Annotated in this window: 226 protein-coding genes, 9 pseudogenes and 1 riboswitch (1 of these 236 only partly in view); of the genes and pseudogenes, 90 read left to right on the top strand and 145 right to left on the bottom strand. The window is 53.7% G+C overall.

The annotated features are described in order from the left end of the window. From dgcJ to ABLV78_RS10195, 3 genes are all read left to right on the top strand, one after another. Positions 1-396: the end of a diguanylate cyclase DgcJ gene (dgcJ, locus tag ABLV78_RS10205; protein ID WP_047045124.1), read on the top strand. 1,095 nt of this gene lie to the left of the window's left edge; 396 of the gene's 1,491 nt are visible here — the last part of the coding sequence; the start codon falls outside the window, past its left edge; the stop codon is at positions 394-396. Positions 397-456: 60 nt separating this feature from the next. Beyond that, positions 457-957 carry a YbaK/prolyl-tRNA synthetase associated domain-containing protein gene (locus ABLV78_RS10200; protein ID WP_045393294.1) on the top strand — a complete coding sequence of 167 codons (501 nt, stop codon included), beginning with the start codon at positions 457-459 and terminating at the stop codon, positions 955-957. Between the two features lie 140 nt (positions 958-1,097). After that, entirely contained in the window at positions 1,098-1,544 is a 447-nt protein-coding gene (locus ABLV78_RS10195) for a DUF441 domain-containing protein (RefSeq protein ID WP_045393296.1), read from the top strand. On the opposite strand, the gene ABLV78_RS10190 is transcribed toward ABLV78_RS10195, so the two are convergent. Further along, on the bottom strand, positions 1,528-2,322 hold the full coding sequence (locus ABLV78_RS10190) for an AraC family transcriptional regulator (RefSeq protein ID WP_163351358.1): 795 nt from the start codon (positions 2,320-2,322) through the stop codon (positions 1,528-1,530). The genes ABLV78_RS10195 and ABLV78_RS10190 overlap by 17 nt on opposite strands. 97 nt (positions 2,323-2,419) lie before the next feature. Between ABLV78_RS10190 and ABLV78_RS10185 the strand changes: the two genes are divergently transcribed. Beyond that, positions 2,420-3,601 carry a CynX/NimT family MFS transporter gene (locus tag ABLV78_RS10185; protein WP_047045131.1) on the top strand — a complete coding sequence of 394 codons (1,182 nt, stop codon included), beginning with the start codon at positions 2,420-2,422 and terminating at the stop codon, positions 3,599-3,601. Between the two features lie 33 nt (positions 3,602-3,634). Here the strand turns inward: ABLV78_RS10185 and ABLV78_RS10180 are convergent, their stop codons facing one another. Continuing rightward, positions 3,635-4,327 carry a CTP synthase C-terminal region-related (seleno)protein gene (locus ABLV78_RS10180; protein WP_047045134.1) on the bottom strand — a complete coding sequence of 231 codons (693 nt, stop codon included), beginning with the start codon at positions 4,325-4,327 and terminating at the stop codon, positions 3,635-3,637. A 140-nt stretch (positions 4,328-4,467) separates the two neighbouring features. Between ABLV78_RS10180 and ABLV78_RS10175 the strand changes: the two genes are divergently transcribed. Beyond that, positions 4,468-4,815: a DUF488 domain-containing protein gene (locus ABLV78_RS10175; RefSeq protein ID WP_047045364.1), complete on the top strand. Its 348-nt coding sequence runs from the start codon at positions 4,468-4,470 to the stop codon at positions 4,813-4,815. Positions 4,816-4,825: 10 nt separating this feature from the next. Here the strand turns inward: ABLV78_RS10175 and ABLV78_RS10170 are convergent, their stop codons facing one another. Then, positions 4,826-5,074, bottom strand: coding sequence for a putative hemolysin (locus ABLV78_RS10170; protein ID WP_045374851.1), 249 nt, complete (start codon positions 5,072-5,074; stop codon positions 4,826-4,828). Positions 5,075-5,366: 292 nt separating this feature from the next. On the opposite strand from ABLV78_RS10170, the gene ABLV78_RS10165 reads away from it, so the two are divergent. The 4 genes from ABLV78_RS10165 (at position 5,367) to ABLV78_RS10150 (ending at position 6,864) form a co-directional block, all read left to right on the top strand. After that, positions 5,367-6,389, top strand: coding sequence for a sensor domain-containing diguanylate cyclase (locus ABLV78_RS10165; protein WP_047045139.1), 1,023 nt, complete (start codon positions 5,367-5,369; stop codon positions 6,387-6,389). Positions 6,390-6,436: 47 nt separating this feature from the next. Continuing rightward, positions 6,437-6,541: a YoaK family small membrane protein gene (locus ABLV78_RS10160; RefSeq protein ID WP_045374857.1), complete on the top strand. Its 105-nt coding sequence runs from the start codon at positions 6,437-6,439 to the stop codon at positions 6,539-6,541. Next, positions 6,538-6,612, top strand: a complete 75-nt coding sequence (gene yoaJ / locus ABLV78_RS10155; RefSeq protein WP_100279139.1) for a protein YoaJ — start codon at positions 6,538-6,540, stop codon at positions 6,610-6,612. Before ABLV78_RS10160 ends, yoaJ begins: the two co-directional genes overlap by 4 nt. Before the next feature lie 132 nt (positions 6,613-6,744). Further along, on the top strand, positions 6,745-6,864 hold the full coding sequence (locus tag ABLV78_RS10150) for a hypothetical protein (protein ID WP_072201265.1): 120 nt from the start codon (positions 6,745-6,747) through the stop codon (positions 6,862-6,864). Between the two features lie 47 nt (positions 6,865-6,911). Here the strand turns inward: ABLV78_RS10150 and ABLV78_RS10145 are convergent, their stop codons facing one another. The 3 genes from ABLV78_RS10145 to lpxP (ABLV78_RS10135) all read right to left on the bottom strand — a co-directional run bounded on the left by ABLV78_RS10145 (position 6,912) and on the right by lpxP (ABLV78_RS10135) (position 8,934). Further along, complete coding sequence (locus ABLV78_RS10145) at positions 6,912-7,175, bottom strand: DUF2534 family protein (protein ID WP_015366132.1); 264 nt, start codon at positions 7,173-7,175, stop codon at positions 6,912-6,914. A 114-nt stretch (positions 7,176-7,289) separates the two neighbouring features. Then, complete coding sequence (leuE, locus tag ABLV78_RS10140) at positions 7,290-7,928, bottom strand: leucine efflux protein LeuE (RefSeq protein ID WP_047045141.1); 639 nt, start codon at positions 7,926-7,928, stop codon at positions 7,290-7,292. A 91-nt stretch (positions 7,929-8,019) separates the two neighbouring features. Beyond that, positions 8,020-8,934, bottom strand: a complete 915-nt coding sequence (gene lpxP / locus ABLV78_RS10135) for a kdo(2)-lipid IV(A) palmitoleoyltransferase (RefSeq protein ID WP_047045144.1) — start codon at positions 8,932-8,934, stop codon at positions 8,020-8,022. Positions 8,935-9,858: 924 nt separating this feature from the next. Between lpxP (ABLV78_RS10135) and ABLV78_RS10130 the strand changes: the two genes are divergently transcribed. Next, on the top strand, positions 9,859-11,046 hold the full coding sequence (locus ABLV78_RS10130) for an HD-GYP domain-containing protein (protein WP_047045147.1): 1,188 nt from the start codon (positions 9,859-9,861) through the stop codon (positions 11,044-11,046). Positions 11,047-11,120: 74 nt separating this feature from the next. Then, positions 11,121-12,905, top strand: coding sequence for a diguanylate cyclase (locus ABLV78_RS10125; protein WP_047045149.1), 1,785 nt, complete (start codon positions 11,121-11,123; stop codon positions 12,903-12,905). A 43-nt stretch (positions 12,906-12,948) separates the two neighbouring features. Here the strand turns inward: ABLV78_RS10125 and ABLV78_RS10120 are convergent, their stop codons facing one another. Both ABLV78_RS10120 and ABLV78_RS10115 read right to left on the bottom strand, forming a co-directional pair. Further along, complete coding sequence (locus ABLV78_RS10120) at positions 12,949-13,377, bottom strand: glycine zipper 2TM domain-containing protein (protein WP_047045152.1); 429 nt, start codon at positions 13,375-13,377, stop codon at positions 12,949-12,951. 75 nt (positions 13,378-13,452) lie between these two features. Then, a complete protein-coding gene (locus tag ABLV78_RS10115) occupies positions 13,453-13,863 on the bottom strand; it encodes a Spy/CpxP family protein refolding chaperone (protein ID WP_072251527.1) in 411 nt (136 codons plus the stop codon). 215 nt (positions 13,864-14,078) lie between these two features. On the opposite strand from ABLV78_RS10115, the gene ABLV78_RS10110 reads away from it, so the two are divergent. Then, positions 14,079-15,107 carry a diguanylate cyclase domain-containing protein gene (locus ABLV78_RS10110; protein WP_059355860.1) on the top strand — a complete coding sequence of 343 codons (1,029 nt, stop codon included), beginning with the start codon at positions 14,079-14,081 and terminating at the stop codon, positions 15,105-15,107. Between the two features lie 16 nt (positions 15,108-15,123). On the opposite strand, the pseudogene ABLV78_RS10105 reads toward ABLV78_RS10110, so the two are convergent. The 9 genes and pseudogenes from ABLV78_RS10105 to ABLV78_RS10065 all read right to left on the bottom strand — a co-directional run. After that, positions 15,124-15,262: pseudogene (locus ABLV78_RS10105) on the bottom strand (sugar-binding protein); the annotation flags it as partial. 626 nt (positions 15,263-15,888) lie between these two features. Continuing rightward, positions 15,889-16,410: an SMI1/KNR4 family protein gene (locus ABLV78_RS10100; protein ID WP_047045162.1), complete on the bottom strand. Its 522-nt coding sequence runs from the start codon at positions 16,408-16,410 to the stop codon at positions 15,889-15,891. Positions 16,411-16,426: 16 nt separating this feature from the next. Further along, positions 16,427-16,507: an HNH endonuclease gene (locus tag ABLV78_RS10095; RefSeq protein WP_080687169.1), complete on the bottom strand. Its 81-nt coding sequence runs from the start codon at positions 16,505-16,507 to the stop codon at positions 16,427-16,429. Positions 16,508-16,810: 303 nt separating this feature from the next. Continuing rightward, positions 16,811-16,894: pseudogene (locus ABLV78_RS10090) on the bottom strand (RHS repeat-associated core domain-containing protein); the annotation flags it as partial. Between the two features lie 127 nt (positions 16,895-17,021). Continuing rightward, positions 17,022-17,489, bottom strand: coding sequence for a hypothetical protein (locus ABLV78_RS10085; RefSeq protein ID WP_047045164.1), 468 nt, complete (start codon positions 17,487-17,489; stop codon positions 17,022-17,024). 1 nt (position 17,490) lies between these two features. Further along, positions 17,491-21,597: an RHS repeat-associated core domain-containing protein gene (locus ABLV78_RS10080; RefSeq protein WP_227505604.1), complete on the bottom strand. Its 4,107-nt coding sequence runs from the start codon at positions 21,595-21,597 to the stop codon at positions 17,491-17,493. A gap of 10 nt (positions 21,598-21,607) precedes the next feature. Next, positions 21,608-21,736 carry a hypothetical protein gene (locus ABLV78_RS10075; protein WP_015366119.1) on the bottom strand — a complete coding sequence of 43 codons (129 nt, stop codon included), beginning with the start codon at positions 21,734-21,736 and terminating at the stop codon, positions 21,608-21,610. Continuing rightward, on the bottom strand, positions 21,733-23,286 hold the full coding sequence (locus tag ABLV78_RS10070) for a hypothetical protein (RefSeq protein WP_047045167.1): 1,554 nt from the start codon (positions 23,284-23,286) through the stop codon (positions 21,733-21,735). Before ABLV78_RS10070 ends, ABLV78_RS10075 begins: the two co-directional genes overlap by 4 nt. Before the next feature lie 12 nt (positions 23,287-23,298). After that, entirely contained in the window at positions 23,299-25,515 is a 2,217-nt protein-coding gene (locus tag ABLV78_RS10065) for a type VI secretion system Vgr family protein (protein ID WP_047045170.1), read from the bottom strand. 652 nt (positions 25,516-26,167) lie between these two features. Between ABLV78_RS10065 and ABLV78_RS10060 the strand changes: the two genes are divergently transcribed. Both ABLV78_RS10060 and ABLV78_RS10055 read left to right on the top strand, forming a co-directional pair. Further along, positions 26,168-26,587: a translesion error-prone DNA polymerase V autoproteolytic subunit gene (locus tag ABLV78_RS10060; RefSeq protein WP_015705808.1), complete on the top strand. Its 420-nt coding sequence runs from the start codon at positions 26,168-26,170 to the stop codon at positions 26,585-26,587. A 2-nt stretch (positions 26,588-26,589) separates the two neighbouring features. Next, positions 26,590-27,855: a Y-family DNA polymerase gene (locus ABLV78_RS10055; RefSeq protein WP_047045172.1), complete on the top strand. Its 1,266-nt coding sequence runs from the start codon at positions 26,590-26,592 to the stop codon at positions 27,853-27,855. A 94-nt stretch (positions 27,856-27,949) separates the two neighbouring features. Here ABLV78_RS10055 and tssJ read toward each other — a convergent pair whose 3' ends face one another. The 17 genes from tssJ to ABLV78_RS09970 all read right to left on the bottom strand — a co-directional run bounded on the left by tssJ (position 27,950) and on the right by ABLV78_RS09970 (position 49,881). Next, positions 27,950-28,489 carry a type VI secretion system lipoprotein TssJ gene (tssJ, locus tag ABLV78_RS10050; RefSeq protein WP_047045175.1) on the bottom strand — a complete coding sequence of 180 codons (540 nt, stop codon included), beginning with the start codon at positions 28,487-28,489 and terminating at the stop codon, positions 27,950-27,952. Next, positions 28,467-29,552 (bottom strand): type VI secretion system baseplate subunit TssG, encoded by a 1,086-nt coding sequence (gene tssG / locus ABLV78_RS10045; RefSeq protein ID WP_047045178.1) that lies wholly within the window; start codon positions 29,550-29,552, stop codon positions 28,467-28,469. The genes tssJ and tssG overlap by 23 nt, the downstream gene beginning before the upstream one ends. Then, complete coding sequence (tssF, locus tag ABLV78_RS10040; protein ID WP_047045181.1) at positions 29,516-31,276, bottom strand: type VI secretion system baseplate subunit TssF; 1,761 nt, start codon at positions 31,274-31,276, stop codon at positions 29,516-29,518. The genes tssG and tssF overlap by 37 nt, the downstream gene beginning before the upstream one ends. A 72-nt stretch (positions 31,277-31,348) precedes the next feature. Continuing rightward, positions 31,349-34,732: an ImcF-related family protein gene (locus ABLV78_RS10035; protein WP_088389872.1), complete on the bottom strand. Its 3,384-nt coding sequence runs from the start codon at positions 34,730-34,732 to the stop codon at positions 31,349-31,351. Between the two features lie 97 nt (positions 34,733-34,829). After that, complete coding sequence (locus ABLV78_RS10030) at positions 34,830-37,274, bottom strand: Tle1 family T6SS lipase effector (protein WP_088389871.1); 2,445 nt, start codon at positions 37,272-37,274, stop codon at positions 34,830-34,832. After that, complete coding sequence (gene tli1a, locus ABLV78_RS10025; RefSeq protein ID WP_047045190.1) at positions 37,247-37,816, bottom strand: Tli1a family immunity protein; 570 nt, start codon at positions 37,814-37,816, stop codon at positions 37,247-37,249. Before tli1a ends, ABLV78_RS10030 begins: the two co-directional genes overlap by 28 nt. 56 nt (positions 37,817-37,872) lie before the next feature. Beyond that, positions 37,873-38,631 carry a toxin Tle1 chaperone Tla1 gene (gene tla1, locus ABLV78_RS10020; RefSeq protein ID WP_047045193.1) on the bottom strand — a complete coding sequence of 253 codons (759 nt, stop codon included), beginning with the start codon at positions 38,629-38,631 and terminating at the stop codon, positions 37,873-37,875. Positions 38,632-38,633: 2 nt separating this feature from the next. Next, positions 38,634-39,794 (bottom strand): KPHS_23130 family T6SS system protein, encoded by a 1,161-nt coding sequence (locus tag ABLV78_RS10015; protein ID WP_047045196.1) that lies wholly within the window; start codon positions 39,792-39,794, stop codon positions 38,634-38,636. Then, positions 39,791-40,048 (bottom strand): PAAR domain-containing protein, encoded by a 258-nt coding sequence (locus ABLV78_RS10010; RefSeq protein ID WP_047045199.1) that lies wholly within the window; start codon positions 40,046-40,048, stop codon positions 39,791-39,793. Before ABLV78_RS10010 ends, ABLV78_RS10015 begins: the two co-directional genes overlap by 4 nt. Before the next feature lie 39 nt (positions 40,049-40,087). Then, positions 40,088-42,466, bottom strand: coding sequence for a type VI secretion system Vgr family protein (locus tag ABLV78_RS10005; protein WP_047045202.1), 2,379 nt, complete (start codon positions 42,464-42,466; stop codon positions 40,088-40,090). A 200-nt stretch (positions 42,467-42,666) separates the two neighbouring features. Next, complete coding sequence (locus ABLV78_RS10000) at positions 42,667-44,346, bottom strand: OmpA family protein (protein ID WP_047045205.1); 1,680 nt, start codon at positions 44,344-44,346, stop codon at positions 42,667-42,669. Continuing rightward, entirely contained in the window at positions 44,343-45,008 is a 666-nt protein-coding gene (tssL, locus tag ABLV78_RS09995) for a type VI secretion system protein TssL, short form (protein ID WP_047045208.1), read from the bottom strand. The genes ABLV78_RS10000 and tssL overlap by 4 nt, the downstream gene beginning before the upstream one ends. Beyond that, positions 45,005-46,348, bottom strand: coding sequence for a type VI secretion system baseplate subunit TssK (gene tssK, locus ABLV78_RS09990; RefSeq protein ID WP_047045212.1), 1,344 nt, complete (start codon positions 46,346-46,348; stop codon positions 45,005-45,007). Before tssK ends, tssL begins: the two co-directional genes overlap by 4 nt. A gap of 70 nt (positions 46,349-46,418) precedes the next feature. Continuing rightward, a complete protein-coding gene (locus ABLV78_RS09985) occupies positions 46,419-46,643 on the bottom strand; it encodes a hypothetical protein (protein ID WP_227505020.1) in 225 nt (74 codons plus the stop codon). Positions 46,644-47,116: 473 nt separating this feature from the next. Continuing rightward, on the bottom strand, positions 47,117-48,124 hold the full coding sequence (locus ABLV78_RS09980; RefSeq protein WP_047045215.1) for a FecCD family ABC transporter permease: 1,008 nt from the start codon (positions 48,122-48,124) through the stop codon (positions 47,117-47,119). Next, on the bottom strand, positions 48,121-49,077 hold the full coding sequence (locus ABLV78_RS09975) for an ABC transporter substrate-binding protein (RefSeq protein ID WP_047045218.1): 957 nt from the start codon (positions 49,075-49,077) through the stop codon (positions 48,121-48,123). Before ABLV78_RS09975 ends, ABLV78_RS09980 begins: the two co-directional genes overlap by 4 nt. 15 nt (positions 49,078-49,092) lie before the next feature. After that, the gene (locus tag ABLV78_RS09970) at positions 49,093-49,881 is read right to left on the bottom strand and encodes an ABC transporter ATP-binding protein (protein ID WP_226473747.1); all 789 of its coding nucleotides are present in this window, start codon (positions 49,879-49,881) and stop codon (positions 49,093-49,095) included. 186 nt (positions 49,882-50,067) lie between these two features. Between ABLV78_RS09970 and ABLV78_RS09965 the strand changes: the two genes are divergently transcribed. Further along, positions 50,068-50,754 carry an RluA family pseudouridine synthase gene (locus tag ABLV78_RS09965; RefSeq protein ID WP_047045221.1) on the top strand — a complete coding sequence of 229 codons (687 nt, stop codon included), beginning with the start codon at positions 50,068-50,070 and terminating at the stop codon, positions 50,752-50,754. A gap of 4 nt (positions 50,755-50,758) precedes the next feature. On the opposite strand, the gene tdcG is transcribed toward ABLV78_RS09965, so the two are convergent. The 7 genes from tdcG to ABLV78_RS09930 all read right to left on the bottom strand — a co-directional run bounded on the left by tdcG (position 50,759) and on the right by ABLV78_RS09930 (position 60,880). Further along, positions 50,759-52,123, bottom strand: coding sequence for an L-serine ammonia-lyase (gene tdcG, locus ABLV78_RS09960; RefSeq protein WP_047045224.1), 1,365 nt, complete (start codon positions 52,121-52,123; stop codon positions 50,759-50,761). Positions 52,124-52,209: 86 nt separating this feature from the next. After that, complete coding sequence (gene pflB, locus ABLV78_RS09955) at positions 52,210-54,504, bottom strand: formate C-acetyltransferase (protein WP_047045227.1); 2,295 nt, start codon at positions 54,502-54,504, stop codon at positions 52,210-52,212. Between the two features lie 32 nt (positions 54,505-54,536). Then, positions 54,537-55,745: a propionate kinase gene (gene tdcD, locus ABLV78_RS09950; RefSeq protein WP_047045230.1), complete on the bottom strand. Its 1,209-nt coding sequence runs from the start codon at positions 55,743-55,745 to the stop codon at positions 54,537-54,539. A 28-nt stretch (positions 55,746-55,773) separates the two neighbouring features. Then, on the bottom strand, positions 55,774-57,105 hold the full coding sequence (gene tdcC, locus ABLV78_RS09945; RefSeq protein WP_045390456.1) for a threonine/serine transporter TdcC: 1,332 nt from the start codon (positions 57,103-57,105) through the stop codon (positions 55,774-55,776). Between the two features lie 21 nt (positions 57,106-57,126). Next, positions 57,127-58,116: a bifunctional threonine ammonia-lyase/L-serine ammonia-lyase TdcB gene (gene tdcB / locus ABLV78_RS09940; RefSeq protein WP_045376007.1), complete on the bottom strand. Its 990-nt coding sequence runs from the start codon at positions 58,114-58,116 to the stop codon at positions 57,127-57,129. Between the two features lie 95 nt (positions 58,117-58,211). Next, positions 58,212-59,150 carry a transcriptional regulator TdcA gene (gene tdcA / locus ABLV78_RS09935; RefSeq protein WP_045390453.1) on the bottom strand — a complete coding sequence of 313 codons (939 nt, stop codon included), beginning with the start codon at positions 59,148-59,150 and terminating at the stop codon, positions 58,212-58,214. A 584-nt stretch (positions 59,151-59,734) separates the two neighbouring features. After that, entirely contained in the window at positions 59,735-60,880 is a 1,146-nt protein-coding gene (locus tag ABLV78_RS09930) for an MFS transporter (protein ID WP_047045238.1), read from the bottom strand. A gap of 91 nt (positions 60,881-60,971) precedes the next feature. Between ABLV78_RS09930 and ABLV78_RS09925 the strand changes: the two genes are divergently transcribed. The 5 genes from ABLV78_RS09925 to ABLV78_RS09905 all read left to right on the top strand — a co-directional run bounded on the left by ABLV78_RS09925 (position 60,972) and on the right by ABLV78_RS09905 (position 67,827). Further along, a complete protein-coding gene (locus ABLV78_RS09925) occupies positions 60,972-61,742 on the top strand; it encodes an AraC family transcriptional regulator (protein WP_045390448.1) in 771 nt (256 codons plus the stop codon). 122 nt (positions 61,743-61,864) lie between these two features. Further along, a complete protein-coding gene (locus ABLV78_RS09920; RefSeq protein WP_045390445.1) occupies positions 61,865-63,598 on the top strand; it encodes an alpha,alpha-trehalase in 1,734 nt (577 codons plus the stop codon). 221 nt (positions 63,599-63,819) lie between these two features. Then, positions 63,820-65,940 carry a TonB-dependent siderophore receptor gene (locus tag ABLV78_RS09915; RefSeq protein WP_059355871.1) on the top strand — a complete coding sequence of 707 codons (2,121 nt, stop codon included), beginning with the start codon at positions 63,820-63,822 and terminating at the stop codon, positions 65,938-65,940. A gap of 198 nt (positions 65,941-66,138) precedes the next feature. Then, positions 66,139-66,990, top strand: coding sequence for a hypothetical protein (locus ABLV78_RS09910; protein ID WP_047045244.1), 852 nt, complete (start codon positions 66,139-66,141; stop codon positions 66,988-66,990). A 15-nt stretch (positions 66,991-67,005) separates the two neighbouring features. Further along, positions 67,006-67,827, top strand: a complete 822-nt coding sequence (locus tag ABLV78_RS09905) for a DUF2207 domain-containing protein (RefSeq protein WP_047045247.1) — start codon at positions 67,006-67,008, stop codon at positions 67,825-67,827. 57 nt (positions 67,828-67,884) lie between these two features. Here the strand turns inward: ABLV78_RS09905 and emtA are convergent, their stop codons facing one another. Next, a complete protein-coding gene (gene emtA / locus ABLV78_RS09900) occupies positions 67,885-68,496 on the bottom strand; it encodes a membrane-bound lytic murein transglycosylase EmtA (RefSeq protein WP_015366071.1) in 612 nt (203 codons plus the stop codon). Between the two features lie 95 nt (positions 68,497-68,591). On the opposite strand from emtA, the gene ldcA reads away from it, so the two are divergent. Beyond that, positions 68,592-69,506 (top strand): muramoyltetrapeptide carboxypeptidase, encoded by a 915-nt coding sequence (gene ldcA, locus ABLV78_RS09895; protein WP_047045250.1) that lies wholly within the window; start codon positions 68,592-68,594, stop codon positions 69,504-69,506. Positions 69,507-69,596: 90 nt separating this feature from the next. Continuing rightward, positions 69,597-71,264: pseudogene (locus ABLV78_RS09890) on the top strand (potassium/proton antiporter); the annotation flags it as partial. A gap of 82 nt (positions 71,265-71,346) precedes the next feature. Here the strand turns inward: ABLV78_RS09890 and dadX are convergent. Further along, on the bottom strand, positions 71,347-72,417 hold the full coding sequence (gene dadX / locus ABLV78_RS09885) for a catabolic alanine racemase DadX (protein ID WP_047045256.1): 1,071 nt from the start codon (positions 72,415-72,417) through the stop codon (positions 71,347-71,349). Between the two features lie 9 nt (positions 72,418-72,426). Continuing rightward, a complete protein-coding gene (locus tag ABLV78_RS09880; protein WP_047045257.1) occupies positions 72,427-73,725 on the bottom strand; it encodes a D-amino acid dehydrogenase in 1,299 nt (432 codons plus the stop codon). Positions 73,726-74,046: 321 nt separating this feature from the next. Here ABLV78_RS09880 and ABLV78_RS09875 point away from each other — a divergent pair, with 321 nt between their 5' ends. Then, entirely contained in the window at positions 74,047-75,579 is a 1,533-nt protein-coding gene (locus tag ABLV78_RS09875; RefSeq protein WP_015705842.1) for a SpoVR family protein, read from the top strand. A gap of 67 nt (positions 75,580-75,646) precedes the next feature. On the opposite strand, the gene fadR is transcribed toward ABLV78_RS09875, so the two are convergent. Then, positions 75,647-76,366 (bottom strand): fatty acid metabolism transcriptional regulator FadR, encoded by a 720-nt coding sequence (gene fadR / locus ABLV78_RS09870; protein ID WP_045390428.1) that lies wholly within the window; start codon positions 76,364-76,366, stop codon positions 75,647-75,649. 235 nt (positions 76,367-76,601) lie between these two features. Here fadR and nhaB point away from each other — a divergent pair, with 235 nt between their 5' ends. From nhaB to ABLV78_RS09850, 4 genes and pseudogenes are all read left to right on the top strand, one after another. Next, the gene (gene nhaB / locus ABLV78_RS09865) at positions 76,602-78,152 is read left to right on the top strand and encodes a sodium/proton antiporter NhaB (RefSeq protein ID WP_045390425.1); all 1,551 of its coding nucleotides are present in this window, start codon (positions 76,602-76,604) and stop codon (positions 78,150-78,152) included. Positions 78,153-78,284: 132 nt separating this feature from the next. Then, complete coding sequence (dsbB, locus tag ABLV78_RS09860) at positions 78,285-78,815, top strand: disulfide bond formation protein DsbB (RefSeq protein ID WP_015705844.1); 531 nt, start codon at positions 78,285-78,287, stop codon at positions 78,813-78,815. 119 nt (positions 78,816-78,934) lie between these two features. Further along, positions 78,935-79,279: a TehB family protein gene (locus tag ABLV78_RS09855; RefSeq protein WP_047045263.1), complete on the top strand. Its 345-nt coding sequence runs from the start codon at positions 78,935-78,937 to the stop codon at positions 79,277-79,279. Positions 79,280-80,166: 887 nt separating this feature from the next. Beyond that, a pseudogene (locus tag ABLV78_RS09850) lies at positions 80,167-80,824 on the top strand (SOS response-associated peptidase). Positions 80,825-81,256: 432 nt separating this feature from the next. On the opposite strand, the gene ABLV78_RS09845 reads toward ABLV78_RS09850, so the two are convergent. Together ABLV78_RS09845 and ABLV78_RS09840 are read right to left on the bottom strand one after the other, a co-directional pair. Next, on the bottom strand, positions 81,257-81,484 hold the full coding sequence (locus ABLV78_RS09845) for a hypothetical protein (protein ID WP_072051401.1): 228 nt from the start codon (positions 81,482-81,484) through the stop codon (positions 81,257-81,259). A gap of 378 nt (positions 81,485-81,862) precedes the next feature. Then, positions 81,863-82,081: a cold shock domain-containing protein gene (locus ABLV78_RS09840; protein ID WP_023279058.1), complete on the bottom strand. Its 219-nt coding sequence runs from the start codon at positions 82,079-82,081 to the stop codon at positions 81,863-81,865. A 280-nt stretch (positions 82,082-82,361) separates the two neighbouring features. Here ABLV78_RS09840 and cspF point away from each other — a divergent pair, with 280 nt between their 5' ends. The 3 genes from cspF (at position 82,362) to ABLV78_RS09825 (ending at position 91,559) form a co-directional block, all read left to right on the top strand. Beyond that, the gene (gene cspF / locus ABLV78_RS09835; protein WP_165430654.1) at positions 82,362-82,574 is read left to right on the top strand and encodes a cold shock-like protein CspF; all 213 of its coding nucleotides are present in this window, start codon (positions 82,362-82,364) and stop codon (positions 82,572-82,574) included. Between the two features lie 75 nt (positions 82,575-82,649). Next, positions 82,650-82,820, top strand: a complete 171-nt coding sequence (locus ABLV78_RS09830) for a YnfU family zinc-binding protein (protein ID WP_306305617.1) — start codon at positions 82,650-82,652, stop codon at positions 82,818-82,820. Between the two features lie 156 nt (positions 82,821-82,976). After that, positions 82,977-91,559, top strand: a complete 8,583-nt coding sequence (locus tag ABLV78_RS09825) for a GH36-type glycosyl hydrolase domain-containing protein (RefSeq protein WP_165430655.1) — start codon at positions 82,977-82,979, stop codon at positions 91,557-91,559. 19 nt (positions 91,560-91,578) lie between these two features. On the opposite strand, the gene ABLV78_RS09820 is transcribed toward ABLV78_RS09825, so the two are convergent. Beyond that, positions 91,579-91,812 carry a YnaE/YdfK family cold shock protein gene (locus ABLV78_RS09820; RefSeq protein ID WP_004132711.1) on the bottom strand — a complete coding sequence of 78 codons (234 nt, stop codon included), beginning with the start codon at positions 91,810-91,812 and terminating at the stop codon, positions 91,579-91,581. 93 nt (positions 91,813-91,905) lie between these two features. On the opposite strand from ABLV78_RS09820, the gene ABLV78_RS09815 reads away from it, so the two are divergent. After that, positions 91,906-92,142, top strand: a complete 237-nt coding sequence (locus ABLV78_RS09815; RefSeq protein WP_413772008.1) for a YnfU family zinc-binding protein — start codon at positions 91,906-91,908, stop codon at positions 92,140-92,142. Between the two features lie 551 nt (positions 92,143-92,693). After that, positions 92,694-93,602: a kdo(2)-lipid IV(A) palmitoleoyltransferase gene (gene lpxP, locus ABLV78_RS09810; protein ID WP_047046413.1), complete on the top strand. Its 909-nt coding sequence runs from the start codon at positions 92,694-92,696 to the stop codon at positions 93,600-93,602. Positions 93,603-94,033: 431 nt separating this feature from the next. Here the strand turns inward: lpxP (ABLV78_RS09810) and ABLV78_RS09805 are convergent. Beyond that, positions 94,034-94,333 (bottom strand): annotated as a pseudogene (locus ABLV78_RS09805) (recombinase family protein); the annotation flags it as partial. Between ABLV78_RS09805 and ABLV78_RS09800 the strand changes: the two are divergent. Beyond that, complete coding sequence (locus tag ABLV78_RS09800; protein WP_165430656.1) at positions 94,320-95,303, top strand: phage head spike fiber domain-containing protein; 984 nt, start codon at positions 94,320-94,322, stop codon at positions 95,301-95,303. The pseudogene ABLV78_RS09805 and the gene ABLV78_RS09800 overlap by 14 nt on opposite strands. A 39-nt stretch (positions 95,304-95,342) precedes the next feature. Here ABLV78_RS09800 and ABLV78_RS09795 read toward each other — a convergent pair whose 3' ends face one another. The 22 genes from ABLV78_RS09795 to ABLV78_RS09690 all read right to left on the bottom strand — a co-directional run bounded on the left by ABLV78_RS09795 (position 95,343) and on the right by ABLV78_RS09690 (position 116,667). Next, positions 95,343-96,041 carry a LamG-like jellyroll fold domain-containing protein gene (locus tag ABLV78_RS09795; protein ID WP_047046423.1) on the bottom strand — a complete coding sequence of 233 codons (699 nt, stop codon included), beginning with the start codon at positions 96,039-96,041 and terminating at the stop codon, positions 95,343-95,345. Beyond that, a complete protein-coding gene (locus tag ABLV78_RS09790) occupies positions 96,038-97,804 on the bottom strand; it encodes an SGNH/GDSL hydrolase family protein (RefSeq protein WP_047046425.1) in 1,767 nt (588 codons plus the stop codon). The genes ABLV78_RS09795 and ABLV78_RS09790 overlap by 4 nt, the downstream gene beginning before the upstream one ends. A gap of 76 nt (positions 97,805-97,880) precedes the next feature. After that, a complete protein-coding gene (locus tag ABLV78_RS09785) occupies positions 97,881-100,916 on the bottom strand; it encodes a host specificity factor TipJ family phage tail protein (protein ID WP_059355791.1) in 3,036 nt (1,011 codons plus the stop codon). Then, complete coding sequence (locus tag ABLV78_RS09780) at positions 100,913-101,293, bottom strand: hypothetical protein (RefSeq protein ID WP_047047189.1); 381 nt, start codon at positions 101,291-101,293, stop codon at positions 100,913-100,915. The genes ABLV78_RS09785 and ABLV78_RS09780 overlap by 4 nt, the downstream gene beginning before the upstream one ends. Before the next feature lie 9 nt (positions 101,294-101,302). Beyond that, positions 101,303-101,785 carry a DUF1833 family protein gene (locus ABLV78_RS09775; RefSeq protein WP_015705684.1) on the bottom strand — a complete coding sequence of 161 codons (483 nt, stop codon included), beginning with the start codon at positions 101,783-101,785 and terminating at the stop codon, positions 101,303-101,305. Continuing rightward, entirely contained in the window at positions 101,772-102,245 is a 474-nt protein-coding gene (locus ABLV78_RS09770; RefSeq protein ID WP_015705685.1) for a membrane protein, read from the bottom strand. The genes ABLV78_RS09775 and ABLV78_RS09770 overlap by 14 nt, the downstream gene beginning before the upstream one ends. Further along, the gene (locus ABLV78_RS09765) at positions 102,245-105,193 is read right to left on the bottom strand and encodes a phage tail length tape measure family protein (protein ID WP_047047186.1); all 2,949 of its coding nucleotides are present in this window, start codon (positions 105,191-105,193) and stop codon (positions 102,245-102,247) included. Before ABLV78_RS09765 ends, ABLV78_RS09770 begins: the two co-directional genes overlap by 1 nt. Positions 105,194-105,312: 119 nt before the next feature. Continuing rightward, positions 105,313-105,645, bottom strand: coding sequence for a lipoprotein (locus tag ABLV78_RS09760; RefSeq protein ID WP_015705687.1), 333 nt, complete (start codon positions 105,643-105,645; stop codon positions 105,313-105,315). A gap of 66 nt (positions 105,646-105,711) precedes the next feature. Next, positions 105,712-105,978, bottom strand: a complete 267-nt coding sequence (locus tag ABLV78_RS09755) for a hypothetical protein (RefSeq protein WP_223848501.1) — start codon at positions 105,976-105,978, stop codon at positions 105,712-105,714. Positions 105,979-106,046: 68 nt separating this feature from the next. Beyond that, on the bottom strand, positions 106,047-106,529 hold the full coding sequence (locus ABLV78_RS09750) for a phage-derived protein YdaY family protein (RefSeq protein WP_015705689.1): 483 nt from the start codon (positions 106,527-106,529) through the stop codon (positions 106,047-106,049). A 54-nt stretch (positions 106,530-106,583) separates the two neighbouring features. Beyond that, positions 106,584-107,756: a phage tail tube protein gene (locus ABLV78_RS09745; RefSeq protein WP_087877415.1), complete on the bottom strand. Its 1,173-nt coding sequence runs from the start codon at positions 107,754-107,756 to the stop codon at positions 106,584-106,586. Positions 107,757-107,779: 23 nt separating this feature from the next. Beyond that, entirely contained in the window at positions 107,780-108,172 is a 393-nt protein-coding gene (locus ABLV78_RS09740; RefSeq protein ID WP_015705691.1) for a phage tail terminator-like protein, read from the bottom strand. Next, entirely contained in the window at positions 108,169-108,720 is a 552-nt protein-coding gene (locus tag ABLV78_RS09735; protein WP_015705692.1) for a hypothetical protein, read from the bottom strand. The genes ABLV78_RS09740 and ABLV78_RS09735 overlap by 4 nt, the downstream gene beginning before the upstream one ends. Before the next feature lies 1 nt (position 108,721). After that, complete coding sequence (locus tag ABLV78_RS09730; protein WP_015705693.1) at positions 108,722-109,105, bottom strand: hypothetical protein; 384 nt, start codon at positions 109,103-109,105, stop codon at positions 108,722-108,724. 1 nt (position 109,106) lies between these two features. After that, positions 109,107-109,517, bottom strand: a complete 411-nt coding sequence (locus tag ABLV78_RS09725) for a hypothetical protein (protein WP_015705694.1) — start codon at positions 109,515-109,517, stop codon at positions 109,107-109,109. A gap of 3 nt (positions 109,518-109,520) precedes the next feature. Further along, positions 109,521-109,733, bottom strand: a complete 213-nt coding sequence (locus ABLV78_RS09720; RefSeq protein WP_015705695.1) for a hypothetical protein — start codon at positions 109,731-109,733, stop codon at positions 109,521-109,523. Positions 109,734-109,772: 39 nt separating this feature from the next. After that, on the bottom strand, positions 109,773-110,909 hold the full coding sequence (locus tag ABLV78_RS09715; protein ID WP_015705696.1) for a major capsid protein: 1,137 nt from the start codon (positions 110,907-110,909) through the stop codon (positions 109,773-109,775). Positions 110,910-110,996: 87 nt separating this feature from the next. Then, a complete protein-coding gene (locus ABLV78_RS09710) occupies positions 110,997-111,761 on the bottom strand; it encodes a DUF6651 domain-containing protein (protein ID WP_047041399.1) in 765 nt (254 codons plus the stop codon). Positions 111,762-111,867: 106 nt separating this feature from the next. Then, on the bottom strand, positions 111,868-112,980 hold the full coding sequence (locus ABLV78_RS09705) for a phage minor head protein (protein WP_165430657.1): 1,113 nt from the start codon (positions 112,978-112,980) through the stop codon (positions 111,868-111,870). Further along, entirely contained in the window at positions 112,964-114,388 is a 1,425-nt protein-coding gene (locus ABLV78_RS09700; protein WP_165430658.1) for a DUF4055 domain-containing protein, read from the bottom strand. Before ABLV78_RS09700 ends, ABLV78_RS09705 begins: the two co-directional genes overlap by 17 nt. A 4-nt stretch (positions 114,389-114,392) precedes the next feature. After that, entirely contained in the window at positions 114,393-115,697 is a 1,305-nt protein-coding gene (locus ABLV78_RS09695) for a terminase large subunit domain-containing protein (RefSeq protein ID WP_165430659.1), read from the bottom strand. After that, positions 115,675-116,667, bottom strand: coding sequence for a terminase small subunit (locus ABLV78_RS09690; protein WP_165430660.1), 993 nt, complete (start codon positions 116,665-116,667; stop codon positions 115,675-115,677). The genes ABLV78_RS09695 and ABLV78_RS09690 overlap by 23 nt, the downstream gene beginning before the upstream one ends. A gap of 339 nt (positions 116,668-117,006) precedes the next feature. Between ABLV78_RS09690 and ABLV78_RS09685 the strand changes: the two genes are divergently transcribed. Then, on the top strand, positions 117,007-117,234 hold the full coding sequence (locus ABLV78_RS09685; RefSeq protein WP_165430661.1) for a hypothetical protein: 228 nt from the start codon (positions 117,007-117,009) through the stop codon (positions 117,232-117,234). 843 nt (positions 117,235-118,077) lie between these two features. On the opposite strand, the gene ABLV78_RS09680 is transcribed toward ABLV78_RS09685, so the two are convergent. The 23 genes and pseudogenes from ABLV78_RS09680 to ABLV78_RS09570 all read right to left on the bottom strand — a co-directional run bounded on the left by ABLV78_RS09680 (position 118,078) and on the right by ABLV78_RS09570 (position 129,184). Next, positions 118,078-118,308 (bottom strand): hypothetical protein, encoded by a 231-nt coding sequence (locus ABLV78_RS09680; protein ID WP_228279837.1) that lies wholly within the window; start codon positions 118,306-118,308, stop codon positions 118,078-118,080. Continuing rightward, positions 118,259-118,534 (bottom strand): hypothetical protein, encoded by a 276-nt coding sequence (locus ABLV78_RS09675; RefSeq protein WP_165430662.1) that lies wholly within the window; start codon positions 118,532-118,534, stop codon positions 118,259-118,261. The genes ABLV78_RS09680 and ABLV78_RS09675 overlap by 50 nt, the downstream gene beginning before the upstream one ends. A 7-nt stretch (positions 118,535-118,541) precedes the next feature. Further along, positions 118,542-119,171, bottom strand: a complete 630-nt coding sequence (locus tag ABLV78_RS09670; RefSeq protein WP_165430663.1) for a glycoside hydrolase family 19 protein — start codon at positions 119,169-119,171, stop codon at positions 118,542-118,544. Continuing rightward, positions 119,171-119,452, bottom strand: coding sequence for a phage holin family protein (locus ABLV78_RS09665; RefSeq protein ID WP_047047338.1), 282 nt, complete (start codon positions 119,450-119,452; stop codon positions 119,171-119,173). Before ABLV78_RS09665 ends, ABLV78_RS09670 begins: the two co-directional genes overlap by 1 nt. Next, positions 119,439-119,834, bottom strand: coding sequence for a phage holin family protein (locus ABLV78_RS09660; RefSeq protein ID WP_023282495.1), 396 nt, complete (start codon positions 119,832-119,834; stop codon positions 119,439-119,441). The genes ABLV78_RS09665 and ABLV78_RS09660 overlap by 14 nt, the downstream gene beginning before the upstream one ends. Positions 119,835-121,122: 1,288 nt before the next feature. After that, the gene (locus tag ABLV78_RS09655; RefSeq protein WP_165430664.1) at positions 121,123-121,287 is read right to left on the bottom strand and encodes a hypothetical protein; all 165 of its coding nucleotides are present in this window, start codon (positions 121,285-121,287) and stop codon (positions 121,123-121,125) included. 52 nt (positions 121,288-121,339) lie between these two features. Continuing rightward, positions 121,340-122,161 carry an antitermination protein gene (locus tag ABLV78_RS09650; RefSeq protein WP_165430665.1) on the bottom strand — a complete coding sequence of 274 codons (822 nt, stop codon included), beginning with the start codon at positions 122,159-122,161 and terminating at the stop codon, positions 121,340-121,342. Further along, positions 122,158-122,298 (bottom strand): YlcG family protein, encoded by a 141-nt coding sequence (locus ABLV78_RS09645; protein WP_047063145.1) that lies wholly within the window; start codon positions 122,296-122,298, stop codon positions 122,158-122,160. The genes ABLV78_RS09650 and ABLV78_RS09645 overlap by 4 nt, the downstream gene beginning before the upstream one ends. Continuing rightward, a complete protein-coding gene (locus ABLV78_RS09640; protein ID WP_165430666.1) occupies positions 122,295-122,876 on the bottom strand; it encodes a recombination protein NinG in 582 nt (193 codons plus the stop codon). Before ABLV78_RS09640 ends, ABLV78_RS09645 begins: the two co-directional genes overlap by 4 nt. Then, positions 122,869-123,039, bottom strand: a complete 171-nt coding sequence (locus ABLV78_RS09635; protein ID WP_165430667.1) for a NinE family protein — start codon at positions 123,037-123,039, stop codon at positions 122,869-122,871. The genes ABLV78_RS09640 and ABLV78_RS09635 overlap by 8 nt, the downstream gene beginning before the upstream one ends. Continuing rightward, on the bottom strand, positions 123,032-123,481 hold the full coding sequence (locus ABLV78_RS09630; RefSeq protein WP_058674576.1) for a recombination protein NinB: 450 nt from the start codon (positions 123,479-123,481) through the stop codon (positions 123,032-123,034). Before ABLV78_RS09630 ends, ABLV78_RS09635 begins: the two co-directional genes overlap by 8 nt. Positions 123,482-123,669: 188 nt before the next feature. Further along, positions 123,670-123,912: an HTH-like domain-containing protein gene (locus tag ABLV78_RS09625; protein WP_228279838.1), complete on the bottom strand. Its 243-nt coding sequence runs from the start codon at positions 123,910-123,912 to the stop codon at positions 123,670-123,672. Between the two features lie 131 nt (positions 123,913-124,043). Next, positions 124,044-124,226 (bottom strand): hypothetical protein, encoded by a 183-nt coding sequence (locus tag ABLV78_RS09620; RefSeq protein WP_165430668.1) that lies wholly within the window; start codon positions 124,224-124,226, stop codon positions 124,044-124,046. A gap of 13 nt (positions 124,227-124,239) precedes the next feature. Beyond that, entirely contained in the window at positions 124,240-124,554 is a 315-nt protein-coding gene (locus ABLV78_RS09615) for a TonB family protein (protein WP_165430669.1), read from the bottom strand. A gap of 130 nt (positions 124,555-124,684) precedes the next feature. Then, positions 124,685-124,879 (bottom strand): hypothetical protein, encoded by a 195-nt coding sequence (locus tag ABLV78_RS09610; protein WP_165430670.1) that lies wholly within the window; start codon positions 124,877-124,879, stop codon positions 124,685-124,687. A 291-nt stretch (positions 124,880-125,170) separates the two neighbouring features. Next, complete coding sequence (locus ABLV78_RS09605; protein ID WP_165430671.1) at positions 125,171-125,428, bottom strand: DNA polymerase III subunit theta; 258 nt, start codon at positions 125,426-125,428, stop codon at positions 125,171-125,173. Positions 125,429-125,463: 35 nt separating this feature from the next. Then, positions 125,464-125,730 (bottom strand): hypothetical protein, encoded by a 267-nt coding sequence (locus ABLV78_RS09600; RefSeq protein WP_165430672.1) that lies wholly within the window; start codon positions 125,728-125,730, stop codon positions 125,464-125,466. 51 nt (positions 125,731-125,781) lie between these two features. Continuing rightward, positions 125,782-126,078 (bottom strand): hypothetical protein, encoded by a 297-nt coding sequence (locus ABLV78_RS09595; RefSeq protein ID WP_226473659.1) that lies wholly within the window; start codon positions 126,076-126,078, stop codon positions 125,782-125,784. A 134-nt stretch (positions 126,079-126,212) separates the two neighbouring features. Next, a pseudogene (locus ABLV78_RS09590) lies at positions 126,213-126,485 on the bottom strand (protein ren). After that, positions 126,482-127,183 carry a replication protein P gene (locus ABLV78_RS09585; RefSeq protein WP_165430674.1) on the bottom strand — a complete coding sequence of 234 codons (702 nt, stop codon included), beginning with the start codon at positions 127,181-127,183 and terminating at the stop codon, positions 126,482-126,484. The pseudogene ABLV78_RS09590 and the gene ABLV78_RS09585 overlap by 4 nt, the downstream one beginning before the upstream one ends. After that, positions 127,180-128,112 (bottom strand): phage replication protein O, encoded by a 933-nt coding sequence (locus tag ABLV78_RS09580; protein ID WP_165430675.1) that lies wholly within the window; start codon positions 128,110-128,112, stop codon positions 127,180-127,182. Before ABLV78_RS09580 ends, ABLV78_RS09585 begins: the two co-directional genes overlap by 4 nt. Before the next feature lie 184 nt (positions 128,113-128,296). Next, positions 128,297-128,839: a toxin YdaT domain-containing protein gene (locus tag ABLV78_RS09575; protein ID WP_165430676.1), complete on the bottom strand. Its 543-nt coding sequence runs from the start codon at positions 128,837-128,839 to the stop codon at positions 128,297-128,299. Positions 128,840-128,935: 96 nt separating this feature from the next. After that, complete coding sequence (locus tag ABLV78_RS09570) at positions 128,936-129,184, bottom strand: transcriptional regulator (RefSeq protein ID WP_165430677.1); 249 nt, start codon at positions 129,182-129,184, stop codon at positions 128,936-128,938. A 127-nt stretch (positions 129,185-129,311) separates the two neighbouring features. Between ABLV78_RS09570 and ABLV78_RS09565 the strand changes: the two genes are divergently transcribed. The 3 genes from ABLV78_RS09565 to ABLV78_RS09555 all read left to right on the top strand — a co-directional run bounded on the left by ABLV78_RS09565 (position 129,312) and on the right by ABLV78_RS09555 (position 131,617). Next, entirely contained in the window at positions 129,312-130,004 is a 693-nt protein-coding gene (locus tag ABLV78_RS09565; RefSeq protein ID WP_165430702.1) for an XRE family transcriptional regulator, read from the top strand. A gap of 742 nt (positions 130,005-130,746) precedes the next feature. Then, positions 130,747-131,127: a hypothetical protein gene (locus ABLV78_RS09560; protein ID WP_165430678.1), complete on the top strand. Its 381-nt coding sequence runs from the start codon at positions 130,747-130,749 to the stop codon at positions 131,125-131,127. A gap of 283 nt (positions 131,128-131,410) precedes the next feature. Further along, positions 131,411-131,617 (top strand): phage encoded cell division inhibitor protein, encoded by a 207-nt coding sequence (locus ABLV78_RS09555; protein ID WP_015705909.1) that lies wholly within the window; start codon positions 131,411-131,413, stop codon positions 131,615-131,617. 4 nt (positions 131,618-131,621) lie between these two features. On the opposite strand, the gene ABLV78_RS09550 is transcribed toward ABLV78_RS09555, so the two are convergent. Next, positions 131,622-131,936 carry a hypothetical protein gene (locus ABLV78_RS09550; protein ID WP_015705910.1) on the bottom strand — a complete coding sequence of 105 codons (315 nt, stop codon included), beginning with the start codon at positions 131,934-131,936 and terminating at the stop codon, positions 131,622-131,624. Between the two features lie 134 nt (positions 131,937-132,070). On the opposite strand from ABLV78_RS09550, the gene gamL reads away from it, so the two are divergent. From gamL to ABLV78_RS09495, 11 genes are all read left to right on the top strand, one after another. Then, complete coding sequence (gamL, locus tag ABLV78_RS09545) at positions 132,071-132,355, top strand: host nuclease inhibitor GamL (RefSeq protein ID WP_015705911.1); 285 nt, start codon at positions 132,071-132,073, stop codon at positions 132,353-132,355. 18 nt (positions 132,356-132,373) lie between these two features. Next, complete coding sequence (bet, locus tag ABLV78_RS09540; RefSeq protein ID WP_165430679.1) at positions 132,374-133,219, top strand: phage recombination protein Bet; 846 nt, start codon at positions 132,374-132,376, stop codon at positions 133,217-133,219. After that, positions 133,216-133,896, top strand: coding sequence for a lambda exonuclease family protein (locus tag ABLV78_RS09535; protein WP_165430680.1), 681 nt, complete (start codon positions 133,216-133,218; stop codon positions 133,894-133,896). Before bet ends, ABLV78_RS09535 begins: the two co-directional genes overlap by 4 nt. Next, a complete protein-coding gene (locus ABLV78_RS09530; protein WP_015705914.1) occupies positions 133,893-134,321 on the top strand; it encodes a hypothetical protein in 429 nt (142 codons plus the stop codon). The genes ABLV78_RS09535 and ABLV78_RS09530 overlap by 4 nt, the downstream gene beginning before the upstream one ends. Beyond that, on the top strand, positions 134,318-134,974 hold the full coding sequence (locus ABLV78_RS09525) for an MT-A70 family methyltransferase (protein ID WP_165430681.1): 657 nt from the start codon (positions 134,318-134,320) through the stop codon (positions 134,972-134,974). Before ABLV78_RS09530 ends, ABLV78_RS09525 begins: the two co-directional genes overlap by 4 nt. Next, positions 134,971-136,140 (top strand): DNA cytosine methyltransferase, encoded by a 1,170-nt coding sequence (locus tag ABLV78_RS09520; protein WP_049061482.1) that lies wholly within the window; start codon positions 134,971-134,973, stop codon positions 136,138-136,140. Before ABLV78_RS09525 ends, ABLV78_RS09520 begins: the two co-directional genes overlap by 4 nt. Then, on the top strand, positions 136,137-136,355 hold the full coding sequence (locus ABLV78_RS09515) for a hypothetical protein (protein ID WP_049061483.1): 219 nt from the start codon (positions 136,137-136,139) through the stop codon (positions 136,353-136,355). Before ABLV78_RS09520 ends, ABLV78_RS09515 begins: the two co-directional genes overlap by 4 nt. 1 nt (position 136,356) lies before the next feature. Next, positions 136,357-136,575 (top strand): TraR/DksA family transcriptional regulator, encoded by a 219-nt coding sequence (locus ABLV78_RS09510; protein ID WP_049061484.1) that lies wholly within the window; start codon positions 136,357-136,359, stop codon positions 136,573-136,575. Positions 136,576-136,577: 2 nt separating this feature from the next. After that, positions 136,578-136,919 (top strand): DUF7694 domain-containing protein, encoded by a 342-nt coding sequence (locus ABLV78_RS09505; protein WP_165430682.1) that lies wholly within the window; start codon positions 136,578-136,580, stop codon positions 136,917-136,919. 375 nt (positions 136,920-137,294) lie between these two features. Further along, positions 137,295-137,543 carry an excisionase family protein gene (locus ABLV78_RS09500; protein WP_165430683.1) on the top strand — a complete coding sequence of 83 codons (249 nt, stop codon included), beginning with the start codon at positions 137,295-137,297 and terminating at the stop codon, positions 137,541-137,543. Positions 137,544-137,574: 31 nt separating this feature from the next. Next, positions 137,575-138,855 (top strand): tyrosine-type recombinase/integrase, encoded by a 1,281-nt coding sequence (locus ABLV78_RS09495; protein WP_165430684.1) that lies wholly within the window; start codon positions 137,575-137,577, stop codon positions 138,853-138,855. A 26-nt stretch (positions 138,856-138,881) separates the two neighbouring features. Here the strand turns inward: ABLV78_RS09495 and ycgN are convergent, their stop codons facing one another. The 3 genes from ycgN to ABLV78_RS09480 all read right to left on the bottom strand — a co-directional run bounded on the left by ycgN (position 138,882) and on the right by ABLV78_RS09480 (position 140,380). Then, entirely contained in the window at positions 138,882-139,328 is a 447-nt protein-coding gene (gene ycgN / locus ABLV78_RS09490) for a cysteine cluster protein YcgN (protein WP_045390420.1), read from the bottom strand. Positions 139,329-139,421: 93 nt separating this feature from the next. After that, positions 139,422-140,081: a fumarylacetoacetate hydrolase family protein gene (locus ABLV78_RS09485; RefSeq protein ID WP_045390418.1), complete on the bottom strand. Its 660-nt coding sequence runs from the start codon at positions 140,079-140,081 to the stop codon at positions 139,422-139,424. A gap of 17 nt (positions 140,082-140,098) precedes the next feature. Beyond that, positions 140,099-140,380, bottom strand: coding sequence for a YcgL domain-containing protein (locus ABLV78_RS09480; protein ID WP_026612271.1), 282 nt, complete (start codon positions 140,378-140,380; stop codon positions 140,099-140,101). 126 nt (positions 140,381-140,506) lie between these two features. Here ABLV78_RS09480 and minC point away from each other — a divergent pair, with 126 nt between their 5' ends. The 3 genes from minC to minE are packed head-to-tail and all read left to right on the top strand — an operon-like array spanning position 140,507 to position 142,317. After that, positions 140,507-141,208 (top strand): septum site-determining protein MinC, encoded by a 702-nt coding sequence (gene minC, locus ABLV78_RS09475; RefSeq protein WP_047045268.1) that lies wholly within the window; start codon positions 140,507-140,509, stop codon positions 141,206-141,208. A 23-nt stretch (positions 141,209-141,231) separates the two neighbouring features. Continuing rightward, the gene (gene minD / locus ABLV78_RS09470) at positions 141,232-142,044 is read left to right on the top strand and encodes a septum site-determining protein MinD (protein WP_015366054.1); all 813 of its coding nucleotides are present in this window, start codon (positions 141,232-141,234) and stop codon (positions 142,042-142,044) included. Between the two features lie 3 nt (positions 142,045-142,047). Continuing rightward, positions 142,048-142,317 carry a cell division topological specificity factor MinE gene (minE, locus tag ABLV78_RS09465; protein WP_015366053.1) on the top strand — a complete coding sequence of 90 codons (270 nt, stop codon included), beginning with the start codon at positions 142,048-142,050 and terminating at the stop codon, positions 142,315-142,317. A gap of 95 nt (positions 142,318-142,412) precedes the next feature. On the opposite strand, the gene rnd is transcribed toward minE, so the two are convergent. The 5 genes from rnd to yoaA all read right to left on the bottom strand — a co-directional run bounded on the left by rnd (position 142,413) and on the right by yoaA (position 149,035). After that, positions 142,413-143,528 carry a ribonuclease D gene (gene rnd, locus ABLV78_RS09460; RefSeq protein WP_161801895.1) on the bottom strand — a complete coding sequence of 372 codons (1,116 nt, stop codon included), beginning with the start codon at positions 143,526-143,528 and terminating at the stop codon, positions 142,413-142,415. A gap of 241 nt (positions 143,529-143,769) precedes the next feature. Continuing rightward, on the bottom strand, positions 143,770-145,455 hold the full coding sequence (gene fadD, locus ABLV78_RS09455; protein WP_015705923.1) for a long-chain-fatty-acid--CoA ligase FadD: 1,686 nt from the start codon (positions 145,453-145,455) through the stop codon (positions 143,770-143,772). Positions 145,456-145,663: 208 nt separating this feature from the next. Continuing rightward, complete coding sequence (locus tag ABLV78_RS09450) at positions 145,664-146,245, bottom strand: Slp family lipoprotein (RefSeq protein ID WP_045390409.1); 582 nt, start codon at positions 146,243-146,245, stop codon at positions 145,664-145,666. A 38-nt stretch (positions 146,246-146,283) separates the two neighbouring features. Continuing rightward, positions 146,284-146,979: a tRNA (adenosine(37)-N6)-threonylcarbamoyltransferase complex dimerization subunit type 1 TsaB gene (gene tsaB, locus ABLV78_RS09445; protein ID WP_045390407.1), complete on the bottom strand. Its 696-nt coding sequence runs from the start codon at positions 146,977-146,979 to the stop codon at positions 146,284-146,286. 145 nt (positions 146,980-147,124) lie between these two features. Then, positions 147,125-149,035 (bottom strand): DNA repair helicase YoaA, encoded by a 1,911-nt coding sequence (gene yoaA / locus ABLV78_RS09440; protein WP_047045273.1) that lies wholly within the window; start codon positions 149,033-149,035, stop codon positions 147,125-147,127. Positions 149,036-149,166: 131 nt separating this feature from the next. Between yoaA and ABLV78_RS09435 the strand changes: the two genes are divergently transcribed. Further along, positions 149,167-149,511 carry a RidA family protein gene (locus tag ABLV78_RS09435; RefSeq protein ID WP_015366047.1) on the top strand — a complete coding sequence of 115 codons (345 nt, stop codon included), beginning with the start codon at positions 149,167-149,169 and terminating at the stop codon, positions 149,509-149,511. Here the strand turns inward: ABLV78_RS09435 and ABLV78_RS09430 are convergent, their stop codons facing one another. Further along, positions 149,512-149,697, bottom strand: a complete 186-nt coding sequence (locus ABLV78_RS09430; RefSeq protein WP_015366046.1) for a YoaH family protein — start codon at positions 149,695-149,697, stop codon at positions 149,512-149,514. A gap of 85 nt (positions 149,698-149,782) precedes the next feature. Between ABLV78_RS09430 and pabB the strand changes: the two genes are divergently transcribed. The 4 genes from pabB (at position 149,783) to pdeD (ending at position 154,974) form a co-directional block, all read left to right on the top strand. After that, positions 149,783-151,138: an aminodeoxychorismate synthase component 1 gene (gene pabB / locus ABLV78_RS09425; RefSeq protein WP_047045276.1), complete on the top strand. Its 1,356-nt coding sequence runs from the start codon at positions 149,783-149,785 to the stop codon at positions 151,136-151,138. A 3-nt stretch (positions 151,139-151,141) separates the two neighbouring features. Continuing rightward, the gene (locus ABLV78_RS09420; protein WP_015705928.1) at positions 151,142-151,720 is read left to right on the top strand and encodes a CoA pyrophosphatase; all 579 of its coding nucleotides are present in this window, start codon (positions 151,142-151,144) and stop codon (positions 151,718-151,720) included. Between the two features lie 163 nt (positions 151,721-151,883). Beyond that, positions 151,884-153,248, top strand: coding sequence for an L-serine ammonia-lyase (gene sdaA / locus ABLV78_RS09415; RefSeq protein ID WP_015705929.1), 1,365 nt, complete (start codon positions 151,884-151,886; stop codon positions 153,246-153,248). 130 nt (positions 153,249-153,378) lie between these two features. Next, a complete protein-coding gene (gene pdeD, locus ABLV78_RS09410) occupies positions 153,379-154,974 on the top strand; it encodes a cyclic di-3',5'-guanosine monophosphate phosphodiesterase PdeD (protein ID WP_165430685.1) in 1,596 nt (531 codons plus the stop codon). Positions 154,975-154,990: 16 nt separating this feature from the next. Here pdeD and yoaE read toward each other — a convergent pair whose 3' ends face one another. After that, on the bottom strand, positions 154,991-156,550 hold the full coding sequence (gene yoaE, locus ABLV78_RS09405; protein WP_045390395.1) for a CNNM family cation transport protein YoaE: 1,560 nt from the start codon (positions 156,548-156,550) through the stop codon (positions 154,991-154,993). A gap of 445 nt (positions 156,551-156,995) precedes the next feature. Between yoaE and manX the strand changes: the two genes are divergently transcribed. The 5 genes from manX (at position 156,996) to mntP (ending at position 161,212) form a co-directional block, all read left to right on the top strand. Beyond that, positions 156,996-157,961: a PTS mannose transporter subunit IIAB gene (gene manX / locus ABLV78_RS09400; RefSeq protein ID WP_045390392.1), complete on the top strand. Its 966-nt coding sequence runs from the start codon at positions 156,996-156,998 to the stop codon at positions 157,959-157,961. Positions 157,962-158,016: 55 nt separating this feature from the next. Beyond that, positions 158,017-158,817, top strand: a complete 801-nt coding sequence (locus ABLV78_RS09395) for a PTS mannose/fructose/sorbose transporter subunit IIC (RefSeq protein ID WP_015366039.1) — start codon at positions 158,017-158,019, stop codon at positions 158,815-158,817. 12 nt (positions 158,818-158,829) lie between these two features. After that, a complete protein-coding gene (locus ABLV78_RS09390) occupies positions 158,830-159,681 on the top strand; it encodes a PTS mannose transporter subunit IID (protein ID WP_015366038.1) in 852 nt (283 codons plus the stop codon). A gap of 95 nt (positions 159,682-159,776) precedes the next feature. Further along, positions 159,777-160,235, top strand: coding sequence for a DUF986 family protein (locus ABLV78_RS09385; RefSeq protein WP_047045286.1), 459 nt, complete (start codon positions 159,777-159,779; stop codon positions 160,233-160,235). A 199-nt stretch (positions 160,236-160,434) separates the two neighbouring features. Then, a riboswitch (yybP-ykoY riboswitch) is annotated at positions 160,435-160,584 on the top strand. Between the two features lie 61 nt (positions 160,585-160,645). Beyond that, positions 160,646-161,212: a manganese efflux pump MntP gene (gene mntP / locus ABLV78_RS09380; RefSeq protein WP_045390386.1), complete on the top strand. Its 567-nt coding sequence runs from the start codon at positions 160,646-160,648 to the stop codon at positions 161,210-161,212. Positions 161,213-161,215: 3 nt separating this feature from the next. Here mntP and rlmA read toward each other — a convergent pair whose 3' ends face one another. From rlmA to mgrB, 6 genes and pseudogenes are all read right to left on the bottom strand, one after another. Continuing rightward, positions 161,216-162,010 (bottom strand): 23S rRNA (guanine(745)-N(1))-methyltransferase, encoded by a 795-nt coding sequence (gene rlmA / locus ABLV78_RS09375; RefSeq protein WP_045390384.1) that lies wholly within the window; start codon positions 162,008-162,010, stop codon positions 161,216-161,218. Positions 162,011-162,071: 61 nt separating this feature from the next. After that, positions 162,072-163,817: a peptidoglycan DD-transpeptidase FtsI2/PBP3(PARA) gene (gene ftsI2 / locus ABLV78_RS09370; protein WP_045390382.1), complete on the bottom strand. Its 1,746-nt coding sequence runs from the start codon at positions 163,815-163,817 to the stop codon at positions 162,072-162,074. Between the two features lie 190 nt (positions 163,818-164,007). Continuing rightward, positions 164,008-164,217: a transcription antiterminator/RNA stability regulator CspE gene (gene cspE / locus ABLV78_RS09365; protein ID WP_001062678.1), complete on the bottom strand. Its 210-nt coding sequence runs from the start codon at positions 164,215-164,217 to the stop codon at positions 164,008-164,010. Positions 164,218-164,229: 12 nt separating this feature from the next. Continuing rightward, positions 164,230-164,374: pseudogene (locus tag ABLV78_RS09360) on the bottom strand (DUF2627 domain-containing protein). 640 nt (positions 164,375-165,014) lie between these two features. Next, positions 165,015-165,305: a YebO family protein gene (locus ABLV78_RS09355; RefSeq protein WP_045390380.1), complete on the bottom strand. Its 291-nt coding sequence runs from the start codon at positions 165,303-165,305 to the stop codon at positions 165,015-165,017. A gap of 74 nt (positions 165,306-165,379) precedes the next feature. Then, a complete protein-coding gene (gene mgrB, locus ABLV78_RS09350) occupies positions 165,380-165,523 on the bottom strand; it encodes a PhoP/PhoQ regulatory lipoprotein MgrB (RefSeq protein WP_015366032.1) in 144 nt (47 codons plus the stop codon). Between the two features lie 159 nt (positions 165,524-165,682). On the opposite strand from mgrB, the gene ABLV78_RS09345 reads away from it, so the two are divergent. Further along, positions 165,683-165,922, top strand: a complete 240-nt coding sequence (locus ABLV78_RS09345; RefSeq protein WP_015705933.1) for a YobH family protein — start codon at positions 165,683-165,685, stop codon at positions 165,920-165,922. Positions 165,923-165,965: 43 nt separating this feature from the next. Here ABLV78_RS09345 and kdgR read toward each other — a convergent pair whose 3' ends face one another. After that, entirely contained in the window at positions 165,966-166,757 is a 792-nt protein-coding gene (gene kdgR / locus ABLV78_RS09340; RefSeq protein ID WP_045390378.1) for a DNA-binding transcriptional regulator KdgR, read from the bottom strand. Between the two features lie 177 nt (positions 166,758-166,934). Here kdgR and ABLV78_RS09335 point away from each other — a divergent pair, with 177 nt between their 5' ends. Then, entirely contained in the window at positions 166,935-168,305 is a 1,371-nt protein-coding gene (locus ABLV78_RS09335) for an MFS transporter (RefSeq protein WP_047045290.1), read from the top strand. Positions 168,306-168,375: 70 nt separating this feature from the next. On the opposite strand, the gene htpX is transcribed toward ABLV78_RS09335, so the two are convergent. The 4 genes and pseudogenes from htpX to msrC form a co-directional block, all read right to left on the bottom strand. Continuing rightward, positions 168,376-169,260, bottom strand: coding sequence for a protease HtpX (htpX, locus tag ABLV78_RS09330; protein ID WP_045390374.1), 885 nt, complete (start codon positions 169,258-169,260; stop codon positions 168,376-168,378). A gap of 234 nt (positions 169,261-169,494) precedes the next feature. After that, positions 169,495-171,543, bottom strand: coding sequence for a carboxy terminal-processing peptidase (gene prc, locus ABLV78_RS09325; RefSeq protein WP_047045293.1), 2,049 nt, complete (start codon positions 171,541-171,543; stop codon positions 169,495-169,497). A 19-nt stretch (positions 171,544-171,562) separates the two neighbouring features. Then, on the bottom strand, positions 171,563-172,246 hold the full coding sequence (proQ, locus tag ABLV78_RS09320; RefSeq protein ID WP_015366026.1) for an RNA chaperone ProQ: 684 nt from the start codon (positions 172,244-172,246) through the stop codon (positions 171,563-171,565). Positions 172,247-172,327: 81 nt separating this feature from the next. After that, positions 172,328-172,841: pseudogene (msrC, locus tag ABLV78_RS09315) on the bottom strand (free L-methionine (R)-S-oxide reductase MsrC). Positions 172,842-172,974: 133 nt separating this feature from the next. On the opposite strand from msrC, the gene yebS reads away from it, so the two are divergent. The 5 genes from yebS (at position 172,975) to ABLV78_RS09290 (ending at position 179,027) form a co-directional block, all read left to right on the top strand. Further along, positions 172,975-174,258 (top strand): membrane integrity lipid transport subunit YebS, encoded by a 1,284-nt coding sequence (gene yebS, locus ABLV78_RS09310; protein ID WP_047045296.1) that lies wholly within the window; start codon positions 172,975-172,977, stop codon positions 174,256-174,258. Continuing rightward, on the top strand, positions 174,227-176,860 hold the full coding sequence (locus ABLV78_RS09305) for a PqiB family protein (RefSeq protein ID WP_047045299.1): 2,634 nt from the start codon (positions 174,227-174,229) through the stop codon (positions 176,858-176,860). The genes yebS and ABLV78_RS09305 overlap by 32 nt, the downstream gene beginning before the upstream one ends. Before the next feature lie 88 nt (positions 176,861-176,948). After that, entirely contained in the window at positions 176,949-178,382 is a 1,434-nt protein-coding gene (gene rsmF / locus ABLV78_RS09300; RefSeq protein WP_072058217.1) for a 16S rRNA (cytosine(1407)-C(5))-methyltransferase RsmF, read from the top strand. A 112-nt stretch (positions 178,383-178,494) separates the two neighbouring features. Beyond that, the gene (locus ABLV78_RS09295) at positions 178,495-178,734 is read left to right on the top strand and encodes a YebV family protein (protein ID WP_015705939.1); all 240 of its coding nucleotides are present in this window, start codon (positions 178,495-178,497) and stop codon (positions 178,732-178,734) included. Between the two features lie 101 nt (positions 178,735-178,835). Continuing rightward, a complete protein-coding gene (locus tag ABLV78_RS09290; protein ID WP_047045307.1) occupies positions 178,836-179,027 on the top strand; it encodes a YdfD/YebW family protein in 192 nt (63 codons plus the stop codon). A gap of 5 nt (positions 179,028-179,032) precedes the next feature. Here the strand turns inward: ABLV78_RS09290 and pphA are convergent, their stop codons facing one another. Beyond that, positions 179,033-179,677, bottom strand: a complete 645-nt coding sequence (gene pphA / locus ABLV78_RS09285) for a protein-serine/threonine phosphatase (protein ID WP_047045310.1) — start codon at positions 179,675-179,677, stop codon at positions 179,033-179,035. Between the two features lie 145 nt (positions 179,678-179,822). On the opposite strand from pphA, the gene ABLV78_RS09280 reads away from it, so the two are divergent. The 7 genes from ABLV78_RS09280 (at position 179,823) to ABLV78_RS09250 (ending at position 186,771) form a co-directional block, all read left to right on the top strand. After that, a complete protein-coding gene (locus ABLV78_RS09280) occupies positions 179,823-180,791 on the top strand; it encodes a VirK/YbjX family protein (protein WP_047045312.1) in 969 nt (322 codons plus the stop codon). Between the two features lie 117 nt (positions 180,792-180,908). Next, positions 180,909-181,052, top strand: a complete 144-nt coding sequence (locus ABLV78_RS09275) for an Ecr family regulatory small membrane protein (RefSeq protein ID WP_141097069.1) — start codon at positions 180,909-180,911, stop codon at positions 181,050-181,052. Between the two features lie 544 nt (positions 181,053-181,596). Next, positions 181,597-182,169 (top strand): Csu type fimbrial protein, encoded by a 573-nt coding sequence (locus ABLV78_RS09270; RefSeq protein WP_047045315.1) that lies wholly within the window; start codon positions 181,597-181,599, stop codon positions 182,167-182,169. 21 nt (positions 182,170-182,190) lie between these two features. Further along, positions 182,191-182,709, top strand: coding sequence for a Csu type fimbrial protein (locus ABLV78_RS09265; protein WP_047045373.1), 519 nt, complete (start codon positions 182,191-182,193; stop codon positions 182,707-182,709). Between the two features lie 17 nt (positions 182,710-182,726). Then, entirely contained in the window at positions 182,727-183,476 is a 750-nt protein-coding gene (locus tag ABLV78_RS09260; RefSeq protein WP_047045318.1) for a fimbrial biogenesis chaperone, read from the top strand. Between the two features lie 2 nt (positions 183,477-183,478). Continuing rightward, the gene (locus ABLV78_RS09255) at positions 183,479-185,803 is read left to right on the top strand and encodes a fimbria/pilus outer membrane usher protein (RefSeq protein ID WP_047045321.1); all 2,325 of its coding nucleotides are present in this window, start codon (positions 183,479-183,481) and stop codon (positions 185,801-185,803) included. 17 nt (positions 185,804-185,820) lie between these two features. After that, positions 185,821-186,771 carry a Csu type fimbrial protein gene (locus ABLV78_RS09250; protein WP_047045323.1) on the top strand — a complete coding sequence of 317 codons (951 nt, stop codon included), beginning with the start codon at positions 185,821-185,823 and terminating at the stop codon, positions 186,769-186,771. Between the two features lie 428 nt (positions 186,772-187,199). Here ABLV78_RS09250 and ABLV78_RS09245 read toward each other — a convergent pair whose 3' ends face one another. From ABLV78_RS09245 to yobA, 3 genes are read right to left on the bottom strand one after another with little or no spacing between them, the layout of a single operon-like run. After that, positions 187,200-187,541, bottom strand: a complete 342-nt coding sequence (locus ABLV78_RS09245) for a YebY family protein (RefSeq protein WP_072251410.1) — start codon at positions 187,539-187,541, stop codon at positions 187,200-187,202. A 13-nt stretch (positions 187,542-187,554) separates the two neighbouring features. Further along, on the bottom strand, positions 187,555-188,424 hold the full coding sequence (gene copD / locus ABLV78_RS09240; protein ID WP_045390338.1) for a copper homeostasis membrane protein CopD: 870 nt from the start codon (positions 188,422-188,424) through the stop codon (positions 187,555-187,557). Positions 188,425-188,427: 3 nt separating this feature from the next. After that, positions 188,428-188,802, bottom strand: a complete 375-nt coding sequence (gene yobA / locus ABLV78_RS09235; RefSeq protein WP_045390336.1) for a CopC domain-containing protein YobA — start codon at positions 188,800-188,802, stop codon at positions 188,428-188,430. A gap of 134 nt (positions 188,803-188,936) precedes the next feature. Here yobA and ABLV78_RS09230 point away from each other — a divergent pair, with 134 nt between their 5' ends. Further along, a complete protein-coding gene (locus ABLV78_RS09230) occupies positions 188,937-189,167 on the top strand; it encodes a DNA polymerase III subunit theta (RefSeq protein ID WP_015366007.1) in 231 nt (76 codons plus the stop codon). A gap of 79 nt (positions 189,168-189,246) precedes the next feature. Next, positions 189,247-189,906 (top strand): exodeoxyribonuclease X, encoded by a 660-nt coding sequence (exoX, locus tag ABLV78_RS09225; RefSeq protein WP_047045331.1) that lies wholly within the window; start codon positions 189,247-189,249, stop codon positions 189,904-189,906. A 2-nt stretch (positions 189,907-189,908) separates the two neighbouring features. Here exoX and ptrB read toward each other — a convergent pair whose 3' ends face one another. From ptrB to ABLV78_RS09210, 3 genes are all read right to left on the bottom strand, one after another. Next, positions 189,909-191,969 (bottom strand): oligopeptidase B, encoded by a 2,061-nt coding sequence (gene ptrB / locus ABLV78_RS09220; RefSeq protein ID WP_047045334.1) that lies wholly within the window; start codon positions 191,967-191,969, stop codon positions 189,909-189,911. A 122-nt stretch (positions 191,970-192,091) separates the two neighbouring features. Continuing rightward, positions 192,092-192,763: a tellurite resistance TerB family protein gene (locus ABLV78_RS09215; protein ID WP_047045336.1), complete on the bottom strand. Its 672-nt coding sequence runs from the start codon at positions 192,761-192,763 to the stop codon at positions 192,092-192,094. A gap of 104 nt (positions 192,764-192,867) precedes the next feature. Next, on the bottom strand, positions 192,868-193,227 hold the full coding sequence (locus tag ABLV78_RS09210) for a YebG family protein (protein WP_045390327.1): 360 nt from the start codon (positions 193,225-193,227) through the stop codon (positions 192,868-192,870). A 136-nt stretch (positions 193,228-193,363) separates the two neighbouring features. Between ABLV78_RS09210 and purT the strand changes: the two genes are divergently transcribed. After that, a complete protein-coding gene (gene purT, locus ABLV78_RS09205) occupies positions 193,364-194,542 on the top strand; it encodes a formate-dependent phosphoribosylglycinamide formyltransferase (protein ID WP_045390325.1) in 1,179 nt (392 codons plus the stop codon). Between the two features lie 54 nt (positions 194,543-194,596). Here the strand turns inward: purT and ABLV78_RS09200 are convergent, their stop codons facing one another. From ABLV78_RS09200 to zwf, 3 genes are all read right to left on the bottom strand, one after another. After that, the gene (locus tag ABLV78_RS09200; protein WP_047045340.1) at positions 194,597-195,238 is read right to left on the bottom strand and encodes a bifunctional 4-hydroxy-2-oxoglutarate aldolase/2-dehydro-3-deoxy-phosphogluconate aldolase; all 642 of its coding nucleotides are present in this window, start codon (positions 195,236-195,238) and stop codon (positions 194,597-194,599) included. Between the two features lie 38 nt (positions 195,239-195,276). Then, positions 195,277-197,088, bottom strand: coding sequence for a phosphogluconate dehydratase (gene edd, locus ABLV78_RS09195; protein ID WP_047045342.1), 1,812 nt, complete (start codon positions 197,086-197,088; stop codon positions 195,277-195,279). A gap of 222 nt (positions 197,089-197,310) precedes the next feature. Beyond that, entirely contained in the window at positions 197,311-198,786 is a 1,476-nt protein-coding gene (zwf, locus tag ABLV78_RS09190; protein ID WP_045390321.1) for a glucose-6-phosphate dehydrogenase, read from the bottom strand. 319 nt (positions 198,787-199,105) lie between these two features. Here zwf and ABLV78_RS09185 point away from each other — a divergent pair. Both ABLV78_RS09185 and pyk read left to right on the top strand, forming a co-directional pair. Further along, a pseudogene (locus tag ABLV78_RS09185) lies at positions 199,106-200,010 on the top strand (MurR/RpiR family transcriptional regulator). Between the two features lie 125 nt (positions 200,011-200,135). After that, positions 200,136-201,578 (top strand): pyruvate kinase, encoded by a 1,443-nt coding sequence (gene pyk / locus ABLV78_RS09180; RefSeq protein ID WP_015365996.1) that lies wholly within the window; start codon positions 200,136-200,138, stop codon positions 201,576-201,578. A gap of 249 nt (positions 201,579-201,827) precedes the next feature. Here the strand turns inward: pyk and lpxM are convergent, their stop codons facing one another. From lpxM to znuA, 3 genes are all read right to left on the bottom strand, one after another. Further along, complete coding sequence (lpxM, locus tag ABLV78_RS09175) at positions 201,828-202,799, bottom strand: lauroyl-Kdo(2)-lipid IV(A) myristoyltransferase (protein WP_045390317.1); 972 nt, start codon at positions 202,797-202,799, stop codon at positions 201,828-201,830. Positions 202,800-202,925: 126 nt separating this feature from the next. Continuing rightward, a complete protein-coding gene (gene mepM / locus ABLV78_RS09170; protein ID WP_045376156.1) occupies positions 202,926-204,245 on the bottom strand; it encodes a murein DD-endopeptidase MepM in 1,320 nt (439 codons plus the stop codon). A gap of 15 nt (positions 204,246-204,260) precedes the next feature. After that, positions 204,261-205,205: a zinc ABC transporter substrate-binding protein ZnuA gene (gene znuA, locus ABLV78_RS09165; RefSeq protein WP_045390494.1), complete on the bottom strand. Its 945-nt coding sequence runs from the start codon at positions 205,203-205,205 to the stop codon at positions 204,261-204,263. A 78-nt stretch (positions 205,206-205,283) separates the two neighbouring features. Between znuA and znuC the strand changes: the two genes are divergently transcribed. Both znuC and znuB read left to right on the top strand, forming a co-directional pair. Continuing rightward, positions 205,284-206,036: a zinc ABC transporter ATP-binding protein ZnuC gene (gene znuC, locus ABLV78_RS09160; RefSeq protein WP_015705955.1), complete on the top strand. Its 753-nt coding sequence runs from the start codon at positions 205,284-205,286 to the stop codon at positions 206,034-206,036. Beyond that, complete coding sequence (gene znuB / locus ABLV78_RS09155; RefSeq protein WP_045390315.1) at positions 206,036-206,821, top strand: zinc ABC transporter permease subunit ZnuB; 786 nt, start codon at positions 206,036-206,038, stop codon at positions 206,819-206,821. Before znuC ends, znuB begins: the two co-directional genes overlap by 1 nt. A 39-nt stretch (positions 206,822-206,860) precedes the next feature. Here the strand turns inward: znuB and ruvB are convergent, their stop codons facing one another. The 6 genes from ruvB to aspS all read right to left on the bottom strand — a co-directional run bounded on the left by ruvB (position 206,861) and on the right by aspS (position 212,162). Further along, the gene (gene ruvB / locus ABLV78_RS09150; RefSeq protein ID WP_015365990.1) at positions 206,861-207,871 is read right to left on the bottom strand and encodes a Holliday junction branch migration DNA helicase RuvB; all 1,011 of its coding nucleotides are present in this window, start codon (positions 207,869-207,871) and stop codon (positions 206,861-206,863) included. An 8-nt stretch (positions 207,872-207,879) separates the two neighbouring features. After that, a complete protein-coding gene (gene ruvA, locus ABLV78_RS09145; protein WP_015365989.1) occupies positions 207,880-208,491 on the bottom strand; it encodes a Holliday junction branch migration protein RuvA in 612 nt (203 codons plus the stop codon). 81 nt (positions 208,492-208,572) lie between these two features. Continuing rightward, a complete protein-coding gene (ruvC, locus tag ABLV78_RS09140; protein WP_015365988.1) occupies positions 208,573-209,094 on the bottom strand; it encodes a crossover junction endodeoxyribonuclease RuvC in 522 nt (173 codons plus the stop codon). A 45-nt stretch (positions 209,095-209,139) separates the two neighbouring features. Continuing rightward, on the bottom strand, positions 209,140-209,880 hold the full coding sequence (locus tag ABLV78_RS09135; protein ID WP_015365987.1) for a YebC/PmpR family DNA-binding transcriptional regulator: 741 nt from the start codon (positions 209,878-209,880) through the stop codon (positions 209,140-209,142). 49 nt (positions 209,881-209,929) lie between these two features. Next, complete coding sequence (gene nudB / locus ABLV78_RS09130) at positions 209,930-210,373, bottom strand: dihydroneopterin triphosphate diphosphatase (protein ID WP_015365986.1); 444 nt, start codon at positions 210,371-210,373, stop codon at positions 209,930-209,932. Position 210,374: 1 nt separating this feature from the next. Then, a complete protein-coding gene (gene aspS / locus ABLV78_RS09125; RefSeq protein ID WP_047045571.1) occupies positions 210,375-212,162 on the bottom strand; it encodes an aspartate--tRNA ligase in 1,788 nt (595 codons plus the stop codon). 266 nt (positions 212,163-212,428) lie between these two features. On the opposite strand from aspS, the gene ABLV78_RS09120 reads away from it, so the two are divergent. The 5 genes from ABLV78_RS09120 to cmoB are packed head-to-tail and all read left to right on the top strand — an operon-like array spanning position 212,429 to position 216,055. Then, a complete protein-coding gene (locus ABLV78_RS09120; protein ID WP_047045567.1) occupies positions 212,429-212,995 on the top strand; it encodes a hydrolase in 567 nt (188 codons plus the stop codon). Then, positions 212,992-213,810: a DUF72 domain-containing protein gene (locus ABLV78_RS09115; protein WP_047045564.1), complete on the top strand. Its 819-nt coding sequence runs from the start codon at positions 212,992-212,994 to the stop codon at positions 213,808-213,810. Before ABLV78_RS09120 ends, ABLV78_RS09115 begins: the two co-directional genes overlap by 4 nt. A 53-nt stretch (positions 213,811-213,863) precedes the next feature. Further along, positions 213,864-214,259, top strand: coding sequence for an MAPEG family protein (locus tag ABLV78_RS09110; protein WP_015365982.1), 396 nt, complete (start codon positions 213,864-213,866; stop codon positions 214,257-214,259). A gap of 39 nt (positions 214,260-214,298) precedes the next feature. Then, positions 214,299-215,042: a carboxy-S-adenosyl-L-methionine synthase CmoA gene (gene cmoA, locus ABLV78_RS09105; protein WP_015365981.1), complete on the top strand. Its 744-nt coding sequence runs from the start codon at positions 214,299-214,301 to the stop codon at positions 215,040-215,042. Next, the gene (gene cmoB, locus ABLV78_RS09100) at positions 215,039-216,055 is read left to right on the top strand and encodes a tRNA 5-methoxyuridine(34)/uridine 5-oxyacetic acid(34) synthase CmoB (RefSeq protein WP_045390306.1); all 1,017 of its coding nucleotides are present in this window, start codon (positions 215,039-215,041) and stop codon (positions 216,053-216,055) included. The genes cmoA and cmoB overlap by 4 nt, the downstream gene beginning before the upstream one ends. 128 nt (positions 216,056-216,183) lie before the next feature. Here the strand turns inward: cmoB and cutC are convergent, their stop codons facing one another. Both cutC and ABLV78_RS09090 read right to left on the bottom strand, forming a co-directional pair. Beyond that, positions 216,184-216,924: a copper homeostasis protein CutC gene (gene cutC / locus ABLV78_RS09095; RefSeq protein WP_047045561.1), complete on the bottom strand. Its 741-nt coding sequence runs from the start codon at positions 216,922-216,924 to the stop codon at positions 216,184-216,186. 79 nt (positions 216,925-217,003) lie between these two features. Beyond that, positions 217,004-217,573, bottom strand: coding sequence for a VOC family protein (locus ABLV78_RS09090; protein WP_047045558.1), 570 nt, complete (start codon positions 217,571-217,573; stop codon positions 217,004-217,006). Between the two features lie 229 nt (positions 217,574-217,802). Here ABLV78_RS09090 and argS point away from each other — a divergent pair, with 229 nt between their 5' ends. Continuing rightward, complete coding sequence (gene argS, locus ABLV78_RS09085) at positions 217,803-219,536, top strand: arginine--tRNA ligase (RefSeq protein WP_047045556.1); 1,734 nt, start codon at positions 217,803-217,805, stop codon at positions 219,534-219,536. Between the two features lie 79 nt (positions 219,537-219,615). Here the strand turns inward: argS and bglB are convergent, their stop codons facing one another. Further along, positions 219,616-220,755, bottom strand: coding sequence for a beta-galactosidase BglB (gene bglB, locus ABLV78_RS09080; protein WP_047045553.1), 1,140 nt, complete (start codon positions 220,753-220,755; stop codon positions 219,616-219,618). A 4-nt stretch (positions 220,756-220,759) separates the two neighbouring features. Next, positions 220,760-222,343, bottom strand: coding sequence for an MFS transporter (locus ABLV78_RS09075; RefSeq protein WP_045390297.1), 1,584 nt, complete (start codon positions 222,341-222,343; stop codon positions 220,760-220,762). A gap of 356 nt (positions 222,344-222,699) precedes the next feature. Here ABLV78_RS09075 and uspC point away from each other — a divergent pair, with 356 nt between their 5' ends. Beyond that, a complete protein-coding gene (gene uspC / locus ABLV78_RS09070; protein ID WP_045376202.1) occupies positions 222,700-223,122 on the top strand; it encodes a universal stress protein UspC in 423 nt (140 codons plus the stop codon). A 28-nt stretch (positions 223,123-223,150) separates the two neighbouring features. Here the strand turns inward: uspC and otsA are convergent, their stop codons facing one another. The 5 genes from otsA to ABLV78_RS09045 form a co-directional block, all read right to left on the bottom strand. After that, the gene (gene otsA / locus ABLV78_RS09065) at positions 223,151-224,566 is read right to left on the bottom strand and encodes an alpha,alpha-trehalose-phosphate synthase (protein WP_045390293.1); all 1,416 of its coding nucleotides are present in this window, start codon (positions 224,564-224,566) and stop codon (positions 223,151-223,153) included. Then, positions 224,541-225,344: a trehalose-phosphatase gene (gene otsB, locus ABLV78_RS09060; protein ID WP_045390291.1), complete on the bottom strand. Its 804-nt coding sequence runs from the start codon at positions 225,342-225,344 to the stop codon at positions 224,541-224,543. Before otsB ends, otsA begins: the two co-directional genes overlap by 26 nt. Positions 225,345-225,505: 161 nt before the next feature. Then, positions 225,506-226,486 carry an L-arabinose ABC transporter permease AraH gene (gene araH, locus ABLV78_RS09055; protein WP_045390289.1) on the bottom strand — a complete coding sequence of 327 codons (981 nt, stop codon included), beginning with the start codon at positions 226,484-226,486 and terminating at the stop codon, positions 225,506-225,508. Positions 226,487-226,500: 14 nt separating this feature from the next. After that, positions 226,501-228,015 carry an L-arabinose ABC transporter ATP-binding protein AraG gene (gene araG, locus ABLV78_RS09050; RefSeq protein ID WP_047045549.1) on the bottom strand — a complete coding sequence of 505 codons (1,515 nt, stop codon included), beginning with the start codon at positions 228,013-228,015 and terminating at the stop codon, positions 226,501-226,503. A gap of 61 nt (positions 228,016-228,076) precedes the next feature. Then, on the bottom strand, positions 228,077-229,057 hold the full coding sequence (locus ABLV78_RS09045; protein WP_045390492.1) for an arabinose ABC transporter substrate-binding protein: 981 nt from the start codon (positions 229,055-229,057) through the stop codon (positions 228,077-228,079). Positions 229,058-229,834: 777 nt separating this feature from the next. Here ABLV78_RS09045 and ABLV78_RS09040 point away from each other — a divergent pair. After that, positions 229,835-230,338, top strand: coding sequence for a non-heme ferritin-like protein (locus ABLV78_RS09040; RefSeq protein WP_047045546.1), 504 nt, complete (start codon positions 229,835-229,837; stop codon positions 230,336-230,338). A gap of 57 nt (positions 230,339-230,395) precedes the next feature. On the opposite strand, the gene ABLV78_RS09035 is transcribed toward ABLV78_RS09040, so the two are convergent. Continuing rightward, positions 230,396-230,647 carry a DUF2766 family protein gene (locus tag ABLV78_RS09035; RefSeq protein ID WP_045390283.1) on the bottom strand — a complete coding sequence of 84 codons (252 nt, stop codon included), beginning with the start codon at positions 230,645-230,647 and terminating at the stop codon, positions 230,396-230,398. Positions 230,648-230,686 lie beyond the last annotated feature (39 nt).

Below are 230,686 nucleotides of genomic sequence, written 5' to 3'. Positions count from 1 at the left end.
CTTACCGCGCAAGGGGTTAATGTGGTAACGGTGGCGCTTGACTGCGATGGACTGAAAAAGATCAACGATACCTGGGGGCATAACGCCGGCGACGAAGCGATTATTCTTCTGGCACGGGCTATTTCCGCTTCCATTCGTAGCAGCGATTATGGCGTGCGCTTAGGAGGCGATGAGTTTTTTCTAATTCTGATCGATTATCCGCACGATGAAGCGGAAAATATCCCGGCGAAGATCCGGCAATATCTGGCGATTCATGACCATCAACAGCGCGTCGATTTTTCCTGGGGCGGGGAACATCTCGCGCCAGAACAATCACTCAGCGACGCAATGAAAGCTGCCGATACGCGCCTGTATATGAACAAAAAGCAGAAAAAAAGCCCCAACTTTCGCAGATAAGTTTTCATTGCCATCGCGCGGGGTTAAGCTTTGCCTTTTCTGTAGAGGAACTATCGCAACATGCAATCGCCAGAGACCGCAGACATACACCAGCGGTTATGTCGTCTCCTTGATCGGCAACAGGCTCGCTACCGGGTTATGGAACATGAGGCCGTGGGTAAATGTGAAGCCGTATCTGCAATCCGCGGTACCGCGCTGGGACAGGGCGCCAAAGCACTGGTCTGTAAAGTGAAAGGTAATGGGATAAACCAGCACGTGCTGGCTATCCTTGCCGCCGATCAGCAGGCTGATTTATCCCGCCTGGCGCAGCATATTGGCGGCAGTAAAGCGTCACTCGCCAGCCCGGCAGAAGTCGATGCCCTTACCGCCTGCGTATTCGGCGCTATTCCGCCGTTTAGCTTCCACCCTAAGCTAAAACTGGTCGCCGACCCGTTGCTGTTCGAACGTTTTACAGAAATAGCCTTTAATGCCGGACTGCTGGAAAAATCGATCATTATGAATACCGACGATTATCTGCGTATCGCCCGTCCTGAGCTGGTAGCGTTCCGTCGCGTCATTTAACGCATCGCCGGTATGCGACAAGGTTCACGGGCAGCGCTGGTAGTCTTATTTGCAGCAAATAAATTAAAAGCCTGTTTATTCACGCGATTATGCGTAGAGTAAGCAGGTTTTCTTTTTTTATTTTGGCAAGGATCTCTGGCATGTTCGATACAACCCTGTTTATTTTGCTGGGGCTGGCGGCGCTCGGCTTCATCAGCCATAACACCACTGTCGCTATCTCAATACTGGTGCTCATCATCGTGCGGGTGACGCCGCTTAATGTTTTCTTCCCCTGGATTGAAAAGCAGGGGCTGACCATTGGTATCATCATTCTGACCATCGGCGTGATGGCTCCCATCGCCAGCGGAACGTTACCGCCCTCGACGCTTATCCACTCTTTTGTGAACTGGAAGTCACTGCTGGCGATTGCCGTGGGCGTGTTCGTCTCGTGGCTTGGCGGACGCGGAGTCGCTCTCATGGGTTCGCAGCCTCAACTGGTCGCCGGGCTGCTGGTGGGTACCGTGTTGGGCGTGGCGCTGTTTCGCGGCGTCCCGGTCGGGCCGCTTATCGCCGCCGGCATTATTTCACTTTTTATCGGAAAGGCTTAGATAAACTGGCGTGGTAGCGGCCAGGCGTTTGCCCTAATCCTTTTTTAAACATGGTGATAAAGGCGGTTGTTGAATCATAACCGAGCGTCTGGGCGGTTTGCTGTACCGTCTGTCCGCGCACCAGCATCTGCAGCGCCAGAATCAACTGCAGCTGATGCCGCCAGCGGCGAAAGCTAAGCCCGGTCTCCCGCACCACCAGCCGCGCCAGGTTGCGTTCGCTCATGGCGAACGCCGCCGCCCACTGCGACAGCGTCTGCCAGTGCGCCGGATCGCGGGCCATAGTGTCGGCCATCCGGCGGATCTTCGGATGTCCTGAAACCGGCAACTGCAGGTGCTCCTGCGGTTGTTGAGGTAGCTCATCAAATAATACCTGCACCAGGCGCTGCGTAGGCGGCGCGTCAAGCGCCTCCCTGCCGCGTTCGGCAAGGGTCATAATCAACTCTCGCACCAGGGGTGAGATTTTTAACGTGCAGCAATGCTCAGGCATCGGCGCCGCCCCCGGTTCGATGAACAAAAAGCACACCTGCGCCCCTGGCGTTGCACGATTGCTGTGTGGAAGCTGACCCGGTACCCACACCGCATACAGCGGCGGCACCATCCACATAGCGTTATCCACTTCGCAGGTTAAAGCGCCGTGCAGCGCGAGGATCAGTTGACCTTTGCGGTGCTGATGGCGCGGAATAAACTGCTCGTCGTCCACCACCTGGATGCGAAACGCCAGCGCCGCTTCATGGCCGCTGTCTGGTTCATAACCGTCTAAACCCAGTCCAATCATCAAATTGTCCGATATTAGCGATAATCTGTCATTTTAGCTTGATTCAAACAGAGGTTAAACAGGCTATTGTTACGACCCTGTTTATTAGTCTGAGAATGTTATGAGTCCTGTTTTTTCCTCTGCCAACGGCAACAAACTGCTGCTGATTGTCGGAATTTTATTTATCGCCACCACGCTACGGGTAACTTTCACCGGTATCGCCCCACTGCTGGATGCGATACGCGCTGAATACCAACTGACGACGGCGCAAACCGGGCTGCTCACGACCTTGCCGCTGCTGGCCTTCGGGCTGGTCTCTCCGCTGGCGGCCGGCGTCGCCCGCCGTTTCGGCATTGAGCGTAGCCTGCTGCTGGCGATGGTGATTATTTGCCTCGGGATCGGATTACGTTCCCTCCCCTCAACAGCCTGGCTATATCTCGGTACAGCGCTCATTGGCTGCGGAATCGCGCTGGGTAACGTGCTGCTGCCTGGGTTAATTAAGCGTGATTTTTCCGGCCATGTCGCCCGTATGACCGGCGCCTACTCCATTACCATGGGCGCGGCGGCGGCGGCAGGTTCCGCAATGGTGGTGCCGCTGGCGCTAGTGGGTTTTGGCTGGCGCGGCGCGCTGCTGCTGCTGATGATTTTCCCCCTATTTGCGCTCTTTCTCTGGCTGCCGCAGGCCCGCCGCCAGGCTTCCACGCCGATGACCGGTTCGGGCGCCGCGCACAATCGGGGGATCTGGCGTTCGGCGCTGGCCTGGCAGGTAACGCTGTTCCTCGGCATTAATTCACTGGTCTATTACGTGATCGTCGGTTGGCTGCCCGCAATCCTGCAGAGTATGGGCTACAGCGAAGCGCAGGCTGGCTCTCTGCATGGTCTGTTGCAGCTGGCGACCGCTGCGCCTGGCCTGGCCATCCCGCTAGTACTCCATCGCCTGAAAGATCAGCGTGGCATCGCCGTTCTGGTAGCCTTAATGTGCGTGTTCAGCACGCTCGGTCTGTGGTTACTGCCCGGTCAGGCGGCGATCTGGACATTGATTTTTGGTTTCGGATCCGGCGCTACCATGATCCTTGGCCTGACGTTTATTGGTCTACGCGCCAGTTCAGCGCATCAGGCCGCGGCGCTCTCCGGCATGGCGCAGACTATTGGTTATCTGCTGGCCGCCTGCGGGCCGCCGCTCATCGGTAAAATCCATGATGCTTACGGCGACTGGCATATACCGTTAATCATCGTCGCACTCATCGCAGTGGTCATGGCGCTGTTCGGCGCCCTTGCCGGAAGGGCGCGGGAAATTCATTAATAACAAGGGTCGGCAGCCGGGGCTGCCGATTTTTTATTGTCGGGCTGCGTGCAGGAAAGCCTGTACCAGCGGCGCCGGACGCCCTTCCAGCGAGTTGCGCTCGTGCTGGAACAACGTGGCGACGAAGAACGGATGGGTGGTTAACTCCACGGCGCGGATCTCGCCGTTCTCATCCCAACCGGTCACCCGCAGCGCGCCCTGCTCCAGCTCATGGGCAAAGCTTTCGGCAATGCCGTAGTTACAATGATATCCCTCTTCAATGCTGTCCCGGCCATAAGCGCGAGCAATCAGCGTGTTCGCGCGCAGCTCGATAGCGTCTGATTTCTCCACCAGCGAACAGCTTAACGGCGCAATGACCATTCGCCCTTCGCTATCGGTTTCGGCGTGCGCCGCATCCTGCCATCCCATTACATTACGGGCGTATTCGATAATCGCGTGCTGGAAACCGCCGCAGGTGCCGAGGAACGGAATACCATTTTCACGGGCGTAACGAATGGCGATAAATGCGCCTTCGGCGTTTTTATACGGGCTGGCGGGAACCACCCAGATAGCGTCATAATCGGTGAGCCGGTCAGCGCTGGTAATCTCGCTGGTGGCTATCCAGTCATAACTCACCGGTTGTTCCAGAACCGCGGCAGCGTCATCGATAGCCAGCGGAATCGCCTTATGGGCAATCACGTCAGGGTTGTAATCGCCAACAAGGGCAATGCGCAAAGGGGTGTTCATAGCAGGATCCTTATGTCTGTGGATTATCGGGCAACACAAGGAACCTCAGATTAGCGTTATCATTCGCGGAACACAATGGTTATTTATCGGTGTGCTGCAAGGGCTTGCCGCCAGATTGACATAACGACGGGAGAATAATGATGATTCAATGTAAACGCGTTTATGACCCTACAGAGGCCAGCGACGGTTACCGCGTGCTGGTCGATCGCCTGTGGCCACGGGGGATAAAAAAAGAGGATTTGCATTATGACGAGTGGTGTAAAACCCTGACGCCTTCCAGCGATTTACGCAAGGCTCTGCATGGAGAAGCGATTGACTTCCCTCACTTCCGCCAGCAGTACCACAAAGAACTGGAAAACCATCGCGATGAAGGGCTACGGCTCGCCAAATTGGCCAACCAGCAACCATTAACCCTGCTCTATGCGGCAAAAGATACGCAACAAAACCATGCGCTGGTGCTGGCGGAGTGGCTAAAAAGCTTAATCTAGCGGCGGCGAATTATTTTTTCGCCGGATGATCGCGCCGCCACAGTTCCCATTCATCGAGCGTTTCGCCACTGGGAAGTTTACAGTCGGTGCGCACGCCCTGAGGTGTCTGGACCGGAACCTGCTTACCGCCCTTCTGGTCGCAATAGACGGCGGCCGGATTGGCCATCCCGATCGAGTTTGGCGGCGGCGGCGCATCAGGCTGTTGTGACTGAGCGCAGCCCGCTAACGCCAGCGGCAACATCATTACTATCCACTTCATAATTGCTCCTGTTTTATTCAAAGCGACCTTTCGCCCTGAATCTCCACGGTTTCTCCATTTTAACTACACTTTTGCCCTTTAGAGTAGCGCTCGTTCTCGAATTGACCAGAGAACAGATCATTCCATAATCAATGAGTTTTGCCCCATCGCCCCCGATGGGGCTTTTTTTTACCGTCGCGATAGCAGATATCCCCCTGCTAAATGTGATACATTCGTTATAAATATGTTTGTTATTAGCTGTTCGCTGCGCCAGCTCGCAGTACTGCGCTAACGTCCGGGGGCCGTTTCATTCATGTCAGACTTCATTCTTGCCCGCGTCTCACAGACGCTTGCTACCGAACGAACGCTCGAAACGTTGGTGCGACAATTGCTGGAAATGCTGGAGCTGGTGACCCGTATGGAGTCAACTTATCTCACCCGCATTGACTTCGAAGCCCAGCGCCAGCTCGTCATGTATGCCCACAACAGTAGCGAAATGCAGATCCCCGAAGGGTTCTCCGTTCCCTGGGACGAGTCGCTTTGCAAACGCGCGATCGATGATAACTGTATATTTTGCAACGACGTTGGCCAACGTTGGCGCTCCTGTATTGCCGCGCAGGAGCTCGGTATCGCTACGTTCTTCAGTATCCCGGTCCATCTTGCCGATGGTTCCTTATATGGCACGTTGTGCGCCACCAGCCGCGTCAAGCAGCCCTTTAACCTGGAAGGCGAGCAGGTCATGATCCTGTTCGCCAGCCTGATCTCTCATTACGTGGAGAAAGAGACGCTGGTTCAGCAACTGCGCAGCGCGAATGCGGCGCTGGAGATGCACTCCTATACCGATGAGTTGACAGGTTTAGCTAATCGTCGCGCATTGTTTAAACATCTTAAGACGCTGTTTATCACTGCTGGCGCCCAACAACGCCGACTTCTGCTTATCTTCATCGACCTCGATGATTTTAAAGCGATTAACGATAAACTGGGCCACCCCTGCGGCGACAGTTTTCTCATCCAGATAGGCGAACGATTAAGTGCCAGCGTGCGTGACGAAGATACCGTTGGCCGCCTCGGCGGCGATGAGTTTTTAATCATCGGCCCGGCGCTTGAATCATCCGCGCAGGAGGCGTTTATTGCCCAGTTACGCCAGCAGCTTACCGGACGTTACCGCCTGGCCGGACACGGTATAGAATATCCTGGCGCCAGCTTTGGTGTGATCGAAGTCGATCCGCGAAATATGGATGTTGAGCAGGCGCTACGCGCGGCGGATGAGGCTATGTACCACGACAAAAACGCACGCCGCATGCTGACTCGGTTCGATATTGACCAAAAAGCATAACTTTCCAGTATGATAGATAACATAACGTTAATAGACAGGAACTGAGCATGAAATTGGGTATTCTTTTTCCGGTGGTGATTTTCATCGTCGCCGTGGTCTTTCTGGGCTGGTTTTTTGTTGGCGGCTATGCGGCGCCAGGGGGGGCATCATGAAAAAGACGACCATTATTATGATTATCGTCGCCATCGTGGTGGTTGCCGGTACCGAATTGGGCTGGTGGTAATCTCATTTCTCCCCTCCGCCCGGTATTGCAGAGTTGTCTTATCTACTCAATAAGTTAAGACGATACACTCACTTCATCAGCCGCTTCGCTGTATTTATTTGCTAAAGCGGGCATTAACTGGAGAAGTGAGTAATGAAAAAACCGATGGTGTTACCGTTGATTATTGCGCTGTGCACGCTGTTATCGGGATGTATCGTAGATGATGGTTATCATCATCGACACCACCACCATCATCATGACCGTGGCTGGTGACAGATAGGATCATTCAAAAAGGCGAACAAGAGTTCGCCTTGTTGCATTTAGTCCTGACGATCAGAACCTAAAAACAGAAAGCCCAGCGGGATAGCAAATAACACGGTGAACACGGTACTGTAAACCATCACCATCGCGCCTTGCAGGAAGAACATTGAAGTTGTCCACTCCGAGTACGGCATGTTGTACTCGCTCACCACGCCACCGAACGTTGCGCGGCCCACGACGGCAAGCGCAATAGCAAATACCGTCGCCATCGACAACAGAAACTTCTTGCCGTTTTTATTACTGAGGATTTTTTGCAGAATCATCCGGGTTCCCTTCTCTGTGAGCGATAATCGGCTGTATATGTAACACCAATGCAATAAAAATTGAAGGGTTTTTGTTACAACACAGCGATTATCGCTGGCAGATAGTTTCCGGGATCAGGACTGCAGCGTCGCCAGGCGTGCGGCAAAGCCGACAAAGACCAGGCCGATCAAGCTGTTGCCCAATTTCGCCAGTTTCTTTTTGGTTTTCACATAGCGCGTAACAAACGAACCAGACAGGATAAGGAAGCTCATGTAGATAAAACTAATGATCTCCAGCGTCAGCGCCAGGATAAAGAACGCGACGCCCGGCGATGTCGCATTAACGTCAATGAACTGGACGAAAAAAGAGACATAAAAAAGGATCGCTTTCGGGTTGGTCAGGCTCAGGGTTAACGAACGTTTGAGGATCGCGCTCCCCGGCTCAGCATCGGCGGCATCATGCCCCTCGCGCTGTTTAAATACCGAGTAGAGCATTTTGGCGCCCAACCAAAGCAGATAAATCGCGCCGAGATAGCGCACAATATTAAACAGCACCGGGGTCGTTTTGATAAGCGTCGCAACGCCAGCAAAAGCCAGGAACATCAGAACCGCATCGCCGATAAATACGCCAGCGGCGGCAAGGTATCCTTTCTTAACGCCGTGCGCGATACCGGTTTTCAGTACAAAAAAAGTATTGGGACCTGGTACGAGAATGATAAAAATAGCCCCGACCAGGTAGGTCAGATAATTCAAAACACCAAACTCAGCGAACACGCTGCACTCCTTCGCTTTCAACAAAAAGTATGATCCGGCTCACGTTAACGCAACTGCGGTCATTTTGAAAGCGTGGAGCGCAACTGTGGTACTAATATACCGAAGTTTCGCCAAGCGGGCGGGTTTTGAACCGGCGATGCACCCACAGGTACTGCTCCGGCGCACGCAGAATTTCGCGTTCAATGACCTTGTTGATATAACTGGCGGCAATCTGTTTATCTTCGCCGGGATAATCATTCATGACTTCACTGATATGCAGGCTGTAGCCTTTACGATCCAGCTTGCGCACCATACTGATACTCAGCATTTTTGAACCGGAGAGGCGCGACAGCACCCAGGTACCATTAGTCGTCGCCGCCTGTGGAACCGAGAAGAACGGCGCAAATACGCTGCCCTTCGGGCCGTAATCCTGATCCGGCGCAAACCACACCGCCTCACCGGATTTCAGCGCATGTACCAGCCCGGAGAGATTACGACGGTCGATCATCGCTTTATTCGAGCGCAGACGAGCGCGAGTCTGCACCCACTCCATAAGCGGGCTATTGTGCGGGCGATACGTCGCCATCATCGGACGACACAAGCCCATTGCGCGGCCACCCAGCTCCAGTGACATAAAGTGAATGCCAACAACCATCACGCCTTTATCGGCGCTGAGCGCGTTGTTCAGATTGGCGATGCCTTCGACGTCAAACCATTTTTTAACGCGTTCATCGCTCCAGAACCACGCCATACCCGTTTCGATAAGCCCCATGCCGAGAGACATAAAGTTCTCTTCCAGCAGCTTTTCGCGGGCAGCGCATGACATCTCCGGAAAGCACAGCTCAATGTTACGCCGGGCAATGTGTTCCCGACGTTTCAGAAAACGACGTGATAACCGCCCTGCGCTAGTACCGAGCGTATGTAACACGGGATAAGGGAGTTGGACGATTAACCAAAGAATGGCCAGGCCAAACCAGGTCACCCAATAGCGGGGAAGCAATAGATGTTTTTTAAAGGCGCAAGACATGGTTTTTCCTGTAAACATTAAAATATAGGGTAACGCTTAAGGAAAAAACGAGTCCCTTCATCCGTCATTAGGCGATACAGCAAGTCAGACAATAGTAATCCTTGTAAATTCACGGCAGCAAGAAAAAATTACACTTAATGCCAAAATACATAATAGATTCACAGATGTTACAAATTGTAAAGCGAAAATGAAGTCCGTTCATTCATATTCACGCTGATAATCATTTTCGCGCTAATGATTTTTTCTGATATAGGAATGGACTTAAACTGCTATCTGGCGATTTTACAGGCATGACATCACGCAGGCCGCTGTTGACGCCGCCTTCCGGCACATTAGGCCCTGAACGCGCACGGGCAAAAACATACATACATCAAATATAGTCAGTGCAAACAATCACTGTGGATAATAATATTTGCGACCGTGCTAGCCGATTAAAAATGTTAGCTATTAATAAATATAAATAAGAACAGGATTATTTATGCTTACTGATAAATACTGACAAAAGTATAACATTGCAATTAACTAATAGTCGCGTTCGCAGGACTCTCAACTATTCCCTGGTTGTTACTCTTTGCTGCACTCGTGGCAATTAAACCGCATTGCCGATGCCATCTCGCAAAATTGAGACTGACAACACATTATCGCTGATTTGGGTTTGTCAGTCCGCGCCTATCGCCTCCTGAAAGGTGATGTAAAAGCAATCACTCCTCATCGCAACTAGATATGAATCAAACTGTGAAAGGATTCATCAAGTGATTAGCAGAATGAAAGCGACTATGTGAGCTAAAATGAATTGTTTACGGAGCGTGGATGAAGCCTCAGATATACATCTCTTCACTCATGCAGCGTCCGGGAGGCATTTGAGCATGCTTTCGGATGTCACAGGATTAACGGCAACAGCGGTTTACATGGACGGAGAGAAAAATGCGTATTGCCTTAAAGTCGGCTTTAATGCTGGTCACGCGCGTCATTAACGCCATCAACCCAAGGTTGGATCTGCATTTACTGCGCACGGCGCTGATAAGCTACAAATTATCGCTGGCGTTGGAGCTTCCAGCACTCCAGCAAAAAACCATCTTTCTGGCCGCGCTGCTGCATGATATCGGCGTACTGGGTGATAAGCGGCGCATTGACTCACTGAATGCGATAGATAACCTTTATGACCCACACCAAATCCGCGGCGTACAGATGCTTGCCGGCCTGGACACTTTTACCCTTATTCGCCCTATTATTGGCGATCACCACTTTGATCCAACCCGCAAAGGCACTCTGGAGCAGCATATCGTCTATTTTGCGGACTGCTTTGAGCGTCTCCTTCCTACGCAAGGCGTCGTTGCCCCGGACCAACAAAAGGCGCTCGTCGCCCGCTTTGTCGATGACTATCGCGATATCGATCCACCACTTTGCGATACTCTGCGTGAACTAGCGCAACACCCTACCTTCTGGCGCCATATGCAAGCAGAGCATATTCAGCGGTTGCTGGAAATTGTGGGGCCGATTAACGACGTATATATTGACATCGATGGTCTGAAAGATATTTGTTTGCTGATCGCGAAAATTGTTGATACCTACAGTAGTTTCACCGCCAGCCACAGCATCATGGTTGGCGAAATTTCTTATGCCCTCGCCGTCTATATGAATTTACCGCCGCTGGTGTGCCGTAAAATTGAAATTGCCGGCTATTTGCATGATATCGGCAAAATATATATTCCACTGGCGATCCTCGAAAAACAGGCTGAACTTAGCGATGACGAAGCCGAATTGATTCGCGAACACAGCTATATGACCGGTGAAATATTACGAGATTTCACCGATCTGGCGGAAATCATCGATTGGGCCGCTAATCACCATGAAAAACTCGATGGCAGCGGCTATCCACTTCATTTGAATCATCGTTATTTGCACCTTCCAGACAGAATTATCGCCGTTGCGGATATCTTTACCGCGCTCGTTGAGGATCGCCCTTATCGGCTCGGTATGCCGTATCAAGAGGCGTTACATCTTATCGAAACTGATGTTATAAATGGCGCTCTGGATAACGATGTGTATCTTGTTTTGCGCCAGCATGCCGAGGAGTTACACCACCTCGTCACCCGCATACCGCGCCTCTGAATCTTCCGGTTGGCTGCGGGGTTCTATAATAAAAAGACGAATGCCTCATTCATCTGCCTGCAAGGAAATATTCGGTGAGAATCGCCACCATGACTAACTGGGCCTACGGGATCACCGTAGGCCTGACCATTGCATCCGGTATGGCGATGCTAATGGCTTCCGGCGCCGATCGCGCTGAACGCCAGGCAGTACAACAACGGGATGCGTTCGTTCGTCTTGCCGATGAGATAGAAAGCGACGCATGGGAGCTTTCGGACCTCACGCGACTGTACGTCATCGAAAAACAACCAGAGACCCTGCAACAGTATCGTCAGCAGCTCCAAACTCTCAAATCAATTGAAGATCGGTTGCTTAAACTAAAAGACATTGGCGCCAGCCAGCAGGAGTTGGCGCTGTTGCGCGACGGCCTGCGTATTGTCGATGAATTACAAGATGAACAGCAGGCCGCCATCGATCGCGTCGCTCGCGGCGAAGAGAAAGAGGCAATTTTGCAGGTTTACGGCAAGCCTTATGAGCAGGAGTTGGATCGGGTGCAAACGCAGATCGATCATTTCCGCCTGCTGCTGGAAGGCCGAACGAACAACGCCATGCAGCAAGCTACTGAAAAATCGCGCCTCTGGCGGACGCTTTCGGAAGCGATGGTCGGCCTGACCGCCTTAATGTTTTTATTTGTTCTCGGTTTTATTCTCAAACGCCGGGTACTCACCCCAGTGGTACGACTCAGCGATGTGGTACAACGTCTGGCATCACAGGATTATGCCGTCGAACCACCGCACTTCAAACAGATCGATGAAATCGGCGATATGGCGCAGGCAATCCGCATCTTTCGCGAAAATGGCCTTGCCCGCCAGCGCCTTGAACAACAACGCGATGCCGACTGGGCGGTTCGTGAACTGCTGGCGCGAATGACTCAACGCTTGCAGGGATGTGAGTCATTCGAGGATGTGGTGAAGGTCGCTGAACTTTTCGCGCCCAACATCGCGCCGGACGTTCCTGGCCGACTGTATATTCTGGATACCGATCCCTGGCAAATGCGCTGCGTCGCGCAGTGGCTTTCGCCACCTGACGAGCCCGCAGTCTTTTATCCTGATAACTGCTGGGCAGTACGCCGCGGTCTGAGCCATCCGCCGGTTAACGGCGAGCCGGACATCGCCTGCTATCATCTGCCGCAAGAATGTAACGAGCAATCATTGTGCGTCCCACTGATCGCCCAGGGTGAAGCCATTGGCCTGCTCTCTTTTCGTAATGTCACCAGTGAGACAGCCCCTTCCCGCGCCTATCTCGAACTCATGGCGGAAGCGCTGGGCCTGGCGCTGTCCAATCAGCGTCTGCGCAACGCGCTGCTGGAAAAAGCGTTGTTTGATTCTCTGACCGGGTTGCGAAACCGCCACCATCTTGAGGAAGCGCTGCATACGCAGATGAATCTGGCGGTGCGCAACAACAGTCCGCTGAGCTGCCTGATGATTGATATCGATCACTTTAAGGCGGTTAACGATAATTACGGCCATGAAGCGGGCGATCTGGTGATTAAAAACGTCGCAGCGATCATCCAGCGCGCGGTTCGCGATATTGGCATGGCATTCCGCTATGGCGGCGAAGAGTTTTTGGTGCTGCTTTCCGGCAGCGATGAGGCCAGAGCGGAAGCCTGCGCGACTGAAATCTACAACAACGTGAGAAATATGACTTTACGCTGCGGGCTGACGGACATAGGCCAGGTGAATGTCTCTATCGGTATCGCCAGCTATCCGCAACACGCGCAAAGCGACAGCCTGCTACGTGCTGCAGATGCCGCGCTGTATCGGGCGAAAGAGCTGGGACGTTCGCGGATTATCCGCTTTGATATGCTGAAATCAGCATAACGTGTCACGCCAACCGGGAGTATATTGGCTCCCGCTTGGCGCATTACACCGATTTATCCACCCGGGTATCATTTCCCGACGTCAGGATACGCACCTTATCTCCCTTGTTGAAGATAAGCCGACCGTCGTAACCCTGTAGCACCTGTATCACCTGGCCACTATTGGTTTTGATTAGCAGTTCAACCTGCTGAGCGCCCTGCTGCCGATCCTGGTGATAGCGTGAAGCGCCAGCTCCGGCCAGGGCGCCTGCGGCGGTCATCGCCGTCTGCCCTTTACCATTACCGAATTGATGGCCGACAACGCCGCCCAGCGTTCCCGCAGCCAGCGTGCGAAGCGGCTGGCGCTGATGCGGGTTGCTAATAATATGGCTTTCCTGTACGACGCCATAATCGACCAACGTTTTAGTCCCGGCGACCCCAGCCTGGCTAAACAACGCGGTCATTCCCAGCGCAATAAAGAGAAACTTCTTCATGATGGCCCCCTTGTCTTTTCATTGCGGAAAGTCATTACGCATGTTCCGCCAAAGGGCGCAACATGCGTACATTGTTTAGTTTAGTGCCTGCTGCAGATCTTTTTTTACCTGCTCGCGCTGTTCAGCCGTCAGTACCTGATTAATACCGAAGTAATATTTCACTCGGTAATAACGCGTTTGCTGATCCAATTGCGCAAAAGCGGCTAACTGCTGTTTTACTTTCGCATCATCCCATTTGCCGGATTGAATCACATCAACCAGAGCCCCATCCTGGTAACCACCAATTTTGATATTTTTGAGGTTTGTTTCCAGCTCCTGACGCAGGGCCTGAATTTTGCTGACCTGATCGTTGCTCAGCTTGAGATGTTGCACCACCGGGTCCTGGGATAACGGCGGTACTTCGGTTGTCGTCGCGGCCTGAGCGGCAACGGAAAGACCCGCAGTCATCAACACGGCGGCCAGGGTGTTACGCAAGAAAGTATTCACGATAAATTGTCCTTAATACGCTTTATAAAGAGTGCGGATTATTACCTCCGGAATATGATCCATCTGTAACTAAGCGTTAAATTTAAATCTGGACAAATTTACAATAGATTTTATTTAATAGATAAAATAGCGGAGATGTCAGCAGCGGATCTTTTTTTAACTACACTTATTGTTATATTGGTTGAATATTCTCTTCGATTCATCAGGAACGCCTTATGCCACCTCGTAGCGCCAGCGATCTCTACGCCGAAATGAAAAATATGTCAGTAGAAGAGCGTATTCGCTTTTTCTCGCTTTCGCTTGCGGAAATGCATCGTGAGCTGCAAGAGAGTATCAGCGAGATTGAGTCGATGCAGCGAGCGCTGGCAGAAAGCGAGGAGAATCATCGACAGCTGGTTGAGACCGCGCAGGATGCGGTGATTACCATCAATCATGCGGGCGTAGTGATTAACTGGAATCAGGCCGCGGAAAAAATGTTCGGCTGGTCCGCAGGGGAAGCTATCGGCAACAACCTGGGCGAGATGATCGTGCCGGAAGAGTTTCGCGAGCAGCACGCACGAGGTTTAATGCGCTTTCAGGCGGCTCAGCCGTCGAATATCCTTAATCGCACCATCGAAATTACCGCCCTGCATCGCACTAAAGGCAAGTTTCCTATCGAGCTGTCAATCTGGCCACATCAACAATCAGGCAAGCAGATTTTCTCCGCGTTTATTCGCGATATCACCGACCGCAAACAGCGGGAGCAGGTGGTCTGGCTGCACGCCAACTTCGACGCGCTGACCGGATTGCCAAACCGCAGGCTGTTGGTTAATCGCCTGGAGCTGGCGATTACTCAGGCTATCGCCAATGAGACAGAGGTGGCGCTGCTCTTTATCGATCTCGACCGCTTTAAGCCGGTGAATGATGTTTACGGCCACGCCGTGGGTGACGAACTGCTGCGGCTGGTAGCATTCCGTCTACAAAGCGTTTTACGAGAAGGTGATACGGTAGCCCGCCTTGGCGGCGACGAGTTTATCGCCCTGCTCCCCGGATTAAAGGTAAACGATCCGCTCCCCCGACAAACGGCGGAAAAAATCAGCAATGCGCTGACTCAGTCATTTTTGATCCACGAGTATGTTATTACGATTTCCGGCAGCATCGGCATTGCGCTTTTCCCTCACGATGCCGCGGATGCCGATACATTGCTGAACAGTGCGGATAAAGCGATGTACAGTAGTAAGAAGGGGATGCCGCGAGAGAGGTAAGTAAGGTATTCAGCCGTTCAGCGTCAAAATACTGGCCCTGAAAACGCAGCGGGTTGCTGATACGTTCGGCGTAGCCCCCCCCCTTTTTCTCCCCATACGCCCGTCTTCTCAGACCACACTATCTCGCCCTGCAATGACGTCAGGCGGACCGGCGCATGCTGCCGGCTGCCGGAATCAAAAAAATGCCTGTACCGCCGGCTGGAATCCTTTTTCCCGGCATTATACCATTTGCTCAAAGGGCTTTCGCATTGCAAAACCCACACAGTAGCGAGGATTTTTATCATTTAAAGAAATATTTCTTACTCTCGTTTGCAACGTCATTTCGCCCCTTTTTTTGCCTCATTGTAATCACCAAGGTCAAAATAAGCGCTGAATATATTTGCGGTAATCCAGTTAGCAACTTGCCATTCTGGTTTTGGTTCAGGCAAAATATTCCAGGCTTTTTCATATTGCTCTTAAGCCTGAGCATATTTTTTGTCATTACGCAACGCATTTCCTTTTTCAACAAAGGAGTTAACTTCGGATTCAATTCTTGGATTTTCGAGTTCTTTCATAGTGCAATACTCCTTTACTGGAAATACTGAGATTTTTCTTCTGGGCCAATAAAATCTCCAGAATGTTTATATCTATCAGGAAGCAAGACTCCCTAAATCCTATGATCCAATTTATTACTTTTTAATACTTGACATTATAGATGTGCAATCCAATTTATTATTAAACCCTGCATGATAATTAACCATGCAGGGTATTAAAGAAGTATATCCTTAAATTAAGAGTATCATTACAATCCCGTAGATAACTTCATTCCTTTATTGACTGTTAGATTCATTATACTTCCAAAAAAATCTGAAAAGGTTTTATTTATAAGATAAAGATGGTTTAAATCATCATCATCACTAATATCATAGCTTTGTTTATTATCCTCAGCATGTAGGCAAGTCCGGTCCCAGTAATAAACTCCGGCCAAATTATTTTTAGTTATCAGGACATAGCCATTGTCACTTGGATCCATGCCAATTATTAGTGCACCATCAATAAACGATATTTCATCTAGTAACTCTTCATTAATTTCAACTATATCAAAATTACTATTACTAGTCTTATAACCAAGAAGCACATCGAATGAAATAAAATCATTATCAACTTTATCGAATGGTAGATCGCAATAGTCAGGTGCCACGATTCTATATCCATTGTATTTTTTTAAAAAATCTTTGTAATCATCAGGAAAAGCAACAGAGAAATGTCCCTCCAGATAGCTAATATCTTGTTTATCAATACTTAATCCAGTCAAAATAGGCATTCTATAACTCCTGATATTATTGACAGTTGCTTTTTATTTTAGATACACCGCCTCTATGGGTGAACCGGCGATGAATATTTTTGGGCACTTCCTGCATTGTGATGCCATTTTGATGATGATGCCACGTATTAAGATCATAATTCGCCTGGCCTTTTGGCGCTAATGCATCTGCTTTACCAAAATCTCCTCCAGGTGACTTACTATGATCTCCCCTTAAGTCTGGAACATTAACACTCTGCCTTTCATATGGTGTAAAATCTGGAAAGCCTTCTGGATAGCGAACAACATTGCCAGCACTATCTTGGTATACCCAAACTTTGCTTTCAACTTCTTGCCAAACCGTTCCCCCTTTATTAAGCCACTTGCTTATATCAGGTGAGTTTAACGGTTTTCCAGTCAGCCCCCACGGATCCACCCACCCCAGCGGGTTCGGCGCATACTGATAAACATTCAGCCCACCGGCTAATCCAATCGGATCAGACGAACAATCCTATCCCCTGGGCCAATCGTACCGTCAACCCGCACCAATCTAAGCTCTAAGATAGAGTTCCCAAAGCGCAGCGTTGCTATAAAGGCCGGGAAGAGTTAATTTATTACCCGGCTTTGCTTTGTTATTTACATGGATTCCAAAATGAAAAATCCCCTATATATATTTCATTCAATTTCAAGTCGGACGGAATGTTATCTATACTGTCAGCTATCTCATCAAATGGTGAGGGTAATATAAATTGAATGCCAAAATCCTCGTCTATAATAATGGAACCATTAAATATTCTTTGCCGATAAGTGAGTTTTTTTATCTCACCAAATTCTTGACCGGCATATAATAAGTTTTTGTATAACCCTTTGTAATTTTGATTGCATCCAATAGAAAATATATTTCCATCAGGTTCGGTTGATATAGTTAAAGTATCATCCAATACATAGGCAAATCTCTTACTCGCATCAGGTAGAAGATACTCTTTGTACTCAACACAATGGTCAGCATACATTTCAGCAAGATAGACAGATATATTTGTATTTAACAGCACATCGCCTAACGAATGAAATGATTTTATTTCTGCAGAAAAATCAAACATTTTACATCCCACCATTTACTAATACACCGTCGACATAAACAGGAGAGTCCTTTATTAGATCATAATTTTCAAAACCACCATGACCTATACGTCCATATACGATATCCTCACCTTCACTATTAGTCCTATAAACCTTCCAGTAATCATTTCCATGAATATTTTGTTGTTTTGCGTTACCACCAGGATGATAATCTAATTTATATGTTGTACCAGATTTTGTCGTTTTCACATATTGTATATGTTGAATAGCCTCAGGCCTACCAGCTTGTGGATAGATCTTCGTCCAACCTTTAGATGTTAAAAGGGAGTCTATTTCAGCCGGAGTTTTACCTGTTAATTTATTTACCCACCTTTGGGTTATATTGTCCTTTTCCGCGAAGCCACATTTTAGTCCCAGCGGATCGATCCAGCTTAATGGGTTCGGCGCATACTGATAAACATTCAGCCCACCGGCTAATCCAATCGGATCCTGACTAATAAATCCCGCAATTTCAGGATCATAGTAACGATGTCGATTATAGTGCAGCCCCGTTTCAGCGTCAAAATACTGTCCCTGGAAACGCAGCGGGTTGCTGATACGATCGGCGTAGATCTCCCCTTTTTCTCCCCATACGCCCGTCTTCTCTGACCACACTATCTCGCCCTGTAATGACGTCAGGCGGACCGGCGCGCCGTTCGGGTCACAATGATAGTGCCAGCTCTCCTTCCTGCCCGCTTCCTGCGTCAGCAGCGCCAGCGGCTGAAAACTTCCCGGATAGTACACGTACTCGCGCATACTGCTGAACAGCGCGGCCTGCGCTTTCTGCCGCTGCAGCCGGCTGCCGGTATCAAAAATGTTCTGTGCCGCCAGCGGTTCGCGGGTGATAGTGACCGTTTCCCCCGCCAGCGCGTCGCCCTGCCAGTAGAACCAGCGCGTCTCTTCCGCCGTCTGCTTGAACACCCGGCGCCCCAGCCCGTCGTAACCGTAGCGCACCAGCCGCTCGCCCTTGCGCACCGCCACCAGCTGGCGGTTATCGTCCCAGCTAAAATCCTCTTTCTCGCCGTTATGCCGGACATCGCGCCGCTGTCGCAGCTCGCCCGCGCGATCGAATACATAACGCACCCCGCGCTGCTGCCCCTCGCGGAACCAGCCTCCGGCGCTCTCATTCACCGCCCGGGTCTGCGTCTGCAGGTGGCTGCCTGCCGCATCCTGCACAAACTGCCGCAGCGTACCGTCCGGCGCGGTATGGGCCGTCAAGCGCCCCACCGGATCGTAAGCGTAACGATCGCTGCCCCACAGGCTGTCATCGCGCCGGGTCAGGTTACCCAGCCTATCCCAGCTGAAGCCGCTGGCGAACAGCGGTAAATCATTCTGCAACACCTGCTGCGACGTCAGCTGGCCGAGCCGGTCGTAGGTGAAATGACGCGTCACCTCCGCCGACAGCTGCTCGCTGACCCGCCGCCCGGCCTCATCGTAACCCAGCACGATCGGCGCATCGTCATTCAGCTGGATCTGGCTCAGCCGGTCATACTCATCCATGGCGTAACGCACCTGATGACCGCTGTCGCTGCGTCGTGAGACCAGCAGGCCGCGCTCGTTATAGCCGTAATGCAGCTGAAAACCGTCCTGCTCCTCCAGCAGCACCCGCCCGGCGTCATCATAGCGCCACGCCAGCCGCCGCCACGGATTCTCACACAGCACCATCCGCCCGCAGGGATCGTAATGATACTTCGCCTGCAGGGTATCGCCGCTGCGCCGCTCGCTTAGCCGCCCGCCGCGGTCGTAACCGTAACGCACCAGCCGCCCCAGCGGATCCTCACGGCCGATCAGCCGGTTGCCTTTATCCCAGCCATAACGGGTTACCTGTCCCCAGTAATCGGTCTCCGCGGCGATGCGCCCCAGCGCGTCGCGGTCCAGCTGCCAGCGCTGACCGTTCTGGTTGATCACCGCCAGCAGGCGATCTTCCAGGTCGTACTGATAGCCAAGCGTCGCGCCATCCGGCGTCTCGCAGGCGGCCAGCATTCCTGTGCGGTTATAACGAAAACGGGTTATCTGGCCGGCTTCATCGGTGAAGTGAAGCGGTGAATCTTCCCGGTCGTAAGCGACGCGAATTTCGCCACCCTGCGGATTGACCATCGCCACCAGCCTATCCTTGCTGTCCCAGTGGAAACGGCTGCTGCCACCACTAGCGTCAATACGCTCCAGCAGCGTACCGCGCGCGGAATGCCGCAGTTGAGTGGTTCCCGCGCCGGCCTGGCTCAGCGCCTGCAAAAAACCAAACCGATCATAGCGATAACGACTCTGCCCGGAACCCGGCACGTCCGCCGCGCTCAGTTGTCCGTACTCATCATACTGATAGCGCGTGGTGACGCCGGTAGGGTCCGTTCCCGCCAGCAGGTTGCCGCGTTCGTCATAGTCCGAACGCCAGCACGCGCCTTTCTCATCAATCAGCGTCAGCAGATCGCCGTCTTCATTGTAGGCCGCCTGAATCTGGCTACCGTCCGGCAGATGTTCGGCGATCATTCGCCCCTGTTCATCATACTCCCAGCGACGCGCGCTGCCGTCCGGCTCAATGAGTTCGACGGTACGGCCAAAATCATCGTAGTGGAAGACGGTATTGCCGCCGATCGGATCGACCTCCGAAACCGGCAGGCCGTTATCATCAAAGCTGACAGACGTTACATGGCCGTTGGAATCGGTGATTTCCACTTCGTTGAGCAAGTCGTGCCAGGCGAAATGGTAATCCCATACGCCGCCGTCGCCCCAGGCGTGGACCACCTGCCACTCGTCATTGAACTGGTAGTGGAAGCCCTGGCCGTTACGGTCGACATGGCTGGTCATATGACGCTGTTGATAGTAGAAGCGCCGCGGATGCGAAAGCGCATCGATCTCCGCGCTCAACTGATTATCGCTATCGTATTCATAGCGGGTCAACGGCGTGATCTCGTCATCCAGCGCGTTGCGCAGGCGTAGCGCCCGCAGGCGGCCATCCTGCCAGGTGACGAGGATCTCTCTGCCGCTCATGCCGCGCGTGCTGAACTCGCGGATGCGCTCAAGCTCGCGCCCCTGCCAGTCGAACTGCCAGCCGTTACCGTTACGGTCCGCCAGCCGGTAAATCGCCAGCGGCCCGCGCTTACCGCGAAACTGCAGCCGCGCGCTCCCTTCCTGCTCAACATGCCAGAAGCATTCGCCATTGCGGGTTTCCCGCCACAGGCGGCTACCGTCCGGCAGGCCGACAATACCCTGATCGCGGCCGTTGGACTGTGGCAGCGCCGCAAACAGCGTCATCCCTTCCGGCTGGGTCAACACCGCGACGCCTTCATCGGCCAGTATTTCAAGGCGGGTGTCCGCCGGGGTTGACCAGCCGTAACCGCACAGCCCTTCTTCATCGAGATCCGCCGACGAGTAGCTTCGCGTCCACGCCAGCGGCAGGCGGCCGGGTAACAAAAAATCCTCATGTTCCAGGCTCACGCTACCGTCGCGGATATCAACCGGTTCGGCGCGTAGCACCCGGCATTTCAGGACGCCGGGATCCATGTTGCGAAACAGCTTCTGGCGCAGCTTTTTAAACCGCCGCATAAACAGCCGCCACTGCGGCGTTTTTTTAACTTTCTTCAACCCCTTGCCCAACCCGCTTAACCCGGCGCGCATCAGCAGCGCCATCAGGTTGATGGTTGGCGGCCCGCCGACAATCACATTGTTGGGAATCGCGAGGTTAAACGTCAGCGGCAGCGTTAGCGAGAGCGGCTTTGGTTTGCTCAGCCGCTTCAGGCGGAACGGCGGCACCATCCCGAGGATGTTACAGCTCAGCACCGGCATGCCGATGCGGGAAAACGGCTCACCGTCGACGGCGACGGTTTTACTGCCCATAAACAGCTCGTCTTCCATCTGCGGGCCGCCGGGCGCGCGCAGCGGCGGTACCCACACGCCGCCGACCGGAATATGCACCGCAATACCGCCGGTCCCCGCGCTGGCGCGTTTGATGCCGTTGACGTGTACGGTAGTGCCCAGCAGCGGCAGATAATCAAACACGTCGAAAACGATGCCGATATGCGGCGTCGGCAGCGGCCAGGGATAAGTATGGATATCCAGGCCAAGCTGCGGGTCGAAGTGAGCGCCGGAGTGCATCAGACGCGCCTCAGAACATGGCGCGCAGCAGCGCGCGCAGGAAGGTGCGCACTTCGGTGGCGAAACCGCCGTCCGAGAGGCTTAAAAACAGGATTGCCAGCAGCGTCACGGCAACAATAATAATAATCCGGGTCTTCATAGCGGGTTGCTCCCTGCAGTTTCAGTGGATGATGCATCGGTATTTCCCCAGGCAGGCAGGCTTTGCCATTCACCCGGCGGGGCATCAAAGGGGTGGGCGATCTCCGGCAGGCCGTTCCAGTGCGGATGCAGCGTCTCCCGCGCCAGACGGATCACGCGGCGAAAGCTGTCATCGCCGCCGCGGATCAGTTTTTCCCGCGCTTCGCGGATCAGCGCGAACGCGGCTTCCAGCTGTAGCTGTAACTGCCGGTCCACGCGTTTTACCTGTTCGACGACGGGTTCCCGCGGCAAGCGGTCTTCCGCCTGCTGGATTAAGCGCTGTTTTTCGCTTTGCCAGCGCGTCGCGCAGGCTTCAAGCGCCTCGGTTCGCCGTTTATCATGGATGCGCAGCAGATCCTGAAATGCCAGCGGCAGCGTGGTCTGGGCGCGCTCTTGCCGTGGGATCGGCTCCGCCGCCTGGATGGCGTGGGCATACTCCTCCATCGCTTTTGCCCGATGCCCGGCGAGGTTGAGACAAAAACCGGACATCCGCCAGCCTTCTACGGCAAATACCGGATGTGGAATGGCTTGCGCTTCACCCGCCGCCCGGCGATAGCCTTTCGCCGCCTGGAGATACTCTTTGCGCGCAAACCAGGCGCCGGCCTCGCCAAAAGTGCTTTGGGTACGCAGTTGTCCTTTAAGCGCCGGATCGGCAATTTCGCCGCTGATGTTTTGCGCCTGGCGGTAGTGTTCGACGGCCCGTTGATGATCGTTACCTTTCAACCAACCGCCGGCGATCAGGTTATGCATCATCGCCTGCTGGTCGGCCCAACCGCAGCGCTGGGCGACGCCGAGCGCCATGCCGCCGCGCGCGGCCACCTGCGCGGCGCTGCCTTTTTCCAGCAGCAGCATGGCGTCAGCCAGATAGCGGCGAAACAGCAGGCGATCGGGATTCGGATCGCTCTGTCCGCGCGCGGTTTGGTGCATCACTTTCATACTGTCGACATCATCGGTCAGCAGCCGTACCCTGCGCGGATGCGCCTCATACAGCGGCTGCCAGATCGGTTGCTCAAGGGTGTCGATCAGTAACAGTCTGGCGTTGCACGCCTCCTGCGCCAGCCAGCCGTTCAACCAGCGGTTCAACGCCTTTTCATCGCTGACGGCGGAGGGTTTCAGCACCAACACCAGATAACGTAAATCGTCATGAAATGTCGTCGCAAAATCCTGCAGCAACTGCCGCAACTGCGCCGGGCTATAGGTCGGAAGAAAGCGTTCGGCATCCCATATAGCGGCATCCGGCGTCGCTTCGTAATGTTCCACAAACTCGCGCCCGAGCGCGTCGCTGTAGCCATAGCTGGTCTCAAACGGCGTGGTTAGCCCCAGCAGCAGATCCGGCAGCGAGCGCCCTTCAGGGTGCTGCTGCAGCGCGATAAAACCATCAAGCAGCGACTCGCCGCCGGCAGGCACCCGCCAGATAAATAAGCGGATCTGCTCCGCCTGCTCGCAGGCGTCCAGCCAGCTAAGCTCAAGCTCGCTCATCACTTTTTCGGTCGGATTCTTCGCCGCGTTCATTCCTTTTCCCTGTCAGGCATTGAGCTCAATCTTCTTACCATTCACCATCACGCCGGCGGCGTTAATGGTGATCGTCGACCCGCCAGCGGTAATCTCCACGCTGCCGTTGCTTATCAGAATGCCGCTTTCACCCACGTTGATATGTACGGTATCGGTAGCGCTGTCGGTTACGCTCCCTTGCGTAAAGCGGGTATCACCGCCGGTGATGCTCAGGGTACGTCCGGCGCCGATCGTCACCTCTTGCTTGCTGGCAATGGTCTGCGTTTGCTTACCGGTCACGGAAATATCGTGATTGCCGGTCACTCCCAGCGTCTGATTGCCGGTGACCTGCACGTTACGGTTCTGCTGGACGCTGACGCTTTCGTTACCCTGCACCTGACGGGTGCGATCCTGTACGACCGTCAGAGACTGCTTGCCTTCGACGGTCGCGGTATGGTTGCTTTTCACCGTGGTGGTATGGTTGCCGCTAATAGTTTCATCGCGGTTCTGCTCAACGCTTAGGGTCTCATTCCCCTTCACGCTCTCGGTACGGTTCTGCTCAACGGTGGTGGTTTCATTACCATTGATGGTTTTGCTGCGATCTTTGCCGACGGTAACGCTTTCATTGCCATCCACCGTGCGGGTTCGATTCTGTTTGATATGGCTGGTTTCGTCTTTGCCGACGGTTTTGGTGCGGTTATTGCCGACATCATGGGTCTCGTCGTTTTCGACTTCAGTATCCATGTTGCGCTCGGCGTGCAGCCAGAGCTGCTCTTCGCCGGGTTTATCTTCAAAACGCAGGGCGTTGGCGTTGTCCGGCGAACCATCCTTTGAACGGCTCATAAAGCCCATCTGCGTGGCTGCCGCCGGTAGCGCCCACGGCGGCATACTGGCTTCGTTATAGACGCGGCCAATGACAATCGGCCGGTCCGGCTCGCCGTTAATAAAGTCCACCACCACTTCATCACCGACGCGTGGGATCTGAACCCCGCCGTAACCCTGGCCGGCCCAGGCGCTGGAAACGCGCACCCAACAGGAGCTATTTTCATCGCCCTGGCTTTCGCGGTCCCAGTGGAATTTCACCTTAATCCGGCCATATTTATCGGTCCAGATCGATTCTCCTTTCGGCCCTACCACGCGGGCGGTTTGCGGCCCGTAGGTGCGCGGCCAGTCGGTCCTTGACGCAGGGACAAATGGCGTCGCGGCGGGAATGACGGTGAACGCGATGCGGTGCTGCGCGGTATTTCCGCCGCCGGAGGCGTACTGATTCTCTTCAAAATCATAACGGGCGCCCACCACCAGCCATTTAGCGTTATCAGCCATATTGGGCGCATGCGTCAGCGTAAACGTGTGTCCCGGGACGATACCGGTCGCGGTGGCGATACCCTGCGTTTGCTGCTGTTCGGCCTGCCAGGACTGCTGACGAATGCGGGCGTAGGCTTCGCCGTCGCCGTGCTCCATAAAGCGCCCCGGCCAGTCGTAAACGTCGATTTTGCCCGGCGTCGGCGAGACCGGATTCTGCAGCGTTTGCAGCATCCAGGCATGGGGCTTGCGAAAATCATAGTCATCGGTGCTGTAAAGCCCCGGCGTGACGACGTGGCTCGCCATCAGCTGGCTGATGCCCTCTTCGCCGACCGCGCCGCCGCCCGGCTGCGCATGCCAGGGAATAGTTTCATAACCGGGGAAGGATTCAGCCTGCTGATAGTCATCCATCAGCACCAGGGTATGGCCGTCTTTATCGTGGCGGAACAGATAGCTAATACCTTCCAGCTCCAGCAAACGGCTGATGAAATGGAAGCTGCTTTCCGCGTACTGCACGCAATAATCCCACTGCCGGTAGCTACGCGTAAGTTTGTCCTCAAACTTAACGTTATGCTCGCTAAACAGTTTGGCCACGATATCCGGCACCCGCTGCTGCTGGAAAATACGGAAGTTGCGGTCGCGCATCATCGGCCAAAAATCGGGTTCCAGCGTGGTCTGATAGACGGCGTAGCGCGTCTCGCCAAGATCTTCGGCGCGCACGGTAACGGCGGTGATTTTGCCGGAAAGATAACGCTCCTGCCCCCATTGGCCGGGGACCGCCACCGTCATGTTTTTGCCAAGCATGGCCTGACGGTCGATAGCAAAATCCTGGCTGAGTAAATCGACCTGAAAGTGGAAAGGTTCGGACAGTTTCTCCTGCCCGCTGAATTTCCAGAATAATAACGAGGAGCTGTCGACAGATGACAGGATCGATATCCGATTAACCATATGGATTCCTTTATGGTACAGGCAGCCGCGGGGCAAATTCCTTAAGATTGATAAATTATCCTGAATATTTATCAGAAGTCATCTCTCTGCCCGATAATTCCCCCAGGAATACTCTTAATTATTCAACTCTGTGCTTTTGTTCATCTTTATACCCTCATTATTAGTAGTGGAGCTTTCTTAACAGGCGTTAATTAGTGGTTTGACTTATTAGCAACGGTAATGAGGTAAGTCTGAAAATAGCCTCCTGGCGCGAAGAAATATGTTTAAACCTGCGCGGACGCTTTAAAATAACCGCGGCTGCGAACTGCCATCACAGCCATTTGCTCACCGGCCAGCTCTTGCATACGGTCGGCCGGTGAGCAATCCCTGCGCGTTAATCGCGCAGACATCCCTGTCTCGTTAATATCAGATCCTTTACCTCAGTCATATTCAGATTCTTTTTACATAAAATCGTCGCGCTATTTTCGCCAGCTAAACGGCGAAGTCGTTAATATTAGCGATGAGGTAATCTATTGTTTATCAACCGGCTTCAGACATAAAACCCCCGCCAGCCGGGCGCTGGCGCAGGTTTTGATAAGGTACGCCCCTCTTGATCTCTGCCACCGATCTACAATACTGTATATGCATACAGGAAAAATAATCGGTGATCATCATGCAGTTTTTCACACTAACCGAACTACGCCAGATCGTGGCATTACCGCTGTTCAGCGACCTTGTTCCCTGCGGTTTTCCTAGCCCCGCGCAGGATTATGTTGAGCGGCGTATCGACTTGAATGAACTGCTGATTCAGCATCCAGGCGCCACCTACTTTGTGAAATCAAGCGGTGACTCAATGATTGGCGCTGGCATTGGCGATGGTGATTTACTGGTGGTGGATAGCTCCCGCAAGGCCGTCCATGGCAGCATCGTTATTGCCGCTGTGGATGGGGAATTCACGGTTAAGCGCCTCCAGCTGCATCCTGTTGTCATGCTCAAACCTGATAATCCCGCCTATCAGCCGATTATGCCAGGCAGTGAAGAGTGTCTGGAAATTTTTGGCGTGGTGACCTACATCGTGAAATCGGCGGGCTGATCGTGTTTGCCCTGTGTGATGTGAACTCGTTCTATGCTTCCTGTGAAACCGTCTTTCGCCCGGACTTACGCGGCCGCCCGGTGGTCGTTTTGTCCAATAATGACGGTTGTGTGATTTCACGTTCTGCGGAAGCCAAACCGTTTGTGAAAATGGGTGAACCGTACTTTAAACAAAAAGATATCTTCAGACATCATGGCGTGGTTTGCTTTAGTAGCAACTATGAACTCTACGCCGATATGTCCAATCGGGTAATGACGACGCTTGAAGAGATGTCGCCTCGCTGCGAAAAATACTCCATTGATGAAGTTTTTTGCGATCTTACCGGCGTGCGTAACTGCCGCGTTCTTACCGAGTTTGGACATGAGCTCAGAGCCACGGTGCGGCAACGCACGCACCTGACGGTAGGCGTCGGTATAGCCCAGACAAAAACGCTGGCTAAACTGGCGAATCATGCGGCAAAACGCTGGCAACAGCAGACAGGAGGCGTGGTTGACCTGTCGAATGCGGAGCGGCAAAGAAAATTGATGGCGGCGCTACCGGTGGAAGAGGTTTGGGGAGTGGGTCGACACATTGCGAAGAAGCTTGAAGCGATGGGGATCCGGACGGTATTGCAGCTGGCTGACACGGATATTCGATTCATCAGAAAACACTTTAATGTCGTACTGGAAAGAACCGTCCGTGAATTACGCGGCGAGCCCTGCCTTGAGCTGGAAGAGTTTGCCCCGGTAAAGCAAGAGATCGTCTGCTCCCGTTCGTTCGGCCATCGCATTACGGAGTACGAAGAAATGCGCCAGGCCATCTGTAGTTACGCCTCCCGGGCAGCAGAGAAACTTCGTCAGGAACATCAATACTGCCGGTTTATCTCCGTCTTTGTAAAAACCTCACCCTTCGCGCCTGACGAACGGTATTACGCCAATAATGCCTCGGTGGCCCTGCTTACCCCAACGCAGGACAGCAGGGATATTATCGCCGCCGCGACGCGTTGTCTGGATGCCATCTGGCAAAGTGGCTGCCGGTATCAGAAGGCCGGGGTAATGCTGGGCGATTTTTATAGCCAGGGCGTCGCGCAACTTAATCTGTTTGACGAAAATGCGCCGCGAAAAAACAGCCAAAAATTGATGGAGGTGCTGGACCGCCTGAATGCAGAAGACGGACGTGGGACGCTTTACTTCGCCGGCCAGGGTATCCAGCAACCGTGGCAGATGAAGCGGGAAATGCTCTCCCCGCGATACACCACCCGATATAGCGATCTGCCCACGGTTAAATGATTCCCCAACAGGCCAAACCTTAAATAAAATCAGGTTTGGCCATCATGGCGTCCGTGAGGTTATTAATTGAATATAAAATTGCGCAGCGCGTTTCTCACTTGTCCTTCTGCGGTTGCAGAACAAGTTGATGATGGCTGGCCTCAATGACGCGCGCGCGGTCCGGGTCAAGATCCTCACGGGCAAGCACCAGCTTCCAGTCGTTTTTCGTCAGATCCGGCGCCCGGAACAGCGCCACCACGGCGACATACTGAGCCTGTTCATCCAGCGGCATGGTGAGACTCATCGCCGTTCCCGGTTTGAGCACCAGGCCGCGGCTGGCCAGTTGGTCGTCTTTTAATATCTCCTCCCCCTCCGCCGCCAGCTGCTGGTAAACCGTCTTATCGAAGGTCTTGCGATCTTTCAGCACATAGACCCGCACCATCACCGGCTGGGAGGCGCTGTTATCCTCGCGGTTATCGGTGTTTAACGCATTGCGCGCGCTAAAATCCAGACGCAGCGTTTTCACCTGGCGATAAAATACTGACTTTACGGCGGATGAAGCGCCGTCGCTGATTTTCTGTGTTAGCCCGCAGCCCGCCAGCATGAACGGCAGAATAATCAGTGCGGATAGTTTAAGTGAAGTGATATGCAACACGTTGGTTTCCTTGTGATAATGGTGCAAGCGGCATGCCACGGTAGCCGCCCAGTTCCGTGGTAAACGTGGCCGGTAAATCCGGCGGAACCGCGTCCCCCTCCATGCCCAGAACGCCGCTGATGCCGAGCATAAACGGCGTTTCACCGAGCACCGGCGCGGGTAACAGCGGCGTGGGAAGCGTTAAGGTGATTTTGGCCTTATAGCGCCAGCCGAGATAAACCCGCAGCAGAACCAGAAAGTCCGCATAGATTTGCCCTTCCGGCATCCAGCCTGCGGCCTCGGCGATATCATCGGTATACAGCGCGATCAGCAACTGGCTGGCAATCTCGGTCGTTTCATCGCCCAGTACCGTATAGCCATCAAGCAGGAAATCGTTATCGCCGTAAAAACCCAGCGGCTGCGCCGGGTACACCGTCCGTGGGCAGTGCGGCGACGCTTCCGCCCGCGTATGGGGCGCCAACAATCGTACCAGCGCCTGAATTCCCTCTTCAGTGCGCGCGGGCAGGCGCATCACGCTGAGTAATGCCAGAAAGCGAGATACCGGCGCGGCAATATGCTGAGCGGTGCCGGGAATGCCCAGCCCGATCAGCCCCAGCAGGCTCTGCGAAGTACGGTCGCGACCGCCGTCTTCAAAGGTTGCCGGATACGAGTATTTGCGCCAGATGCGATAAAACTGGCTCAGAATGCGGTGGTTGAAAATATCGAGAAATGCTTCCTGCGCCTCATGCCCTTCTCTTTGCTGCGCAATATCATCCAGCCAGGCGGTAGGCAACGGTGAATCGACACCGTATAGCCCCATAAAGGTGGTGCGCAGCGTCGGCGGCGCGTCGGGATGCGCCTCATCATACTCCACCGCTTTGAGCTCGCTGACCGGAAAACCCATCCCCGGATGCGGGCGAAAGCGTATCGGATCATCCGCCGGGTTCAGCGTGCTGCCTAATGCCGGCGCGCCAGGTCGCGATTTTTCCAGTAGCTGACAGAAGCGGTAAAAGTTGATGCGCTGAATATCCCGCTCAAGCCGCGGGCTCAGCCGGGAATGCGGCGTTTGTGGTTCTCCTGCCATTCGAGACGCTCTCCGGTAGGTTGCAGTATCAGAATCAGACGATTAAACAGGTGGATGTCGGTATACAGGGCAAAGAAGCGGTTGAGCATCTCGCCAAACAGACAGATGTCGCCGTGCCCGGCGAAGCCGTTACCGTCAAGCGTCACTTCTATCTGCACGCCGCGTAGAAAATGCCCCTCGGCAAAACGTTCCACCTCACAGTGGCTCACATCGACGATCGCCTGCAGACGACGGCGGTTCATTTCGTTATCCGTCCAGTCATACAACGCCAGCGCGCCGCGCAACACCTCGGCGTTATCCATCATCCACAGGAAGCTGCTGCCGAGATGACTCAACACCCGCCAGTGAAAACGGTCGCGATCCGGTGGATAACACGGCAACGTCGGCGCGCTGAGATTACGCACCTGGAGGCGCGACGTCGTGGATTTGACCACCGTGTCCAGCAGCGTGCTTTGCAACGCCCGGCGCGGCAGCTGGCCGTTGGTGCCGATCAGGCTCAATGACAGGGTTTCATTCTGCGGCACGCGATGCTGGTCAAACGCCTCGCCGCCCAGCGTCAGCCAGGTATCATGTAGCCCGGACGGGCCACGTTTAACGCGCGTGTGGTAATAATATTCCGGCGCATCATGGCGCAACATGCCGCCTTTGTGGCGAAAACTGGTAAACGGCACATACGCCTGGGTGCCGGAAAGGCGAGAAGAGGTGACGGACTCCACCGAATAGATTTCGGTGTGTCCATCCTGGACGCGCATGGGACGCAGCAGATACTCACTTTGTAGTGAATCCAGATGCAGCGGGTCCGACTCCAGCGGGAACAGGTTAATAACCGGGGTGCAGTGTAAGCGCAGATGTTTCTCTGACAACGCGTATTCCTGCGGCCACGATTTATCCAGCACCACGTCTATCTCAAACCATCCCGGCGCATCAGGAAACGTCATATTCTCCAGGCCGCACAGCGCGACCGACATAAATTTTTCACGAAAGCTGAAATACTCCAGCAGCAACTGGTAGCCGCTGAACCCGCCGCTTTGAGGCAGCAGCGCCTCATCGTTGGCAAACCCGCAGACGGCAAAATGGGCCGCCAGCGGCCTGCTATCGGCCTCCCCCGCCAGACGTATGCCGATGTGCGCCACGTTCAGGGTCAGCGCTTCATGCAGCGCGCAGGCCAGCGGCGCATCGGCATTCAGGTATAGCGGGATACGGCGCAGGTCGAGCGTGCTCCAGTCAACCAGCTCGCCACAATCAAAACGCAGACAAATCGCCTGGCGGCCATCCGCCAGCGTCCTGATACTGGCGCGGGAGAGCGCGAGCGGCTGTAAGGTTAGCGGCTGGGTCGTGGTGTAACGGCAGCGGGTGCCCGTCTCGCCGATAGGCCGGGAGATCACCTCCGTCCCCTTCTCCAGCCGCTGTGGCTCTTTCATCTCCCGCCAGTCGATGCTGAACTCCACCATCGCCAGCGACGGAATGGTACGTAGATAATGCGGCCAGATCATACTCACCAGCCCGCCGGTCAGCTCCGGCAGATCGTCGTCGAGCTTTTCGCGCAGCCGCCCTATCAGGAAAGCAAAGCCCTCGAACAGCCGCTCAACATAGGGATCGCGGGCGCCGGCTTTATCGAGGTTTAACGCCGCGGCGCGATCGGGATGGGCGCGGGCAAACTCCTCGCCAGCCTCGCGCAGATAGCGCATTTCAGCGTCAAAATAACGCAGAGTTAAATCGTCCATGGAATATCTCAGATGTCAGAATTAGAAAACTCGCTGCTTGTAAAGCAGCGCTTGCAGAGTGAATGTCGGCCCTTATTCCTCTACGTCACCGTCGGCAAACGGTTCTGCTCGGGGGGCCTCCACGATGAAAATCTGTGTCGGCAACGTGAAGTTTCGCAGTTTCAGCAACGCCAGCGGGCCATCGCCGAGTTCCGTACGCAGTAACCACTGCAGGTGCCGGCTATCCGGCGTATTGACCGTCAGGCGAAACAGCCCATCGCCGATCTGCTGGCGCTTCATTCTCTCCAGCATACGCAGCGTGCCCCACGGGCCGCTGTCGTTCGCCAATAGCCGGGCGCCCGCCGCCGTTGAGCTCCAGGTCAGCATCGCGCCGGGTTTGTTGAACGTCCCCGGCCAGCGGAAACTTTTCCATTCGGCAAGCTGGTTAAAGTAGTGCATATTCTGGCCGTCGAGGGTGAGCTGCGTTTCAACAATACCCGGCGTCGCCACCCCCTGTAGTTCAAACCCCATCCCCTGGCTGCCGTCGGTAAACAGGATGTCGGACAAGGAACTCAGTTGATTAATCGCCTTCAGGAAGGCCGGGTTAAACGTCAGCCCCTGACTGTGCGTGCTATCGGCCACCCAGCGGCTGCCCTCGCGGTTGAGCACGCCACCCAACTGGCTGGTGAGAAACCGATCGATCCGCCCGCTGTCGCGGCGGATAAATGCCGCCAGCATCGGTAGCGAGACATCGTTTTTACCCGCGGCAAACGGATAGCGGCCGTCAAAAGCCGAATGCCAGTTGGCGACCACAGAACGCTGCCACGCCTCATTGAGGCTGGCCGCCGATGGCTGCAGCACCGTCTCCCAGGCCTGCGTCAGCGGCTGGACGAACATGGTCTGGCCAAAACCGCTCCACTCTTCGCCGAGGCTGGCCGCCACCAGGCTGCCGTACTCCTGGGTGTCGGTCAGGTCGACGCTTTTGCCCTGGAACACGGTCTGCGCCAGCTGCTGCATCATCGCCTGCGGGTCGGGGGCGTTTGCCACCTGCTGGAGCCGCAGGCGTACGCGAGTCAGGCGAGTCAGCCAGGTCTGTAAACTGAGGGTGCTATCTGCGGCGACCACGCTCTGAGAGGGATTTTTGCCCATCAGCGCCAGCAGCGGCCCAAAGGTACTCTCCAGCGGGCCGCGCACGCCGCCGGCCTGCTGATCGATAAACGGCTGCTTATCCTTATCGAGTAGATTTTTAGCCGACTTCACCAGCGAATCCGCCACGCCCTCACGCTGCTGCCCGGTCTGCCCCTGCCAGGCAAGGGTATTCATCAACGCAATCAGCGGCGACTGACGAACGTCGCCCGCCAACGTCAGCTGATCGGTCACATCGGCAATATTGCGCGCCGGATTCAAGCGAATGCTATTGAGAAAACCCAGCCACGCCCCGGCGAAATCGGTGAAATAGCGATCGGTCAGCCGCTGTTTCAACGCCTCCGGGGAGACATCGCCGCTGACGGTCTGGCGGCTATCGCTCAGCACCCAGTCGATCTCATCGCGCCTGGCCGCCACCGCCTTATCGATCGCCTCGCGCACGCCGCCTTCCCACGCCTGGCGGGTGAACATCCCCGGAACCACCTCTTCCGTGGTAAACAACCGGCTGGCATTGGTCTGCGGCGTCATATCTTCCAGCGTCATGTCGGCATAGTTGCGGCGCACCTGCAGCAACATGTTCTCGTAAAGCGTGCTTTCAGCGTTGCGCCGCCCGATTTGCGCCAGCAGCACCTGACGCGCTTGCGTCACCAGCGCGGCGTCCGGGGTGATTTTCCACGCCGGCTGCGACGGCAAGTTGTCCATATAGAAGGCCCATAGATCGGGGGCGATACTCTGCCATAGCGCCGGGGCGACTCCCTGACGCGTCTGCTGCGCGGCGGCCATTGTCTGGCGGTAAAACGCCGCATCGGCTTTATCCGGACGCGCCATCATCAGATAGGCCTTTAACTGGTCATAACCCGCTTTCGCCAGCTGCGCCCGCTGCGGGCTGCGCGGCGGCAGGTTGACCAACACGTTCAGTTGCCAGGTGAGCGCTTCTGCCGCCGCGTCGCGGATCAGACGCTGGTTAGCCCGCCCATACCACGGCAGCAGCGCGGTAGAAAGCGGCGCATTATGATTAAGACCAAAGCGCTGATACCAGGGCGCGCCGTTGGCGAGCTGATTCTGTAGACGGCCGATATCGTTACGCAGCACCTGCAAATCGATCAGCTGTTGGTCGTTAACGACGGGCTGCCGCAGCAGCTGTACCCGCTGGGTGGCGCTAACAATTTGCTGGCGGTTGACGATAAAAGAGAGCAGGCTTCCCGCCGCCCACAAGCCAAACAGCGCCAGCAGGCCGACGCCGAGGGAGCGGCGCCACGCCCCCCCCACCGGCACGCCGCGCGCGCGGCCGCAGTCTGCGATGATCCCCTGCCAGACGGCCGGGGCCGGCCAACGGTGGGGATAGAGCCCATTGTCCACCGCTTCTTCCGCCTTTAACGAGGGGCTGAACAGCAGACCGCGGAGCGGGATCTGTTGCAGATGCCCGGTAAGCCACGGCGTCAGTAGCGTCTTCCAGCCGCTGATACCGCCCTCCTTCAGCCATTTAGCGACACGCAGCAGGTAATCGTGGGACGAATCAGCGCACAACTGCTGGGTCCCCTGCGCCAGCATGGCGGGCAGAATGGCGCGAAGCTGCCGTTCAACATCCTGCGGGACGGCCCGCGGCGGGAACAACGCCCCCAGCGTCTGGGTAATGCGCGTATCCTGCGGCCAGTCGCTGTCGTGGAGTTGCCACAGATAGACCGGCGGCTGGTAGCGCAGAACCTGCGCAACCTGCTCCAGCGTTCGCAAATACCCGTCCAGGGTCGCGGCGGTGGCCTGAGCATTGTCCAGCGCCAGCACGATACCATCCAGCGGCCGGCGGCCGCGCAACCGACGCAGGGCGCTGAGCCGCTCGTTATCCTCCTTCGCCGACAGGCTACCGCCGTGAATTAGCACCGTACCGCGGCCCTCCAGCCATTGCTGTTGCGCAAGGCCGGGAACGATGGCGGCAATCTGCGCCGCCTCGCCAGCGACCCACAGCAGGCGGACCTTATTGCGCCACAATCGGCCGTAGCGGCGACGAAGAGTTTGCTTTAAGGACGCAAACGGCTGCGCCGGTTTTGTCTGCTGGCTAATAAAAGTCCGCGTCTGACGCTGTTGCCCATCGGCTTTTTGCCTGATAAACAGGTGGAAAGCAATAAAGCCCAGTACCCAAAGACAGAGACCATACGCCCAGACCAGGCTGCAGACGGTCACTATCTCGCGGACCGCCGTCCACTGCAGCGTGCGGTTGGCGTGCCAGTTCCACCATCCCAGACCGCCCAGCAGGACCACAATTGTCCAGACGGCAAGACACAGGGTCGCGGTGGCCGCTACGGTCATTACCGCGGCATTTTTTTCCTTGAACATAAAATTGATGATTCCCTTAGCCACGGGCGTGCATCATCACGCCCGTATAGCGTTATTAAGGATACTTAGCGGATATAATGAATATGGCGATAACGAATTAAGGCAGCAGTATTTTAAAAGCCTCGCTTTTTATATCGCGATATATTTTACCCAGCACGCCCGATACCGTATTCAGATCTTTCATATCCGTTCTCGCCTGCACTAATATATCGCCGACATTAATATCTATAATCGCTTTTACCCGCTGGCCAAATTGTTTCACCGAATCCCACGTATCATCATCGTTATCGTAAATCGTCCGCGACGCAAAATAACCGTGGGAAAACGAGGAGTGCAGCGGATCATGATTATATTTGGCCAGCGTGTCATGCACGTAGTTATCATAAAAATCCAGCATCGTCGGCGAGCCCATCAGCGCCGCCCGCCGGGCATCGCCGCTTTTCTTGATCTGGATATATTCCGACTCCTGCGCCGCCACCAGCGGACCGCCAAGCTGGTTGGTCTGCGTGGTGGGGATCACATCCAGCAGCACCTGAGCCAGCAGCGCCACGATACCGGTATGGGCAAAGTCATAGCCCCACGCCGCGCGGTCCAGCCGATCCTTATCGATAAACGGCACTTCACGCGGCCCTTCGCTTTCCGCGGGCGCCGCCGCCGACGGCAGCGCGCCGGACGATTCATTCAGCGCCTGCTGATAAAAAGGCTTACGCTGATAATACTTATCGGCATATTGCGGGCTGGCAAAGCGCTCGGTGCGCCAGGCGGTGATCCAGCTCAGCTGGTCCGCCAGCATCACCTCCAGCGCTTTGGCCTTCAGCGGCACATACACCGGATCCGGCAGTTTGCCCAGCGGGCCGTTCTCCGGCGGCTTCGCGGCGGCGGCCGCAGCTTTCGCCTTATCGCCATCCGCCTTGTCGTGAGCCGCCTTCAGCGCGGCAACCGGATCCCGGCCCTGGGCCACGGCGATGGCCACCACCTCTGCTTCGTTGACGGCCGGCGTTTCGCTCTTCGCCCCCGCCTGCTGCGCCCCGGCCTGCTGCCAGGCGTTAAACAGGGCGATGGCCTGGGCGGAGATTTTGAATTGTTTTATAACGGCATTACTCATTACCCGATACTTTTTGCCTTTGGCGCCGCCGGGCAATACCTCCTCGGGTACGCTCAGCGGCGCCCCGGCATCAAAGGCGGCGGCATACATATCGTGCAGCACAATCTTTGACAGCAGGCTGGCGGCATCGGTCTGCACTTTGCCGAGTTCCGTGGGCTTACAGTCGCCGCCGACATCGGCATACATCCCGGGGTAGACCACCTCCACCGCTCCGGCCGGGTATTTACCGTCCGGACCGCGGATAGAGTCCAGCGGCAGGTCGCCATGCTGCTCGTGACCGGCGACAAAGTGGTGGCAGCTTTTTAAGAAGCCTTTGGTGGTCGGCAGCCGCAGGCTGTTGGCCGCCCAGCCCAGATGCCCGGTGGCCGACGGCAGGATATGCGGCACGCCAACCGCGGAGACCGTATCCAGCAGCCCCATAAACTCGATACTGATGGGGATGCCCAGCAGGGTCGGGCCGCCTGGCACCACCGTTCCCGCCGGCAGCATATTTGTCGCATCGAGCGGCATTTTAGCGTCATCGAGCAGCGACTCCAGCCCGCGGGCGAAGGCGCGGGCGGTGGCGGCCCCCCGGCAGTAGCCGTAGACAAACAGCTTGATTTTGGCGATGCGCCGCTGCGAACGCTGGATATGCAGCCGCGTCGGCTGCCGCGGCCACTGGTTGACCACGGTACCCAGATGGTCGTCGCAGAATTTGTCAAGCGCGCTTTTACGGTTGAACTTCTGGGTCAGCCGTGAGAAGGGCCAGACGGTGGCCATACTTTGCCGATATCTGGTCAGTTCGCTGTCTTTGATCGCGGTTTTGTTCACCGCATAGCAGATGCTGCTGTAGGTTTTAAGCAGCGCCTGGTTGATACGGTCCTCACCGCCGTTGGCAAACAGCTCGCCGTCCAGCGAGTAGTGCTCTTCGCCAATCTCCGGAAAGCGCGCTCCGCAGCCGGGAAAGTAGTAGCTGAAGTAACCGTCCGCTTCCGCAGGCGATGTCTGAGTTGTCCAGTTGGCTGCATGGTAAAGGCGGCCAATATTGGTCAGCGGCGGATTACGCGAACCGTATACCTCATCGGCTCCCTCTTCATTACAACAGGTACCGTCAAAGAACAGGCTGATATGCAGGCTGGCCGGGCAGCCCGGCTCCGTTTTTTTGTCCGAGGGATGTTCTGACTCTTTAACATACCCCTCCAGGTACTGCCTGGCGTAATTGCCTTCGGTCTGCGTTCTGCTCGCAGGCAGGCGCCCGCGCTCGTTGTATTCGGTTTTCTGCTGCGTGGAGTTATCCGCTGACGTTTTCCCCTTTTTATCATCCGGCCCGGGAAACTTTGGCGGTAGGCTGGCCGCTTCTGCGGTGGAGGTTTTGACCGCGACCGGAGTGGCACCGGTCTGAAAAGCCGCAATAAGCGCCTTCAGAGCATTCAGCGTGGAGTCTGCGGTGTCGGACATACAACTTCCTCCTTGATATGTTTGAAAATAACGCTATCTGCTTTTTTTTCTTCGTCAGGTTCAGGTTGTACTGGGTATTCAGGGGAATCACGCATATGACAGGAACGGACTATCCGCACCTTATCGCAGGGGAAAATATGCACATCAAAGCCACAGGCCTGTCCCTTTTCCCAACGTTCAATAGGTACAATAATCGGCCCATGGCGCTGATAGTGAGTTTCATAATCATCGGGCATCTCACTCGATTTCATCCATGAATTAGGATCGGAAGTCCAGGTGATTTTTGCCGTCAGCCCCGGGCGCCAGACATCAGGCACCATCACACAGCAGAAGCCGCCGCCGCCGCCGTAGGAATTGGCCCTTGGCCCGCCGTAACCATTCACCTGCACCGAAACGATGGCATCCGGGCCGTGGTTTAACAACGTTATGTCGGCGGCGCTCATGCCGTCGCGACTATGATCGCGGCAGGCCGTCAGCAGGCAGAGAAAAGCGGCGGCCAGCACCTTCAGCCCGCCGGGCAAAATACGAATATGCTTTATCATTGATGTGTCCATACAGAACTGATAATCGCCTATTGATTATCAAAAGGGAGGATGTTTCATTCCTCAAAGTGACTTTCGAACCAGGAAGCTAAATCACCGATAAAATTCTGCTGATGCGCCTGCCAGCCGAGCTGCCAAAGGGTATTAAATTTGTCCTCCTGAGTCGTAAAAAAGGTGCAGAATTTTTCAGAAACCGTAAATCGCTGGGCATCGATAGCGACATCCAGTTTCATTATTTGCTCATCGCTGAAATTAATCTTGATCGCCTCCGGGATCGTTGCCTGAACTGGCGAACACTCGCCTTCCAGCCAGCAGATCTTGTTGTCTCTATCGCGGTAGCTCCAGAGATAAACCGGTTCTAAAAACCACGCTTTTTGTTCTTCAGTGAGCACATGCCGCATCAGCAAGGGGAACATGCGGGTATCGTAATAGCGCACCAGGCCAGAACGGTCTTCCCAGGCGCCATCGGCCAGATTGCGCAGGTGGGCGGCGAGCGTTGAAAAACTTAGCGGTGAGAGAAAGATCAGCAGACCCGGCTTGTAGGAAAATGCGGCGATCAGATCGGCGAGCCACTGACGATGCTGCCAGCAAGCTAGCTCAAGCCGCATCAATAAAGGCGCCATCTCCAGCAGCGGCTCTTCCGGTTGCCCCTGATAGAGCGAGAACCACTGCACCGGAGGAGAAAGTCTATTTAAGCCATCCAACAACGGATTGCTTAAAACACCTTGATCGGCAATGAGATAGACGTCGCGCAGCGCGAGCTTTCGGGCAAATTGTTCCAGCTTGCTAGTCCATTCCTGATTCATTAACGACATGTTCATTCCTTCTTATCTTGAGGTTGCGGTGCCGGCACGGCTGCGGTGACGATGCCCAGAGAGAGGGCATGACGCGGATCGCGGGCGATCCAGCCGCAAGACTGGTGAAAGCGGCGGGCAAATATCGCCGCCAGCGCGATGGTGATGAGCTGCTCCATCTGCCCTGTCTCTCCCCAGTTTTCATCCTGCAGTAGTTGGTTGCTGTTCCAGCCGCTTTGCGCCAGTTCCGGGATTTGCGGCTGTGTAAATGCGATACAGGGATCGGGCGGACGTTCGGCCCCGCTTTGCTGCATCGCCCGCTGACAGACCTGCTGGATATTTTCCACCGCGGCGCCTTCATAAACCTCGCCGCGGGTCAGTCGCGCCTCCCCCTCCCGGGCCAGTAACCACAGCACGGCGGATTCACCCGCCGGTCTTGCGGTATCAGCCGTCGCCGCTACCGACTGGCACCCTGCCACCAGAATGAAACATGCGTCGCCAGCCACATTCATTCGTGCGGTAATCTCCGATAAGCTGGCCTCACCTTGCCAGGGTTCCGCCATATGCGGCAACTGAGCGGTGGGATAGCGCTTTCGCAGCTCGGCGCAAAATTCTCGCCATGCCGGTTCGCTGCCCTGCCAGTAACAGCCGCTCAGGCAGGGAAATTGATGATCGCCTCGCTGCGCCAACCATTGCCGCACCAGCATCCGGGCCAGCTGTTGTTCGCGCAGGTCGATATCAACGATGTCCGAGTGGATCAGCCGCAGCGCCCGCGCACCGGCCTCCAGTTTCTCTTTTGGCGCCTGATGTTCTCGCTTCAGCAGCGTCTGCCAGTGCTCGGGCTCACACCCCACCGGCCCCAGCAGCACCGTTTCCACCAGCCCTACGCTATATTGATGCCGGGCCCACCACGTTTGATGATCGAGATCGATCAACCGCTGGTAGTACTGGGTGTAGTGGACCGACAGGCGGTAATAAAGCAGACGCAGCATCCAGATGATGAAGACCAAAAGCACGGCGCTAACGATCGCGACGGCAATTAACGCCCCTCCACGCGCTTCGGCAGGCATTAACGCCGCGCCTCCTCCGCTGATAAACGTCAGCCCCGCGCCAAAGGACAACCACCGTCCGTTGTGGGGTGGCGTGGCGGTTTTGTAAGGCAGATAGTCGGTGAGCTGTCTCATAGCGCGACTTCGCAATCAGGGCGTGAACTCACCAGCGTACAGCCGCAGGCGCAACGATGCCCCTCAAGAGCCACCGGAGCACCATCCACTTCATACAGCGAGCTTCCTTCGGCTATGACCGTCAGGCCATGTTTATTGCAGCTCACTTGGTCGCCTTTACAGGCGATACCTTTACCAAAACAGAGGTAATGGCCGCCGATCACCGTACCGCCATGCTCACGCAAGCTATCACCCTGCCGAATAATGGGTTTCAAGGTCTGTTCCTCCGGGTAAGTTATATCAATAAGCGATTGTCAGGCGGCACGCGGAACAAAGGTCTGAGCCAGTTCTTGCGCATGAATCAGGCAATCTTTACAAATCGATGTGGGAAGGTCGGGAAGCGGAAATGTCTCGCCGGCGGGCCCTTGCATCTTATGTGTGCCCTTAAAACTGAGCAGGCTCGGGCTATGAAGGTGGATTTCCCCCTGCGGAGTCAGACGAATGTAGCCGCCGCCGCAGCCCAGGGTGATACCATTTTTCGCGGTAAGCTGCAGATGACCCTGCGTTGACTGAACGGTAATATCTTTCAGTGAAGTGAGCGCCAGAGTATCGCCGTGCGACTCTATCTCCAGCGGGCCTTTCACCGATACCATACGCATCCCTTCGCGGTGGGAAAGCAGTGAGATAGCGTTTTTGGTATTCACCGACAAACGATTACCGCTGGCCAGCGCAATATCGCTGGCGCTTTGCAGATACAGTCCTTTACCACTCTGCAACAGCGTCGTTTCCGCCGTCACGATGCCGATGCCCTTCGGCGCGCTCATCAGCAGGACGGGGCTCGCCAGATTGACGGCTTTGCCGACGAACTGCTTTAACGTGCTGATATCCGGTGGGATGTTGTAGTGGGTGCGGGCAATCTCCTGCCAGTCGTTGAGCTGAACTGCGGCGGCGCTGAGCAATTTACTGGCGGGCTCCATTTCCGCGACCGCCCCCATCGCTTTCAGCTGTTCGTCAGCGGTGATAAATATCCCTTTGCCTGCGCGGATCGCGCCGTAGCTGTCGGTGCGTAACTCAAACCCTTCTCCCCGCGGCGTGTTCTGATGATCCACCAGATGGCCGAGGTTCAGTTGGCTCTTGCCGCCATATTCGGTGCTGACCTTAACGTGCTCTTTACCTCGGGTATCATCGAGGCGAATTTTGTTGTTCGCTGGCGTGCGCAGCACGTTGCGCTTGTAGTTGTAAAGCGTCACATGGTCCTGGTGCGTGGAATCGTGCAGCGCGCCGGCGATGTAGGGCCGATCCGGATCCCCCTGCTCAAAAGCGATCGCCACTTCGGTTCCCGCTAACAACGGCAGATGCAGGCCAAAAGTTTCACCGGCGTAAGGGCGTGCCTGCCGCACCCACAGGCTTTCCTCACCCGGCTGCCAGCGATCGCGGTCGAATAATAAGTTCACCCGATAACGTCCGTCGCGATCGATATGGCCGTAGAGATCGTTGATTTTGGTGCTGGTGACGCGCGCTGGCAACGTCCCGGCCATCTTGGGTTTGCTGATGATTGCCGGGCGAAAGCAATAGGTTTCTACACTGGGAATGGCCTGAAACGTCACTTCGAAGCTGCGATCGCGGCGGGCGCGACAGTGAATAGCGGTGATCGCCACGCCCCGGCGCCAGACCTCCGTCACCTCCTCGCCGCCGTTCACTTTTAGCAGTTGGCCGGGAGCCAATGTCGCGCAGTTTGTTTCCCCGCTCAGCCGCGTCTGCTGGTTCAGGTAGCGCTCATGGCGAATACGGGCATAAAAGGCCCCGCTCTCCGGGTCCGGCGTATGCTGGTAGCGATTACCCGGCGCCAGATAGTTGTCCGCCCAGTGATAGGCTTCACCATAGGTGGTACTATCGCCGCGGCTGACATTGATGTTGAGATTCATGTCCTCGGGCGCGTTACGATAGTTGTAGTCACGGGTGAAGACCGAACGCTCAACCACGTGGTGTCGGCTCTGCAAATCCCACACCGACTCGCTGCCGCCATCATGCTGCCCTGACGGGGCGACCGAGGGCAACATCAGCCCCGCCTCGTAGTGTTGCTGGTCGTCGAAGAACTCCGCCACATCAATATTTAGCCGGGTATCTGCGGTGAAGCGAAACCAGATCCCCACCTCGCCCAACAGCCGGGAGATAAAAGTCAGATCGTCCTCGCCGTACTGCATCACCTGTTCACGGCGCGGATATTCATGCGCCAGTCGAAATACAAAATCTTCCCCGCGCATGTGGTGACGGGTTCTGAGAATGTGCTCCACAATCTGCGGCACCGACATGTCCTGGTAAATTCGATTCTGATGGCTCTTCGACAGTAACGCCAGACGCGGCTGTAACGTCAAGGCGTAACGCGTTTCCTCCTTTGAGGTGGAAATCCGTTCAAAAGTGGTGATCGTCCCCTGCAGCACGCGCACCGGTTGCTGGATCTTAATGCCAAATCCCTGGTCAACCGGCGCCTGCAAGGTCAGCGAGGTGTTTTGCAGCAACATCTGCTGCGGGGTGATGGCGCGATCGCTGCTGGTAAATTCAATGGTATAGCGGAAAGGCTCGCTTAAGTTTTCCTCGCCTTCGAAGCACAGAACATCCAGCGAGGAGTTACAACCATGCACCTGTAAAAGATGATGACTGTGGTTGAAAAACAAAGGCTTTATGTCACTCATGGTTTATTTTCCCTTATCAAACACCATTTTCTTTATCTCCCTTCCATCACTTTCAGCCACGCTACCGCCCGTCGCTGTTTCCTGTTGATGAGGAGCCCAAAAGCGCACAAGGTTGGGCAGATTGTGTTGACCCCGGTCCCCGGCAACAAAAACGACGGACAGGAAAACCTGCCCGCACGGAGATTGATGAGATAGTCGGTTTAGAAAGCACCATCCGCCGGGGATGAGGCGGAGTTGGTCGCCACCCGGCAGGCATCGGCCTGCGGCACCAGGCTAATTTCGACCCGGCGGTTCAGCGCCCGGCCTTGCTGCGCCTCGTTGCTGGCGATAGGTCGGCTTTCGCCATAACCCTGTACCGCAAAACAACTTTCCGGCACGTCACCGGTGTCGCGCATCCAGTTGCGCACCGATTCGGCACGCTTCAGAGAGAGTGTCTGGTTGGATTTATCATCACCCACGCTGTCGGTATGCCCGGCGATGACGATAAGCCAACCTGGCCTGGCCTTTATCCCCAGCAGCGAGTTCACCAGCAGCTTGGTGGAGCCCGGTTTCAGCGTCCACTTGCCGGTATCGAAAAGTGACATGCTGTCGAGGCGGATAATTTTCGGCACGATTTTTTCTACCGCTTTCGGCGGTGGCGGGGGGACGTAGGAGCGAATCGTTTCCAGTACCGTCTGACGCAGACGCTCGCCGCGATATAGCCCGAGCCCCAGCGCCAGCGGCGCGCCATCACGCGCGAAGGCGTCCAGTTGCGCCGCATCCTGACGTAAAATCTGTACGGCGCGGGCTTTTGCTGCATGGTCGTCCATCGCCGTCCGTTCATAGCGCTGAACATCAAAGCCGATCCGCTGAAGGAGTTGATGGTTGTTCCATGCGCTGCAGCACAGCGCGATCATGGCCGCGAGGGAGAACAGGCAGAATGCCCGCCGCAGAGCACGGTTTTTCGGCGTGATGCCACCGCCCAGCGGTAGTATTGGCAAAATGAAATCAGGCAATGTCCGCGCTTCTGAAGTCATTTCCGGCAACCAGCCCGGTAGTGAGTTGAGGGCGGTATGACCAGACAGCCAGCGCTGCCATAGGTTATCCGCCACGACAGGCGCCCCGGCAGGCGTGAAATGATACAGCACGACTGCCGGAGCAATCGGGGGAACATCGTCGGTTGCCGCAGTCAACGCGCTCAACGCCATCTGCTGCGTAAAGCGGGCAAACGCATTCATCCTCACCAGCGCCGCCAGGCGATGAGCGCCATCAGCCTGCATCAGCCAGCTTGCGCTGCTGCACGGCACGCCGTCAGAGGGCCACACCTGCGTCATCTCTCCGGCACGCGCAGTCTGCCATAACGGCTCCAGCGATGCGCCGGACAGGGTGCTGTTCAGCAGTAACGGTATCGCCCGGCGGGTATCACGCCGCACCTGAGCAAGCTGCCAGCGCAACTCGCGAAGCCGGGCCGTCAGCGCCGCGTCATCATCATGTTGTTGCGGCTGCACGCAGAACATCACTGCCAGTTGCGCGATGAGCGCCGGCCGCTCACGCTGCAAATAACGCACCGTCTGCTGTAACGCGGCGGTGGTGACTCTCAGCCAGCAACCTTGTGAGGTAGGATAAACCGCGCTTTCTCCCGGCCAGTCCGCGGTGTCGCCGCAGACCAGCACAACCGGCAGTCGGTAAGGCGCCGGCGGTAGCTCAACCATCCAGTCGGCATCCTCTGGTCGCCCGCGTCGTTGCCGCTCGACGTAGACCACTCCGGCCGCTACGCCCGCCACCGTCAACCCAACAGCCAGCAACCGGCCGCCGGTGGTTAACGGCAGAAACAGCAGGCTCAGCAGCACTACCAGCAGCCCCGCCCACAACCATAACAGGCGCTGATAGCGCGCGTTCATTGCCCGCTCCCCAGTTGCAAAGCCGCTACCAGACCATCCAGCCAGTAGTTCAACCCCAGCCACAGCGCGGCCACCGCCGCCAGCGACAATCCAATGCAGATAGGCCAACGGCGCAGCCAGTCAGCCATGCCGTTGCGCCCGGAGAGCGCCGCCAGTATCGGCTGATGCGGGTCGCTCGCAAACGGCGGTACACGCTCGCCGAGCGTGCTGACAAGCGCTGCGCGCGCCGGGTCATTAAGGCTATACCGGCCCTTAAACCCCAGCGCCAGCACCCGATGAAAACAGGTCAGTACGGCTAGATCCGGCGCCGGTTCGCGCAGCACCTGGCGGATGCGCTCATAGAGCGCATCCCCGGCTTCCATGCCGCCAAAATATTTGACCTCCAGCGGTCGATCGTACCAGGTGATACTGGCGTCATCTTCCTCTTTGCGGCCTTTGGCGGTTTCATCCAGCAGCGCGCACCAGCTATAAAGGATATGCTGGCGGTTCGCCTCACTGACATCCGCGGCCACAAGCTGCGCCATCACCTGTTCAATGTTGTTTACACAACGCTGCCAGAGGAGTTTCCCCTCCCCCTCGGCCAGTTTGGCGCCGAGACGCAGTTCCGTCACCGTAAGCCAGCTATCCGCCAGCAGAGCATCAATATTGAGATCCTGAGTCATGAGCGCAGCACCGCATACAGTTCGAGTTCAGGGTCGCCCAGCAGGCCGGGCACATAAAAGACGCAACTCCCTTCCGCCAGCATCGCCTGCGCCGCCGGATGAGTCATATCAAGGGTGAAATACTGATTTTCCAGGCGCAGCGGGATGGCGGCGGGAACATGGCTCATGGCCTTTAGCGGAATACCCGGCTGCGAACCGTTGACCACCCGGTCAACCTCATCGGGGCTACCGGCTTTACACTGTTGCGGAAATTGCTCCAGCAGCTGCGCCGCAGGTAGCGCGGAACGCACCGAGAGATAAAAATCGGCCTCTTCGCGCAACCTTGGATCGTGCAGACGGGCATGCCAGCGCTTACGCCGGTCATCGTGCGTCATTTCAATCGCCACGACCCTGGATGGCAGGCTGGCTTCGAGCAGTACGCCGAGTAATTTGAACAACGGTGGAAAGACTTCTGTCAGCGCCTGATGGCGATAAGGCGGAATATCCGCCGTAGTATGGTCAAGGGAGAAGGTCAGCAGACTGCCCGCCAGGCTGGCCAGCGCTTCATACAGCCGTTCCGGATGTACCTGTGGATGGCGTAGAAAATGGCTCAACACCGGCTCCGCGCTGTTGAGCGCGTTCAGTAGCCAGAACAGTGATACATCCGCTACCGCAAAATCCGCCATCCTGGCGTTGCTCTCCCGGCGCATCGCCATCAGGCGCTGCAGGCGCGCGCGCAGCTGATTCGTCAGCTGTTCTGTTTGTTCGTAAAGCCAGTGGCTGGCCAACACTTTCAGCAGCGGCGGGATAAAGTGCTCATCCAGCGACCAACAGTTCTGACTGTCGCGACGTAGTCTGGCGAGGGCGACGGTTTGATAATCGCCGTTATCGTCATCCGCAGCGCGCAGCGTTAGTTGCGCAAGCAGCACCGCAATTTGTCGACTGTCTTCGCCATATCTGTTGCGCACTTCTCGCCAGGCCAGACGCCAACGTACCGGCCGCTCTGCGCGCTCTTCCATCTGCAGGCAGTTGCCGCCGTTTTCATTCTCATGAGGCAGCGCCAGCACCACGGTTAATTCACGGCAGTCCTCCTGCGGCAATACCATTACCGCAGGAAGCGCATCAGCGTTATCGCTGTCGATAAGCGTGCCGTCAGGAAAGCGCACGTACAGGTGACTGGCTTTCAGTGTCCCTTGCTTTAGCAGGGCGGCGTCAAATTCGACGCGGATGACGCCCCAGGGATTCATTACTCCCAGACGGGCAATACATTCGCTTTGCCAGGCCGCCTGGTTCACCTGTTGTTGAAAATGTTGTGGGGAGATCATCTGACCCCTGCCCCACAGTGGTCGTAATGTTTTCATCGCACCTCCTGTGCGTTACTTTTGCTTCTTCAATAAGACGTTCTTAAACCCCAGATTTCATTTCACCTTGCTAACTCACGGGCGAACGGCGCTCCGAAAGAGAAAAAATTGAATTATTGTTATTGGTATTTATTTTTTCTTGAACGAATATTGGGTGGGCTTTAATATTATCGAAACGACTAACGGCCAGAAGTTTAAGCGTCAGCTCGACGGCCCTCGGTTCAATTTCGATATGCAGTGACAATTGTGAATGAATACGGGTATTGAGTCGCTCACCTGGGAAGGCGTTGTTCATTACATCCCTTATATATCCGAACCACATCAGAATGAATCACTAGTTACCGTCAGCCACCCAGATTAATGAACCATATTTAGATTGATATCAAGAATATTCACTATAGAAATAACAAACAAAATAACTAGCAATCGCAATATTACAATATATCGCGTGGGTTCATGTGTTTTTAGTAGGGAATTAAACCAAAAACTCACTGACTAACGGGGCATGCGCCAATGATGCCTATTCCATTGATATAAATCATCACTTACCGCTATGCCGCAACAATATTGACCTGAAAGAATTTTCGGCTCAATTATATTTCTGGCGAATTATTTACAAACATTCTATCTCCCCCAAATGCGCACCAGCCAGAAAAGTCACCTCTTCAACGGCGGAGAATATTTTTATATTCGGCGAATAACATTCATTCAAATAATAAAACCCATTAATTGCGCGCAATTAATGGGTTTTATTAGCCTTGACCCGGCTTATCGTGTTGCCCGCATCAGCAGACTAACAATAAACGCGCCGCCAAGCCCGGCAGTAATAATACCAATCGGTAATTCTTGATTCGCTATCAGGCTTCGGCTAAGTATATCGCCGCCAATGAGCAATATCGCGCCCAGCAGAGCGCACATTGGCACGGCCATTCGGTGCCTGACGCCCACGACCCGACGCGCCAGATAAGGCACCATCAGGCCGACAAAACCAATGACCCCGGTTAAAGAGACCAGCAAAGCGGTAGCCAACGCGCAGCAGAGAAAGGTTTCGCTTCTCAGCCGCTCCACGTCGACGCCCAGCGAGCAGGCCGTCTGCTCACCCGCCAGCAGCGCATCCAACGCCCGCCAGCGAATCAGGGTAAATCCGCTCAACAACGCCAGGCTCAATAACGGAATGAACAAGTTGTCCCATCGCGCCAGTCCCAGACCGCCCAATGACCAGAATAGCAACGAACCGGCCGCTCGCTGATCGCCGGAAAAGACCAGATAGCTGGTCAGCGCGCTGAAAAGAAACGACACCGCCAGGCCGCAGATAATTAACTGTTCCGCTCGCCTTAGCTGGTTGACGCGAAACAACATCATCACCGCCAGCGCGGATAATATCCCGCCGATGAAGGCCGAGACCGGCAGCGTAAACGCCCCCAGTATCTCGCCGAAACGGGTGATCACCAGCACCGCGCCGGCGGAAGCGCCTGAAGAGAGACCGAACAAGAATGGATCGGCCAGTTCGTTACGTGTCGTAGTCTGTAACAGCAAGCCGGCGATCGCCAGTCCTGCGCCGGTCAACGCCGCCAGCAGGCTCCGTGGTAGGCGTAAGTCAATGATGATAGTTTTCAAAATTTCGGGAATGGGAGCCGATGATAGCCCTAACGCTGATACCACCTGTCGCCATGAGAGTTCCACACTCCCCAACCGCAGGCTCGAAATCATCAAGGCGCATAAAACGACGGATGCCAGCGCCGTCCATAGAACAAAACGTTGCACTGACGGCTTCATTTCACGTCCGTGGCATATAAGAGATGCACCAGCTTCTCAACTGCCGCAATATTCGCCGGCCCCGGAGTCAATTCAGCATACTGCAACTTTAGATAACGCTGCTGCCGGACAGCGGGGGTCTGTTTCATCAGGGGATGGGATTCCAGTATGCGCTGCAGCGCCTCGGTTCCCGTGCCGGTTTGGTAATCGAGCAGAATAATCACCTGTGGTTCTCTGGCCGCCACCGCCTCCCAGCTCGTCGTTGTCCAGTTCGCGTCCAGAGTATCCATCACGTTGCGTCCCCCGGCCGCCTCGATAATGGCCGTCGGCATCCCGTACTTGCCGCTGGTAAAAGGTTTATCTTCGCCGGAGTCATAGACAAAGACCCGCAGCGGCTGCGTATTCGCTGCCCTGGCAGGCAGATGCGCCAGGCGACGCTTCCATCCTTCCACCAGCGCTTCTGCCTGTTGTTGCTTGCCAAAAATCTTGCCCAACTTGAGTTCATCGTTGTACAGCAAACTCATATCAGCTTTCTTCCCGCGCCCGCCGGCCTGGACGCAGCTTTCACTGAGTACCAGGGTGTTAATCCCATATGGCGCCAGCGTCTGCGGCGTCACATCGCCGCCGATTTTCATGCCGTAGTTCCAGCCGGCGAAGAAAAAGTCCGGCCGAACCGCCAGCAGCGTTTCCAGCGCCGGATATTTAGGCGCCAGCTCGGGGATGGCCCCCATTGCCGCTTTGAACTCCGGCGTAAGTTTGTACCAGCCGGTGATGCCGGTTAGCCCCACAATCCGCTGCTGGAGATCGAGCGCGAAGGCCATTTCCGCCATATTAAGATCGTTAATCACCGCGCGCTGCGGGGGTTGATTAAAGGTGATGGGCTTACCGCAGCTATCCACGGTGACGGGAAATTGATTAGCCAGCGCCAACGGGCTACTTAACAGCAGCAATAAAGTAGTTAAAAGTTTGTTCATATTTACTCGAGTTCATTAAGCGCGATGAGGAACTTCAAAAATGCGCAGCGCTTTACCGCTAACGGGATGCGCCACGCGAAAACTGGTCATGCCAAAAACCGGATAGCTCACGCTGGGGTGCAGCGCAGCCTCGGGTACGTCGCAAATCATCTGCTTGCCATGGTGGAGAACCAGCATCCGGTCGGCAAAGGCTTCAGCCGCGGCAAGGTCGTGTAACACCGCAATCACCGCAACCTCTGCGCGTTTTACCAGGGCAAGTAACTCGGTTCTCGCCAGCGGATCGAGGTGATTAGTCGGCTCATCCAGCAGTAATAATGTGGGCGATTGCGCCAGCGCGCGGGCGAGCGCGGCGCGCTGGCGCTGACCGCCGGAGAGGTCGCCCAACTGGCGATGGCGTAAAGGTTTCAGATCCGTATCACTAATAACGCTCTCCACGATGCGACGTCCCTGCGCCGAGGACGGTGATTCGCGATACGGTAAACGCCCCAATTGAACATACTCTTCCACCGTCAGACGCAAATCGGGGATATCGTTTTGCGACAGGAAGGCAATATTCCGCGCGCGCGCTTCCGGCGACAGTTGCCGTAGTGGACGCCCCTGCCAGTACAGCGTCCCTTTATCCGGACAGAGTTCGCCAATAATGGCTCTTAATAGGCTCGACTTACCGCTGCCGTTAGGTCCAATAACCGCCAGCTTTTCCCCGGCTCGGAGCGAGAAATGAATACCGTCGAGTATCACGGCCCCCCTTTTGGCTGTCAGATGCAGCGTATTGATGCGAAGTATTTCAGTATCGACCTTGGACATATTACTTTATTTCGTATGTTATAACATAACAATTATGTATCACACCCCACTCGTCTCTGCAAAGGGGTTGCATACTTTGTTATCGTTATTCGCTAAAAAGTCTTCCGTTCCGGAGCGTAGATTCCGGGTCGCCTTCCAGACAGAGATTCGCTATCATCCGCCCTCACCCTTAAGCAGCGCCTGCCCATGTCTACCGTAATTGATACCTTCATCGCCCCACCTTGTTCCGCGCAGATTAAGATCCTCTACGAGGACGAACATTTGTTATTGATCGACAAACCCAGCGGTCTGCTCAGCCTATCGGGTAAGAACCCGCAGAACCTGGATTCGGTCCATCACCGCCTGGTGCAGAATTTTCCTGGGTGCTCGCTGGTTCATCGGCTCGATTTCGGGACTTCCGGCCTTATGGTGGTGGCGCGTAACAAAGCGATAAACGCCGCGCTGTGTCAGCAGTTCAGCCAGCGGGCGGTAAGCAAGGTTTATCACGCCCTGTTGTGTGGGCATCCAGAGGAAGATGAAGGGGTGATAGACGCGCCGATTGCTAAAGATCCGGCGCTGTTTCCACGAATGGCGATTAGCGTGCGTAACGGTAAACCGGCGCGCTCGTGCTTTCAGGTGCTATCACGGGAATGGTTGTCAACAGCCGATGGTTCGCTGGCGGTAACTCGCGTACGATTGCTACCGGAAACCGGACGCACCCATCAGCTACGCATCCACTGCCAGCATCTCGGCTATCCGATTCTCGGCTGCGATCTCTACGGAGGGCTGGCGTCACATCAGGCCTCACGCCTGATGCTCCACGCCAGCGAACTGCATTTTCACCATCCGGTCAGCGGTGAAGCGATAGCGGCGCGCCAGCCCAGTCCTTTCTGATTCGTCAGTCGCAAATCACTTTTATCGCCAGCCCGCCGCGTGAGGTTTCGCGATATTTATCGTTCATGTCTTTACCGGTTTCATACATTGTCTCAATGACCTTGTCGAGACAAACCCGCGGCTCGCTGGTTCGGCGGAGCGCCATCCGCGCGGCGTTAACCGCCTTCACCGCATTGATGGCATTGCGTTCGATGCAGGGGATTTGCACCTGCCCGGCCACCGGATCGCAGGTCAGACCGAGGTTATGTTCCATGGCGATTTCCGCGGCGTTGCATACCTGCGCCGGGCTGCCGCCAAGGAGCTCCGTCAGCCCAGCCGCCGCCATAGAGCAGGCCACGCCAATTTCGCCCTGACAGCCAACTTCTGCGCCAGATATAGAGGCATTCATCTTATACAGTGAACCGATAGCCGCCGCAGCCAGCAGATAGCGGGCAATCGAGTTGGCATTGACCGGGCGGCGAAACTTGTCGTAATAGGCCATAACCGCGGGAATAATCCCGCATGCGCCATTGGTAGGCGCGGTGACGACCCGGCCACCGGCGGCATTTTCTTCGCTCACCGCCAGCGCAAACATATTGATCCAGTCGATGACGTTCATCGGATCGCGGGACAGACTATCGCTGGCCACCAGCTGTCGGCGCAGCGCCGCCGCCCGCCGCGGCACGTTGAGCGGCCCCGGCAGCACGCCCTCGGTATTCATTCCCCGCTCAATACCGTTACGCATCACCGCGTAAATGGCGGCGAAGCCAGCATCGATTTGCCCCTTATCGCGCAGCGCCAGCTCGTTTTGCATCATCAGGCCAGAGATGGAAAGGCCATTGTGTTCGCACAGCTGAAGCAGTTGATGGGCGGAACGGAAATCAAAGGGGACGGGCGTTGCGATATCGTGAGTCTGGCCAAAACGCGATTCCTCAACGATAAATCCGCCGCCAATTGAGTAATAGGTTTTGCTGAGTAGCGGCTGCTGATGATCCCAGGCGCTGATGCGCATACCGTTCTCATGGCGGGCCAGCGCGCTATCATGAAATACGATGCTCTCCGGCAGCGGGAAATCAACCTGCCGACTCCCCTTCGCCACCGGCAGACGGCCGCTCGCGGTCACCTGCTGAATGAAAGCCGGGATGGCGTCAATATCGACATCCTGCGGACTATTTCCCGCCAGCCCCATGATAATGGCGACATCGGTTGCATGCCCTTTGCCGGTCAGCGATAGCGAACCGTACAGATCGACGACAATGCGCGTAGTCTGCGTCAGGTCGCCGCGGGTCGCCAGCTCGGTGATAAAACTTTTTCCTGCATTCATCGGCCCCACCGTATGAGAGCTCGAAGGACCAATACCAATTTTGAAAATATCGAAAGCGCTAATCATATCTACACCTCGGTTTACCGTGCAGTGAAGACCAGGTTTCACACCCATGATAAAAATGGGGCGACCATTATCGTCGCCCCGTTGCGTTACAGCGCCTGGGTGAAGGTTCGCGAAATGACATCCTGCTGCTGTTCGTGGGTTAGCGCATTAAAGCGCACCGCATAGCCAGAGACGCGGATGGTCAGGTTCGGATAATTTTCCGGATGAGCTATGGCGTCCAGCAGCATCTCGCGGTTCATCACGTTGACGTTCAGATGCTGGCCGCCCTCGATCCGTTCTTCGTGGTGGAAGTAGCCATCGAGCAGACCGACAAGGTTGGTTTGCCGGACGCTCGCCTCTTTGCCTAACGCCGCCGGGACGATCGAGAAGGTATAAGAGATTCCATCCTTCGCGTAGGTGAACGGCAGCTTAGCCACGGAAGTCAACGAAGCGACCGCCCCTTTGCGATCGCGGCCATGCATCGGGTTGGCCCCCGGCGCAAACGGCGTACCGGCGCGGCGGCCATCCGGGGTATTACCGGTTTTCTGGCCGTACACCACGTTTGAGGTAATCGTCAGGATCGACTGCGTGGGCACCGCGTTACGGTACGTCGGCAACACCTTAATTTTCTTCATAAAGCGTTCAACGAGATCGCAGGCAATACTATCGACGCGCTGATCGTTATTGCCGTACTGGGGATAATCGCCTTCAATCTCAAAATCGATCGCCAGGCCGCTGTCGTCGCGGATGGGTTTCACCTTCGCGTGCTTAATAGCCGAAAGCGAATCCGCCGCCACCGACAGCCCGGCAATCCCGCAGGCCATAGTGCGGTATACGTCGCGGTCGTGCAGCGCCATCAGCGAGGCTTCATAACTATATTTATCGTGCATGTAATGAATGATGTTCAGCGCGCTGATGTACTGCACCGCCAGCCAATCCATAAAATGATCGAGGCTGGCCATCACTTTGTCGTAATCCAGCACCTCATCCATCAGCGGCGCGGTTTTCAGCCCGACCTGGATTTTGAGTTTCTCATCCACCCCGCCATTGATTGCGTACAGCAGCGTTTTGGCGAGGTTGGCGCGCGCGCCGAAGAACTGCATCTGTTTGCCGATGACCATCGGGCTGACGCAGCAGGCAATAGCGTAATCATCACTGTTGAAATCGGCGCGCATCAGGTCATCGTTTTCATACTGCAGCGAGGAAGTGACGATCGAGACCTGGGCGGCATATTTCTTAAAGGCAATCGGCAGCGCTTCCGACCACAATACGGTAAGGTTGGGTTCCGGCGCCGGGCCCATGGTGTGCAGCGTATGCAGATAGCGGAAGGAGTTTTTAGTCACCAGCGTGCGGCCATCCAGCCCCATCCCGCCAATCACTTCGGTTGCCCAGATAGGATCGCCGGAGAACAGCGTGTCGAATTCCGGCGTACGCAGGAAACGCACCATGCGGATCTTCATAATGAAATGGTCGATCAGTTCCTGGGCCTGTTGTTCATTGAGGATCCCGGCGTGGAAGTCGCGCTCGATATAGATATCGAGGAAAGAGGCGGTACGCCCCAGCGACATCGCGCCGCCGTTTTGCGATTTCACCGCCGCCAGATAGGCGAAGTACAACCACTGTACCGCTTCCTGAGCGTTGCGCGCCGGGCGGGAGATATCGCAGCCGTATTTCGCCGCCATCTCCTGCATTTGCAGCAACGCGCGGCGGTGTTCCGCCAGCTCTTCACGCAGACGAATAGTGGCTTCCAGATCCTGCCCGCGCTCCAGCGTTGCCTGCAGATCGGCAAACTGCAGTTCACGTTCACGCACCAGATAGCGGATGCCGTATAGCGCCACGCGGCGGTAGTCGCCAATGATACGCCCGCGGCCATAGCCATCCGGCAGACCGGTCAGCACGCCGGATTTACGGCAGCGCAGCATATCCGGCGAATAAGCGTCAAATACCCCCTGATTGTGGGTTTTACGCAGCTCGGTGAACAGATATTCAAACTGGCTATCCATTTCCCGGCCATAGGCATCAAACGAGCTTTTAATCATTTTAATGCCGCCAAACGGATGCAGCGCGCGCTTGAGCGGTTTATCCGTTTGCAAGCCGACTATTTTTTCCAGCGATTGCTCAATATAGCCGGCATCGTGAGCGGTAATGGTGGTGGCGATATTAGTATCAAAATCAACCGGCGCGTGGGTGGCGTTCTCTACGCGAATGCCGGCCATGACTTTTTGCCACAGCGCGGTCGTCGCCGGCGTCGCCTCAGCAAGGAATGATTCATCTCCGGTATATGGCGTATAGTTGTGCTGAATAAAATCACGGACATTAATTTCTTCTTTCCAGTCCGTACCTTTAAATCCGTGCCATGCTTCGGCGTACAGCATATCGCTGGTATCGATATTTACCTTCATGAAAATAATCTCTCTACAGGACCACAACGTAATTAAGCAAATTCCAGGGATGCATTAATTTTGCCTAAATGAATAGCATCGAGCGCAATCATCTTCTCTTCATTGGTGGGTATGACTGCAGATATCACTCGTGCCTCGCGGGAAGAAATAATGCGTTCGCCGGCGGAGTTGGGTTGTTTATTTAGCGCATCATTCAGGCTGACGCCGAATACCGCTAAATGCTCAATCACCAGTTGGCGGATTAATACCGAATTTTCGCCGATACCGCCGGTAAAAATAATCGCGTCAAGGCGGCGTAGCGAGGCGGCATGGCCGGCAATGTGGCGGGCAATACGATGCACAAAGGTTTTAATCGCCAACCGCGCGCGTTCATGCCCCTCATGCCAGGCTTTTTCCAGCACCCGCAGGTCGGATGACAATCCGGATATCCCCAGCAGGCCGGACTCCTTATTCACCACGCGCTCCAGATCGCTGAGCGTCTGGTTAGTTTCGCCGGCGATCCACGCCATCGCGCCAAAATCGACATCCCCGCTGCGGGTGCCCATCATCAGGCCTTCCAACGGCGTCATGCCCATCGAGGTATCCACGCTGCGGCCGTTGCGTACCGCGCAAATCGACGCCCCGTTGCCAAGATGAGCAATGACCAGCCCGCTATCCTGCTCGGGTAAATCAAGCAACGCCAGCGCGCGCTGAGTCACATAACGGTGCGAGGTGCCGTGGAAACCATAGCGGCGCACGCCCAGTCGCTGGTAATAGTCCCACGGCAGGCCGTAAAGAAATGCTTCTGGCGCCAGCGTCTGATGAAAGCTGGTATCAAAGACCGCTACCTGCTGTACGCCCGGGAATAACTGCTGAGCTGATTCAATACCGCTGAGATTGGCGTAATTATGCAGCGGCGCCAGCGGCGACACCTGGCGAATATTGTCGATAACTTCATCGGTAATTATCGCCGATTCGGTAAATATGCTGCCGCCGTGCGCGATACGGTGGCCAATTAACGCCACGCTATCCATTAAATCACGCTTTTCTAATTCAAATGCGATCGCCTTCAATGCGCCTTCATAGCTGCGGTGAGCCAGCTTAGCCGGCTCTCCCCCATTTATTGACAGGAACGCATCTTCAGAATTAATGCCATCTGCAATACCAGCCATTAATACTTCACAGCTGGCGGCATCAAGTACTGAAAATTTAATTGAAGACGAGCCGCAGTTAATGACCAGTACTACCGGATATTCATTCATGTCATCACTCCGCTCGTCCTGAGCTTAATTAAAACAGTTTGTAAACGATGTTCAGAATGGTCAGCAGACCGATTACCGTGACGAAGACGTTGTCCAGGCGGCCGCGATATTTCGCCAACGATGGCGCTTTACGGATGGCGTACATCGGCAGCAGGCACAGCAGCGAGGCAATAATCGGCGCGCCCATCGCTTCAATCAGGTCGAGAATGTTCGGGTTGGCGTAGGCGACAATCCACGTTGAGCCCATGATAAAAATCATGCTGATGGTGTTGAGCTTGCCGCTGGAAACGCGGGTTTTATCGCCTTTGTAACCAAACTTCAGCACCAGACCGTTCAGGCCTTCCAGCGTGCCGAGGTAGTGTCCGAAGAAGGATTTGAAAATCGCCACCAGCGCGATGATTGACGCGCCATATTCAAGCACCGTGGCAAAGGTGGATTTGGTGCCGGACAGCGAGGCGAAGTGGTTCGCCAGGTACGAGAGCACCGGGATATTCTGCGCTTTGGCATCCGCCATATTCTGCGGCGACAGGGTAAACAGGCAGCTGAAGGCGAAGAACATTACCACGGCCACCATCAGCATGCTGGCGCGAGAGATAATCTGTGAACATTTGCGCTCGGTGAACTCGCGACCAAAGTCTTTTTCATACTCTTCGCGCTTGGAAACCACGAATGAAGAGACAATTGGCGAGAAGTTAAACGAGAACACCATAATCGAAATACCCAGCCAGACGGTCACCAGAATACCATCGTGACCGGTCAGCGAGATCTCGCTTAAATTCACCTGATCGATAACCGCGGAGTTCCAGTAAGGGATCAGCGACAGAGAAATCAGCACCAGGCTGGCGATAAACGGCCATACCAGATAGCTCATTACCTTCACCATCAGATCTTTACCGAACCAGATGACAAACGCCATCAGCAGCAGCAGGAACAGCGCGACAAAACCGCGGTTCAGCGCCGGCAGCTGCAGCTGGTTTTCCCAGAAGGTCATAAAGGTATTGGTGATCGTCACGCCGTAAATCCACAGCAGCGGGCAAATCGCGAAGAAATAAAGGAAAGTAATCACCACCCCGCCGGTTTTACCAAAGTGCTCCTCTACCGTTTCAGTGATGTTGCCGGAAGGATTTGAGCCGGAAAGGCACAGCCGGGCCAGCGCCCGATGGCAATAGAAGGCGATCGGGTAGGCCAGCACTAACATCAGTAAGATGGGGATCAGGCCGCCGAAACCGGCGCGGATCGGGAAGAATAATACCCCGGCGCCAATGGCGGTGCCGAATAAGCCCAGGGTCCAGGTGGTGTCCGATTTGCGCCAGGACGACTCTTTTGTCTGGCTGGATACAATGCTATCTGTAGTACTCATATCCTTTCCTCATCAAAAAGATTAAGCGTCAACTAAACCAGTAATTTGCGATACGCGAGACAGGTCGATATTGCCGCCGGAAATAATGCTGACGGTTTTTCGGTTTTGAATATAGCTGTCCAGCTTACCGCTTAATAATGCGGCACAGGCTAACGCCCCGGCCCCTTCGGTAATCACTTTATTGCGTTGAATAAGTGCGACCATACTGTTGCGAATTTCGTCTTCGCTGACCAGCACAATATCGTCAACTAATTCACGAACGATCTGATAAGTAATATTTCCCGGGCGAGAAACGTCGCAACCGTCAGCCAGGGTGGCATTATTGCGATGATTGGTGATTTCTCCGGCGTAATACGAGGCCGCCATGCCGTGAACGTTTTCAGACTGCACGCCAATAATACGAATGGTCGGGTTGATCGATTTAATCGCCACCGCGATACCGGCAATTAAACCGCCACCGCCAATCGGTACAATAACGTTATCGACATCATATAAATCCTCCATGATTTCCAGACCAATAGTCCCCTGGCCGGCTATCACTTTCGGATCGTCGTATGGTGGAATAAATATCCGCCCTTCCATTTCAACAATTTCGCTGACTTTGGCGATGGTGTCGTTAAAATTATCGCCATGTAGCACCACTTCCGCCGAATAGTCGCAGGTGGCGGCCACTTTTGATTTTGGCGCGCCTTTCGGCATCACCACTTTACCGTCGATGCCGAGCATAGCGCAGGAGAGCGAAACGCCCTGCGCATGGTTACCGGCGGAACACGCCACCACGCCTTTGCGCTTTTCCGCATCAGTCAGCGAACTGAGTTTATTAAACGCGCCGCGAATTTTAAAAGAACCGGTGCGCTGCATATTTTCAAACTTAAGGAAGATTTCGCCTTTGCATCGTTCGCTGAAATAATTCGAACGCGGCATCCCCGTTTTATATATTTTACCTGCCAATCTTTTTTTCGCTTCGAGGATATCTTCAATAGCAACTGGAAGATCGTATGTAATATGCATGAGAACCTCTTAACCTGGAATTAAACAAATAGCGTTAATGGGCAGCGACTGATAAATAAATCGCAGCTTAAGTTTCAATCAATATAAAAAGACAGTTAATCTACGGTGATTAATTGTCGTCGTCGGCAACCGCTATGGGCTGAATATTCTTTCGCTAATTCAACTAACGCCGAGGCCGCACTTTTAATGCGATAATTCTTCGACCATACCGCAGCATAATGCGCTACCGGTAATGCGTCCTCGACAGGAATAGTAATAAATTGATTAGAGCCAAATGGTGCGGTCATATCACACGGAATAACCGTCAGGAAATCAGCATTGAGAACAAGATTATAAATAGTAACGACAGAGTCTGTTTTAACGATGTTTTCATTGTTGATGCCGCTGCGTTGAAGCGTGGCGAGGAGTTCACTGTAGTAACCCATATTGGTTTGCGGCAATACCCACTGTTCGTGCTGTAACGATGCCAGCGTGGCACTGCCGCTCCGCGTTCGCGATTTGCTGGCCACCAGGACGAATTCCGATTCAAATAGCGGTTCGACATGTAGATCGTGCAGCTTCATTTCATCGCTCAGCGTGCCGATGGCGAAATCGAGACGACCATCACGGATCGCCGGCAGGAACGAAGAAAGCTGCGCTTCATACATCGAGACCTGTGCTTTTGGATATAATTTTTTGAATTTATGGATCATATCCGACATAAACGTGAAGCCGATTAGCGACGGGAAACCAAACGAGACGTCAACGACTGTGCTGCAGGTCATACTGTGCATTTCGTTAACCATATTTTTCATTTCACGGGTAATCGACTCCGACCAGGTCAACAGCACCTGCCCGGCTTCAGTCAAAGTTACACCGGTATTTTTACGGACAATGAGCTCGGTACCGAAATAGTCTTCAATATCATTAATTGTTTTACTGACTGCAGGTTGAGTTAATCCTAATTCTTTCGCTGCTGAACCAATCGAACCACTTCTGATCACCTCCTGGAATACAACCAGGTGCTGAGTTTTAGGGAGCGGAATAGTATTCATATTGGTTATCCACGTTAATGACTTTGTTGACGGCGGGAAGTGTATCAAATGATGATCTGGTGGTTGTGTGAGACCACTCACAAAGCCCTTTCACCTATAATCAACCTTATCCAAAAAACAAATTAAAACACTTAAAATCAATAAGTTAAAATAAAAAACATGAAATTAATCATGATTTTAGTCAAAGAAATATGAGGGGATAAAAAATATTTATGGGGATAAAAAAGGTTAATTTTTAAGCTAAAAATGAGCGAGCAAAGGGTAATTTTCAAGCAATAAAAGGAGGCATTTCACATTAATTTCTGTTTAAACCTCAGGTGTAAACAATCAAATAAAATGAGAAAACTGTATTTATTTCGATTCATTACGGGATGAGGTCACAATTTTTCACGTTATTTGTATGTAAAGATATATTTCATTAATTTAGCTGAAAACAAAAACAAACAATTGATTATCATTACCAACATTATTTTAACCTCATTTTTTGGCTATTTTATAGCAGGTAATTCCTTGATTAAAATCAATATCGATTTTTCATCCAGTCACATACCTGCCAAGCAGTGATTTGTGCTAATCATCACAAATCAGGAAAACTCATCATCCATGTGCCGCAGATAACGCCAACCGGTAAGCGCACTCACCGCCGCACAGATCGCTAACGTGATACCCAAGGATTCCCCCCAACCCACAATTGCCAGCCCCAAGCCGATAATCAAATAATAGGCCAGGCCAAGCAGCGCCCCGGCACTACCGCGGCAATCGCCGTAATCGCTAAGCGCCGTACCCAGCACCACGGGGATCGCCATGGCATAGGCTGTCGCTACCCCCATCATCGGTAGCAAAAAGAGCCATGAATGTGTTAACAGGCCAACGCCTGCGCTGGCGAGCAATAACAGAAGACCGGCACAAATAAATATGTGCTGCTGCCCCGCTCCACGTCGTAGCAACAGACGATTCCCCTGCGCGCCGGCTAACGCTCCCGCGGCCAGCGCCATACCGCTGTAGCCAAAAGCCCGCGCATCCAGCCCCAGGCGGGCAAAAAGGAACGGCCCCTGGCTGTAGTAGCTGAACAAACCGATATTCAATGCCGCCACCAGCGCCACCGCTAAACGGATTTTTGTATCCACCATCATGCGCAGTAATAGCGGCCAGAGCGCCTGATTTGCCGTTCGCGACGGCCGGGTTTCCGGCATTACCGCCGCGCACAGCAGCAATAGCGTCGCCGCCAGCAACGCCAGGGCGCTAAACACGCCATACATCCCCCACCACCCCGCCAGCACGCCGCCAGAATAGACGCCAATTGCTGGGCTGATAGCCAGCGCCATGCCCACGAAGGAAAAAATCGCCGCCAACTGCCGACCTTCAAACGCATCGCGCAACACCGTTTGCCCAACCACCGACCCGATAGCCGCGCCGAAAGCCGCCAGGATGCGAGCCGCCAGCAATACGCCAAAATTTGGCGCCGCCAGCGCCAGCATGCAGCCTGCGGTATACACCGCCAGACCGAGCAATAACGCCGGCCGCCGTCCACGCCGGTCGCTGAACCAGCCCCAGAACAGCACACCGATGGCAAAGCCGATGAAATAGACCGCCAGCGTCTGCGCCGCATCAGCGGCGCTAACGGAAAAATGGGCGCTGATATCAGTCAGCGCCGGGCTATAGATAGTTTCCGCGATTTGCGGAAACATGAGTAATGCGGTAACCAGCGCCATCGCCGAACGACTTAACATATCAATCTCCCTCATCAGAGGCGCCATTGTAGGGAGCGGCAAAATCGGCGATTATAAATATAATGACACTTAACATCGAGAATCAGACATTATGGCCTGGCTCAGCGCGGATGCATCCTTTGACCCTGATATATTCAATGCGCCGCTGATTGGCGTGCAAGCGACCCTTAACGGCGATCATGACGATGGTCTGCATCAACATCAAATGGGACAGATGCTATTTACCCGTCAGGGCTGCATCCGGCTGACGCTGAACGACGGCGCGCTATTGTGTATGTTGCCGCCGACCCGCGCGGCGTGGATCCCCGCAGGCGTCACCCACCGCGCCGAAATGCAGCACATCGTTGATTACCGTTCGGTATGGTTCGCCAATGACTCATACCCGCAGTTGCCCCGTCAGCCTGCGATCCTCAACGTTACGCCGCTGCTGCGCGAGCTACTGGAACGCATCAGCGCCAGCCCCTGGGATACCGACTGGCGACAGGGCCCGGCCCTGCACCTGGCGGCGCTTTGCGTGGCGGAAATCGGCGCGGCAAAACATGAACCGATGATGCTAACGCTGCCGCAGGATAAACGCCTGCGTCATCTCAACGGCCATGAGCAACCGCCGCTACTTCAACAACTGGCGGCGCAATGCGGCGCCGGAGAAAAGACCATCAGCCGCCTGTTTCAGCGCGAAACCGGCATGTCATATCAGCAGTGGCGCCAGCAGTGGCGGCTGATGAAAGCCGTAGAATTGCTGTCCTGCGGCCAGCGCATCACGGATGTCGCCCAGGCGCTGGAGTTTGCCAGCGATAGCGCCTTCATCTACTTCTTCCGTACTCAGACCGGCAAAACGCCGGGACAATATGTCGCCAGGTAAATACTCTGTTTTCGGCCAAAATGTTAACTCCAGCACGCGAGGCGGCCGATATTCGGCTAAGGTTTTCTGATGGCCGTTCGCAGTGGCGCGAAGTCAGCAAAACGTAAAATGGAGAATTATCGATGACGAGATCGGTTCTACGTCGCCCGGAAACCCTGACCCACCTTATTCAACTGGCGCTGGGAGGCGCAATGTTAAGCCTGGCGACATTCGCCGCGCAGGCAGATGACAACACCTCCCCGGTGCCGCAATCGCCTGATGAACTTTTAGGTCCGCTATTTAACGACGTGCAAAGCGCGAAACTCTTCCCTGACCAAAAAACCTTCGCTGATGCGGTCCCGAATAGCGATCCGCTAATGATCCTTGCCGACTATCGGATGCAAAAAGGTCAGGCCAGCTTCGATCTGCGCCATTTCGTCGAGATCAACTTCACCCTGCCGCGTGATAACGATCAATACGTGCCGCCGAAAGGGCAAACCCTGCGTCAACACATTGATGGGCTATGGCCGGTGCTAACCCGCAGCACCGTCGAGGTCGAGAAGTGGGATTCGCTGCTGCCGCTACCGAAACCTTATGTGGTGCCCGGTGGACGCTTCCGCGAAGTCTATTATTGGGATAGCTATTTCACCATGCTGGGCCTCGCCGAAAGCGGGCACTGGGATAAAGTGGAAGACATGGTGGCCAATTTTGCCGCCGAGATTGACCGCTGGGGGCATATTCCAAACGGCAACCGCAGTTACTATCTGAGCCGTTCGCAACCGCCGTTCTTTTCCTTTATGGTTGAGCTGCTGGCCAGCCACGATGGCGATCGGGCGCTAAAGACCTGGCTGCCGCAGATGGAAAAAGAGTATCGCTACTGGATGGAAGGCGCCGATGCGCTGACGCCCGGCAACGCGAATAAACGCGTGGTACGTCTGGAAGATGGCGCGCTGCTTAACCGCTACTGGGATGATAACGATACGCCTCGCCCGGAGTCCTGGCTTGACGACGTGACAACCGCCAAAAACAATCCTAACCGCCCGGCCACCGAAATCTATCGTGACCTACGTTCCGCCGCGGCCTCCGGATGGGACTTCAGTTCTCGCTGGATGGATAATCCGCAGCAGCTGGGGACTATCCGCACCACCAGCATCATTCCGGTCGACCTCAATGCGCTGATGTTCCACATGGAGAAAACCATTGCCCGCGCCAGTAAAGCCGCAGGCGACAGCGCTAAAGCCGGACAGTACGACGCGCTGGCGAATGCCCGCCAGAAGGCGCTGGAAAAATATCTGTGGAACGATAAAGAGGGCTGGTATGCCGATTACGATCTGAAGAGCCATAAAGTCCGCAATCAGCTGACCGCCGCGGCGCTGTTCCCGCTGTACGTCAAAGCGGCCTCCAGCGAACGTGCCGCGAAGGTAGCCGCCGCCGCCGAAAGCCGCCTGCTGAAGCCCGGCGGGCTTACCACCACCACGGTCAATAGCGGCCAACAGTGGGATGCGCCAAACGGCTGGGCGCCGCTGCAGTGGGTGGCGGTGGAAGGTCTGCAGAACTATGGTCAGAAAAAGGTGGCCATGGACGTCACCTGGCGCTTCCTCAGCAACGTCCAGCACACCTATGACAGCAAGCAGAAGCTGGTTGAGAAATATGACGTGAGTTCGACGGGTACCGGCGGCGGCGGCGGAGAGTATCCTCTGCAGGACGGCTTTGGCTGGACCAACGGCGTGACGTTAAAGATGCTCGACCTGGTTTGCCCGCAAGATAAACCGTGCGATGCGCTGCCGGCAACCCGCCCGGCGCAGGCAGAAATCACCGCTGGCAAGCAGCCCGCCGCGAACGATGCCGTGGCGGCTGCGGAGAAAAAAGCCCAGTAATCCCCTGCGCGCGGCGATATCTTCGCCGCGCTTTTTCCATCGACGTAACCCCATCATCCGCCGACAGCCAGCAAAATGTCTACTTGCTCTGAGGAGGACTATTTTGCTTGATCATGCAAAAGCAAACGATAATAATTCGCATTATTTTTAACGAAAAAGCATTTCGTTTATTTCCGCGGCGGCGCACAGGAGTGCCAGACCGCGCTATTCAGGATTATGGCATGATCTCCTCTGTTAATTTTAAGCGCTCCGCGCTGGTGTGCGCCCTCGCGGCCGCCTTCCCTCTCGCCGCTCAGGCGCAAGATACCCTGATCGTGACCGCGCAACCTGACGACTCCGCCAGCGCGCAAACTCAAGGCTATAGCGCCAAAACGTCAACCGGCGCCACGAAAACCGACCAGCCGTTGATTACTACCGCCCAGTCGGTATCGGTGATCACCCGCCAGCAGATCGCCGATCAGGGCGCCGATACCGTAAGCCAGGCCCTACAGTATACGCCGGGGGTTTATTCCAGTTTTGGCGGCGGCGCGACGCGCTTTGATACCATCTCGCTGCGCGGCTACCACGGCGGCGACGTTGATAACCTGTTCCTTGACGGCATGCGCCTGATGAGCGACGGCGGCAGCCATAACGTACTGCAGATCGACCCATGGTTTATTGAACGCGTCGACGTCATCCGCGGCCCCTCTTCCGCCCTTTATGGCCAAAGCGTGCCGGGCGGGGTGGTCAATTTGACCTCCAAACGGCCGCAGTTCAGCCAGCAGGGGCACTTTCGCCTGACCGGCGGCACGCAAAATACTAAGGGCGCGGCCTTCGACTACACCGATGCCATTAATGACCAGTGGGCCTGGCGGCTCATCGGCATGACCCGCAGCAGCGATACGCAGTATGATCATACCCGCGAAGAGCGCTATGCGATTTCGCCTTCCTTGCTGTGGCAACCGGATAGCGATACTTCGCTGCTGTTGCGCGCCTACCTGCAAAAAGATCCCTCCGGCGGCTACCACGGCTCTCTGCCGCTGGATGGTACCCGTTATGCGCACAACGGCCGTAAGCTCTCACCCAGCACCAATGAAGGCGATCCGGGCGATGGCTACCAGCGCCGCGAGCAAATCTACAGCTATGAATTCAACCACCAGTTCAGCGATGTCTGGTCGGCTTACTCCGCGGGCAGCTATACCCATACGAATGTCTCGCTGGATCAGGTTTATCAGGTTGGCTGGGTGGGTGACAGCGACATGCTTTCCCGCGGCTACAGCGGTTCCCGCGGGTCGCTGGACGGCTGGTCAACCGATAACCGCCTGCGCGCCGATTTCGCGACCGGCGAAGTGGCGCATACGTTAATCCTCGGCGCTGAGTATCATCGCTTCCGCAACGATTTATGGACCGGAGCCGGCGGCGCGGCGCCGCTTAACCCCTTTACCGGCTATACGCCGCAAACCGGGCATACCATCACCTACAGCGATAAAAATAATCGCCGTTATTACCAGACCGGGCTTTATCTGCAGGATGAAATGGTGTGGAATCGTTGGCACTTTGACGTTTCCGGACGCTACGACCGCATCGTTTCACAACAGGTTAGCGACACTTCAGGCACGTCAAACCGCCGCTCCGACGATCACATCAGCGGCCGCGCCTCGCTGCTGTACGCGCTCGATAATGGCCTTTCGCCCTACTTAAGCTACAGCCAGGCGATTACCCCGGCGATGCTGCCGGGCGCCGATGGTACGTTATTAAAACCCACCACCGCCGAACAGGTGGAGGCCGGCTTGAAATTCCAGCCGCCGGGCAGCAGCGATTTGTATAGCATCGCGATTTACGATTTGATGCAAAAAGATGTCGCCACCCGCGATCCGAACATCGCCACCGCCACCTATATTCCCGCCGGGAAAGTGCATTCACAGGGCGTAGAGCTGGAAGCGCATAACCAGATTACGCCGCAATTGAGCACGATTGCCTCTTATACCTGGAATCGCCTGCGCTTTCAGGACACGAAAGACGGCACCGATAATAATACCCCTCAGCTGACGCCGGATCAGATGGCCTCATTCTGGGCGCGCTATCAATTGCCGGCGGGCATCACCCTTGGCGCGGGTGTGCGCTATATCGGTAAGCAGTGGGCCGATGACGCCAATACCGAGCGTTTACCGTCAGTCACCCTGATAGATGCGATGGCGCGCGCCGACCTCGGGGCATGGTCAACGGCGATGAAAGGCGCCTATATTCAGGTTAATGCGAATAATATCGGCGATCGCGAGTATATTTCCGGCTGCTACGGTACCGGCAACTGTTACTGGGGGGCTGAGCGTAGCGTCACGGCAACCGTGGGCTACGATTTTTAATTTACCTCGTAAACATAAGCCTCCTGAAATAAGTCGGAGGCTTAATTTCATAAACCACATAAATATCTGATCAGTGCTTTTTAATGAAAGCCGCCAGGCAAACTAAATTTATTGTTTAACCAGAACCACCCTATTAAACTAGCTACTATTCTGGTAAAAATTCACGCGCAAGGTTGCGCTTATCACAAGGAGTGTGAAGTGAACAATTTAATCAGTTTCATCTCTGATTTATCCCCATTGTCCTTTATGGGTTACCATATATTATCAACCACGGTGATATATATTCTGGTGATGATTATTATCTCAAAGACTCGTCCTTCTGAGAAAAACACGCCGATACCACCACCTTACTCCATATCTCCGTCGTTTCTTGCCTGGCTTCGGGGCAGAGCCACCGTCGTTATTCAATTAGCCATGTTCAGGCTATTAAGAAAAAACTACGTAAATATTATTCATTGCGCTGAGAATATCGAACTTTGCGCCAACCAGCAGTATGCAGAGTGCAAGATGACTCGTGTAGAAAAAATACTCTTTGACCATTTTTCTACACCAAAACCCAGCGCCCAGAATTTACCCCTTTCTCTTTACGTCGCCGATAAAAACCATTGGTCAGACGATCCCCAGTGTAGGAGCCTGATGCTCAGTCCGGCGCAACATACGTGGAATATGATCCTGATCGTCGTTCCTTCATTAATTTTAATCGGTACATATCTGTGGAAAACGTTTTTCGATAGTAGCACGCTTATCCACACCGGCGTATTAAGCTGGCTCATGATGCTTATCGTTACCGGGCTTTGGTTGTTACTTTGGCTCATTATTACCTTAAATGCCACCCTGATGGACCGTGAGGGGATCTCAATTAACATTGTTCATAATTATGTAAATAGATTAAAGGATACTCTCATGGCTGAGGCCGAAACAACAACGGATGAAACAGCTGATTATTACGTCGCCATCGGTAAAACTTCCCTGCTACCCGAGAAATATCGTGAATTTATAACGATCATCAAGCCAATAAATTATGCATTTTCTGTTGAACGGCTTGAGTAGTCTGAGGGCGACATCATGTGGACTCTTATTATGCATATGCATCCTTTACTGTTTCTCGGCTGTATTATCGTTGTCGTCCCGGCTATTTATCTTTCTATCGGAATCATTATCGCCCTGACGCGGCCTGCGGCTAAAGCCCAACAGTTAACGACCGGGATCGACCCATGGCTTCTTGCCTGGATTGACGGCGGCGGCACGCGGGTCATTCAGTTAGCAATGTTCAGTTTGTTACATAAAGGATATCTGTGGGTCCCCGAGCCCGGGCAGATGTTGGCTAACGGACGTTACGCAAGCAATGAAATGAACGTCATTGAAAGAATTTTATTTGACCATTTTGAGGTACGAAAACCATGTCATGAAGATCTGCCTACTAGCCTGCATATCACCAACCTTAACATCTGGCAGGATCAGCAAAAAAGCCCAGAGCTGGCCTTAAGTATGCTACGCCGCCGATGCAATTTTCTGTTGTTCAGTATCCCCTCACTCATCTTAGCCGTAATATTAGCTTGTCGAATATTTATCTACGTCGATGTCGCTGAAAACACTTTTTGTTGGATATTGATGGTTACAGGGAGCCTGTTGTGGTTCACAGCATGGGGTTGCAACGTCTGGGATCATAATCGTCTGGAATTGAATGGGGTCTCACATAATAATTCTCAGGCGCTTATCGGATTATTACGCGAAAAATTAGCCCAGACTGGCGATGAAATGGATGAGGCCACGGCTATGCTGGTGGTGGCGGTTAGTGGAATCGAGTCCCTTCCTGAAAGTTACCGGGATTACAAAGAGTTGATTGGTCCCGTCAGCTACATCAGTTCAATTAGCCACGAAAGTTAGGATTTTCTGAAAGGCACCCCGCAAGGCGAATCCTGCCTGACGGGGTGAGAGATGACGCTACATCGCGTCCAGCGCTTTCTGCAGTTTCCAGATATAGCGCGGGGCCTGCGGGGCAGGATGCTTTTTCGCCACGTGTTCAAAGAACTCATCGGCATCAAGATCGTTAATCTCGTCGATGGCGTCCTGGCGATTCGACGAGAAGGTGCGCAGCAGCGCGCCTGCGCCGTTGGCATAAGAGACCACCACCGCATAGCGCATCACCTGCGGGTCCTTAATCCCCGCCAGCGGGCCGTTTTCCAGAATGCTCAGATAAGCGGCGCCCATCGAAATATTGCGTTCCGGGTTTTTCAGCTCGCTGACCGAAGGCTGGCCACGCCAGCCCATCCGTTGATAGACATCGCGCCCGGAGGTCGACGGCTTCAACTGCATCAGTCCTACCGCACCAGATTTACTGACCACCGAGGGATTACCGCCGGATTCAATCGCGATGATCGCGGTTATCAGCTGCGGGTCAACTCCCCACGCGGCACCGGCTTTTTCACTGATCGGCATCCACTGCATCGACCGCTTCACCGGGACTTCCGGGTTCCACGGCGGATTGGTGTAATCGTGCTTCGAGCTACAACCGGCCAACAATACAAATAAAAAAACAAACCATCTCAATTTCACACATCTATCCTTATTGGCTGAAGTTTGCCGCACGGAGATGACAATAAACGTTCCAGGCGGCATGATAACCCTTTCATTCTTTGCAAGGAATTGCCATGTCTCAGTTTTATCTGGTCGCCCCTTCCGGTTACTGTATCAATCAACAGGCTGCGGCCCTTGGCGTGGCCCGTCTTCAGGAGGCCGGTCATCAGGTACTGAACCAACAGGCGATCCCCCGTCGACAGCAGCGTTTCGCCGGCAGCGACAGCGAACGTCTGGCCGATATTAACCAACTTGCATCCCTTGAGGGAAAAAACCACATCGTGCTGGCGGTGCGCGGCGGCTATGGCGCCACCCGGTTACTACCGCATATCGACTGGCAGGCGTTATCGAAACGCCAACAGCGGGAACCGCTGCTTATCTGCGGCCACAGCGATTTCACCGCCATCCAGATGGGACTGCTGGCTAAAGCCAACGCTATCAGCTTCAGCGGGCCGATGTTAGCGGGCAATTTCGGCGCCGAAACCCTGAATGCGTTTACTGAACATCACTTCTGGCAGGCGCTACGCGAACCCGAATTTACCCTCGAATGGCAAAGCGACGGCCCAACCTGCCGCATCGAAGGTACCCTGTGGGGCGGCAATCTGGCGATGGTCACGTCGCTCATCGGCACGCCGTGGCTCCCGCAGATTGACGACGGTATTCTGGTGCTTGAGGATATCAACGAGCATCCGTTCCGCGTTGAACGAATGCTGCTGCAGTTACTCAACAGCGGGATCCTTGCCCACCAGCGGGCTATCGTGCTCGGCAGTTTTACCGGCGCGCAACCCAACGACTACGACGACGGTTATGATCTTCCCACCGTCTACACCTGGCTACGTCAGCAACTCGCCATTCCGCTGCTGACCGGCCTCGAGTTCGGTCATGAACAGCGCACCGTTACCCTGCCTCTCGGCGCGCGGGCGCGGCTGGTCAACAACGCCTCAGCCGCAACCTTAACGATAAGCGGCCATCCGGTGCTGGCGGAATAAAAATTCCTCTGCGCGAGTATCCTGCAAACGCGCGGATTGTTAAAATGGTGTAATTTTCACCCCTTCACGCTGACAAGGAGTACGTGAACATTGGACGCCGCTGCGGTCATTAGTCTGTTTATCCTGGGTTCTGTTTTAGTAACCTGCAGTATTTTATTGAGTTCTTTCTCCTCACGCCTCGGCATCCCGATTCTGGTTATCTTCCTCGCCATCGGTATGCTGGCAGGCGTAGACGGTATCGGCGGCATTCCTTTCGATAACTATCCTTTCGCCTATATGGTGAGTAACCTCGCGCTGGCGGTGATCCTGCTGGACGGCGGAATGCGCACCCAAGCCAGTTCGTTTCGCGTGGCGCTCTGGCCAGCGCTGTCGCTGGCGACGGTCGGCGTGCTGATAACCTCCGCCCTCACCGGGATGATGGCGGCATGGCTGTTCAAGCTCGATTTAATCGAAGGGCTACTAATTGGCGCCATCGTCGGCTCCACCGATGCGGCGGCGGTGTTCTCGCTGCTCGGCGGTAAAGGGCTTAACGAGCGCGTCGGCTCGACCCTCGAAATTGAATCCGGCAGCAACGACCCGATGGCGGTGTTCCTCACCATTACCCTGATTGAAATGATCCAGCAGCATGAAGCCGGACTGAGCTGGATGTTTGTGGTGCATATCATTCAACAGTTTGGCCTGGGCATCGCTATTGGACTCGGCGGCGGTTATCTGCTTCTGCAGATGATTAACCGCATCGTCCTGCCTACCGGGCTCTATCCGCTGCTGGCGCTAAGCGGCGGGATCATGATTTTCGCCGTCACCACCTCACTGAACGGGAGCGGTATCCTCGCGGTCTATCTCTGCGGTTTCCTGCTCGGTAATAAACCCATTCGCAACCGCCACGGCATCCTGCAAAACTTTGACGGCCTGGCGTGGCTGGCGCAAATCGCCATGTTCCTCGTCCTCGGCCTGCTGGTCACACCGTCCGACCTGTGGCCGATCGCGATTCCGGCGCTACTGCTGTCAATGTGGATGATCTTCATCGCGCGTCCGCTGTCGGTATTCGCTGGCCTGCTGCCGTTCCGCGGTTTTAATCTGCGCGAGCGGGTGTTTATCAGTTGGGTCGGTTTGCGCGGCGCGGTGCCGATTATCCTCGCCGTTTTCCCGATGATGGCCGGGCTTGAGAACGCGCGGCTGTTCTTTAACGTCGCCTTTTTCGTGGTGCTGATTTCACTGCTGCTTCAGGGCACCTCACTTTCCTGGGCGGCGAGAAAAGCGAAGGTCGTGGTACCGCCGGTCGGCTGGCCTATCTCACGCGTCGGGCTGGATATCCATCCGGAAAATCCGTGGGAACAGTTTGTCTACCAGCTGGGTGATGATAAATGGTGCGTTGGCGCAGCGTTGCGCGACCTCCACATGCCGCCGGAAACGCGTATCGCCGCACTCTTCCGCGACAACGTACTGCTGCATCCTACCGGCAGCACGCGGCTGATGGATGGTGATATTCTTTGCGTTATCGGCCGCGAGCGCGACCTGCCGGCGCTGGGTAAAATGTTCAGCCAGTCGCCGCCGGTCTCGCTCGATCAGCGGTTCTTTGGCGACTTTATCCTCGATGCGGAAGCTAAATTCGCCGATGTGGCGCAGATTTATGGCCTCGACGGCGGTGAAGAATTTCGCGAACATCAGCAGTCGCTGGGCGATGTGATTCAGCAACTGTTGGGCGCCGCGCCGGTCGTCGGCGATCAGGTGGAGTTTGCCGGTATGGTGTGGACGGTCGCCGAAAAAGAGGACGACCACGTACTGAAGGTGGGTGTGCGGGTTGCGGAAGATGAGGCGGAGTGATCCGCCTCACGCAAAGTTACACTGTCACCACCGGTACGCGCGGCGCCAGAGCGCACATTAATTCATAACCGACGGTGCCGCTGGCCGCAGCGACATCGTCAATCTTAATCTCCTGCCCCCACAACTCAACCGGCGCGCCAATACCCGCATGCGGACAAGGTGTCAGATCTACCGCCAACATATCCATCGAAATACGCCCGACGGTGGTGGTGCGTACGCCGTCGACCAGCACCGGCGTGCCGCTCGGGGCGACGCGTGGATAGCCGTCGGCATAACCACAGGCGACAATGCCGATGCGCTGCTCGCCGGATGCCTGATACAGCCCACCATAGCCCACCCGTTCGCCGCTTTTCAGCGTCTGTACGGCAATCACTTCACTGCTGAGGGTCATCGCCGGTTTCAGGCCGCTATTGGCAATATCCCGCCACTGACCCGACGGCGATGCGCCGTACAGCACAATTCCCGGGCGCACCCAATCAAAGTGCGCTTCCGGATGCCACAACGTGGCCGCTGAGTTCGACAACGAACGCGGGCAGTCCAGCCCCTCCGCCGCCTGCTCGATACGGCGCAAGGGCTCCACGATGCCATCCGGGTTTTCCGCATCAGCGAAATGCGACATCAGCGTCATTTCACCGACGTTGGCGAGCGATCGCAGCTGTTGCCAGACGGTATGCACTCGTTCTGGCATAAAGCCCAGCCGGTTCATACCGCTATTTACTTTGAGATAGATATCCAGCGGCGCATGCAGTTTAGCCTGCTGCAGCGCTTTAATTTGCCAGTTGCTGTGTACGCTGGTGGTCAGGCGATACTTATCCAGCAGCGCCAGTTCATCGGCGTGAAAGAATCCTTCCAGCAGCAGAATCGGCCCTTTCCAGCCCTTTTCCCGCAGTAGGATCGCCTCTTCGAGATTCAGCAATGCGTAGCCATCTGCGGCGTTCAGCGCCTGCCACATCCGCGCCAGGCCATGGCCATAGGCATTGGCCTTCACCACCGCCCAAACGCGCGCCCCAGGGGCAGCGCGGCGAACAATCTGTAAATTCTGACGTAAAGCCGACAGGTCAATGCTGGCTTTTACCGGACGAGACATGGAGGCTCCTTAGTTATGCACGCCGTGCAGATGCTGAGCGCGAGCCGGCGTAAAGCCCGGGCTGTAACGCGCCACGGCCAGATCATCATAAGGGATCGCCGGCGTACGCCCGGAGATCAGATCGCTCAGAAGCTGCCCGGACCCGCAGGCCATGGTCCAGCCCAGCGTACCGTGCCCGGTGTTCAGCCACAGATTTTTGTACGGCGTGCGGCCAACCACCGGCGTACCGTCCGGCGTCATTGGTCGCAGGCCTGTCCAGAAGGTCGCCTGCTCAACGTAGCCGCCGCGCGGGAACAGATCGCGAACCACCATCTCCAGCGTCTCGCGGCGCGGCTTCAGCAGCTCTTTATTAAAGCCGACAATTTCCGCCATCCCGCCAACGCGAATACGCTGATCGAAACGGGTAATCGCGATTTTGTAAGTCTCATCAAGGATAGTCGATACCGGTGCGCCGCTCTCTTCGGCAATCGGAATAGTTAACGAGTAGCCTTTCAGAGGATAGACCGGGATGTCCACCAGCCCTTTAAGCATCGCGGTGGAGTAAGAACCAAACGCCATCACGTAGGCGTCGCCCTTAATAATTTCGTCGCCGCATTTCACACCGGCGATTTGATCGCCTTCGTAAAGCAGCGCATCGACGGAGGTATTAAAGCGGAAAGTCACCCCTGCCGACTCGGCCATCGCCGCCAGACGGGTAGTGAAGAGCTGGCAATCGCCGGTTTCATCATTTGGCAGGCGCAGGCCGCCGGTCAGTTTATGGCTGACTTCGGCCAGCGCCGGTTCGACTTCGAGCAGGCGGTTGGCTTCCAGCAGTTGATACGGCACGCCGGCCTCTTCCAGCACGGCGATATCACGAGTGGCGTTCTCATACTGTTTTTCGGTGCGGAAGAGCTGCAGGGTGCCGCCCTGGCGGCCTTCATACTGGATACCGGTGGTTTCACGCAGCGCTTTCAGGCAATCACGGCTATATTCCGCCAGGCGCACCATACGCCCTTTGTTTTCCATATAGTGGCGGGTATCGCAGTTACGCAGCATCTGCCACATCCACTTGAGCTGGAACTGCGTGCCGTCAAGGCCAATCGCCAATGGCGCATGGCGCTGGAACATCCATTTAATCGCCTTCAGCGGCACGCCCGGCGCCGCCCACGGCGCCGCGTAGCCGGGAGAGATCTGCCCGGCGTTGGCGGCGCTGGTTTCTTCAGCGGGCCCTGGCTGACGGTCGATAACCGTCACCTCATGTCCCGCCTGGCTTAAATACCAGGCGCTCGCTACCCCAACCACCCCACTTCCCAGTATGACGACTCGCATAGCCACTCCGTAATAGTTAAAGAACAATCATCTAATTACAAATTGATAACCCAGATGAAAATATTATTCAACATACGCTTTATTTATGGTGACTTATCTCACACCAAACCGCACCAGCACTGACACCAGAGATTTACGATCTCGTGCTGCGCTTTATTTTTCCTCAGTATAAAATGCTGCAAAGATGTTAAATAAAGGCCTTTAGGATTGCGAAATCGCGAAGAAAAGAAATTACCCGCAGACGCAGTTTGTTATGGCGTGTTCTATGCTTGATAAGAGGTTCTCCACAAAGAGAGAACCACCAACAACGAGGGCGCGCTAATGGCTACGATTGATTCCATGAACAGGGACACCACCCGGTTAAGCGATGGACCCGACTGGACTTTTGAACTGCTGGAAACCTATCTTGCCGAGGTTGACCGGGTGGCGAAGCTGTATCGTCTCGATACCTATCCGCATCAAATCGAGGTGATCACCTCCGAACAGATGATGGACGCCTACTCCAGCGTCGGGATGCCGATCAACTATCCGCACTGGTCGTTCGGCAAAAAATTTATCGAAACCGAACAGGCGTATAAACACGGCCAGCAAGGCCTGGCCTATGAGATAGTCATTAACTCCAACCCGTGTATCGCTTATTTAATGGAGGAGAACACGATTACCATGCAGGCGCTGGTAATGGCGCACGCCTGCTATGGGCATAACTCCTTCTTTAAAAATAACTATCTGTTCCGCAGTTGGACCGATGCCAGCTCAATCATCGACTATCTGATCTTTGCGCGTAAATACATTACCGAATGTGAAGAGCGTTACGGCGTCGATGAAGTTGAAAAATTGCTCGACTCCTGCCATGCGCTGATGAACTACGGCGTCGACCGCTACAAACGCCCGCAGAAAATATCGCTGCAGGAGGAGAAGGCGCGGCAGAAAAGCCGCGAAGAGTATCTGCAAAGCCAGGTGAACATGCTATGGCGTACTCTGCCAAAACGGGAAGAGGAAAAAGCCATCGAGGCAAGCCGCCGCTATCCTTCCGAACCGCAGGAGAATCTGCTGTACTTTATGGAGAAGAACGCGCCGCTGCTTGAGTCCTGGCAGCGCGAGATCCTGCGTATCGTTCGTAAGGTCAGCCAGTATTTTTATCCGCAGAAGCAGACTCAGGTTATGAACGAGGGCTGGGCGACATTCTGGCACTACACCATCCTCAATCATCTGTATGACGAAGGTAAAGTGACCGAGCGCTTTATGCTGGAGTTTCTGCACAGCCACACCAACGTGGTGTTCCAGCCGCCCTACAACAGCCCGTGGTACAGCGGAATCAACCCCTACGCGCTGGGTTTCGCTATGTTCCAGGATATTAAACGTATCTGCCAGTCGCCAACGGAAGAAGACCGCTACTGGTTCCCGGATATCGCCGGCTCCGATTGGCTGGAGACGCTGCATTTCGCCATGCGCGATTTTAAAGATGAGAGCTTTATCAGCCAGTTCCTGTCGCCGAAGGTGATGCGAGACTTCCGCTTATTCACGGTACTCGATGACGACCATAATAATTACCTGGAGATTTCCGCCATTCATAATGAGGAAGGCTATCGGGAAATTCGTTCTAAGCTGTCGGCGCAGTATAACCTCAGCAATCTTGAGCCGAATATTCAGGTCTGGAACGTTGACCTGCGCGGCGACCGTTCGTTGACGCTGCGCTATGTGCCGCACAACCGCGTGCCGCTGGATAAGAGCCGTCGCGAAGTGCTTAAACACGTTCACCGCCTGTGGGGCTTTGATGTGATCCTTGAGCAGCAGAATGCCGACGGCAGCGTTGAGCTGTTGGATCGCACCCCGCCGCGGCAGAACGCGTTGTAAATCGGATCAAGTGTCAAAAAGCGAAATGCCCGGATTATCCGGGCATTTTTTATAGGGTGGTCCGTACTTAGCGCATATTGATGGCTAAATCGCCGGGCAGCGTTTTTTGCATCCGATGCCAGATCTCGCCGCTGTTGTGGCCATAGGCGCGGACGATTTCGTACACTTTATCGTGCTGACTCTCTTCGCACACTTTCGCCAACTGGTGGTAGAAACCCAGCGCCAGGCTACGCGCTTCCGGATTAGCAAAATAGTGACGACCAATGCGGGTATACAGCCCCTTCATGCCGTTGAGGATCAGACCGTAGATCGGGTTGCCGGAGGCAAACGCCAGACCGCGGAAGATGTTGTAGTCCAGTTCGGCGAAAGCATCGGCATGATCTTCAACTTCACGCGCGGTAGCCAGGACCTCCAGCGCTTTGTCCGGGTGCTGGCGGAAAGCGGTACGAATAAAAATCGTTGAGATATTGGTTCGCACCGACAGCAAGTTATCAATCAGCTGCGGCACGCTATCGTGGTCGAGACGCGCCAGCGTTTCAAGGATATTCAGTCCGGAGGTTTCCCAGAAGTTGTTCACTTTCGTCGGTTTACCGTGCTGGATAGTCAACCAGCCATCACGGGCCAGACGTTGCAACACTTCGCGCAGAGTGGTTCGGGTCACACCAATCAGTTCAGAAAGTTCACGTTCAGCAGGGAGAATGGATCCAGGCGGGAAACGATTATTCCAGATACTTTCAATGATGTACTCTTCCGCGAAACCCGCAGGGCTTTGCGCCTTAATGACCATAATAAGATTTCCATTACACAGCGTTGCAAATTGCACTCATCATACCAGAGCAGCCATACGCCAGATAGCATCTGAAAGTAATTAAAAGGGGATCGCCGTTTCATTTTCAGCTTTTGCTTAACGCCTTCCATTACCTGTAATGCGCCGCGAAGAAAGTTGCTTACCTTTTTACTCAACTGGTAATCTTGCAATAGTTACGCATAAAATCATGTTGTTTGACGGAAGGACCTCTGTCGTGGAAATGTCTTATGGCCGCGCCCTGTGGCGCAATTTTCTTGGCCAGTCGCCAGACTGGTACAAGCTTCTCCTGATTATCTTCCTGGTGGTTAACCCGCTGGCGTTTTATCTTCAACCGTTTGTCGCCGGTTGGCTGTTAGTGGTGGAGTTTATCTTCACCCTGGCGATGGCGCTCAAATGCTACCCGCTGCTGCCTGGCGGCCTGCTGGCGATAGAAGCGGTGCTGATCGGTATGACCAGCCCCGAACATATTCGCGAAGAAATAGCCAATAATCTCGAAGTCCTGCTGCTGCTGATGTTCATGGTGGCCGGGATCTACTTCATGAAGCAGCTATTGCTGTTTATTTTTACTCGGCTGCTCCTCGGGATCCGCAGCAAGATGCTGCTGTCGCTGGCCTTCTGCCTGGCAGCGGCTTTTCTCTCCGCCTTCCTTGACGCGCTAACTGTTGTTGCGGTGGTCATTAGCGTAGCGGTCGGCTTTTACGGTATTTATCATCGCGTCGCCTCCGCGCGGCCTGATGATAACGACATGCTTGATGACAGCCATATCGATCAACACTACCGCGACGTGCTCGAACAGTTCCGCAGCTTTTTACGCAGCCTGATGATGCACGCCGGCGTCGGTACCGCGCTCGGCGGCGTGATGACCATGGTCGGCGAACCGCAGAACCTGATTATCGCCAAAGCCGCCGGCTGGCACTTCGGCGAATTCTTCATCCGTATGTCGCCGGTAACCCTGCCGGTAATCGTATGCGGCCTGATAACCTGCCTGCTGCTGGAAAAATTCCGCCTGTTTGGCTATGGCGAGCCGCTGCCAGTCCCGGTGCGCAAAGTCCTGCAGGATTTCGACGACCGTAGCCGCCAGAGCCGCAGCCGCCAGGATCGGATGCGCCTTATCGCTCAAGGGATCATCGGCGTGTGGCTGATTGCCGCCCTCGCCCTGCATCTGGCGGAAGTTGGCCTGATTGGCCTCTCCGTCATCGTGCTGGCGACCACCTTTTCCGGCGTGACCGACGAACACGCCATCGGTAAAGCCTTTACCGAAGCGCTGCCGTTTACCGCCCTGCTGACGGTCTTTTTCGCCATTGTGGCGGTGATTATCGATCAGCATCTGTTTGCCCCGGTGATTGAGTTCGTCCTGCAGGCTTCACCGCACGCTCAGCTATCGCTGTTCTATTTGTTTAATGGCCTGCTGTCGTCCATCTCCGATAACGTCTTTGTCGGTACGGTGTATATCAACGAAGCAAAAGCGGCGCTGGAACACGGCGTTATCAGCCTGCAGCAGTTTGAAATGCTGGCGGTCGCCATTAATACCGGCACTAACCTGCCTTCCGTCGCGACCCCCAACGGCCAGGCCGCGTTCCTGTTCCTGTTGACCTCGGCGCTGGCGCCGCTGATCCGCCTCTCTTATGGCAGAATGGTGTGGATGGCGCTGCCCTATACCATCGTGCTCACGCTGGTCGGCCTGCTGTGCGTCGAAACGCTGTTGATGCCGGCTACCCAGTGGATGCTCAGCCACGGCTGGTTGACCACCCCAGTACTGCCGTAATTACGCAGCCCGTTACCCGGGTTCCCCCCGGGTAACGAATATTCATTTACGTAATATTTTCCGACTAGCGGATGGCGTCGCGGTAGTTTTCGTTTACACTGCCATGATTTAGCATGTTCCAGGGAAATGATTATGTTGCAATACTTAAACCAGTGCTCAAGGGGACGCGGTGCCTGGCTCTTGATGGCGTTAACCGCTTTTATACTTGAATTAGTGGCGCTGTGGTTCCAGCACGTGATGCTGCTGCAGCCCTGCGTGTTGTGTATTTACGAACGCTGCGCTCTGTTTGGCATTATGGGCGCCGGTCTGGTGGGCGCTATCGCGCCGAAAACCCCGCTGCGCTATGTCGCGTTGCTCATCTGGCTATACAGCGCCCTGCGCGGTCTGCAGTTAGCCTGGGAGCACACCATGATTCAGCTACACCCTTCTCCGTTCCAGACCTGCGATTTCGCCGCTCGTTTCCCGACGTGGCTGCCGCTGGATAAATGGCTACCGCAGGTATTCGTTGCCACCGGCGACTGTTCCGTGCGCCAGTGGGAATTCCTGACTCTGGAAATGCCGCAGTGGCTGGTAGGCATCTTTGCCGCTTATCTGGTCATCGGCCTGCTGGTACTGATCGCTCAGCCATTTAAAGCCAAAAAGCGCGATCTGTTCGGCCGTTAAGCTATCCTGCCAGATGGTAAACGCTCCTTCGGGGGCGTTTTTTGTGCCTGTAAGTTGACGACGCCTCTTTAAAGTTGCATGTTAAATACATCTTATTTGCATCCACTAAGGAGCTTACTATGTCCCACCTGCGTATCCCGGCTAACTGGAAAGTCAAACGCTCCACTCCGTTCTTCACTAAAGAAAATGTTCCGGCAGCGCTGCTCACCCATCACAATACTGCCGCTAACGTTTTCGGTCAGCTGTGCGTAATGGAAGGCACAGTAACTTATTACGGTTTTCATGATGAGCAGGCTAGCGAACCGGAGATGAAAGTCGTCATTAATGCCGGGCAGTTCGCCACCAGCCCGCCGCAATACTGGCATCGTATCGAGCTCAGCGATGATGCCCAATTCAATATTAACTTCTGGGTTGAAGATGAAAGCCACGGCGAAGACGGCCTGTTCCACGCCAGGAAAAGCTAAGCCCCTCACGTGCTTGCGGTTGAAAATCGACATCCGGATGTTTAAAGTCGTTACCCGATAGGCTCGTCTTTCTTGAGTCTGAAATGGGATAAGTCACCATGAGCATAGTCTGGTATATGACGCTAATCTGCATTGTCGTCGCGTATTTGATGATGAGTTTCCTGCCCATCTGATCGCCGCAAGCAGTCATCGCGCCGGGGAGACCTGGCAGCTCGTCAACTCCCTCTCAGCCCGGCCACCGCGCCGGGTCTATTTTTATCTACATCTGCTTTACAAATATTCCTAAAGTTCCCCGCCCCCGCGCCGATGATGAAATGCCAAACGCACCTGGTGATGATGACTTAAATGTGGGGTTTCCGATGAGTAGAAACGGCTGGCGTTCTCTTAGTGTTGTTATTTTTCCATGCGCTTTATTGTGGGCGGGAATTATCTGGCTGGCATTAAGAATGATGGGATATTGATGCGTACAAAGAACCGGGCCGCGCAGGCAGGGAATGCCCGGTTCTAATATTTCAACGAGCTTACTGCGCCCAGTCTGGTTTGTTTAAGACAGGCATCAGTTTAAAAGCAAGGTGCGTTGAAGTAATGCGGATGTAGTGTGTAAGCAATGCATTAGCGCAAGACGAATCGATGCCTTATGAGGTTTTGAGTTGTTTTGCGCTAATTTTTTGCCCCATTCATGCCCCATTAAAAATTCTGCGAGCAGCTTTCCAGATTAAAGGCAACGCCGTTTACCTCTCCCCCATCCCATGTCATCCTCTTTCACGTTAATCATGGATTTTCGGTGCGCACCACTCTTTCGTGATTCCCTTCTTTTTCAAGCTTACAGCTTCGTCCAGAACTCGTTTTTGACGCCTATACTTTCAGTCTGACCACTGGAGGTTGATATGTGCGGACGCTTTTCCCAGTCAATGACCCGTGAAGATTATCTATCCTATCTTGCCGATGAAGCTGATCGCGACATCGCATATGACCCGGAGCCGATTGGTCGATATAACGTCGCGCCAGGTACCAAAGTTTTGCTTCTGAGCGAACGCGACGAACAACTACATATCGATCCGGTATTCTGGGGTTATGCGCCTGGGTGGTGGAATAAGCCGCCTTTGATTAACGCACGCGTCGAAACGGCGGCCACCAGCAGAATGTTTAAACCTCTCTGGCAACATGGACGGGCGATCTGCTTTGCTGATGGTTGGTTCGAACGGAAGAAAGAAGGTGACAAGAAGCAACCCACTCTACTTTATCCATCGCGCCGATGGCCAGCCGATATTCATGGCGGCAATCGGAAGCACACCATTTGAACGTGGAGACGAAACAGAAGGCTTTCTGATCGTCACCGCAGCAACAGAAAAAGGTCTAATAGATATCCACGACCACCAGCCTCTGGTACTGTCGCCAGAAGCAGCAAGATAATGGATGAGGCAGGACATTGGAGGGAAAGAATCAGAGGAGTTAGCTGCGGATGGCACCGTGCCCGCAGACAAATTTATCTGGCATGCAGTAACGCGCGCCGTAAGAAATGTGAAAAATCAGGGGAATAATTGATTGAGGCAATCAAAAGCACATAGCCAAACGTGCGCCTAATGCCAAAAGCGGAAATAAATAATAATTTTTCGATAATAACTTACTGGGTCAGAAAACGGAATATCCGGTGAAAAAGCCCTTGTTGCATTGTCTGGATGTATCAATATGATACCGGGTTCCTCCCGGTAAATATCTAGGTATCCCCCATGACTCGCGGCTTCAGTCGTGCATGATGAACATTCCAGCAGCAAAGTCATCAGGTTAGAAAGATATCTGCATTTTGTCAGTGCACAAAGAGTGACTTCCTTATATGAGAACGATTATTAAAAATGAACATGTAAAAAAAAGGCCTGCTATTAGCAAGCCACAAAGATTTTAACTCATTTTTTGTTCGCTTCTGATAAATAGGGTAAATACGCAATTCAATTTGAAGCAGAGAACATAACGAAAATGCTATAAATATTTCCGGAACGCATCGAGTATTTCCTGTGACATTAACTGTCTGTCAGAGGCTACGTAAATAACATCATGATCACCGGTTAATGAAGGAAAGCCTGCAGACATAATCTGTAGATGTATTTCTTCACCGTTTGGGTATTCCTGTCTGATTGAGGATGTACCCTCCGGAACGGTCATGACTTTACAGGATTCGGTATTAAAGAAAACGAGTACTTTTATCATATGCCACCATAATTCTGTTAGTCTTTCCCGTCACTCTCTTATATCAGTGATGTTAAATGCCGATGCCATTAAAATACAATCAGGGACGTGATGCTTTCGAAGGCAGTCTCGTCTCTTACGCACTTTATTATTTAACAAGCAGTTAGCTTCTGCTTTCAGGCTTTCAGGCTTTCAGGCTTTCAGGCTTTCAGGCTTTCAGGCTTTCAGGCTTTCAGGCTTTCAGGCAGCAGTCCTGCACTTCATCACATCGGTCAGCACACTCATAATTGCGAAAAACATGTTGACCTGATATTAAAAACAACCGACTTTCTCTGATTTAATTTATGGACCTGTATACTCAGGAATAATCCTTCATCGTTGTCGCGGGCCCACAAATCTTCATTTATCGCAAAGTATTACGTTTGTAGCAGCAGGCCCTTTTTCACCACTCTGCATAGCGAACTCAACTTTCTGCCCTTCAAATAAGGTATTGAAATTCTCACCATGGAGTGCGGAAAAATGGACGAAGACATCCTTGCTTCCGTCAAGAGGTGAAATGAAACCAAAACCTTTATCTTCGTTAAACCATTTTACCAAACCTTTAATTCTTGTGGACATACTGACTCCCGTTATACATGATAGTATTAATAGTAAACGTATAGTATTAAAGGTATGACTCAAAAGGAGGGGATATCAGCGATAGCGCCTAGTAATGAGGACTGACCAGAAAATGTTTAACGTTCGTTTGTACATTGAACTAACAGGATTCATTAAGACACGGGAGATACTAATACGCAAATTATTTTTTAGCCATCCAGAAGTCCTGCAGGAAAATTAAATGTGGGCAATATACTATTTTGAATGTATAGTCTTTACGTGTTTTTAATAAGGAATTGACTTGTCCCATAAAATGACAGGCATTGTCAAAAGCTTTGACATTCTCAGTGGTAAAGGCCTCATCATCCCTTCAGATGGGCGGAAAGATGTTCTGCTTCACATTCCAGCCGTTAACTCCCGCGAATCAGAATTACTCATCCCAGGAAGCCGCATAGAATTCTGTCGGATCAATGGTCCCAGAGGGCCTGTGGCTGCGAACATTTACCTCTCCTGAATTTCAGGGTCTCAAAATAAACAGATTAAAACTTAACCATATGTGATACGGTGAAGTTCATTCATTGAAAGGTTAATGGTTATGTCTATTATCAATTACGCAATGAAATTCTTCAGCGGTGCATCTACTGCCACTGTTGTCTGCACTGTTTGTGGTTTCAAATCAGTTCAACCGATGGCAAAAATCCGGCGCAATCAGGCCATGCTTTGCCCTCGGTGTAAAGCCCTGTTTATCTCACGGCGCTAATATCAACTGATCCGTCGTGGACAGAACCATCTTCTATACTTAAGTTAAATCCCAGCAGCTGTTAAATCCCTGATGCCTTACGCCCATCCTGAGAGAACGTTTCTGAACTGATTTCGCAACTGCTCCTGCGCGCTAATGTCGCATCAGAGCAATGCTATGAAAATGAACCCCAGAGCGTGGTTTAACCGCTCCCGTATTCCGGTGAATGCTGCCGAAAACGTAACGTTTTCGGCGAACGATCCTGCAAGCGAAAGCACTCCGCGGTCAGAACTCTTTTCGACTGCACAGATGGAACGCTATGGTCAGAAGCTGGCGCGGACCCATAAAGTATCACCGGATAAACATCCCTATTATCTTTTGAAACGGCTTGGCGACAATGAGGCCGTTATCACCCAAAACTGCTATGAGCTTAATGCAGGTAAAAAGACCAGTATCATGCCCGCCGGGGAGTGGTTGCTGGACAATTATTATCTGATTGAGGAACAAATCCGTACCGTCCGCCAGCACTTGCCGAAAAGTTTTGGTAAAGGTCTCCCGTCGCTGATGTCGCCGTTGAATTGCCCACGAATTTATCATATCGCATCAGAGGCCATTGCTCACGGTGATGGCCGCTGGGATGCCACCAGTCTGACCAGCTATCTCGCTGCCTATCAACAGGTGACGCCGCTGACACTAGGTGAAATCTGGGCATTACCGGGAATGCTTCGACTGGCGCTGATTGAAAATCTTCGTCGTATCAGTATGGAAGTGATAAAAGCGCAACAGGACAGAAACCTGGCAGATACGTGGATAACCAGGATTTTCGAATGTGCAGAGAGTGCGCCTGGTGATTTAATTATGGTGGTTGCCGATTTGGCGCGCTCCCGTCCTCCGTTATCCAGCGCGTTTGTCGCAGAACTGGTGCGGCGTCTGCAGGGGCACGGCAACGCGCTGTCGTTACCTCTTACCTGGATTGATCAGTGCCTTCGGGAACAGGGAGTCACCACTGACATTCTCATAAATAACTTCAATCAACAGCTTGCCGCCAGTCAGCTGTCTGTCAGTAACAGCATCGCAGGTCTGCGATTACTGGGTGAAACGGACTGGGCTGATTTCGCCGAAACGATAAGCGTCGTCGAACAGGCATTAAGCAATGACCCTGCCGGTATCTATCCCCGGATGCACTTCAATACCCGGGATCATTACCGGCACGTAGTTGAGGTCCTGGCCAGAGACAGTGGGCTCAGCGAGCCTGAGGTTGCTGACAGGGTGCTGGCGCTTTCAGAGGAAAAACCCCCCAATACACCGGAACATCATATTGGTTATTATCTCGCCGGCGAAGGTCGACAGGCACTGGATATACATCTCCTGGCAGACACCTCAAGACTCATACGCTTGCGGCACAGTTTCAACAGAATAACCCTGCTGTCATGGCTTGGTAGCCTGGCGTTGTTAACAACCGCAGCGACCGCGGCAATATTGCACGAAACTGCCATGCAGGGCGCAGGTTGGTTGTTAATCGCGGTGATATTACCTCTGGTTATCGCTTTAACTCAGTTAATGAGTGATTTACTCAGTGACGCAACCACCCGTTTTCGCGTTCCTCGCCCCTTGCCGGGGATGGATTTTTCAACCGGCATTCCCGCTGACAGTGCCACCATGATCGTCATCCCCTGCATGCTGACCAGCCACGAAAGTTTCAGCCAGCTCCTCTCCAGTCTTGAAGTCTGTTGGTTGGGGAATGAAAACGAAAATCTCAGGTTCGCGCTGCTCACTGATTTTGCAGATTCTGAAAATAAACCCTCGCCGGAAAGTCACGCGCTGCTCAGACAGGCTATCGCTGATACGCAGGTGCTGAATCGCCGCTACCCCTCCGGCCGACCACGTTTTTATCTGTTACATCGTCAGCCTGAATGGAACCCCTCGGAAGGAGCGTGGATGGGCTATGAACGCAAGCGGGGAAAACTGGCGTTACTGAACAGTTGGTTGCGCCATCCCGGAACGCAATTCGTCAGCGTTGCAGACATGCCTGCCCACCTTTTACCGGGTCACATAAAATACGTCATTACCCTGGACAGTGATACGGTGTTGCCGCGCGATACGGCTCACAAACTGGTCGCGGCGATGGCTCATCCGTTGAATACGCCAGAGTATGATCCGGTACGCCAGAGGGTGGTCAAAGGATTTGGTATTTTACAACCCGGTCTTGCGGAGGAGATACCACGTAACGGTCAGGGGCGTTACGCCGCCCTGCGCAGCAGCGTACCGGGTAATAACTCCTATTCTATGATGTCTTCGGATATCTATCAGGATCTCTTTGGGGAAGGATCGTTCGTGGGCAAAGGGATTTACGATGTTGATATTTTTATGCAGGCCACTACCAACATCTGCCCGGAAAATCTGGTACTCAGCCACGATCTGCTTGAAGGATGCTATGCACGTTCGGGTCTGCTGAGCGAGGTGTTACTGTACGAACAGTACCCTAATAATTATCTGTCGGATGTTGCACGACGTTCACGCTGGATCCGGGGTGACTGGCAACTGCTTAACTGGCTAAAACCACGCGTCAGAAAAGCCGATGGAACCCGGGTCAGGAATCCGCTGACCGCGCTTTCTTACTGGAAATTACTCGATAATCTACGTCGCAGTCTGGTCGCTCCCTCCTTACTGGTATTGCTGTTCTTCACTCTGCTTTGGGTACCCAATCCGGTTTACTGGCTGGGCATACTGTTGCTGATATGGCTGTTGCCAGCCATCCTCTGCATTAGTCACGACCTTCTGCATAAACCTCTGCGTCGCCGCATGAAGCCGCATCTGTTACTGGTGGGGGCGGGCGCGCTAAAGCGTCTGTCAGGTATAAGCCTTAATTTTGCGATACTGCCGCACGAAGCCGGATATTCGCTGAAAGCGATCGCCGTGACGCTATGGCGACTGGGGATAAGCAGGCGTCACCTCAGCCAGTGGGTCAGCCACAGCCAGGACAGCAGTCAGGCCAGACCCACTGTTGCACGTTTTTATCAGGCGATGTGGCTGAACGTTGCCGGTGGCGTGGCGCTGACAATACTGACCGGACAATTTGCCCCACAACTGCTGGGGATTGCATTACCGATCGGTTTGGTATGGTGTGTGGCACCGCTGCTGATGAGCTGGCTGAGTCGCCAGCCCGTGCGTAAGGCTTTTTCACCTAATCAGGAACAAAAACAGCTGTTACGCCAGACAAGCCGTGAAATCTGGGCTTTTTTTGAAACCTTTGCCACAGCAAAAGAGAACTGGCTTCCGCCTGATAATTATCAGGAAATACCACAACCGACGGTGGCACACCGAACTTCCCCTACCAATATTGGTCTTTCACTTATGGCTAACCTGACGGCATGGGACTTTGGCTATCTGCCTGGCGGAGAGGTGCTCCGGCGCGTGTCGCTCACGCTCGACACGATGGATAAAATGGAGCACTACCGGGGTCATCTCTACAACTGGTATGACACCCGTACGCTGGTCCCCCTAAGTCCACGCTATATCTCCAGCGTCGACAGCGGCAATATGGCCGGGCATTTATTGACCCTGCGTGCAGGCCTGTCCGCCATGCGTCATCAGCCTGTTTTAAGCAGCCAACAGATACTGGCAGGACTGAACGATACGCTGGATATTCTGGAAAAACAGTGGGGAAAGAACCCACCTAATAGCCTGAGACTGCTGCGCAAGCATTGCCTGAACGCGGTGTCGCTCTATCCGCAGGCGCTTTTCAGCGAACTGAAAAGCATGCGCACCCAGTGCAACCATCTGACCAGCGCATGTCATCAGGGATCTCCTCTTCAGATGCGCTGGGCTGGACATCTGGAGCATCAACTGGTTCAGCTTTGCCATGAGTGGTCTCTGTTGCTTGGCTGGTTGCCTGCATCCTGGAATGAACAGACGCTGCCGACGCTGAGCGAGCTTGCCCGTCCGACATTAACCGGTACAGGAACGCCTCCGGCGTCAGTGGCGGAGCAGGCCCGAATGCGACTCAATATTATCACCGAGCTGGAACAGCGGCTGGATGAGCATGCCCGGATGGATTTCGCCTTTCTGTACAGTGAAGCAACCAGTCTGCTCAGCGTCGGTTATAACTGTGACACCAATATGCCTGACAAGAGCCACTACGATCTCCTGCCGTCTGAAATCCGCCTGACCAGTTTTCTTGCCATTGCGACTAATCAGCTGCCTCTTAAAAGCTGGTACGCGCTGGGTCGATTGTTTACCACGATTGATAATGAAACTGCCCTGATGTCATGGAGCGGTTCCATGTTTGAATATTTGATGCCGAATCTGGTGATGCCCACCTGGTCCGGCAGCCTGCTCGATGAAATGAGTCAGTCGGCGGTTATGCGCCAGATTCACTGGGGGAAAGAACGCGGGGTACCATGGGGTGTTTCAGAGTCTGGCTATCATGCTTTTGATGTTCAGCATAATTATCAGTATCAGGCATTTGGCGTACCGGGGCTCGGTCTACGCAGGGGACTTGCCGATGACATGGTTGTTGCTCCTTACGCCACGCTGCTGGCGCTGATGGTTTCCCCACAGAGAGCCTGTGAGAACCTGTTCAGGCTGCAAAAAAATGGTGCACGCGGAGAATACGGTTTTTATGAAGCGCTGGACTATACTCCCTCACGTCTTGCAACCGGTCAGCTCTATGCGGTGGTACAGTCCTGGATGGCGCATCACCAGGGTATGGCATTTCAGGCGCTGGCTCATGTGCTGCTTGACGCCCCCATGACTGAACGCTTTATGTCCAGCACGGTATTCCGGTCAGCAAGTCTGCTGTTACAGGAGCGCGTGCCGGATGCGGTCGATCTGTACAGTCCGCGCCGTCATTTTGAATCTCATGAGGGCAGGGTCAAACCCGTTCGCTATGAACCCCGTATTTTCTATAGCGTGGATACCCCCGCCCCGGATATTCAACTCCTGTCCAACGGCCATTATCATCTGATGTTGACCGCGGGCGGCGGTGGTTACAGTCGCTGGAATGATATTGCACTAACGCGCTGGCGCAGTGATACCACCCGTGATAACTGGGGAGCGTTCTGCTACATCCGCGATACCCAGACGGGAGATGTGTGGAGCAATACCTGGCAACCAACAGGCTACACCAGCGGACAAGACGAGGAAGTGTTGTTCACCGATGCGGGGGCAGAATTCAGACGCAGCTTAGGGGGACTCAGCGTCAAAACTCAGGTGGTGATCTCTCCGGAGGATGATGTTGAATTGCGACGGCTCACACTGATTCATCGTGGTCGCAAGCCTCGCTCTCTGGAGCTGACAACCTATGCTGAAGTGGTACTGGCACCTGATGCCAGCGATCTGGCACACCCGGCATTCAGCAATTTGTTTATTCAGACTGAGCTGGCTCCTGAGCGTGACGCTATTCTTTGCCACCGGCGCCCGCGCTCACCGGATGAATCGGGCCCTTGCCTGTTTCACATGATGGTGGTGCACGGCGATAACCGACATAACGTGTCGTTTGAAACGGACAGGGCAAGGTTTATTGGACGTGGCAGAAACCCTGCGAATGCACAGGCAATAGAGACGGGAGGGATGCTAGGCAACACGTCAGGCTCGGTGCTGGATCCGATACTGGCAATTCGCAACGCCATCATTCTGCAGCCGGGGCAGCCGGTTACGATTGATATCATTTATGGCATCAGCGAGACTCGTCAGCAGAGCCTGGCGTTGCTGGAGAAATATCGCGATTACCCTATCGCCGATCGCGTCTTTGAACTGGCCTGGTCTCACAGTCTGGTAGTATTGCGCCAGATGAACGCCAGTGAAGATGATGCCACGTTGTTCAATAGTCTCGCCAGCGCTGTACTTTACCCTGTCCAGGAGTTGCGCGCCGAAGGCCAGGCGATCGGCCGCAACCGGCGTGGCCAGTCCGGACTGTGGGGCTGGGCAATTTCAGGGGATCTGCCGATAGTGCTGCTGAGTATAACCAGCGAGGAAAGTATCACCTCAGTGACCACACTGATTCAGGCACACCGTTACTGGAGACAGAAAGGGCTGGATGTTGATTTGGTTATCCTGAATAACAGCACCGGCGGCTACCAGCAGGGATTACAAAATCAGATTATGGAGTTAATTTATGCCGGGTCTGAAGCCATTCTGCTGGATAAAAAGGGCGGGCTTTTTGTCCGGAACGGTGAGCATCTCTCCGCTGAGGATAAATTGCTTTTGATGAGCGTGGCCTGTCTCTATCTTGATGACCGCGCAGGGGGTATTAATGAGCAGCTTAACCAGCGTATTCATACCCTGAAATCGCCGGCAAGGGCATTCATTCCGCGTGCTGTGCGCGAGCGTAATCAACATACGGACTGGAGCCCTGATACCAGTCAGTTATGCCATTTCAATGGGTACGGTGGATTTTCTCAGGATGGGCGGGAGTATCAGATCGTCCTTCGGGAAAATGCGCTTACACCGGCTCCCTGGTCGAACATACTGGCAAATTCTCGTTTTGGCAGTGTGATCTCAGAGGCAGGGCAGGCCTATACCTGGTATGAGAATGCCCATGAATACCGGTTGACGCCGTGGGAGAACGATCCGGTGAGCGATCGCAGCGGCGAGGCATTTTACCTGCGCGATGAAGAGAGCGGGGAGTGCTGGTCGCCGACGGCTTTACCTGTTCGCGGAAACGGTGATTACCTGACCCGCCATGGTTTTGGCTACAGCGTTTTTGCCCATCGTGAGAGTGGTATAGACAGCGAGTTGACGGTCCTGGTTGCTGAAGAAGATCCGGTTAAACTGGTGCTCCTGACGCTCAGTAACTCTTCGGGACGGCCACGTCAACTTTCCGTCACAGGCTATGTAGAGTGGACGCTCGGAGAAACACGAACGCGCTCAGCCCCTCACATTGTGACACATGTGGCCAGAACGCCCGGCGGCTGCGGGGTGCTTGCGAATAACTTTTATGGTGATAATGGTGGCGGCCGAACTGCATTTTTTGCCGTCAGCGGTAATGACTGTTCTCTGACAGGGGACCGCCGGGAGTTTATTGGCCGTAATGGTTCCCTTCACGCCCCTTCGGCCATGAAACTGCAAAAGCTTTCTGGTAAGACGGGGGCCGGTCTGGATCCCTGCGGAGCGGTGCAATCGGCGGTTACATTAATTGACGGGGACCAGAGGACGTTTATTTTTATCCTCGGCGCAGAGGAGAATGATGTTTGTGCTCAGGAGACGCTGGCCCGCTACATGAACGAGGATACAGTCCGCCAGGAGCTGAACCGGATTCATAATCACTGGCACAATGTTCTCGATAAAATCGTAGTTAACACCCTCGACACGTCCGTAAATTTACTGGTTAATGGCTGGCTGTTGTATCAGACGGTCGCCTGCCGTCTTATGGCCCGGAGTGGCTACTATCAGTCTGGCGGTGCATTTGGTTTTCGCGATCAGCTGCAGGATACGCTGGCTCTGAGCCACGCTGCTCCGGACCGGATGCGTGAACAGATAATACTCTGTGCATCACGGCAGTTTATCGAGGGGGATGTGCAGCACTGGTGGCACCCGCCACACGGCAACGGTGTGCGTACCCGTTGTTCCGATGACTATCTTTGGCTGCCGCTTGCTGTTTGCCACTATGTTGAAACGACGGGGGATATGGATGCACTGGAAATACGCATTCCTTATCTGGAGGGACGCTCGCTTCAGCCTGGTGAAGAGTCTGTCTATGACACGCCGGTCATCAGCGGCACCGAAGAGACACTCTGGTTACACTGCGTCAAAGCTATTCACTATGGACTTCGCTTCGGGGAGCATGGCCTGCCGCTGATGGGGGCTGGTGACTGGAATGACGGGATGAACCGGGTGGGTATCGAAGGCAAAGGTGAAAGCATCTGGCTGGGCTTCTTCCTGTACGACATTTTGCAGCGGTTTGCAGCGCTGGCGGAGTGCAGGCTGGATGAAAGCGTCGCCGCGATGTGCCGTTCACAGGCTCTGCGCCTGCAAAGTAATCTCGAAGCCCACGCCTGGGATGGGGAATGGTACCGGCGCGGGTATTTTGACGATGGTACTCCCCTGGGATCGAAAACCTCACAGGACTGTCGGATTGATGCGATTGCGCAGAGCTGGTCTGTATTGTCCGGCGCCGCGAGCCCGGTACGGTGCGCAAAGGCCATGCAGGCGCTGGATAAGCACCTTGTGGATAACAAAGGCGGGCTGATCAAACTGTTAACGCCTCCTTTCGACGGACACGGTTCAAATCCGGGCTACATACAGGGATACCTGCCCGGTGTGCGGGAAAACGGAGGGCAGTATACTCATGGCGCCATCTGGGCCGTGATGGCATTTGCCCGGATGGGGAATGCCAAACGTGCCTGGCAGCTCTGGTCAATGCTCAACCCTGTAAATCATACTCTCAATGCGGGCTCTGTCGGGATTTATAAAGCTGAACCTTATGTCATGAGTGCTGATGTCTACAGCGTCGCTCCCCATACTGGTCGTGCAGGCTGGAGCTGGTACACCGGTTCTGCAGGCTGGGCCTGGCGTTTACTTACCGAGGAATTACTGGGGATAAAACGCACCGGCACTGACTTTAGTGTTCATGCCCTATTACCGGATGCGTGGCCGTCTTTTTCTATTGCTTATCAGTATGGTGAAAGCCACTATCAGATTAGTGTCTCACGCGGCGATGCAGGATATTGCGTGACGCTGGATGGTGTTCTCCTCCCTGATGACAGAATACCGCTGAAGGATGATGGACAAAACCATACGGTAGAGATCATTCAGAACTGACACTGATCCCGGAGGTGCATTAACGTCTGCCGTTAATGCGCTGATTATCCCTGAGAACATCAATCGCAGTCTGCATGGCGATTTTGTCATCCCGCCTTTTTTGTTTGTCCTGCATGACCTGAAGGTATTCCAGCAAGGTGCGGGTATTAATCGGTCGGCCCTGTTTACCCACAGCCAGCACGGCTTCGCCAAGAATAATTTTCACAGGCGGTAGTTGTGCCGGATACCAGTCAAGGGTGTCTTCTGATTTCATCATAAATTTCTCACGGAAGGATAGTGTATCATAAATCAGACGTTCAATTTTCAATATCTGACATCCTGATTCAGACACAACTTAACATAACTTATGCCAGTTATTTTTATATTAAAGCGTATAATAATTACTGTATTCCTCAGAGAATCATTTATGTCTTATACAAAAGGGCTCAGATATTTTAAAGAAAGACCGGTTCATGTTGCCTGCCAGGAATGCGCACACAGAGCCGATCAGAAAGCAGGTAAGCTAAGAAAAGATGCCGTTCTTGAGTGCCCTGCCTGCGGGCTGTTGTTCAGACCATCAGAATACTGGTGTATCGGCGGCTGATCAGCTTCTTCCACTTAACGTAAGTGATATCGGGAAATGACCACATTTCTCCTGTACTGCAGTTGTTGAGGCATGATAATGAAATCTAAAAAATCGCTTTTTATTGAAGGACATATCCTGTCGTACAGCTGTCACGGGCAGGCTGGCCAACCTTTCTGTATTCACCGGGTCAGGTTTAGTAATGGTAAATATGCGATTATCCGGGAGGCATCCGGGATATGTTTCAAACCAGGCGAAATTATTCAACGAAACGATTGCAAATGGTTTTATAACCTTACCCCAATTCGCCTGCTATCTTTTGAGTACCTTGAGGATGATGAATCAAGAAGACAATTTCTTGAATATCGATGAAAAACCCATGAAGTTATAACAGCATAACTTTGCTGATTTACAATGTATCCCTGACTATTCAAAAACTGTTGCCAGTAATTGAAATTGTTTTTTCTGAATTTATACGAATTCAAACTGTCTAAAAGAATGAGTATCGCTAAAGACGAATTTTCTCAGCATTTCCCTTTTGCGTTATAACTCCATTAGCATTAAGGAAATTTATGTCACAGACTTTTACTCATAATTTACTCCATCCCCGCTACTGGCTTACCTGGACTGGTTTGGGTCTGCTGTGGCTTCTCGTTCAGTTTCCTTACCCGGTTTTACATATTCTGGGCTCTGGTCTTGGAAAAATATCCAGACCCTTTCTGAAACGCCGGGAAGGAATTGCGATTAGAAATATCGAACTCTGCTTTCCCGAAATGACACCGTTTGCCCGGAGCCAGATGGTCAATAAAAACTTTGTTTCTCTCGGACTGGGACTGATGGAAACAGGAATGGCCTGGTTCTGGAGTGATGCGAGAGTCAAAAAATGGTTTGATGTCGAAGGGCTTGAAAACCTGACCGGTGCGACCAGAGGGGTAATGGTTCTCGGGATTCATTTTATGTCCCTTGAGTTGTGTGGAAGAGTAATGGGTTTATGCCATCCTATGATGGCAACGTATCGCCCACACAATAATCTATTAATGGAATGGGTACAGACAAAAGGGCGTATGCGTTCAAATAAAGCGATGATTAATCGGCGTAATTTATCTGGTTTTGTTCATGCATTGAAAGCTGGTGAAGCCGTTTGGTTTGCACCAGATCAGGATTATGGGCCTAAGGGAAGCGTTTTTGCACCTTTTTTCTCGGTAAAAAAAGCAGCCTCAACGAACGGAACATATGCTCTGTCAAAACTCGCAGGTGCACAACTGATCACACTTAGCATGATTCGACGTAGCGATAAAAAAGGTTATCGCATGTATATCAGCAATCCGTTGTCAGGCTATCCAGGGGAAGACAAGGTCGCCGCAGCGGGTTATATGAATAAGATCATCGAGCATGAAATTCTCCGAGCCCCTGAGCAATACCTGTGGATGCATCGCAGGTTCAAAACGCGTCCTGAAGGCGAAGCCTCTTTATATAAATGAACCATTCTACTTGTCATGTACCATGAATCTATCTTGCTGACTACTTTGTAATAGCAGCAGGCTTTACCACGTTGAAATCTTTAAGTTTATAAGGATGAGGCAATGTTTTCCGGGGAAATATCTTAGTAGTCTTCAAACTATCTCCGATTATCCCTGCAATTTGTTACCAAGAGGTTCCCGAGTAAGTACTCGGTGGTTCCCAACTAACTCTTACAAATAGCCATTGGCAGTTTACTTAACCAGAAAACGATTGTCAGAAATTTGTAAAGCTCACAACCTTCTACAGTTCCTGCTGTCTAATGAATGACAACACACACCTCAAGGAACTACATGACATTTTTAATCATCTCAGGCGTATCAGTAACCTTATTTGCCATGACTATACTTGGCCTGATTATCGTGTGGGGCGGTATCTCCAACATCCCTGACGATTACTGATTCTCAATATTTTCCAGACTAGCTACCGGGAAATATTTGTAAATCGTTTTTGCCCCCACCCCGATCACGTCGGCCACTTGCTTCCTGGTAGCGCCGTTCTCCAGCATCATTTGGCATCGCTCCAATACCTGCGGTGTCATTACCCTACGCCGCCCTCCTATTCTCCCCTGCTCCTTTGCTGCGGCTAAACCAGCGCGAGTACGTTCGACGATCAACTCTCGTTCCATTTCTGCCAGCGCGCTCATGACATGAAAGAAGAAACGGCCGGCAGGTGTCGACGTGTCGATCGAGTCAGCCGGTGGTTCTGAAACCATTCATTCCCTGTCCACCACTCTGAGTTATGCTGCAGTCATCGGCCAGCCTTACACCTTCAGTATTTTCGCAAAGGCCAATACTGGTTCTATCATGCAGATTGCGCTCCCTGCGGGTGTGGTTACCAGTCCGCAATTTGCTAACTTTGACCTGGTTAACGGGAAGATTACGCGCTCGTCTCCGCTGATAGTGCAAGCCAATATCGAGAAGTGCCCTTCAGGATGGTTCCGCTGCTCAATCACCATCAATCCGACAGCTGCTGGAGAGCCTCTGTTCACGCTTTGCCTTACCGGCGGTAATTCAGCGGCTGATGCCTTCCCTGCTTATAGTGCTTCCACCCTCGGATCTGTTTACGTCTGGGGTTCACAGGCTGAGCGTGCGGCGGGCTATACGTCGTATATTCCTACCGTTGGTGCTGAGGCAAACCGCGACGCTGACCTGTTGACAACGCCATCGGGGTATACGCTGATTGACTCCACGAAAGGCGCATTCTTTGTCTCTGTCGTTCATGCACATAGCCTGAAATTGTTATCAACAGCCTATGCGTCTCTCGCCTCTGCTGTTGTGCTGGACAATATTGTTGAAGGGGCTCATTATCGGCTCGCCTGGCGGACCAGGGATAATATGAATGGACAGGCTGCATTTGCTGAACTGAATGCAGCAGGTGGGACTAACGTTTCAGTGAACATGCCGCCACTTATTGCCGTATCTGATTCTGAGCAGGCCGCTTTCTGTACATTCAGTACAAGCCTGCTATCCATGAAAGCTTTCGAGGGGCAAATCTGGAATACCGCATCACCTGCTGCCATGCCCCCTCAGCTATCGCGCATTTGTCTGGGACGTTCCTATATTGGCGCGAATAACTGGTTTAATGGCTATATCAAAAAGTTTGTGTACTGGCCGGAATATCTTTCTGAACAGGAAGCGGAAGAATATTTCAATGTGTTGTGACAAGAAATCAAGGCTATCGCCTTTGATAGCCGTTTTTATTCAGTTCACCACCACGCCTCTTATAGCCATAATACTTTTCATCTTGTCACGGACATCTGTCTGTTCTGCATCGGTCAGCACCCGATTATAGACAGCGAATATCCCCATTAAGCCGGGAAGCCCCATATTCTGCTCCGGGCTCTGTCCACCATTCAGGATCAGGGGCAGTGTCGATTTCTTACGTACAGAGATAGCAGAAGTATGTTTATCACCGCTTGCCCGGGTGATAGACGCTTCTGTATTTGATACCGCTACGGTGAAGCGCGTCCATCCACCTACTGCGCCACCGTGGCTCACCTGAACAGTTGACTCAACACTATTCCCCGTAGCTACCTGTAAAATGAGCGTACCCGCGGCTTCAATTCGCAGCTGCAGACCACCAAACGGGGCGACACCGGGAAATAAGTTGGAGAACAGACGGCCCGATACCGTGGGCTGGCTCATATTGATACACAGTGCAAACGTCATTTCATCGGTTTCAATGATCCCCGTATTAGCACCATGCGCACTGTCTGCGATGGTACGCATCCCCAGCTCAGTAAACTCATTGCCAGTAACCAGGTCATACCCGTTTCCACTTGAATCATACTGGTCCTGCATACCGTAAGTCGCAATACTGGCGCTATCGTTGAGAATCATTTCAGGCTCGGCCAGTTCCAGATCGTCGGCATTTACCACGCCATCACATACAAGAATCATACTTCCTCCAGTTTTAATAATCCCATCTGTCCCACGCTGGTAGTGGCTCCATTCGCAACGATGGTTAATTTCATTTCGGTCATACCCTCCGGGATCACCACGTCATAACTGAACGTCCTGAAACCGTCCGTCGAATGGTTCCAGGGGCGGATTCCGGCAATATTGGCTCCGTTGGCTTCGAGGAAGCAGGCGGTTGCCGCGTTTTCATCCACATCAAATTTCACTCTGAAACTGAATTTCCGGCGCTCACCTGGCGTAACCGGGATAGTCTGTGACACGCGCGCGCTGGTATTCCCGGTGCCAGTCACCACCAGAACGTTACCAACGACATCAGGATCAGTGGTTAATGACACGGTTCCGCTTTCAATAACCCATCCTGACGGCAGACCATTCACGGTATCGAGAAAGAGTGGGTTGATAATGGCATTCGGTCCTCCTGACGTGACCGGGTTGGAGATGGCCATCTGCGGAAAAACCGGCATCATGAAAGGTGCCAGCGCTTCCGCCAGTGCTTTACCCATATGAAAAGCACCGAGTGGCGCAGGGTGTGATGGGTCAGGAGAGCCATCCTGAAGTTTGCCGTTATAGCCCGCCCTCCAGCCGTCGGTTTCCGGTTCAACAGTGACTGACCGCATATCAACGAACGGAAATCCCTGCTCAATTGCATACGCGCGGATAAAAGCGTTTATCGCGTTTTCTCTGGCTTTCAGAGCCGGATCGCTGTTGTTCTGGGCCGCCATGCTACACACTACCGGGATAATGCCATTCTTGCGAAATTGGGTGAGGATGTACCGAATATTGCTGGTGACCGTTGCAATGGTGAATTTAAAGTTCCCGGCACTATCTTTCTGAATGACATCGTTACGCCCACCCAGGAAGGTAATGAATCTGGGCCTGGCTTCAATGGCTGGCTGTAAGTGGACGCGGATCATATCGGCAGTGGTATAACCGCCGGTAGCCCACTGGCCAACGTACTGCAGTTGTCCATTGCTGAATAATGATGCCCATATCTGCCATGACCTGGCGTTATAAGCATTACCATCCAGCCCATTCGCCGTTAATGAATCCCCGAAACCGCCGAATGTGTTTTGCAAAAGCCCCTGGTGGGTTTCCAGCGGGATTCCTCGGTACTCAAGCGTGGCGTTGCCGTCGTCGCGAACAGCCAGAACCCTGAATCCTCCAATGACCAGATTAAATAAATATCCTGCTCTGGCCCGACGAATTGATGAGGTTCCGATGAGTAGAGATCGCAGGATATTCAGGTAATCAGCAAAGGATTTGCCTGGTAACTCTTTCTCACCATTTTCATTGATTGAGAATAGCCGCCTGCCTTGCCGGGTCAGAATATCCAATGGCCTTTTTTTACGACTGACAGTGTTTATTCCGCGCGTTCGCATATCTGTCGCGCGCGCAAAGTTATGGACCATCTCAATGAATTCCTGAGAGGCCTGTTTCCGTCCTGTCGGTTGCAGGATGCCGTTAACGTTCATTACTTCATAGGCCAGATAATCATTATCCTGGCTGCGTATGAACGTTGTGCTTCCCTGCATAATGTTTGCAATATCAGCCTGCGCAGCCTCAGGCGTCATGTACTGACGGCTCAGTGGGATCAGATTCTGATGGATACCCCGCCACGAATAAAGCGGATCACCGCCGCGGTCAGGAACGGTCGTCGGCTGTCCATTGACCAACTTATCCAGGCGCGTGGCGTTATCGAGCAACACAGCGGGAGAGGTATCCCCCAGCGGCGGATTAAAGGCCATGTTTTTTGCTCCAAAAAGAGGCTTCGCCCAAACGAGGGTTTGAGCGAAAGAAAGTTAATCGGGGAAATTTTTGGTTTTAAGAGACGCTGCCGGGGTAGTTGGCGTCGTCGTACTGGTAGAAAATGTCGCTGTATTGCCTTGTCGTCACCTGGCAGGTTCCGTCCGCCTGCGGGGCTATCTCCTCAAAAATGGCATCGTAGACACTGCGCGTTGAGCTGCAGAACACCAGCCGCGGTGGCTCAATGCTCGGATCGTCCAGCAGAATTTCATCAAAAGCAGCCTGCCACGGAACGGACAACTGATAATCCCCGACAAAGGTGGCCACCAGCAGCCCGGAGGCCGAACCATCCTGGTAACGCAGAATTGCGCGCGGGTTTTCAAAGGACCAGTCCAGCGGCTCGGAGACGGTAAATACCGTTTGACCGCCAGATGTGGCCATATCCATAACCAGACTACTTACCGTTTTATTTCCCGGAATGTCATCCGTCAGCAGAATGCGGTCGCCATACTGATAGACCAGCGCATCCAGTTCTGTTGTCGTGTTATGGCCCAGCCGCTGATAGAGGTATTTCATCAGGCGGCGCATGCCGATTTGATAGGCGCGGTTCGGGTCCAGCACCCCATCGAGGGTATAACTCTCAATTTTCCTCGGTGTGGGGTTATCCGGAGTCCGGCATTGCACCGTTTCTTCTGACCACGTCGTGCCATTGATATAAGTGACATCCACACCATCGTAATCATCGGCGGACGGCGCCGAGAAGGTGGTCTGTAACTCTTCGGTCATTTCATGCGGGCTGATAATGCCGGACCAGTTCTTAATCCCTTCCCTGCCTACAGATGCGAGCCCATCACTCAGCAGGAAATACGATTTCCCCGCTGTGGTGATCTTCTGCAGCATTTCCAGCGCGGAGACACTGTCGCCTGTCGCGAAGTCGAAATACTCATTTTTCGGGGTCCAGTAGGTTGCCTCAAGGGCATTAATGGCTTCGGTGTCCATCGCCAGCCCGAGCGAATTACCGACATGAAACAGCGCGCTGGAGATACGCCGCGGAGCGCCATTATCATAAATTCGCGTGGCCACAACGTTTACGCGCCGATCGGACTGCGCCGCCAGTTTGCCCCCAGTCTCGACCGTCACACCCATTAGCGAAACACCTGCGTAAGAGGCTGGACGGTTAAGCAAACGGCCACGCAACGACTGCCAGTACATCGAGTCACGCGCATTATTGCTGCCCTGCTCATTCTGGCGGCGCATCCGGACTTCAACCAGCGCAGGAGTGCTTAGCGTGATTCTGTGCGTATAACCGAGGGCATTAACGTTTTTGTTTTCATACTGGAATGATGCGGTCTGCCAGCCGCCGCCACTTCCATAGGTTCGGTACTGAATATCCACCCCGGTATGACGGACGCGTTTTTTCCCTTTGTTATCAAATCCACATAACCCACCAGGGAAAGAAACGTTGACCTCAAAGGCATCAACTACCTCATTATCAGGACAAGCCAGAAATGGCCCCATCCACGTATTACTGTCGTTAATCCCTGTCGCCTGGTAATCGATCATTGTCCTGGGTGAAAAGCCAGGCCAGGTTGCATCAATGGTGCCATTCACCATACGCTGAACCGTTGCGGTCGTACCGTCAGTGGATGCGATACGGTATTCATTACCGCGGTGCGAAAGTGATAATCGCTGTGTACCCTCAGGAATGCCGGAGAATGCCGCGCCGGTGCCGCAGCCATACGCAAGGGTGACATTGGCGGTGATCGCCGGGCTGCCGCCGCTGGATACGGTTCCATCTGTAAACGTCGGGTTATCCCCGAACACAGAAGCCGGGAGTGATGAGGCGATAATACTGCCGCCCAGCCACGGACTGGACTTCTCAACGATGCGAACAACCCCGCCATCATCCTGCGCTACCAGATTAGACCCGGCGATCGCTTCATTGATTGCCGCCAGCAGGCCAGACATATTGCCGTAGTTGGCGATAAGCGAAACGGTATAAGTTGTCGCCAGCCAGGTCAGGTTAAACGTCTGGCTGTTAGTCGAAAAATCATAGGTTGTTGGTGCTGCACTTGCACGCAAAGAAGCAGCCGATCCCCCCACACCCGGAACAGCATCCTGTTTGGGCGTGAACGTCGCGATAAAGAGATCATATTCCGCCCCGTTAATTTCCAGCGCAACGGGCATGCCGGCAAAGGGGTTAATCTCAGTCAGCGTGTCACTGAACAGGACGCTGTAACCCGATGAAGAAGAGATCAGGTAGTTGGTCGGCGCGATGATAGTCACCAGCGCACCTTCCACCCAGGACTCAGGCAGAGAATCATCGCCATCATCATCACTCAGCCCGGTGAACGAAACTGACGATCCTGAAACGGTCATGCTGTCGGCGGTAATATCGGATGAATCCGGCGCCGTCTGCGCCATATCAAGTCCGCTGCCGCTGGACGTTCCGCCCACCTCGGTAGAATTGAACCAGTTTTCACTGCGGCGATCACCTGAAACATTTGCTCCCGGCGGATACAGTGTCCAGGAGAATGAATCACCCAGGGCGGAAATAGGCGTCGAACCAATCCTGATATCGCCGTTGGCAAATGCCACATTTCCACGACTCACGCAGACCAACATCTCTATTGTCATTCTGGTTGGGTCATCAGGGTTAAAACGACTGACCGGCTGAACAACATAATCCGGATAAACCCGCGCACGCCCGAATAATTCCCGAATAGGATCGCCCAATTTGGCCGTATTAGATTTTGCCGGATTTAAATCCAAGGATTTCCCTGTTGATGAACCATATCCTCCTGAGTCGAGGTTATTCATCATGTAGATAGAATATGCCGCAGCTGCTACCGCTACGACTAGAGCCGCTATAGCAAAGCCTGCTGCGTAAGGAACGGGGTAAATCTTTACGTCAGTATCTGGTACCAGTTCGCACCGCGGCCATTCCTCTGATTCGACGGGCACGCCATCAATTTCAACGCTTATTGGCTGCGGCATTCCGGGATCATAATTTTCGACATTCCTCTGCATCCACTCATGCAGAGTCGTCCGTGCGTGCTGATGGGTTTCCAGTGGTCCGCCAGGTAACCGGGAGGGATAAATACAGATCGTCATCGCCAGAATTCCACCTTGATAAATCGCCGTTTAAATTTCCAGACCGGCATAAAAGAAACGTTCGAGCCGGGGTTACATTCCGCTACCTGCAGCAACCCGTTCAGCTCAACAACAATCCCCACATGGGTGACCATTGTTCCCGAATAACACGCCACGCCAGCGCCGACGCAGGGCTCACAACGCTCAAGCTGCAACATCATTTTTCTGGCTTCTTTATCAAGGCCGCCGCCGTCTTTGGTCACACCTGCAAAGTCAGGCCATTCAGGTAGCCCAAGATCTCGGCGTATCTCATTCACGATGCCAAAACAGTCGAGTTTGGGAAAAGAGCGACCGCCCTTCAGCCAGGTGACCGAAAGGTATTTATCAGGTTCAAACATGGGGAAACCTCAACTCATGTAACGCAGGCCGGGATACTCATTAAGGGTGTAACGGAATCTCGGCCAGGCGGTATCGAGAACGTTCATATAGCCCGCGGTAATTTGCGCCTGCAGCGCCGTCCAGGAGCCCGATTTGATAGCTAGCGTATACGGCATAGAAGCCGGGGCATTCAAATCTGTAGAGACATATTGCCTGTAAGTCAGAGAGGCGTTTGTCAGGCTGGCCAGCGCATCACGAATAGCCGTACTCACCTCTCCGTTTATGTTGCTGATAGCGAACTGCAAATCCTGTGTACCGTCGCTGTTTCTGGCCGGGATGGCGATATCGATAGCTGCGGCTGAAAAGGTTATAACAGAGCCATTTTCGGTCGTCGCTGTAATATCGTCGTAGCCTTGGCAGAAATAATGCACCGTCGAACCGATATTGATTTGCAGCGTTTCAATGATGACTTCCGATCCGCTGCTGGCATAAAGCCGGTTAAGCACCGTCATGCTTTGGCCACTCCCTGTTTAATGCGATATCAAGCAGTGAACTACCTGCTATCCACCCGGGGTAGTTACCCCACGGCGGAGGCAATAGTGGACGCTCCCATAACTCCAGCGTCGCCGAATACCGCCAGTAGATGGGAGCCACCAGCACTGGCCCCTGGTAGATATCCGTAAAACGACATTTGTAGAATTTTATGCCTGCGGGGGTTTGCAACTTCATCATGAACCAGGCCGCACCATCAGAGAGCGCATCGCGGTACCACGATTCAAACGTTAGCCCCTGAACATCGCTCTCCATAAACCAGGATACAGTCGCTTCCGTGGGAGTCGAGGTATACGCCCTGCGTTGTCTCGCCCGGCCTGTGGTGAGTTGAGTTCGTTTCAAAGGGCTGACTGGCTGGAATCCATAGCCTTCTTGTAAAGGCATAGGGAGATAGTCATGCGGATAAAATATTTCAGCCATTACCCTGTTCTCCGTCCAGTGTTATACCCCCCAGTTAATGCCTTGTGCACTTGGCCAACCCCTTTTGCCAGATCGTTAGCAACCTGCTGGTAACCTTGTTTTGCTCCTTCACGAGTAGCCTGCTGTACAAGCAGCACAGTCGCGTCAGAAGGATTTCCATTGATGGTTATTGGAGGAACCGTGACTGTGGGGCGGATGATGGTCGTTTGCTGGCTGTTGCTAACGTTCTGAACGCCAGTCCCAAACCCCGAACGCCCCAATGTGGCATCAAGTGGCTTGCCGTTCCGTAACGCCTCAAGTTGTGACACGCCGATTCGATTTGTAGACTCCTGGTCGAAAACGTACTCCCCTTTATGAACAATACCCGCTGGCTGATACTTTCCGCCTGAGCCAGTATATCCACCAGAAGCAAAGCCGACGGCGGCAGCACTGGAGATGCTGGACGTTATTGTAGCCATGAGGCCTGCAACAGTAGCCATTGCTGCTAAGTTGTATGGGAATGGCTGGCTTGAAAGCGCCTGCGCCATTGCCATTGGCAATTGAACAGCCGCCTGAGCAAGCGCAAAAGCTTTTTGCGTAACAAATGCCGCTTTATACATTACAGATTGCTCGCCGAACATCGCCCCCATCGAATCGGTGATACTGGAGAAAGAATTTTGCGCTGATTGCATCTGTGCGGCATAAACTGCGGTGCTTAGTGCTTGCTGGTTCTGCTGTCCTTGCTGTTGGAGAGCCAGCAATTGCTGCTGCTTCTGCTGCTCATTCAGTAAAGTACTTTGTGTGATCGCCTGCTGCTGCTGGTTCAGCCAGGAAGCATAATCAGTCTGGGCTTGCTTCAGCTTTTCGATAACCTCAAGCTGCGGATCTATTTGCAGCCCTATCATGTTCAATCCCTGCCCTGACAGGTCACTATTGGTTGCTCCAGACGTCAGCGTACCACCGGCCTTGTTCACACCTGATATAACGGAATCAGGCAGCACTGATTTACCAATCAGGTCGCTCGCCTGCTTCCCTGCAGCCTCCGGCGTCAGTTTCTTCAGCTCAACCATCTTCTGAAGAATTTCGAGGCGTTTTTGCAACGTCTCATTTTGGCGCAATTCCTTTGGTGCAATTTGCTCCTGCATTTTCCGGTAGTCATCCAGCGTTTTAACTGAACTCTGCAAAGCCTCCTGCTGCTTATAGGCCTGCAATATTTCGTCAGAACGGGAAAGAATCGACTTCTGGTCGGCGGTTAGTTGCGTTTTAGATTTGAGGTCAGCGATCTGCTGTTCGAACTTAACCCGTGCCTGCGTAGCGCTATTAAGTTTATCGCTGGCATCCAACTGGGACTGCATCGCGGCAGTCTGCTGGTGTATCTGGTCAAGAAGCCGAGTTGCTGCGTCCTCTGCGTAGGCTTTTCCTTGAGGCGTCTTCGCGATCTTTGGTGCTTTTGGATCTTTATACATCTCGTTAATACGAGAAACATTTTTAGCGTACTGGTCTGCCGTGATAGCGCCAGCCTTCAAGAACTCACTCTGCTGCTTAATAGCTTTATTTCGCTTATCAGCATTGCTCAAGTATTGAAGGTTAACTCGATCCGCTTCCTGCTGAGTTTTAATGCGCTTTTGTTCTGCTTTGTCATGATCTGACAAAATATCATTTAGCGTATCTTCCGCTGTAATTTGCGATTGAATAGCATCCCGTTGTTTGAGCATCTCCGGAAGGTTACTAAACCGAGCATTTAACCCGTTCCAAAAACCTCCTTCCGCCTGACCTTTCTGCGCCTCGGCAATGTTTTCATTTAAGGTACTTAACTTGTCTTGTAGGGTCTGCTCGCGCCCAATGTTGAGCATCGCATCCCATGCACCTTTAGCTGCTTTCCCCAACGAGTCCCAGGCGCTTTCAAGAAGGCCTAGATTATGATGAATATCATTTGCACGCTGCTGCATGGTATTGGCGTACGCATCGGTCGCTACGCGTGCCGCCTCTTGCTGATTCCCTTCATCCTGCAAGGCCTTAATCTGGTTGTAGGTTGCCAGAGTTAAAAAATGGTATTGGTCGTTTAGTTTAGTAATGGCCGCAACCGGATCAGCTGCAATATCGTTGAAGTCACTCACAAGTTTTTCAGTGGCTATTCCTGTCGCGTCACTGATTTTTATGACTGCAGTTGTTACACGCTCCAGTGAATCGCCTGCGACTTTTCCAGATGAAACTAAATGATTTAACGTTGAAGCGGCTTTCCCGGTGGTTGAATCAGCAACAGCTCCTGCACGAGCAGCCATATCAGCAAGTTGACCGGATGTTTTCCCTACCTGATTACCAGTTAATACGAGGGATTTATAAAATTCGTCCTGCTCTTGAGCGCCTTTATAGTAAGCAAGACCAAGAACACCAACAGCTGCGGCAGTAATCGTAAAAGGGTTAACCAACCCCATAACATAGGTACCAACTCCCTTAATAGCTGGCCCAATACCGCCAAACATATCTTTTAACTGCCCACCCTGCTGCATAAGCACCATAAAAGGGGATTGGCCTGTAGAAAGTCCGACTACGATATCCGTCATCTGAGCGGGAATCATGCGCATTGCAAAAGCTGTCTGGGCAGCAGACTGCCCAGTTTTTTTCAAGTCGTCACAAAAGCCGGTTAATTTGTTACGAGTCTCTTCAATTCGCTTTGAATAAAGCTCAAATGTATCTGTATCTACCATCCCTTTCGATTTGAACTTCGCCAAATCCTGTTGTTGTTTGTCCAACTTATTCAGGGCAGCATTCACCGGGTCAATACGATCGAGAAGTTCAGATAGAGCCTGCTTTTCTTCGTCCGTAGCCTTTGTCACCTTGCCAGCGCTCGAAGCAGCACGGTCTCCAGCCTGAGTCATTTTTACCAGTGCAGTTGCGAGATTATCGGCCTGTTTCTCTGCTCCAGAGCTATCAATAACAATGGCAAGGCGGGAGGTTTGTTCTGTCATTTAGCGATCTCCGGGCAATAAAAAACCCCGCCGGGGCGAGGTTAGATTTTTAATAAACAATTACTGTCGATATATGATAATTGTTGCGATTATTGAAACAGAGACAATGGCAGCCAGAATTAACCTGAGACTTTGCTATCTGAACACTTAACTGTTTTAAGAGATTCAAGCTGCTGAAGACGTGCCTGCGCCTTTTTACGCGCTTCACTTTTGGCCATACCATTACCGATACCGAAATCTCCCAAAGCTCCCAATACGGTACGCCCATCAAACTGACCTGTAGTTTCGATTTCGTTCTGAATACTGTGAGTTTTAGCTATCTCCTGCTTAATTGCTGCGCAATCTAACGCAGCAGACTCTTCGCTCGTAACGGATGGAGCTTGCGGATACTGCTTAGTAGCGCATCCAGAAATAATAAACATCCCAGCTATTACCATCATTAGTTTCTTCATTTTATGCTTCCTATGATTACAATCGGAAACATCCTAACACATGGATATGAGCAGACAATGATATGACTACTTCACTTTTTCTTGTCTTTTCTGCTCTTCGGCCCACTCATCACGCCACGCATCGTCGAGCGCCAGGATTGCGGCGTCAAACTCGGTGCGGTCAATCAGGATCGTGCGCGATGCCAGATATAGCTCAATATCATTCAGGGATAATGGGAGCGGTACTCCGGCCATGCCAGCATATTTCCTGCTGCGCGATATCATGGCATAGGCATTGAGGATCTCCCCTGTTACTGCATCAATTTCTGGCTCAGGAATCGGCGGAAGGTTCAATTGCTCCCGACGCCATTTAGCCTTATCTCCCCTTTCGCCCCCGAACTCCTTTAGCCACGCCTGCGCCTCTAGGGCTTTTTTACGGTTTCCTGAGTCTGCTGCTCCTTACCCTGAGCTATGTTCGCAGCCTCTGCCAGAATCAGCCAATACAACGCGGGGTTCTGCTTCAGTAACGCGACGCCAAGTTCTGGCGTATACGCTACAGCCTTCTCAATACCATCCACCAGCTCACCTACTCCCTCCCAGTCTTTCAAAAGGAAGCGCGCGCAGTTATCGATGAGCAGGTCATCAATTGAGTCAATGTCACCCACGCTGGCGAGATCGAAAGCGTCGGTACCGACCTGATAGCTCGCGTCCATTTTGTCGATATGGCGCCGCACCAGCGCATTACGTGAGCGGTACTGTGGATTCTCGCTGCTGGCCACCAGCAGGCGGAGTTTAAACAGTGCTTCTTCTTCCGGTGTGTATTTCTTTTTACGGCCATCAGGCTTTTTAAAAGGGAAAAACCAACGCTCGCCACTCAGATCAAGTTGAGAAGAAATAATCAGCATACAGACTCCATAAAAAGCCCGAACCGCGATGTTCTGCGGAACGGGTCAGGGAAATTAAGGTGCGGTCACAGTGATTTCAGACGTTGCTGTAAAGGTGCGAGCCTTCCCGGTGATCGTGGCGTTCCCGGCTGCATTGCGGGTCACTTTCGCCGTTTTTTGCCCGGTAGAAACTACGCTGGCAATCGCAGGATCAGATGACGTCCACTGGACGATATCTGTTGAATCAGCAGGCGTAAGCGTGGCGGTTAATGTCACCGTAGAGCCGACAGCGCCATTTGAAGTGGCTGGCGCAACACTGATTGCTGTCGCCGGTACTTTTGGCGCGCGGGTAAGGGATGGCGGCGTATTGGCGGCGGTGATATCGAGCTGAACCTGTACGATGTCAGTATTCCCGGCGTCCGGCCAGTCGCCAGAAATCTGCACTTCAGGGAAGCTGAAGGTATAAGCGCCTTCGGCGTTCTCCAGCGTGAAGGTAAACGGCACCGTTTCGCCGGTGAAGGTTTTTTTATAAATATCCCAGGCCGCCTTGGACCATGACAGCGTGATCTGGCCTGACGGTGTAAAGGTCGTCGGAATGTTTGCGCCAGCAAATGCTGAGCCGGTACCGATACAACGCTGAGTCTGCATGTTGTTATCAAACTGGATATTAAACGTATCCACACAGAAGCCGGCACCACCCGCCACCCCGTTCAGACTCAGGCCTGTCACTTCCTTAAACGAATAGCGCAGCGCGCCAGCACCATCCACCGGGTTAGTGAAATAGCTGGTATCGTCGGCTTTGGTTTCCCAGTCTAGCCCGGCGAAGGTAATGGTCGCAGTGATGTCGCCATCATTCGGGATTTCAATCTGGAAAGTGGCAACCTGGCAACCGCGGGCAATCTGCGCGATCCCTACATCATCAGCGTATGAAGAAACTGAAAAAGTAATGCGGTTGTTGCCCATCGTCAGCACATTATCGAGCCAATCCGCTCCGAAACAGCTCGCCAGAAAATCATCATGCTGATTCCAGCGAAATTTGGTGCCGACATCACCGCCGACATCAATCGTGCCACGGGAAACGCCCTGCGCCATACGGTCACCGCCGATTTCATCGTTATCGTTGGTGTTCTGCGTTGGCATCAGCCCGAACGACGAACGGCGTAACAGGTTCCAGACACCAGCAGAGGGTGTCTCTCCCGGTGTGGTTTCGCGAATAAACGCGGTTACTACTTTTGCGCCTGAACTCACAGGAGCCTCCTGTTGATTGTGCGCTACAGAGCGCGATAAGGGATTTGAAGATTGAGCTGTGACCAGCCATCGGTTTCACCTGCCGGGATGGCAGATACGGCGAAATAACTCAGCGCTCCGTCGTCCTGAAACTCGAAGAGTTGCGTTAATTTGTCGGCAGCCTGAGTCAGCTGCAGAGTGCCTGAACCAACAGGGACGAAAAGCTGGATGATGAGAACCCCTGTTCGGTGGACAGTCGGCCCCGCTCCAATTTCGTTAGCACCTGCTTGTCCGGGGATGTCAGTAAGACGCGCCCAGATTTTTCGACCGCTGGGATCGAATACAGGACCGTTTGGGTAGTCCACCGCATCTTGGGCAATAGCGGTCTGCGTCGTCATTCGTCTGATGACAACGTTTCTTATTTCTGTGAGGGTCATTTGTAGGCCTGAATCACACCATTAAATGAGACGGCATAGACGCCTGTCGGCGCTTGCGTAGAGTGGCCATTCTCCAGAGGTACGGAGTAAGGGAGGTTTGACTGAATGTAAATCACCGAGTAGGCCGGCGCCTGATTGATGATATTTTTCCCGTTGAGGAATGTCATCGTTCCCCGCGGGTCAGGCTCTGATGGTATTGAATGATCTGGTTCTCCAATACTGACAAAGTGTGACGCCCGGAAAGTTCCTGCGCGATACTCAGCCGGACGCCGGATATCCATGCCATCGTTAACACGGACTTTCTTTCTGAGACGGCCTGTCTTTGTCAGGTTGGCAGGATCGGCATAAAGAGATTCGTTCCATTCACCTACCGCTTTGTTGTACTGCACCGCAGTGGCGTTGATGGCCCACAGTTCCGGGTTACCTACAGGCGATCGCTGAACGATTTCATTCAGCAGCTGAATGGCGATAGTTCTCTGCCGTAACCTCACATCGTCTTCCACCAAGCCGGCGAATGCCGCCGGGTCAATGTTCCAGCCCTTAGCCATATCACGCCCTGCGCAGTTGAATGGAGTACGCAGCGCCAGCAGAGTCGGCAGAAGCGGTGATGACCTCGTAGCGCTGGAGTACGCCAGTAATCGGGTCAGGTGCCGTGATGATGTGCTCAACCGCAGGCTTGTCGGTTACCTCATTAACGAGGGCAGTGAGTTTCACATCACCATGAAGGATGTTAACGCCATCGATGCGGCGGAGTTTATAGCGCGCCAGCACTCCGCGTCCTGAGTAAGTCACCTGCGTTTCAGTGCCGGTTTCCGTAACCGGGTCCCAGTCACTTCGAACGGTGTATGTTCCAGTGAAATCCTTAACAGCATCCTGCAGGTCGGTATTAAATGCCGCGGCAACTTCAGTCTGCAACTCGTCACGAATCCCCATATCACCCCCTTACCAGCCGCACCTGAGACTGACTAACGCCATATGGCTTCAGCATTGCAAGCGCCAGCTGCAGATCAGAACCAAGCAATGCCGAGCTGTTGGTAGCGAGTTCTGCGAAGGTCTTCGAAACGCTGACATCGTCGGCATCCACCGTCTTGCTGAGGAGCACGCCAGAATCAGTTTTCTGCTGATACAGCCCACCATTTGCCGCCGCCAGCGCCGCATAGGCGCCAGCCTGTTTTACATCGTCAGGAATGATGGTTTCTTGAGTTGCCTTATCACACGGCATTTTCAGGTTAAGTCCATTCATCCAGGTATTAGCCATCAGCACAGATTTGGCTTTCTTGCTTTCATCCGCCCAAGTGGCACCGAGAATCGAATTGACATCTTCAACAGTGATGAAACTGATCATGCATCACTCCATTTCTTTCCAGCCGTGCGCCTTCCAGTTCTCAACTTCATCAGGGTGAACGTTGGCGGTATTAGGAGCGCCGGGGAATGCCGGGAAATCGGTAATCATCGCCACCAGCTGCTGTTCCTGCTGTGCAGGAGTATTGGCGTCAACCTGCACGGTCGCAAGTTTTGCTGCAGCACGTTCAGCACGCTGCTCTTTGGTTAATCCGGCCATAAGCCCTCCACTAAAAAAAGGGGGCGAAGCCCCCGATAATTAACCCAACAGCAGAACCGAATGCTCAGTTTTCACTGCCGCTACGCCCCAGGACAGACCAACTTCGTAGCGCACCTGACGGTATTGACGGTACAGCGCCACCTGATAAGTGATGCCTGACACCGGGTCAGTAACGTTCATGACGTCATCCGCAGTATCACCGCCCTGCGGCATTGCCGGAGTACGCGCAGCCAGCAGGAACGCGTTACGGTCGAATGCCATGTTTGCGGTATATCCACCTACGGTAGTAATCGCGGAGTTATCCGCCAGCGCCTGACGCAAGCCCGGTGCCGCCAGGGTAATAGTGGTAGCAGTAGCTGCAGCAACGAGGTATTTGTTGCTGTCCCCATCGAACGTCACAATGTCACCTGCTGCGAAAGCGCCTGTACCGGTATCAATCGCGATCAGGATGTCACCCTCAGATTTTGCGCCATTCACCAGATAATCAGCAGCGGCCGATGCTACACGTTTTTTGACGTGGGCAGATTCGTGGATGTTGAATCCCTCCAGACGACCCACGATACCCTCACGCAGCAGCGCATCGGTACCAGATTCGTTCACTTTGAACAGAACTGACTGTTTACCGCGGAGGTTAGCAATCGCAGAGGAACCAAGGACCATCTGCAAATCGGTAGTCGGGGAGCCGTTATCGGACAATACCTGACGGGCATTTGCCGCATCAGACAGATCGCCAGCAATCCCGAATGGAGCAGTACCAGCCGTACCGACAGCGCGGGAGGAAGAGAAATACAAAGCCGCGATATCCGAGTCCATCTCATTTGCCAGTGCACGGAACGCTTGCTTGAACTGATCCGCCAGGATGGTGTTGTATGTCCCTGCGGGCCCCAGCGCTAGTTGTTCTTCACCGTTCCATTTGACCGGGGCCATTTTGGATTTGGTGATTTTGACATCAACGGTACCGATCGTCTGGTCGCCGTCATTTGGCGCAGTGGCCCCCGGGGTAATATCAACAGTGGTTGCCGGTGGCGCAACCGGCGCAGTAACAGTCTGGTCCTTCGCCGCAGCATCAGCTTTCGCATTGCGCGATACAGCTGGGATAAAACCGACCTGTTCGCGAGATACGGTATCCAGAGCCGTGAAGATAGTCGGGATCAACCCGGTAAGCGTATTAGCCATGTGTATGGATTCCTTGGAGATTAAAATATAGGGTTGGTTGAGCTATCCAGCTCCGGCACCAGCTGCCATCCGGCGGCTGGCAAAGAATTAATCGACGATGGTGATACCGTCTTTGAGAGTTGATTGCTGATCTGTCGGGCTCAAACTGGTAAACGCATCGCGTTTCATCGTTTTCTGCCCGAGTGAATGCTGAGACTGGCGAGAGCCGCCGCCCTGGTTGCCGCTGGCCTTCAGAATGTGGTCTTTCTGTGGGTACTGCTCCACCAGAAACTCCAGCGCCTCATCAAAGGCTGCCAGCTCGCCCGGTTTAGAGCGGGAATAAATTTTGTTGCCAGAGCCATCATAGGCAACGACTTTGCCGTCCTCGACTTTGAAGGACTGACCGAACCGCGCCTGAAGCATATCTGCCGGAATTGCCACTTTATCTGCGATGAATTTCGAGCCAGAGAACCGGCCGCCTATCATTTCCTGATAGAGCTGGCCTTCTAGGGTCGTCGCACGCTGTGTAGCTTCATCAAGCTGCGCCTGGAAGGATTTGGTGATATCCGCTTTAACCTGATCAACGGCGCCTGCATCGATCAGTTTTTTCTGGTCGATTTTAGTCATCATCTCCAGTGCTTCGAGTGCCTTCGCCGGATCACCGATTTTGGCAAACTTAGCCAGACTGGCTTCAGCTGCTTCTTTGGCTTCACGATGAGATTTTGCCTCGCCATTCAGAGAGGAGATTTTCCCAACGGCCTGCACAGCATCAAAACCAACTTCCTGGCCGTCATCGTGGACGTAGACGGGTAAACCGCTGGCATCGACTTCTGCATAGCTTTTGCCGTTAACTTCGACTGTTTTCAGTTTCATGTGGTTACCTTTTCGGGGTCATCCGACCGTTGCACCGCTCACCATCCGGATCACGGCAATAAAAAAAGGCCGCCCGGAGGCAGCCTGATTGAAGACTTAAATAGCTTTAAAGTCTGGCGTTGCTGAACGCCTGAGCATCCAGGTTACGCAGTTGCTCCAGAGTCAGCCATTCGCCCTTGTCGTTGTAGAAATCATCGGGCGACATACCGCCGTCACGAATCAGCCGGGCCCGGGTTACGCCAACGATCTGGGACTGACGCGTGAACGACTGGCGCGAGAACCAGCCCTGATAATCGGTATCCGAAGGCTCCTGCCCGTCCATGCTGGCACGTGAGCTATCGGATATTTGCCCTACAGCAATACCGAGCTCATCAGACGATTTCAGGATGTAGGTTTCGACGCTGCGACAGCAGAAATGGATTTTTCCGGGGCCCTGCAGATACGGCACCTTATGGCCGATCGGCTTGTTATCCAGTGTGTACTTGAGGCGGTCGCGAATCCGACAGTCTTTTGATGTACGGTTATCCAAAGTGGATAACCACTGCTTACCCTTCAAAAGGTCATCGTTCGCATCTGCAAAGGTTTTCCTGGCCGTCGAAGCAAGATGCCCTACAGCCGTTTTTGCGATACTGCCAGCATTGGTGCGGCTCATCTGCAGCGCGCCATCCTGATAGCCACGGTTAGCATGACCCCGGACCTTTCTGGCGATTTGCTCATGGGTATCGCCCAGGAGAAAACCCTGCCGCACTGTATTGGATATTCTAGCCATCCTGTCAGCTTCAAGGTTATCTGCCCACTCCGAAAGCAGGCGCCCCTGAAACGGCTGAGCCATCGCCGCGGCGTAAACGGCATCCGGCGAAATGCCCACCAGTGGATGAAGCGATAGAACATCGTCGGGGATCGCAAACTGGAACAGGCTCATCTGAAAACCGGCTTCGTGCTGAGCGAGTTGCTGCAGCTCATCAGATAGTCCCGCGTACATTGACTGCACAGCCTCACGATTGAGAGCTCTGACACTAACGAGCAGCGCTTCCAGTCGCGACACGGTAAAGCTTTCAGCATCCAGGCTATCCATCGCCACCAGTAATCTGGCTGTCAGTTCCGCATCGCTGTCATTCAGGATTTTTATCATCCTGTTTGCAACGCTGGTGCTGTATCGCGCTCCCCATATCGCATGGGATATCGATTCATCCTTAAGCTTGTCATTCGCCGTTGCCATTTGCACCACCCGGATTACTCAGTCCGCCAGCAAGCGTGACCTGCTGATTCCGCAACTCGTCGATTACCTCTTCGGGCTTCGCGTCCGGATCGATAAATTTGAGGGACTGCAAAACGCGAACAGCATCGACCTGACGTATATCACCACCCTGACGGAGCGACTGAACAGCCGTTGCAGCTGCGGCATCAAACGTCTGGGCTGAAACATCCAGTTCGGTGCGTACATCGACATTGCCGCCTTCTTTCTCGCCCAGCCATTCCGCCATAATCTGCAGGATATTATCGAGCGCATCCTCAAGCGAGCTTGCCATGGTGTAGAGAGGTGAATTCTCCTGCATCCGCTCTTCGTGAGTCTGGTCTAAGGATTTAGTCGATGTGTTTTCCGCGCGCAGCAATTTTGCGCCGGCCTGACGCATCTGGTTTTCCAGATCCTCAAGGGAAATCTTACCGGCTTCAATCGCAGCCCCGGTATGCTCGACATATTCCAGTCCCTGCCGCTGGCGGTCATCGAAACGAGTCGCAGAGGAAGAACCTATCGTCAATGTTTCGCCATCAGCCAGACCGTAAGCCACCAGCAACGGCACACGAGCGACATGCAGGATGTTGTCCTGTTCACTCTGACTCTGCCAGTGCTTGATATTCAGTAAAGCGAGATTAAGCAGTGGAGGTGAACCGCGCATAAAGCCTGTGCGTTTCGTGTAAAGCGTCACCAGCGGAATATCATCGCGACTGGTTTCCCACTCGTCGTGGATCTGCCACTGGCTTTCGCTGTTATCACCTTTATTTCGGCGATAAATTTCAACCTTGCCCGGCATGATATGGCGTATTTGCTCAACTTTCGTTTGCCCGTAATCATCGCCATCAATAATGATGACCTCTCTGATACGCAGATCGGTGAGCACCACTTTCCCTTTAACCACTTTCGATTTCCAGCCAATGACCTGGCGAGGATTAAGCATCGTGGCATAGGGGCGGGATCCCGCGGCTTTTTCGTCGGCTTTAGTTTTTACTGCCTCCGGGTCAATTTTCGGGAAATCCACCAGCGCATGTACCAAACCATACTGGAATCCGATGCTGAAAAATTGCTGTGCCCAGACATCGAGCCGGTTTCCTTCCATATCAATATCTGGCGACAACTCCCGTATTTGTTCAGGAGAGCCCTCACTCAATACTGTCGGCTCAGCAAACACTCGCCCGATGTTTTGTTTAATGGCCTCTTCATAGGCAGGTAGTAACGTTGCCGAAGCTAAACGCTCCTTATAGCTTTGAGGATCTTCGTTCGGCCATTTCGGGAGATACTTCTTGCCCTGCCGGCGCATTTCCAGTGTGCCGCCCATCAGCGCATCATTAATATCCCATGCCTCAACCATGTCGTTATAGTCGAGGTTGGGCGTTGAAATATCAGGCATGGTTTTACATCCGCAGTTGGGTGACTTTTCCAGTCGGTTTAATGATCGGGAATTGCTTCACAATGAAATACCCACCGGCATCGTTGGGGTGATCGTTATCCGCCGTTTTATCCGGCTCACCGTTTTCACCCCAAACCTGTTGCTCAAGCGACTCGGTGTACACCGGGCACCGCTTTACATTCACTTTGTAGCGACGTTCATCGTTACCATTGCAGAACATGGCATTCATCGCGTTGATGCGGTCTTTCACTGGCGGGTTTGATGCATTAACAACAACATTGAAGCCGGCCTGCTTAAGCTGGGCGATATCCGTAGCGCTGGCATTGCTGGATTTGCGGGAATCGCCGGAAGCGTCCGGGTAAATATAGATTTCCCGCACCTTACGATAATCGTTGCCGTCGTACAGCCAGAACCGTTCTTTGATGATGCGGATCATGTCAGGTGTGTCGTAAGCCTTCACGATTTCATTAACCGCAAATGGAAGCCCCAGACGTAATACATGAACAATCCCGGCCATCTTCCCGACGTTGAAATCCATACCGATATACAGCGGCTCACCGGGTTGTTCTTCCTCCCGGCAGTTATTCAGCTTACGATCAAACTGATGGTAAATCGTCCCGCTGGTAAGGTTGGTGAACTGGCCACGGAGATAAGCCTTGATCAGTTCTGGCGGGTATGACTCCATCAGCGACGGGATATAGTCCGGTGGCAGATTCTTTTCGTTGTCGAACGTTGAGGCCTGCACCAGGCCGTACAGCGTTGAGAGCGAAGGCTTATCGCGTACAGCCTTTGCGAACTGCTGATAAACGAATTTAAACCCTTCCGGCGTAGTGGTGACGTCGATCCCGTTACGAAGACCGGCCACGTTGTAACGCATACGAGCAATGATTTTTCGCCAGGCTAACTGCGCCTTTTTCGCGGGCATTACGTCCAGCTCATCAATCAGCGCATTACCGATTTTAAAACCAACGATGGTTTGCGGTTTCTCCATCGAGCGGCAAATCGTCGTTCCTCGGTACTGGCGCCCGGCGTAGAAGTGAATCTCTTTGTTTCCCTCGTTGATTTTAACATTCAGTCCCCAGTCGTAGGCCACCTCCTCAACAGTGGGATAAAAGATGTCACGGATCTGCGGATACGTTGGCGCAAAGTAACCCTGGTTGATTTTGGGGTGTTCCCACATCCCTTTGCAGATACCACCACAACCGACCCATGTTTTGCCAGAACCGAAGCCGGCGACGTAGGCCTTAAACTTGTACTGCATTGCAAGGAATTTGGCCTGAGGGATGTTAAGCGTCGGTGCTATCGCCATCCTCTTCCCTCACTCGTGCATCGACTACGTTGATATTGATTGCAACTGGCGTTGGTTCGTCATCCTCAGGGTCAGCAGCCAGCTCTTTGCGTAATTTTTCGACCTCCAGTTGCCGGCGCTCGATTTCAATCTGCTGCAGGCGCTGGGCGAACTCGCTATCAGCCAGGCCGAGACGTTTCATAACCGCCTCGTACATTCGCTCACGGCTAATAGCGGTAATCTCCACGCCATTCTTCCCGAGCTTCACACCGGAATAGGCAAGCGCAGCATCCGCCGCCAGCTTGCGCGTATCGGCGAAGAAAGGCTGGCCGATACCATCACCATTGCAGCGAGGACATTCCGGGTTAGGTGCGCTGGTGTGGTCGTAACCGTAGCCGCCATCATCCAAAGGCTCGCGACGTTTTCGCTCAAGCGCTTCGAGTCGCTTCTCTTCGTACTCCACGGCATCACGCCATTGATACTGATGACCGAAGCCCCAGCAGTAGCGGCAGCTCCCGCGGCGATACTGAGAAAGCTGATTGGCGTCGAACGTTGCCAGCCGCCACATTTGCTCAAGGACTTCATCAGCACTTCCCAGAGTGCGCACGATGGATGCTTTCTGCTGCTGCGCAATGGCCTGCGCAACGTTAGGATTCGTTAGAAGCTGACGGCCATAGTTTGGGTCGCTATAACCCGCGCGCTCTGCGGCAGCAGTAGCGTTATTGTCCTTGAGGTATTCAGCAATGAAGCGCTTTACCTTTGGACTCAGTTTGCTATCCACCAGCTCTTCTGCGCACTTTTCCTTTTGCGCAGTGCGCAATTTCTTCTGCGCAGGTTTTTGCGCAGTTTGCGCAGTGGGTTTCTTGATATATCGGCGGGCAGTAGCGTAATTCAGTCCCTGCGTTTCACACCAATCCTTCGGTGATACGCCGGTTGCGGCATGATCGGACAGGAACCGTTTCTGAAGCTCGCCCCAGTCCGGTTTTGCCATGGTATTTTCCTGTGGTAACAACCATTAAAAAAGCCACCCGGAGGTGGCCTTTGTATTGGTGGCTGTATGTTGCTTTGCTGTCGGCCTCAGAAGATTACCAGGCCTGAGAATCAATCTTGTTTTGGACGTAGCGAAATTCGAGTAATTCTTTGGAGAGACTCTCTTATGTGCGCGTGCAATGCGCATTAAAAAGCCCCGCGTATGCGAGGTACTGGTTAAACATCAGGGTGTTACTGATAGAGCACAGCGTGTAAGGTTAACACTCAGCCCGTCCGTGGTGGGACACTGACGAACACATCAATAGCGGAGGAATGGTTGAATATCTCCGTGCAAGGAAAAATGATGAAAGAAGAATTCGTACCTGTTGAAAATGAAGTAGATACCTCCAGTTTGGAGGCATTAGGAGAAGAGCTGAAAGCTATGCGCCATGCGTACGCCATTCTGTTTACACAGCTCAGCCCACAAATTAAAAACGGTATTATCTATCAGCTAAATGAGCTACCTACAGATGCGGCCAAAAGAATGGGGCAATATCTCTCCCAGTTTACAAAGTTTGAAAAGAGTTAGAATCCTTAGGTGTACATTGCTTACTAAATCAGTTCCTCTGGTAAGAGTAGAGTATCCATCAGAAGTGGCATAAAGAAAATTCTGTTCAAAGACTGCTTGGCAAAAGAAACATCCGGATTTAGAACCTGATTTATCCAGTGCATTGAAATGTCCGAAAAATGTGATAACGTCAGTTCGGACCAAAATGATAACTGCTTTATTCATGTTACATCTCGCCCTGCTCCCCCATAAAGCAGGGCTATTTTTTTTATTTGCTCTATACAAAGCCGGTATAAATAATGTGGACTTAGATACATCAATGCCCATAAAAGGGCCGCATCAGCGACCGAAAAAAATAAGGAAAAATATATTTCCACAATCAGGCATACAGCCAACCTAATACACTAATAATTATTGCTAGTACGATTAAAATTATGGCTGTCTTGCGCATGTATACTCCATAAAACGCCAATGCCATCCCAATACAAACGACTATCAATACAGGCCACATATTAAGTAATAATAATAAGTAAGCTTCCAAATCGCTGTGAATCGTCACAATTACTCCGAACTCATTAAATCAGCCATTCCTTAGTTCAAAACTTCGTCACACGATATCATGTGATTGCCCTTACAAGATCAGATCCTATCACAAAGTTTTAACAAGAGAGTGCTATTTGTGAGCAGTATCGGGAGATTTACCCACTACCCTTAGATGAGATAGACATTCTCATCGATTTGTTATTTGCCAGGATATCGCACCTGAACTGCTCTGAAAATATTTTCGAGTTATTTACCGCTTACGCTTGTTGTTTCTGAGCTGGCTTATAGGCTAAAAGAGCCATAACATAAAAGACCTTGCGTTTACTTACCCGTGGACCTCAAGGATGAGGCCATTGATCTCACTCGCTGAGAGGGGGTGATGCTCTGGCAGTTAGCTAGCACCGATTTATTGTGCGCCAGAATGTCGCGCTTGGTCTGCTTATCCAGCACATCGATATCGTGGTCGGTCAGGTAGATGATTCGTACCCAGTAACAGGAAGTATCAACGACTACCGGGGCGGGTGAATTGTTCGCGCAACTCCCGATCAACATCGTCACCAGACATACGCTTAACAGTTTCCTGAACATTGTCAGCCCTTACTGTAACTTCAACTTTGTGCTCTGCGGCAGCGACACTGGCGGCAGCTTTCTCTTCGGTACGCTCTTGCGCTGCTTTGGCTTCTGCCTTACTGGTTCCGCGTGAATGGCCTAACCCAAATACGCCAGCGACAATGGCCAGAAATGCAGTAGCCAGGCCAATAATCATTTCAATGCCCATGAGGACCTCACACCAACACGGCTTTTGCCAGATTGAAACGGCGACGGCGGTCATCAAGACCGTTTTTACCGCCGTTAATGATGATCGTGATACGTTCCACATCGCCGGAATACACAAGGCATCCGCTGGTGGCAAAGAACCACGCTGCGGAACGCGCTGCATTTTCGTCCTGTTCCAGCAATTCCGGCTGCTTAACCAGAACCAGTTTAAGCGCCAGACCGCATTTGCGATAGTTGCTTAACCCTGTGATTTGCTTCAGCCCGCGCCCGCGATATTTCCACCCGTCACCGGCAACCTGATTACCGAGATTCCTTTTTCCCCACTCGCCACCGTACACCAGGTTAGCGATAGCTCGCTGATTGGCCGGTTGTGTTGCCGTTCTGCCGAGGGCGGCGGCCTGCTGGGCGGTGATGCGGTGTTTACCGAACGTAGGAACAAGGCTATCTGCTGCATAGTTCAGATTCTCCACCAGCCGGGTAAAGCCTCCGGACTCATGTCCCATCTGGGCAATGAACATCGCCTGGTCGAGGGGGCCAGTGATGCCGAATTCTTTCATCGCGGCCGTAATATGCGGAAACCAGCGCGCAGCTAACCCGGCGCTGATACCTGCCGCCTCCTGAAATTGAGATTGATTCATTAGAGCCTCAATGTATCGACCAGACGCGCCACGTTACCCCGTGCCCACAGCACAGCGGCACATATCATCACGTTGGCCAGCACCACCAGCCAGTGAGACTGAACATAAAGACCAAAGATAAATTGGAAAGGTATGCTCGCGTAAATCAACACCAGCAAGTAAGCAAGAATCGAGATACCAGGCCGATGCCTGGCACCGTGTCGTTGATAAAACATCAATGCGCAGACTATAACGGCACATATCACCGCATTGACCAGCGCAGCCGGGTCATTTATTACCACTCGAACCTCCTCCCCTTAATCGGGAAAGTAATCCAAACAGGCTGCTCAGGTCCTGGCTGTTAATGAAAGTTAGGACCTTAATAGTGATAGCTGAAGCCACCACCGCTCCGAGCGCGTCTAGCGGTCGGTCTGTATAGCCTGTCCAGGTAGTAAATTTTGAGCCTAATAATCCTGCAGCCAGAACACCGACAATAAACGACGTCATGAAGTAAGCTATTTGCCTTCCACGTGTCAGGTTTGCGGTCGTTGCCACATAAAATACCGCGCCGCCAAAAGCCCCAAATACCACACCAAAATCGGTATGAGTGATAACGCCATATACGACGGAACCAATTAAACCGCCGCCAAAAATCAGGCCGGTACCAGTTAAAGGATCGGACATTAAGCCCCCTCTTATTGCTGTGAGTCCTCTCAGAATTGAGGGGAAAAAGAAAAGGCCACGCATAAGCGCAGCCTCAAATAATTTGTTCCTCAGCTCGCCGAGGTACCGTATTTATTGCGAAAAAAAGCCCGCTGAGAGAGGCGGGCTGAAGTTGGCATTTCAAGGAGCAACGGTAAGAGCGCGCCTGATTGTCCGAGCTACCGATTTACCAGGATGCATTTGTTTTTTACCGTTACGTTCTTTAAACATAGAAGGGTAACTGTAAACAGTAAACCCGCCATGAATCTTAAATATGTTTAGTAGCAGTGTGGTGCCGGGTGCCTCCCGGTGAGCACGCCCCAGCCGGCATGACTCGCGCTGCATTTACAGGATTTCTGTAACTGACTGGTCGCCCCTCCGCTCAGGGGGATTCACCACAATTATAAATTAACAAGTTGGTATTTATCAGGTCAATACGTAGTGACATCAGAAACCTACACCTGTTAACTATCTCCGGCTCCCCATGGCGAACATTTCATATAAAAAAGCCCACGCGTTAACGTGGGCTAAGATAAGGGGGTGTGGTGCCGGGTGCCTCCCGGTAAGTCGTTGGTCAGCCACCGTGACTTGCGGTACGAGTGAATCTTGAGGATTCAAATACAATGCTGTTTCCGCCCCTCCGCATAGGGGGATTCACCACACCCAAAAGTTAACAAAGCATTAACCTCATGGTCAAGGGTTTGTGACACCAGGACGCTACGCCTGCTTATTTCCTGCCGCTCTGTTTTGGTATTGACCGCCAGTAACTGCGGCTCAGCCGATTTACAGGTCTTTGCTTCGGCCTGCGCTGCAACTCGCTTGAGTACGTCACAAATAAAAAAGGCTGCGTAGATGCTCAACCCTCGTTATTCTGGTAGGTAGACTGGATTGTTTCAGATGCTAAAATCTCATCCCAGGATGCCTATCATCCTGATAATAATGTTAGCTGTTTTACTTGGCCCGCCCATGCGGGCTTTTTTTGTACAAAACTCACACTAAAAACAGACAATGAAAATCATTAAAATCTCAATTCTTATAGTTGCTATTTTTCAATCCGTTATGTCATATGCAGCAGATATTCCCAAGGGTAAATATCAACAAGGTGACTGCATACGTGGAGCTGACCCGTCTTACTCATGGGATGGACAATTCGCAAAAGTTGAAGCCTACTCGTACATAAGCGGATTCATAGGGCCAAATTACATCCTCTACTTTCCTAATTACAAAGCCAGTTCAGTTATTTTCAGCCCTGATATTGAAAAGTCGACCATCAAAGTAGAGTCCGTTTATTGCCATAAGCACTGATAACGTCGGCCAGCACTGCATCCCACCAGGGAACACCACAAATAGAAAAGGCCGTCAATCGATAGCTATAAGAAACGAAAAAGCCCCGGCGTTTGCCGAGGCTCAAACATTCTTCTTCAACGGTGAACATACAATGCCCATCGTTAGAACAAATTAACACGAATTCGGGAAAAGTAAATATCTCAGCGCGTTATTTGTTTGAGCTGTCCCTCCGCCCACGCCTCTTCTATATCGAATTTAGTGATCAGTTCGTCAAAAAACGGTTTAACAGACTTCTTCCATGTATCCAGGGTGATGGCGTCCGTTACCTGGCAAATGGCACTGTGCACAGCAGTGGAAAGGATTCGCTCATACCCACGACCACCACAGCGCTTGCAGTTGTCCATGACTGGTACACCCTGCTTCTCGGTCTCATCCTGGTTCACTACCTTCCCTCGACCGTGGCAGTCGTTACAGGAGGCACTAACAGTCCCTTTTCCCTTGCACTTTTGACAAAGCACCCGAACCTGCTCCCGGACAGACTTTACTTCTTCCCAGTCCGACGGCGAGATTCCCTTTGTTACCTTGACCCACTTTGGCGGTTTCCCATCTGGATACGATACTTTGTTGGTGAATACCTCCGCGTCGATGAATCCGGAACCGCAGCAGCAGTCACATTTTTTTTTGCTGGAAGCGCTACGGGAATAATCTTCAAAGGCGAACGCTGCGAGGATCTGGATAACCCGGGGTTTTACGTTCGGCGCGAGCTTGCGCAGCGAGGCAACTTTATCGCATTTTGTCAGCGCGTAATCAGCCAATAGTCCGATAGCCCGATCCCGGTCATTGTTGCTAATGCCCATCTTGCCCAGGAATGCGCTATACCCCATTGCGGCACGTTCCTGCGTCATGCCCATTGCAGCCATAATGTCAGTGCCGGTTAATGAGTCTGATGACGTTGCTCGTGGAGAATCGCTAATCATCGTGGACTTCGCGAAGTGGTATTTCACTGTATTTTCGAGGTTCATGCTGTTTCTCCCAGAGACTGATAAATGCGGACAAAGTTTTTCAAAATTCGATAATCGGTCATTACTGTTCCACGGTGCCGGCAGAGGCGTAGCTTTTGCCAGCGTTCGCGGATGCGTTCGATTACGTCGCGACTCATGCGGCCTCCCGTTGTTTTATGAGCGCACGGCGTTGCGCGCTGTAATGGCGCCTGATGCCTTCCAGTTCTTCGATGGTGTATCGGTGAGGGGTATTGTTGTTTTCAAGCGCCTCGGCGCGTTCAGCGCCAATTTTCTCTACCAGGCCAATGCGGTACTGCTGCTGATTACCGGACAACTGCACGTTGCAGTGATGACACTGCTTGTGAATGTTGTCCTCGTTGTAGCGCAGGTGCGATGCTTTACCACGGGAACGATAATGGCCGGCTTCCCACTGAACAGTGTCGAAAGTGCCGCAACTGATGCATGGCAAGTCGTAGTCTCGTTCGCGGATATAGTCGTTAACGACACGCTGGGTCATATCCTCCCAGTGCCTGAGGGGCTTCACCGAGGCTTTGCGTTTACGCCATTCGGCGCGCTCTTTCTTCGCATTAGCCTGCGCCTGTTTTTCGCGCTTCTTCTCCAGTTCCTGCGTGGCAAATTCAGCGCCATGCTCAGGACAGCACCAACGATGGTTTTCGAATGCTGGGGTGAAATTAGCCCGGCAGATTTTGCAGCGGCGCTGGGGTTTCTTAGCCACGCTTCCCCCTTGCCGCCAGGCGCAACCATTTCTTATCAACGAGACCAGCGGTATATCCGAGCAGTGTTGGTATTTCTGATGGGCTTGGTTCCTGCTTGCGCTTGCTACGTGTCGTCACCTTAAAGATGTGACCATTCATGACGCGATCCATTTGGTTAGCCATGCTGCTCACCCCACTCTTTAGCCCATTCGATTTCGAGGCGGGATTTCTCGCTGAACTTGACGCCCTGCTGTGTGCCGAACCAGTAGATAGCCTCAATGACCTCTACCATCTGGCGAACGGTCATCTTGCTGGTACGCTGACCAAACATCACAACGCCTCCATCAAGTCCGGGCGCCATTCTTTGTTCTTGTTTTTTGGCCTTAGCTACCATCGCCGTGATGAGATCTTTCCAGTCGTCGGAATCATATTTGTTCCCGAACCAGGTAACCTGGTCAGACAGGTCTTTAAGGAGGGGCCACATCTTGCGATTCTGATCCAGCGTGCGAGTCATCTCTTTGATGTCGAGAATCAGCGGCCGCTTCTGGTCAACCGGTAACGTGCGGATGAAGTTGATAGCGTTCTGCTTAACGCTTTCGTTGATGAGGTGGAATTGTTGCTTCACGCCTCACCTCCTGAGAGGTAAAACGTTGAATGCAGAAAATCGCAGGTGCATTTCTGCATCTGTGACTGGTTGAAAGGTGTTCTGATTGTCGTTTGCACTTTGAGTCCCCTCAAAGCGCAGAAGTCACCGGAGTTGTTCAGGCTCCGATGACATGATTATGGCTGGTTGATAACGGAAAATCAAAACTTTCAGATTTTTGATACGTCCAGGCCAGCGGCAACAAGACGATCAATGATATTTCGCATTTTACCCACTTCTGTTTTAAATGAAGGACTTAACCCAACCTCCTCACAAATACTCTCACGCGGAACATGCTTCAGTTCTTGAGCGTATTTAAGTAATTGAAGATGCATTTCAGAAGAACGGTTCCCTTGTGGAGCGGTGTTGATTGCTTGACGCATAGCGTCATAGATAGCTTGTTCTTTAGTCACAGTGCTTTACTCAGATTTGGGCATGGATAGATTATACAATAAAGCCCCAAATACCGGTCTTGAGTAATATTGCGAATATGCGCCAAACCTATTGTTGCTAGTTGATAGCCAGTTGTGCGATCAGAAACTGATCAGCTAAGATTGACATCCTTCCGGTCTCTTACCCTGTAGCGTTTCAATTCACATAATGCACTTAATATCTGACCAGACTCTTCAGCTTCCTGTTCCGAACCTAATTCAGACATCACTTCAGAATGTGCCTGAGCTTTTTCGATGAGAACATTTAGCTCTTCATCAGTGAGAAGCTTGGACATGCTATTTACCTCTTTAAGACGGCCTAAATCTTATGGTTCCACGGGCAATGCCCGGTCTTCCTGGCTCAAACTTGCATTTCCTTATTGCTGATCTGGTTTCTCTAAAGAAGATCTCAGTACCGGTTGTCTCAACAGAAGTAACCTCCCCTTTTTCATTTACTGCGGCAGAGTATGTTACAGTGCCGCTAATCTTGTTAGCCATAGCAGAAGCTGGATAATAAGGGAAAGGGCAACTTATACGCACAGGCACTATTTCTTCTTTATTTTCTGCAGCAAGCGTCAAGTTTGATATAAGAACAGCACAAACCAGAAGTGATGTTTTTTTCATAAACGATACCAACTTTTTTTCCTTGTATCCCTGGGCCACTAATACGCTTTTTCATGCGACACCGGATGGTGTGGATCCACTTCTACAACCCCTCTGGTGTAGAGGGGATTATATTCCAAAAGATGCCGCACTACCCGTTCATCGCTAACGCATTAGCCTTCCAATGCGTTAGCGCACTGCTCTCGCTAGAGCCTGTTTCGACGATATGGCGGCCCCAGGCATCCCCCCACGCTCTCCACGTTGATTTTCCTGTTTTGGCTAACGTGACAACAAATTCTTTGCCGTCGATGTTAACTTCGTGCTGCACTGTTGATTGTGGTTTCATTTTCAGGCTCCTTTTCGCTGTTGATAGCGAAATTATGCTGTCACGACACAATTACTTTCACTCCTGCGCGGCTTTGCGTTCTGTTGGGGATTCAGGCATCACAAACCTCCTGCTGGGCGACTCCTTCCCTGTACTGTTTCAATTCACATAATGCACTCAATATCTGACCAGACTCTTCATTCTTCCTGCTCTGAACCTAATTCAGACATCACTTCTGAATGCGCCTGCGCTTTTTCGATGAGTACATTTAACTCTTCATCAGTGGGAAGTTTTGACATGCTATTTATCTCTTTAAAGGCGGCCTGCTAACACGCACAGTATCAAAAAGCTCACCATGGAGTTACTACTTGTATTCTGTTCAGCCATTTCGATGTAACACGGATCGGAAGCGCGCGGGAACTGTAAGATCTGCACTCGGTTGTAATGGACATACCCCATAAAATACTCTCGCAATAGCTCTGGCTGCTCACGCGCTAGAGCCGGCATGTTCAGGCGCTCCATGTAAACCATGCCCGAAGCGGCAAGGTCGACGTTAACCTTGTCGCGCATCTATCGTGATTTAGCTGCAATATGATGTTCAGACATCATCTACCCGTCTTGGTCACCCGCGGGATAGAATAAGCTGTTTTTGTTCCTGGATTGTTTACAACAAACCCCGGCTGAATGTAACGCGAGAAGATATCCATATTGCCAGGAATTGAACTTGATGGTATGCCTTTTCTTTCTATGTCAATCTTCCAACGCTTAAGCAGTTCCTTTGCTTTTTTTGGCGTTAGCGGAATGTTTCGCTCTTTTGCTACTGATAATATCTGTTCAATAGTTGGCAACGTTGAAGGATTAGATTCTTTCATAAAAACATCCGGCTCAATCCGGTTATTGACGCAGATAATTCTCTCGCCGGTTTAGTAGGTGGTACAACTCATTCCGCCATTTATTGTGGGGTTACAATTAGTTGTAATCGGTCTGTTAGCGGCATCGATAGCTGCTTGCTGAGCTTGCTGCTGTTGAATGGTCTGGTTTGCTTCGTTGAGACCAACCTGCATTGCTCCCATATCGCGAGCTGCATAGCAAGCGTCCCGATCTCCATCATCACACATTGCAGAGACTTGACCGACAGTCTTAAATGCATAACGGCTATGCCACATCGATCGGGTGTCACTAGTGCAGCCGGCCAATACAGAAACTGCAACAATCATCATTAAAATTCTCATTATTGACTACTCTTAATTTTGAAAAAGATATTGCTGACAAATTACGCGCAACCCAGACAACTAATTATGATTCAGCTCATCATTTTCGCATTTTTGCGATTTACATCACAGCAAATTTCCTCCTACGTCATCAGTACGCGTTTCATAACAGGACTGGTCTGGCACTCCTGAATATGCGTTGGAGCAGCTGAGGACTAAATCTGCCTGTTCTTCCCGCGGCGATGTGTCACCATTCGCCAGACCTTGCTAACTGCAACCAATAAGCCCTGCTTTGCCAGGATGTTCGCCGCCTGGTTGATACAGGTGTGCGAGATGCCAGAGGCTTCAGCCACATCCAGTGAGCTGCAGGTTTTGTGTGTCTTGAGGTAATTCAGAATTGCGTCTTTTCCGGTCATTGTTTGCGCCCTCTCAGTCCGTGCTTCTCGCGAATTTCAGCCAGCCTGGCCAGTCCCTGCATGCGTGATAACGGCTTACCAGCAAGAACAGGAAGTTGCTTAACGGGTTCCGGAATCGTCTCTCCTGAGTTAATTCGGTTAGCCATACGCGCCAGTTCCTCTGATGCTTTGCGGCGCAACTCAGCGTCGCTGAGGCCGTTTGCGCGCATGTTCTGGTACAGGGATGTAACCAGCCAGTAGTGCGCGTTGGACTCCCATGGGTAAGATTCGACATCCGGATACTGTCCGCGCGTACGGCAGTACTGGTAAATCATGTCCACCAGTTGTTCGGCGTTAGGTAACCCGGCCGCCGCTGCTTCTTCAGCTTTGCACCAGGCAACAAACTGGCCGGGTGACGGAAGGAATGGACGCTCCTGGCGACGGGCTACCCGCATACCAGCTGCAATCTGCTCCATGGTGGTGATGCCGTTTTCTCTGAATGCCAGAACCCACTGGCGCCGGATTTCGTTCATCTCGGTCTGGTCACGGTTTACAGTGGTTGCCGGGAAAGCTGCCAGCAACTGGCTGAACACGCTGTTGATGACCTGGGCTACCTGTTCAAGCTGCGGTTTATCGTCGTACTGCTCCGGCAGGTTGTGCGCAACGCGGCGCATCTGTTCGCGGTCAAAGTTATGCATCTGCTCTGCAAGGCTTTTCATAGCTGCACTCCATAAATCCAGTCAGTGTTGGTAAGGTCAACCTTTGGCTTGTCGGCAGCAGTTCCGTTGGTCTGCTTACCTCGCTTGATATCGAGTTGGGTCCACTTTTCGCGAAGGGTTGATGGGCACAGGACATTGCCCTTCCAGAACTTGTCTTCACAGGCCCACTTGAACAGCGAGGCGATTTCCTTGTGGGTGCGCTTGTCACGCTCTCGCATCAGGCGGATATCATTCGCCCAGGTGGCGTAGTTCGGTTTCCTTGCCGAGGGGGCGATGCCCTGTACGACGGTGAACAGCCATTCAGCACAGCGGAGGTCTTCAGAGTTGCCCCATTTTGTTCCGCTCTGGATCGCTGCTTCTGGTCTCAAAACAGGAGTTTTCTTTCCTGGCTTGTCAGAGGATTCGTCAGAATTCTCGGACGAAGAGTTATTTATATTCTTGTTATTACCTTCTTGTTCATGATGTGCGGGGAATTGTGCGGCCTTATGTGCGGCATCCCCTTCCGAACCCGCGCCATTACTGGCTTCGTCATGTGCGCTTATATGTGCGGCTTTATGTGCGGGTAAATCGTCCATTTTTTGAGCATATTCGACATAGTTTTTAATGGTGATCACCCTGCCTTTTCGTTTCTCTCCCTCGATGGTGATCATCCCTTCGCGAACGAAAACAGACAGCATTCTCTCCACTGCATCACGGCTTGTCGGATTACCCTGACGGTCACACAACTGAAGCCCAAGATCTGCAGCAGTGACGACCAGTTGACCGGTTTGCAGAGGCCATTGTTTGCCCTTGAAGAAGGCCGTATATGGCTGTCTGGCTGCGTCAATGAGAAGGTTTTCCCACAATGCGCGCAGGAACACGTCTTTAGCCCATGACTTCTTCTTGATGCTCCGGTACAACGGGACGTAACCAGACTTCTGGTTCTCCATCCTGTTGCTCCTAGCGGCTGAGTGTGCCGCGAAATTGGCGTAAGCTACGTTCGACACAGTTAAACCTCCTGCGCCTGGCGTTTTTTATTAGCGTTTGTCATAATGACCTCGCAATTGACTCGCGTTATTGCATCGAAGGCTGGCTGTGTTGGCGCACAACAGTCTTCACCCATTCCTAACGTCTTCACATAACCCCCAGCATCGATGTCACCATCGTCATCAGTGGGCCTACCTGCTCCGGCATGAGGCGAAACAGCGAAGCGATACCCTCGCTTACCTCCTTCAGTTTCTGATGCTCAGGCGCGTTAAGAAGCACTGCCTGCTTGGCTTCGGCACACTCTTTCATTGCAGAAGCTATCAGCGACATGGAGTCGTCCTGCGGCGCCAGCTTGGTGCGGAACTCCAGCGGTAAAACGGCCATGATTGCCGGTGTCAGCTGGCGAACGTTCTCGCGGTACTGCTCCGAATCAAACCGGTTATCCAGGAAGCGAAAGAGTTTCTGGCGGGCCCGACTGATATCGTCAGGAAAGCTGATTGAATCGCCGCCCTGCTCCCGGTACTCGTTGATAATCAGTGCCGAAACTACATCCTGATTGTCGATAGCCGACGCCCAGGCTCTTACTGCATCGCGGATCAGGTCATGATCGTGATCCTGCTTTGTTTGAGCGCGATTTATCATCGCGGCCGGAACGAATCCGGTATTGTGTTGATACGTAAGTGATTGCATTTGCATTCCCTTAGTTAAATAGTTTCCAAATGGCTGATAATTCAGCCGTTAGATTTGATTTCCTGATTGTTAAAGAGCGTTGAGCTTTAACGCGGCTCAGGCGGCAGTGTCCGGATGCGGGAATAGTGCTGGAAGGTCAGGCCTGAACTCATACGCCTTGATCTCCCCGCCAACCGCACTAACAAGCTCAGGAACATGGATTGGCGAAATACGTTTCTTGCCATTAAGCCAATCGCAAATTGTTGACTGTGCCTTGCCGCAACGCTTAGCCAGTTCTTTCTGGCTACCAGCGATTGCAATCGCTTTTTCTACTGCGGAGTTTTTCTCTACTGTTGGGGTCTTCATAATCACCTCAGCTATCAGTTTAAAGCGATTATGATTATCACTTTAGCGAATGTCAATCGCATAGGCGATTTTTTGCTAAATAATCGCTTGAGCGATAGAGTTAAAGGAGTCGTTAACAGAGGTGAATATGGGATTCTCGGAGCGCCTGGCGCAGGCAATGAAAAATGCTGGATATACTCAAGGCCGATTAGCCAAAGATGTCGGCATGGCTCAATCCAGCGTAAATAAGTTACTTAAGGATGCTAACGGTTCGCGTAAGACTGTTGAGATCGCCTCTGTACTTGGTGTACGTCCAGAATGGCTTTCTGCGGGTGAAGGAGAAATGCTCGCTTCTGGTATGCAAGAGCCACATAAGCTATACCAGGTTAAAGCGCCAGAAAATGGATTCTACCGCGTGGATGTTCTAGACGTTAAGGCCAGCGCTGGTCCAGGTTCGCTGGTCACCAGTGACTTTATTGAAACCATACGTGCCATTGAATACACAACTGAACAGGCTCGCGCTTTGTTTGGCAACCGGCCATCACAGCACGTTAAAGTTATCACGGTTAATGGCGATAGCATGGATGGCACTATTTCCCCAGGCGACCAAATATTTGTCGACACTGGCGTCACACATTTTGATGGCGACGGTGTGTATGTTTTCGTTTTCGGAAAAACTCTTCATGTGAAACGCCTGCAGATGCAGCGTGACAGACTGGCTGTCATTTCAGACAACCCTATCTATGAAAAGTGGTACGTTGAAGCTGGGGATGAGGACACGTTCTATATCATGGCGAAAGTCCTGCTCAGGCAATCAATAGATTACAAACGTTTCGCATAACCCGCTTCGGCGGGTTTTTTATTGCGCTCAAACCGCCCTCCTTACCGCCAACCTAACTTTTCCAACCTCTTTATCTAATTTTTTTACCTCTTCCTCTAAAAATTATCGCTTTATCATTCAATCAATTATCACATTATCGATTATAAATATCGTTTTGGCGATTGACTCAAATAATCGCTTTAGCTATTGTTTAGCCATCGAAACGAAACATCGATGCGGCCACCAGAGTTAAGCCGCGGCGGACAGCAAGTCGCCTGCTCATTAACAAATCAGATAAGCAACACAATCACCCGGAACGCTCCTGGCAAATCGAACAGAGCGCCCAATAGGATTGAGGCAGGTGTGTAACGCGTGGCGGGTATAGCACACGAAGAGGATTACGGCCCGGTGATGTTTGGTTGCTCAGTCGCCCTGAACATCGGGGCATCAACTTAGAGGAGTGATTCCAATGAAGCATTAAAGCGGATAGACCGCACTTTGTTGCCTTTTCAGGCAGCGTGACGACGGCGTTCATACGGTCGGGTTCCCACGGCGGCGTAGTGAGGGAAAGGAAGCGTAAAGCATCACTGAGTTACCGGTTAGCGCCCGGTTAACGCGTAAGCAGCTTCAAAAGATGACCGGGAGACCGGCGCTAGCCACTGCGAGATTGTGGCAAAGATTTACCAGCAGGTCTTAAAAGGGTTCTCCCGTTAAGCCCAAATAATGGATCGAGATAGTCCTTTAATAATCCAAGGAGAAGTAAATGAGCCAATTTGAAAATGTATTCCTGTCTGCAAAGAAAATCGTCGGTAATCAGCTGGCGGTTGAAATCAACGTGGAGAAGGCGAAAACCTTCAGCCCATTTGTTCGTGTTGGTATTTCCGCTACCGGCATTTTTGAGCGCCGCCCTATGAACATGTTTGGCGGCATTTTTGAGCAGAATGAGCTCTCTAACGTTGATACCTTCCCTGCAATTCTGTGGCAAATCGACAACTTCGCCAATCCGGAATATCCAGACCATCTGATTATCTCCACTAACGGTCAGTTTGGCGATTACCTGGAACTGAACGTCATTGATCAGATGCAACAGTTCAACGAACCAGCAGAAAGCTTCATCCTGGAAGTTCAGGACCTCACCAAATAACACTGAGTCAAAGGCCGCTTAGGCGGCCTTTTCATACCTCAGTCGCTTCACCGAGGCGGCTTAGTTATGACAACCGGCGGCCATCCACCGCCAGAGATTAAGCGCAGAAGTCTTTCTTGTTCCGCTGGCCGGCGATAAGGCAACGAGGGTGATATGAATCACGATGAATTTGATGATGGTCGTTGCGGTATATCGCGCCGGTGCTGGCGATACATGGTTCGCTTCTGCATTGGCTTGATAGCCATATACCTGCTGATTGCCTTATTTGTGATGGAGGTCTTCCATGATTAGTCAGCACTACGGTACCCAGACCGTTAACCGCGGCGCCGTTCAGCCAGGCATGCTGGTTAAGCATCGCGACGGCACCTGGACTGCATCAGCTCACAAGCGCGGGAAGTTATACCTTCACCGCGGCTGCGAACGTACCTACACCAAAGCCCTGCTTATCGAGATTTACCTCGATGGGCGCGGAAACGGATTAAGCAACTAACCTGTCATTTATTTGGCCCGTGAGGCGCGAGCTTGAATTCGAGGTTGTAAAGCTTGCCATCAGGCGCTCTAAAATCGACTTCAAAGAAATCAGGCGGATTAAACGGATCAGGTGCATTTTTTGCGATACACGTAGAACGCCACGCTATATGTCCACTCTCACCTAAACCAAGTGAACGTGATTTCCACCAGTCATACCATGACTGATCGCTTGGCTGGTCACTACCCTTTTCCTTCACAAACCAACGATTCCGTTTAGAACGCCTACCCATCTCTTCGGTTGGGTACATCGGAGTTGGCAATTTTTTATCAATCAGCATCTGGTCACCTTATTTGTCGCCGCTGCGCTTCATACATTCTGAGCCGTCATGCTGATTAATCAAGTTTCACATTGAAAGGCCGGGCTGGCTTCATGCAGCCGGGCTCTGCACATCCAAATTTCAGGAGTTCAGACATGAACGAATTTCTCACTTACGACTGCATTGAAGATCGTCGTTGGGTTGAGCAACAGCTTTCCGAGGAAAAAGAAAAGTGGATTGACGACCGGGCGCAGGAAATTATCGACGCCCTGCCGAAAGAGCCGTCAGGTCTGTTCCTCTTCTCTGTACCGATGGACAAAAGCCCATACGAAGGACTCCGCAGCGATGCCGCCGGAGAGGCATATAACGATTTCATTTCGGCAGTTGCTTACTCCCAGGCGGAATACGACTGGGAACACCGTACCGGCTGCCCGTTTTAATTTTTGAGGGGATTAACGATGGCAAACGAATTAACAATCACAGCGAGCGCGCTGCAGGAAAAAGGCATCGACTTCGCGACCTGGAGCGCGCTGAAGAACAGCATCTACCCTGGCGCCAAAGACGAATCTGTGATGATGGCGCTCGATTATTGCCGCGCCCGCCAACTGGATCCACTACTGAAGCCTGTCCACCTCGTGCCGATGAGCGTCAAAGATTCGAGAACAGGGAAAAGTGAATGGCGCGACGTGGTCATGCCGGGAATCGGGCTTTACCGCATTCAGGCAGACCGTTCCGGCGATTATGCTGGGGCGCGGGAACCAGAATTCGGCCCCGACGTAACTCAGACGCTTACTGGTGTCGAGGTTACCTTCCCTGAGTGGTGCAAATACACCGTTTTCAAGCGCATGCCCAGCGGCGAGATCGTCGAATTCAGCGCCAAAGAATACTGGATTGAAAACTATGCCACCGGCGGCCGCGACACCACAGCGCCGAACGCTATGTGGAAAAAGCGCCCATACGGCCAGCTGGCGAAATGCGCAGAAGCCCAGGCGTTGCGTAAGGCATGGCCTGAGATTGGACAGCAGCCTACAGCCGAAGAGATGGAAGGTAAAACGCTGGAATTGGATGTGCGTGACGTTACTCCGCGCAGCACTACAGAGGCGATCCCCCTAGTGGCCAGCGATGAAACGCTGCAGGCAATCACCGATCTCTTATCGTCACTGAATAAGGACTGGGAGCAGGACTTCCTGCCTCTGTGCAGCAACATCTTCAAGCGTGATATTTTCCAGGCATCACAACTCACCGAAGAAGAAGCGCAGAAAGGCTTTAGCTTCCTCCAGAAAAAAGCGCAGGTGACAGCATGACACCTGAAATTATCCTGGCCAGGACCGGCATTGACGTAACCAACATCCTACAGGGCGATGAGGCGTGGCACCGGCTGCGCCTCGGCGTCATCACTGCCTCTGAAGTGCATAACGTCATCGCCAAGCCAAGATCTGGGAAGAAGTGGACAGACATGAAAATGTCCTACTTCCACACCCTACTCGCCGAGGTATGCACCGGCGTCGCGCCAGAGATAAACGCCAAGGCGCTGGCATGGGGTAAGCAGTACGAGGAAGACGCCCGCACTCTTTTTGAGTTCACTACTGACGTGAAAGTCACGGAGTCTCCGATCCTGTTCCGCGACGAAGGCATGCGTACCGCCTGCTCACCTGACGGCCTGTGTAGTGATGGCCGCGGCCTTGAGCTGAAGTGCCCTTTCACCTCTCGCGACTTCATGAAATTCCGGCTTGGCGGTTTCGAGGCTATCAAATCCGCCTATATGGCCCAGGTGCAATTCAGCATGTGGGTAACCGGCAAGGATGCCTGGTATTTCGCGAATTATGACCCTCGCATGAAGCGAGAAGGCATTCATCACGTGGTTGTTGAGCGCGACGACAAATACATGTCCGACTTCAACGAAATGGTGCCTGAGTTCATCAGCAAGATGGACGAATCGCTGGAAGAGATCGGCTTTACCTTCGGGGAGCAGTGGAAATGAAACGCACTCCATTTTATCGCAGGCCCGGCAAAGTCGGGAAATTCTCCGGACTCCGCGAACGCGTGATCTGGATGATTCAGACGCGCGGCCGCCCTGTAACCGGCAGCGAAATAGCGGAGAAATTTGGCGTGTCGCTTATCGAATTTAACCGCGTTGCTAACAGCATAACCAGGGGAGAAGGCCGTATTGCGCAGCTGGCCGCATCGAAAACCTGGCTCAATGAGGATGGAATCTGCGATCGCACCTTTGATTTGATCACAAGGCCAAAGGTCATCACCCCGCAGGGCAAAACGCGCCTGTTCACTAAACGCTCGATAGCTCAGGCCGCTTCTGGTAACCGCCAGAAATGCATTGATAAAGCGGCCCGGCGCCGCCGGCTTATCGCATCTGGCCTCTATATCGATGAGATGGAGTCAGTCCTATGAACCGCTACTCACTTATCTATGCCGACCCTGCCTGGTCTTACGGGAACCAGATCAGCAACGGCGCCGCCGTCGATCACTACCCCACCATGAGTCTGCTCGATATGAAACGGCTCCCTGTATGGGAGCTCGCCGCGGATAACGCTGTGCTCGCGATGTGGTACACCGGCACCCATAACCAGGAGGCGGTCGCGCTTGCTGAGTCGTGGGGTTTTACGGTGCGCACGATGAAGCTATTCACCTGGGTGAAGCTGAACCAACTGGCCGAGTTACGCATTAATAAAGCGCTGGCAGAGGGAGATGTGACCGACTTTTACGACTTCCTCGACCTGCTGAATGCAGAGACGCGCATGAACGGCGGCAACCACACTCGCGCCAACACGGAAGACGTGCTGATTGCCACCCGCGGCGCCGGGCTGGAACGCAAGCATGCCGGCATTAAGCAGGTGGTCTACAGCCCGCTCGGCGCTCACAGCGAGAAACCGTGGGAAGTGCGCCACCGGCTTGAGCTGCTTTACGGTGCCGTGCCACGCATTGAGCTGTTCAGCCGCAGCGCAGCGCCAGGCTGGAGCCACTGGGGAAACCAGTGCTCCACCGCTTCCGTTGAGCTGATCCCCGGCTGCGCCATCGAAGTTGCGAAGACGGAGGCAGCATGACGCCAGCGGCTTACTACAACGAAATAGACCCCTTCGCGGCGCAGTGGCTGCGCAACCTGATCGCCGCCGGGCATATCGCCCCGGGCGAAGTTGACGAACGGAGTATTGAAGATGTCACACCTGACGACCTCAGAGGATTTACCCAGTGCCACTTTTTCGCCGGAATTGGCGTCTGGTCCCATTCCCTCCGCCTCGCAGGATGGCCTGACGATCGCCCGGTCTGGACTGGTTCCTGCCCGTGTCAGCCTTTCAGCGCGGCAGGCAAAGGCGATGGGTTTGCTGACGAGCGGCACCTTTGGCCTCACTTCTTCCATCTCATCAGCGAGCGCAGACCTCAGCATGTCTTTGGCGAACAGGTTGCAAGCGGTAACGCAAACACATGGTTCGACCTTGTACAAGCAGACCTGGAAGGAGTGGGATACGCCTTCGGGCTTGTGCCGTTTACGTCAGCGGGCATCGGTGCGCCGCACATCAGAGAGCGGGCTTACTGGGTGGCCAACGCCGACAGCGTCATCAGTGACCGGCGCGGGAACGTCCGGGCGCCAGGGCGGGATGAATATTCAAACAGCGGCGATGATGTCCGGCTGGCCGACGCCAACCACGATCGACAACAACCAGGTCAGGGGATTGGGTGCAGCTTCAAATGCGCCGAACAGGGGATCGACATTGGGTGGAGCCGCCAGAATGGCGGGCTGGGTAACTCCAACGTCGCGCGACTGGAAAGACTCGGCGGGAATGACAGCGCAGCGGGACGGGAAGGAACGATTGGACCAGCTGCCGCGCCAGGTGTTCATGACGGGTTGGCCAACACCGACGACGAGCAACACTCGATCGCCATCGGTGGATGCGGCCATGAACATGTATCGACAGGACGGCAGCAAGACCCAGCAGCGTCTGCAGGACTTCGCGGGGATTACCGGACCCTTGAGGTTAACGGTTTTTGGCGAGATGCGGACTGGCTCTTATGTCGAGATGGCAAATGGCGTCCAGTTGAACCCGGCACATTCCCGCTGGTTGATGGGGCTGCCGCGCGCCTGGGACGAGTCGAGCCCGGGGTGGCAAGAGTGGCAAGCAGCAACCGCGTCGGAAGACTCAAAGGATACGGCAACGCCATAAACGCTCAGGCTGCCGCTGAGTTCATTCGAGCTTATATGGTGGGTGCATGACGCCAGAAGAAAAGAAAAATGCGCTCAGAAGCATCGCGCGCAGAGCTAACGATGAGGTAAAGGTACAACGGCGGTCATCCCCCGCTTTAGGTTGCGACGAGATATCACGGCCGATCCTTAACGGATGTATGCCGCTGATAAGGCAACTTGGATTAACACCAAGCCATCTCTATGTGGAAATCGGCATTTTGAACGGAAAGATAAAGGAGCGATGACATGCCAGAAATCATCGATCAGGCCAACGAGCTTGCGCAGCAGCGAATCGACATGGCGATCGCAGCGCACCGCATCAACAGCAACGCCGTTTCAGCTGAGCATTGTAGTGAATGCGGAGAGAGTATTCCGGCGCCGCGGCGCGCTGCCGTTCCTGGCTGCCAGACATGCGCTGAATGCCAATCTGTTATCGAGCTTAAGAATAAGCAGAGGGGTGTCTGATAATGATTGGAATTCTCAAACCCATACCAGAATCACAATGGCCTGTACGGTGTCACGATCCGAAGCGGAGCAGCGTCTGGGCTAACTCTTATTTTCTGGTCCAGGAGTTCCAGGAAGAGAACGGCGTTATCCGTCTGTCAGTGAACGCCACCAGCATTGCCAGCTCCGGTCGGTGGAAAGATGGCATCAGTTGGGATGCGCTGCAGGCGATAAAGTCAGCTGTCGGTTACGGGGATCGTGATGCCGTTGAGATATATCCGCGGGATTCAGACATCGTTAACGTGGCGAATATGCGGCACCTTTGGATTACACCGGAGCCGCTCACTTTCGCCTGGCGAAAATGACACAACTGATAGCCAGTTATGATCAGAACAACTCGGTTATGACGCTATAATATTCTTGTGGAGGATTTTATGTCGGAACTGAAGAGCAAACCGTCAAAACCAGTAGCTGTAAGCAGACGTATTATAAAAGGATTGAGTCGCTGTGAAAGGTGTAATAAGACGCGGCTAGAATGCAGACGCATTACCATGTCGGATGGCTCAAAAATCGTTGCATGTACAGACTGCATGGGTGCTAAGGCAATTACTGGGAAAAAGCAAAAGAAACTAATTGCCATTGAAATACCAACAGCTTTTGAGTCGTCCCGCCGTAAGCATTAACAAATTAATGAAGAAATAACCCCGCATGTCGGGGTTTCTTTTTGCCTGGAGAACACCATGAGCGAAGTTATTCAGCTGACTCCTAATAAGTGGGTTTCGGAAGAAGTGCTGATGACGATCACCGGACTCACCAAAAACGCTATCAAATCGGCCCGCGAAAAATCCTGGATGGAAGGTCGCGAGTATCGGCACTACTCCGGAGACTGCCAGCCTAAGGACAACTCCCCTATCCTCTACAATCGCTTAGAGATAGACAACTGGGTTGAACGTCAGCGCCCGGCGATCCCGCGCCAGAGATCTGTTTAAATACCCCAGTGATTCACAACAAGGAGAACACATGAAATATCCTACCGGGGTAGAAAATCACGGGGGTAGTTTGCGCCTGTGGTTTATATATAAGGGTGTAAGAGTTCGGGAAAATCTCGGTATACCTGACACCCCCAAAAACAGGAGAATGGCAGGAGAACTGAGAACGACCATTTGCTATGCCATCAAGATCGGCACTTTCAATTATGTCGAGCAGTTTCCGCAGTCTTCAAACCTTGGGCGATTTGGCCTGACGCGCCCAGGGATTACTGTTGGCGAACTCGCCAAAAGATGGTTAGAGCTTAAGAGGATGGAAATTACGCTTAACGCCTTCAACCGTTACCGGTCTTATATCAAAATTTGCTGCGAATTACTGGGCCCAGACAAATTGCTTTCCAGTATTAACACGGAACAGATCCTGGTAGTGAGAAAGGAGTTGCTTACAGGGTTCCAGATTTGTGGGAAACACCAGAAGAATCGCTCCGCCAAAAAAGGCCGGACAGTGAGAACAGTAAATGTTTACCTTAACTGCCTTGGAGGTATGTTTTCTTTCGCTAAGCAAAATGGGTATATCGACAGAAACCCATTTGAAGGCATTGATCCTCTCAGGAAGAGTAGAACGGAACCAGATCCACTTACCCACGAAGAATATTTCCGACTTCTTAACGCTTGCCCATCAGAGCAAATAAAAAATCTGTGGATACTGGCCGTTAACACTGGACTTCGCCACGGAGAAATCAGTGCGCTTGCCTGGGAAGATATAGACCTGAAAAAATGGACAATCACTGTAAGCCGCAACATTGCCATTAAAGGGCATTTCACCCCGCCTAAAACAGAATGCGGTAACCGGGAAATAGTGCTCACCGACGCAGCAATACAGGCTCTGAAAAGCCAGATGGCTTATACCCGAATGGGCAAACAGCATCAAATAGAAGTGCATTTGAGAGAGTTCGGCAGAACAAGAACAGATGCATGTACTTTCGTATTTGTTCCGCGGCTGACTGCAAGAAATGGAAAAGGTGGAGACTGGTATGCACCAGGTTCATTCGGCGCGACGTGGAATGATGTGCTCAAGAGAGCCGGCATTCGCCATCGCCGTGCATATGAATCAAGACACACTTTCGCATGTTGGGCATTAAGTGCAGGAGCAAATCCAAACTTCATTGCCTCACAGATGGGCCACACGTCAGCGCAAATGGTTTACAACGTTTACGGAAAATGGATGACTGACAACAACAGTAATCAGATGGCGATACTCAACGCAAATTTTGGAGGTTTTGCCCCATCCATGCCCCAGGCACTAAATCAGTAACCACTTTTCCCTTTCATTTCAACGTGTCATTGCGCCCAGTCTGGTTTGTTTAAGATATGGTCCTGCCAGTCGACGACGGTGGACTCTTTCACCGCTATATGGCGCACGGAAATACGTTCGCCGTGCATCGCCACTTTTGAGCCGGTCAGCAGCGGATGCCAGTGTGGCAGCGGTTTACCTTCCGCCAGCAGGCGATAGGCGCAGGTGTGCGGCAGCCATTCGAAGGTCGGCAGATTCTCACGCGTGAGTTTGATGCAGTCCGGTTCGTACTCGAAGCGACGCTCGTAGTTGCGGCACTGGCAGGTTTTAATGTTGAGCTGACGGCAGGCGACGTTAGTAAAGTAAATCTCGTCGGTATCTTCATCCATTAGCTTATGCAGGCAGCACTGTCCGCAGCCGTCGCACAGTGATTCCCACTCCGCGTCGGTCATTTCATCCAGTGTTTTTTGTTGCCAGAAAGGTTGTTCGCTCATTGGGATGTCCGTCATTACAATTCAGGGTGCACCTTATAACCAGTCTGGCACGCCGATGCAAGTTTTGCCGCCCCAAAAGGCGGCAAGCGGACGTTACAGCACGCGGGTAGACAACGTCAAACCATTGAAGCCGACTTCCAGCTCGTCGCCGCTGGCCAGCGGCCCGACACCGTCCGGCGTCCCGGTCAGGATGATATCGCCCGCTTTCAGCGTAAAGAAGCGCGACATATAGGCAATTAGCGGTACGATCTTATGAATCATATCCGCGGTCGTCCCCTGCTGGCGGACTTCACCATTAATCTTCAGGCTTAGCGGCGTATTTTGCGGATCGCCGTTGAACTCGGCGGCAGGAATAAAACCGGAGATCGGACAGGCGTTATCAAACCCCTTAGCTTTCTCCCACGGTTGCCCGGCCTTTTTCATCTTGCCCTGAATATCACGCAGGGTGAGATCGAGCGCCACGCCATAACCGGCAATCGCCTTGCGTACGTGGTCTTCGCTGGCCTGGCGCAGGGTACTGCCTATCAGCACCGCCAGTTCAACCTCATGATGCACCGAGCCCAATCCTTCAGGCAGTACCAACGGCTGGCGGATATCGCATAGCGCCGTTTCAGGTTTAATAAACAGCACCGGTTCTTCCGGCATCGCGCTGCCCATCTCCTTAATATGTTTTGCGTAATTACTGCCAACGCAAACCACTTTGCTCACTGGATAATCCAGTAACTCACCCTGCCAGTTATGATGTTGGTACATTATTTTCCCTCAATGGGTTAATCGGATTTATTCCCCTGTTCCGCGAGGTGTTTCTTAAGTAGATTCTCAGGAGGGGGAGGAAGTTGAAGGTAATAGCCCTGATCGACGAGCGCTTGTTTTACTTTTTCGAGGTCAGCGTTAGCCAGCGTCTTGCGCCCGTCGAGCGGCAGCAGCATGGTCATCTGCGGGGTGCCGAAGCTTGCCATCAGTTCCGGCGGAACGCGCGAGAAATCGTCCTTTTTTTCGACATATAAATAGGTTTGTTCACGTTTAGTACTTCGATAGATCACACAAAACATAGTTTTACTCGGAATTAGACCCGTGGTCACTTGCCTCAATATATGAGTGACTATAACATGCCTTTTAGTCTTCGGAATATCACCGCACTTCGGCGGATGATAAACAGCAAATTGAGTAAGGCCAGGATGTCAAATACGCCAATCGAACTTAAGGGCAGTAGCTTCACTTTATCTGTCGTTCATTTGCACGATGCAAATCCCGAGGTTATTCGTCAGGCGTTAGAAGACAAAATCGCCCAGGCTCCCGCTTTTTTACGTCATGCACCGGTCGTGGTCAACATCAGCAGTATTGAAGAGAGCGTCGACTGGCGCCCGATGCATGAAGCTATCGTCGCCACCGGATTGCGCATCATGGGGGTGAGCGGTTGTAAAATTTCCCGCCTGAAAACGGAAATCGACCGCGCCGGGATCCCGCTACTGACGGAAGGAAAAGAGAAAATCGTTCGTCAGGCGCCGCCGCCGGAACCCGTTGAACCACCACCAGTTGCTACGCCGATCACAAAAACGCGTTTGATTGATCTGCCGGTACGTTCCGGTCAGCGCATTTATGCGCCACACTGTGATCTAATTGTTACAAACCATGTGAGTGCCGGAGCGGAACTTATCGCTGATGGTAACATCCATGTGTATGGCATGATGCGGGGACGTGCGCTGGCTGGCGCAAGCGGCGACAGAGATGCCCAAATATTTTGTACTAACCTCGCGGCGGAACTGGTGTCCATCGCAGGGGAATATTGGCTGAGCGATAACATCCCAGCTGAATTTTATGGCAAAGCGGCGCGCCTGCGTTTAGGCGACGGCGCTTTGACAATTCAACCGTTCAATTAATCCCTTTTTAACAAGGAATTTCTATGGCACGCATTATTGTTGTGACTTCGGGTAAAGGGGGCGTTGGTAAGACCACCTCCAGCGCGGCCATCGCTACTGGTTTGGCCCAGAAGGGAAAGAAAACTGTCGTTATCGACTTCGATATCGGCCTGCGTAACCTCGACCTGATTATGGGATGCGAGCGTCGGGTGGTTTATGACTTCGTCAACGTTATCCAGGGCGATGCCACTCTCAATCAGGCGCTAATCAAAGATAAGCGTACTGAAAATCTCTATATCCTTCCGGCTTCTCAGACCCGTGATAAAGACGCGCTGACCCGCGAAGGCGTAGATAAGGTTCTTGAAGAACTGAAAAAGATGGACTTCGATTTTATTGTCTGCGACTCCCCGGCAGGCATCGAAACCGGCGCGCTGATGGCGCTGTACTTCGCTGACGAAGCCATCATCACCACTAACCCGGAAGTCTCCTCCGTGCGCGACTCCGACCGTATCCTTGGCATTCTGGCCTCCAAATCCCGCCGCGCGGAAAATGGCGACGAGCCGATCAAAGAGCACCTGCTGCTGACGCGCTACAACCCGGGCCGCGTGAACAAAGGCGACATGCTGAGCATGGAAGACGTGCTGGAAATTCTGCGCATCAATCTGGTCGGCGTGATTCCGGAAGATCAGTCCGTGCTGCGCGCATCGAACCAGGGCGAGCCGGTCATTCTGGATACCGTTTCAGATGCGGGTAAAGCCTATGCGGATACTGTGGATCGTCTGCTCGGAGAAGAACGTCCTTTCCGCTTCATCGAAGAAGAGAAGAAAGGTTTCCTCAAACGCCTGTTCGGAGGATAAATTATGGCATTACTCGACTTTTTTCTCTCGCGAAAAAAGAACACGGCTAACATTGCGAAAGAACGCCTGCAAATCATCGTCGCGGAGCGCCGCCGCGGCGACGCGGAACCGCATTACCTGCCGCAGCTGCGCAAAGATATCCTGGAGGTCATCTGTAAATACGTGCAGATAGACCCAGAGATGGTCAGCGTACAGCTGGAACAGCGCGATGGTGATATTTCGATTCTCGAGCTGAACGTGACCCTGCCAGAAGCTGAAGAGTCGAAACCCTGACCCTGTTGTCTTGTTAACGGCATTTCGCCGTAGCCTTAAAAAAACCGGCCACGCAACGCGCGGCCGGTTTTTTATGGCCTGAATAGCGCCCGGCGCTAGCGAGGATAGTCGTTGAGCAGCGCTTTAAGACGATCGGCCATCAATTCGCCACGCCAGCCGGAAACCAGTTCTGGCTCACCATTTTTATTTTTAAGCTGCCAGTGCCAGTTCAGCAGTTGGTTTATCTGACGGCGCGACGCCAACAGCTCGGCGCTCACGCCCTTCTCCGCGCTCACTTCCTGCACCAGCGCTTTAATATCTTTAAAGGCTTTACGGTATCCCGGCATATCGATCAGGTTTTGCAGCGGCTCCGGCAGCGCCGATTCCGGCAAGGCCTGCGCTTTTTCAACCAGGCTAATCAGCGTTTTGCCGTGGAAGCGAATTTCGCTGCCGGATAAACCGAGGCTATCGAGCTCGCCGAGGCTGGTCGGCATATAGCGCGCCACGCTCCACAGATGCTCTTCGCGTACTACAAAGTTCACCGCCAGGTTACGCTCGCGCGCTTTGCGCAGACGCCACTCCGCCAGCAACTGCAGGCAGCCCAGCTGGCGCGTTCGCAGTTGCCAGGCATTGCCGATTTCCCGCCACGCATCCGCCGGGTCAAGGATTTCCTGACGGCGCTGCTGCATCAGGTGGCACTCGTTCAACGCTGCCGGCAGCCAGCCCGCATGGTCGGTTTCCGCCATTAATTTGCTGGCGATCGGCAACAGGTACCAGACGTCGGCGGCCGCATATTCGCACTGACGCTCGGTCAGCGGGCGGGCCAGCCAGTCGGTGCGTGATTCGCTTTTGTCCAGCGCGACGCCGGAATATTCTTCCACCATTGAAGCAAAGCCCCACGACATCGGGCGCCCGCAGAAGGCGGCCAGAATCTGGGTGTCGATCAGCGGCTGCGGCATCAGGTTGAACGCGTTGAGGAAGACTTCTAAATCTTCGCTACCCGCATGCAGGTATTTGGTGACATCCTGGTTGAGCAGCAGCTCGCGCATCGGCGCCCAGTCGTTGATGGTCAACGGATCGATCAGAGAGACCTGTTTGCCGTCGAACAGCTGCAGCAAACCAAGCTGCGGATAGTAGGTACGGGTGCGAACAAACTCGGTATCCAGCGCAACTGCGGGTGCCGAAGTTGCCGCTTCACAGATAGCGCGCAGGCCATCGTCGGTGGTGATCATCTGATAGTTCAAATCATACTCTCTTAACTTGCGCCCATAAAAAACGCCGGCTTAGCCGGCGCGAGATTAATCACAAACCTCATGCAATCGTTGGGCTTGCAGATTGCACCAGACAAATAACAAGGAAAATCAATTGATTGATTTTCGGCCGATCGCCACAAAGAAGGAAAAACCACGCTTTTTCCTTCTTTGTCAGTAATCTGGACGCCGGCTAGCCGGCGCCTGGCGACTCACTCGTTGCTTAGCCTTTATTGTCTACTTTAGCACGGGCTTCGTCACGCAGTTCTCGACGTAAAATTTTGCCGACGTTGGATTTCGGCAGTTCATCACGAAACTCAACCAGCTTCGGCACCTTGTAGCCGGTCAAATGGCGACGGCAGAAAGTAATCAGCGCTTCTTCGGTTAACGCAGCATCTTTCTTCACCACGAAGATCTTCACCGCTTCACCGCTGCTGCCGGACGGTACGCCGACGGCGGCCACTTCCTGCACGCCGGAATGCTGCATGACCACATCCTCAATTTCATTCGGATAGACGTTAAAACCGGAGACCAGAATCATATCTTTTTTGCGATCGACGATGCGCAGGAAGCCTTCATCATCCATCACCGCAATATCGCCGGTATGCAGCCAGCCATCTTTAATGATTTCATCGGTGGCATCCGGACGCTGCCAGTAGCCCAGCATCACCTGCGGCCCTTTGATGCAGAGCTCACCCGGCTCGCCCGGCGCGACTTCATTATCATCGTCATCGACCAGCTTGGCTTCGGTCGACGGCACCGGCAGGCCGATGCTGCCGCTGTGGTAGTCGATATCATGCGGGTTGACGCTCACCAGCGGCGAGCACTCCGTCAGGCCATAGCCCTCCAGCAGATACTGGCCGGTCAGTTTCACCCAGCGCTCCGCCACCACCTGCTGCACCGGCATGCCGCCGCCGGCGGAAAGATGCAACGAAGAGAAATCAAGCTGCTGGAACTCTTTATTGTTCAATAGCGCGTTAAACAAGGTATTCACCCCGGTCATCGCGGTGAACGGATATTTTGCCAGCTCTTTTACCAGGCCCGGAATATCGCGCGGATTGGTAATCAACAGGTTCTGCCCGCCGAGTTCAATAAACAGCAGGCAGTTCATGGTCAAGGCGAAGATGTGGTACAGCGGCAGCGCGGTCACCACCAGCTCTTTACCACGGTGCAGTAGCGGACCGTAGGTCGCATTCACCTGTTCGAGGTTAGCCAGCATATTGCGGTGAGTCAGCATCGCCCCTTTCGCCACGCCGGTGGTACCGCCGGTGTACTGCAGGAAGGCCAGATCGTCGGCGACGATTTCCGGCTTCACGTACTGCATACGGTAGCCATGCTGCAGGGCGCTACGAAATGAGATGGCGTCCGGCAGATGATATTTTGGCACCAGCCGCTTAATGTACTTCACCACGAAGTTGACCAACGTCCCTTTGGCGGTGGAGAGCTGATCGCCCATCCGCGTCAGGATGACGTGTTTTACCTGGGTTTTATCGACTACTTTCTCCAGGGTATGTGCGAAGTTGGAAACGATCACAATCGCCGCCGCGCCGCTGTCATTGAGCTGGTGCTCCAGTTCGCGCGGGGTATACAGCGGGTTAACGTTGACGGCAATCATTCCGGCACGCAGGATCCCAAACAGCGCCACCGGGTATTGCAGCAGGTTAGGCATCATCAGCGCGACGCGATCGCCCTTCTGTAGCCCTAATCCTTGCTGGAGATAAGCGGCGAAAGCACGGCTGCGCTCTTCCAGCTTACGGTAGGTCATCACCTCGCCCATGTTGATAAATGCCGGCTGATCGGCATAACGGGTGGTGGCGTGTTCAAACAATTCAACCAGGGATTGATAGCGGTCAGGATTTATCTCCGCCGGGACATCGGCGGGATAACGGTTTAGCCAAACCTTTTTCACTGCTTCACCTCTGAAATAGTTATTCGTCGTCATCACAGCCCCTGATCAACAAACATTTTGTTAACATTATATTAACTCAGCGTACCAGTTTATTAATTAGGCGTTTTTCAGGTTGCGAAGCGCGTCACTATTTATTTTTCTTATGAGACTAAAAAACACGAAACAGCGGGCTAGCCGCTGTTTCTATTCCATTATAAAAACAACAAAATCATTCCGTTACGACATTTCTGACCTCGGCCGGTCCCGGGTTATACCAACCCCAACCGCCGTATCCGTAGCCCCAGGGGCGTGGGCCGAGCATCCACGGGTCGATGGGCTGCGGCGGCATCACCACCTGCTGCACCACGTTCCAGCGCTTATAGCCGGTGGCGTTCATCAACATGAATTTATAGGGGGTGGCGCCAACTTTACCGTCGACGACGCCGCTAATCGGCCCAACCACGGTCACCAGCTGGCCGCGGAAATCGACCGGGTCGAGGAAACCGCTCACGTCGGCGAGGATACGCCCGCGTGAAGGTTCGCCCAGTTCCGGCCGCGCGCCGCTATCCAGCGGTACGGTGGCAATCTCTAAGCGGGTTTTCCCCTGCTGATTCTGCACGTTGACGACCTTACCGCCAAAACGCGCTTCCTGGCCGATATACAGCTGCGGCGCGTTCATCACCCGCACTAAATCCTGCTGCGGCGTAGGGCTGGTGCCTTTAATAACATCCGGCACCGACACGCAACCGCTTAGCGCAACGGCGACCGCCGCGGCTAACAGCCAACGAACACCCTGTTTTTGACCCGCCATGATGCGACTCCTTCTCTCAGTCTTCTCTCTACTGAGATTCACTCGCGGCCAGGAAGTTTCTTCCACGCCACTTCGTTTCGCAAATAAACTGGTTCCGCATGCTCAACGGCCACGGTTTTTCCCGCCGCAAGCAGTTGGATGGCCAGCGGTAGCATATCTTCTGCCGCCGGCAGTTCAATCTCGCCGCTGCTTAAAATCAGCCCGCTCTCTTTCGCCAGATCCGGCCACGCCTGCCAGCCGGTGCCGACGGTAGCCCATTCGCCGGAAAGCCGCGCCAGGCGTTCGGCAACCGCAGCCGGTTTGAGGACCGCTTCAGTTTCTTCGCCGTGCCAGACGCCATCTTCGTCGCGCTGATACTCGGCCCAGTAGACTTCGCCCATACGCGCGTCAATGGCCGCCAGCACGCGAGTAGCGCCGGTTTTGCGCCACGCGCCCTGCGCCATCGTCGCCAACGTAGAGACGCCAATCATTGGCAGCTCCGCGCCCAGCGCCAGTCCTTGGGCAATGCCGATACCAATACGTACGCCGGTAAAACTGCCCGGCCCGCGGCCAAAGGCCAACGCGTCAAGTTCATTCAGCGTAGTGCCGCTTTCAGTGAGGACCTCCTGCACCAGCGGCAGGATACGTTGGGTGTGTTCGCGAGGACAAATTTCAAAATGGGCGCTCAGGGCGCCATCATTCCACAGCGCCGCGGAGCACGCCTCCGTGGCGGTATCGATAGCCAAAATTCGCATGGGTGGTCACGCTCTCGTTACATATTCCAGGTTTTAGGGCGGTACATTCATCGGCGGGCGGACTCACCGCCGCCGTACCGTCCTAAATCCATTGGGGATAGCTGATTAACAAAATGGCGCGCAGCTTATCACATTTTACTGCGGATTACCTTGCCGGCGGCACGGCGAGGAAGCGCACCGCCCGGCGGATATCGCGGGTCCGCGGCGCGGGTGGCAGGCTGGCCAGGAACACGGCGCCGTAGGGGCGCATCACCAGCCGGTTGTCGCAGATAACCAGAACGCCGCGATCGTCAATATCGCGGATCAGGCGCCCCACACCCTGTTTGAGGGTAATGACGGCATCCGGCAGCTGAACTTCATCAAACGGATCGCCGCCGCGCAGTCGGCAGTCTTCCATTCGCGCTTTGAGCAGCGGATCGTCCGGTGAGGTAAAGGGCAGCTTATCGATAATCACCAGCGACAGCGCGTCGCCGCGCACGTCAACCCCTTCCCAGAAGCTACTGGTCGCCACTAATAGCGCATTGCCGGCGCTAACAAACTGCTGCAGCAGCTGGCCTTTGCTGGTCTCTCCTTGTAGCAGTACCGGCAGCGTCATGGTGGCGCGAAACTGCTCCGCCAGATCGCGCATCATGGCATGCGAGGTGCAGAGCATGAAGCAGCGTCCATCATTGGCCTCAATCAAGGGTTTCAACATGGCCGCCAGATGACGGGCAGCACCGGGCTGGTTCGGCAGAGGTAGGTTACGCGGTACGCAGAGCAGCGCCTGATGCTGATAATCAAATGGGCTGGGCAACAGCAGCGTCTGCGCGTCATCAATGCCGAGACGAGCGGTAAAGTGGTGGAGATCGTCGTTCACCGACAGCGTCGCCGAGGTAAAGATCCAGCTCCCCGACTTTTGCGCCATCACCTCTTTAAACTTCTCTGCCACCGTTAACGGCGTCAAGGCGAGGGTAAAATGACGCGACGTGCATTCATACCAGTAGCTATAGCCAGGCTGATTGATTTCTTTGAGCCGCTTCAGGCGCCCGCGGTAGAGCGTCGCGCGCTCGAAGGCGGCGTCGAGCAGCGCCGAGCGGCCAAGGGAGAGTTTGGCGACGTCGTAACACAGTTCAAGCGCGTCATCGAGCAGCAGCAGCGCGCGCTGAATGTGGCTATCCGCCAGCAGATCGCGCAGGTTGCCGCGATAGCCCGGATCGCCCAACTGCAAACGGAAATCCTGCGCGCTTTGCGCCAGACGATCGGCGCATTTTTGCAGCTGTTGGGTATCTTTTAGTTCGGTACGGTAGGCAATGGTGATGTCTTTGGCCAAATCCAGTAGCTGGCGGCTGGAGAGCGACTGGCCAAAATACTGGCTGGCGATATCCGGCAACTGATGGGCTTCATCGAATATCATTACTTCCGCTTCGGGGATCAGTTCGGCAAAGCCGCTCTCTTTCACCACCATATCGGCAAGAAACAGGTGATGGTTGACCACCACTACATCCGCATCCATCGCCTTCTTACGCGCTTTCACCACAAAACAATCTTTATATAACGGGCAGTCGCTGCCAAGACAGTTATCGTTGGTGCTGGTCACCAGCGGCCAGGCCTGAGAATCTTCGGCGACGCTGGCGCAGGTGCTGATATCGCCATCCTGCGTCTGATTTGACCAGGAGCGCAGAAGAATAACGTCACTTAACGTTTGTACCGGCAGATCGCCGCCCGCCAGCGCCTGCTGCTCAAGGCGTTCAAGGCACAGGTAGTTTGAGCGCCCCTTTAATAGCGCCAGTTTACCGGTGAATTTCAGCGCTTTGGCGACGGTCGGCAGATCGCGGCTATAGAGCTGATCCTGCAGCGCTTTCGAACCCGTGGAGATGATCACCTTTTTCTTCGCGCGCAGCGCGGGCGCCAGATAGGCGTAGGTTTTACCGGTGCCAGTCCCTGCTTCCACCACCAGCGGCCGGGAGGCTTCAATAGCTTCACTCACCGCTATCGCCATCTGGCGCTGCGGTTCGCGCGGCTTAAATCCCGGTATCGCCATGGCCAGCTGGCCGTCTGCTGCAAAATCGTCGATCACGTTGCCCCCTGGTTATTTGGACAGTGATTATGTCAGGGAGGATGGCGTTTCGCCAGCCCGGGTAGTGACGCGGGCGGAACATTGTGGCAGTCTTGCCGCAGCCAAATGGATAGAACAAAGAGGAAAGATAAATGACAATTACGCGTATTGATGCCGAAGCCCGCTGGTCTGATGTGGTGATTCACAACCAGACTATCTACTACACCGGGGTGCCGGAAAACCTCGACGCCGACGCGTTTGAGCAGACCGCCAATACCCTGGCGCAAATTGACGCGGTGCTGGAAAAACAGGGCAGCAATAAGTCACGTATTCTTGATGCCACCATTTTCCTGGCCAACAAAGATGATTTTGCGGCGATGAATAAAGCCTGGGACGCCTGGGTGGTTGCCGGTCACGCGCCGGTGCGCTGCACCGTACAGGCAACCCTGATGAAGCCGCAGTATAAAGTTGAGATCAAAATCATCGCCGCGGCGTAATTACTCGTCTTCGTCGTCATCTTCGAAGCGCGCTACGATCCGGTCGCCGGTATGCGTGGCGCGCAGTTCATCGGCCACCAGGGCGATTGCCTGGCCGCTGCTCATCCCCTGCGCCATCAATTCCTGAATACGTTCGACCGCTTTTTGCTGTTGCTCATGGCTCAGCGAAGGTAAACCTGCAAACATCACTCACTCCTGCTACATTGTGGGGCGTAATTATTTCACGCCGTCCGCCATTTCGCCAGTGGGCGGCACATTAGGATCGAGGTTAATGTTGTCCCCCGCTATTATTACCCTGCCCTGGCGCCCGGATGCCGCCGAACGCTATTTCGCGCCGTTAAGCGCCACGCCGTGGGCGATGCAGCTGCACTCCGGCTTCGCCGACCATCCGTATAGCCGTTTCGATATTATCGTCGCCGAACCGCGCGCGACGCTGGTTACCCGCGGCGAGCAAACCTGTGTCTGCGACGGTGAAGGCGAATTTGTCTCGCAGGACGATCCGCTGCAGCTGCTGCAACAGCAGTTGGATCGCTGTCAGTTAACGCCGCAGGCCGATGAAAACCTGCCGTTTCTCGGCGGCGCGCTGGGGTTATTCGGCTACGATCTTGGCCGTCGCTTTGAACGTCTGCCGACGCAAGCGCAGGCTGATATCGCCCTGCCGGAGATGGCGGTCGGCATTTATGACTGGGCGCTGATCGTCGATCATCAACGCCAGCAGGTGTCGCTGCTCAGTTACGACGATCCGCAACAGCGCCTGCAGTGGCTGGAGTCGCAAATACGTGAGCCGGGTGAAGCATTCGCCCTGACCTCCTGCTGGCAATCGAATATGAGCCGCCAGCAGTACGGCGAAAAATTCCGCCAGGTGCAGGCGTATCTGCGCAGCGGCGACTGTTATCAGGTCAACCTGGCGCAGCGTTTCCAGGCCCGCTACCGCGGCGACGAATGGCAGGCATTCTGTAAGCTTAATGCCGCTAACCGCGCGCCGTTCAGCGCTTTTATTCGCCTGCCGGAAGGGGCGATTTTAAGCCTGTCTCCGGAACGTTTTATTCAATTGCATCAGGGTGACATCCAGACGCGCCCCATTAAAGGCACGCTGCCGCGACTCGATTCCCCGCAGGAGGACGCACGCCAGGCGGCGACGCTCGCCAACTCGCCGAAAGACCGCGCCGAGAATTTAATGATTGTCGATCTGATGCGCAATGATATCGGCCGCGTCGCCGTGCCGGGCAGCGTTCGCGTACCGGAACTGTTTGTGGTCGAACCGTTCCCGGCGGTGCATCACCTGGTGAGCACCATCACCGCACGATTGCCTGCTACGCTTGATGCCAGCGATCTGCTGCGCGCGGCCTTCCCTGGCGGCTCCATTACCGGCGCCCCGAAAGTTCGCGCCATGGAGATTATCGATGAACTTGAACCGCAGCGACGCAACGCATGGTGCGGCAGCATTGGATATCTCAGCTTGTGCGGCAATATGGATACCAGCATTACTATCCGTACGATCACCGCCTGGCAGGGCCAACTGTACTGCTCAGCGGGCGGCGGTATCGTGGCGGACAGCGAAGAAGCCGCGGAATATCAGGAAACTTTTGATAAAGTTAACCGTATCCTGCATCAACTGGAGAGCTAGAACATGGCGGCTAACGCCCTCGATCTGGACGACTTTCTTTCCCGTTTTCAACTGCTGCGCCCGCAGCCCTCGCCGCAGTCGCTGAACCAGCGCCAGGCGGCGGTACTGGTGCCGATTGTCCGTCGCCCGCAGCCGGGACTGTTGCTGACCCAGCGTTCGCCGCTGCTGCGCAAGCACGCGGGCCAGGTCGCCTTCCCCGGCGGCGCAGTTGATAACACCGACGCTACATTGATCGCCGCCGCGCTGCGCGAGGCGCAGGAAGAAGTGGCGATCCCGCCGGAAGCCGTGGAAGTGATCGGCGTGCTGCCGCCGGTCGACAGCGTCACCGGCTTTCAGGTGACGCCGGTGGTCGGCATAATCCCCCCGGACCTGCACTATCATGCCAGTCAGGACGAGGTGTCTGCGGTGTTTGAAATGCCGCTGGAAGAGGCGCTGCGCCTGGGTCGCTACCACCCGCTGGACATCCATCGGCGCGGTAATTCTCATCGCGTCTGGCTATCGTGGTACCAACATTATTTTGTCTGGGGAATGACCGCCGGCATTATTCGCGAGCTGGCGCTGCAAATCGGCACTCGCCCTTAGCTATAATAAGTAATGCGAAGCCGCTCGCACTATTAGTAAAACCAAGGTTATCCATTAGTTTAATTCATGTGAATAGTTAAGCTGACAACCCGGTTCCCTCTTACACTATGCGCAGTTATTACATCGTTACCGCAACCGCGGTAACCCTGTCAGGAGTGTTATCGTGATTAGTATATTCGACATGTTCAAGGTGGGGATTGGTCCCTCATCTTCCCATACTGTAGGGCCGATGAAGGCCGGTAAACAGTTCGTCGATGACCTGGTCGAAAAGGGATTGCTTAATGAAGTGACGCGCGTCGCCGTTGACGTTTATGGGTCGCTTTCATTAACCGGCAAAGGCCACCACACGGACATCGCCATTATCATGGGGCTGGCGGGCAATCTGCCTGCAACGGTCGATATTGACGCGATCCCGGCATTTATCCGCGACGTTGAAACTCGCGGCCGTCTGCTGCTGGCAAACGGGCAACACGAAGTCGACTTCCCGGCGGATGACGGCATGCGTTTTCGTAGCGACAACCTGCCGCTGCACGAAAACGGCATGACTATCCATGCCTGGGCCGGCGAGAAAGAAATCTACAGCAAAACTTACTATTCAATCGGCGGCGGTTTTATCGTCGACGAAGAGCATTTCGGCAAAGAAGACGCGAGCGAACTGCAGGTTCCGTATCCGTTTAAGTCGGCGCAGGAAATGCTGGGCTATTGCAAAGAAACCGGTCTGTCGCTCTCCGGCATGGTGATGCAAAACGAACTGGCGCTGCACAGCAAGCAAGAGATCGAAGCCTATTTCGAAAACGTCTGGCAAACCATGCGCGCCTGTATCGATCGCGGCATGAACACCGAAGGCGTGCTGCCGGGGCCGCTGCGCGTGCCGCGTCGTGCTTCGGCGCTGCGTCGCCTGCTGGTCGCCAGCGATAAACTGTCTAACGATCCGATGAACGTTGTCGACTGGGTGAACATGTTCGCGCTGGCGGTCAACGAAGAGAACGCCGCCGGCGGCCGCGTCGTTACCGCGCCGACCAACGGCGCCTGTGGTATCGTTCCGGCGGTGCTCGCCTATTACGATCACTTTATCGAGTCCGTCAGCCCGGATATCTATATTCGCTACTTTATGGCGTCCGGCGCGATTGGCGCGCTGTATAAGATGAACGCGTCCATTTCAGGCGCTGAAGTCGGCTGTCAGGGCGAAGTCGGCGTCGCCTGTTCAATGGCGGCGGCGGGCCTGGCTGAACTGCTCGGCGCCAGCCCGGAGCAGGTTTGCGTGGCGGCGGAGATCGGCATGGAACATAACCTCGGCCTGACCTGCGACCCGGTCGCCGGACAGGTTCAGGTGCCGTGCATCGAGCGTAACGCTATCGCCTCCGTGAAGGCGATTAACGCCGCGCGTATGGCGATGCGCCGCACCAGCGAACCGCGCGTCTCTCTCGATAAAGTTATCGAGACCATGTACGAAACGGGTAAAGACATGAACGCCAAATATCGCGAAACCTCTCGCGGCGGCCTGGCGATCAAAGTGCAGTGTGACTAAAACGCGTCTGTGAAATGCGCCCTTTCCGGGCGCATTTTTCTTTTTCTCCCACCAACTTATCTTACCCACTACACTTGCTTTAAGCCGGCTGTTACTCTTATTCCTCTATTTAGCCGACAGGGCGCCGCGCATGCAAAATGCACAGAAGGTCATTTCGACATATCGCCGCAAGCGCATTCTGGTGTGCCTGGCCGTTGCATTTCTGACGCTTGCCGTCACCCTGACAATCCGATTTATTTCACAGCGTAGCCAAAATCAGCAGCGTATCCAGACGGTGACCCGCAATATGGTGATCGCGATGGACAATATCCTGCAACCGCTGGCGGCAAAACACGCTACCCTGCTAAGTATGGTCGGCAAACCCTGTCAGGATGTACATCTTGAACTGCGTAAAACCGCAGCCACGCTACAGACCGTGCGCTCAATCATCCTTGTTCAGTCCGGGATGGCCTACTGCTCCAGCATTTTTGGCCCGCGCCATGTGGCCATTCATCAGCTACAGCCCACACTGCCGACGGTAAAGCCGCTGCTGGCCTTTTCAACCGACAACTCACTGCTCAAAGGCACGCCGGTACTGATCCAGTGGTATCCCTCCTCCGTGAGCGGCGCCGACGGCGCGTTGTTAATTATTAATATCGAGCTGCTTGGCGAATTGATTCTCAAAGAAAAATCATCGCTCATAAGCGACATCAGCCTCACTGTAGGCAACAAGAGCTTTCTCAGCGATGTCGGCGTCGTCGAAAGTCATCAGTTGCCGGGTCTGCCGATAATTTACCGGCAAAGTTCCAGCCAGTTCCCCTATACCATCAACATCAGCGGCCCGGGAGCCTCCGCGGTGGCCTTAGAAGAGCTGCCCGCTGAATTACCGCTGGCGCTGATGTTCAGCCTGTTGATGACCGGTATCGCCTGGCTGACGACCGCAGGACGAATGACTTTTTCGCGCGAAATAACCCTGGGTATCGCCGCCCACGAGTTCGAGGTATGGTGCCAGCCGCTGCAGGATTTACGCACCCAGCAGTGCTGCGGCGTGGAAATTTTGCTGCGCTGGAACAATCCGCGCCGCGGCAATATCTCACCGGATGTTTTTATTCCTATTGCTGAAGGCTACAACCTGATAGTCCCCCTGACCCGCTACGTCATCGCCGAAACCGCCCGCCGGCTACATTATTTCCCGCAGGATGCCAATTTTCATATTGGTATTAACGTGGCGGCGCGTCATTTCAGTAATGGCGAACTGCTGCGCGATCTGCACACCTATTGGTTCAGCGCTAATCCGGTACAGCAGCTGGTGGTCGAGCTGACTGAACGCGATGTCCTGCGTGAGGGCGATCACCACATGGCGGAGCACCTGCATTTTAAAGGCGTCCAGCTGGCCATTGATGACTTCGGCACCGGCAACAGTTCTTTGTCCTGGCTGGAAAAACTCCGCCCGGATGTACTGAAGATTGATAAGTCTTATACCGGCGCCATTGGCATTGATGGCGTCAACGCGACGGTGACCGATATGATTATCGCCCTGGCGCACCGGCTCAAAATCGTCACCATTGCCGAAGGGGTCGAAACTCAGGAACAGAAGAATTACATGCGCAGCCACGGCGTGGATTTACTACAGGGATATTATTATGCCCGCCCGTTACCGGTAGAGGATTTTCCGCGCTGGCTGGCGGAGGAGAAGCACCGTCTGGCGGCGACTGGGGGTAAAAAACAACCCGCCGGGCAAGTTTAGCCCGGCGGGTTCGACATTACTCTTCTTCGTCGTTATCGTGTACGGTTTTAATAACCCGTACCAGATCGACGCGGTAATCGTTCGCTTCAACAATGGTAAACTGCAGCGGCGGCAGTTCCACAACATCGCCTACCCGCGGGATATGGCCGTTCGCGGAGATAACCAGCCCGGCAACGGTAGCGATATCATCGTCTTCGTTGACCAGGTCGTCCAGCCCCAGCGCCTGCTGCAGCGCGTGGAGGTCGGTTGAGCCTTTGATTAACCACCCCTCGCCATCCAGCACAATTTCCGGCGTTTCATCCGCATCCGGGAACTCACCGGCAATCGCTTCCAGGACGTCCAGCGGCGTCACCAGCCCCTGCACCACACCAAATTCGTTGGTGACGATGACAAAGCTACCGCGCGCCCGGCGCAGCACGCCCAGCAGGTTGATCGGGTCCAGCGTTTCCGGCACCACAATCGCCGGAGAAGCGGAAGCCATTGCGGCAACGTTCTCGCCCGCTTCCAGCGCCACCAGCATCTCTTTGGCGCGTACAATACCGATGATTTCATCAAGCTCACCGCGGCAAACCGGGAACATGCTGTGCGGAGACGAAAGCAGCTGGCGACGAATTTCTTCTTCGCTCTGCTCAGCATCCACCCAGCTAATTTCGCCTCGCGGGGTCATGATGCTGCGCAATGAACGCTGCGCCAGGGTCAGCACGCCGTTAATCATATAGCGTTCTTCTTCAGCAAACGCGCCTTCCGGCACCGGCACTGCCGCCGGGCTATCGCTATCGTGCGCGACGGCCGCCTGTTTGCGACCGCCCATCAGGCGCAGAATCGCATCAGCGGTACGCGCGCGCAGCGGCAACGTCGACTGGTGGCGGATAAAGTTACGCCGCGCCACCTGGTTAAAGAACTCAATGGTTATCGAGAAGCCAATCGCCGCGTACAAATAGCCCTTAGGAATATGGAAGCCAAAGCCTTCTGCCACCAGACTCAGACCGATCATCAGCAGGAAGCTCAGACACAGCACGACAACCGTCGGGTGCTGGTTCACGAAGCGGGTTAACGGCTTCGAAGCCAACAGCATCAGGATCATCGCGATGACAACCGCAGCCATCATCACCGGCAAATGGTTCACCATGCCGACGGCGGTAATCACCGCATCAAGCGAGAAGACGGCATCCAGCACCACAATTTGTAGCACTACCACCCAGAAGCTGGCATAGCCTTTGCCGTGGCCGGCATCATGCTGGCGGTTCTCCAGTCGTTCATGCAACTCTGTCGTCGCCTTGAATAGCAGGAAGATACCGCCGACCAGCATGATCAGATCGCGCCCGGAGAACGAAAAATCGCCTATGCTTATCAAAGGCTTGGTCAAGGTGACCATCCACGAGATAACCGAGAGCAACCCCAGACGCATAATCAGCGCCAGCGACAGGCCGATGATACGTGCCTTATCACGCTGTTTTGGCGGTAGTTTATCGGCAAGGATGGCGATAAAGACCAGGTTATCGATACCCAGAACAATTTCGAGGACCACCAGCGTCAGCAGGCCAGCCCAAATGGTGGGATCCATTAAGAATTCCATGAGCGGCTCCCGTTAACGACAGCGGTAGTCATCGCGATGTCATGCACCGGCGAAACAATAGTTGCTGGTAAAAAAGCGTGTGAGGTAGAGGCGGCAGACGAGTGCCTGAGGGTGAAAAGACGTCGATGACGGTCCATACGGCGGGCTATGCCCTATACTCCTGAGTAATTAAACGGAAGCTAAACATAGCAAAATATAGCGCAGAATTGGCAAAAATTTACCTGTCTTTGCAATAGCTAAGGCTATTTTTTGCGCTGCGAAATTATTGATTATCGAAGCGTAATTTACGGAGCTCCATCACATTAATTATTTTTTCACTATCTAAAATAATTCGCGGTAGTAATTAAATTAGATCTTACACCCTTACTGAATCGATTTTTCCACAAGAGTGATTCAGGATGTATCAGACCAGATGATGCATTCACCATAATAACGGAGGTAGCAAGTGACGATTGCTATTGTAATAGGCACACATGGTTGGGCTGCAGAACAACTGCTGAAAACCGCAGAAATGCTGTTGGGCGAGCAGGAAAACGTTGGCTGGATCGATTTCGTTCCCGGTGAAAACGCCGAAACGCTGATCGAAAAGTACAATGCACAGCTGGCAAAACTGGATACCACAAAAGGCGTGCTGTTCCTCGTCGATACGTGGGGCGGTAGTCCATTCAACGCGGCAAGCCGCATTGTTGTTGATAAAGAAAACTATGAAGTGATCGCTGGCGTCAACGTCCCGATGCTGGTCGAAACCTTCATGGCCCGCGACGACGATCCGTCGTTTGATGAGCTGGTGGCGCTGGCGGTGGAAACCGGTAGCGAAGGCGTGAAAGCGCTGAAAGCCAAACCGGTTGAAAAAGCGGCACCGGTGCAGGCGGCCGCGCCAAAAGCGGCGACACCCGCTAAACCGATGGGTCCAAATGATTACATGGTGATTGGCCTGGCGCGTATCGATGACCGTCTTATCCACGGCCAGGTTGCGACCCGCTGGACCAAAGAGACCAACGTCACCCGCATTATCGTGGTCAGCGATGAAGTCGCCGCCGATACGGTGCGTAAAACGCTGCTGACCCAGGTGGCTCCTCCGGGCGTGACCGCTCACGTTGTTGATGTCGCGAAGATGATTCGCGTTTACAACAACCCGAAATACGCCGGCGAACGCGTCATGCTGTTATTTACCAACCCAACGGACGTTGAACGTATTGTTGAAGGCGGCGTGAAAATTACCAGCGTCAACATCGGCGGTATGGCTTTCCGTCAGGGTAAAACGCAGGTGAATAACGCGATTTCGGTCGATGAAACCGATATCGAAGCATTCAAAAAACTGAATGCCCGCGGTATTGAACTGGAAGCGCGCAAAGTTTCCACCGACCAGAAACTGAAAATGATGGATTTGATCGCCAAGGTGGATAAATAACCCGGCGCTCGCGAGCCAATTTTCACTTTAAGACTTAATCAACAGGAGAAGTACAATGGAGATTACCCTTCTTCAGATTGTGCTGGTGTTCATCGTCGCGTGTATTGCGGGTATGGAGTCGGTACTTGATGAATTTCAGTTCCACCGTCCTCTGGTCGCCTGTACCTTAATCGGCGCCGTTCTCGGCGACATGAAAACCGGTATCATCATCGGCGGTACGCTGGAAATGATCGCCCTGGGCTGGATGAACATCGGTGCGGCGGTTGCGCCTGATGCCGCGCTGGCGTCCATTATTTCTACCGTACTGGTTATCGCCGGCCACCAAAGCATCGGCGCCGGTATCGCGCTGGCTATCCCGCTGGCGGCGGCAGGCCAGGTTCTGACCATTATCGTGCGTACCATCACCGTTGCCTTCCAGCACGCGGCGGATAAAGCCGCTGAAAACGGTAACCTGACGGCCATCTCCTGGCTGCACGTTTCCTCGCTGTTCCTGCAGGCGATGCGTATCGCCATCCCGGCGGTTATCGTAGCCATCTCTGTCGGCACCAGCGAAGTTCAGGGTCTGCTGAACGCTATTCCGGAAGTGGTAACTGGCGGTCTGAACATCGCGGGCGGTATGATCGTCGTCGTCGGTTACGCGATGGTCATCAACATGATGCGCGCGGGCTACCTGATGCCGTTCTTCTACCTCGGTTTCGTCACCGCGGCCTTCACCAATTTCAACCTGGTTGCGCTGGGGGTGATTGGTGCCGTCATGGCCATTCTCTACATTCAGCTGAGCCCGAAATATAACCGCGTAGCGGGTGCCCCGGCTCAGGCGGCTGGTAACAACGATCTCGATAACGAACTGGACTAACAGGTGAGCGAAATGGTTGATATGACTAAAAATACCACCGAGAAAAAACTCACTCAGAGTGATATTCGTGGCGTGTTCATTCGTTCTAACCTGTTCCAGGGTTCATGGAACTTCGAACGTATGCAGGCGCTGGGCTTCTGCTTCTCTATGGTTCCGGCAATCCGTCGCCTGTACCCTGAGAACAACGATGCGCGTAAGCAGGCTATTAAGCGTCACCTTGAGTTCTTCAACACCCATCCGTACGTCGCGGCGCCGGTACTCGGCGTAACCCTGGCGATGGAAGAGCAGCGTGCTAACGGCGCGGAAATCGACGATGGCGCAATCAACGGTATCAAAGTTGGCCTGATGGGGCCGCTGGCAGGCGTCGGCGACCCGATCTTCTGGGGTACCGTACGCCCTGTATTCGCCGCGCTCGGCGCCGGTATCGCGATGAGCGGTAGCCTGCTCGGTCCGCTGTTATTCTTTATCCTGTTCAATGCCGTGCGTCTGCTGACCCGCTACTACGGCGTAGCATATGGCTATCGTAAAGGCGTGGACATCGTTAAGGATATGGGCGGCGGCTTCCTGCAGAAACTGACTGAGGGGGCGTCAATCCTCGGCCTGTTTGTCATGGGAGCTCTGGTCAACAAATGGACGCACGTTAATATCCCGCTGGTGGTTTCCACTATCACCGGTCAGGATGGTCAGACTCGTGTGACCACCGTGCAGACCATCCTTGACCAGCTGATGCCGGGACTGGTGCCACTGCTGCTGACCTTCGCCTGTATGTGGCTGTTGCGTAAGAAAGTCAACCCGCTGTGGATCATCGTTGGCTTCTTCGTCATCGGTATCGCCGGCTACGCGGTCGGCCTGCTGGGTCAATAATCGTCACGTTGTAGGCCGGGGACAGCTTTGTCCCCGGCTTTTTTTTAGCGTTAAAACGTGCGCCTGTGCGAAGGCCCACGCAGCCTGGAGGATCAATGGCAATCACGGAGCTGGTGCTCATTCTGTTTATCGTCGCCCTGGTGGCTTTCGCTATCTACGACCAATTCATCATGCCGCGCCGCCATGGCCCCACCCTGCTATCAATCCCCCTGCTGCGTCGTGGACGGGTCGACGGGATGATTTTCGTCGGCCTGACGGCGATTCTCATCTACAACAATATCGCCAGCCACGGTGAAATGATCACCACCTGGTTATTATCTGCGCTGGCATTAATGGGGCTATATCTGTTCTGGATCCGTACGCCGCGAATTTTGTTCAAAAAGAGCGGCTTTTTCTTTGCCAACGTGTGGATTGAATATCCGCGCATTAAAGCAATGAATTTGTCGGAAGACGGCGTACTGGTGATGCAATTAGAGCAGCGGCGCCTGCTTATTCGCGTACGAAATATCGACGACCTGGAAAAAATATACAAATTACTTGTTACCAGTCAATAAGTTACAAAGATAGCCTGCGCTATATTTTCGCCATTCATTGATGCCGGAATATATAGCCATGGCTATATTTACTCACCGCTCCTCGTTATATTATTTAACCAATCCTTCACTTAATATTTTAAATGAAAATCGTTATCATTTATTGTTGCTAATATTATTTTTCTGTGATTGTTTTATCTTCTAAAAATATGTTAAGGTTGCGCCCGTCGTTGGGGAGTAGCCGATTTTCCGCAGGTGGAAAATGTACGTGTCAACATACTCGTTGCAAAACGTGGCACGTACGGGTTGAGCGGTCGTTCAATCAGGCGAGACCATAGATACATCACTGCTGTACGTTATGCTCAAGCTCCGCGTATGTTTACTGGGGGCAGCGATGTGTCATATGGATATTCCCCGGTCAGGACACGCTCATGAACATATCTGCCACTATTCTTCTTGCCTTCGGCATGTCGATGGACGCGTTTGCCGCTTCTATCGGTAAAGGCGCCACCCTGCATAAACCCAAGTTCTCCGAAGCGCTGCGTACCGGTCTTATATTCGGCGCGATCGAAACCCTGACGCCGCTGGTCGGCTGGGGCCTTGGCATGTTGGCCAGCCAGTTTGTGCTGGAATGGAACCACTGGATCGCGTTCGTGCTGCTGGTGTTTCTCGGCGGGCGTATGGTCATTGAAGGTTTTCGCGGCGGTGATGACGAGGAGTGTGAAGCGCCGCGCCGCCACGGCTTCTGGCTGCTGGTGACCACCGCATTCGCTACCAGTCTTGATGCGATGGCGGTCGGCGTGGGTCTTGCTTTCCTGCAGGTCAATATTATCGCCACCGCGCTGGCTATCGGCTGCGCCACCTTTACCATGTCGACGCTGGGAATTATGGTTGGCCGCTTTATCGGCCCGCTGCTCGGCAAACGGGCCGAAATTCTCGGGGGTATTGTGCTAATCGGTATCGGCGCACAGATTCTGTGGAGCCATTTCGCCCCTTAGCGCTTACGCTTCGCGCTGCCAGCAGTGGATCATGAAATCGGTCTGGCAGCTAAAAGTTTCCTGCTCGCGCAGTGACTCACGAACTTCCGGTTTCGCTCGCCAGGCAAACGGCGTCATCTGTAGTAATGCTTCCGCCTGCGCGCCGCTCAACTGCATCGGATACGCTAACTGCTGCTCATGACGCAGCGTAAAGCCCGGCATTGCCTCCCGGTTCTGTTCATGCAGACGAACTTCATCGTAGATCAGCCCTTTCAGCTCCATCAAATGGCGCGGCCCCGGCGTAGCGGTAATCACCCAACCGCCGGCTTTTACTACACGCGCTAATTCGTCCGCGTTACAGGGCGCATAAATACGCACGACGGCATCCAGAGAGCGATCGGCAAACGGCAATCGTTGGCTGGAAGCCACGCAGAATTCGACCTGCGGGTAACGTTTAGCGGCGGCGCGGATCGCCGACTTTGAGACGTCGAGGCCGAAACTGCGTGCGGCAATGGCGGCGAAAGCATGCGTGTAGTATCCCTCGCCGCAGCCGATATCCAGCAGCTCGCCCGGCGCGAAAGTCCGCAGATAGCCGCAAATCGCCTCACGCAACGGTTGATAATAGCCGCCATCAAGGAAGGCGCGACGCGCCTGCATCATCTCAGCGCTATCGCCCGGGTCACGTGAACGTTTGAACTGCACCGGCAGTAAATTGACATACCCTTCCTTTGCCAGATCGAACTGGTGCCGCTGCGGGCAAATATAGCTATTTGCGCTGCGGCTAAGCGGCGCGTGGCATAGTGGGCAGGTATAAGACATGATAACTCCGGTGGCGCTGAAAGGGCGAAAGTGTAGCGCTATTCGCCCTCGCAGACCACTGTTACAACGCGGGAGCCAGATCCTCGCGGTTATGCATGACGATAAGATTCTCAGAGCCTTGCGGCATACCGTCTGGCATCACGTTTTCCAGACGTAACACATCGCCCATGATCTGGCTGAACACCGGCGCGGATACCGCCCCACCGTAGTATTTACCGTTGCTGGGGTCGTTTATCACCACCACCAGCGCAAACTTCGGCTGACTGGCCGGCGCCACGCCGGCGGTGTAGGCGACATATTTATCGATATATTTTCCGTCAGGGCCAATTTTCTTCGCCGTGCCGGTTTTCACCGCTATCCGATAATCACGTACCGCCGCTTTTGTACCGCCGCCGCCCGGCAGCGCCACGCTCTCCATCATATGTTCAACTTCATGCACGATCTCTTGCGGCATGACTCGCGTACCGATGACAGGCGGGTCGATACGGGTTATCGACAGCGGGCGCTCAATACCGTAACCGCCGATCGTTGCATAGACATGCGCCAGCTGCAGCGGAGTTACCATCAGTCCATAGCCAAAAGCGAAGGTGGCGCGATCCAGCTCACCCCAATAACGGCGATGCGGCATTAACCCGGAGCTTTCGCCGGTCAAGCCAAGCCCGGTCGGGTCGCCAAAGCCAAAGGCCTTATAAGTGTCGATCAAGTGTTGCACCGGCATTGCCAGTGAGAGGTGCGAAACTCCTGTATCGCTCGATTTTTGCAGGATACCGGTGAGCGTCAGCTCGGGATAATAACCCACGTCGCGGATGCGATGACCATCAAGCGTAAAGGGATGGGTATCGACGACGCTATCCGGCTGCACGATACCCTGCTGTAACGCGGTCATAATCACCAGCGGTTTGACCGTTGAACCCGGCTCAAAGGTATCGCTGATAGCGCGATTTCGAAAATCATCGAGCTGGGCGCTGTCGCGGTTATTAGGGTTAAAATCCGGATAGCTGGCCATCGACAGGATTTCGCCGGTATCAATCTTGATCAACACCGCCGCGCCTGATTCCGCCTTATTCCAACGCACGGCATTATCCAGCGCATCCTCCGTGACCGTTTGCAGCCGCTCGTCGATACTAAGTTGCAGGTTATGTGCCGGAACGGGGGCCTGCTCGGTAATATTTTCTATCACATGACCGTGGCGGTCTTTGCGCACCAGCCGACGCCCAGGCGTGCCCATGAGCTGTTTGTTAAAACTTTTCTCAACTCCCTCAATCCCCTGATTATCTACGTTGGTAAAGCCCAGCAGGTTGGCGGCGACGTGTCCGGCCGGATAAAAACGGCGGGACTCATCGCGCAAATAAACGCCCGGGAGATGCAATTTATCGATCCAGTCGGCCTGTTCCGGATTAACCTGGCGCGCCAGATAGAGGAATCGGGCATGGGGATGCGACTGCACCCGATGAGAGAGCTCAATAAGATCGAGATGCAATGCTTCCGCCATAGCCTGCCAGCGCGGGCCATAGCCGACGCCGCCCTTCTCCAGCATGGTCTGTGGATCTATCCAGATTGCGCTTACCGGCACGCTCACCGCCAGCGGGCGTCCTTCACGATCGCTGATAGTTCCGCGCATTACGGCAATGGGTTCTTCGCGCAGCGAACGCATATCCTCTTGTTTAACCAGATTATCCGGAGAGACGATTTGCAGCCAACCTACCCTCGCCAGCAGAAATCCAAGACATCCCAAAATCGCCACACACAGCAACCCAAAACGGATAGGGAGAAAATTTGTGGCGGACTTACTTTTATTCTTTTGCACCGTAGCTCCAGCATTATTTTGCAACCACCTGATTTAACAGAAAATTGGCAAAACAGACTGCTAAACAGTGCTAATAAGGGTGATGTTTTGCAACAAAGCGCGTCGGAGGGGAAATATTGGAAATACTTTGCAACAGATGCTAAAAAGCCCCGCAGTAGCGAGGCTTTCTTACAAGATGAGTGGTCTTGAATCAGATAGCAGTTACGTTAACTGCAGCCGGACCTTTCTGGCCGTCCTGAATTTCGAACTCAACGTTCTGGCCTTCAGCCAGAGTTTTGAAGCCGTTACCCTGGATTGCAGAGAAGTGTACGAACACGTCTTTGCTGCCATCAGCCGGAGTAATGAAGCCAAAACCTTTAGACTCGTTGAACCACTTAACTTGACCTTTAATCTTTGCCATTTGCAAAATTCCTTAAACTGTTTTCTTCACCCGCAGGTGCTTACATAGATAAAACTGACACATAACTGCATGAGGCACTAATATAAGGTTCGGCAGAGAAGCGGTATTCAACGACAACGTGTTTACTCAGGACTTCTTTACTGAAAATGCCACACATAAACAGAACTGTACCTCGTTTAACCCGAAACGTGTTATCACACACAACGTAAATAATGGCAAGCCATTTTTAAACGTGTCACGATCGTTCGCACAAATTATCAGGAAATCATTTGATCGCCTGCACATTTATGCGTCTTTGCCGCGCCTGGCTTATCTTTGCATTGTTACCAAACAAACAATAACGTATGCCTGATAAATGCAACTTTTTTACCATAGCTCAACAACTTCTGTTCGTCCAGGTACGTACGTATACGAACTGCCATATTTAAGGGGGCGCAGCGGCGTATTGTGCATAATGATGCGAAAATGGCGCTGAAGAACAAGAGGAAATCGCCTGAACTATGCCAGTAGTAGAGTTAATTAAACCGCTAACTCGTTACGACACAAATATTCGCTAAAATAGACGTTAATAATGAAACATTAATGACAACGTATTGCCAGCAGGCAATAGAAACGTTTCGTTATTACTTTTTTTGATTAGCTCAAAAGATTATTCAATATGTGAAATAGAGCATGGATGTTTAATCCATTAAACGGAAAACGTTTGAGGCGGAATAAGGGATTATATAAGAATAAGTTATAGCTAAATTTTATGACACTCACAGGCGCGCACATGATGTGCACACCTGTTCATCAACTTAACGTTCGGCAACGAGACGAATGAAATCGTCGTCGTTTTTCTCCTTCTCAGCCGCTGAAGGTTCAGCAACCTCTTCTTTCTCCGGCTCATTGGCTTCACAGAGACGGCGCAGCAGCGCATTCTGCCGCTTTTGTTGATCCAACAGCGACTGCAGCAGTTCGATTTGCTCATTGCTACGTGAACTGGCGCGATTCACAAAGAACCACAGCAGCAACCCCACCAGCAGCAGTACAACGGAAAGCGCCAGAGACGCCAGACTTACAATCCCAGGATTCAATAACTCACTCATTTCACCACCTCAAAGAGAAGGCGTTCATTCTACCACCCGCGCGGCAGAAGAAAATCCGTCGGCACAAAAATGTCTTACCAGGGGATGAACTTGTTAATAGCGCAAATACCGCTGAAAAATTGCACATCCTGATCGCACATTACGTTAAGCATCTGAGTCCACAGCAGTAAACAGCCCGCTATGACAACAATCAGCAAAACCCAGCGTAATTTTTTCACTCCACTCTCCGTACCATAATCAGATGTTGCCAGGATAACACGGCCTTCTTAAACCGCGGCTAACTGTAATACGAAAGGCGAGTTTAGGAATCATAGACTTGTATCAAATAATGTTCGTGCCAGAATAAACGTCAGGATCATACAAATAACGAGGCAACAATGCGATTGATCATTCGCTCTATTGTCATACTGGCGATCGTCTGGATTGGCGTATTATTAAGCGGTTATGGCGTATTAATTGGCAGCAATCAGAATGCTGGCGGGCTGGGACTACAGTGCAAATACCTGACGGCGCAAGGCATCACCACCGCACAATATGTTCACTCTGATAGCGGTATTATCGGCATTACCAACTGCCCGATTCTGCGCAAAAGCGTGAAGGTTATCGATCAGGGTTAATACAAGTGGAGCTACAGCATCGCGCTGTAGCTCCCGCTGACTATCAGAACGGATAATTGTTATAACCCATCTGCTCGGAAATCTTACGCGCGGCGGCATGCAGCATCGCCACATACTCGTGCAAACGTTCTTCAGAGAAGCGCAGCGTCGGGAAGGAAATACTCAAGCCGGCAATCACCACGCCAAAGCGATCGAAGACCGGCACCGCAATACAGCGTAATCCTTCTTCCTGCTCCTCATTGTCTTCGCCATAGCCCTGCTCGCGCACCTGGTCCAGCACTTTCAACAGCTCGCTGGTATCGGTAATGGTTCGCTCGGTGCTACGTTTGTACTCCACGCCCTCCATGATTTGCTCGACTTCCGCCCGCTCGCGCCACGCCAGCAGCACTTTACCAATGGCGGTGCTATACAGCGGATTACGACGACCGATACGCGAATACATCCGCAGGTTATACATGGAATCAATTTTGTGGATATAAACGATGCTGTCTTCATCCAGCGCGCCGAGGTGAATCGTCTCTTTAGTCAGACGCGAAATTTCGCGCATCTGGATATCCGCGCTGCGGATCAGATCAACGTTCTGCAATGCCCGCGCGCCAAGCTCGAACAACTTCAACGTTAAAGAATATTTCTCAGACTCGCCTTCCTGTGCGACATAGCCCAGCGACTTCATAGTCTGTAAAAAACGATACACCGTGCTTTTAGACATCATCACACGCTGTGACAATTCGGTGATACCAATCTCACGCTCTTCGCCCAAAGCCTGCAGGATGCCAAAAACTTTTAATACTGAAGAGACAGAATCTGGCTGTTTATCCATATCAGCAGCTGCCATTGTTCACCTCATCGTAACTGTTTTATAAAATTCAGAACTGTTTTTTATTATAAATTCACATTATGACCGTCGCAATCGTTGTTCTGCGAGTTGGTTACAAATCTGCGACTTATGGTTGAATAATCAATGCTAAAATCATTAATCAGAAAATAGTTTCCTCTAAGACTTTAACTTCACATGGATAAAAAATTTTTGGATGGCCTGCCGGCGCCGCAGCGCTACGGCGCCATTCTGACGATTGTTTTAGGCTTGACGATGGCCGTACTTGATGGCGCTATCGCCAACGTCGCCCTGCCGACGATTGCCACCGACCTCAATGCTTCGCCGGCATCGTCAATCTGGATAGTCAACGCTTATCAAATCGCTATTGTCATCGCCCTCCTACCGCTATCGTTTCTTGGCGATATGGTTGGCTATCGGCGCATCTATAAAATCGGTCTGGTGGTATTTACTATCACCTCGTTGATTTGCGCACTTTCCCGAAGCCTTGAGATGTTGACGCTGGCGCGAGTGGCTCAAGGTTTAGGTGGCGCAGCGCTGATGAGCGTCAACACGGCGCTGATTCGCCTTATCTATCCTAAAAGGCAGCTAGGACGCGGAATGGGCATCAACTCTTTCGTTGTTGCCGTATCCTCCGCCGCGGGGCCAACCATTGCCGCCGCTATTCTTTCGCTCGCCTCCTGGCAATGGCTGTTTTTAATCAACGTACCGCTGGGGATTATTTCTATTTTCCTCGCTATGCGTTTTTTGCCGCCCAACAGCGCCGCCAGCAAAATTACCCGTTTCGATCTGCCGAGCGCGATCATGAACGCTCTCACCTTCGGGCTGCTCATCACGGCGCTCGGCGGCTTTGCCCAGGGGCAATCCGGTTATCTGGTGCTCGCGGAAGTCATCGCCATGCTGATTATCGGCTTCTTCTTTGTGCGCCGGCAGTTGCGCATGCCGGTACCACTGCTACCCGTAGATTTACTGCGAATTCCGATCTTTTCGCTCTCTATCTGCACCTCGATCTGTTCATTTTGCGCCCAGATGCTGGCGATGGTATCCCTGCCCTTTTTCCTGCAAACCGTTATCGGACGCAGTGAAGTAGAGACCGGGCTGCTGTTAACGCCGTGGCCATTGGCGACCATGGTGATGGCCCCTCTGGCGGGTTACCTGATAGAGAAAGTTCATGCCGGGCTACTGGGGGCAATGGGGTTGCTGATCATGGCCTGCGGCCTGTTTGGCCTTGCGCTATTACCCTCTTCCCCTTCCGACCTCGATATTATCTGGCGGATGGCGCTGTGCGGCGCGGGCTTCGGGCTGTTTCAGTCGCCAAACAACCATACTATTGTCTCCTCCGCGCCAGGTCATCGCAGCGGCGGCGCCAGCGGCATGTTAGGTACCGCACGCTTACTGGGACAAAGTAGCGGCGCCGCGCTGGTCGCCCTGCTGTTTAACCTGGCGGGCGATAGCGGCACCCATACCGCGCTTCTGCTGGCAGGCGCCCTGGCGGTGGTTGCCGCCGCCATCAGCGGGCTACGCGTAACTCAACCGCGCGCCGCCTGATAACGCGCGGCCAAAAAAAATCCGCAGCCCGAAAGCTGCGGATTTTTATTTTCAACGTCTGCACGCCAGATTATTTCAGGTATTCCCCGCTGCGCAGCGCTTCAATGCGTTTATCCAACGGCGGGTGGGTCATGAACAGTTCGCTCATCGACTTCGCTTTACCGTTGATACAGAACGCCATCATGCTGCTCGCTTCCTGCGGTTCATAGCTGGTTTTCAAGCGCTGCAACGCAGCAATCATCTTCTCACGGCCGACCAGTTTGGCGGAACCAGCATCGGCGTGGAATTCACGGTAGCGCGAGAACCACATGGTAATGATGCTGGCGAGAATACCAAACACCAGCTCCAGTACGGTAGCGACCGCAAAGTAGATAAGCGGGTTACCGTTGCTGCTTTCGCCTTCATCTTCACGATTACCGCCGAGGAAACCAGCCGCAATCTGCGCGATAACGCGGGAGATAAAGATAACGAAGGTGTTCACTACCCCCTGAATCAGCGTCATGGTGACCATGTCGCCATTGGCAATATGGCTGATTTCGTGAGCGATAACGGCTTCCGCTTCATCACGGCTCATATTCTGCAGCAAGCCGGTGCTCACGGCGACCAGAGAAGCGTCGCGGCGCGCGCCGGTGGCGAAGGCGTTAATGTCCGGGGCGTGATAAATCGCCACCTGCGGCATGCCGATGCCCGCCTGCTGCGCCTGCTGCGCGACGGTGTTCATCAGCCAACGCTCAGTTTCGTTACGCGGCTGCTCGATAACTTCCCCACCAACCGACTTCAGCGCCATCCATTTCGACATCAGCAGCGAAACGATCGAGCCGCCAAAACCAAATAGCAGCGCCATGATCAACAGGCCGGTCATGCTGCTCGACTGGATCCCCGTCAGGCTAAGCACCAGGCCAAATACCACCATGACTGCCAGGTTAGTCAGCAGGAAAAGCGCGATTCGCATCATAATATTCTTTTTACCTCGATTTAACAAAACGCACTATGCGATACCCATATCGTATGGGTCAGATGCTAATTTTCAACTATCAGGCCCTGCTAAGTCACGAGAAAGACACAACTTTACATTTTGTAGCATATCGCTGACACCCTGAGAGAGTGTTGACATTTTTGTTGAATAAAGTCGACGGGCAGATGAAGAGAGAAAAAGAAACGGGCACAATCACTTGTGCCCGTTGAGGAGTTATTTGCTAACCGGCGGCTCTACCGGAGGCTGAGCTTTTTCCTGTTGCGCCAGGTCAATGGCGATATGCACGGTCTCATCAAGATACGGATCCGGTTCCTGATAATCCTTCGGCAGATCGTCAATCTTTTTGAGCAGCGGCTTGCCTTCGCGTTTCAGGCGATCGTTCACTCGCGCCAGACGAATCGCATCATCTTCTTCATTCTCTTTCTCACGCTGCGCGTAGTTCAGAGAAACAATATTGCGCTTGTCTTTCATAGCGTTAAAGCGCGCAATATCCTTCATGATGTACTGGAATTCCGGATCTTTCGCGATACGGTCTTCATGGCGCTTAAGCAGTTCAGGTTCGAACGGTTTCATATCGCCGGACTTCACGTAGGTCGCCGGATCGATACTATCCCACGGCAGCGCGTTATCTTCATACTGCTCGCCGGTATCGCGATCTTCTTTACCGGTTGGCATCATGATGTCCGGAGTAACCCCTTTACGCTGAGTGCTGCCGCCGTTAATGCGGTAGAACTTCTGGATGGTGTACTGTACGGAACCTAACGCCGGCCATTCCGGGCGCAGCATCTGATCGTAGATACGGTTTAGCGAACGATACTGCTGAACGGTTCCTTTACCAAAGGTCTGCTCGCCGACGATAAGCGCACGGCCATAGTCCTGCATCGCGGCGGCAAAAATTTCCGATGCCGAGGCGCTGAAGCGATCGACCAGGACCACCAGCGGACCTTTGTAGTAGACGACACCGTCGGTATCGCTATCTTCGCGAACCTTACCGTTGTTATCACGCACCTGTACCACCGGGCCGGATGGGATAAACAGACCAGAGAGCGAAACCGCCTCCGTCAGCGCGCCACCGCCGTTACTGCGCAGATCGATGACGATGCTGCTGACATTCTGTTTTTCCAGCTTCTGCAGTTGCACTTTGACGTCATCGGTCAGGCCAACGTAGAAGCCCGGGATATCCAGCACGCCGACTTTTTCTTTACCGACGGTTTTGACCGACATCTTAACCGCACGGTCTTCAAGACGAATACGTTCGCGGGTCAGAGTAACAATTCGGGTTTTCGCCCCTTTGCCAGCCGGCAGAACTTCCAGGCGAACTTTGCTGCCCTTCGGCCCTTTGATCAGCGCGACAACATCGTCCAGCCGCCAGCCGATGACATCGACCATGCTCTTACCCGGCTGACCGACGCCGACGATACGGTCGCCAACGCTAATCGCTTTGCTCTTCGCCGCAGGACCACCGGCAACCAGTGAATTGATCACCGTATAGTCGTCGTCCATTTGCAGCACCGCGCCAATACCTTCCAGAGACAAGCTCATTTCAGTATTGAACTGTTCGGTGTTACGCGGGGAGAGATAGTTGGTATGCGGGTCGATTTCGCGCGCGAAAGCGGTCATTGCCAGCGAGAAGACGTCTTCGCTGTTGGTTTGGGCCAGGCGACGAATCGCAAACTTGTAGCGACGAGTCAGGGTTTCACGAATTTCTTTCTCGTCTTTACCCGCCAGCTTCAGGCTTAGTTCATCGAACTTCACCTTGGCGTCCCACAACGCGTTAAGCTCGGCTTCATCCTTCGGCCACGGCGCCTTGCTGCGATCGAGATTGAAGTTGTCGTTGCCGGTAAAATTCATCGGACGATCCAGTACCTTTAAGGCGTACTGGTAACGCTCAAAGCGACGCTTCTGCGCGAGGTTATACAGGTCGTAGAAAACGTCCAGTTTACCGCTGCGCAGTTCGTCGCCGATTTTATTTTTTTGCGCCGCAAACTGAGAAACGTCGCTGGCCAGCAGCACGTTATGGCTGTAATCCAGCAGATTCAGATAGCGGTCGAAAATTTTTGCCGAAAAGGCGTTGTCGAGATCAAACTGCCGATAATGGGAACGAGTAAAGCGCGAGGTAACGCGCTCACTCACCGTCGCGTGCTGCGGCTCTTCTTTCAGCACGGGAATTTGATCGACTCGGGTGATATCGTCCACGGCGAAGGCATGGCCTGCTATTGCTAGCAGGCCCGCAAGCGCGGTGAGCTTAAAAAGTTTGTTCATGCCTGGCCCGGCCTCCGTTTCAGAACACCAGGTGTTCTGCGCGTACAATCATTGACATACCAGAAGTCAGCTGTACACGAACGCCATCTTTGGTGATTTCCACAACGGTGGCGTCCATTGCGTTGTTGCCTGCTTTCACCTTCAGAGCCTGACCGACGCTCAATACAGAGACGTCAGACACCGGGGTAAGGCGTTGCTCTTCACGCGGTGCTTTGGCAGCTGCAGGACGCGGCTTACGCTGTTCACTACCTTCTTTACGGCGAGCCTGCGGCTGAGGACGCGGTTTACGCTCGCGGCGTGCCCCTTCTTCCTGCTGGCCTGCCGCGGCAGCGGCTTCGCGCTTCTTCGCCTGCTGGCTGGCGCGCTGCGCCTGAACGCGGGCTTTGGCTTCTTCGAGCTGCTGACGGGCGTGAGCAACGTGTTGCTCTTCCAGTTCGCCGCACGGGTTGCCGTCGAGATCGACGCGAATCGCTCCCGCTTTCACGCCGTACAGATAACGCCAGCTCGAAGTATAAAGACGTAAGGCAGCGCGCAGTTGGGTTTTGCTGAGATTCATCTCGCCGCCAACTCGCTCTACAAGATCCTGAAAAATACCGATTTTCAGGGGGCGCGCTTCGCCTTCAGCGCTGAAACACTGAGGAAAACGTTCGGCCAGAAACGCGATTACTTCTTTACTGCTATTCAACTTAGGTTGATTTTCCATGAAATTTCCTGATTACAACGGACGTAGCCAACAAGCCGCAGGCATGAACAGGCGTCATTATAATGACGTCATCGCTAAATGCTACGTTATCCGTTGATTATCCTGCGACGTGGGCAAAGATTTTTTGATAATCGGTCGCCGCAATCAGCGTTTCAAGGCGCGAGACCAGCTCTGCAAGCCCCTGTTCGTCTTCTGCGGTGAAGCGGGAATACGCCGTGCTATCGATATCCAGTACGCCGATAATCTGATTATTCACCTGCAACGGAAAGACGATTTCCGAATTGCTGGCGGCGTCACAGGCGATATGGCCATCAAAGGCATGGACATCTTCCACGCGCTGGACGCGGTTCTGCGCCACGGCGGAACCGCACACGCCGCGGCCGACAGGAATACGTACACAGGCCAGCTTACCCTGGAACGGCCCCAGCACCAGCGTGTCGCCTTCCAGCAGGTAAAAACCGGCCCAGTTGACCTCTTCCAGGCGTTCAAACAACAACGCGCTGGTATTGGAGATCATTGCCAAAAAACTGGTTTCGCCTGCCATAAGCGCCTGGAAATCGCGGTTCAGATCCGCGTAGAATTCTGTTTTGTTCATTTTTTAATCACTTAGTTGTCTTACTATCTCATCTGCAGATGCCTACTAAAATAAGCATTAAATGCCTTCGGGCTCAAGATGAATTCATTCCTGGGTTAATATAGTGGGATACATTCATTCCCGAACGTAATAAATGCTGATAAAAACACCCTCAATCACGCCGACGAAGAAGATTACCGTTCATTCGGTCAGTTCGCCAACGCCGCATGCGCACTATCAGCGCTGTACGCAGTGCGACATGCTGTTCCGCATACCGGTTGTGAAAAGAAATCAATGCGCCTGGTGTCCGCGGTGCAACGCGAAAGTACGCGACGGCCGCGATTGGTCCCTCTCCCGGCTTGCCAGTATGGCGTTTACGATGATGTTGCTGATGCCGTTCGCCTGGAGCGAGCCGCTGCTGCGTTTGCATCTGCTCGGCGTGCGCATTGACGCTAACGTCCTGCAGGGGATCTGGCAGATGACCAACCAGGGCGACCCCATTACCGCCGCGATGGTGCTCTTCTGCGCCGTGGTTGCGCCCGTCCTGCTGGTGGTATCCATCGCCTACCTTTGGCTTGGCAACGTGCTGGGGATGAACCTGCGTCCGGTGCTGCTGATGCTCGGCAAACTGAAAGAGTGGGTGATGCTGGACATTTATCTGGTCGGTATCGGCGTCGCCTCCATTAAGGTCCAGGACTATGCCTTCCTGCAGCCCGGCATCGGCCTGATCGCCTTTATCGCGCTGACCCTACTCAGCATCCTGACGCTCATCCACATGAACGTTGAAGAGTTGTGGGAGCGTTTTTATCCCGAACGACCGGCAATGCGCTACGACACCAATCTTCAGGTTTGCACCGGCTGTCACTATACCGGTTATCGCGACTCCCGCGGCCGCTGCCGCCGGTGCCATACTTCGCTGCATCATCGCCGGCCGCAAAGCCTGCAGCGTAGCTGGGCGGCCCTGATTGCGTCGCTGGTTTTCCTGCTGCCGGCCAACCTGCTGCCGATATCGATAATCTACGTCAATGGCTCGCGCCAGGAAGATACGATTCTTTCGGGCATTATTTCACTTGCCAACAGCAACATCGCTATCGCCGGCGTAGTGTTCATCGCCAGTATTTTGGTACCATTCACCAAAGTTATAGTGTTATTTACCCTGCTGGTCAGCATACAATTCAAATGTGAACAGGGGCTACGTACGCGTATCCTGCTGCTGCGGCTGATTACCTGGATCGGCCGCTGGTCGATGTTGGATCTGTTTGTTATCTCATTAACCATGTCGTTGATAAACCGCGATCAGCTCCTGGCTTTTACCATGGGGCCGGCGGCGGTGTACTTCGGCGGCGCGGTGATTTTAACTATCCTTGCAGTTGAATGGCTGGACAGCCGCTTACTTTGGGACGCTCATGAGTCAGGAAACGCCCGCTTCGCCGACTGAAGCCAAAATAAAAACCAAACGTCGTATCTCGCCATTCTGGTTGTTGCCGGTCATCGCGCTGATGATTGCCGGATGGCTCATCTGGACCAGCTTTGAAGGCCGGGGAACGACGATTACCATCGATTTCCAGTCCGCAAACGGGATTGTTCCGGGGCGTACGCCTATCCGCTATCAAGGGGTAGAAGTTGGTACGGTACAGGATATCTCTTTGAGTAAGGACCTCAGCAAGATCGAAGTTTCCGCCAGCGTGAAGAGCGATATGAAAGACGCGCTGCGCAAAGACACCCAGTTCTGGCTGGTGACGCCAAAAGCTTCACTGGCCGGCGTTTCCGGGCTGGATGCGCTGGTCGGCGGTAACTATATCGGCATGATGCCGGGCAAAGGCGAACAGGAAGATCACTTCGTCGCCCTGGATACTCAGCCAAAATACCGCATCAACAACGGCGAACTAATGATTCATCTGCAGGCGCCGGATCTCGGCTCGCTGAACAGCGGCTCGCTGGTCTATTTCCGTAAAATTCCGGTTGGCCGGGTGTATGACTACACGCTCAACGCCAACAATCAGGGGGTGACGATTGATGTATTAATCGAGCGTCGCTTCACCAATCTTGTTAAAAAAGGCAGTCGGTTCTGGAACGTCTCCGGGATTAAAGCCGACGTCAGCCTGAGTGGCGCCAAAGTCCAGCTGGAAAATCTCTCCGCGTTAGTTAACGGCGCCATCGCCTTTGACTCGCCAGACGACTCCAAAGCGGCGGCGCAAAACGACGAGTACAACCTGTATGAGGATCTGGCGCACAGCCAGCGCGGCGTGCTGGTGACGCTGGAGCTGCCCGACGGCGATGGGTTGAAGGCGGGCTCTACGCCGCTGATGTACCAGGGGCTGGAAGTGGGTCAGTTAACCAAACTCAATCTCAATCCCGGCGGTAAAGTTAGCGGTGAGATGACCGTCGACCCGAGCGTGGTCACCCTGCTTCGGGATAAAACGCTGATTCAAATGAAGAAGCCGAAAATCTCGCTGGATAACCCAAGCGTCAGCGCCCTACTCACCGGCAACACCTTCGAACTGGTACCCGGTGACGGCGAACCGCGCAATCACTTTATGGTTATGCCAGCCGATAAAGCGCTGCTGGATGAGCCTAACGTCGCCACCGTGACGTTATCGGCGCCGGAAAGCTATGGCGTTTCCGCCGGCCAGCCGCTGATGCTGCACGGCGTGAAAGTGGGCCAGGTACTGGAACGCAAGCTAACCGCAGAGGGTGTCACTTTCCAGGTCGCCATTGCGCCGGAGTATCGCAATCTGGTACGCGGCGATAGCAAATTTGTCGTCAACAGCCGCCTTGATGTGAAAGTTGGGCTGGATGGCGTGCAGGTACTCGGCGCCAGCGCCAGCGAATGGGTTGATGGCGGGATCCGCATCATCCCCGGCGAAAAAGGGGAAATGCAGAGCCGCTATCCGCTGTATGCCAACCTGGAAAAAGCGCAGGAAAATAGCCTTAGTGAAATCCCAACCACCACGCTAAGCCTTTCTGCGGAAACGCTGCCCGATGTGCAGGCAGGCTCGGTAGTGTTGTATCGCAAATTCGCCGTCGGCGAGATCATCTCGGTGAAGCCGCGCAGCAACGCATTCGATATCGATCTGCATATCAAACCGGAATATCGCCATTTGTTGACCAATAACAGCGTCTTCTGGGCCGAAGGCGGCGCAAAGGTAAAACTCGACGGTAATGGGCTAACCGTGCAGGCGTCACCGCTGGCGCGCGCGCTGAAAGGCGCCATCAGCTTCGATAACCTCAGCGGCAGCAGCGCCAACGCGCGCTTGAACAATAAGCGTATCCTGTACGCCTCCGAAACCGCTGCCCGCGCGGTGGGCGGCCAGATCACGCTGCACGCTTTCGATGCCGGTAAAATGGCGGCGGGTATGCCGATTCGCTACCTCGGTATCGATATCGGCCAGATCCAGTCGCTGGAACTGATCACGGCAAAGAATGAAGTTCAGGCCAAAGCGGTACTTTATCCGGAGTATGTTGGCACCTTTGCCCGTGCCGGGACGCGTTTCTCGGTGATTACGCCGCAGATCTCTGCCGCCGGCGTTGAACATCTGGACACGATTTTCCAGTCTTATATCAACGTTGAACCCGGCCGTGGTTCGCCGCGCCGCGACTTTGAGATTCAGGACACCACCATCACCGATTCCCGCTACATCGATGGCCTGAGTATTATCGTCGAAGTGCCGGAAGCCGGTTCGCTCGATATTGGTACGCCGGTGCTGTTCCGCGGCCTGGAAGTGGGCACCGTGACCGGGCTGACCCTGGGTTCAATGTCCGACCGCGTAATGGTTAAGCTGCGTATCAGTAAGCGTTATCAGTACTTAGTGCGCAACAACTCGGTGTTCTGGTTGGCTTCCGGCTATAGCCTCGACTTCGGCCTGATTGGCGGCGTGGTGAAAACAGGAACCTTCAACCAGTTTATTCGCGGCGGTATCGCCTTTGCCACGCCGCCGGGAACGCCGCTGGCGCCGAAAGCGCAGGATGGCAAGCACTTCCTGCTGCTGGAAAGCGAGCCGAAAGAGTGGCGCGACTGGGGAACGGCGCTACCTAATTAATTCCCAATGTCCCATAAAACGCCCCGGTGTCCCGCTCCGGGGCGTTTATGGTAAACTGCGCACCCTTTTTTCTTGTGGTGCGCTGCTCGTGGCTCAAAACGCTGTCTATCTTCCGGAACCCTTCCTCGCTCAAATGCGTGCGGCTATGCCAACGCATCTCTCTTTCGATGACTTTATCGCCGCCTGCCAGCGTCCGCTGCGTCGCAGTATCCGCGTCAATACGTTGAAGATTACGGTCGCTGATTTTCTGCAACTGGTCGCCCCTTACGGCTGGCAGTTAACGCCGGTTCCGTGGTGCGCCGAGGGTTTCTGGATCGAGCGCGATGACGACGATGTATTACCGCTTGGCAGCACCGCCGAGCATCTGAGCGGGCTCTTTTATATTCAGGAAGCGAGCTCGATGCTGCCGGTAGCGGCGCTGTTCGCCGATGGGAACATGCCTGAGCGAGTGATGGACGTCGCCGCCGCGCCGGGTTCCAAAACGACGCAAATCGCCGCTCGTATGAGCAATCGCGGCGGGATTCTGGCTAACGAATTCTCCGCCAGTCGGGTGAAAGTGCTGCACGCCAATATCAGCCGCTGCGGCATCACGAACGTTGCCCTCACCCACTTCGACGGGCGCGTCTTCGGCGCCGCTCTGCCTGAGTGCTTCGACGCGATTTTGCTCGACGCCCCCTGCTCGGGCGAAGGGGTAGTGCGAAAAGATCCCGACGCGCTGAAAAACTGGTCGCCAGAAAGTAATCAGGAGATTGCCGCCACCCAACGTGAGCTCATTGACAGCGCCTTTCACGCTCTGCGTCCTGGCGGCACCCTCGTTTACTCCACCTGTACACTGAACCGTGAAGAAAACGAGGAAGTGATAAACTGGCTCCTGCAGACCTACCCGCAGGCGGTAGAAGTCCTGACGCTGGATTCACTGTTCCCACAGGCCCGCGAGGCGCTCACCGACGAAGGCTTCCTGCACGTGTTCCCGCAGATTTTTGATTGTGAGGGTTTTTTCGTTGCCCGCCTGCGTAAAACCGCCTCTATCGATCCGCTGCCTGCGCCCGGCTATAAAGTGGGTAAGTTCCCTTTCGCGCCGATGAAAGGACGTGAGGCAGCGGCTGTCACCGCAGCCGCCAACGCCGTTGGCCTGCATTGGGGAGAGCATCTTCATCTGTGGCAGCGTGATAAAGAAATCTGGCTGTTCCCACAGGCGCTGGAAGCGCTAATCGGCAACGTCCGTTTTTCGCGCATCGGGATCCGCCTCGCTGAAACGCATAACAAAGGCTACCGCTGGCAGCATGAAGCAGCGATCGCGCTTGCCGCGCCAGAGGAGCCGTTTGAGCTCACCTTAGCGGAAGCGGAAGAGTGGTATCGTGGACGCGATGTCTATCCCGAGGCGCCGCCGCGGCAGGATGAAGTGATTGTCACGTTCCAGGGAACGCCATTAGGACTTGCCAAGCGTGTGGGATCGCGGTTGAAAAACAGTTACCCCCGCGAACTGGTGCGCGACGGCAAACTCTTCGCTGGAAAGTCGTGACCGCGCGCCAAAAAGCGCACTTTTTGACTGGCGATTTACTCCCCGTTGTCTACGCTGAAAAATGACGGCCTAACTGGTCGTACCACAACTCAGCAGACAAACGGGGTGAATGATGAGTAAAACTAACGTACGAATCGGCGCGTTTGAGATCGACGACGCCGAGCTGCATGGCGAGTCACAGGGTGAGCGAACGTTAAGCATTCCTTGCAAATCCGATCCTGACTTATGCATGCAATTAGACGCCTGGGATGCCGAAACCAGCGTTCCCGCCATTCTTAATGGCGAACATTCTGTGCTTTACCGCAAACATTACGATCGCCAATCCGATGCCTGGGTCATGCGCCTTGCCTGACTCAAATGAACCCGTCGCCTGAGACGGGTTATTTATATCCCTCCCCCGCTGCGCCAACTTCCCCTACACTTACCTTATGTTCATTCGCTAATGAGGGCGGGATGTTTGCCTTAGTATTATTCATTTGCTATCTGGACGGCGGGTGCGAAGACATCGTAGTGGATGTCTATGATAACGAACGACAATGCCTCGTCGCTATGGACGACCAACGAATTCGCCAGGGAGGCTGTTTCCCGGTAGAAGATTTTATCGACGGCTTCTGGCGACCGGCGACGGAATACAGCGATTTTTAAGCGGCTCACTGCAGCTGCACCAGCGTTAGCTCTCCGCCAAACACCGCGCCGGTGTCAATGTAGTGTTGGTTATCGCTATCGTAACGGCGTTTAAGCGGCGTATGGCCAAACCAAAAGTGATCCGCCCCGGCTATCTCACCGTGCCGCCCCGCCAGATGATCGGTTAAACGCTGGCGGCCCCAGAGCACCTGATGTTCGTCCACGGGCAACTGCCAATGATAAACGCTGGCGGGATAGTCGGCATGGGCAATCACGTGGGTGGTATCCTGACAGCGGAGTTCAATGATTAACGGCACATCCCGGCAGCGGTTAAACAGCAAATCAGCCAACCGTTTCTGTTCTTGTGAGGCGGTTGGATACCACTCGCCACCGTTCATCGTCCACAGTGCCATTTCCCCGCTCGCCAGCGCATCCAGCGCCATTTGCTCATGGTTACCGCGCACCGCTCTGAACCACCGGCAACGCAGCAACCCCAGACATTCCACGCTTTGCGGCCCACGGTCAATCAGATCGCCAACAGAAATAAGAAGATCCTGCCAGGGATCAAATTTAAGCTGGCGCAGCTGGGACATTAATAAAGCAAAACAACCATGTAGATCGCCCACCAGCCAAATATTACGCCAGGTGCTACCTGCCAATCGCTGATACATATTTCACCCCCTCTGTTAATTATACAAAATATGTCTGAAAACGAGGTTGAAAATTCATACGTCAATCAACGTTAAACAAGGCGTAAATATAGTCTGGCGAACCATTAAGCTTGTCCCGCGAGATCCGTAAAATAAAAATAAAATAATGACGAGGTATGACATCGTGACGGACAATAGCCTGCATTCATCATGCACACTGCAGCAACGCTCAAATTTGATTGCCGATCTCGTAATGGGGCGTATCACGCCTGCGCCAATCTGGCAAAAACGCAACTTTCGGCTCAAATTCTTGTTGCGTACGGCATTATTTTATCAGCCGACCCGAGAAATGCTGGACACCCTTTCGGCACGTAGTGATTTCCGCCAACTGTTGGCTGCGCAGGCTACGCTTCCAGGTAAAGTACATCGTCAGTATTTAGTGCGCGATCTAAACGCGCGTCAGCGTTCCCAGGCCATCATCAGCCACTATCAGTACGTCGACTCGTTGGGCGAAAACCGGCTGGCGATGGCCATGATATCGCCGTCAGAACTACCGTTACTGACCCTGTCCGCTAAAGATGATGCGGCCTTTACGCTCTTTGCCTCGTCAGCCGGGAAAGCAGAGCGGGAAGGTGAAACCACCCTTTGGCTTCGCGATAGCCATCACCAGTTGTTGGCCAGCGTCACGTTTAGCGTAATCCGCCACCAAGGGCAGTGGCAACTGGTCATCGGCGGCCTGCAGGGGCCCCGCCGCCATGTTTCTCATGAGGTGATTAAACACGCGACCCGCGCCTGCTACGGCCTGTTTCCCAAACGTCTGCTGCTGGAATTCATCTGGCTGTTGGCCGGCCAAAGCAATATTCAGGCTATTTACGCCGTTAGCGATAATGGCCACGTATTCCGCGCGCTGCGCTATCGTTTAAGCAAAGGCCGGCACTTCCATGCCAGCTATGATGAGTTCTGGCAATCAATTGAAGGTGTGCGTGAGGATAGTTACCGCTGGCGCTTGCCGCTGAAACTGGAAAGAAAATCGCTGGAAAGTATCGCGAGCAAGAAGCGTGCCGAATATCGCCGCCGTTTCCAGCTAATGGATGAGATGGCCGTACAGGTGGCTAATCTGCTAAGTGTAAAATAAATATTCACGTCTTATTACGAAAAAGATTCGCCGTTTTAAATAACGGCGTTTTCATTTGTACATTCTTTGGTTAATATCGTGGCCTGTTGATAATCGGTTTAAGTTGGCCATTGACCCATGAGTAAAACTGAGATTTTCCTGCTGCTGGTTATCCTGCTTATTTTAGGTAGTGCCCTATGGTTTATATTCAGTGACGAGATATGGATATTGGTCAGCTATCTGGAAACGTCACTTTATCCGGCACTGATCGCGCCAGAATAATTCTCCATATTGCTCGCGGCCGAAAACTTAGTTCAATTATTAACAACTTGCAGAATTACGACGTCGATTAGCCGAAGAACCGCATTAATTGTAAAACATTCCATCATTGCCTTATTTCATTTGTCATACAAATATGTATACTGACGACTTCCGATGTAGACCCAATTTTCACCTGCACCATGGGTCTGGTTGCGTGCAGGTGTCTTCTTTTCTGCTGTTTTTATATGCTCATCCCTACCAACTTTTTCCCTGGCATTTCGCTAAAAATATGCGCTAACACGACAATTGCAAAAATTGTACACAGTCCCCCCTTCGCCACCTCGCCATGCTCAGAATTTACAACGCTCAAAACACCTAAAAACCAATAATAAAAATAAACATTCACAAAATATAAAGCATAAAACACCATAAAAACACCAACTATAAGTTCATTGTAAAAAAATAAGCATTTTTCCAGAGAGCGATTATATGTTGATTAATGGGATTAATCTCATGCTCACAAAAACAGGGTTTTACTTAGCGGCTTTCAATCCAGAGGTTCATCATGAACGTCAACACTATTTCGCGCATTTTGCTTGGCGGCTTTATCACAACAGCGCTTCTCGTTCAGGCGCCATGGGTCACTGCAGCTGGGCTAACCACAGGTACATTGACGGGTCAGGTCGGGGTGCAATTGACTATCGGCTCGGGCTGTACCGTCACCAATGGTTCCAGCGCAAGCGGCGTAAACAACTGGGGTACCATTGATTTCGGCACCTATAGCGATTTGGTTAACGCCATAGATAGCAATCTGATTGGCAGCGGCGGCGCCAGCGCTGTCTCTATCGTCTGTAGCAATAACCTTCCCGCGACGCTGACATTGAATAACGGCCAACATGCAGGAACAAACGGACTGCGCCAAATGCAAAGCGCCGACGGCGATCAAATTGCCTACCGGCTTTACTCAAATAGCACCCGTCAGGCTGAATTTACCAGTGCCGGTATCGGTATCACGGGGACAGGTAGCGCTCAGGAAATCCCGATTTATGCCCGAGTGCTGCCGGCGGACCAAGGAGGCGTAACCGCCCCTGCTGCGGGCTTCTACCAGGACATGGTCACCGCGACATTAACCTGGTAACACTGTGGAGAAATGGATGTCATGTCGCGCGTAATTTGGCTACTCATATTCTTTTTTTCGACCACAGCCGTCTGGGCTGACACCGCGCAGAAAACCTTCAAGGTTACCGCCCAGATCACGACCGGCTGCCTGCTTGGCAACGGAACAGGAACACCTGGCGCTGATTTTGGCACCTTAAATTTTGGCTCCATGTCGTCGCTTTATAGCAATGTTGATGTCGCTAGCTCCGCTGGCGCTGGCTCAATCGTCGTCGCGTGTACGCCGGGGATGGCGATCTCGCTGGCGCTTGACTACGGTGTCAACGGCGGCTCCGCGGCCCAACGCTATATGTCCAACAGCACCGGCAATACGCTGGCTTACCAGCTTTTTCAGGATGCTAACCGCTCTACCGTTTGGGGGACCGGCGCTCAAGCTTACAGCGTCGCCTCATTCCCCAACACGACACAAACTTATACGGTTTATGGCCGCCTTTTTGCCACGAATGGCTTTCCGGCGCAGGGTTCATACAGTGATACCGTTACGGTCACGCTGACCTATTAAAATAAGACAGGTTGAATATGATTCGTCGTTGTATTGTTGTTTTGCTGGGTTCAGCAATAAGTACTAACGCCTGCGCCGCCAGCTCGGTGCTGGTCTGGCCTATTTTTCAAACCATCAGCGCCAGCGAAAAAGGCTCTGAACTGTGGCTGGAAAACCGCGGCGAGACGGCGGTCAATTTACAGCTACGCATCTTCGGCTGGGATCAAAGAGAATCGAAAGATGTTTACGCCGATCAGAATGACGTCGTCTCCAGCCCGCCCTTTGCCAATGTGCAACCCGGCCAGCGTCAACTTATCCGCCTGATGCGCGTTTCGCCAGTCGCCAGCGGCCAGGAAAAATCATACCGTATCGTGATTGACGAAATCCCCGCGGCGCAACCGATAAAACAGACAGACAAAAGCTCCGCCGGCCTGAATATGCGCATGCGTTACGTATTGCCTCTGTTCACCTATGGGCAGGGTGCGGATCCGTTGAAGCTGGAAAACGGCATAGAGCTGCTACGAACCACGTTAAACTGGTCACTTAGCGGTCAGAGTCTGTGCATTAACAATGGCGGAAATCAGCACGCCAGGCTGAGTAACGTCTACTGGGCAACCGCTGCGGGAAAATCGCAGATAGAACAAACGCAGGGTTTATTGGGTTATGTACTGGCTAAACGCCGCGTCTGTTTCCCGATCTCAGGTCACCCGGAAAACAGAGCCGGTATACGTCTGTATGCGAAGTTAACGGATAATAGCCAGGCGGTGGAAATTCCGGCAGCGCGTTAATTATGAGGCTCCTCATTGGAACCTGCGGTCTGCTGGTCATCGCTTCGGCAACGACATGGTCGGCGACTTATGATTCTTTACCTGCACCTGCGGCTATACTCAACCAACAGCAGGAGTACGTGCTGTATTTGGGTATTTCCGTTAACGGTAATACTCCCGTGGGAACCGTACCGGTTAAAGTAGTAAATAATCGTTATTGGGTCTCTGCGGCTGTACTCAAGCAGCTGTGGATCCCGGTGCCCGATGGCAAAACGCTGGTCGATGTCGGGCAGTTAGCAGACGTCAACGTCGTCTACGATCAGGCCGGGCAGATGCTGAAATTAACCGTTCCTGATAGCTGGCTGCCGGAACAGCATATTGGCAATAGTCGCGAACAGGAGTATCTGCAGGCCATCAGTACCCCAGGACTGTTGTTTAACTATGACTCCTACAGTCTGGCATCTTCCGCCGGCGACCGAACCACCAGTACCTCTACGGAATTTCGCTTTTTCGGCCCGGCGGGCGTTTTTTCTAATAATGCCGTTATCAGACAAAACTGGTCATCCCGCCGCGATGATAGCCAACAGGGATATATCCGCTACGATTCGCTGTGGAAGTATAGCGATCCTGAAAATATGCTCAGCTACCAGGCAGGCGACGTGGTGAGCAATGCGTTAACCTGGAGTAGTTCGGTGCGCCTCGGCGGTATTCGCCTCAGCCGTAACTTTTCGGTTCGTCCGGACCTGGTCACTTACCCGTTATTGAATCTATCCGGTAGCGCAGCAGTCCCTTCAAGCGTCGATCTGTTTATCAACGGTTATAAAGCCAGCTCAACGCAAATTAACGGCGGTCCGTATACCCTGACTAACGTGCCGTACATTAGCGGCGCTGGTGAAGCAACCATCGTCACAACCGATGCTCTTGGCCGTCAAGTCTCTACCAGCGTCCCTTTTTACGTCTCAAACACCCTGCTGCGCCAGGGACTCAGCGATTTCGATTTTACCCTCGGCGCGTTGCGTAATAACTACGGCATTAAAAATGCCGACTATGGCGCTGGTGCCATCAGCGCAATTTATCGCTACGGTTTAACCAACTGGCTCACGCTGTCAATGCATACAGAAGATCGGCAAGGATTAACTAATGGCGGGGTTGGCAGCGACATCGCTATTGGCGCGCTGGGTACGCTGAGTCTGTCCGCCAGCACGAGTAAGGGCGATGGGCAGGGTGACCAGTATTCCGCTGGTTATTCGTATTACGGCAATATCTGGGGGATTAACTATCAACATATTCAACGCAGCGAGAATTTCGCTAATCTCTCCAGCTATCGATCGACGGTAACGCTCAGCCGTCAGTCAGACCAGGCAACATTAAGCCTCAGCCCATGGGGAAAAATACTGGGTTCATTTAGCCTTGGTTATTTCGATATCCAGGCGCAGGATGACAGCCGCACCCGCCTGATGAACTTATCCTGGAGCCGTAGCCTGTGGCGAAATAGCAGCTTCAACATCAGCATTAACCGGGATCTGCAGGCAAATACTTATTCCAGTATGATGCAGATAACCATTCCTTTCGACAGTTTCGGCTCATTGCAGTTAAGCAGTCAGCGCGCCAGCTCCGGCGAATGGGGGCAAAACGTCGCCTACAACCGCTCCGCTCCCGCAGACGGTGGATTAGGTTGGAATTTGGCCCACTCCGTTACCGGAGATCGCTATAGTCAGGCGGATTTAACCTGGGTAAATGATGTTTCAACGTTAAGTGGCGGTTATTACGGTTCCCAGCATGATAATCAGGGCTGGTTTGAAGCAGCTGGTTCGGTGGTGTTGATGGATAGCAGCCTGTTCTTCGCGCGCAGGATCAGCGATGCGTTTATCGTCGTCTCGACCGCTGGCTATCCGGATGTCGCAGTTAATTACGAAAACCGTAAAGTCGGAACGACCGACAAGAGTGGCCATCTGCTAATCCCGTGGGCCACCGCCTGGTATCCTGGCAAAGTGACCCTCGACACCTTACCGCTGCCCACGGACGTTGAGGCTAAAGTCGTAGAAAAACGAATTGCGATACGGGAATCCAGCGGCGCGCTGGTGGATTTCCCGGTCACCCGCGTCCGTTCCGCTTCGATTACCCTGGTCGATGAAGCGGGCAACCCTCTTCCGCCAGGCACGTCGGTTGAAGAAGTCAGCAGCCAGCAATCGGGGCTGGTTGGTTACGACGGACTGGTGTGGTTCAGTCATCTCACTCAACACAACAAATTGGTTATTCACGCTGCCAGCGGCGTGTGTACGGCTCAATTCGAGTTGCCGGAATCAACGCCGGTACCGCAACGTATCGGCCCGATTAGCTGCCATTGAAGAATAAGGATAGAAAATTGAAACATCTGTTTTTACTGTGCGCGCTATTCTTTCTGCTTTGTGCAACGGCGCGCGCGGATATTAGTTGTTCATTTCAGCTCTCAAACGATGCAAGTTTTGGTTCTGTTGACTCTTTTACGCTGGCAAACACTCAGCAAACGGTCAAATCGGGGTCTGGTTTTTCCTGTTCCGGCAGTGCCCTATCGCTACTCAGTACAAATACGATAAACGCCAGGATTCTTTCCTCCGATCATCCCTCGGGCACCACACCCCAAATGATGAGCACCACCGGTACCGACGTGGTTCCTTACAACATCTGCTCAGATACCAATTGTTCGGAAATTTACAATATTGGCTATACCAAAACATGGAGTATCACTTCACTCATCGGCCTGCTTGGGTTATTTAATGCCAGCGACGGTTCGCTGCCTTTGTATTTGAAGATCCCGGCCGGACTCAACGTACCTGCGGGTACTTATACTGACACCATTAGTATTCATTGGGATTACCGGATTTGCGTTTCCGGCATTATTACCTGCAACTATGCCACCGGCCAGCAAACCGTCACGCTGAATGTGAAGCTAATTGTTACCAATTTCTGTTACATCGATAATGCTCCTGATGTCGCCTTTACTCCGGCGTCAATTCCTTCAAGCTTTACCACGCTTAGCAACAAACTTTCCGTTCGCTGTACTAAAAACGCAACCTATACCGTCAACCTCACCAGCGCCAATGCCCTCGCTGGCGGATGGCGGCAGCTTATTGCGAGCATTAACCAGGTGAATTACGGGTTGCAATATCAGTTTTATCAGCCTTCAGGCAGTGCATGGACGCCAACCAATAATCTGAGCTTCAGCGGCACCGGCGCATCACAGGATGTAAACTACACAGTACAGATAAATCCCAGCCAGACCAGTAAACCCGCAGGAGTATATTCGGATATCGTCACCGTCACCGTGACCTATTAAGAACGGTACAGGATTCCGGCCAGCATGTCTGAACTCGGCCATTAACGGGACAAATTTTATGTAAAAATAATGTTAAGAGTGTTTTTGTTGTGATATAAGGGGAAAAGCTGAGCGTTCGGCCGTTTGGGCAGTCAAAAATGGATATTATTAACTCGCTGAACTTCAGATAAAAAGAGACCGAACACGATTCCTGTATTCGGTCCAGGGAAATGGCTCTTGGGAGAGAGCCGTGCGCTAAAAGTTGGCATTAATGCAGGCTAAGTCGCCTTGCCTTATAAGAATAGTTGACTGTGTCAGCTTTTCCAGTCCGCGACAAAAGCGGTTGAAAAATTGCTGACAAAATCCGTTGCGCCAACAAAAAACCGCCGCGTTTTTCCACAAGACGCAGGCGGTTTTTTATCTTTAAAACAACGTGATATAGGTAATTATCAGCAGAGCTTTTGTGCTCGTTCGATAAACGGCGCCAGACTCATTTTTTGCCCCGGATGCTGCGGATCGTCAGCCAGGATGATTGAAATCGGCTGCGCGGTAGTCTTACCGGCCTTCACTTCCTGCTCGGCGACATCATTCAGCGGATACTGCACCAGGGTGCTCGGGTTAATCACATAAAGCGCATTACCCGGGCGGCAGGTTAACATCACCTCTTCGCGGGTGAAGGCCCAGTTGTCCTTGCCCACTTCAAAACGGCTCACGGTAATCACCTGTGGTGCCGCCAGCGCGGCGCCTGAGCTTGCCAGTAACAACATTGTCAGAACGATTTTTTTCATCATTTAGCCAGTTAACTCAATTAGGTTGCCAGGTCGCGAACAGGCTGACGGCGAGGATCGCCAGCGCGGCAAGCGCCATTTCCAGCTGTGTAGTGCGTAAAATAGTCCGTTCCGCCCATGCGCCTTCGCCTGACATTCGCGGTACCAGAACATACCTGTTCACCAGCGCAATTGCTACCATCGCGGCGACCAGCGCACATTTGAGCAACAACATCGCTCCCCACGGTGAATCGCCAATCAGCCGCCCCTGTATTAATAGCGTATTGCCAATTCCGCTGGCAATCGCGCCAGCCACGGCCAGATGCCCATAACGTGAAAAACGCATCATGGTGGTTATCGCTACCTGACGCCAGCGCCCGCGCGCCAGCCGCAGGCAATAGACAAATGGCAACAGCCCGCCGGCCCAGGCAGCGACGCAGAACAGATGTAGCGCGTGATTGGTGCGCTGTAGCGCGCCGAGCCAACCGTCGTTCATCGCCGCATGCCCCACGCCGGCCATTAACAACAACTGCGCGCAAAATAGCAGTAACAGAAGACGCGCCGGGCGGCGTGGTTTGAGCCACGCCACCGCCAGCGCAATCCACGCCAGCACCATTTGCCAAAGCCAGACGCCGCCGAACTGCGTCCCGATAACAGCCCTCCAGATTGCAGGTCGCCAGACATCCCCCCAGCCATCGGCCATCAACCCGCCTTGTGCCATCAGCATCAAGGTGGCTGAAATAGCGCTAATCATTAGCAGGTAGCGCAGCAAAGGATAAAAACGCTGCATCAGCAGACGACGCAGCGAGGCTGGCGCCCACCATGCGCCGTACAGCGCGCAACCGAAAGCCGTCATCAATGAGATGAAGTGGACAAACCGCAGGCCGACATACACTCCCGTCAGCATGGTTTACTTCACGCTGAAGTGGTATTGCCCTTTGGTCTTATGGCCGTCAACGGAGACCACATGCCACGCTACGGTATACTCGCCCGCCGCCAGCGGTTCAGTCAGCGGCAGCGTTAATTGCGCCTTATTACCGTCGCTGCGGGCCAGCTTGCCGGTAGCGACAGGTTTATTCTGCGGGCCGCTGAGGGTCACACCACTGAAGGAGAGCTCGACGCCTTCACTAAACGTTAACGTGAGCGACTGCGGCGACGCGGAGACCGTCGAATCGGCCGCCGGGATTTGTTGTTGCAGATGAGCATGAGCAAAAGCGCTGGCGGTGGTTAACATAGCGCTGAAAAATACGGCGGCGTATAGCGCGCGTCCGGCGATGTTTCGCATAAACGTCATTCCTTTTTGTTATGTATGTTGGACAGAGAATAACCCTGTATAATGGCATAGTCGAGCTAAGCATCCGGGACTTGCCTTTCAGCGTCACGCTTAGTAACTTTTGCGCCGTAATGAAGGAGGTACTGATGGCAAATAATCTGGCAAAAATTTCGCAAGATGAAATGGACAAGGTCAACGTTGATCTCGCGGCGGCCGGCGTCGCCTTTAAAGAACGCTACAATATGCCGGTCGTTGCCGACCTCGTCGAGCGAGAGCAACCGGCTCACCTGCGCGACTGGTTCCGTGAACGTCTGATCGCGCACCGTCTGGCATCCGTGTCACTTTCCCGCCTGCCGTATGAACCGAAAGCAAAATGATTGATCATTCCTTGAGGATCCCCCCATTGGCATCCGCCGCGCATTCCTTTACGCTGGTGTTTTTGGCGAGGAGTAAGCCATGCTGCGCGTAATCGATACCGAAACCTGCGGTTTGCAGGGCGGCATTGTCGAAATTGCCTCCGTCGATATCATCGACGGCCAGATAACGAATCCCGTGAGTCATCTGGTGAGACCTGACCGCCCTATCAGCCCGCAGGCGATGGCTATCCACCGCATCACTGAAGAAATGGTGGCCGATAAGCCCTGGATTGAAGAAATCGTACCGCAATACCAGGGCAGTCCATGGTATGTCGCCCATAACGCCAGCTTTGATCGCCGGGTATTACCGGAAATGAACGGCGAGTGGATTTGTACTATGAAGCTGGCGCGCCGCCTGTGGCCGGGAATTAAGTACAGCAATATGGGGTTGTATAAGTCGCGCAAGCTAAGCGTAGCCACCCCACCGGGTTTGCATCACCACCGCGCGCTGTACGACTGTTATATCACCGCTGCCCTACTGCTGGATATCATGCAGGTTTCCGGCTGGTCACCGGATGAAATGGCCGACATTACCGGCCGACCGGCGCTGCTGACTACCTTTACCTTCGGCAAATATCGCGGCAAAGCGGTGTCGGAAGTGGCGGAAAACGATCCAGGCTATTTACGTTGGCTGTTCAATAACCTGGACCGAATGAGCCCTGAACTGCGGCTGACCCTCAAACACTACCTCGGCGAGTAACGCTACACTTCTACCTTGCCGGGCAAGGTGCCTTGCGCGAGGGCGATTAAAAAGGCGTACTCCAACGCCACGCCCTCGTAGCTTTTAAACCGTCCCGACTTACCGCCATGCCCGGAATCCATGTCGGTACATAACAGCAGCAGATTGTCGTCGGTTTTCAGCTCGCGTAGCTTCGCCACCCATTTTGCGGGTTCCCAGTATTGCACCTGCGAATCATGCAGCCCGGTGGTCACTAACATATGCGGATAAGCCTGGGCTGAGACGCCATCATAGGGGCTATAGCTCTTCATATAGTGATAATAGGTTTCGTCCTGCGGGTTTCCCCACTCCTCAAACTCACCGGTCGTGAGCGGAATAGATTCGTCGAGCATGGTGGTCAGTACGTCAACAAACGGCACCTGCGCCACTACGCCATGGAACAACTCCGGTCGTTGGTTTATCGCCACGCCCATCAGCATGCCGCCGGCGCTGCCGCCCATGCCATAGCATAATTTAGGGTCGCCATATCCCTGCGCCAGCAGCGCATCGCAGACGTCCAGATAATCGTTAAAGGTATTCTTCTTGTTGAGGAATTTGCCGTCTTCATACCACTGCTGGCCAAGTTCGCCGCCGCCGCGAATATGGGCTATTGCAAAGACAAAACCGCGATCCAGCAGGCTCAGACGGCTGGCGCTAAAATCGGCGTCCATGCTGGCGCCGTAAGAGCCATAGCCGTACACCAGTAACGGGCTGACCCCTTTGCGAAAGTGTTCACGGTGATAGACCAGCGATACCGGCACCTCCACGCCGTCACGCGCTGTCACCCACAGATGTTCGCTGCGATAACAGGCAGCGTCAAAGCCCTGCACTTCCTGTTGTTTGATAACCCGCCGCTCGCCGGTATCCATATCCAGCTCAAATAGCGTATCCGGGGTCGTCATCGATGAATAACCATAGCGCAGCCTTGACGTTTCCGGTTCCGGATTATAGGCAAGCCACGTGACGTAGGCGGGATCGTCAAAAGCGATGCCAACCACTTCTCGCGTTTTACGGTTGATCTGCCGCAGGCTGGTTAAGCCCCGCTGGCGTTCCTCGACCACCAGCCAATCGGTAAACAGGGTAAAACCTTCGAGCATCACGTCAGGACGCGCAGGGATCAACGTCTGCCACTGCCCTTCGTCGCGAAGCACGGTGCGGTAGAGGCCAAAGTTCTTACCTTCGCGATTAGAGCGCAGATAAAACGCGTGCTGATAATGGTCGAGGCTATATTCATGATCCTTGCGTCGCGGCAAAAAGCACACCGGTTCGGCGTCAGGAAGCTCCGGATTAAGGAGTAACACTTCACTGGTGGTGGCGCTGGCAAGATAAATAACCACAAACTGCTGGGAGGTGGTTTTATGCACGCTGACGTAAAACGTGTCGTCTTTCTCTTCGTAGACCAACACATCGTTATCCGCGCTAGTGCCAATGGCATGCCGCCAGACCTGATACGGCAGCAGCGTGGTCGGGTGCTTACGCACATACCACAAAAAACGAGAGTCATTACTCCAGGCAAATCCTGGCGTGACGTTTTCCAGGATCTCAGCCGACCATTCGCCGCTGCTCAGATCCTTAAAACGTAAGCCGTACTGACGGCGGGAAAGATAATCTTCCGCCACCGCCATCAGTTGGTTGTTCGGCGCGACGCCTAATCCGCCGAGAGTATAGAATTCGCTCTTCGCCGCCCGTTGGTTGGCGTCGAGCAAAATCTCCCATTCATCCCACTCTTCTTTGAGCACCGATTGACGTTGGTAAATCGCGTATTCACAGCCTGGTTCATAGACCTGGCGATAGCGGTAGCCATTTTTGCTATAAGGAGCGGAGACCTCCCGCTGCGGAATGCGATCGATGATTTCCTTCAGCACCCGCTCCTGCAGGCTGCTTTGTGAATCCATCACCTTTTTGCCGTAGTCATTTTCCTGATGGAGATACTCCAGCACTTCCGGGCGCGCGCGTTCGTCATCGCGTAGCCAGTAGTAGTTATCGATGCGAGTGTCGCCATGTAGCGTCATGGCGTGGGGGATCCGTTTGGCTTTCGGTAGCATGCGTTATTCTTCTGCGTCTTATTATGGAATCACAAAATCACTCAGGGCGCCGAGCGCCCTGAACGATGTCGTGTCTATAAGGGTGGCAAAAGTGGCCAGCGATGCAAGCGAAACGCTCTCTTTTAAGAATCAAGCGCCTGTTTTTGCGCCTGAACATCGCGTTCTATCTCCTGACGAACGTCCTCAGGCAGCTTGAGCGCATCGCCGAGCGCATCCAGATAGCTGCGCTCCATAAAATGGTCGATATCAATTACCGCGCAGCTGAGGTAGTAGATTTCCAGCGCCTCTTGCCCATCGCGCACGCTTTGCGCCAGCCGCTGCGGGTCGAGCGGCTGGGTTAAAACCCTGTCGATCAACACTCGGCCCTGCACGTCGATGTTCGCCGCGCGCAACTGCTCTTCTATATGCTGACGTTCACGTTCGTCAATATGACCGTCGCTTTTGGCGGCAAAGACTAGCGCGGTAATCAGCCGCTCGCTGCGCGCATCAAGCACAACCGGTTCCTGGGCAACCGCGGTGGATGTCTGTGTCGCGATATCCGCCTGCTGGCCGCGCATTTTTTGCTGATACTTATTCCACAGCACGCTGCCTGCCACCGCGCCGCCGCCAACCAGCAGCGCGCCGGTGCCATATTTCGCCAGCAGCTTGCGCGATGATTTGCTGGCGACCAACAAACCCGCAAGGCCGCCCAAGGCGCCAGGCAGCAGGTTTTTAGCGGATGAAGACTTTTCAGCGGAAACGGAATCGCCCTGCTGACCCAGCAGGGACTGAAGTTGATTAAGCCAGTTAGCCATAACATTCCTCATAGCGCGAGATGCGATGCCATCAGCCTAAACGACGAGACGTCAGGAAATGTTATGGCTGGCTAAAGATGCGAAAATTTCCGTTGCGCCGGTTATCAGGCGGCCTTTGCTTTGCGCGGCTTTTTCGCGGCGCCTTCTTCGGCGGCACCAGGCTGAGCCTCGTCCTCTGTAGGCGCAGACTCCGGCATTTCTGCCGCCGCCTCAGCATGATCTTCTGCTTCCGGCAATTTCCCTGACTTCAGAATGTGGTGTAAGGCGTCTTTGCGCTCGGCCAGCCACATCGACATATTGTCACGCTGAGCTTCATCTAATTCCAGCGGGCACGCGACCAGCCAGTCATTGAGCACCTCTGCCAAATCGAGCATTTTGTCGTAAGCATCGGCCTCTTTTTTGCTGGCAAAAGACATTTTTTCCTCACCTTCACGGATCACGACGTATTTGATTTCAACCGCCATTGTGCAGCCTCTTTATACTGTATTTATATACAGTATATCAAATTTCACCGCCGTTCTCAACTTACGCGTATAAAGACAGACGCAAACGTTTTCGTTTATAATGCGCGGCATGTTCTGTTTACGCTGAGAGTAGGTTATGACTTTATTAGGTACCGCGCTGCGCCCCGCGGCCACGAAGGTAATGTTGTTAGGTTCCGGCGAGCTCGGAAAAGAAGTCGCCATTGAATGCCAGCGGCTGGGTATTGAAACCATCGCCGTCGACCGCTATCCCGATGCGCCGGCGATGCAGGTGGCCCATCGTTCGCACGTCATCAACATGCTGCACGGCGACGCGCTGCGTGAACTGATCGCCTTAGAAAGGCCAGATTATATCGTGCCGGAGATCGAAGCCATTGCCACCGACACTCTGGTTGAACTGGAACAAGCCGGGCAAAAAGTGGTGCCAACCGCGCGGGCCGCGAAACTCACCATGAATCGCGAAGGCATTCGCCGGCTGGCGGCAGAAGAACTGCAGATCCCCACCTCTGCCTATCGTTTTGCCGACAGTGAAGAAGGGTTCCGCGCCGCCGTCGCCGAAATTGGTCTGCCTTGTATCGTTAAGCCGGTAATGAGTTCCTCGGGTAAAGGCCAAAGCTTTATCCGCTCGGCTGACCAGCTCAGCGCCGCCTGGCAATACGCCCAACAGGGCGGGCGCGCAGGCGCCGGACGCGTCATCGTCGAAGGGGTGGTAAATTTTGATTTTGAAATTACGCTGCTCACCGTCAGCGCCGTCGACGGCGTCCACTTTTGCGCCCCGGTAGGCCATCGTCAGGAAGATGGCGACTACCGTGAATCCTGGCAGCCGCAGCAGATGAGCGATCTCGCGCTGCAACGCGCGCAGGAGATCGCCCGCAAAGTGGTGCTGGCGCTGGGTGGATATGGGCTCTTCGGCGTTGAATTGTTCGTTTGCGGCGATGAGGTTATCTTCAGCGAAGTCTCCCCTCGCCCACACGATACCGGCATGGTCACTCTGATCTCGCAGGATCTATCGGAATTCGCCCTGCACGTTCGCGCCTTCCTTGGCCTGCCGATCGGCGCCATCCGCCAGTATGGCCCAGCGGCATCGGCGGTGATTTTACCGCAGCTAACCAGTGAGAATGTGACCTTTGGCAATCTGCATGCCGCCGTTGGCGCGGGTCTGCAGTTGCGGCTGTTCGGCAAACCGGAAATCGCCGGCGCGCGTCGCCTGGGCGTTACGCTGGCGGTTGCTGACAACGTCGACGAAGCCATCAGCCGCGCCAAAAACGCTGCCGCCGCGGTTGTCGTGAAGGGATAAAAAAAAGCCCGGTCGCTCACGCGGGCCGGGCTTCTGTCATTTAAGGCGCAGAAATTATTTCGCGCCTTCTACCGCTTCACGAGCCAGCTTAGTGATACGCTCGTAATCGCCAGCCTCCAGCGCGTCGGCCGGAACCAGCCAGGAACCGCCGATACACAGCACGCTGTTCAGCGCCAGGTAATCGCGATAGTTCGCCGGAGAGATACCGCCAGTCGGGCAGAAACGAATGTGACCGAACGGACCCGCAATCGCCTGCAGCGCTTTCACGCCGCCGTTCGCTTCCGCCGGGAAGAATTTGAATTCTTTCAGACCATACTGCATGCCCAGCATCAGTTCGGAAACGGTGCTGATCCCCGGGATCAGCGGGATAGTACCTTCGCCGGTCGCCGCTTTCAGTAGGGACTCGGTCAGGCCCGGGCTAATAGCGAACTGCGCGCCTGCTTCAGTTACGGCTTTCAGTTGCTCAACGTTGGTCACGGTGCCGGCGCCGACAATCGCCTCCGGCACTTCTTTGGCGATAGCGCGGATAGCTTCCAGCGCGCACTCGGTGCGCAACGTGACTTCCAGAACGCGTACGCCGCCTGCAACCAGCGCTTTCGCCATCGGCACCGCGTGTTCCAGCTTTTTCACCACGATAACCGGTACGACCGGGCCGTTAGTCAGGATTGCTTCTGCAGTTGTTTTCCAGTTTTTCATCAGAGTTTTCTCTCGCCAGATCTACAAATCGAATCGTCTTAAAAAGTGATGCAGGTTGCGCCCTGCTCGGCTCCGGAGAGCTTCTCGCGCAGCGCGCCGAACATCTCGCGGCCGGTACCGACCCGCGAACTGCTCAGGTCAGGAATATGCGGCTGGCGGGCGGCCAGTTCGGCTTCATCGACCAGCAGGGTCAACTCGCCGGTCTGCCCGTTAACGCGAATCATGTCGCCATCGCGCACTTTCGCCAGCAAGCCGCCATCATAGGCTTCAGGAGTAACATGGATGGCTGACGGTACCTTGCCTGATGCGCCGGAAAGTCGACCATCGGTGACCAGCGCAATTTTGAAACGGCGGTCCAATAATACACCAAGTGGCGGCATAAGTTTATGTAATTCTGGCATGCCGTTCGCTTTCGGCCCCTGATGGCGTACAACGACTACGCAATCTTTATCCAGCAGTCCCGCCTCAAACGCCGGCAGTACGTCGTGCTGGCTCTCAAAGACGACCGCTGGCGCTTCGATAATCTGGTTCTCAACCGGCACCGCGGAGGTCTTCATTACCGCACGACCGAGGTTACCGCTCAGCACTTTGGTACCGCCATGGCGGGAGAACGGTTTCTCGAAGGTAGCAATGACCTGATCGTCAAGCGGCGCGGTCGCCCCTTCACGCCAGTCCAGTTCGCCGTTATTCAGCCATGGTTCCATGGTGTAACGGGACAGGCCGAAGCCGGCAACCGTGTTGACATCTTCATGCAGCAATCCGCCTTTTAGCAGCTCGCGCACCAGTACCGGCACGCCGCCTGCCGCCTGGAAGTGGTTAATGTCCGCCGGACCGTTTGGATACAGACGCGCCAGCAGCGGCACCACATCAGAAAGATCGGAGAAATCATCCCAGTTAATGATAATGCCCGCCGCGCGCGCCATCGCTACCAGGTGCATCGTATGGTTGGTGGAGCCGCCGGTCGCCAGCAGCGCAACGATACCGTTGACCACCACTTTTTCGTCAATCATTTTACCCAGCGGCATCCACTCATTGCCGTTGCCGGTCATGCGCGTCACCTGACGCGCGGCGGCGCTGGTCAGCGCTTCACGCAGCGGAGCGTCCGGGTGAACAAACGAGGAACCTGGCAGCTGCATACCCATGAACTCAACCACCATCTGGTTGGTGTTGGCGGTACCGTAGAAGGTACAAGTGCCCGGCGCATGATAAGAGGCAGCTTCGGATTCAAGCAGAGCCATACGGTCAACCTTACCTTCGGCATACAGCTGACGAATACGCACTTTTTCTTTATTCGGCAGACCGCTGGCCATCGGGCCGGAGGGAATAAACACCGACGGCAGATGGCCGAAGGAGAGCGCCGCCATGGTCAGACCGGGAACAATTTTATCGCATACGCCAAGATACAATGCGCCGTCGAACATGTTATGCGACAGGCCGATGGCGGCGGACATGGCAATCACTTCGCGGCTCAGCAGCGACAGCTCCATGCCATCCTGACCCTGCGTCACGCCGTCACACATTGCCGGTACGCCGCCGGCCACTTGCCCTACCGCATTGGCGGAGTGCAAGGCTTTGCGAATGATATCCGGATAATGTTCATAAGGCTGGTGGGCGGACAACATATCGTTGTAGGAGGTGATAATGGCGATGTTGTTGCGCAACATGCTCTTCAGCGACGCTTTATCTTCTGACTGACAGGCGGCAAAACCGTGCGCCAGGTTACCGCAGGCCAACTGCGAGCGATGGACGGTATCGCTTTTGGCTTGATTAATCCGTGCGAGGTAGGCTGAGCGGGGTTCGCGCGACCGTTCGATAATGCGATTTGTTACCCGTAACATTGTCGAATTCATAGAGGCTCCTCAAAATTTATCTGTCCGGCCACCGCGCGATGACGTCGAAGAATGGTGTAAATGGCACCACCACTGGGGCTCAGGGGCAAAATGTCTACAGGCAGTGTAATAAAAAAAGCCCCGGGGGTGAATCCTCCCGGGGCTTAAAAGATTAAAAATTATGCGCCAGACTGCGCCAGATCATGTTACCGGTAAAATAACTCTCCCGGATTAACGATACACTTACTCGAATTCGTTCCAGGAACGGCCATCGCGGGTGATCATCGCCACCGACGCCACCGGGCCCCAGGTACCTGCCTGGTAAGGCTTCGGCGCGTCGCCGTCGGCCGCCCATGCGCCGGTAATGGAGTCAACCCACTTCCACGCTTCTTCCACTTCATCGCGACGCACGAACAGCGCCTGGATACCGCGCATGGTTTCCAACAGCAGGCGTTCGTAGGCATCCGCCAGGTGAGTTTGATTGAAGGTCTCGGAGTAGCTCAGATCCAGTTTGGTGATCTGCAGATTATGCTTGTGATCGAGGCCTGGAACTTTGTTAAGCACCTGAATATCAACACCTTCATCCGGCTGCAGACGAATGGTTAGTTTGTTCTGCGGCAGCTCCTGCCAGGTCTCTTTGAACAGGTTCAGTTCCGGAGTTTTGAAGTAAACCACCACTTCGGAACATTTGGTCGGCAGACGTTTACCGGTACGCAGGTAGAACGGAACCCCAGCCCAGCGCCAGTTATCGATATCCACGCGGATGGCCACAAAGGTCTCCGTATTACTGGATTTGTTAGCGCCCTCTTCTTCCAGATAGCCCGGTACTTTTTTGCCTTGCGCAAACCCGGCGGTGTATTGACCACGGACGGTTTTCTCACGCACGTTCGAGCGATCGATTCGGCGTAGCGATTTCAGCACTTTTACTTTTTCATCGCGGATGCTGTCGGCAGTTAGATCCGACGGCGGCGACATGGCGATCATGCACAGGATCTGCAGCAGATGGTTCTGGATCATGTCGCGCATCTGCCCGGCTTGATCGAAATAACCCCAGCGGCCTTCGATACCCACTTCTTCCGCCACGGTGATTTCAACGTGGTCAATGGTGCGGCAGTCCCAGTTATTGACGAACAGGGAGTTAGCAAAGCGCAGCGCCAACAGGTTCAGTACCGTCTCTTTACCCAGGTAATGGTCGATACGGTAAACCTGGCACTCTTCGAAATACTCACCCACCTGGTCATTGATTTCCCGGGAGGTTTCCAGCGAGGTACCGAGCGGTTTTTCCATCACCACCCGCGCGGGTTTGGCATTCAGCTTCGCTTCGCCCAGGCCTTTGCAGATGGCGCCGAAAGTGCTTGGCGGCATCGCGAAGTAGTTAATGGTGACCCGGTTTTCCTGATCCAGCATTTCGCCCAGACGGGTGAAGCCGCTGGTATCGTTGACATCAAGATTACAGAAGTCCAGACGACCGCTCAGGGTATCCCATAAACCTTCGTCGATTTTCTCTTTCATGAAGGTTTCTAACGCTTCACGCACTACTTTGGTGTAAGCGTCTTTATCCCAATCGGCGCGACCAACGCCGATGATGCGGGTTTCAGGGTTAATCTGGCCAGCCTTTTCAAGCTGATACAGGGAAGGCAACAGTTTACGGCGCGCGAGGTCACCTTTCGCGCCGAAAATGACCAGATCGCATGCCTGGGCCGTTTGCGTTACCGCCATGTCATTCTCCTCAGTTGATAGTCTGGTGCTTATGCCAGGCTAAATTTGTAATTTTCTTACGCTGCACTGTACTGTGTTTACGAATTTCCTGAAACCCTTAGCGGTGCTTTCCCGACGTTACCGCACATAGAGGAAAAGCGTTCGCCGACAAATTGGGCATCAGGCTAAGAATGTTCGTTGTTTCGTCTGGTTTTCAGTTAGTAAAATACGACTCTGATCATGTAATGAAAAAAAACGACATTTTTTCTCGTTATTCCTCACCGCTTCTGATTGCGGAGGGGTATATTCTTGCTAAAACGCCTGATGATTTCACCCATTAATGAAATCGTTTCCATTGATGAGCGCCTGTTAACAATGAACATGCTGGAAAAAATCCAGTCCCGACTGGAAAACCTTAGCAAATCTGAACGCAAAGTGGCGGAAGTCATTCTTGCCACCCCGGCGCAGGCCATTCACTCAAGCATAGCGGCCCTGGCGCTGGAAGCCGGCGTCAGCGAGCCGACCGTAAACCGATTTTGTCGCAGTCTGGAAACCCGGGGTTTCCCCGATTTTAAACTGCATCTGGCACAAAGTCTGGCACACGGTACCCTCTATGTTAACCGTAATGTCGATGAAGACGACAGCGTCGAATCCTATACGGCGAAAATTTTCGAATCGGCGATGGCCAGCCTCGATCAGGTACATCATGCGCTGGATATGTCGGCGGTCAACCGGGCAGTCGATCTGCTTACCCAGGCGAAGAAAATCTCCTTCTTCGGTCTGGGGTCCTCAGCCGCCGTCGCGCATGACGCCATGAATAAATTTTTCCGTTTTAACGTCCCGGTCATCTACTCCGACGATATTGTCCTGCAGCGCATGAGCTGTATGAATTGTAACGATGATGACGTGGTGGTCATCATTTCACACACCGGGCGCACCAAAAGCCTGGTTGAACTGGCGCAACTGGCGCGTGAAAACGATGCCATGGTCATTGCCATTACTTCAGCCGGCACCCCGCTGGCGCGGGAGTCGACGCTGGCCATTACTCTGGACGTCCCGGAAGACACCGATATTTATATGCCAATGGTGTCGCGTCTGGCCCAGCTCACGGTAATTGATGTGCTGGCGACTGGCTTCACCCTGCGCCGCGGAGCAAAATTCAGAGATAACTTGAAGAGGGTCAAGGAAGCGCTCAAGGAATCGCGCTTTGATAAAGAACTACTCATTAGTAGTGATAAACAATAATAGTCATTATAAGTCAGAGACCAATTATGTCCCGGCAGCGTAGCAGTTCCGCCGATTAGCGGATTCGGCGCTACCGAATCCATGTTCACGCAACACCAAAGTTGTTTCAGTCAACGGAGTATTACATGTCCAGAAGGCTTCGCAGAACCAAAATCGTAACGACCTTAGGCCCGGCAACTGACCGCGATAACAACCTCGAAAAGGTTATCGCCGCGGGCGCTAACGTCGTACGCATGAACTTCTCTCACGGTACCCCGGAAGATCACCAGCTCCGCGCAGACAAAGTCCGTGAAATTGCAGCAAAACTGGGCCGTCACGTAGCAATTCTCGGCGACCTGCAGGGGCCGAAAATCCGCGTCTCTACCTTCAAAGAAGGCAAAATTTTCCTTAACATCGGCGACAAATTCCTGCTCGACGCCAACCTCGGCAAAGGCGAAGGCGATAAAGAAAAAGTCGGCATCGACTATAAAGGCCTGCCGGCGGACGTCGTTCCAGGCGATATCCTGCTGCTCGACGATGGTCGCGTGCAGCTGAAGGTTCTGGAAGTACAAGGGATGAAAGTGTTCACCGAAGTTACCGTTGGTGGCCCGCTATCTAACAATAAAGGTATTAACAAACTCGGCGGCGGGCTGTCTGCAGAAGCGCTAACCGATAAAGACAAAGCCGATATCGTTACCGCCGCAAAAATTGGCGTTGATTACCTGGCGGTCTCCTTCCCGCGCTGCGGCGAAGACCTGAACTACGCTCGCCGTCTGGCCCGCGACGCTGGCTGCGATGCGAAAATCGTCGCTAAAGTCGAGCGTGCGGAAGCGGTCTGCGACCAGGATGCCATGGACGACGTTATTCTCGCCTCCGATGTGGTGATGGTTGCTCGCGGCGATCTCGGTGTGGAAATCGGCGATCCGGAACTGGTGGGTATCCAGAAAGCGCTGATCCGCCGCGCTCGCCAGCTTAACCGCTCGGTCATCACCGCCACGCAGATGATGGAATCGATGATCACCAATCCGATGCCGACCCGTGCGGAAGTTATGGACGTAGCGAACGCCGTGCTGGACGGTACCGATGCCGTAATGCTGTCCGCAGAAACCGCTGCCGGCCAATATCCGTCAGAAACCGTTGCCGCGATGGCGCGCGTGTGCCTGGGCGCGGAGAAGATCCCAAGCCTCAACGTTTCTAAACACCGTCTTGACGTCCAGTTCGACAACGTCGAAGAAGCGATTGCCATGTCGGCGATGTATGCGGCCAACCACCTGAAAGGCATTACCGCGATTATCACCATGACCGAGTCCGGCCGCACCGCACTGATGACTTCGCGTATCAGTTCCGGCCTGCCGATTTTCGCCCTCTCCCGTCACGAGCGTACTCTGAACCTGACAGCGCTCTATCGTGGCGTGACGCCGGTACATTTCGACAGCCATAACGACGGCGTTGCCGCCGCGCACGACGCGGTTAACCTGCTGCGTGATAAAGGCTATCTGGTCTCCGGCGACCTGGTGGTCGTCACCCAGGGCGACGTGATGAGCACCATCGGCAGCACCAACACCACCCGTATCCTGACCGTTGAGTAATCATCTTCAGAGACAGGAAAGCCTCCTTACGGAGGCTTTTTTATGCTTGTTATCCTGGTAAATGCAGGCATCACAGCATGCCGGCGATGGTAGCATACGGAAATGCTTTGTAGGCCCGCGCAAGCGCAGCGCCGCCGGGCAATATCCGCGGATAAGGAGCCGCTTTTGCGCCGGATGGCGGCTGCGCCTTATCCGGCCTACGGTCTGGTAAATGCAGGCGCCGTAGCCCTGCTCAGCGCAGCATACAGCTTACTTCTTCGGAAACAGTTCTTTGCGCTTATAAGGCTCAGTTTCACCCGGCTTACGCGTCTTCAGCAGTTTCAGGATCCAGGTATACTGTTCGGTGTGCGGCCTGACGAAAATCTCAACCTCTTCGTTCATACGGCGCGCAATCGTCGTGTCATCGGCTTCCAGCAGATCGTCCATCGGCGGGCGCACCAGTACCGTCAGGCGATGCGTTTTACCGTCATACACCGGAAATAGCGGCACTACGCGCGCGCGGCAGACTTTCATCAGACGGCCAATCGCCGGAAGAGTCGCTTTATAAGTCGCGAAGAAATCAACAAATTCGCTGTGCTCGGCGCCGTGATCCTGGTCGGGCAGATAATAGCCCCAGTAGCCCTGTCGCACCGATTGAATAAACGGCTTGATACCATCGTTACGCGCGTGCATCCGCCCGCCAAAACGACGGCGCACGGTGTTCCAGACGTAGTCAAATACTGGATTACCCTGGTTATGGAACATCGCGGCCATTTTTTGCCCGCCTGAAGCCATCAGCATCGCCGGAATATCCACGCCCCAGGCGTGCGGCACTAAAAAGATGACCTTTTCATTATTACGGTGCATCTCGTCAATGATCTCTTTCCCTTGCCAGTCAACGCGGGACATCACACGCTGCGGATCGCGCATGCCGAGTTCGGCCATCATCACCATTGCCTGCGGAGCAGACATATACATCGCATCAATGATAGCTTCACGCTCTTGCTCACTTTTTTCCGGGAAGCAGTACAGCAGGTTAATCTGCGCCCGACGGCGGGAGCTTTTTGCCAGACGGCCAACAAAACGCCCCAGTTTTCCGAGAATAGGGTCGCGGAAAGAGGGAGGCGTCAGCGCGATTCCGGCGAAGGCGAAAACGCCCAGCCACGCGCCCCAGTAGCGCGGCAGTAAAAAAGATTTCTCAAATTTGGGGATAAATTCAATGTTATTTTTTTTCGTTTCCATGCCCGGTCCGCAGAAGTTCTGCTTAATCAATAAAGATAATGGCTTAGTTTAGCGACACGTCACTCATCGCACAAAAGAAAAAGCCGGCGCATATCAGGCGCCGGCTTTCAGTGAAGATAATTCAGACTAATCAAAGCGCAGCTGTGGGATAACCTCTTTGGCCTGCGCCAGATAATCGGTACGGTCGGAACCGGTTAAACCTTCGGTACGCGGCAATTTCGCCGTCAGCGGGTTAACCGCCTGCTGGTTGATCCAGACTTCATAGTGCAGGTGCGGGCCAGTAGAACGCCCGGTGTTGCCCGACAGCGCGATACGATCACCGCGTTTCACTTTCTGCCCCGGTTTCACCAGCAGCTTACGCAGGTGCATATAGCGGGTGGTATAGGTGCGGCCATGACGCACGGCGACATAGTAACCTGCCGCGCCGCTGCGTTTCGCCACCACCACTTCACCATCGCCGACGGAAAGCACCGGCGTGCCCTGCGGCATAGCGAAGTCAACGCCGCGATGCGGCGCAACGCGCCCGGTCACCGGATTCAGGCGACGCGGGTTGAAGTTAGACGACACGCGGAACTGACGCGAGGTCGGGAAGCGCAGGAAGCCTTTCGCCAGACCCGTACCGTTGCGATCGTAGAATTTGCCATCTTCGGCACGGATCGCGTAATAATCTTTGCCATCGGAACGTAAACGCACGCCCAACAGCTGGCTCTGCTCGCGCTTGCCATCAAGCATTTCACGCGACATCAGCACCGAGAATTCATCACCTTTTTTCAGCTTACGGAAGTCCATCTGCCACTGCATCGCTTTGATGACCGCGCTGATTTCCGTACTGGTGAGGCCAGCATCACGGGCGCTGGAGACGAAGCTAGCGCCAACGGTACCTTTCAGGACATTGTTGACCCAATCCCCTTTCTGCAGCTCGCTGCTCATTTTAAAGCCATTGGCGACGCGGTTATAGGTACGCGTCTCGCGGCGCGACATCTCCCACGTCAGGCTTTGCAGGTCGCCATCGGCGGTCAGCGTCCAGGAGAGCTGTTGACCAATTTTAAGGTTGCGCAGTTCTTTATCAGCAGAGGAGAGTTGAGCGATATCGCCCATATCAATACCGTACTGATTAAGAATACTGCTCAGCGTATCGCCGGTGGAAACCACATATTCATGGCCGCCGGAGTCGCTATCGGATTTATCGTCGAGCTCATCCTGCGGGATAGCTTCTTCTTCCTGCGGCGCCTGATCGATGGGTTCAGAGGCTTCCGGCAGCAGAGAGCGGATTTCGCTTTTTTCCAGCTCAATCGTTCTGACGATCGGGGCTGATTCCGGGTGGTAGATGTAGGGCCGCCAGACGGCGACCGCTAAAGTCAGGACGCTCAACGACCCCAGCATAACGCGATGGGGTCGCGGCAAGTTGTTGAATGCCTGAGTGACAGCGCGGGCTATCTGTTGCACGTATTCACTTCCTCGTTAATCTCCTTTCAGGCAGCTTGAATACTGATGCCCCAACTGGCTCAGGAACTGCGGGTAACTGTCTTTACCCAGCTTAATTCCGATTCCAAGTGGATCCAGGGTTCCCATGCGCACGGAGGTCCCCCTGGCAACAGCTTCGATAACCGCTGGCCTGAATTGTGGCTCAGCAAAAACGCAAGTCGCTTTCTGCTCAACCAACTGTGTTCTTATTTCGTGTAAACGCTGCGCACCAGGCTGGATTTCAGGGTTGACGGTAAAATGCCCCAACGAGGTCAAACCGTAATGTTTTTCGTAGTAGCCATAGGCATCATGAAAAACGAAATACCCCTTACCTTTCACCGGCGCCAGCTCGTTACTCACCTGTTTGTCGGTTGCGGCTAATTTTGCCTCAAATTCCTTCAGGTTGGCGTCAAGTTTGGCTCGACTCTGCGGCATAAGTTCCAATAATTTATCGTGGATTGCAACCGCTGAGAGCCGCGCTATCTCTGGGGAGAGCCACAGATGCATATTGTAAATGCCGTGATGGTGATCGCCGTCACTTTTTTCGCCATTAGCATGTTCGTGACCATGTTCGTCATCGTCATCATCCGTCCCTTTCATGAGCAACGGTTTCACCCCATCCAACTGGGCGATGGTGACCTTTTTCTGCTCCGCAATGCTTTGCGTTGACTTGTCCATAAAGGCTTCCATTTCTGGACCAATCCATACGACTAAGTCTGCGTTCTGTAAGCGTTTTACATCCGATGGACGCAGGGAATAATCATGCTCGGAAGCACCATCAGGCAGTAAAACCTGGGTATCCGTCACGCCATCGGCGATGGCGGAAGCGATAAAGCCAAGGGGTTTCATGGAAGCGACAACGGCTGCATGAGCAACCGGGGCATGAGCGAACAAAAAAGCGGCGCTAAGTCCAGCGCAAAGAAGCGTATTTTTATGTAACATAATGCGACTAATCATCGTAATGAGCGAAAGTGATGTGATATTATAACATTCAATCGCTAGTGCAACCCCTAATTTGACATGACGAATCTTGTAACGCTGGAAAAAGTCGCGGTCGTCTACGGCCAGCGGCGCGTGTTGTCTGACATTTCGCTAACGCTAAAACCAGGCAAAATTTTAACGCTTCTTGGCCCAAACGGCGCCGGGAAATCGACGCTGGTGCGCGTGGTGCTCGGCCTGGTGACGCCGACCGAAGGTGCTATCCAGCGCGAGAAAAATCTGCGTATCGGCTATGTGCCGCAAAAACTGCATCTTGATGCTACCATGCCGCTGACGGTCAGCCGCTTTATGCGCCTGCGTCCCGGTACCCGCAAGCAGGATATTATGCCGGCGCTGCAGCGTGTGCAGGCCGGGCATCTAATCGATGCGCCAATGCAAAAGCTCTCCGGTGGCGAAACCCAGCGCGTTTTGCTGGCGCGCGCCCTGCTGAATCAACCACAACTTCTGGTGCTGGATGAACCGACCCAGGGCGTCGACGTCAATGGTCAGGTGGCATTGTATGATTTAATTAATCAACTGCGTCAGGAGCTGAACTGCGCGGTCTTAATGGTTTCCCACGATCTCCACCTGGTGATGGCCAAAACCGATGAAGTGCTGTGCCTGAATCAGCATATTTGCTGCTCCGGAACTCCGGAAGTGGTCTCGATGCATCCGGAATTTATCTCCATGTTCGGCCCGCGCGGCGCGGAACAGCTGGGCATTTATCGTCACCAACATAATCACCGCCACGACCTGCAGGGGCGGATTGTACTGCGTCGAGGAAATGGCCGCTGATGATTGAATTACTGTTACCCGGCTGGTTAGCCGGCATGATGCTCGCCTGCGCGGCAGGCCCCCTGGGTTCGTTCGTGGTCTGGCGGAGAATGTCCTACTTTGGCGATACGCTGGCGCATGCTTCGCTGCTTGGCGTGGCGTTTGGTCTGCTGCTCAACGTTAATCCGTTTTATGCGGTTATTGTGGTCACGCTGCTGCTGGCAGGCGGGCTGGTATGGCTGGAAAAACGCCCTCACCTGGCGGTCGATACCCTGCTGGGTATTATGGCGCACAGCGCGCTGTCGCTCGGTCTGGTGGTGGTGAGCCTGATGTCGAACGTGCGCGTCGACCTGATGGCCTATCTGTTTGGCGATCTGTTAGCCGTTACCCCGCAGGATTTAATCTCCATTGCGTTAGGCGTGGTGGTAGTGGTCGCGATATTGCTCTGGCAGTGGCGCAACCTGCTGGCGATGACCATCAGCCCTGATTTAGCGTTTGTTGATGGGGTGAAGTTGCAGCGGGTTAAGCTGCTGCTGATGCTGGTGACGGCATTGACTATCGGCGTGGCAATGAAGTTCGTCGGCGCGCTGATCATCACTTCGTTGTTGATAATCCCGGCCGCTACCGCCCGCCGTTTTGCCCGCACGCCGGAACAGATGGCCGCGGTAGCCGTTGGTGTAGGTATGCTGGCGGTGACCGGCGGTTTAACCTTCTCGGCGTTCTACGATACCCCTGCAGGCCCTTCGGTTGTGCTCTGCGCAGCGGCGCTGTTTGTTCTGAGTATGACGAAGAAAGCGGCGAGTTGATTGAGAGGCTACCCGGTAGCGGAAAGCTACCGGGTTTTATCAGGGCATTTCCGGCGGGGTAATACCGAAGTGATTCCAGGCGCGCACCGTCGCCATTCGGCCACGCGGCGTGCGCTGCAGGAACCCCTGCTGAATTAAGTACGGCTCCAGCACGTCTTCAATGGTTTCCCGCTCCTCGCCGATAGCCGCCGCGAGGTTATCGAGGCCGACCGGACCACCGAAGAATTTATCGATCACCGCCAATAGCAGCTTGCGATCCATATAGTCAAACCCTTCGGCATCCACGTTGAGCATATCCAGCGCCTGAGCGGCGATCTCAGCGGAAATAGTGCCATCGTGACGCACTTCGGCGAAGTCGCGTACCCGGCGCAGCAGACGGTTGGCGATACGCGGTGTACCGCGCGCACGACGGGCCACTTCCAGCGCCCCTTCCTCGCTCATCTCCAAACCCATATGACGGGCGCTGCGGCCTACGATATGCTGCAGGTCCGGCACCTGATAAAACTCGAGGCGCTGCACGATACCAAAGCGGTCGCGCAGCGGCGAAGTCAATGAACCGGCGCGGGTAGTCGCGCCAATCAGGGTGAACGGCGGCAGGTCGATTTTAATCGAGCGTGCGGCCGGGCCTTCGCCAATCATGATATCCAGCTGATAATCTTCCATTGCCGGATACAGTACCTCTTCCACTACCGGCGAAAGGCGATGGATCTCATCAATAAACAGGACATCATGCGGCTCAAGGTTGGTCAGCATTGCCGCCAGGTCGCCGGCCTTTTCCAGCACCGGGCCGGAGGTGGTACGCAGATTCACGCCCATTTCGTTGGCGACGATATTAGCAAGCGTGGTTTTCCCCAATCCCGGCGGGCCAAAAATCAACAGGTGATCGAGCGCATCGCCGCGCAGTTTCGCCGCCTGGATAAAGATTTCCATCTGCGAACGCACCTGCGGCTGGCCGACATATTCTGCCAGTAATTTGGGGCGGATAGCGCGGTCAGCGGCCTCTTCAAAGCCAATGCTGTCGCCTGATACCAGCCGATCTGCTTCAATCATCCCTTACCTCACAACGCCGCGCGCAGCGCTTCGCGGATTAGCGTTTCACTGTTGGCGTCCGGGCGAGCGATTTTGCTCACCATTCGGCTGGCCTCTTGTGGTTTATAGCCCAGCGCCACCAGCGCGGCAACCGCTTCTTGCTCCGCATCGTCGGCAGTTGGGCCGGCAGGCGTGGTCAGCACCAGATCGGCGGCCGGAGTAAACAGGTCGCCATGCAGGCCTTTAAAGCGATCTTTCATCTCGACAATTAAACGTTCGGCGGTTTTCTTGCCGATACCAGGCAGTTTCACCAGCGAGGCAACTTCTTCACGCTCAACGGCGTTCACAAACTGCTGCGCCGACATGCCGGAAAGGATAGCCAGCGCCAGCTTCGGCCCGACGCCGTTGGTTTTGATAAGCTCTTTAAACAGCGTGCGTTCCTGCTTGTTGTTAAAGCCGTACAGCAGCTGCGCGTCTTCACGCACTACAAAATGGGTGAAGACGATGGCTTCCTGCCCGGCTTCCGGTAGCTCGTAGAAGCAGGTCATCGGCATATGGACTTCATAACCTACGCCCCCGGTTTCCAGTAATACCAGCGGGGGTTGCTTTTCGAGAATGATGCCTCTGAGTCTGCCTATCACGTAGCGCTCCTGAATAAAGGGCCGAAAGTCTAATGCGTTATCATAAAAAAAGGCTGGATGAATATCCAGCCTGATTTGTGATTATCGTAACCGCCCTCGCGCCAGATTGAGCCGGGTCTCGCTAATCTGAGCCAGGTTCTGACTGAGGTGGCAATGGGTGATGGCGATGGCCAGCGCATCCGCCGCATCCGCCTGCGGATTTGCAGGAAGTTTCAGCAAGGTACGCACCATATGCTGTACCTGGCTCTTTTCCGCGCTACCGATGCCGACGACGGTTTGCTTAACCTGGCGGGCGGCGTACTCAAAGACCGGCAGGTCCTGGTTCGTCGCCGCGACAATCGCCACCCCGCGCGCCTGCCCAAGCTTCAACGCCGAATCGGCATTTTTCGCCATAAAGACCTGCTCGATAGCGAAATAGTCGGGCTGGAACTGGGTAATAATTTCGGTGACGCCGGCGTATATCAGCTTCAGCCGCGACGGCAGATCGTCTACTTTGGTGCGGATACATCCGCTGCCAAGGTAGCTCAACTGCCGCCCGACCTGGCGAATCACGCCATAACCGGTCACGCGTGACCCCGGGTCAATGCCGAGAATAATGGCCATCACGCGCCTCCAGTAATAACTCACCCGCAATACCGGCTACCGGCATCACAGCGTTGCGGCAACCTCATCAGAGATTTCGCCGTTATGATACACTTCCTGCACGTCGTCGCAGTCTTCCAGCATATCAATAAGACGCAGCAGCTTCGGCGCGGTTTCCGCATCCATATCCGCTTTAGTCGACGGGATCATTGAGACTTCAGCAGCATCGGCTTTCAGGCCAGCGGCTTCCAGCGCATCACGCACCGCGCCCATCTCTTCCCAGGCGGTGTAAACGTCAATGGCGCCGTCGTCATAGGTAACGACGTCTTCAGCACCCGCTTCCAGCGCGGCTTCCATGATGGTGTCTTCGTCGCCTTTCTCGAAGGAGATCACGCCTTTTTTGCTAAACAGATAGGCCACGGAGCCGTCGGTTCCGAGGTTACCACCGGTTTTGGTAAAGGCGTGGCGTACTTCGGCGACGGTACGGTTACGGTTGTCGCTCAGACATTCAACCATTACCGCAGTGCCGCCCGGGCCGTAACCTTCATAAATGATGGTTTCCATGTTCGCGTCTTCATCACCGCCGACGCCGCGCGCGATGGCGCGGTTCAAGGTGTCGCGAGTCATGTTATTGGACAACGCTTTATCTACCGCCGCGCGCAGACGCGGGTTGGATGCCGGATCGCCGCCGCCCAGACGCGCAGCGGTGACCAGCTCGCGGATGATTTTAGTAAAGATCTTACCGCGCTTGGCATCTTGCGCCGCTTTGCGGTGTTTGGTGTTGGCCCATTTACTATGACCTGCCATAAAAAACTCTCCAAAAAAGCCGTCTTCCCGCGACAAACGCCGCGGGAAGTTATCCGGCGTTAATTACAAATTCTTCAATCGCCTGCCGGTTGCTCCACGATTTGGTTAGCGCGGCGGCATCCGACGCGCTAACCCAGCGGTAATCCAGATGTTCAGTGAAAACAATCTGGCGCTCATGGGGCAGCGCAAGACGGAACCAGAATTCCGTATTGCGCTCGACGCCCGGCGCATAGCGATGACGTAAGTGAGAAAATATCTCGAACTCCACCGTACGCTGACAGTCAATTAAGGCCAGTTGCTCGCGAGCAACGTCAATGGCGACCTCTTCCTTTACTTCGCGCGCGGCGGCCTGCAACGCGGTTTCCCCCTCTTCCAGGCTGCCGGTAACCGACTGCCAGAAAGCGGGATCGTCGCGTCGCTGCAACATCAGCACCCGCTTCGTATCTTCGGCGTAAATCACCACCAGAACGGAGACGGGCAGCTTGAATGACATCTTAGTTGTTCTCCGGAGACTCTTTTGCCTCTTTCGCCACAACCTGAATCCCCAGTTCGCCTAACGCGGCAGGATTCGCGAAGCTCGGCGCTTCGGTCATCAGGCACGCGGCAGCCGTCGTTTTCGGGAAGGCGATAACGTCACGGATGTTATCGGTACCGGTCAGCAGCATGGTCAGGCGATCGAGGCCAAATGCCAGGCCGGCATGCGGCGGCGTACCGTACTTCAGCGCATCCAGCAGGAAGCCGAATTTTTCACGCTGTTCTTGTTCATTAATGCCCAGAATGCCAAATACGGTTTGCTGCATTTCACCGCTGTGAATACGCACCGAACCACCGCCGACTTCATAGCCGTTGATGACCATATCGTAGGCGTTAGCCACAGCATCTTCCGGAGCGGCTTTCAGCTCGGAGGCGGTCATATCTTTCGGCGAGGTGAACGGGTGGTGCATCGCGGTCAGGCCGCCTTCGCCGTCGTCTTCGAACATCGGGAAGTCGATAACCCACAGCGGCGCCCATTTGGTCTCGTCGGTGAGATTCAGGTCTTTGCCCAGCTTCAGACGCAGCGCGCCGAGGGCATCGGCAACCACTTTCTTGTTGTCAGCGCCGAAGAAGATCATGTCGCCGTCCTGCGCGCCCGTGCGATCAAGAATAGCTTCGACGATTTCGGCGTTGAGGAATTTCGCCACCGGGCTATTGATGCCTTCAAGGCCCTTCGCACGCTCGGTCACTTTAATATAGGCCAACCCTTTCGCACCGTAGATCTGTACGAATTTGCCGTATTCATCAATCTGTTTACGGGTCAGCGCCGCGCCGCCCGGCACGCGTAAGGCAGCAACGCGGCCTTTGGCGTCGTTAGCCGGGCCGGAGAAGACGGCGAATTCGACCGCTTTCACCAGATCGGCTACGTCTACCAGTTCCATCGGGTTACGCAGGTCCGGTTTATCGGAACCGTAACGACGCTCCGCTTCGGCAAAGGTCATCACCGGGAATTGACCGAGGTCTACGCCCTTCACGTCCTGCCACAGCTTACGAACCAGATCTTCCATCACTTCACGCACCTGCGGCGCGGTCATGAACGAGGTTTCAACATCAATCTGAGTAAATTCAGGCTGACGGTCGGCACGCAGGTCTTCGTCGCGGAAGCATTTGACTATCTGATAGTAACGATCGAAACCGGACATCATCAGTAGCTGTTTGAACAGCTGCGGAGATTGCGGCAGCGCGTAGAATTTACCTTTATGTACGCGCGACGGCACGAGGTAGTCACGCGCGCCTTCCGGTGTGGCTTTAGTCAGCATCGGGGTTTCGATATCAAGGAACCCGTGATCGTCCATGAAGCGGCGCACGAAGCTGGTGATTTTGGCGCGGGTTTTCAGGCGCTGAGCCATTTCCGGACGACGCAGGTCCAGATAGCGGTATTTCAGGCGCGCTTCTTCGGTGTTGACGTGGTTGGAGTCCAGCGGCAGCGCTTCCGCGCGGTTGATGATGGTCAGGTCAGACGCCAGCACTTCGATTTCGCCGGTGGCCATCTCGCGGTTGACGTTACGCTCTTCACGCGCGCGCACGGTACCGGTGATTTGGATGCAGAACTCATTACGCAGTTCGGAAGCCAGTTTTAATGCATCCGCACGATCCGGATCGAAAAACACCTGCACGATGCCTTCACGGTCGCGCATATCGATGAAGATAAGGCTACCGAGATCACGACGACGGTTGACCCAACCACACAGGGTCACTTGCTGCCCCACGTGGGACTGACGTAGCTGTCCGCAATATTCTGTACGCATGAGATATCCCTTAACTTAGCCGCAGGCGGATGTTGCCTGCCATGCAGGCGACGAGGTCGCAGCTTTGCTGAATGTCACTACTGAATGAAAAAAGGCGGCTATTATACTGGAAATTCTGTCTGACGATAAGCCCGACGCAGTTTGTACGCTGCTTTGCTGCGCGCTTATTGCTTGTGCTCACATAAATTAACAAAATTTGTTACCCTTGAGCCGAATTAGCAACGGTATTGTAGCGGCCTGACAAGAGAACAAGATACGGGGATACCATGTTAGAACTCAATGCGAAAAAAACCGCGCTGGTCGTTATTGACCTGCAAGAAGGCATTTTACCCTTTGCCGGCGGCCCGCATCGCGCCGACGAGGTGGTGACGCGCGCGGCAAAGCTGGCTGAAAAATGTCGTCAACAGGGTTCGCCCGTCATCATGGTTCGCGTCGGCTGGTCCGCCGATTTCGCTGAAGCGTTAAAACAGCCGGTAGATGCCCAGGCTGGCGCCGCGAAGCTGCCTGAAAACTGGTGGGTCTATCCGCCGGCGCTTGGCAAGCAGGATAGCGATCTTGAAGTGACGAAACGTCAGTGGGGCGCGTTCTACGGTACCGATCTTGAACTGCAACTTCGCCGCCGCGGTATCGACACCATTATCCTTTGCGGTATCTCCACGAATATCGGCGTGGAATCCACCGCTCGCAATGCCTGGGAACTCGGTTTCAATCTGGTCATCGCCGAGGATGCGTGCAGCGCTGCCTCCGCCGATCAGCATCAGGGCAGTATGACGCATATCTTCCCGCGCATCGCCCGCGTGCGCAGCACTGAGGACATTCTCGCCGCCTTATGATTTATATCGGGCTCCCGCAATGGTCGCACCCTAAATGGGTGCGCCTTGGCATCACCGGCCTTGAAGAGTATGCTCGCCATTTTAACTGCGTGGAGGGTAATACCACCCTGTATGCCTTACCAAAGGCCGAGATAGTCGATCGCTGGTATCAACAAACTCACGATGATTTTCGGTTCTGTTTCAAATTCCCGGCCACGATTTCGCATCAGGCGGCACTGCGCGACTGCGACGATTTAAGCCACGAATTTTTTACTCGTCTGGCGCCGCTGGAATCGCGCATCGGCCAGTACTGGTTGCAGTTGCCCGCCACCTTCGGGCCACGAGACCTCCCTGCCCTGTGGCATTTTCTCGATACGCTACCGAAAAACTTCACCTACGGCGTTGAAGTTCGCCATCCCGAGTTTTTCACCAAAAGCGATGCCGAACAGCAGCTTAATCGCGGGCTACACCAGCGCAACGCCAATCGAGTTATCCTCGATAGCCGCCCGGTGCATAGCGCCGTCGCGCGTAATCCGGCGATGATCGACGCGCAGAAAAAGAAACCCAAAGTCCCGGTTCACGCGGTCATGACCGCGGAGCAGCCGATGGTGCGCTTTATCGGCAGCGATGATATGGCGCAGAATCGCGAATTGTTTCGCGTCTGGCTACAGACGCTGCCAAAATGGCATCAGTCGGCCACGCCGTGGCTGTTTTTGCATACCCCGGATATCGCCCAGGCGCCTGAACTGGTAGATACCTTATGGGAAGACCTACGCGCGGTGCTGCCGCAAGTCGGCGCCGCACCGTCAATTCCGCAGCAATCCTCGCTTTTCTGATATCCTGCTATGATAGTCGGAGCCACCTGACATAATTAAAGGGAGTTTTGGGTATGGTCAGCGCGCTGTATGCGGTTTTGGGTGCGTTATTGTTAATCAAGTTTTCCTTCGACGTGGTACGTCTGCGCATGCAGTATCGCGTCGGCTATGGCGACGGCGGTTTTAGCGAACTACAGGTCGCCATTCGCGTTCATGGCAATGCCGTGGAATACGTCCCCATTGGGCTTATCTTGCTGCTGTTTATGGAAATGAACGGCGCGCTAACCTGGATGGTGCACGTTTGCGGTATTTTGCTGATTGCCGGGCGCCTGATGCACTCGTACGGTTTCCATCATCGCCTGTTCCGCTGGCGGCGTTCCGGAATGAGCGCCACCTGGTGCTCGCTGTTGCTGATGGTGCTGGCTAACCTGTGGTATATGCCCTGGGAGTTGGTTTTCTCCCTGCGTTAGCGCACAATACGCCGTTTTCGTTTTTTCGGGTTTAACGTTATGTCTCACCGCGATACGCTTTTTTCCGCGCCGATTGCCAGTCTCGGCGACTGGACCTTTGATGAACGGGTAGCCGAAGTCTTCCCGGATATGATCCAGCGCTCTGTTCCTGGTTACTCCAATATTATTTCGATGATCGGCATGCTGGCTGAGCGTTTTGTTCAGCCAAACACTCAGGTTTACGATCTTGGCTGTTCGCTCGGCGCCGCGACGCTTTCCGTGCGCCGCAATATTGCGCATCCGGGGTGCAAAATTATCGCCATTGATAACTCCCCGGCGATGGTAGAACGTTGCCGTCGTCATATTGATGCCTATAAAGCGCCAACGCCGGTTGAGGTTATTGAGGGCGATATTCGCCATATCGCCATTGAAAATGCCTCGATGGTCGTGCTGAACTTCACTATTCAGTTCCTCGAACCGAGCGAACGTCAGGCGATCCTTGATAAAGTCTATCAAGGGCTCAATCCGGGCGGCGCGCTGGTGCTTTCCGAAAAATTCAGCTTTGAAGATGCCAACGTCGGCGAACTGCTGTTCAACATGCACCATGACTTCAAGCGCGCCAATGGCTATAGCGAACTGGAAATCAGCCAGAAACGCAGCATGCTGGAAAACGTCATGCTGACCGATTCGGTTGAAACCCATAAAGCGCGCCTGCGTCAGGCCGGATTTGAACATGCCGAACTGTGGTTCCAGTGCTTTAATTTTGGTTCGTTGGTGGCGGTTAAATCCGAGGAACGGGCATGATCGACTTCAGTAATTTTTATCAGTTGATCGCGAAAGGGCCGCTCTCCCACTGGCTGGAAACCCTGCCCGCTCAGGTCGCGGCCTGGCAACGCGAAGCGCTGCACGGTAAGTTTCGCGAATGGGAACGCGCCGTTGAGTTTCTGCCCGAGCTGGCGCCCTGGCGTCTCGATCTATTGCATAGCGTCACGGCGGAAAGCGAAACGCCACTCAGCGAAGGCCACCAGTTGCGAATTGAAAATCTGCTGCGAAACCTGATGCCGTGGCGTAAAGGCCCTTATTCGCTGTATGGCATTAATATCGATACCGAATGGCGTTCCGACCTGAAATGGGAACGCGTGCTGCCGCATCTTTCCGACCTCACCGGTCGTACTATTCTTGATGTCGGCTGCGGCAGTGGTTATCACATGTGGCGAATGATCGGCGCCGGCGCGCATCTGGCGGTCGGTATCGATCCAACCCAGCTGTTCTTATGCCAGTTTGAAGCGGTACGCAAACTCATCGGCAACGATCAGCGCGCGCACCTACTGCCGCTAGGCATCGAACAACTGCCGGCGCTGGAAGCTTTTGATACCGTCTTTTCGATGGGAGTGCTGTATCACCGCCGTTCCCCGCTGGATCATCTGTGGCAGCTCAAAGATCAGTTAGCCCCCGGCGGCGAACTGGTACTGGAGACGCTGGTCGTTGAAGGTGATGAGAACACCGTGCTGGTGCCAGGCGACCGCTACGCGCAAATGCGTAACGTTTATTTCATTCCTTCCGCCGCCGCGCTAAAACAGTGGCTGGAGAAGTGCGGATTCATCGATGTGCGCATTGTTGATACCTGCGTCACCACCAGCGAAGAGCAGCGCCGCACCGAATGGATGACGACGGAATCACTCGCCGACTTCCTCGACCCGCATGACAGCAGCAAAACGCTGGAAGGTTACCCCGCGCCGCTGCGCGCGGTGATCGTCGCCACTAAACCAGAGACGCAACAGTCGCTGGCCAAAAAAGCGGCCGCGGCCAGGGCGTAATTCACCTCAGCCGACCACTGGCCCTCGTGGGATAAAAAAAGGCCCCTGTTGAAATTGCAGGGGCCTGGTACGGGCAATCATCATATTGGGCGACATGATGTGCAGCAAAAAACGGTTAGCTTCGCGGGCTAATCCCGCGCGGCAGAAATAATCTGTTTCATTTCCGCCACCGCTTCGCCGTTAACGGCATAGCGGCAATATTCATCGGCATCTGCGTCGGTGGACATCGATAACCCCGGATTACGAAAGCGCATCGGCGATGGCAACCACTGCCCCGCTGAGCTATGCACCTCTTTGAGGCCTGCCTGTAGAAACTTTTGCAGATTGGCAGCCCGCACTCCCGCTCCGGCCATAATGATTGGAGTATCGCCCAGCGCAATTAGTTCCATAATTTTTGCAAGACCTTGTTCCGCCGTTGGCCGTTGACCGGAAGTGAGGATGCGAGCAACGCCAAGTTCAGCAAGCGCATGCCAGGCCTGACGCGGGTCGGCGCACATATCAAAGGCGCGATGGAAGGTCACCGCCAGCGGACCCGCCGCCGCCATAATTTTTCGCATACGGGGGATATCCACCTGGCCGTCAGCATCGAGCACGCCAATCACCAGACCAGCAAAACCCAGATCTCTGACCGTCGCCACATCATCCAGCATGGCGGCAAATTCACCCTCGGTGTAACAAAAATCGCCGCCGCGCGGACGGATAATCGGATGAACCGGAATCGAGATATTGTCTCGCACCGAACGCAGCACGCCCAACGACGGCGTTAACCCGCCCTCCTGCGGCGCGGCGCAAAGTTCAATGCGATCGGCGCCGCAGCGCTGCGCCTCAAGCGCGCATTCCATGCTATAGCAGCAAACTTCCAGCAACATCGATTCCTTCTCCATTTTCATCACGGGCAGCACAGCATGTCACGATTTTTCCCCGCAGACGCCGCGCGGCTTCACACTGTTAAGTATCGGTTCGCTCGCTGGCGACGATTTGCTCGATCGACCAGGGATGGAATTTGATGGTCACTTTGCCGTCCGTGACCGCAAGCGTCGGGTTCGGCAAGCGTTCACGCTCCCCTTTCGGCGAGCTGGTTTTTACGAAAATTCCCGGCTGGCTGAGCCCGTCATCGGAAAGCAAGGCCAGCGCGCGAGCGTTGAGGGTTTCCGGCTCGCCCGGCAGAACGATTTCGATATGTTCCCAGCCTTCGTGCGGATAGCGTTTTTCCCCCGGCCATGGCAACTCCACAACCGTAAAGCGCCAGTGGGCGACACAAATAGGTTCGGCAAGCTTAAATAAGCAAATGGGGCGGCCATTAATGATATTTTCCGATAACAGCGCGCCGCAACGCTCCAGCCCCTGCCGCCAGCGTTCCGCCGTAGTATTTTGATGACAGCGCAGCGAGATATGGTCGGCGTCCAGCGGCGCAAGCTCCAACCCCAACCGTTCGGCCAGCGCTTGCAGCGCATCGCTAAAACGCGGTAAATCCGCCGAAATATCTTTCAGTTCATCAATTTGCTGCCAGTTCGCCATCTTGCGCCTCGGTCATTGCTAAAAAGGCTAATTTATCCTGTTTCGCCGCCCCGACCAACCGCCAATCCGCGCGCCTGAACAACGAATGGTTATTCATTAAGCGTGCCGCTTTACAACTTGCGCGCGGTGCTGACGGCTGGGCGCAAATGCAGTATACTCCCGCCTTAATTTGTCCATGTTCCGGCGCCGCCCCACAGGGGTTCTCGCGCCTTAAAAGTAAGGTATTCCGGTGAATATTCAGGCTCTTCTCTCAGAAAAAGTCAGCCAGGCCCTGATCGCGGCAGGCGCGCCTGCCGATTGCGAACCTCAGGTCCGCCAGTCAGCAAAAGTTCAGTTCGGCGACTATCAAGCCAATGGCGTGATGGCAGTGGCCAAAAAACTGGGCATGGCGCCGCGACAACTTGCAGAGCAGGTACTGTCTCATCTCGATCTGAACGGCATTGCCAATAAAGTCGAAATCGCCGGGCCGGGCTTTATCAATATTTTCCTCGATCCGGCCTTCCTGGCGGAAAACGTCAATCTCGCGCTGCAGTCCGAGCGCCTGGGCGTGGCGAAACCACAGCCGCAGACCATCGTTGTTGACTACTCCGCGCCGAACGTGGCGAAAGAGATGCATGTCGGCCATCTGCGTTCAACCATCATCGGCGATGCCTCGGTACGTACTCTGGAATTCCTCGGCCATCGCGTTATCCGCGCCAACCACGTCGGTGACTGGGGTACCCAGTTCGGGATGCTGATCGCTTATCTGGAAAAGCAGCAGCAGGAAAACGCCGGCGAAATGGCGCTGGCCGACCTCGAAGGTTTCTACCGCGAAGCGAAAAAGCACTATGACGAAGACGAAGCGTTCGCCGAGCGCGCGCGTAGCTACGTGGTTAAGCTGCAGGGCGGCGACGAGTACTTCCTGCAGATGTGGCGTAAACTGGTCGACATCACCATGTCGCAAAACCAGATCACCTACGATCGCCTGAATGTCACCCTGACTCGCGATGATGTGATGGGTGAAAGCCTGTACAATCCGATGCTGCCGGGGATCGTTGCCGATCTGAAAGCAAAAGGTATGGCCGTCGAGAGCGAAGGCGCGACCGTGGTCTTCCTTGATGAATACAAAAACAAAGAAGGCGAACCGATGGGCGTCATCATCCAGAAAAAGGATGGCGGCTACCTCTACACCACTACCGATATCGCCTGCGCAAAATACCGTTATGAAACGCTGCATGCCGACCGCGTGCTCTACTACATCGACTCTCGTCAGCATCAGCACCTGATGCAGGCATGGACCATTGTCCGTAAAGCCGGCTATGTGCCTGAATCCGTACCGCTGGAACACCACATGTTCGGCATGATGCTCGGGAAAGATGGTAAACCGTTTAAAACCCGCGCCGGCGGTACCGTCAAACTGGCCGATCTGCTGGACGAAGCGCTGGAGCGCGCACGCCGCCTGGTGGCCGAGAAGAACCCGGATATGCCTGCCGATGAGCTGGAAAAACTGGCCAATGCGGTGGGTATCGGCGCGGTGAAATATGCTGACCTGTCGAAAAACCGTACTACTGATTACATTTTCGACTGGGATAACATGCTGGCGTTCGAAGGTAATACCGCGCCTTACATGCAGTATGCCTATACCCGCGTGCTGTCGGTGTTCCGTAAAGCCGGTATCGACGAAAGCGCGCTGGCTGCCGCGCCGGTGGTTATTAGCGAAGATCGCGAAGCGCAGTTGGCTGCCCGCCTGCTGCAGTTCGAAGAAACGCTGGCCGTCGTCGCCCGTGAAGGTACTCCGCACGTGATGTGCGCCTATCTGTACGATCTGGCCGGGCTGTTCTCAGGTTTCTACGAACACTGCCCAATCCTCAGCGCCGAAAGCGAAGAGGCCCGTAATAGCCGCCTGAAACTGGCGCAGCTGACGGCGAAGACGCTGAAGCTGGGTCTTGATACTCTGGGTATTGAGACCGTAGAGCGGATGTAAAAACAAACCCGGTGAAAGCCGGGTTTGTTTTATCAGGAGCCCCGGTACGCACAGCGCGGCCGGGGAATCTATGCCGCTATCAGAAATACTTGCGCAGATATTCCGTCAGACAAAGAATCGCCATCGCCTGGCCGTACGGCATCGACGTCAGCGGAATTTGCCGATAAAAATCAAGATCGGAGCCCATCCCGGTACCAAACGAGGTTTGCAGCAGTTCCCCCTCTGGTGAAATATTTCGCACAATCCCGCGTATCGCCTTTTCGGCAACCTCGGTGTACTCCGCCCCGACATAACGCTTGCGTATCGCTTTCAGGATGCCGTAAGCAAAGCCCGCCGTCGCTGACGCTTCAAGGTAGGAATGCGGATCGTCGAGCAGGGTATGCCAGAGGCCGCTCTCATCCTGACAGTCAGCTAACGCGGCAATTTGCGCATTCAGTACCTGTAGCAGATAGCGGCGCACCGCACTCCCCTCTGGCAAATCCACCAGCTCAAGGAAGTCCGGGATAACGATGGTGAGCCAGCTGTTACCCCGCGCCCAGCGCGCACGCGCAAAGTTGTGCCGACCGTCGTAATTCCAGCCGTGGAACCACAGGCCAGTCTCTTTGTCCATCAGGTTCTGTACATGCAGCAAGAACTGATAGGTTGCTTCTTCAATGTAGTGCGGACGATTTAGTAATTTACCGATTTTGGCTAGCGGCAGCACCGTCATCATCAGCGTGTCATCCCACATCTGCTGATGGTTCTCTTCCGCCAGGGTAATGTGCTGCATGCCTCCCTGCTCGGTGCGCGGCATCTCATGCATCGCCCACTCGGCCCAGCTATCGAGCCACGGGAGATACTCCTGACGCCCGGTCTCTTCATAGCGATAAGCCAGCGTCAAAAACGGCGCCATGGTATTAACGTTTTTGGTGGTTGCCCCTTCGGCGAAGCGGTCGGCGAACCAGCCGTCAATGATATCGCGCATGGCGGTATCGCCGGTTTGTTGATAATACTGGTAGATGCCGTACAGCCCAACGCCGTGGGTCCATTCCCAACCGGCCCAGCCTTTGGTATCGATGACTCGCCCGTCGTCCAGCCGCAGTAAAAATTGCCCGCTTTCATCCTTAATATTCACCAGGTTTTGCGTCACATTACGGATCAATGCCTGAAGCTCGCTGCGAGCGATAAAGCGCTCAGGCTGACGCAATAATGGGCTATGTTTGACCGGCCAAACTTTCATGTTCTTAACCTCTGGTATATGTCGAATTCAAAGCACCGCCCTGATTCAGCGCCGGGGCGGCAGGTTTATTGCGATTCAGGTAACCAATATTGTTATTGCCCCACAGGCATTCGTAAGGCATCCCCGCCAGCTGCTCAACCACCGCGCGGTTTTCCGCTGTCGCCCGCTCGGGCTGTGCGTAACCGACATCGCGCATCATTAGCGTCTCGGCGCGCAGCACGCTATGCGTATGCAGATTGAGTTTAAAGCGCAGGGAGACCAGGAAGCCGCAAGCCAGCACCACCAACGTACCGACGCTAAGGATCAACAGAATGGTATGACTCACGCCTTCCGGCTGAATTTTTTGCCCGGAGACAAAGCCCGATAGTTGCATGATGATGCCAACCAGCATCACCGCCCCCGCCTGCGACGCTTTGCGGGTCAGCGTCATGATACCGGCGAAAATACCCTCCCGACGCTGGCCGGTAATGACTTCGTCGACGTCGGCAATATAGGTGTAGGTATTCCACGGCACGTAATTAATGCCGCCGCGCCCCAGGCCCGCGATAGCAGAAATGAGCAGCAATAATGAATAGACATCGCTCAGCCCCGCGTAATAAAGCACGGCATAAGAGAGTGAACTCAAACCGAACAGCACCACTACCATGCGGTATGAAGGCGCCGGGCCAAAGCGGATGCAGAGCGGGATCATGGCGATGACCGCGATAAACTGGAAGATAGCCATCGTGCCGAGTAAGTTAGAGGCGACGGAGGCATCCTGCATCAGCACAAAGACCACATAATAGGTAAACACCGCATTGAAAACGTCCTGCGCGATGTAACCGCCCAGATACATACCAAGATGCTGGCGGAAGATTTTAATGCGCAGCGTAGAGCTAAGCTCAATAAACAGCCGGTTAAGACTCTGCGCGAGGGTTAAATTGCGTTTTTCTTCTTCTGCGCGCAGCGCCGCTTCAGACCACGCTTCCCGAGGGCGCTCCCAGGTAAAAAACCAGACGAAGGTCAGCATCAGGGCGCACAGCACCGAAAAGACCAGGCTTGCATAAAAAAATGAGCTGGCGTTGTCTTTACCCAGTTGGGTGAGCAGAATCCCCGGTAAAAACGAGGCTAATATCGCCGACATTTGCGCCATTGAAATACGCGCGCCTGAAAATTTGGTCTTCTGTTTGAAATCATCGGTCATCTCCGGCACCAGCGTCTCGTAGGGCACCAGAATCATGGTATAGACAATATCAAACAGCAGATAAGTCGCGAGGTAATACCAGAACCCCATATCGCCTACCCACATCATTGAGTAGCTAAAGACACAGGGAATACCGAGCAAAATAAAAAATTTGCGTCTGCCGAATCGCTTACCCAGCCAGGTAGAGCCAAAGTTATCGGTTAAGAAGCCCATCAGGGGGCTAACGACCGCGTCGAGTACGCGCGCGGTGGCGAAAATGAGCGTCGCCTCAATGGGTGATAGCCCGCAGAAAGTGGTGTAAAAATAGAGTAGCCATGCTGCGGTAAGCGCGGTAGTTCCCGCGCCGAGAAAATCGCCGGAACCATAGGCGAGATAATTAGCCAAACCGATTTTTCGTGTTTTCATCGCCGTAAATCCTGTCTCTTTTTTATTAGATAACTTCGGCCTTACCAGGCTATACCGAAGTTTTGCGGATACATGGCTACAGTAAGATCATGAAAACCGGCTTACCTTTGCATTTTTGCCAGTACTAATCATTCAGTGGCAAAAAAACAAAGGGCCGGGCAACATGCGTCACCGATTTATAAAACAGCGTTTCTTTTAAAGCAAAAGAGAGAATCATTTTTGCGAGTCGGCTGCCAGAATCTGATATCACACGGCCGGAGAAAGGCGTTTTTAACCGCGCGAATACCCCTTGTGGAAAGATGGAATTAGGAGTAAAGAAAGTAGAAAGATCCCGTTGCGTATCTCAAGGAGGCTAGATGCCCTACTCTCATCTGTTAGTCGCCGTCGCCCCAACGCCGGAAAGCCGCATGTTGGTCAATAAAGCGGTGTCTATCGCACGTCCGCTTAATGCGCAGGTCAGCCTGATCACGCTGGCGACAGATCCGGAAATGTATAATCAGTTCGCCGCGCCGATGATGGAGAATTTGCGTGAGATTATGCAGGAGGAGACACGTAGCTTTCTTAATGAACTCGCCGCCCAGGCGGACTATCCCATCAGCAAAATGACCATCGCCAGCGGCGAACTTTGTCATCACGTGAAGGATTTTTGCCGTCAGCATCACGTCGACCTGGTAATCTGCGGCAACCATAACCAGAGCCTGTTTTCCCGCGCAACCTGTTCAGCGAAGAATATCGTCGGCAGCAGCGGAGTCGATGTGCTGTTGGTTTCCCTGGAATAAGCTGATGCCGAAGCATCAGCCATTTTGACTACGCGGAGGGAGTAACTACGGTTGGCTGCTGGCAGCTATCTTCATGCGACTTTACGCGCTTTAGATCGGCAACGAACTGCGCCTGCCAGTTATCAATATCATTATTCTCGATCGCCTTGAGCATTTTGCCATGGCGAATAATTCGCTCCGCAAGCGGCATAGTCAGAGCGCGGTCCAGCGCCGCCGCCACTTCATCGCGATCGTAAGGGTTGACGATGAGCGCGGAAGTCAGTTCATTCGCCGCGCCAGCGAACTGCGATAGCACCAACACCCCAGGGTTTTCAGGGTCCTGCGCGGCGACAAACTCCTTGGCCACGAGGTTCATGCCATCGCGTAGCGGCGTGACCAGCCCCACGTCCGAATAACGAAACACCTTCATGAGTAGTTTGCGATCGAAGTGCTGATTCAAATAATACAGCGGCGTCCACCCCAGTTGACCATAGTGGCCGTTGATTCGCCCGGCGGCCGTTTCCAGTTGATGGCGGATATCCTGATAAGCCTGAACATCGCCCCGCGAAGTGGGCGCTATCTGGGTATAGCGAATTTTTCCACGATGCTGCGGGTAGTTTTCCAGCAGCGCCTCGTAAGCCTGAAAACGCTCCGGCAGCCCCTTGGAGTAATCCAGGCGCTCAACGGAAAAAATATTCTTAACTCCTTTTAGTTCAGCTTTCAATTGAGCCAACTTCGGCGGCAGCGGCCCGCTGGCGCTGCGCGCGACTTCCTGAGGTTCGATGCTTATCGGATAGACGGCAGTACGGAACGTCTTACCCCAGGCACGGTATTGCTGGTGACCCACTTCGCACAAGGTCGTTTGTTGGGCGACGCAATCAACAAATGCCTGCCGGTCGTTTTCGGTCTGAAAGCCGAGTAAATCATAATCACAAAGCTGTTCAAGAAGCTCCGCATGTGGAGGTAAAGCGTTGAATATTTCAGGCGTCGGAAACGGAATATGCAGGAAGAAACCGATGCGGTTTTTGACGCCGTTTTTGCGTAATTCACTGGCAAATGGCAATAGGTGATAATCATGAACCCAAATCATATCGTCGTCGGCTAGCAGCGGCAGCAGCTTTTGCGCCACAGCGGCGTTAACGCGCAGATACCCCTCCCACGCCGGACGCTGAAAATTGACTAAGTCGAGACGATAGTGAAACGCGGGCCATAGCACCGCATTGGAAAACTGATTGTAGTAGAGCTCGTGATCTTCTTCGCTAAGGTTGAATGAGGCCCAGGAAATATCCCCTTTACTCACCTTCTTCAACGGCTGGCTATCATCGCCGATCTCCCCACTCCAGCCAAACCACGTGCCGCCGCTCGCCTTCAGCGCACCTAAAATACCCACCGCCAGGCCGCCAGCGCTGGCCTTTTTATCATTCGGCGTTGCAATACGGTTAGATACTACGACTAAACGACCCATGGTCATCCCTCCCGTTAGTGAATACATCCAGGCATTGGGTATTGTCGACGACGTGACGTAACCACTGATGTACGGCGGCAACATTTGCCAGCCGCCAGCGCGCCTGTGTGTCGCCTTGTCCAACTTTTATCGATACTCCGCCTAATTGATTAACCATAGTAAAACCCGCCTCATCAGTCAGGTCATCGCCGATAAATACCGGCTTTCGTCCCGCAAAAGGCGCTTCCCGCATAAACGCGGCAATCGCTTCACCTTTGTTAATCCCGCGCGGTTTGATCTCAACGACACACTTCCCTTGCTGAATGGCCAGAATCGGATAACGCTGCACGATATCCTGCGCCAATGCCAGGATGGCGCTCTGGTGTTGTGGCGCCTGGCGATAGTGCAGCGCAAAAGCGATGCCTTTATCTTCCAGCTCACTGCCAGGCAGCGCCTGTAGCGCCGAAGTTAATGCTTCGCCGACCTCACGGCTCAGCGCCGGCGGTAGTGATACATCATGTCTTTTTCCATTGATATCGCGGCGTTCAGCCCCGTGGACGCCGGCAAGCGGCAATCGCCAGTGACGGGTAAGTGCGTCGAGCTCTGCGAGTGAGCGCCCTGAAATCAATGCCACAGCGTCATGTTGCTGCTGTGCCAGTAATCGCAACATCTGAAGGACGTCTTCGGGGATAACAACCTGATCGGGATGAGGTTTGATATCGGCAAGCGTGCCGTCAAGATCCAGAAAAAATGCGTGGTTTCCGGTTAGCTCAGGCGGTACAGATATCTGGTCAGCCACCCTGTATTCCTCCTTATCATGGCCAGCATTACGCTGGTTGTTAACTAATTGTTAGCCATGTAAGTATAGACAGTGTGACCAGCCTCGCCATTTTTGATAGTCTCCGCCAGCGCAGCGGGCGCTGGCGGGACATTATGAGTAGACTTAAAAGTTGCGCTCAATTAATGCGAACGTTTCGCTTTTTGCTTGTAACGGTCGAAGATAACCGCCGCCAACAATATCACCCCGCGGACCACATATTGCGAGAATGGCGAGATGTTCAGCAGGTTCATCGCATTCTCTACGGTACCCAGAATCAGGATCCCGGCCACCACATAAGAGATCTTACCGATCCCGCCTTTTAGCGATACGCCACCCAGTACGCATGCCGAGATCACAATCAGTTCATAACCAATTGAGGTCATAGGCTGACCACTGGTCATGCGCGAAGCCAAAATGATCCCCGCCGCCGCCGATACCAGACCTGAAAGAACGAAGATGATAATCTTGGTACGAACCACCGGTACCCCTGCCAGACGCGCTGCCTCCTCATTACCTCCTATTGCCAGAGTATTGCGGCCAAAGGTGGTTTTATTCAGCAGCAGTCCAAAGACAATCAGGCAGGCAACCGTCAGCCAGATAGGCGCCGGCAAACCTAACCAATTGGCATAGCCCAGGGTGAAGAAACGTTCATCCTCAATGCCAACCGCTTTACCATCGGAAATAATATAGGCTAGCCCGCGGACAATTTGCATGGTGGCCAGGGTCGTGATTAGCGCGTTGATCTTCAAACGCGCAATAACAAAACCATTCACCAGCCCGCTGACCGCCCCTAATAGTAATCCTGCGGCAATACCAATCCACAGGCTTTCGGTGAGATTAATCACCACCGCTGTTGTCACACCGGCGCAGGCAATCACAGAAGCAACTGATAAATCAAAATCGCCTGAAGCCAGGCAGAACAGCATTCCGCAGGCGACCATTCCCGACATGGAAATCGCCAGCCCCAACCCTTTCATGTTGACGAAAGAAGCAAAATTGGGAACAAAGATCACGCAGCCGATAAATAACACGGCGAAGACCACCAGCATACCAAACTGATCCCAGATTCGGCCGAAACTGAAAGAGGATCGGGCAGCGCTGGGTGTAGTTACAGATGACATCATTCACTCCTTACTCAGGCTACGGCCTGGCTGACTTTAGGCATTGCAAGGCTCAGCGCCTGCTGTTCATTCGCGTCTTCATGCAGCAATTCACCGGCCACTTCACCTTCGCGCATGACGACGATGCGGTCGGCGACGCCGAGCACTTCTGGCAGGTCGCTGGAGGCAAAAACGACCGCCACGCCAGAAGCCGCCAGCGCATAGATAACGTTGTAGATTTCATGCTTTGCGCCAACATCAATGCCGCGGGTCGGTTCATCAAGCAGGATGACCTTCATCTCTTCCGACAACCAGCGACCAAGAATAGCCTTCTGCTGATTACCACCGGAAAGATTCATAATTAACTGCCCAGCTCCTGGGGTTTTAATATTGAGCGATTTGATATGTTGTTCGGCATTACTCGCTTCCCAGGCATTGTTAATCAGGCAGCCGGCATGAATATGCTTACGCCGGGCGCTGATATTGATGTTGTCGCGCACCGAATGTACCGGAATGATGCCCTCGGCTTTGCGATCCTCCGGACACAGCATCATTCCCGCCTGAATCGCCTGCGCGGGTTTGCGAATATTTATCGCCTGACCATCGATATAGACCTGACCGCCGGTAATTCTGCTGCCGCCAAACAGCCCTTTCATTAATTCACTGCGTCCGGCGCCGACCAGACCAAACAGGCCGACAATTTCACCGCTGCGTACCGATAAACTGATTGGCATTCTGACGCCCGGCGCTTTAACCTCTTCGAGCCGCAGCCGCTCACTGCCATATTCACGCGCTTTCCAGCCGTAGATATCGCCAAGATTACGACCCACCATCGCTTGCACGAGCACGTCGTGGTCCACCAGCCGCATGTCATCGAAGGTACGCACGTAGCGGCCATCTTTAAACACGGTAATGGCATCGCTGAGAGCGAAAATTTCCTCCATACGGTGTGAGACATAAATAATCACTCGCCCTTCTTCACGTAGCTCGCGAATGACGCGAAAAAGGTTGTCGATTTCCCGTGCGGAGAGTGAACTGGTAGGCTCATCAAACGCGATGATCTTCGCGTTACGCGCCAGCGCCTTGGCAATTTCCACCATCTGCCACTGGCCGATCGACAAATACTTCAGCGGCGTCTCCGGGTCGATATCCAACCCCAGATGTTCTAACTGCAGCCGCGCTTCATAATTCAATAAAGACCGGTTCACAATGCCGCCTTTATGCGGCAACTGACCAAGATAGATATTTTCGGCAACGGTCATTTCCGGGATAAGATGCAGTTCCTGATAAATAATCGCCACGCCGGCATTTAGCGCCGCGGTGGTATTACTAAATGCCATCTGCTGGCCATCAATTTGCAGATACCCGGCAGTCGGAATGTAGTTACCGCTGAGAATTTTTAAGAGGGTGGACTTCCCGGCGCCGTTTTCACCCATCAGCGCGTGGATCTGCCCGCGATAGCAGTCAAAGCTGATATCAGACAGCGCTTTAACGCCCGGGAACGTCATGGTGATGCCGCGAAATGAGAGATAAGGGGTAGATTGTTGCATAACGACTCCGCTCTACTACGCATAACCTCCCGCCAGGGCGGGAGGCGGAATGAACCCGGCCTTACAGCCCTTTCTTCGCCAATTCTTGCTTAAAGTTATCGCGGGTAATCAGCACCACGTCGGTCACGGCGGTAAATTTCGGCGGCTCGGTCCCTTTGGTCACCCAGTTGTAGAGCATCTCACTGGTTTTATAGCCATGAATGTCCGGGCTTGGCAGCAAAGAGCCATAGAACCCCGTCGGCTGGGCTTTCGAAAGTTCGTTCACCGCGTCAACGCCGTTAATGCCGATACCGATAACATCCGGCGCTTTAAAGCCCTGGCCTTCAGTCGCACGTACGCCACCCAACACGGTGTTATCGTTCATGCCAACAATTAACCAGTGTTTGACCTGAGGGTGCTGAACCAACATGGAGTTGCCCGCATCGAAAGCCCCTGGGATATCATTAGATTTGGTTGGCACGCGATAGATCTGTTTTTCCGGGAAACCCGCCGCTTTCAGCGCGTCGATCGAACCGGTAGTACGGCGGCGGGCGGTATCCAGTTCATCGGCGGTAATCGCCATCACGCCGGTATCTTTCACGTCCCAGCCGCGTTTTTGCATCTCTTTATACAATTCCTGCCCCTGACGAGCGCCGATTTCGCTGGCGGCCATCATGACCAGCGGCACGCTCTCCATCGGCTTACCTTTGGCATTAACAAACTGATCGTCGACGGTGATAACTTTCATGTCATAGCCGCGTGCCTTGGCAACAATCGCCGACCCCAGTTTTGGGTCCGGCGTGCAGATGACAAATCCCTTCGCGCCGCTGGCGGCGAGGCTGTCGATCGCATTAAGCGTTTTTTCGCCATCCGGTACCGCGATTTTAATGACATCAAAGCCCAGGTCCTTGCCGGCTTTATCAGCAAATTTCCACTCGGTCTGGAACCAGGGTTCCTCTGGTTGCTTCACCAGAAAACCGAGCTTGAGGTTTTCAGCCATAGCTGATTGTGACATAACCGCCGCGAGGCCAATGGCCGCCAGCGCTTTAGTGAATTTGTGCATGGTAAACTCCAGCTTTATTTCGCTTTTCTGTAGGGAAAAATCGGACTTAAATTTTTTATCGGTCTTAAAACAAGGCATTAGAAAAAACGCAATCAACATTGCCGTTGTTAAAATAGTTTTAACTGGAAATTATTTATCCATACGAGAGCGTCATCACACCGCAGAATTACAGTAATTGCGTACATAAATTCAGCAAAAAATGACATAAAAAAAACGCTAATTGTCAGACAATTAGCGTCATGCGTGACATAATAATCCATATCATCAGCAGACTTATCCTTGTGGCTGCGTCGACGCTATCCCAGGCGACTCTGGCCTTCTATTCTCAGCCAGCATAGACGTTATTCTTCTACCCCCTTACAAAAATGATCTATCACAAATTCATTCTCATCTCGCTATTTTCGAATAATGAATAAGCTATGATCGATATATGAAATTATCGTTAAATCAACTTTATTAATACAAATTAACTAGCCCTACGAATAATTAAACATAAGCATTTAAATTCAGATGGTTACAATACAATAATTACAAAAAACCAATTTAAACAATCGCTAAGCTGATGTTGTAACAAATCGTAAATTACCCGTGTTGAGAGTTTCCTTATTCTATATACAAGGGTATTCTTAATGTGTCGGCAGAAACAAATAAATGGTTAAGTGCAAATGGAAAGCACCGTATTTATTTCCTGCCCATTGCATTGCGCCTGCTGTATTCGCCTGTGCAAGGCGATGGTAGCGCGTCATACTTCCCTTGCGGATAAATAAGGATATTGTTATGGCAGTTCCAGGAATGGTTCAGAAATTAAATACCCAGATTAATCTTGAGTTTCACGCCTCAAATGTTTATCTACATTTAGGCGAATGGTGCGCGCAGCAGCGCCTGAACGGTACCGCAACCTTCTTACGTACCCGTGCGCAATCCAGCGTGACGTTAATGATGCAGGTTTTTGACTATATGAAAAAGGCCGGGGCCTGGCCAATAGTGAAAGCCGATGAAAGCTATCCCCCACAATGCTCAACGCTTGAAGAGGTGTTTGCCAAAACCCTTGAAGAGTATCAGCAACGTAGCAACATGCTGTCCGGTCTGGCGCAGGAAGCAAAAGCGCAGCACGATGACACAACGTGGCGTTTTTTGACGCTGCTGGAGAAAGAACAGCAGCAAGATGGACTTTTATTGCAAACCGTCCTTGATGAAATACGGACTGCAGATAAAGCCGGGCTCGGTATGGAGCAAACGGACCGTCGACTTCTCAATCTCATCTCGCCTCAACACCACTAATTGAATCCGGCCGTTCCTGACTGGAACGGCCGGGCAATCAACTGCGCAGTGATAAATCTAGTGCGCTTCACCCTGCGGGGTAAACTTCAGCTCAATCAATGCAATTGCTTTTTGTACTGCGCGCAGCGTAACCGGATCCGCCGAAGCAGGGTTGCTCGCAAAATCAATCGCTTTTAACTGGGCCGCCATTTTTTCGCGCACTTCGACCGGGGCGATAACGTCAATCACATCGAGGATTTGTTTGATGACCAGCTGGCATGCAACGACATCAGATACCAGCTCATCTTGTTCAGTGAAAGGTTGAGACATTTTTTACTCCTATTTTCAGGAGCGTAATAGTAACCTAAA

It is taken from the genome of Klebsiella sp. CN_Kp075, assembly GCF_040065055.2.
GTDB lineage: Bacteria > Pseudomonadota > Gammaproteobacteria > Enterobacterales > Enterobacteriaceae > Klebsiella > Klebsiella aerogenes.
This window is presented reverse-complemented; position numbering and strand designations above follow the sequence as displayed.

Coding starts and splice junctions, on each gene's coding strand:
- ABLV78_RS09600 (WP_165430672.1), bottom strand. CDS start 125,730: ATGAAAGAATCTAATCCTTCAACGTTGCCAACTATTGAACAGATATTA.
- minD (WP_015366054.1), top strand. CDS start 141,232: ATGGCACGCATTATTGTTGTGACTTCGGGTAAAGGGGGCGTTGGTAAG.
- ABLV78_RS09355 (WP_045390380.1), bottom strand. CDS start 165,305: ATGAGTGAGTTATTGAATCCTGGGATTGTAAGTCTGGCGTCTCTGGCG.
- pabB (WP_047045276.1), top strand. CDS start 149,783: ATGTTGTCCCCCGCTATTATTACCCTGCCCTGGCGCCCGGATGCCGCC.
- tdcD (WP_047045230.1), bottom strand. CDS start 55,745: ATGAATGAATATCCGGTAGTACTGGTCATTAACTGCGGCTCGTCTTCA.
- ABLV78_RS09525 (WP_165430681.1), top strand. CDS start 134,318: ATGAACCGCTACTCACTTATCTATGCCGACCCTGCCTGGTCTTACGGG.
- tdcC (WP_045390456.1), bottom strand. CDS start 57,105: ATGAGTACTACAGATAGCATTGTATCCAGCCAGACAAAAGAGTCGTCC.
- ABLV78_RS10170 (WP_045374851.1), bottom strand. CDS start 5,074: ATGAAGTGGATAGTAATGATGTTGCCGCTGGCGTTAGCGGGCTGCGCT.
- ABLV78_RS09650 (WP_165430665.1), bottom strand. CDS start 122,161: ATGAACCTCGAAAATACAGTGAAATACCACTTCGCGAAGTCCACGATG.
- ABLV78_RS09480 (WP_026612271.1), bottom strand. CDS start 140,380: ATGTTTTGTGTGATCTATCGAAGTACTAAACGTGAACAAACCTATTTA.
- ABLV78_RS09565 (WP_165430702.1), top strand. CDS start 129,312: ATGGGATTCTCGGAGCGCCTGGCGCAGGCAATGAAAAATGCTGGATAT.
- ABLV78_RS09605 (WP_165430671.1), bottom strand. CDS start 125,428: ATGCGCGACAAGGTTAACGTCGACCTTGCCGCTTCGGGCATGGTTTAC.
- znuA (WP_045390494.1), bottom strand. CDS start 205,205: ATGTTACATAAAAATACGCTTCTTTGCGCTGGACTTAGCGCCGCTTTT.
- ABLV78_RS09450 (WP_045390409.1), bottom strand. CDS start 146,245: ATGGCGGGTCAAAAACAGGGTGTTCGTTGGCTGTTAGCCGCGGCGGTC.
- gamL (WP_015705911.1), top strand. CDS start 132,071: ATGAACGAATTTCTCACTTACGACTGCATTGAAGATCGTCGTTGGGTT.
- tssF (WP_047045181.1), bottom strand. CDS start 31,276: ATGGACGATTTAACTCTGCGTTATTTTGACGCTGAAATGCGCTATCTG.
- bet (WP_165430679.1), top strand. CDS start 132,374: ATGGCAAACGAATTAACAATCACAGCGAGCGCGCTGCAGGAAAAAGGC.
- tdcB (WP_045376007.1), bottom strand. CDS start 58,116: ATGCATATTACATACGATCTTCCAGTTGCTATTGAAGATATCCTCGAA.
- ABLV78_RS09965 (WP_047045221.1), top strand. CDS start 50,068: ATGTCTACCGTAATTGATACCTTCATCGCCCCACCTTGTTCCGCGCAG.
- ABLV78_RS09270 (WP_047045315.1), top strand. CDS start 181,597: ATGAACGTCAACACTATTTCGCGCATTTTGCTTGGCGGCTTTATCACA.
- ABLV78_RS09345 (WP_015705933.1), top strand. CDS start 165,683: ATGCGATTGATCATTCGCTCTATTGTCATACTGGCGATCGTCTGGATT.
- ABLV78_RS09675 (WP_165430662.1), bottom strand. CDS start 118,534: ATGGGCATTGAAATGATTATTGGCCTGGCTACTGCATTTCTGGCCATT.
- ABLV78_RS10095 (WP_080687169.1), bottom strand. CDS start 16,507: ATGCAGGAAGTGCCCAAAAATATTCATCGCCGGTTCACCCATAGAGGC.
- kdgR (WP_045390378.1), bottom strand. CDS start 166,757: ATGGCAGCTGCTGATATGGATAAACAGCCAGATTCTGTCTCTTCAGTA.
- ABLV78_RS09495 (WP_165430684.1), top strand. CDS start 137,575: ATGAAATATCCTACCGGGGTAGAAAATCACGGGGGTAGTTTGCGCCTG.
- ABLV78_RS09685 (WP_165430661.1), top strand. CDS start 117,007: ATGATGAAAGAAGAATTCGTACCTGTTGAAAATGAAGTAGATACCTCC.
- ABLV78_RS10200 (WP_045393294.1), top strand. CDS start 457: ATGCAATCGCCAGAGACCGCAGACATACACCAGCGGTTATGTCGTCTC.
- lpxM (WP_045390317.1), bottom strand. CDS start 202,799: ATGGAAACGAAAAAAAATAACATTGAATTTATCCCCAAATTTGAGAAA.
- ABLV78_RS09485 (WP_045390418.1), bottom strand. CDS start 140,081: ATGTACCAACATCATAACTGGCAGGGTGAGTTACTGGATTATCCAGTG.
- ABLV78_RS09765 (WP_047047186.1), bottom strand. CDS start 105,193: ATGACAGAACAAACCTCCCGCCTTGCCATTGTTATTGATAGCTCTGGA.
- rnd (WP_161801895.1), bottom strand. CDS start 143,528: ATGATCACCACCGACGATGGCCTGCGCGCTATCTGTGAAGCGGCAACT.
- ABLV78_RS09985 (WP_227505020.1), bottom strand. CDS start 46,643: ATGAACAACGCCTTCCCAGGTGAGCGACTCAATACCCGTATTCATTCA.
- ABLV78_RS09290 (WP_047045307.1), top strand. CDS start 178,836: ATGTTTGCCTTAGTATTATTCATTTGCTATCTGGACGGCGGGTGCGAA.
- ABLV78_RS09925 (WP_045390448.1), top strand. CDS start 60,972: ATGGCCTGGCTCAGCGCGGATGCATCCTTTGACCCTGATATATTCAAT.
- ABLV78_RS09575 (WP_165430676.1), bottom strand. CDS start 128,839: ATGCAATCACTTACGTATCAACACAATACCGGATTCGTTCCGGCCGCG.
- ABLV78_RS10165 (WP_047045139.1), top strand. CDS start 5,367: ATGTCAGACTTCATTCTTGCCCGCGTCTCACAGACGCTTGCTACCGAA.
- tssG (WP_047045178.1), bottom strand. CDS start 29,552: ATGGCAGGAGAACCACAAACGCCGCATTCCCGGCTGAGCCCGCGGCTT.
- ABLV78_RS09115 (WP_047045564.1), top strand. CDS start 212,992: ATGATTTATATCGGGCTCCCGCAATGGTCGCACCCTAAATGGGTGCGC.
- edd (WP_047045342.1), bottom strand. CDS start 197,088: ATGAATTCGACAATGTTACGGGTAACAAATCGCATTATCGAACGGTCG.
- pyk (WP_015365996.1), top strand. CDS start 200,136: ATGTCCAGAAGGCTTCGCAGAACCAAAATCGTAACGACCTTAGGCCCG.
- ABLV78_RS09855 (WP_047045263.1), top strand. CDS start 78,935: ATGTCCCACCTGCGTATCCCGGCTAACTGGAAAGTCAAACGCTCCACT.
- ABLV78_RS09535 (WP_165430680.1), top strand. CDS start 133,216: ATGACACCTGAAATTATCCTGGCCAGGACCGGCATTGACGTAACCAAC.
- dadX (WP_047045256.1), bottom strand. CDS start 72,417: ATGTCTCGTCCGGTAAAAGCCAGCATTGACCTGTCGGCTTTACGTCAG.
- ABLV78_RS09655 (WP_165430664.1), bottom strand. CDS start 121,287: ATGTTCACCGTTGAAGAAGAATGTTTGAGCCTCGGCAAACGCCGGGGC.
- rlmA (WP_045390384.1), bottom strand. CDS start 162,010: ATGTCTTATACCTGCCCACTATGCCACGCGCCGCTTAGCCGCAGCGCA.
- ldcA (WP_047045250.1), top strand. CDS start 68,592: ATGTCTCAGTTTTATCTGGTCGCCCCTTCCGGTTACTGTATCAATCAA.
- ABLV78_RS09420 (WP_015705928.1), top strand. CDS start 151,142: ATGGCGGCTAACGCCCTCGATCTGGACGACTTTCTTTCCCGTTTTCAA.
- cmoA (WP_015365981.1), top strand. CDS start 214,299: ATGTCTCACCGCGATACGCTTTTTTCCGCGCCGATTGCCAGTCTCGGC.
- ABLV78_RS10160 (WP_045374857.1), top strand. CDS start 6,437: ATGAAATTGGGTATTCTTTTTCCGGTGGTGATTTTCATCGTCGCCGTG.
- ABLV78_RS09915 (WP_059355871.1), top strand. CDS start 63,820: ATGATCTCCTCTGTTAATTTTAAGCGCTCCGCGCTGGTGTGCGCCCTC.
- ABLV78_RS10110 (WP_059355860.1), top strand. CDS start 14,079: ATGCCACCTCGTAGCGCCAGCGATCTCTACGCCGAAATGAAAAATATG.
- araH (WP_045390289.1), bottom strand. CDS start 226,486: ATGTCATCTGTAACTACACCCAGCGCTGCCCGATCCTCTTTCAGTTTC.
- ABLV78_RS09775 (WP_015705684.1), bottom strand. CDS start 101,785: ATGACGGTGCTTAACCGGCTTTATGCCAGCAGCGGATCGGAAGTCATC.
- ABLV78_RS09555 (WP_015705909.1), top strand. CDS start 131,411: ATGATTAGTCAGCACTACGGTACCCAGACCGTTAACCGCGGCGCCGTT.
- ABLV78_RS09210 (WP_045390327.1), bottom strand. CDS start 193,227: ATGGCGGTTGAAATCAAATACGTCGTGATCCGTGAAGGTGAGGAAAAA.
- ABLV78_RS09570 (WP_165430677.1), bottom strand. CDS start 129,184: ATGAAGACCCCAACAGTAGAGAAAAACTCCGCAGTAGAAAAAGCGATT.
- ABLV78_RS10145 (WP_015366132.1), bottom strand. CDS start 7,175: ATGATTCTGCAAAAAATCCTCAGTAATAAAAACGGCAAGAAGTTTCTG.
- pflB (WP_047045227.1), bottom strand. CDS start 54,504: ATGAAGGTAAATATCGATACCAGCGATATGCTGTACGCCGAAGCATGG.
- ABLV78_RS10085 (WP_047045164.1), bottom strand. CDS start 17,489: ATGTTTGATTTTTCTGCAGAAATAAAATCATTTCATTCGTTAGGCGAT.
- nudB (WP_015365986.1), bottom strand. CDS start 210,373: ATGTCATTCAAGCTGCCCGTCTCCGTTCTGGTGGTGATTTACGCCGAA.
- ABLV78_RS10035 (WP_088389872.1), bottom strand. CDS start 34,732: ATGTTCAAGGAAAAAAATGCCGCGGTAATGACCGTAGCGGCCACCGCG.
- znuC (WP_015705955.1), top strand. CDS start 205,284: ATGACGAATCTTGTAACGCTGGAAAAAGTCGCGGTCGTCTACGGCCAG.
- ycgN (WP_045390420.1), bottom strand. CDS start 139,328: ATGAGCGAACAACCTTTCTGGCAACAAAAAACACTGGATGAAATGACC.
- ABLV78_RS09975 (WP_047045218.1), bottom strand. CDS start 49,077: ATGAACAAACTTTTAACTACTTTATTGCTGCTGTTAAGTAGCCCGTTG.
- ABLV78_RS09705 (WP_165430657.1), bottom strand. CDS start 112,980: ATGGCAACGGCGAATGACAAGCTTAAGGATGAATCGATATCCCATGCG.
- ABLV78_RS09840 (WP_023279058.1), bottom strand. CDS start 82,081: ATGTCCACAAGAATTAAAGGTTTGGTAAAATGGTTTAACGAAGATAAA.
- ABLV78_RS09635 (WP_165430667.1), bottom strand. CDS start 123,039: ATGGCTAACCAAATGGATCGCGTCATGAATGGTCACATCTTTAAGGTG.
- tli1a (WP_047045190.1), bottom strand. CDS start 37,816: ATGATAAAGCATATTCGTATTTTGCCCGGCGGGCTGAAGGTGCTGGCC.
- cmoB (WP_045390306.1), top strand. CDS start 215,039: ATGATCGACTTCAGTAATTTTTATCAGTTGATCGCGAAAGGGCCGCTC.
- ptrB (WP_047045334.1), bottom strand. CDS start 191,969: ATGCTACCGAAAGCCAAACGGATCCCCCACGCCATGACGCTACATGGC.
- ABLV78_RS09295 (WP_015705939.1), top strand. CDS start 178,495: ATGAGTAAAACTAACGTACGAATCGGCGCGTTTGAGATCGACGACGCC.
- ABLV78_RS09825 (WP_165430655.1), top strand. CDS start 82,977: ATGAAAATGAACCCCAGAGCGTGGTTTAACCGCTCCCGTATTCCGGTG.
- ABLV78_RS09120 (WP_047045567.1), top strand. CDS start 212,429: ATGTTAGAACTCAATGCGAAAAAAACCGCGCTGGTCGTTATTGACCTG.
- ABLV78_RS09620 (WP_165430668.1), bottom strand. CDS start 124,226: ATGTCCAAGCTTCTCACTGATGAAGAGCTAAATGTTCTCATCGAAAAA.
- tdcG (WP_047045224.1), bottom strand. CDS start 52,123: ATGATTAGCGCTTTCGATATTTTCAAAATTGGTATTGGTCCTTCGAGC.
- ABLV78_RS09645 (WP_047063145.1), bottom strand. CDS start 122,298: ATGAGTCGCGACGTAATCGAACGCATCCGCGAACGCTGGCAAAAGCTA.
- ABLV78_RS09230 (WP_015366007.1), top strand. CDS start 188,937: ATGGCAAATAATCTGGCAAAAATTTCGCAAGATGAAATGGACAAGGTC.
- tssK (WP_047045212.1), bottom strand. CDS start 46,348: ATGAAAACATTACGACCACTGTGGGGCAGGGGTCAGATGATCTCCCCA.
- ABLV78_RS09690 (WP_165430660.1), bottom strand. CDS start 116,667: ATGGCAAAACCGGACTGGGGCGAGCTTCAGAAACGGTTCCTGTCCGAT.
- ABLV78_RS10075 (WP_015366119.1), bottom strand. CDS start 21,736: ATGAAGACCCGGATTATTATTATTGTTGCCGTGACGCTGCTGGCAATC.
- ABLV78_RS09305 (WP_047045299.1), top strand. CDS start 174,227: ATGAGTCAGGAAACGCCCGCTTCGCCGACTGAAGCCAAAATAAAAACC.
- ABLV78_RS10180 (WP_047045134.1), bottom strand. CDS start 4,327: ATGAACACCCCTTTGCGCATTGCCCTTGTTGGCGATTACAACCCTGAC.
- tla1 (WP_047045193.1), bottom strand. CDS start 38,631: ATGTCGTTAATGAATCAGGAATGGACTAGCAAGCTGGAACAATTTGCC.
- ABLV78_RS09045 (WP_045390492.1), bottom strand. CDS start 229,057: ATGCACAAATTCACTAAAGCGCTGGCGGCCATTGGCCTCGCGGCGGTT.
- ABLV78_RS09595 (WP_226473659.1), bottom strand. CDS start 126,078: ATGATGATTGTTGCAGTTTCTGTATTGGCCGGCTGCACTAGTGACACC.
- ABLV78_RS09510 (WP_049061484.1), top strand. CDS start 136,357: ATGCCAGAAATCATCGATCAGGCCAACGAGCTTGCGCAGCAGCGAATC.
- ABLV78_RS10000 (WP_047045205.1), bottom strand. CDS start 44,346: ATGAACGCGCGCTATCAGCGCCTGTTATGGTTGTGGGCGGGGCTGCTG.
- znuB (WP_045390315.1), top strand. CDS start 206,036: ATGATTGAATTACTGTTACCCGGCTGGTTAGCCGGCATGATGCTCGCC.
- ABLV78_RS09560 (WP_165430678.1), top strand. CDS start 130,747: ATGAGCCAATTTGAAAATGTATTCCTGTCTGCAAAGAAAATCGTCGGT.
- tdcA (WP_045390453.1), bottom strand. CDS start 59,150: ATGAATACTATTCCGCTCCCTAAAACTCAGCACCTGGTTGTATTCCAG.
- bglB (WP_047045553.1), bottom strand. CDS start 220,755: ATGAAAGTTTGGCCGGTCAAACATAGCCCATTATTGCGTCAGCCTGAG.
- ABLV78_RS09905 (WP_047045247.1), top strand. CDS start 67,006: ATGTGGACTCTTATTATGCATATGCATCCTTTACTGTTTCTCGGCTGT.
- cspE (WP_001062678.1), bottom strand. CDS start 164,217: ATGGCAAAGATTAAAGGTCAAGTTAAGTGGTTCAACGAGTCTAAAGGT.
- ABLV78_RS09715 (WP_015705696.1), bottom strand. CDS start 110,909: ATGGCTAATACGCTTACCGGGTTGATCCCGACTATCTTCACGGCTCTG.
- ABLV78_RS09740 (WP_015705691.1), bottom strand. CDS start 108,172: ATGACCCTCACAGAAATAAGAAACGTTGTCATCAGACGAATGACGACG.
- ABLV78_RS09215 (WP_047045336.1), bottom strand. CDS start 192,763: ATGGCTAACTGGCTTAATCAACTTCAGTCCCTGCTGGGTCAGCAGGGC.
- ABLV78_RS09700 (WP_165430658.1), bottom strand. CDS start 114,388: ATGCCTGATATTTCAACGCCCAACCTCGACTATAACGACATGGTTGAG.
- ABLV78_RS09090 (WP_047045558.1), bottom strand. CDS start 217,573: ATGGCGAACTGGCAGCAAATTGATGAACTGAAAGATATTTCGGCGGAT.
- minE (WP_015366053.1), top strand. CDS start 142,048: ATGGCATTACTCGACTTTTTTCTCTCGCGAAAAAAGAACACGGCTAAC.
- ABLV78_RS09390 (WP_015366038.1), top strand. CDS start 158,830: ATGGTTGATATGACTAAAAATACCACCGAGAAAAAACTCACTCAGAGT.
- ABLV78_RS09730 (WP_015705693.1), bottom strand. CDS start 109,105: ATGGGGATTCGTGACGAGTTGCAGACTGAAGTTGCCGCGGCATTTAAT.
- ABLV78_RS09815 (WP_413772008.1), top strand. CDS start 91,906: ATGCCAGTTATTTTTATATTAAAGCGTATAATAATTACTGTATTCCTC.
- ruvC (WP_015365988.1), bottom strand. CDS start 209,094: ATGGCCATTATTCTCGGCATTGACCCGGGGTCACGCGTGACCGGTTAT.
- ABLV78_RS09720 (WP_015705695.1), bottom strand. CDS start 109,733: ATGGCCGGATTAACCAAAGAGCAGCGTGCTGAACGTGCTGCAGCAAAA.
- ABLV78_RS10120 (WP_047045152.1), bottom strand. CDS start 13,377: ATGAAGAAGTTTCTCTTTATTGCGCTGGGAATGACCGCGTTGTTTAGC.
- lpxP (WP_047045144.1), bottom strand. CDS start 8,934: ATGTCTTGCGCCTTTAAAAAACATCTATTGCTTCCCCGCTATTGGGTG.
- ABLV78_RS09790 (WP_047046425.1), bottom strand. CDS start 97,804: ATGGCCTTTAATCCGCCGCTGGGGGATACCTCTCCCGCTGTGTTGCTC.
- ABLV78_RS10015 (WP_047045196.1), bottom strand. CDS start 39,794: ATGAGACAGCTCACCGACTATCTGCCTTACAAAACCGCCACGCCACCC.
- ABLV78_RS09135 (WP_015365987.1), bottom strand. CDS start 209,880: ATGGCAGGTCATAGTAAATGGGCCAACACCAAACACCGCAAAGCGGCG.
- ABLV78_RS09505 (WP_165430682.1), top strand. CDS start 136,578: ATGATTGGAATTCTCAAACCCATACCAGAATCACAATGGCCTGTACGG.
- prc (WP_047045293.1), bottom strand. CDS start 171,543: ATGAACAAACTTTTTAAGCTCACCGCGCTTGCGGGCCTGCTAGCAATA.
- ABLV78_RS09875 (WP_015705842.1), top strand. CDS start 74,047: ATGGCTACGATTGATTCCATGAACAGGGACACCACCCGGTTAAGCGAT.
- tssL (WP_047045208.1), bottom strand. CDS start 45,008: ATGACTCAGGATCTCAATATTGATGCTCTGCTGGCGGATAGCTGGCTT.
- yoaE (WP_045390395.1), bottom strand. CDS start 156,550: ATGGAATTCTTAATGGATCCCACCATTTGGGCTGGCCTGCTGACGCTG.
- ABLV78_RS10175 (WP_047045364.1), top strand. CDS start 4,468: ATGATTCAATGTAAACGCGTTTATGACCCTACAGAGGCCAGCGACGGT.
- ABLV78_RS09035 (WP_045390283.1), bottom strand. CDS start 230,647: ATGTCTCAACCTTTCACTGAACAAGATGAGCTGGTATCTGATGTCGTT.
- ABLV78_RS09785 (WP_059355791.1), bottom strand. CDS start 100,916: ATGACGATCTGTATTTATCCCTCCCGGTTACCTGGCGGACCACTGGAA.
- ABLV78_RS09430 (WP_015366046.1), bottom strand. CDS start 149,697: ATGTTTGCAGGTTTACCTTCGCTGAGCCATGAGCAACAGCAAAAAGCG.
- ABLV78_RS09735 (WP_015705692.1), bottom strand. CDS start 108,720: ATGGCTAAGGGCTGGAACATTGACCCGGCGGCATTCGCCGGCTTGGTG.
- ABLV78_RS09750 (WP_015705689.1), bottom strand. CDS start 106,529: ATGCTGATTATTTCTTCTCAACTTGATCTGAGTGGCGAGCGTTGGTTT.
- ABLV78_RS09930 (WP_047045238.1), bottom strand. CDS start 60,880: ATGTTAAGTCGTTCGGCGATGGCGCTGGTTACCGCATTACTCATGTTT.
- ABLV78_RS09530 (WP_015705914.1), top strand. CDS start 133,893: ATGAAACGCACTCCATTTTATCGCAGGCCCGGCAAAGTCGGGAAATTC.
- ABLV78_RS10005 (WP_047045202.1), bottom strand. CDS start 42,466: ATGAGTGACATAAAGCCTTTGTTTTTCAACCACAGTCATCATCTTTTA.
- ABLV78_RS09385 (WP_047045286.1), top strand. CDS start 159,777: ATGGCAATCACGGAGCTGGTGCTCATTCTGTTTATCGTCGCCCTGGTG.
- aspS (WP_047045571.1), bottom strand. CDS start 212,162: ATGCGTACAGAATATTGCGGACAGCTACGTCAGTCCCACGTGGGGCAG.
- ABLV78_RS09830 (WP_306305617.1), top strand. CDS start 82,650: ATGGTTATGTCTATTATCAATTACGCAATGAAATTCTTCAGCGGTGCA.
- ABLV78_RS09280 (WP_047045312.1), top strand. CDS start 179,823: ATGACGAGGTATGACATCGTGACGGACAATAGCCTGCATTCATCATGC.
- ABLV78_RS09260 (WP_047045318.1), top strand. CDS start 182,727: ATGATTCGTCGTTGTATTGTTGTTTTGCTGGGTTCAGCAATAAGTACT.
- lpxP (WP_047046413.1), top strand. CDS start 92,694: ATGTCACAGACTTTTACTCATAATTTACTCCATCCCCGCTACTGGCTT.
- ABLV78_RS09610 (WP_165430670.1), bottom strand. CDS start 124,879: ATGAAACCACAATCAACAGTGCAGCACGAAGTTAACATCGACGGCAAA.
- ABLV78_RS10060 (WP_015705808.1), top strand. CDS start 26,168: ATGCAGTTTTTCACACTAACCGAACTACGCCAGATCGTGGCATTACCG.
- ABLV78_RS09520 (WP_049061482.1), top strand. CDS start 134,971: ATGACGCCAGCGGCTTACTACAACGAAATAGACCCCTTCGCGGCGCAG.
- ABLV78_RS10195 (WP_045393296.1), top strand. CDS start 1,098: ATGTTCGATACAACCCTGTTTATTTTGCTGGGGCTGGCGGCGCTCGGC.
- ABLV78_RS09760 (WP_015705687.1), bottom strand. CDS start 105,645: ATGAAGAAACTAATGATGGTAATAGCTGGGATGTTTATTATTTCTGGA.
- ruvB (WP_015365990.1), bottom strand. CDS start 207,871: ATGATTGAAGCAGATCGGCTGGTATCAGGCGACAGCATTGGCTTTGAA.
- ABLV78_RS09585 (WP_165430674.1), bottom strand. CDS start 127,183: ATGAAAAGCCTTGCAGAGCAGATGCATAACTTTGACCGCGAACAGATG.
- ABLV78_RS09275 (WP_141097069.1), top strand. CDS start 180,909: ATGAGTAAAACTGAGATTTTCCTGCTGCTGGTTATCCTGCTTATTTTA.
- ABLV78_RS09820 (WP_004132711.1), bottom strand. CDS start 91,812: ATGAAATCAGAAGACACCCTTGACTGGTATCCGGCACAACTACCGCCT.
- ABLV78_RS09395 (WP_015366039.1), top strand. CDS start 158,017: ATGGAGATTACCCTTCTTCAGATTGTGCTGGTGTTCATCGTCGCGTGT.
- ABLV78_RS10030 (WP_088389871.1), bottom strand. CDS start 37,274: ATGTCCGACACCGCAGACTCCACGCTGAATGCTCTGAAGGCGCTTATT.
- ABLV78_RS09770 (WP_015705685.1), bottom strand. CDS start 102,245: ATGGCTGAAATATTTTATCCGCATGACTATCTCCCTATGCCTTTACAA.
- dsbB (WP_015705844.1), top strand. CDS start 78,285: ATGTTGCAATACTTAAACCAGTGCTCAAGGGGACGCGGTGCCTGGCTC.
- mntP (WP_045390386.1), top strand. CDS start 160,646: ATGAACATATCTGCCACTATTCTTCTTGCCTTCGGCATGTCGATGGAC.
- ABLV78_RS09660 (WP_023282495.1), bottom strand. CDS start 119,834: ATGTCCGATCCTTTAACTGGTACCGGCCTGATTTTTGGCGGCGGTTTA.
- ABLV78_RS09550 (WP_015705910.1), bottom strand. CDS start 131,936: ATGCTGATTGATAAAAAATTGCCAACTCCGATGTACCCAACCGAAGAG.
- ABLV78_RS09335 (WP_047045290.1), top strand. CDS start 166,935: ATGGATAAAAAATTTTTGGATGGCCTGCCGGCGCCGCAGCGCTACGGC.
- otsA (WP_045390293.1), bottom strand. CDS start 224,566: ATGGGTCGTTTAGTCGTAGTATCTAACCGTATTGCAACGCCGAATGAT.
- ABLV78_RS09255 (WP_047045321.1), top strand. CDS start 183,479: ATGAGGCTCCTCATTGGAACCTGCGGTCTGCTGGTCATCGCTTCGGCA.
- ABLV78_RS09980 (WP_047045215.1), bottom strand. CDS start 48,124: ATGAAGCCGTCAGTGCAACGTTTTGTTCTATGGACGGCGCTGGCATCC.
- pphA (WP_047045310.1), bottom strand. CDS start 179,677: ATGTATCAGCGATTGGCAGGTAGCACCTGGCGTAATATTTGGCTGGTG.
- ABLV78_RS10100 (WP_047045162.1), bottom strand. CDS start 16,410: ATGCCTATTTTGACTGGATTAAGTATTGATAAACAAGATATTAGCTAT.
- ABLV78_RS10150 (WP_072201265.1), top strand. CDS start 6,745: ATGAAAAAACCGATGGTGTTACCGTTGATTATTGCGCTGTGCACGCTG.
- ABLV78_RS09695 (WP_165430659.1), bottom strand. CDS start 115,697: ATGGCGATAGCACCGACGCTTAACATCCCTCAGGCCAAATTCCTTGCA.
- ABLV78_RS10185 (WP_047045131.1), top strand. CDS start 2,420: ATGAGTCCTGTTTTTTCCTCTGCCAACGGCAACAAACTGCTGCTGATT.
- araG (WP_047045549.1), bottom strand. CDS start 228,015: ATGCAACAATCTACCCCTTATCTCTCATTTCGCGGCATCACCATGACG.
- ABLV78_RS09920 (WP_045390445.1), top strand. CDS start 61,865: ATGACGAGATCGGTTCTACGTCGCCCGGAAACCCTGACCCACCTTATT.
- ABLV78_RS09725 (WP_015705694.1), bottom strand. CDS start 109,517: ATGATCAGTTTCATCACTGTTGAAGATGTCAATTCGATTCTCGGTGCC.
- ABLV78_RS09880 (WP_047045257.1), bottom strand. CDS start 73,725: ATGCGAGTCGTCATACTGGGAAGTGGGGTGGTTGGGGTAGCGAGCGCC.
- ABLV78_RS10070 (WP_047045167.1), bottom strand. CDS start 23,286: ATGAACGCGGCGAAGAATCCGACCGAAAAAGTGATGAGCGAGCTTGAG.
- ABLV78_RS09710 (WP_047041399.1), bottom strand. CDS start 111,761: ATGAAACTGAAAACAGTCGAAGTTAACGGCAAAAGCTATGCAGAAGTC.
- ABLV78_RS09670 (WP_165430663.1), bottom strand. CDS start 119,171: ATGAATCAATCTCAATTTCAGGAGGCGGCAGGTATCAGCGCCGGGTTA.
- minC (WP_047045268.1), top strand. CDS start 140,507: ATGTCAAATACGCCAATCGAACTTAAGGGCAGTAGCTTCACTTTATCT.
- purT (WP_045390325.1), top strand. CDS start 193,364: ATGACTTTATTAGGTACCGCGCTGCGCCCCGCGGCCACGAAGGTAATG.
- ABLV78_RS09200 (WP_047045340.1), bottom strand. CDS start 195,238: ATGAAAAACTGGAAAACAACTGCAGAAGCAATCCTGACTAACGGCCCG.
- ABLV78_RS09615 (WP_165430669.1), bottom strand. CDS start 124,554: ATGAAAAAAACATCACTTCTGGTTTGTGCTGTTCTTATATCAAACTTG.
- ABLV78_RS09075 (WP_045390297.1), bottom strand. CDS start 222,343: ATGAAAACACGAAAAATCGGTTTGGCTAATTATCTCGCCTATGGTTCC.
- ABLV78_RS10080 (WP_227505604.1), bottom strand. CDS start 21,597: ATGCACTCCGGCGCTCACTTCGACCCGCAGCTTGGCCTGGATATCCAT.
- yobA (WP_045390336.1), bottom strand. CDS start 188,802: ATGCGAAACATCGCCGGACGCGCGCTATACGCCGCCGTATTTTTCAGC.
- ABLV78_RS09500 (WP_165430683.1), top strand. CDS start 137,295: ATGAGCGAAGTTATTCAGCTGACTCCTAATAAGTGGGTTTCGGAAGAA.
- ABLV78_RS09970 (WP_226473747.1), bottom strand. CDS start 49,881: ATGTCCAAGGTCGATACTGAAATACTTCGCATCAATACGCTGCATCTG.
- ABLV78_RS09265 (WP_047045373.1), top strand. CDS start 182,191: ATGTCGCGCGTAATTTGGCTACTCATATTCTTTTTTTCGACCACAGCC.
- ABLV78_RS09245 (WP_072251410.1), bottom strand. CDS start 187,541: ATGATGAAAAAAATCGTTCTGACAATGTTGTTACTGGCAAGCTCAGGC.
- exoX (WP_047045331.1), top strand. CDS start 189,247: ATGCTGCGCGTAATCGATACCGAAACCTGCGGTTTGCAGGGCGGCATT.
- ABLV78_RS09515 (WP_049061483.1), top strand. CDS start 136,137: ATGACGCCAGAAGAAAAGAAAAATGCGCTCAGAAGCATCGCGCGCAGA.
- ABLV78_RS10065 (WP_047045170.1), bottom strand. CDS start 25,515: ATGGTTAATCGGATATCGATCCTGTCATCTGTCGACAGCTCCTCGTTA.
- fadR (WP_045390428.1), bottom strand. CDS start 76,366: ATGGTCATTAAGGCGCAAAGCCCTGCGGGTTTCGCGGAAGAGTACATC.
- tsaB (WP_045390407.1), bottom strand. CDS start 146,979: ATGCGAATTTTGGCTATCGATACCGCCACGGAGGCGTGCTCCGCGGCG.
- yebS (WP_047045296.1), top strand. CDS start 172,975: ATGCTGATAAAAACACCCTCAATCACGCCGACGAAGAAGATTACCGTT.
- cutC (WP_047045561.1), bottom strand. CDS start 216,924: ATGTTGCTGGAAGTTTGCTGCTATAGCATGGAATGCGCGCTTGAGGCG.
- zwf (WP_045390321.1), bottom strand. CDS start 198,786: ATGGCGGTAACGCAAACGGCCCAGGCATGCGATCTGGTCATTTTCGGC.
- ABLV78_RS09435 (WP_015366047.1), top strand. CDS start 149,167: ATGACAATTACGCGTATTGATGCCGAAGCCCGCTGGTCTGATGTGGTG.
- ABLV78_RS09040 (WP_047045546.1), top strand. CDS start 229,835: ATGGCAGTTCCAGGAATGGTTCAGAAATTAAATACCCAGATTAATCTT.
- ABLV78_RS09780 (WP_047047189.1), bottom strand. CDS start 101,293: ATGTTTGAACCTGATAAATACCTTTCGGTCACCTGGCTGAAGGGCGGT.
- ABLV78_RS10130 (WP_047045147.1), top strand. CDS start 9,859: ATGCGTATTGCCTTAAAGTCGGCTTTAATGCTGGTCACGCGCGTCATT.
- ABLV78_RS09795 (WP_047046423.1), bottom strand. CDS start 96,041: ATGATTCTTGTATGTGATGGCGTGGTAAATGCCGACGATCTGGAACTG.
- pdeD (WP_165430685.1), top strand. CDS start 153,379: ATGCAAAATGCACAGAAGGTCATTTCGACATATCGCCGCAAGCGCATT.
- ABLV78_RS09680 (WP_228279837.1), bottom strand. CDS start 118,308: ATGTTGATCGGGAGTTGCGCGAACAATTCACCCGCCCCGGTAGTCGTT.
- proQ (WP_015366026.1), bottom strand. CDS start 172,246: ATGGAAAATCAACCTAAGTTGAATAGCAGTAAAGAAGTAATCGCGTTT.
- ABLV78_RS09845 (WP_072051401.1), bottom strand. CDS start 81,484: ATGATAAAAGTACTCGTTTTCTTTAATACCGAATCCTGTAAAGTCATG.
- ABLV78_RS09110 (WP_015365982.1), top strand. CDS start 213,864: ATGGTCAGCGCGCTGTATGCGGTTTTGGGTGCGTTATTGTTAATCAAG.
- htpX (WP_045390374.1), bottom strand. CDS start 169,260: ATGATGCGAATCGCGCTTTTCCTGCTGACTAACCTGGCAGTCATGGTG.
- copD (WP_045390338.1), bottom strand. CDS start 188,424: ATGCTGACGGGAGTGTATGTCGGCCTGCGGTTTGTCCACTTCATCTCA.
- uspC (WP_045376202.1), top strand. CDS start 222,700: ATGCCCTACTCTCATCTGTTAGTCGCCGTCGCCCCAACGCCGGAAAGC.
- ABLV78_RS09580 (WP_165430675.1), bottom strand. CDS start 128,112: ATGGAGAACCAGAAGTCTGGTTACGTCCCGTTGTACCGGAGCATCAAG.